We start from the raw sequence: 188,343 nt of genomic DNA on the forward strand, positions 1-188,343 counted from the left end.
TATCAACATATCTGGCGTTGACTTTTGGCACGCTGTTGAGTTCTCAAGGAACGGACGCTTCCTTTGTACTCACCCTCTCGGGCTTTCCTCCGGGCGCTTCCCTTCGGTGTTCCAAACTCTATCAGTGTTTTTCCGTCTCTCTGACCACCTCCTGCAGACATGCAGAAGGAGACCCCGAGATAGGATCTGACAAGTTGGGTGCCGCCGGGCCAGGGCGCTTGGTCGCGCCGCTCAGCCTCAAGCAGGGTTTCGACTGTACACGGGGCCGTCGAGCAGGTGCAAATCCGTTGAAGGGGTGGTCTAGACCTCTCCTCGGGAGCTATCGTGCGGAACCGTCACTTCCTATGACATACGCTGCTGATCAGGCGCCGTCCGGGACAGGCAGTGACGGCCCATCTCTCTCCACCCCTGGGAGGCTTCCCATGACCACCGTGATGTCCCCGCTCGCCGGCCGCGCCATCGGACTGGCCGCAGTGCCGGATCCGGTCTTCTCCGGAGCCATGGTCGGCCCGGGTACCGCCATCGACCCCGTGCGCGAGCCCTCCGAGGCCGTCGCGCCCGTCGAGGGCGTCATCGTCTCGCTGCACCCGCACGCCTTCGTGGTGGTCGACGCCGAGGGGCACGGTGTACTCACCCACCTCGGCATCGACACCGTGCAGCTGAACGGTGAGGGCTTCGAGCTCCTTGTGAACAAGGGGGACACCGTGACCCGTGGTCAGGCAGTCGTGCGCTGGGACCCGGCCGCCGTCGAGGCCGCCGGCAAGTCCCCCATCTGCCCCGTCGTCGCGCTGGAGGCAACCGCCGAGGCTCTGTCCGAGCTCCGTGAGGACGGCGACGTCAAGGCCGGCGACAGTCTCTTCGTCTGGAAGTGACGTCATGCCGTCCGAGGACGGCGAGTCAGTACAACCACCGCGGCGGCGGGACCCGCCGCACTATCGGAGACGGGTGAGATGGAGACAACGCTGCGAGGCGTCGGCGTGAGCCACGGTGTGGCGATCGGCGAGGTTCGGCACATGGGGACGGCGGTGCTCGAACCGCCCGCCAAGCAGATCCCGGCGGAAGAGGCGGAGCGCGAGCAGGGGCGCGCCCGTCAGGCCGTGGAGGCCGTCGCGGCCGACCTGATGGCGCGCGGCAATCTGGCCGGCGGCGAGGCGCAGGCGGTGCTGGAGGCCCAGGCCATGATGGCCCAGGACCCGGAGCTGATCGCGGACGTGGATCGTCGGATCGCCGTGGGCAGCACGGCCGAGCGCGCGGTGTACGACGCTTTCGCCGCGTACCGGGATCTGCTGGCCGGTGCCGGTGAGTACCTGGCCGGCCGTGTCGCCGACCTCGACGATGTGCGGAATCGTATCGTCGCCCGTCTGCTGGGCGTCCCGATGCCGGGTGTGCCGGACAGCGACGAGCCTTACGTGCTGGTGGCGCGTGACCTGGCTCCGGCCGACACCGCTCTGCTCGACCCGACGCTGGTGCTGGGCTTCGTCACCGAGGAGGGTGGGCCGACCAGTCACAGCGCCATCCTGGCGCGGGCACTCGGGGTGCCGGCCGTGGTGGCGCTGCCCGGAGCCGGTGAGCTGGCGGAGGGGACGGTCGTCGCCGTCGACGGCAGCACCGGTGAGATCTTCGTGAACCCCAGCGAGGAGAAGAAGGCGCGGATGGCGGCCGCGGCCGCGGAGCGCAAGGCCGCGCTGGCCGCCTCGACAGGCCCTGGTGCCACGTCCGACGGTCACAAGGTGCCGCTGCTCGCCAACATCGGCGGTTCCGCTGACGTGGCGGCGGCGGTCGAGGCCGGTGCCGAGGGCGTCGGTCTCTTCCGGACCGAGTTCCTGTTCCTGGACGACAGCAAGCAGGCTCCTTCCGAGGAGAAGCAGGTCGAGGCCTACCGGCAGGTGCTGGAGGCGTTCCCCGAGGGCCGGGTCGTGGTCCGGGTGCTGGACGCCGGCGCGGACAAGCCGCTGGACTTCCTGACTCCGGCGGACGAGCCGAACCCGGCGCTCGGCGTGCGGGGTCTGCGGACGCTGCTGGACCACCCGGAGGTGCTGCGGACCCAGCTGACCGCGCTGGCCAAGGCCGCCGAGGGTCTGCCGGTCCACCTCGAGGTGATGGCCCCGATGGTGGCGGACCGTGCGGACGCCAAGGCGTTCGCCGAGGCGTGCCGTGCCGCCGGGCTGCGGGCGAAGTACGGCGCCATGGTGGAGATCCCGTCGGCCGCGCTGCGCGCGCGCTCGATCCTCCAGGAGGTCGAGTTCCTGTCGCTGGGCACCAACGACCTCGCTCAGTACACCTTCGCCGCCGACCGCCAGGTCGGTGCGGTGTCCCGGCTCCAGGACCCGTGGCAGCCGGCGCTGCTGGACCTGGTCGCGCTGTCCGCGGAGGCGGCCAGGGCCGAGGGCAAGAGCTGTGGTGTCTGCGGTGAGGCGGCGTCCGACCCGCTGCTCGCCTGTGTGCTGACCGGTCTGGGTGTCACCTCCCTCTCCATGGGTGCGGCGTCGATTCCCTACGTCCGGGCGACGCTGGCGAAGTACACGCTGGCGCAGTGCGAGCGGGCCGCGGCGGCCGCGCGTGCGGCGGACAGTGCCGAGGAGGCGCGCGGCGCCGCTCAGGCGGTGCTGTCGGGCGAGTAGTCCGGCCGCGTCTTACGACGGCTGTTGCCGAGGGGCGCTTCACCTGCGGGTGGGGCGCCCCTCGGGTGTTTCAGTGGTGGTGGTGCGGTGCCGGTCCTTCCTCTCCCAGGTCGGGCGGTTCGCAGTAGTCGACGCCGGATTCGGGAGAGATCAGCTCTCCGGACTCGACGTCGGTGCAGTAGGCGTCGAAGACCTCGCCGGCGGTGAGGGGTTCGAGGCCGTGGCCGCGCAGGCGCCAGCCGTAGACGCGGTCGGCGGTGCCGGGGGCGGTGGTGCGCATGACGAGTCCGCCCGGGTTGCGGGTGGCCAGGCCGAGGGCCAGGACGGTGGTGAAGTCGAGGGCTTCGGCCGGGTCGAGTTCGGTGTCGCCGTCGTCGGCGTGCAGGGCTGCCACGAGGGTTTCGGGGGTGCCGGAGACGCTGCAGACGAGGTGGCGGTTGCCGGGCGGCGCCGTGTCGAGGATGCGGGTGAGGACAGCCGAGGCGCGGGTGAAGGCGGCCCGGCCGAGGTCCTCGCCGCAGGTCGTGCACGACCCGAGGTGGGCGAGGAGGGTGGAGGCGTAGTCCCAGGTCGCCTGGCGTACGGCTTCGTCGACGAGGGCGGGGACGAGGTCCGCGAGGGGTCGGCCGTCGTAGGGGACGGTCGGTCCGGTGGCGGCCAGTTCGGCGGTGAAGCGGCTTCGGCTGGAGGGGATGTCGGGGTCGAGTCCCACGTCCGAGCAGAAGTCGGCGTACTCCTGCGGATCGAAGAGGGCCACGGTGGTGTGGCTGCCCTGGGCGGCCAGGGTTTTGAGCAGGGCCTCCACGTGCTGGAGGTAGGTCTGGTGGTCCTCGAAGGTGAAGGTGCGGTAGTGCCGCATCGCGCGGAAGTCGTGCTCGTCGGTGAGCAGGCCGATGGTGCCGGCGATTTCGCGGCGCAGGACGCGTCGCATGGTCAGGTGGTCGGTGTGCGCCATGTTTCCCCCTGTGCGCAGTCGATCAATGCTCACTCACAGTAACCGGCGGCACTGACAACGGGGTCGGCCGAGGTGGTTCGCGGCTTGCGTGAGGAAGGAAAGCGCGGGTCGAATGCCCTGGCCTCGGGCTCGGCCGGGTGTGCGGCGAGTCCGAGGCCGTCTGCGGAGGGTGGTCGCGGTGTGGGTGTCAGGCGCGCTTGCGGGCCAGGTCCTCGTAGAAATGGAGCAGGTCGAGGTTGTCGATGGAGCCGGGGTTGACGGCCTTCTCCAGCGGGGTGCCTTGGAGGAGGCGCTTGACCGGGACCTCGATGCGCTTGCCGGTGAGGGTGTGCGGGATGCCGGGCACTTCGATGATCTCGTCGGGGATGTGACGCGGGGAGAGCTGTTCGCGGATGGTCTGCTTCACCCGGCCCAGGAGGGCGTCGTCGAGGACGGCGCCGGGGGCCAGGTGGACGAAGAGGGGCATCCAGTAGCCGCCGTCGGGCTGCTCCAGGCCGATGACGAGCGATTCCTTGATCTCGGGAAGGCGCTCGACGGCTTCGTAGATGTCGGCCGAGCCCATGCGGACGCCCTGCCGGTTGAGGGTGGAGTCGGAGCGGCCGTGGATGATCACCGAGCCTCGTGAGGTGACGGTGATCCAGTCGCCGTGGCGCCAGACGCCGGGATAGGTGTCGAAGTAGCTGTCGTGGTAGCGGCTGCCGTCGGGGTCGTTCCAGAAGTAGATCGGCATGGACGGCATGGGGTTGGTGACCACCAGTTCGCCGACCTCGTCGACCTGGGGGTCGCCGGCCGGGTCCCAGGACTGCAGGTCGGTGCCCAGACCAGGGGCCTGGAGCTCGCCGATGTACACGGGGAGGGTCGGTACCGCCCCGGCGAAGCAGGAACAGACGTCGGTGCCGCCGCTGACGGAGGCGATCCACAGGTCGTCGCGGACCTCGTCGTGCAGCCAGCGGAAGCCGTCGGGCGGCAGCGGCGAGCCGGTGGTCGCGACGCAGCGCACCGCGGACAGGTCGTGGTCCCGCGCGGGGTGCACCTCCGCCTTGCGGCAGGCCATGACGTACGCGGCCGAGGTGCCGTAGAGGGTGGCTCCGGTGCGTTCGGCGATCCGCCACTGGGCGCCGGTGTCGGGGTGTCCGGGGCTGCCGTCGTAAAGGACGATCGTGGTGCCGGTCAGGAGGCCGGAGACGAGGAAGTTCCACATCATCCAGCCGGTGGAGGTGTACCAGAAGAAGCGGTCCTCGGGGCCGAGGTCGCAGTGCAGGCCTAGCTGCTTGAGGTGCTCGACCAGGATGCCGCCCTGGGACTGGACGATCGGCTTGGGCAGGCCGGTCGTGCCGGAGGAGTAGAGGACCCACAGGGGGTGGTCGAAGGGGAGCTGCTCGAATTCCGGTTCGACGTCCGCGCCGGTCAGGGCGCCCCACTCGACGGCTCCGTCCGGCGCCTCGGTGCCGAGGAGGGGAATGTGGACGACGGCGCGCAGGGTCGGCAGTTCGCGGCGCAGCTCGGTGACGGTGTCGCGGCGGTCGTGCTCCTTGCCGCCGTAGCGGTAGCCGTCGACGGTGAAGAGGACGACGGGTTCGACCTGCTGGAAGCGGTCGAGGACGCTGCGGGCGCCGAAGTCGGGGGCGCAGGACGTCCAGACTCCGCCGACCGCGGCGGTGGCCAGCAGGGCGACGACGGCCTGGGGGACGTTCGGGAGGTAGCCGCTGACGCGGTCGCCCGGGCGGACGCCGAGGCGGCGGAGTTCCGCGGCCAGGGAGCCCACCTGGCGGCGCAGTTCGGACCAGGTCACCGCGCGGGGTTCGTGGGTCTCGTCGACGCAGAGGAGGGCCGGTTCGTCCGCGCGGGTCGCCGCCGCGCGCAGGGCGTGTTCGGCGTAGTTGAGGGTGGCGCCGGGGAACCACTGGGCGCCGGGCATGCTGCGGTCGCCGAGCACGCGCGCGTAGGGGGTGGAGAACCGCACGTCGAACCACTCGGTGACGGCTTTCCAGAACGTGTCCAGTTCGTCGACGGACCAGCGGTGCAGGGCGGTGTAGCCGCCGTCGGCCGGGGCGCCGTGGTGCTCGGCGGCCCAGGTCTGGAACCTGGTGATCTGTGCCTGGGCGATGTGTTCCGGATCGGGCTGCCAGAGCGGCTGGGGGTTCACGGTCGACATGGGGCGGCTCCCGGACTGTGCGCGTCGTGTGCGTCCTCCGCGCACGTGCAGGGTTGTGCGCGTGACGCGGCTGACACGGACGATGCCATGTGATCGACTTGTACACCAGGGTGCGCCCCACATAGTCCGTGTCGTGAAGATGTGGTCCTGACACGGGTGAACGGCAGTTGAACGAGACACGCGCACGGTCCGCTCAGTGGCAGGGTGAGCAGCATGGACGGTCGTGACCTGGTGCGTTCGATGAAGACGGTCGGTTCCGTGGGGGCGGCGCAGGGGTTGCGTACCGTACGGGCGGCGTGGCGGCGCAGGCGTGCCGACGCCTCGGGGCTGCCGCCGAGGGGTGCGGAGCGGGCCCGGGTGCCCGGTGTGCTGCGGTCGGCGGAGCCGGGGCCGGGCGGGGGCACGCTTCGGTTCGGCCGTTCGGAGCTGCGGATCATGGTGGCGGTGAACGGGGCGGTCTTCTGGGGCTGGGACGGGGCCGGTCCGGAGCCGTCGTACGCGGTGGGCGGTCGCTGTCCGGATCCTGATCCGCGGGCCGTGCTGGAGCCCGACAAGGACGGCGGCTGGCGGGTCGTCGCGGAGCGGGTGACGGTCGTGGTGGCGCGCGACGGTGCGGTGGAGGTGCGCACGCCCGGCGGGGTGACGCTGCGGCGCGATCTGCCGCCGCGGTGGTGGGAGCCGGTCGGTGGGGGCACCGCGCGGTGGATGCAGCGGTCGGAGGTGCCCGCGGACGCGCGGTTCTTCGGGCTCGGGGGCAGGGCGTCGGGGCCTCGGCTGCGGGACGGGGCGTACCGGTTGTGGAACACCGATCCGGGGGCCGCTTTCGGTCCGGACGACGATCCGCTGTACATCACCATGCCGGTGCAGCTGGTGGTGGCCGACGCGGGCACGCATCTGATGTTCCACGACACCACCTGGGACGGCACGGTGCTGTTGCGGGAGGGCGTGGAGGGCGCCGGTTCGGGGCACGACCGGTGCGGGATGTCCGAGCTGCGGATGGACGGCGGTCCGCTGCGCTGCTGGGTGGTGGTGGGGACCCCCGCGCGCGTGCTGCTCGCGTGGGCGTCGCTGACGGGGGCGCCCGCGCTGCCGCCGGCCTGGGCGCTGGGCCACCATCACGCGCGGTGGGGTTTCGGGACCGAGGACGAGGTGCGGCGGATCGTCTCGGGGTACCAGGAGCACGGTCTGCCGCTGGACGCCGTCCACCTGGACATCGATCACTACGAGGATCATCGGGTGTTCACGGTCGATCCCGACCGTTTCCCCAAGTTGCCGCAGCTCGCCGAGGAGCTTCGGCGGGACGGGATCCGGCTGGTGTCGATCGTCGACGCCGCGGTGCGGGACGAGCCGGGCGATCCCGTGCGGGACAGCGGGGCGGCCGAGGGTGCGTTCGTGCGGGACGCCTCGGGGCGGGTGGTGCGGGGGGTGGGCTGGGCCGGGGACTCGGTGTTCCCGGACTTCACGGACCCGCGGGTGCGGCGCTGGTGGGGCGGTCTCTACGAGGAGCGGCTGGCGCAGGGCTTCTCGGGGTTCTGGCACGACATGAACGAGCCGACGTCGTTCGCGGCGTTCGGGGAGACGACGCTGCCGCGTTCGGCCCGGCACTCCCTGGAGGGGCGCGGGGGCGATCATCGCGAGGCGCACAACGTGTACGCGCTGTGCATGGCGCAGGCGGGGTTCGAGGGGCTGGCCGAGCGTGTGCCGGGGCGGCGTCCGTTCGTGTTCTCGCGGTCCGGCTGGGTGGGCATGCAGCGTTACGGCGGGACGTGGTCCGGTGATGTGGCGACGGGCTGGCCGGGGCTGCGGGCGTCGTTGTCGCTGGTGCTGGGGCTCGGGTTGTGCGGGGTGCCGTACTCGGGGCCGGACGTGGGCGGGTTCGACGGGAGTCCGTCGCCGGAGCTGTTCCTGCGCTGGTTCCAGCTGGGTGCCTATCTGCCGCTGTTCCGTACCCATGCGAGTCTGCGGGCGGGGCGGCGGGAGCCGTGGGAGTTCGGTGCCGAGGTGCTGGAGCACGCGCGCGTGGCGCTGCTGGAGCGGCGGCGGCTGCTGCCGTACTTCGTGACATTGGCGCATCTGGCGCGGCGTACCGGGGCTCCCTATGTGCGGCCGTTGTGGTGGGGGGCGCCGGAGGACCGGGAGCTGCGGGACTGCGAGGACGCCTTTCTGCTGGGCGACTGCCTGCTCGTGGCGCCGGTGCTCGATCCCGGGGCGGACAGGCGGGCGGTGCGGCTCCCGCGCGGGCGGTGGTACGACACGGTGACCGAGCAGGTGTACGAGGGGCCGGCGCGGGTGCTGGTCGACGCTCCCCTGGGGCGGATTCCGGTGTTCGCGCGGGCGGGGGCCGTGCTGCCGGTACGGGGTGACGACGGGGGGCTGGAGCTGGAGGTGTGGGCTCCCGCGCGGGGGCGTACCGGGGGCGGGCTGGTGGTGCCGGACGCCGGTGAGGGCTGGGAGGAGCCCGAGATCGAGCGCTATGTGTCCCGCCGGGCGGGCCGGCGGGTGCTGGTCGAGCGGGAGGACGAGGGCGGCGGGGCCGTGCCGCCCCGTCCGGTGCGGGTGCGTGGGCTCGGGGCGGACCGGGATCAGATGTAGCGGCCCTCGAACCAGGCCCGTACGGCCAGTGTGTGCAGGGGGAAGGCGAGTTCGGCGGGCTGGCGCAGGAGGTGCCAGCCCTCGGTCTCGTCGGTGGCCGTGGAGGCGGGCAGGCTGTCGGCGGGGCGTTCCGGGAGCAGCCCGAAGATCAGCAGATGGCCGGCGGGGGCGCTCATGGCGTCGATGAGCCGGACGTCGCGGGCGAGCGCGTCGATGCCGGTCTCCTCCTTGAGTTCCCTGACGACGGCCTGGCGCCAGTCCTCGCGGTCGTCGATGAAACCGCCGGGCAGGGCGATGCCTCCCCGCGCGGGGGCGACGGTTCGGGTGATGACGACCAGGGCGGTGCCCTGGGTGTCGTAGACGGGCTGGAGGGCGACCGCGACCGGCAGCGGGTTGCGGTAGGCGACGGTGGCGCAGGCCGGGCAGGTGCGGGGCCAGCCGGAGACGCCCTCTCCGTAGGGCGATCCGCAGCTCGAACAGTGGGAGCCCGGCGCGGAGTTGGGGGTGGGGGCATGAGTTTCGGACACGCCGCGGACTGTATCCGATCATGGGGAGGGCGTCGTCGCGGGTGCCGGCTCAGTGGCCGTGGGCGAGGGACCTGGCGGAGACGGGGAAGTCGAAGTAGGTGTCCGGGTAGGGCTCGGGCTTGTAGGTGAAGTGCCACCACTCCTCGGCGAGGTTGACGAAGCCGAGCTCTTCCAGGGTGTTCTTGAGCAGGAGCCGGTTGGCTCGCTGTTCGCCCTGGACGCGCGGGTCGAGGGTGTGGGAGAGGGTGTCGAAGCAGTCGAATCCGGTGCCCATGTCGACGGAGTTGTCGGGGAAGCGCTGGTCCTGGGGGGCGTGACAGGCCGCCAGGGGTTGGCCGGGGATGTAGGGCCTGGTCGGCCCGGCCGGGAGCCGGACGAGGGTGAGGTCGACGGTGGAGCCGCGGCTGTGGCCTGATTTCTCCGCGATGTAACCGTCCGCGAACAGCCGGGTCTTGTCGACGTTCGGATAGAACTCGGCCTTCATGGCCTGGTCGTCGAGGTCCTCGGCCCAGCGGACGAAGTGGTCCACCGCGCGCTGCGGCCGGTAGCAGTCGTAGACCTTGAGGCTGTAGCCCTGGCGCAGCAGCTTCCTCTGGGCCTGGTGGAGGGCTTGTGCGGCGGGGCGGGTGAGGATGCACAAGGGCTGCCGGTAGCCGTCGATGCGCTCGCCCACGAAGTTGTGGGACGTGCGGTAGCGCATCTCCTGGAGGATCGTCCGGTCGACGGTGCGCAGGGCGACGAAGTCGGCCGGTGCGGTGGGTTCCGGTGCGGCCTGGGCGGTGGTGGAGGCGGTGGTCATGGCGAGGAGGGCGGCCGCCCTGGTGACCAGGCCGCGGGTCATGGAGGAGATTCGTGTCATGTCCCCTGCATCTATCAGGCCCGGGTCGCGGCGGGGAAGTGAGAGGAGGCGATCCGAGCCCGATCGGGCGTAGGGCGGTTCGGCCCTCTAGTCGGCCGGGTGAGGGTCGTGGAGCGCGTGTGCGCCGTCCCGGCAGGCGTGCGAACGCGATCTCACCGTCCTGGCCCCCAGGTGGCGAGCTCTTTGTACGCTGCGTGATCGACCGGGAATGCTGCGTGAACGTAGTGTGAACTGGGCCAAGGCGCGCGCCGGCGGAGCCATCATGCTCCCGTGCACTCCTGGTCGGACACGCTCCGCTTCGCTTTCCAGCCGGTGGTCAATCTGTCCACCGGTGGGATCGCGGCACTGGAGATCCTTGCCCGCCCGGAGACCGGTGACATCCTGGCCGAGGCCCGTCGAGATCCCGAACTCGACGGCCGGATGGCCGTGTCGGCGGTCCGGGCGGCGGTTCGCCACGAGACGCTGCTGCCGCTGCACGTCAACGTGTTCGCCGGCACGCTCGCGGATCTCGGCGGGCTCGCCCCGCTGCACGACGCGGTGCGCGCGGCGGGACGGCTGCCGTGGGAGGTGACCGTCGACATCGGCCCGCCCTACACGCATGTGCCGCAGCAGGCGCTGCTGGAGGCCGTGGGCGTGTTGCGGGGGCAGGGCTTCCGGATCAGCGCGGACGGTGTGGGAGACGGTGACCTGCCGCTGCGGCTGCTGGCGGACCTCGCGCCCGACCTGGTCAAGCTGGACGCGTCTCTGCTGGCCCGGCCCGCCGCCGTACGGGCGATGCGGACCCTGAGCGACGAGCTGGGGGCGCTGCTGGCCGTCGAGGGGGTGGAGACCGAACTTCAGTGTGCGGCGGCGTTGTCGGCCGGGGCGCAGCTGGCCCAGGGCGTGCTGTTCGCGCCGCCGGCCAGGCTGCCCACCATGGATGTGTACGTTCCGCCCCGCTCCCCCGGTTTCGACGGGACGGTGCGGTCGGGGCCGTCGGTGCGGGAGTTCGTCCGGCCGGCCGCGCTGCTGCCCGAGTCCGCGTCCGCTTCCCAGGTGCGGGACCTGCTCACCGGGTCGCCCGACGTGTCCGGGGTGCTGCTGGTGGACCGGGGCGGGGTGCCGGTGCGGTCGGTGCACCGGTCCCGTTTCCTGCTGTCCCTGTCGGGCCGGTACGGGCACGCGCTGTATGCCGACCGGCCGGCCGCCAAGCTGGGCGATCCGCCGCGGACGGTCGGGGTGGACGCCACCGCGTGGGAGGTGCTGGACGTGGTGGCGGACGGTGAGCGGGACCGCACCTCGGACGATGTGGCGGTCGTGGACGGGTACGGGCGGTGCGTGGGCGTCGTACGCCTCGCGGACCTGGTGCGGGCGCTGGCCGAGTCCCGGGTCGAGGAGGCGGCCGGGCTCAACCCGCTGACCCGGCTGCCCGGTTCGGACGCGATCACCGGTGAGGTGGACCGGCGGATCGCGGACGGGCGGCCGTTCGCCCTGAGCTGGCTGGATGTCGACCACTTCAAGCAGGTGAACGACGGGGCTGGGTTCGCGGCGGGCGACGAGCTGATCCGGTCGGTGGGCCGGGCGCTGCAGCTGGCGGCGTCGGGGAGCATCCGCGTGGGGCACATCGGCGGGGACGACTTCCTGGTGCTCGCGGACCCGGAAGGGCTCGATCCGCTGGCTGCGGCGGTGCTCGACGCGGCGTGGTCCGCGGGCGGCCGGCCGGTGACGCTGTCGCTGGCCACGGTGGTGTGCGGGCCGGGCAGCGTGTCGGATCACCGGCAGGCGGCGGCCTCCCTGGCGCCGCTGAAGAAGGCCGCGAAGGCACTGTCCGGGGCGAGTTGGGTCCTGGGGCACGCGGGACTGCCGGGATACGACGTGCGCCGGGGCGCGGAGGCGGTGCCCGGGCAGGCGGGGTGCGCGGTGTAGGAGGCGGGGCGCGCGGTGTAGGAGGCCGGGCGCGCGGTGTAGGAGGCCGGGCGGGGTGAGGGGCCGGCTGCCGGGGCCGCGGGTCGGGTGGGGGCTCGGGAGATGACTCGGGTTGGTGGCTCGGGCTCGGGTGCGGTGAATTCGGGGGTTCGAGGGGGCTCGGAGGGATCGAGGGGGGCTCGGGGGATCGAGGGAGGCTCGGGGGGATCGAAGGGCCACCTCGGGCTGAAAAACCGTTCCCGTCGCCGACCTTGACGGCTTCGGAGTGCCGGAGAACACTTCCCGTTGTCCGCCGACATCGCCGTACATTCTCGGCATATTCCGGCACCGCGCCGTACGGGCTCCTGAGCCGCGGCCCGCTCCCCCGCCGGCGATTCGGCTGCGACGGCACGCTCGTCACGTCACGGAGCACGGAGCCGCTTGACCGTTTCGCCGGTCCGGTCTCCCGCGCAGCCTGCTGAACCGAGCCGAAGGGGTGGCCATGACGGACAACGGCGAGAAGTACGTCGCCGCGATCGACCAGGGCACCACGTCGAGCCGCTGCATCATCTTCGACCACGGCGGCGGGATCGTCGCCGTCGACCGGCGTGAGCACCGCCAGATCTTCCCCAAGCCCGGCTGGGTGGAGCACGACGCCTCCGAGATCTGGGCCAAGGTCCAGGCGGTGGTCGCCGGGGCCCTCGCCAAGGCCGGGCTGCGGGCGGAACAGTTGAGCGCGCTGGGTATCACCAACCAGCGCGAGACGACGGTTCTGTGGGACCGTGCGACCGGCAAACCGGTGCACAACGCCATCGTGTGGCAGGACACCCGAACCGCCGCGCTCTGCGCCGAACTGGGCGGCGCGGACGGCCAGGACCGCTTCCGCGAGCGGACCGGGTTGCCGCTGGCGAGCTACTTCTCCGGGCCCAAGGCGGCCTGGCTGCTCGACAACGTGCCGGGGCTGCGGGCGCGGGCCGAGCGGGGCGAGATCGCCTTCGGCACCGTCGACTCATGGCTGATCTGGAACCTCACCGGCGGCACCGACGGCGGGCGGCACGTGACCGATGTGACCAACGCCGGGCGCACCATGCTGATGAACCTGGAGACCCTTCGGTGGGACGCCTCGATCCTCTCCGCGATGAATGTCCCGGAGGCCGTGCTTCCGGAGATCAGGTCGTCCGCCGAGGTGTACGGGACGGCCGTCGGACAGCTGGCCGGCGTCCCGGTGGCGTCGGCGCTCGGTGACCAGCAGGCGGCGGTGTTCGGGCAGGCCTGCTACGACGTGGGGTCGGCGAAGAACACGTACGGGACGGGCAGTTTTCTGTTGTTGAACACCGGCAGCCGGCCGGTGCCGTCCAAGAACGGGCTGCTGACGACGGTGGGCTACAAGATCGGTGCCGAGGCGCCGGTCTACTGTCTGGAGGGCTCGATCGCCATAACGGGCGCGCTCGTGCAATGGTTCCGCGACCAGCTCGGGATCATCCGCAGCGCCGACGAGATGGAACCGCTGGCGGCGAGCGTCGAGGACAACGGCGGCGCGTACATAGTGCCCGCCTTCTCCGGCCTGTTCGCGCCGTACTGGCGCTCCGACGCGCGCGGGGTGGTCACCGGCCTCACCCGGTACGTCACGAAGGCGCATCTCGCGCGTGCGGTGCTGGAGGCGACGAGCTGGCAGACGCGCGAGGTGGTGGACGCCATGTTCCAGGACTCCGGGGTGCCCATCACGGCCCTGAAGGTGGACGGCGGCATGACCGGGAACAACCTGCTGATGCAGCACCAGGCGGATGTGCTCGGCGTCCCGGTGATCCGGCCCCGCGTGTCCGAGACGACCTGCCTGGGCGCCGCCTACGCCGCCGGGCTCGCGACCGGGGTGTGGAACGACCTGGAGGAGCTCAAGGCGCACTGGCGCAAGGACGCCGAGTGGGTTCCGGCGATGGACCGTTCGGTGCGTGACCGCGAGTACCGCAACTGGCGCAGGGCCGTGGAGAAGAGCCTCGGGTGGGTGGAGGACGGGAACGGCTAGCTCCACGCGCGCGGGGCATCCGCACACTGCGGCCCGTACCCCTGTCGGCGGGGGTACGGGCCGTCCGCGCGGGTGCGGGCCGTGCAGGTGCCGGCTGTGCGGGAGCGGGCCGCGCGGGGGCAGGCCGCACGGGGGCACGCGGCGCGGGAGCCGGCCGCACGGGAGCCGGCCGTGCGGGGGCAGGTGTCAGGTGGTGACGGCCTGGCGGCGGTCCGCCGCCTGGGCCGCCGCGTGGCGGACGACGCCGATGAGGACCTCCTTGACCGACTCGCGGTCGCGGGCGTCGCACAGCACGAGCGGGACGTCCGGGTCGAGGTCGAGGGCCCGGCGGACGTCCTCCGCCGGATAGCGCGCGGCGCCTTCGAAGCAGTTGACGCCGACCACGAAGGGGATGGACCGCCGCTCGAAGTAGTCGACGGCGGCGAAGCAGTCCTCCAGGCGTCGGGTGTCGGCGAGCACGACCGCGCCGAGCGCGCCCTCGGACAGCTCGTCCCACATGAACCAGAACCGCTCCTGGCCGGGGGTGCCGAAGAGGTAGAGCACCAGGTCCTCGCGCAGGGTGATCCGGCCGAAGTCCATCGCCACGGTGGTGGTGTGCTTGCCCTCGACGCCGCTGGTGTCGTCGACCGGGCGTCCGGCCTCGGTGAGCAGTTCCTCGGTGCGCAGCGGTCGGATCTCGCTGACCGCGCCGACGAGGGTGGTCTTGCCCACGCCGAAGCCGCCGGCCACGAGGATCTTGAGCGTGACGGGCTCGACCGGGGGCTTGCCGCGCTCAGAACGCCCGAAGATCATCGATCTCTTCTCCTGCTTGATGGGGGTGGGTGGGCGGTGGGCCGTAGCCTCCGCCGCCGGGGGTTTCGATGACGAGTACGTCGTCGGGGCCGACGGACGCGGTGTCGCTGCCGGCGAGGGCGGTGACCGTGCCGTCGGCGCGCTCGATCCGGTTGGCGCCCAGGGCGCCCGGTTCGCCGCCGGCCATGCCGTACGGCGGCACCCGGCGGTGCTGGGAGAGCGTGGAGACGGTCATCGGCTCGCGGAACCGGATGCGGCGGACGGCTCCGTCGCCGCCGCGTTCCCGGCCCGCGCCGCCGCTGCCCCGGCGGACCGAGAACTCCTCCAGCAGCACGGGCAGCCGCCACTCCAGGACCTCGGGGTCGGTCAGCCGGGAGTTGGTCATATGGGTCTGTACGACGCTCGCGCCGGGGAAGCCGTCGCCCGCGCCGGAGCCGGAGGCGACGGTCTCGTAGTACTGGTGGCGCTCGTTGCCGAAGGTGACGTTGTTCATCGTCCCGGAGCCCTCCGCCTGGACGCCGAGCGCCGCGTAGAGGGCGCCGGTGATGGCCTGGGAGGTCTCCACGTTGCCGGCGACGACGGCGGCCGGTGGTTCGGGGGCGAGCATCGAACCGGCCGGCACGACGATCCTCAAGGGGCGCAGGCAGCCGTCGTTGAGGGGGATGTCGTCGGCCACCAGGGTGCGGAAGACGTAGAGGACGGCCGCGTTGACGACGGCGTAGGGGGCGTTGAAGTTGGTGGCCAGCTGAGGTGAGGTGCCGGTGAAGTCGACGGTCGCGGAGCGGCTCTCGCGGTCCACGCGCACGCGTACGCGGATGACGGCGCCGGAGTCGGTCTCGTAGGCGTACGCGCCGTCGTCAAGCGCGTCGATGACCCGGCGGACGGCTTCCTCGGCGTTGTCCTGGACGTGCCGCATATAGGCCTGGACGACGTCGAGCCCGAAGTCGGCGATCATGTGGCGGACTTCGTCGACGCCCTTGCGGTTGGCGGCGATCTGGGCGCGCAGGTCGGCGAGGTTGGTGCGCGGGTTGCGTGAGGGGTGCGGCGCCTCGGTGAGCAGGCGGTGGGTCTCCGCCTCGCGGAAGCGCCCGTCCTCGGCGAGCAGCCAGTTGTCGAAGAGGACGCCTTCCTCCTCGATGGTGCGGCTGTCGGCGGGCATGGAGCCGGGGGCGATGCCGCCGATCTCGGCGTGGTGGCCGCGGGAGGCGACGTAGAAGAGAATCCGGTCACCGTCCGTGTCCGGTTCGGGTGTGGTGTCGAAGACCGGGGTGATCACGGTGACGTCGGGCAGGTGGGTGCCGCCGTGGTACGGGTCGTTGACGGCGTAGGTGTCGCCCGGGCGCATGCGGGAGCCGCGCCGACGGATGACCTCTTTGACGCTGGTGCCCATGGAGCCCAGGTGGACGGGGATGTGCGGGGCGTTGGCGACCAGGTTCCCGTCCGGGTCGAAGAGGGCGCAGGAGAAGTCCAGGCGTTCCTTGATGTTGACGGACTGGGCAGTCGACTCCAGCCGGGCGCCCATCTGCTCGGCGATCGACATGAACAGGTTGTTGAAGACCTCGAGGAGAACCGGGTCGACTTCCGTGTCGAGTTCGGAACTCTCCGTGACCGCCGTGCGTTCCATGACCAGATGCCCGTCGTCGGTGGCCGCGGCCTGCCAGCCGTGGTCGACGACGGTCGTCGCACTGGCCTCGGTGATGATCGCGGGGCCGGTGACAGTCTCGCCGGGAGGCAGTGCCTCTCGGCGGTGCAGGGGCACGTCGCGCCAGGTTCCGCCGGTGTGGAGGCGGACGGTGTGCGGGGCGGCGGTGCGGCCTTCGTAGGGGGCGAGGGCGGAGAGATCGGGGGGTGCGGTGAGGCCGGTGGCTTCCACGGAGAGGGCTTCGACGACTATCGGGCGGGCGAGGGTGAAGGAGTACGTGGCGCGATGACGTGCTTCGAAGACCTGCCGCATGGCGGCGGGGTCGGTGAGTTCGACGGTGAGGGCGGTGTCGGTGCCGTCGTAGCGGAGCTGGGCGCGCCGGGTGACCTCGATGCGGTCCTCGGGGACGTCCTCGGCGCGCAGTTCGGCGCGGGCGGCGGCCTCCAGGTCGTCGGCGGTCTTGCGGACGCCGGGCATCGCGGCGGGTTCCAGGGGTGCCTCGACGGACTGTTCGCGCATGGCGGTGATGTCGGCGAGGCCGATGCCGAGGGCGGAGAGGACACCGGCCATGGGCGGGACGAGGACCGTGCGGATGCCGAGCGAGTCGGCGACCATGCAGGCGTGCTGGCCGCCCGCCCCGCCGAAGGTGGTCAGGGCGTAACGGGTGACGTCGTGGCCCTTCTGGACGGAGATCCGTTTGACGGCGTTGGCGATGCCGGCCACCGCGATCTGCAGGTAGCCCTCGGCGACCTGCTCGGGTGTGCGGTCGTCGCCGGTGCGCTCGTGGATGTCGTGAGCGAGGGCGGCGAAGCGGTCGCGGACCAGGGTGTCGTCGAGGGGCTGGTCGCCGTCGGGGCCGAACACCCGCGGGAAGTGAGCGGGTTGGATGCGGCCGAGCATGACGTTGGCGTCGGTGACGGTGAGCGGGCCGCCGCGGCGGTAGCAGGCGGGGCCCGGGTCCGCGCCCGCCGAGTCCGGCCCTACGCGGTAGCGGGAGCCGTCGAAGTGCAGGATCGAGCCGCCGCCCGCCGCGACGGTGTGGATGTCGAGCATGGGGGCGCGCAGCCGGACGCCGGCGATGCTCGTGGTGAAGACGCGTTCGTAGGCGCCGGCGAAGTGCGACACGTCGGTGGAGGTGCCGCCCATGTCGAAGCCGATGACGCGGTCGAAGCCGGCCAGCTGCGACATGCGGGCCATGCCGACGATGCCGCCGGCCGGTCCGGACAGGACGGCGTCCTTGCCGCGGAACTGAGTGGCTTCGGCGAGGCCTCCGTTGGACTGCATGAACATCAGCCGGACGCCTTCGAGCCGGCCGGCGACGTGCTGGACGTAGCGGCGCAGCACCGGCGACAGGTAGGCGTCGACGACGGCGGTGTCCCCGCGCGGGACGAGTTTCATCAGCGGGCTGACCTCGCTGGACAGCGAGATCTGCGGGAAGCCGATGCGGGCGGCGAGCTCTCCGACGGCCTGTTCGTGCGCCGGGTGGAGGTGGCTGTGCAGGCAGGCCACGGCGACGGCCCGGATCCCGTCGTCGTAGGCCCGGCGCAGCGGGCCGGCCAGGGCGTCCAGGTCGGGGGCGCGCAGCACCGTGCCGTCGGCGGCGATGCGTTCGTCGACCTCGACGACCCGCTCGTGGAGCGGTTCGGGCAGTTCGATCCGGCGGGCGAAGATGTGCGGGCGGTTCTGGTAGGCGATACGCAGGGCGTCGCGGAAGCCGCGGGTGACGACCAGGAGGGTGCGCTCGCCCTTGCGCTCCAGCAGGGCGTTGGTGGCGACCGTGGTCCCCATGCGCACGGCTTCGACGGGGTCATCGGAGCCGGCCAGCAGTTCACGGACGCCGGCGACGGCGGCGTCGGAGTAGGCCGGGCTGTCGGAGAGCAGCTTGTGGGTCAGCAGGCGTCCGTCCGGCCGCCGCGCGACGATGTCCGTGAAGGTGCCGCCCCGGTCCACCCAGAACTGCCAGCCTGTCACGTCTCCACCTCGCTTCCGCGCTGCTCACAGCGCCCGGAGGCCGTTGATCACGTCGCGCAGAATACTCTCGTCCGGCAGTTCGGCCGGGGGCACGGGGCGTGTCACATGGACGAGTTCCGCGTCCACCAGATCGCCGATCAGCACCCGGACGACGCCGATGGGCAGATCGAGTTCCGCGGCGAGTTCGGCGACCGACTGCGGAGCGTCACGGCAGAGCCCGACGATGTCCACGTGCTCCGGGGACATCGTCGGGTCCGTCTCGTGGTCGTCCGCGTGGGGCTCGGTGACGACCACCGCGATCAGGTCGAGGCGGTGCTGGGCGGCGTGGCTGGTGCGGCCGCGCGTCATGGCGTACGGGCGGACGACCGGTCCCGCCTCGTCGTCGAACCAGTGGCTTCTAGCCTGACCGTCTGCGCTCATGTCATCCCACTACCCGTCTGCGGGCAGATCGGTGCGCGGAGCGGTCGCCAGATGGGGGCCGACCCGCTTCACGAGAAGCGTCATCTCGTAGGCGACCTGGCCGATGTCGGAGTCGGCGTCGGAGAGCACGGCGAGGCAGCTGCCGTCGCCCGCGGCGGTGACGAACAGGAAGGCGTCGTCGAGCTCGACCACCGTCTGCCGGACGCTGCCCGCCTCGAAGTGGCGGCCGACGCCCTTGGCGAGGCTGTGGAAGCCGGCGGCCACGGCGGCCAGGTGCTCGCCGTCCTCCCTGGTCAGGTCCTTGGACACGCCGGTGGCCAGGCCGTCGCCGGACAGCACGACGGCCTTGCGGATGCTCGCGACGCGATCCACGAGGTCGTCGAGGAGCCAGTTCAGCTCGCCGGACTTGCCGGTCGTGGCGTGGTCGGTCGCCTTCGGTGCGGTCATCGACCGTCCCCCTTAGTCGTTCCTTGTGGTGCTGTGCCGCTGTGGGCGTCGTCGCCCGCGGCGTTCTCCTCGCGGCCGCGCCGCCAGCCGCGCTGGAGCGAGGCCATCCGGCTGCGGACGTCGTCGGCGTCCCGGTCGGCGGGCGCCGCCGTGTCGTCCGTACGGCGTTCCGGGGCTCGCTTGAGCTGCGGCGCGAGGCTGGCCTGCCGTACGCGCCGGGGCAGGAGGCCCGAGCCGGGGCCGGGCTCCTCGGGTGAGGTGCGGTCGCCGGCGGCGGTGTCGTCGACCGGGGTGCCCTTGGCGAGGGGATCGTCCTGGCCCGTGGGGCGATCGCCGGCGGCGTTCAGTGCTCGGGTGCCCGTCGGCGGGCGGCCCGGGGTGCGGGGTACGGGTTCCAGGCCGGGGAAGCCGCGGGGCGGCGCCGCGGAGCCGTGGGCGGTGTCACCGGCGGTGCCCGCGACCGGGTCACCGGCGCTGTCACGGTCGCGGGAGTCGGCTCGTCCGGTGGGGCGGTTCGGCGCGGTGGCCGGATCGGCGCGGTCACCGGAGTCCGGACGGTTGCCGGTGCGCAGGGGCGCGGTGGCGGAATCGGCTCGGTCGCCGCGGTCGGTGCGGCCGTCGACGCGGGTCGGCGCGACCTTGGGGTCGACACGGTCGCCGGAGTCGGCGCGGCTGGGCGAGGTTCCGGGGTCGGCGAGGTCGCGGGTGTCCGGGCGGCCCGGCGTGGTGCTGCCACGGCCGAGCGGGGAACTGCCGCGGCGGCGGGTCGGGAGCGGGGCCATGCGGTCCGCCTCGGGGCGGTCCGCTTCGGGGCGACGTGCGCCGGGACCGGTCGAGGGCTCCTCGTCCGGCTCCGCGCGGCGGGGGCGCTGGTCCGTGACCGGGCGTCCGTGCGAGCTGACCAGCTTGGGCGTGCGGCGCTGGGGCAGCGGGACGGGCCCGGTGAGGCGGTCGTCCTCGTCCGTGGCGTCGCCGGCGGAGGTGTGGTGGGTGCGGGAGGCGGTGTGCCGGCGCTCGCCGGGGCGGCCGGGCGTCTCCTCGTCGGCCGCCACCAGGGAGCGGCGCGGACGGAACAGGCCGCCGCGTTCGCTGTCCTCGCCGTCGAGCGCGCCGGGGAAGTCGTCGATCACGTCCAGGTCGACCGGGGCCTCCAGTTCGACCGGACCGTCCAGCAGCGAGGCGGGCAGGCCGGGCAGCTTCACCGGCACCTGGGAGAGCGCGGTCCGGCTGCCGGCCTCGACCTGGGTCTCCTTTGCGGGTCGCGGCCGGTCGAGGCGGAAGCCGATGCCGTTGGTGTCCGGGACGTCGTCCGTCAGCAGGGTGTCCGGGATGAAGACGACGGCGGTGGTGCCGCCGTACGGGGACGGTTGGAGGGAGACGCGGACGTTCTGCCGCTGGGCGAGCCGGCTGACCACGAAGAGCCCGAGCCGGTCGGTGTCGGAGAGTTCGAACTCCGGGGTCTCGGCGAGCCGGAGGTTGGCGTCGAGCAGTGCCTCGGCCGCCATGCCCAGACCTCGGTCGTGGATCTCCAGGGTGAAGCCGTTGGCGACCCGTTCGCCCACCACCTGGACGGCGGTGTGCGGCGGGGAGAACACGGTGGCGTTCTCCAGCAGTTCCGCCACCAGATGCGTGAGGTCGGCGACCGCGGGGCCGGTGACGGCGGTGCGCGGCAGGCGGCGCACCTCGATACGCTCGTAGTCCTCGACCTCGGCGACGGCGGCCCGTACGACGTCCATGAGCTGGATCGGTTTGCGCCACTGCCGGGAGGGGGCGGCGCCGGAGAGGATGACCAGTCCCTCGGCGTGCCGGCGCATCCGGGTGGTGAGGTGGTCCAGGCGGAACAGGTCGGCGAGTTCCTCGGTGTCCTCGGTCCTGCGCTCCATGGTGTCGAGCAGGGTCAGTTGCTTGTGCAGGAGGACCTGGCTGCGGCGGGCGAGGTTCACGAAGACCTCGGAGACGCCGGCGCGCAGCTCGGCCTGTTTGACCGCGGCCTCGACGGCGGCGCGTTGCAGGGTGTTGAGGGCCTGGCCGACCTCGCCGATCTCGTTCTTGTCGTACTCCAGCCGCGGGACCTCGGTCTCGACGTCGACCTGTTCGCCCGTGGAGAGCCGGCGCATCACGCTGGGCAGCCGGACGCCGGACGCCTCGTGGGCCTCCAGCCGCAGTTGGCGCAGGTCGCGGATGAGGGAGCGGCCGATCCGCGTGGACACGAAGAGCGAGACGATCAGCGCGGCCAGGCCGAGGACGCCGGCGACGACGGCCTTGACGATGACGCCGGTCGCGATCGGGCTGACGCGTTCCTGATAGCGGTCGGCGGCCTCGTCGTCGAGGGTGCCGAGTTGGTCGAGGACGTTCCCGGCGGCGGTGTCCCAGCTCTGGGCGGTGACGCCGCCAGGGGTGGTGGACCGGGTGGCGACGGCGGCCTCCTCGGCCGCCCGCAGCGGCGCGGTCTCGGCGTTCTTCCAGAACCGCTCGTAGCGGTCGCGGTCCGCGGTCGGCAGCAGTGCGCGGTTGACGTCGTAGAGCAGGGTGCGCTGCGCGATGAGGTCGGAGACCTGGCGGACCTCGCCGCGGGTGATGCGGCCGACGATCAGGGCCGAGCCGAGCAGGGCGTCCTCACGGGAGAGGAGTTCGCGGGCGCGGGAGAGGTTGACGAGCGCGCGGTACTGGGTGTCCAGCTCCACGTCGTCGACGACGTGGAGGTTGGCCAGCAGGGCGTAACACGGGTCGACCAGGCGGTTGTAGAGGTTGAAGGCCTGCGAGCGGTTGACGGTGCCGTCGCTGACGCTGCGGCGCAGGGCCTCGATGCCCTGGAAGGCGTCCAGTACGGCGGTCAGCCGCTCGCCGGTCGCCTCGTCCAGGGCGTCGCGGACATCGGGGTCGCCGGCGTTGCGCCGGATCTCGGCTACGGCCTCGTCGGTGGCGGCCCGGCTGCGCTTCATGGCGGCGAGGCTGTTGGAGGCGCGGGGGTCGGCGAGGTGCACGAGGGTCTGGCGGCGCTCCTGCTGGAGGACCCGGACGGTGTCCTCGGTGGGGTAGCCGACCTCTTCGACGAGAGACGTCGCACTGAACAGCCGGGCGGCCTCGCGGCCGGTGAGCACCGTGGCGAAGGCCCAGATCGCGGTCAGGGACACCAACGGCACGAGAAGCAGCGCCACGATCTTCCGGCGGATGGACTTCCCGCGAAAGCGCATGGCCTCCCCCAGCTCGACCCCCAGCGACTGGGGGTACACATGTGCGTCAACAAACGGCGCGAGCCTACTACCGACGCACAGGTATCTCGAAGGGTGTTCCGGAACCCGAACTTCCGTACTGGCGGCCCTTCATGGGGAGTTGTCGGGTCATTGCGGGAGATTGCCGCCCCGATTCCGCCGACCCGCCTACGACGGCAACCTGTGGGCTTGACCGGACGATTGGCCGGAATTTTTCGCTGATGGGGAATCTTCGACGAGCGCCGTTCGTCCTTCATGACAGGGAATGGGGGCGGAATCGGCCACAGGAGCCGCATCCTGCAACCGGGCAGCGTAAATCAGCGCAAGCCGGGCAGCCACTGGAGAGTCGGGTCTTCGGACCGGGGCGAGCGGTCTGCTGGCGGTGGGGAGTGACACGGTGATGGGCACGGCGGAGCGGCGCGAGACGCCCGCGAAGAGCACGGTGGCGCACAGGGTGGCGGAGCGACGCGCCAAGGTGCCGGATGGCGACATTCCGGCGGGCGCGCAAGCGCACGACGGTGCGGCTCGGACCGTGGGAGCGGTGAGCGCGGCGTCCGGGTCCGGTGAGTCCATAGGCGCCCAGGAGCGGTCGGCCTACCGGCCGTTGTGGATCGAGGAGCCCGCGCGGCGACGGCGGCTGCCTGACCCGGTGCGGACGGCCGCCGTGCGGGCGGTGCTCATCATCTCGGTGACGCTGATCCAGGCGATGGTGGCGTTCCTGTGCACCATGGCCGGATCCTGGCTGGCGTTCCCCATGGTGCTCAGCAGCGTGGCGAGCACGGTGGTGGCCACCTGGAGCGTGCTCGACGTGTGGGTGACCCGGCAGGTGTGGAACCAGCGCAACGGCGTGGTGTCGATGCCGAGCAGCACGGCCCGCGCGCTGCGCCGCGAGCGCCGCCGGGCACGACGACAGGCCAGGACCGCCGAACGGACACGGGAGCGGATGGCCCGGCACGGCGGCGCGAAGCGGCTGTCGCACTCCTGAACGGCCGCGCCGGCGGGTTGCTCGACGGTTTTCTCGTCGGCGCGGTGGCCCAGGGGCGTTCCTGAGCGGCTTGCGCGAGGGTGCCCGGGCCTCGTCCCGCCGCCCCGCCGTGCTCCGAGCCCTTGGGTAGAGTCGGGCCATGGCCCGCACGCAGAAGCAGTCCGATCACGCCGCGGGCGGAGTCGGGAACGCGGCGCAGCAGGGCCGCAGGAAAGCACCCGGCGCCGTGCAGTCGGTGGACCGCGCCGTCAGTGTCCTGGAGATCCTCGCCCGCGTCGGCGAGGCGGGAGTCACCGAGATCGCCGACGAACTGGACGTGCACAAGTCCACCGCGTTCCGGCTGCTCGGCGTCCTGGAGAACCGCGGGCTGGTGGCCCAGGCCAAGGACCGCGGCAAGTACTACCTGGGCGCCGGCGTCCTCCGTCTGGCGGGGGCGGCGGCCGTGCGGCTGGACATCTCGCAGGAGGGCGTCCCGGTCTGCCGGGCGCTCGCCGACGAGCTCGGCGAGACCGTGAACCTGGCGATCCTGGACGACGACGCGGCGGTCAACATCATGCAGGCCCGTGGCACCGCCGCGGTGACCGCGCAGAACTGGCTCGGCCGGCGGACGCCGCTGCACGCCACCTCCAGCGGGAAGGTGCTGCTCGCCCATATGCCGCCGGCTCCGCGTGAGGACCTGCTGGCCCGCCCGCTGCCCCGCTTCACGGAACACACCGTCACCGACGCGTCCGCGCTGCGCGCCGAGCTGGAGGCCGTGGTCGAGCGGGGCTACGGGCTCACCGTCGAGGAACTGGAGCTGGGACTCGCCGCCGCGGCGGCGCCGGTCCGCTCCCACGACGGCACGGTGATCGCCGCGATCAGCGTCTCGGGACCGGTGTACCGGCTGAACGCGGAGCGCCTGCGGGAGTCGGCCGAGCGCACGGCGGCGGCGGGCGCCGAGCTGTCCCGCCGTATGGGCTACGGCTTCTGACGGTCACTCAGGACGGCGCTCGGGGAGCCACCGGCGCCTGTGCCGCGACTCCCCCGCTCCTCCTCCCCCGGCTCACTTTCCCGCTCTCGCTCTCGCCGGGGCCCGTCGAAGGCCCGCCCTCGCCCTCCCGCTCTCGCCCGGCCCGCTGTCAGACCGGGCGCTTGTACATCCGGGTCGCCGTGATCTCGCTGTGCACGGCCTCGCCGGCCTGGGGCTGCTGGGGCAGGCCGGGGCGGAGATGCTCCTCCACGCTGATGTACTTCAGGCCGGCCCGCAGATCCGCGTCGTTGCGCAGACGGATGACCAGCGGGAACTCGGCGAGCGCGGTCGTGTCGAACAGGCCGGTCGTGTACAGGAGCTGGACGCCGAGCGCATCCGACACGGCTCGCTGGAGCTCCAGCAGGTAGGTGGCGTTGGCGCGGCCGATCGGGTTGTCGAGGAACAGCGTGCCCGCGTGGCGGTGCTTGTCGCGGCCCCGGTCGTTCGAGCGCAGCGCCGCCATCGTGCAGTACAGGGCGATGGCCGCGGTGAGCAGCTGGCCGCCGGAGAACACGTCACCCATCTGGCCGACGGGGACCCGCTCGGCGCGCAGTACGGCGTCCGGCTTGAGGATCTCCACGGCGACGCCCTTGGGCTGGAGCGCGGCGGCGACTCCGCGCAGCAGCAGGGACATGCCGTCGCGGCGCAGGTCGGAGTTCTTCTTGACGGCGGCCCGGGTGGCCTCGTCGATGACCTCGCCGAGCCGTTCGGTGAGGGTGGCGGCGTCGGGCTCCTCGAAGCGGATCCGCAGGAACTCCTGTCCGGACCACTCGCCAAGCCCCTCCGGCAGCCGGGACAACCGCTGCGCGGAGCGCAGGGTGGCCAGGGCCGACTCGACCAGCCCGCGCAGCCGGTCCACGATCGAGTCGCGATTGCGTTCCAGCTGCGCCAGCTCGTCGGTGAGGACGCGCAGCCGGGGGGCGAAGGCGTCGGCCCAGCGCTGGGCGTGCTCGGGCAGGGCGGCGGCGGGCAGTTCGCGGATCTGCTGGCGCGCGGGGGTGCGGACCTGCTCGTAGCGGGTGGAGTTGGCGTGCCGGACGAGGATGTCGCTCGCCTCGCGCACGGCGGCCTCGGCCGCGGACAGGTCGGCGGCGCAGCCGCGCAGCGACCGGCGGGCCTCGGCGGCGGACTGCCGGGCCTCCTCCAGGCTGCCCGGGTACGGCTCTGGCTGCTCCTGCTCGTCCTCCGGGGTGTGCTCGCGCAGCAGGTCGCGCAGGAGCGCGGCGATCTCGTCGAAGCCGCCGGCCGCGTCCTCGGCGGCCCGGTGGGCGGCCAGCAGCTCGGCGTGCGCCTCGCGGGCCTGGGCCAGTGCCTCGGTGCGGGAGGCGAGTTCGCCGGTGGCGGTGCGCAGCAGCGCCTGGGCGTGCTCGGCGTCGCGCGGGAGCAGTTCCTCGGGCAGCTCGGTGTGCGCCTCGCCGTCCTCCGGCGCGTGCCGTTCGGCCTCGCCGCGCAGCCGGCCCAGCTGCTCGCTGGCGGTGGACATCCGGGTCTCGAGCAGCTGCACCAGCTCCTCCGCGCGGGCGGCGGCGGCCTGCCGGGACGGCCCGTCGGACCCGTCGGGCGACTGGAGCAGCTGCTCGGCGCGGGTGCGGACCTTGTTGCTGAGCCGGTCCAGCTCGGTGCGCGCCCCGCTCTCGTCGCTCTCCGCGCGGGCCTGCTCGGCCCGCAGATCGGCGCCGACGCCGACCTTCTCGTACACCTGGGACGCCGCGCGGTAGGCCTCGCGCAGGGCGGGCAGCGACGCCTTCGGCGTGTCGGCGTCGTCCTCGGGTACGTCGTCGGGGGCGCCGGCGATCTCCGCGCGCTCGGCGCGCAGGGCGCGGGCGGTGCGGCGGGCGTCGTCGGCGGCGCGCTGGGCGGCACGGCGGTCCTCGTCGGCGGCGCGGGCGCGCTCCAGGCAGACCTGGGCGCGGGCCTCCGACTCGGCGCCCTCGTCGGCGAGTTCGCGCAGTTTGACCTGCCAGCCGGCCCGCTCGCGCAGCCGGAAGGCGAGTCCGGCGAGGGCGTCGGCGGCCCGTCGGGCCTTCTGGGCGGCCTCCTGCTTCTCGTCGCGGACCTGGGCCGCCTCGGCGGCGGTCTCCTCGGCCTCCGCCCGCGCGGTGCGGGCCTCGGCCAGCTCGGCCTCGGACTCCTCGGCGAAGGCGCGGGCCTCCAGGGCGGCCCGGGCGAGTTCGGTGAGCCGTCCGGCCGGGCAGCCGGTGCGCCAGGAGGCGAGCCGGGCGGCGAGCTCGCGGTCCTTGCCGAGCCGGGCCGCGAGGCCGCGGATCTCCTCGTCGCGTTCGGTGGCGCGGGCGCGCAGTGCCTGCCGTTCCTCGTCGGCGGCGTGCTCGTCGTGCATGGCCGGGTTCGGCGGGACGAGGAAGACGTCCCCGGTGTCGGCCTCGGGGGCCGGTGTCGGGGCCAGCAGGGCGGCGGCGGTGCCGACGGCGACGGCGGAGCGGGGCAGCAGGGCCGCGTCGCTCAGCGCCTCGCGGGCGCGGGCGTGCGAGTCGGGGTCGGTGATGATCACGCCGTCGACGAGTTCCGGCCGGGCGGCCAGGACGCGGGCGTGGTCGGCGGGGTCGACGGCCTGCGCGAGGTAGCGCCAGCCGGGCAGCGCGGGGATGCCGTGCTCGCCGAGGTACTCCACGGTGGCCAGCACGTCCGGGCCGGGCGGCAGCAGGCCGCCGTCGCCGAGCGCGCCGAGGATGCGGGAGTCGTCGGCGGCGGCGGTGCGCAGTTCGAAGAGCTGCCGTTCGGCGGAGGAGACGGCGTCGTCGAGGAGTTCGCGCAGTTCGTCGGCGAAGCGGTCAAGTTCCTCGGGGGTGAGGGTGCCCTCGGCCGCCGTGGTGCCCTCGTCGCGGGTATCACCGCTGGTGCGGGGGCCCGGGACCAGGGCGCGTGCTCCGGCGGAGGCGCTCGGCAGGCTCAGCAGTTCCGCCAGCCGTTCCTCGGCGGCCAGGGCCGCGGCGGTGCGTCGCTCGCCCTCGTGGGCCCGCTCGGCCGCGGTCGCCGCGTCCGCCGCGCGGGCCGCGGTGAGTTCCGCGCGGGACTCCGCCGAGGCGGCCTCGCGGGCGTGCTCGGCGGCCCGGCGGGAGGCCTCGCGGGCGGTGTCCCAGGCGGCGACGGCGGTCTTCTCGGCGTCGCTCGCTGCGAGGGCGGCGCGGGCGGGGTCGGCGTCGGGCGCGGTGTCGTCGAGCCAGCCCGCGCGGACCGCCTCGGCGGTCTCCTGCTCGACCTCGGTGAGCCGCTGGCGCAGGTGGCCGGCCTCGCTGCGGGCCCGCTGGGCGTCGGTGGCGGCGGCGGTGGCGTCCCGGTGGGCGGCCTCGCCGACCTCCTGGAGCGCGGCGGAGCGCTCCTCCTCCTCGTTGGCCAGGGTCTCGGCGCTCTCCGCGGCGGCGTGCAGGGCGCGGACGAGGTCGACGGCGGCCTTGGTCCGGGCGGCGAGGGCGGGGGCGGCGTCCCGCTCCGCCTCCTGGATGGCGGCGGCCACGCGCGCGACCCGGTCGGCGGCGGCGCGGTGGCGCAGCACGGCCTCGGCGGCCTGCCAGGCGGCGTGCAGGGTGCGCGCGTCGGCGAGTTCGCGTTTCTGCGCGGCGGCCGACTTCTCGGCGGCGGCGAGCGCCAGGGAGGCGTGCCGGTAGGCGAGTTCCGCGGTGATCAGGGCGCTGCGCTCGCGGGCGCTCTCCGCGTGGGTGACAGCGTAGGCGGCGGCCGTCACCCGCTGGGCGAGGTCGGCGGCCCGCACCCGCTCCTGGGCGCCGCGCGCGGACAGCCGCCGGGCCAGCGTGCGGGTCCGCCGCTCGGCACCGTTGTGCACGTCCCGTGCGCGCGAGCGTGTCTCGGCGGCCTCCACGATCCGTCCGAGGAGGTCCACCGATCCGGCGGTGAAGTCGCGTTCGGCGATCAGTTCGGCGCGCCGGCCGAGCTTGTTGCCGAAGCCGCTGACGAGGTCGGCGAGCCCGTCGGTGTCGCGGGTGTCCGTGACGGCGCGCAGCAGCAGGTCGGTGAAGTCGGAGTCCTTCTTCACGGCGAACAGGCCGGCGGCCTCGCCCTCGTCGGCGTTCATCTCCCGCTGGTAGCGGAAGAGTTCGGGGTCGAGGCTCAGGTCGCCGAGGTGTTCGATCCACCGGTCGTGGATCTCCTCCCAGTGCACCTCCAGGTGCGGGTAGGCCTTGCCCGCCTCGGTGAGCGCGTCCCGGAAGCCCTTCATGGTGCGGCGGCGGCCCAGGGCGCCGGACTGGCCCTCGGCGGACGGCCGTACGGCGGTGGACTCGGCGACGGGCAGGTTGTCCAGGGAGAGGCCGGGGCCGGGCCGGAAGGAGTACCAGGCCTCGGCGAACTTCCGCGGGTCGTTGGAGACCTGGCGGCCGCGCCACTCGCTGACCTTGCCGACGACCACGCACTCGCCGGTCTGGACGTGCTGCCACTCCAGCGCGACGTGCCCGCAGTCGTCGGCGAGCAGGAACTTGCGCAGCACGCCGGAGCTGGCGCCGCCGAGGGTGTTGCGGTGGCCCGGCAGCATCACCGAGAAGATCAGCTTCAGCAGGACGGACTTGCCGCCGCCGTTCTCCAGGAAGAGCACGCCGGCGGGCGCGGGCCGCCGCGGGGGCCCGACGGGCTCCTCCTCGAAGAACTCCGCCTGGGTGGGTGCGGGGTCGGGCACGGGCCGGCCCACACCGCGCAGGTCAAGCACGGTGTCGGCGTAGCGCGCACCGGCGGGTCCGATGGAGTAGAGACGGACCCGGGACAGCTCGTACATGGCGGACTCTCGTAAGTCTTCGGCAGATCGGGGGGTGGCGGTGGTGCGGCGGGGGGCGGGCGGGGCGGCTCAGCCGGAGTGGAACGGCAGGCCCGCGTCGGCCACCAGGTCCAGGTCGTCGGTCTCGTCGGCGGGCAGCAGGGTCGGTGTGCCGTCGGTGACCGGGACGATGCCGAGTTCCAGCAGCTCGGCCAGGGCGGCGCTGCCGGCCAGGTCGCGGACCTGGAGCTGGTAGCGGGCGGTCGTGCGGTAGGTGCCGCCGTTGTCGTCGCCGGTGCGCTGCAGGAAGCCGGAGTCGGTGAGGAAGGTGACGGCCTTGGCCACGATGCCGGTGGTGGACGCGGCGGGCCGGCGGGCGTCCTTGGTCGCCCCGGTGGCGCTGCGTCTGGCCCAGATCCGCCAGGCGGCCTCCAGTCCGGGGGCGTCGGTCGCCGGGTCGGTGTTCTCGCCCTGTTCGGCGGCCCGCTCCTCCAGGCGGCGGCAGGCCTGGCGGACGAAGGCGTCGACGCCGTTCACGGTGACGCGTCCGATGTAGCCGTCGTCGGCCAGGTCCTCGGGGCGGGGGAAGGCCATCGCGGCGACGGCGAGATGCGCCAGCCCGTGCAGGAAGCGGTCGCCGGAGTCGGCGGCGGTGCGACGCGCGTAGTCGCCCATGCGCACCGCGAACACCGAGTCCTCGGCGGCCGTCACGGCCATGCCCGCGCGCGGGGACACCTCCAGGACGACGAGGCCGAGGCCGGCGGCGACGGCGTCGGCGAGCCGGGCGAACTGGGGGTCCTCCCGGTAGCGGCGCAGCAGGTCCGCGTACTCCTGGTCGCGGGCGGGCAGCAGCTTGGGCTGCAGCCCGAAGGCGACGAGCCGCGCCGCGTCGGCGGCGTCGGCGGGGGTGACGGGGGCCTGCGCCGACGGGGCGGTCGCCTCCGGCTCGCTCCACTCGACGTGCTCGGTCACGGTCGGTGCTCCTTGTTGCGCTGCTGCTGACTCATGCTGCTTCACTCCTGTCCGCGGCCATCCCGGCGGCGTCCAGCAGGGCGGTGCCCACTATGAGGTCGGCACCGCCGAACTCGGGGTCGTCCAGCTCCGTGCCGTCGTCGACGGCGAACAGGAGCTTCTGCTCGCCCTGGCGGTAGGCCGTGCCGACCGGCGGGCTGGCCGCGTGCACCGCCAGCAGGGCGACCAGGTAGGGCAGATCGGGGTCCTGGCGGCGCGCCTCGGCCAGCAGCCCGGACAGCCGGCGCGGCGCGTCGGCCGGCAGGTCCAGCAGCTCCATCGCGGCGGCCAGCTGTTCCTCGCTGAAGCGGCTGTCGTCCGGGGTGGCGATCAGATCGGGCTCGGGCATCTCGGCGCCCAGGTGCTCGCGCTCGACCGGCGGCGTCAGCAGGATGTCCACCAGGTCGCCGACCCGGACCGACACCGGTGTGCGCAGTCCGGTGCCCTTGGCGAACCAGGCGTCGGTGACGCGCAGCGCCTCCGCCACGGGCAGCGGCAGCACGGGGGCGACGAGGTGGCCGTAGAGGTCTATCCCCGAGGTCGAGGCCGGTGCGGCGAAGGCCTGCCGGTCCTGCTCGGCGCGGAACAGCGGGCCGGCCTCCAGCAGCCGGGACTGGAGCTGGGTGTGGCGGCGGATGCAGTCCTTGACGATGTCGACGAGTTCGGCGGCGCGCCGCTTGTGCTCGGGCTCCTCGGACTCGTCGCGGGCCTTGCGGATGTTGGTGAGGATGGCGTTCTCGTGGCGGTAGCGGTCCGCGACGTGGTCCAGGGCCTCGGCGATCATGTCGGGCACGGCTTGGAGCCAGTCCACCGCGCGGACGTTGCGCCGGGTCGCGTCGAGCGCCTTGCGCAGGGTCTCGGAGTACTGCACGGTGCGGTACCGGGCCTGCTCGGCGGCGAGCTGGGCGTCGGCGAGGCGACCGCGGCTGATCAGCACCTCCAGCTTGACCTCGGCGGCGATCTGCGCGCTGGTGACATCGGTGTCGAGGGCGCCGACGAGGACGTTGACCGCCTCGTCAGTGGTGCGCAGGTAGACGCTGCCGCCGGGGCCGGGGACCTCCTCGATCAGCTTGAAGTCGTAGTCCCGGCGGACGTAGCTGCCGTCCGAGGCGAAGGTGCCGTACACCGCGCGGAAGCCGCGGTCGACACTGCCGACGTTGATCAGGTTCTCCAGGACCCAGCGGGCCACCCGCTCGTGCTCGGCGGTGGGCCGCTGCGGGGCCTGGGCGGCGATCCGGGGGACGAGGCGGGCGACGACCTGGTCGTGGTCGGCGCCGGTGTCGAAGTCCATGTTGAGTGTGACGAGGTCGATCGCGGCGAGGGCGACTTCCGCCATCCCGTACACCGAGTACTCCCCCGCGAGGTTGGCCTTGCGCGCGTCGAGGTCGTGCAGCGGCGCGGTGCAGGCGAGCGCGCGCAGCCGCCGCGCCAGCCCTTCGTCGGCGGCCGGGCCCAGGGCGGGGCGCGGCCCCGCGCTGAGCTGGGGCGGAACGCTGTCCGTCGATGCAGGCGAAGTCACGGTGCACAGACTAGGTCCTCGGTCTGACATCGACCCAAACGACGCAGATGGGCCCCGGCGTAGCGGTCGTCACACCGGGCCGGGACGACGCGCCGACCACCCTGCGTCACATCGAGCGCATGGAGCGCATGGAGCGCATGAAGCGCATGAAGCGTATGAAGCGCATCGAGCCCCGCCGGGCCCCCACGAGAGCCGCCCCCTCGCACCGAGCCGGGTGGGCCCGCCCGCGAGAGCCGTCAACCTCACACGGAGCCGGGCCGGGCCCAACCCGCTAGCCGTCCTCCCCGACCCGTCGCCGGTACACCTCGACCACCTGCTCCAGCGAGTCGTCGAGGTATCCGGCCAGCAGCCGCTCGGCCTCGGTCCGGTCTCCCGCCTGAAGCGCCCCGAGAATTCCGACATTTCGCGCGATGTACGGCTCGTGCAGTCGGCGGGGCTCGTCCACGACGTGGAAGGCCAGCCGCAGTTCGGCGAAGACGCTGCGCATCAGCTCGTCGGTGCGCTCGCTGCCGGCGAGTGCGACCAGCTCCCGGTGGAAGTGGATATTGGCCGTACCCACCGCTTTCCAGTCACTTTCGCGGGCCGCCCGCCGCCCCGCCTCGACGACCGCGGCGAGCGAGCCGAGGTCGTACGGCGGCTCGCCCAGCCCTCGGACGACGGCGCATTCGACGAGCCTGCGGGTGCGGTAGATGTCCTCGACGTCCTCGACGGTCAGCACCCGGACGAACACCCCGCGGTTCAGCTCGTGCACGAGCAGCCGTTCATGGGTGAGCAGGCGGAACGCCTCGCGCAGGGTGTTGCGGGAGACGCCCAGCGCCCCGCCGATGCCGTCCTCGGACAGCCTGGTCCCGGGCGGGAAGTACCCGTCGGCGATACGGCTCCTGAGGATGTCCGAGACCCGCTCGGCGGTGCTGGTGCGCCCGAGGAGCGCGCGGTCGCCGGCCAGTCCGGCCGGTCCGGTCAGCTGCTCTGCCATGCCCGGAATTCAAGCGCAGATACCGGAACGGCACAACGGGAGTATTGAAGGATCGTTGAACGATCCTCTACGTTGCTGTGCGTTGGCTCATCTCTCAAGCACCCTCCGTCCTCTCCTTGCGAGGTGCCCATGAGCACGACCCCTCCACCACGGCCCGTGACCGATGACATCCGCACCGGCGCCGGTGAACACCCCCCTCAGGAAGCCGACTCGGGCTGGCTGCGCGCGCTCGGGCCGCGCGGCAGGCGCGCCTTCGCCGGCGCGTTCGGCGGCTATGCCCTGGACTCCTACGACTACTTCACGCTGCCGCTCAGCATGGTCGCGCTGGCCGCGTACTTCGGCCTGGACAGCGGCCAGACCGGCCTGTTCACCACCGTCACCCTCGTCGTCTCCGCGATCGGCGGTGCCCTCGCGGGAGTGCTGGCGGACCGCATCGGCCGCGTCAAGGCCCTGATGATCACGGTCATCACCTACGCGGTCTTCACCGTGGCCTGCGGATTCGCGCCCAACTACGAGACCCTGCTGGTCTTTCGCGCCCTCCAGGGCCTCGGCTTCGGTGGCGAGTGGGCGGTCGGCGCCATCCTGGTCGCCGAGTACGCGAGCGCCCGGCACCGCGGCCGCACCCTCGGCGCCGTCCAGAGCTCCTGGGCGGTGGGCTGGGCGCTGGCCGCGATCGTGTACACCGCCGTGTTCTCGTTCCTGGACGACGACCTGGCCTGGCGGGTGATGTTCTGGACCGGCGCGCTGCCCGCGCTGCTGGTGATGTGGATGCGGCGCCGCGTGCACGACGCGCCCCAGGCCGTCGCCGTACGCGAACACACCGCGCGGAAGGGCACGTTCGGAGAGATCTTCAAGCCCGGCCTGTTGCGCACCACGGTCTTCGCCGTGCTGTTGTCCACCGGTGTCCAGGGCGGCTACTACACGCTGGCGACCTGGGTGCCGACGTACCTCAAGACGGAGCGCGATCTCTCCGTCGTCGGCACCGGCGGCTATCTGACGTTCCTGATCTCCGGCGCCTTCCTCGGCTATCTGACGGGCGGTCATCTCACGGACCGGCTGGGACGGCGGCGCAACATCTGGCTGTTCGCGCTGCTGTCGGCGATCTGCATCCTGGCGTACGCCAACATCCCCAGCGGCGCGAACACCCTGCTCTTGGTGCTCGGTTTCCCGCTCGGGTTCTGCATGTCGGCGATCTTCAGCGGGTTCGGGTCCTTCCTGAGCGAGCTGTACCCGACGGCCGTGCGCGGCACCGGCCAGGGCTTCACGTACAACACCGGCCGCGCGGTGGGCGCCGTCTTCCCCACCACGGTCGGTTTCCTCGCCGACAGCTGGGGGGTCGGCGGCGCGCTGGTCTTCGGCGCGATCGGCTACGGCCTCGCCGCACTGGCCCTGCTCGGCCTGCCGGAGACCCGCGGAAGGGAACTCACGTGAACGAGCCGCACCCGCCCATCACCGCCGCCGTGACCTCCAGCGCGGTCGCCCCCGCCACCACCACCGCCACCGTCGCCACAACCGCCACCGACGACCGCCCCCTCACCCTGGTGGACGAGCACGCGCACGCGTGGAGCCCGGAGAACGCCCGGGCCCGCTTCCGCGCCGGGCTCACCGGCCCCACCGCCGGAGTCGCGGCCGGCCACACCCAGGTGAACCTGATCTCGGTGCCCGAGGACTGGGCGTACGACATGCTGCTGTTCTGCCAGCGCAACCCCAAGCCCTGCCCGGTGCTCGACGTCACCGACGCGGGGGCCACCGCCACGGTGCTCGCGGACGGAGCGGACCTGCGCACCGACCTGCCGCGCTACCGGGTCTGGCAGGACGGCGAACTGGTGGACGAGCCGACGGACGTCCTCGGCCACTGGCGCGACGACCTGGTGTCGTTCCTGATCGGGTGCAGCTTCACGTTCGAGTGGGCGCTGACCGCGGCGGGCGTGCCGATCCGCCATGTCGAGCAGGGCCGCAACGTCCCGATGTACGTCACCGGCCGCCCCTGCCGGCCCGCCGGGCGGCTGCACGGCCCGATGGTGGTGTCCATGCGCCCGGTGCCGCCGGAGCACCTGGCGGCGGCCATCCGGGAGAGCAGCCTGCTCCCGGCCGTGCACGGCGGCCCCGTACACTGCGGCGACCCCTCGGTACTCGGCATCGACGACCTCGGCCGGCCCGACTTCGGCGAACCGGTGACGGCCGAGCCGGACGACATCCCGGTGTTCTGGGCCTGCGGCGTGACCCCGCAGGCCGCGGTGATGGCCTCGCGCCCGCCGTTCGCGATCACCCACGCACCGGGCCAGATGTTCCTGACCGACGCCCGCGACGAGCAGTACCGCGTGGCGTGACCGGCACGGACGGCTCGGCGGTCCGGCGGTCCGGCGGTCCGGCTGAGACGGTCCGACCGGGCCGTCCGACCGGCGACCAACACCACCCGACCAGCAAGAGCGATCCGCACCACCCGACCGGCAACAGCGATCCGCACCACGCCACCAGCAAGAGACCAGCAAGAGACCAGCAAGAGGGGACCATGACCGCGATCGATCTGAACGCCGACCTCGGCGAGGGCTTCGGCCGCTGGCGGCTGACCGACGACGAGCAGCTGCTGTCCGTCGTCACCAGCGCCAACGTGGCCTGCGGCTTCCACGCCGGGGACGCGGCCACCATGCGCCGGGTGTGCGAGCTGGCGGCCGAGCGCGGGGTGACGATCGGCGCCCAGGTCTCCTACCGGGACCTGGCCGGGTTCGGGCGGCGCTCGATGGACGTGCCGCCCGACGAGCTGACCGCCGAGGTGGCCTACCAGATCGGCGCCCTGGAGGTCTTCGCGCGCGCGGCCGGCGCCCGCGTGGCCTACGTCAAGCCGCACGGCGCCCTGTACAACCGCGTGGTGCGCGACGAGCGGCAGGCCGCGGCCGTGGTCGACGGCGTGCTGCTGGCGGACGCCACGCTGCCCGTGCTGGGCCTGCCCGGCTCGCGGCTGCTGGAGCTGGCCGCGAAGGCGGGGCTCACGGCCGTCACGGAGGCGTTCGCGGACCGCGCGTACACCGAGCAGGGCACGCTGGTGCCGCGCGGGCAGGACGGTGCCGTGATCACCGACCCGGAGGCCGTCGTGGAGCGGTCGGTGGGGCTCGCCCGGTCCGGGACGGTCACCGCGCACTCCGGCGCCCCGATCGAGGTCCGCGCGCGGTCCCTGTGTCTGCACGGCGACACACCCGGCGCGGTGGAGCTGGCGCACCGGGTGCGGCAGCGCCTGGAGGCGGCGGGCGTGCGGGTGGAGGCCTTCGCATGAGGGTGCTGCCCGTGGGCGAGGACGCGCTGCTCGTCGAGGTCTCCTCGGGCGAGGAGGCGCAGGCCCTCCACGCGGAGCTCCTGCGCCGCCGCGCGGAGGGCTCGCTGACGGTCCGGGAGATCGTGCCGGCCGCCCGTACGGTCCTCCTCGACGGCCTGGCCGACCCCGGCCGCCTGGCCGCCGACCTGGCCACCGCCGAGGTGCCGCCCGCGCCGCCGCGCGCGGAGGCCGCCGTGACGATCCCGGTCCGCTACGACGGTCCGGACCTGGCCGAGGTGGCCGCCCACTGGGGCGTTGCTGAGCGTGAGGTCGCGCGCATCCACGCGGGGACCGAGTTCCGCGTCGCCTTCTGCGGCTTCGCCCCCGGTTTCGGCTACCTCACCGGACTGCCGCCGCGCTACGACGTGCCGCGCCGGGCCACGCCGCGCACCGCGGTGCCGGCCGGCGCGGTGGCCCTGGCCGGTCCCTACACCGGCGTCTATCCCCGGTCGTCGCCCGGCGGCTGGCAGCTGATCGGCAGCACGGACGCGGTGTTGTGGGACCACGCGCGCGTACCGGCCGCACTGCTGGCGCCGGGCACCCGGGTGCGCTTCGTCCCGGCGGAACCGGCCGGGGCCCGCCGGACGGGGGCGGCATGACGGACCGCGCGCTCTCCGTCGTACGCGCCGGAGCACTGACCACAGTCCAGGACCTCGGGCGTCCCGGCCACGCCCACCTCGGGGTGCCGCGCTCCGGTGCGCTGGACGCGCCCGCGGCGGCCCTGGCCAATCGGCTGGTCGGCAATCCGGCCACGGAGGCCGTCCTGGAGACGACCCTCGACGGCTGTGCCCTGCGTCCCCGGTCGGCCGTCACCGTGGCGGTGACCGGCGCGCCCTGCCCGGTGACCGTGGACGGTCGGCCGACCGCCTGGAGCGCGCCCGTCCACGTGCCCGCCGGCGCGGTCCTGGACGTCGGCGCGGCCACGGCAGGAGTACGCAGCTATGTCGCCGTCTCCGGAGGCGTCGCCGTCGAACCGGTCCTCGGCAGCCGCTCCACCGACCTGCTGTCGGGTCTGGGCCCGGCTCCGCTCACGGACGGCGCGGTGCTGCCGCTGGGCGTCCCGAACGAGCCGCACGCGCGCGTGGACGTCGCTCCCCGCCCGGCACCGCCCGCCGTACTCGTCCTGCGGGTGACCCTCGGCCCACGGGACGACTGGTTCACCCGGCGGGCGCTGCGCACCTTCACCTCCGGCGCGTACCGGGTGTCCGCGGCGAGCAACCGCATCGGCCTGCGCACCGAGGGGCCCGCTCTGGAACGGGCCCGGGCGGGTGAGCTGGCGAGCGAGGGCATGGTCCTCGGGGCGGTCCAGGTCCCGCCGGACGGCCGCCCGGTCGTCTTCCTGGCCGACCATCCGACGACCGGCGGCTATCCGGTCGTCGCGGTCGTCCACCCCGCCGACCTCGCGGCAGCCGCCCAGGCGGTCCCCGGCATCCCGCTCCGCTTCGTCGCGGTACGCCGCCGCTGACCGGCCCGGGCTGCTACGCGGCCTCCGCCTCCTCCCGCACGCCCAGCCCTTCCAGCGCTCCCGCCACCGCGTGCGCCGCCCGCAGGTCGAGCCGGGCACTCGTCCCGCGCGCGTGGTGCCGCATCTCGTCGGCGGCCAGGTGCAGCAGTTGCGGGAGCAGGTCGGTGCAGCGCCGGGCCACCCAGCCGGTGCCCGCGGTGGCGAGCCACCACAGGCCGGCCGCCCTGCCCGGTGCCGGGGAGTCGGGTTCCGTCGAGGGCGCCGCGCCAGTCGCGAGGCCGGTCCGGGACAGGAGGGCGTGGAAGCGGGCGGCAAGCTGCCGGTGGCCCCGCTCACCGGGGTGCAGCCGGTCCGCGCTCCACATCGCCCGGTCGCCGATCCAGTCGCCCTCGCAGGCGTGCAGGTGCACCGCCCCGTAGCGCTCGGACAGCGCGTGGACGACGGTGTTCACGGCCCGCTGCCTTCGGGCCAGCGGACGGGCCAGCGCGCCGGGCAGGCCCAGCAGGGCACCGGGATCGGGCAGGCAGGCGGTCAGCAGCACCGCGCCCTGCCCGGTGAACGCCGCGTACACCTCGTCGAGGCGGGTGGCCACGCCGTGGATGTCGAAGGTGCGGCGCAGGGTGTCGTTGACGCCGACCACCACCGAGACGAGGTCCGGTCGCAGGGCCAGTCCGGCGGGCAGCTGCGTCTCCCGCACGTCCCGGGTCTGCGCCCCGCTGACCGCGAGGTTGGTGAACCGCACGGGTTCCGGGGCGAGCCCGGCGGCGAGCAACGCGGCCCAGCCGCGCCACCCGGCCCGCACCGGATCGCCCACTCCTTCGGTCAGCGAGTCGCCGAGCGCGACGAAGCGCAGCGGTCTCATCCGACGCCCTCCGGGGCCACGGGCGCGAGGGGCAGCAAGGGGGCGAGGGGCTGGTGGGGCCCGAGGGGCTCCTCGGGCCGGAGGGGCTGGTCCGGCTTGAGGGGCTGGTCCGGCTTGAGGGGACGGCCGCTCGCGGTCGTGTCGTGAACGGCGGTACGGTCCCGCAACGCTGAAGCGGGCACAGCGGGACCGACCCGTCCCACCGCACCAGGCACGGCCGGACGGACACCTACCCCCACGTCGGACACGACAGGACGAACCCGTACCCCCACGTCGGACACGACAGGACGAACCCGTACCCCCGCGTCGTGGGCGGTGAGGAACGCCTCCACCGCCGTACCCCACCCGAAGCACTCCGCACGCGCGCGTGCGGCCTCGCGCCGCTCCCGCTCGGGCCGCTCCAGCAGCGTCTCCACGGCGTCCGCGAAACCCTCGCCGTGGTCCGCCGCGACGGCCCCAGCGGACCCGACGACCTCCGGCAGCGCGGACGACGCGCTCACCGCGACCGGCGTCCCGCACGCCATGGCCTCCAGCGCGGCGAGACCGAACGTCTCCGCGGGCCCCGGGGCGAGGCAGACGTCGGCGCTCGCCTGGAGCGCGCCGAGCAGCTTGCGGTCGGACAGGTGCCCGAGGAAGGCGACCGGCAGGTTCCGCTCACGAGCCCGCTGTTCGAGCCGCCCGCGCAGCGGCCCGTCCCCGGCGACCACCAGCACCGCCCGCCTGCCCCGCCGGCGGAGCGCCGCCAGGGCGTCCAGCGCGACGCCGGGCCGCTTCTCCACGGACAGCCGGGAGCACATCACCAGCATCAGCTGGTCCACGCGCGCGTGGTGTTCACGCACCGCCGGGTCCCGCAGCGCCGGGTGCCGGTCCGTCAGGTCGACTCCGAGCGGCGCCCGCACGACGTTGCGGGCCCCGATCCGGACGAACTCCCGCTCGGCGAACTCCGTCGTGCACACGACCCGGGAGTACGCGTGGGCGGTCCGGGTGTTCAGGGCGTCGGCGGCGCGGCGGGCCGTGCCCTCGGGGAGCCCCCAGGTGCGCAGCACCCCGTCGGCGGTCTCGTGGGAGACCATCACCGCGGGCACCCGGGCGCGGCGCGCCCACCGGCCGGTCCAGCGCAGCGTCGTACGGTCGGAGACCTCCAGGCGGTCCGGGGCCAGGTCCTCCAGGAGGGCGGCGACGCCGCGGCGGTCGGTGAGGACGCGGTAGCCACCGGTGCCGGGCAGCAGCGGTCCGGGCAGCGTGATCACCCGGCCCTGATCGGTGTCCTGGTCGGTGTGGCGGTCGCCCGGCACGATCAGGACGGGTTCGTGCCCGGCGGCCAGGAAGCCCTTGCCCAGTTCGCGCAGGGCGGTGCGCAGTCCGCCGGAGGCGGGTGCGACGAAGTTGGCCAGCCGGACGATCCGCAGCGGGGTGTCGCTCATGCCGCCAGCACCGCCTTCCGCGCGGCGAGCACGTCCTCGTAGTGCTCGATGAGCCGGTCCCCGACGGCCGCCCAGGTGCGCCCCTCGACCGTCGCCCGCGCGGCGGTGCCGTACGCGGCGCGCAGCCCGGCATCGGCGGCGAGGACGGCCACGGCGTCCCGTACGGCGTCGGCGTCGCGCGGCGGCACCAGCAGCCCGGTGCGGCCGTGGTCGACCAGGTCCAGCGGGCCGCCGGCGGCGGGCGCGACGACGGGCACCCCGCTGGCCATGGCCTCCTGGACGGTCTGGCAGAACGTCTCGAAGGGGCCGGTGTGCGCGAAGACGTCGAGCGAGGCGAAGATCCGGGCGAGGTCGTCACCCGTGCGGCGGCCCAGGAAGGCCGCGCCGGGCAGCACCTCCTCCAGGCCGGGCCGGCTCGGCCCGTCACCGACCACCACCACCTTCACGCCCGGCAGCGCGCAGACCCCGGCCAGCAGCTCGACCTGCTTCTCGGGGGCGAGCCGGCCGACGTAGCCGACGAGGAGTTCGCCGTTCGGGGCGAGTTCGCGGCGCAGCGCCTCGTCCCGGTGGCCGGGGCGGAAGCGCGCGGCGTCGACCCCGCGCGGCCACAGCCGCACCCGGGGCACGCCGTGCGCCTCCAGGTCGCCCAGCGAGGCGGTGGACGGCGCGAGGGTGCGGTCGGCGGCGGCGTGCACGGAGCGGATGCGCCGCCAGGCCGCGGCCTCGCCGGCGCCCATGTAGGTGCGGGCGTATCCGGCCAGGTCGGTCTGGTAGACGGCCACGGCGGGGACGCCGAGCCGGGCGGCGGCGGCCATGCCGCGCGCACCGAGGACGAAGGGGCTGGCCAGGTGGACGAGGTCCGCGCGGTGCCGCAGGAGCGCGGCGGCGAGGCGCCGGCTGGGCAGGGCGACCCGGACCTGGGGGTAGCCGGGGAGCGGCAGCGAGGGGACGTGGACGACCGGGCACGGCGCGAGGGCGTCGGGCCGCTGTCCGGGAGCGGGGGCCGGGGCGACGACTAGGGGAGCGTGACCGCGGTCGACGAGGTGCCGGGCGGTCTGGAGCGCGCAGTGGGCCACGCCGTTCACATCGGGGGGAAAGGATTCGGTCACGATGACGACACGCATACGGGTGTTGTCGCCGCGCCGGACGTGGCCACGTCAACGTGGATCTTTCCGGCCGAGGAACGTCCCATGAGCGTTGCTCGCGCACCCACGCGGGCAGGAATCCTGTCACACGGGTCTGCCCCGCGGGTCACCGCACGTTCACATGCCGGGTTTGTGCGGCCCGGCCGACAGCCGAGGCGTCCCCTCTCGGCCCTGCTTCAATCGCGATCGCCTGCTTCAATCGCGATCGGCTACGAACGCTCGCCACGAGCCCGTCGGCCGCCAACCGCCGACTGCGATCAGCCCAGCTCGGTCCCGATCAGCTCGGATCGACTCGGATCAGCTCGGATCGACTCGGATCAGCTCGGATCGACTCGGATCAGCTCGAATCGGCTCGGATCGGCTCCGTACGTTCACCCTCAGCCCGCCGACCGTCACCCAGGATCAGCTACGACCCTCACCCGAGCCCTGACTTGATCCCGGTGCCAGCCCTGGCCTCAGCCCCGGCTTCAGCCTCGCCGCACCCCTCGCCCGCCCCGCCGCCTCACACAGCCGGCGCGTCCGGCCCGATGCGGCTGCGTACCGCCGTCTGGACCTCGGCCTCCTCGGCCGGATCCGCGGCGAGCCGGCGCAGTTGCTCCACGACCCGGGTGTCGCCGGTCTCGGCGTACCGGGCGGCGATCTCGCGGGTGGACTCCTCGCAGTCCCACAGGCACTCGACGGCGAAGCCGGCGGCGAAGGAGGGGTCGGTGGCGGCGAGCGCGCGGGCGGCGCGGCCGCGGAGGTGGGAGGAGGCGGTCTCCCGGTAGACGTGCCGCAGCACGGGTGCCGCGCAGGCGATGCCGAGCCGTCCGGCCCCGTCGACCAGGGTCCACAGGGTCGGCGCGTCGGGGCCCTCGCCCCGGACGGCCTCGCGCAGGGCGCCGAGGACCAGGTCACTGTCCTGCGCCCCGCCTCGGCAGGCCAGGACCCGGCCGGCGGCGGCGCCCAGCGCGTCGGGGCGGCGGGCCCAGCCGCGCGCCCGGTCGACGGCGGCGACACCGCGCATTCGTTCGAAGGCGTCGACGGCGGCCTCCACGACGGCCGACGAGCCGGTGGTCACGGCGGCGTCGATGAGATCGAGGGCGTCGGAGTCGTCGCTGTCGGCGAGATAGCGCAACGCGGTGCAGCGGGCGCCGTCGTCGCCGCCCTTGGCCGCCTGGACGATCTCCGGCCGGTCCTCCGGGCCGGCCACGGCCGACAGGCAGCGGGCGGCCGGGACGTGCAGGGCGGCACCGCGTTCGATGCCCTGCTGGGCCCATTCGAAGACGGCCTGCACGCTCCACCCCGGGCGGGGGCCGGTGGGCCGCATCTGCCGCTGCCAGCGGTCGAAGCACCCGGTCTCGTGGGCGGCCCGTACCCGCGTGGCGATCCACTCGCGCGAATCCTCGGCCCACAGCCGCCAGGGCCGGGGTTCGAAGGCGTCCCGGACGGCGGCGGCCAGCTCGGCGTCGCCCTCGGCGTCGGCCGGGAAGCGGGCCAGGACGGGCGCCGCGAGGGCGCGCAGCCCGGCGTCGTCGTCGCGCAGGGCGAGTTCGTCGAGGGCCCAGGCCCAGTTGGTGCCGTGGGCGGCGTACTCGCGCAGCAGTTCGAGCGCGTCGCGCCTGCCGTAGGAGGCGAGGTGGCCGAGGACGGCCAGCGCCAGTCCGGTGCGTGACTCGTCGTCGTCGACGATGTCGTCGGGGTCGAAGAGGTGCGCCTCGATCGCGTCCAGCTCGCCGTTCAGGTCGAGGTAGAGGCGAGCGTAGTAGAGGGAGCGGTTCTCCACCTGCCAGTCGTGGCGGGGGTCGCGCAGCACACAGTGGTTCAGGGCCGAGAGGGCCTCGGCCCGAGGGGCGGTGAGCGCGTGGAGCGTGCCGTCGCCGCGGCCCCGCTGGAGCAGGCCGAGCAGCGTACCGCTGGGCGCTATGACCGGATCGAACATGGGAAACAGCCTCACATCAAGCGTCGACGCAACCGGGAATGTGCCTTACCTGGCCGCGTGACAACACGTCGGGGCGCCCGCCGTCTCTTGCTTGCTGTAGACCATCTTCCTCTGCCTCTCGTCGGTGGCCCATGCGGACCGCATCACGGCCCGCGCGGTGCGGCAACACCTGCCCAGCCATCGCGTCCGTGAATCACGACGTCATGATGACTCGGCAGTTCTCGATGCCGCGACCGAAATATCCGGCGGCCCCGTACCGCCTCCCCCGTGGTCGTCGACCTGTCCGGTCGAAACGTGCGTTTTACCTGATCAGAAGCTGCGAATCAATTCGCGCCGAACAGCTTGAGCAGCTCGGCCTTGCCGAACATGCGAGCGGTGTCGACGGCGGACGGAGTGCCCGCGGCCGGGTCGGCGCCGCTCTCCAGCAGGGCCCGGATGACGTCTTCCTCACCCTTGAAGACGGCTCCGGCGAGCGGCGTCTGGCCCCGGTCGTTGATCCGGTCCGCCTCGGCGCCGCGGGCGAGCAGCGCCCGGACCGTGTCCGCGTGGCCGTGATAGGCGGCGAGCATCACCAGGGAGTCGCCCCGGTCGTTGGTGAGGTTGGCCGGCACGCCCGCGTCGACATACGCCACCAGCGGCTCCGTCTGGCCCTGCCGGGCCAGGTCGAAGATCTTCGTCGCCAGCTCCACGACCTCGGGGTCGGGGGCTTCACTCATCGGCCGGACCACCTCTCGCTACAACCGTTCGGGTGAATCGCCAGGGTACTGGCTCGCGCGGCACATGACCCGATGTGCCCGAGGTAAAGATCACCGGAGACCCGGTCGGGCGCAACACCCAAGCTCAAAGGCCTCAAGAGGACTCCGCCAGCCGGGGGAAATCCACCGAATTTCACCCAGTTGCACCTTTTATAGTATGGATACATCCTGTGATCCTGGAAGTACTCATGGTGACTGTCCCCACGAACCAGGAGATCTCAAATGATCCTGTCCATCTCAGGCGTGGTCCTGCTCGGCATCATCGTCTTCCTCTTCTTCAAGAAGGACGGACTCAAGGCGTCGCATGCCCTGGTGGCCGCACTCTTCGGCTTCTACCTCGCGAGCACGGCCATCGCGCCCAGCATCAAGGCCGGCGGCGAAAGCCTCGCGAGCCTCCTCGGCGGCATCAAGTTCTGACGTCCGTCCCGACATCCGTACGCACCTTCAGGAGACCGCAGTGGCTCGGCGCCCCCTCCCCCGCATCCTGAGCACAGGCAGCGCACAGATCGCCCGGAGCCGGGAGCTGGCCCGGACGGCGGCCGACAGTGCCACCGACGTCCTCCATCCACTGATCACGATCACCCGCGGAATGCGTCGGCTGGCGGCGGCCGGACGACGCAAGTGGGCCGAGACCCCCAAGGACAAGCGCGGGCCGCTGCTGTTCCTGGTGGCCTCGGTGATCCTGGCAGTGGCGCTCGTGCCGTACGGGCCGCTGCTCGCCGTCATCAGCCTGATGGCGGCGGCAGCCTGGCAGGGCAGAGACCGCACCCCGCCGGAACCCGAGGGGCCCGACGAGTCGCAGACGGAGCGGCTGAAGTCGTTGTACGAGGCCCTGGTCCCGTACTTCTCGACCACCGAGGACCCCGAGCCGCTCTACACCCACGGCGGCGACTGGGAGAAGACCTTCCCGGAGTACGAGTTCGACGGCTCGGGCCGGATCGCCGCCCTGGTGATCCGCTACCCGGCCTACTTCCCCGACGGCGAGCCCGAGTCCCGGGCCCGCGTCGAACACCTGCTCAGCGCCAAGGCGGGCCGCGGCCGCGAGTACCACTTCGCCTGGGACGAGGAGGGCAACCAGCTCACCGTCACCGTCCTGGCCCCGCTGCCCACCGACATCGCCGCCCAGCGATTCGTCACGGCCCCCGGCGAGACGGTCCTCGGCTTCACCGACCCCTCCGAGGTCCAGCGCACGCTCCCCCTCACCCACGGCGAGGAGCAGCGCGACGTCCCGCCGGTGGTCTGGCGCACCGGCATCCGCTCCACCGAGCCCCATCTGCTGGTCATGGGCCAGCCGGGCACCGGCACCTCCACCCTGGTGCGCTCCATCGCCCTCCAGGCCCTGCGGTACGGCGACGTCCTCATCGTCGAGGGCGGCGGCACCGGCGAGTACGCCTGCCTGACCGGGCGCGACGGCGTGCTGGCCGTGGAGTGCGGGCTGGCCGGGGCGCTGGCCAGCCTGGAGTGGGCCGCGACCGAGACCGAGCGCCGGCTGATCGCCGTCAACCGCGCCCGGCAGGAGGGCAACCCCCCGCCGGACGACACCAAGCGGCCGCTGTGGCTGCTGCTGGACCGGCCTACCGCGCTGGGCCACCTCTCCGTGGCCGACGGCCACAAAGATCCGCTGTCCCTGCTCCAGGTGCCGCTGCGGCACGGCCGCGCGGTGGGCGTCACCGTGGTGATCGCCGAGCAGTTCGACAGCCTGGACGCGCTGGGCGACGGCGTACGCCAGCACACCCGCGCGCGGGTCGTGCTCGGTCCGGCCACCGCCGACCAGCTCTCGTCGGTCCTGGGCGCCCGTTCGCACACCACACCGGTCTCCCATGTCCCGCCGGGCCGCGGCTACGCCCGGCTGGGCGCCGGTCCGGTGCTGCGGCTCCAGGTCCCGGCGACGCCCGACCCGTACGACGACGCGACCAGCGACACCCACCGGCAGGCCGTCCTCGACCTGCTGCCGCCGCGCACCACACCGGCGGACGCGGCACCGGAAGCCCTGACGCCGGAAGCCCTGTCGCCGGAAGCCCTGTCGCCGGACGCCTTGTCGCCGGAACCCCTGGCTTCGGAGGGCCTGGCCTCGGACGACCTGGCCTCGGAGGCCCTGACGCCGGAAGCCCTGACTCCGGCGGCCCTGACGAAGGCCGTGGAGACGGACTCCCTGGACGCGGAGACCCCGACGGAGGCGGACCCTGCTGCGGACCCCACACCGGAGCAGGTGCCCGCCAAGGCGGTAGCGGCGGAGAGCTCCTGAGAGGCCGGAGCACCCACGGAGGAACCAAAGAGGCGGGTCCGCACCTGCGGACCCGCCTCTTCCTCATCCGTCGACACACACGACGGCGCGGACGCCGACACACACCCCGACGCACGCCCCGAGACGCACCTAGGCACACCCCCCGAGACGCGGCCAGGCGCACTCCCCAGCCGCCGACGCCGCCGTCCGCCTCACGCGACGAACGTCCGCGGCGCCTCTCCGCCGGCCGTCCCGCCGCTCTCCACCAGCCGGGCCGCCGCGGCCAGCCGGACCGCGGCCTCCTCCGCCACCGCGCCGCCCACGGTGAACGGCAGCCGCACATAGCCCTCGAAGGCCCCGTCGACCCCGAAGCGCGGCCCGGACGGCACCCGCACCCCGACCCGCTCCCCCGCCTCGGCGAGCCGCGACCCGGACAGGCCCCCGGCACGCACCCAGAGGGTCAGTCCACCCCGCGGCACCTCGAACTCCCACCCAGGCAGCTCCCGCCGCACGGCGGTGACCAGGTCGTCCCGGTTCTCCCGCGCCTGCCCCCGCCGCAGCTCCACGGCCTGCTGCCAGCCACCGGTGCTGAACAGCCAGTGCACCGCCAGCTGCTCCAGCACCGGCGTGCCGAGGTCGGCGTAGGCGCGCGCGGCGACCAGGCTGCGGATGACGTCCGGCGCCGCCCGCACCCAGCCGATGCGCATCCCGGCCCAGAACGCCTTGCTGGCCGAGCCGACGGTGATCACCGTGGACCCGGCGGGGTCGAAGGAGCACACGGGCGGCGGCATCGCGCCCTCCATGGCGTCGTCCAGCCACAGCTCGCTCATGGTCTCGTCGGCGACCAGCACAGTCCCCGCCGACCGGGCCGCCTCCACCAGCCGCCGCCGCTGGTCCTCGTCGGCGAGCGCGCCGGTGGGGTTGTGGAAGTCGGCGACGACATAGGCGATCCGCGGCGCGGCGTCCCGCAGCACCTGCCGCCAGCGGTCCATGTCCCAGCCGGTCAGCCCCTCGGCCATCGCGACGGGCACCAGCCGGGCGCCGGCCTCCCGCATCAGCTGGAGGATGTTGGCGTACGACGGCGACTCCACGGCGATCCGCTCGCCGCGGCCCGCGAACAGATGGCAGATCGCGTCGATGGCACCCATCGCGCCGGTCGTCACCATGATCTGCTCGGGCATGGTGGAGATCCCGCGCGCGGTGTAGCGCTCGGCGATCATGGCGCGCAGGGCCGGCAGCCCGGCCGGATAGTCGCCGTGGGTGTGCGCGTACGGCGGCAGTTCCTCCAGGGCGCCCTGCACCGCGCGCGTGAGCCACGGTTCGGGCGCCGGCAGTGCCGCGCAGCCCAGGTCGATCATGGAGCCGAGCGCCTCGGGGGGCAGCGGTTCCAGACCCCGCGCGGGGAGCGGATTTCCGGCCGGTACGGCGGTCCAACTGCCGGCGCCGCGCCGGGACTCCAGGAAGCCCTCGGTGCGCAGCGCCTCGTACGCGGCGGCGACCGTCGTACGGCTCACGGACAGCGCGAGGGCCAGTTCGCGCTCGGCGGGCAGCCGGGCGGCCACCGGCACCCGGCCTTCGAGGACCAGCAGCCGTACGCCGTCGGCGAGTGCGCGGTAGGCGGGCGGGCGCCGGGTGCCGGGTCCGGCGGGGCGGTCTTGCTGGCTCTTGAGCAGCCGGGCAAGCTGTGCGGCACCCACCGCCGAAGTCCACTGGGCCATGGTTACCAGTCCACCTTCCCCGAATTGGCCATAGATGGGATTTCATCCCAAGCCACAGAGTGTCATGCGTCAGGCCACCACCACCAGCCAGGGGGCACGTTGTCCGCGCAGCCCGCACAGGGACATCTCACTCGTCGATTGATCCAGCTGTATGCCGGCCTCACGCTGTTCGGCGCCAGCTCGGCGCTCCTGGTGGAGGCGGGCCTCGGCCTGGAGCCGTGGGGCGTGCTCCACCAGGGCCTGGCCGAGCGCACCGGGCTGACGATCGGCGTGGTGTCGATCGTCATGGGGGCGGTGGTGCTGCTGCTGTGGATCCCGCTGCGCCAGCGCCCGGGTCTCGGCACGGTCTCCAACGTCTTCGTCGTCGGCCTCGCCATGGACGGCACCCTCGCCGTGGCCCCCGAGGCGGACTCGCTCCTGATCCGGGTCCCCACCCTCCTCGTCGGCGTCCTCCTCAACGGCGTCGCGACCGGCCTGTACATCGCCGCCCGCTTCGGTCCCGGGCCGCGCGACGGCCTGATGACCGGCCTGCACCGGCGCACCGGCCGCTCGATCCGCCTGATGCGGACCGCCGTCGAGGTCGTGGTGGTCGTCACCGGCTTCGCGCTGGGCGGCACCATCGGGGTCGGCACCCTGCTGTACGCGCTGGCGATCGGCCCGCTCGCCCAGCTCTTCCTGCGGGTGTTCGCCGTCCCGTCGGCAGCGGACGGCAGCACGGTCGTCGCCGGCGGGCAACCGCGGCGCGCGATACTGCGACCGTGACCTCACGCATACGTCATCCCTATCTCGACCATCCCGGCCCGATCCCCTTCGCCCACCGGGGCGGGGCGGCCGACGGCCTGGAGAACACGGTGCTCCAGTTCCGGCGCGCGGTGGAGACGGGCTACCGGTACATCGAGACCGATGTACACACCACGCGGGACGGCAAGGTCGTCGCCTTCCACGACGCCACGCTGGACCGGGTCACCGACGGGGCGGGCCGGATCGCGGACCTGCCGTGGGCCGAGGTGCGGCAGGCGCGCGTGGGCGGCAGCGAACCGGTGCCGCTCTTCGAGGAGCTGCTGGAGACCTTCCCCGAGGTCCGCTGGAACGTGGACCTCAAGGCCGAGCCGGCCCTGCTCCCCTTCCTGGACCTGGTCGCCCGCACCGACGCCTGGGACCGGATCTGTGTCGGCTCGTTCTCCGAGGCCCGGGTGGTGCGGGCGCAGCGCCTGGCCGGACCGCGCCTGGCGACCTCGTACGGCACGCGGGGCGTGCTGAATCTGCGGCTGCGCTCCTGGGGCGTCCCAGCCGCGCTGCGCCGCTCGGCCGTCGCCGCCCAGGTGCCCGAGCACCAGTCCGGCATCCAGGTGGTGGACCACCGCTTCGTCCGCGCGGCCCATGCGCGCGGGCTCCAGGTGCACGTGTGGACGGTCAACGAACCGGAGCGGATGCACCGGCTCCTGGACCTCGGTGTCGATGGCATCATGACCGATCACATCGACACACTGCGCAAGGTCATGGAGGACCGGGGCGTCTGGGCCTGACCCGGCCGGCCCGCCGTCGCACCGGACCCGCGCGGCACCTGCACGGGGAAGCGAGGGCACGGGTGGGCGACGACACCGTGCGCACCGGCACGACGGAGGCGGACGAGTCCGCGGCGCGGCGGCGCGAGCAGCGCGGCTGGTACTTCTACGACTGGGCCTGCTCCGTCTACTCGACGAGCGTGCTCACCGTGTTCCTCGGCCCCTATCTCACCTCGGTCGCGGAGTCGGCGGCGGACGCGGACGGGTTCGTCCATCCGCTGGGCGTCCCGGTGCGCGCCGGGTCCTTCTTCGCCTACGCGGTGTCCCTGTCGGTGATCGTGGCCATCCTGGCGATGCCCCTGGTGGGCGCCGCCGCCGACCGCACCGGCCGCAAGAAGCCCCTGCTGGCGATCGCCGCCTACCTGGGCGCCGCGGCGACCGCGGGCATGTTCTTCCTCTCCGGCGACCGCTATCTGCTCGGCGGGCTGCTGCTGGTGGTGGCGAACGCGGCGCAGTCGGTGGCGATGATGCTCTACAACTCCTACCTGCCCCAGATCGCGCCGCCCGCGGAGCGCGACGCGGTCTCCTCGCGCGGCTGGGCCTTCGGATACGCGGCCGGAGCGCTGGTCCTGGTCGGGAATCTGGTCCTCTACCAGGCCCACGACTCCTTCGGCCTGTCCGAGGGCGAGGCCGTCCGCATCTGTCTGGCCTCGGCCGGGCTGTGGTGGGGAGCGTTCGCGCTGATCCCGCTCCGGCGCCTGCGCGACCGTCCGTCCCGCGAGCCCGCGGCGGCCCTGCCCGGCCATCGGCAGCTCATGGCGACCCTGCGCGACATGCGCCGCCATCCGCTGACCCTGGCGTTCCTGCTGGCGTACCTCGTCTACAACGACGGCATCCAGACGGTGATCTCCCAGGCCTCCCTCTACGGCTCCGAGGAGCTGGGCCTCGGCCAGTCGACGCTGATCACGGCCGTGCTGCTGGTGCAGGTGCTGGCGGTCGCGGGCGCGCTGGCCCTGGGCCGGCTGGCGCGGCGGTACGGCGCCCAGCGCACGGTGCTCGGCTCCCTGGTGGCCTGGACCGTGATCCTCGCCACGGGCTATGTGCTGCCCGCCGGGGAGCCGGTGTGGTTCTTCGCGCTGGCCGCCGGGATCGGCCTGGTCCTCGGCGGCAGCCAGGCGCTGTCCCGCTCGCTGTTCTCGCATCTGGTCCCGCCCGGCAAGGAGGCCGAGTACTTCTCGGCCTACGAGCTGAGCGACCGCGGCATGAGCTGGCTGGGCCCCCTGCTCTTCGGTCTGACCTACCAGCTCACCGGCAGCTACCGGGACGCGATCATCTCGCTGGTGGCCTTCTTCGTGCTGGGATTCGTCCTGCTCGCGCGGGTACCCGTACGGCGAGCGATCCGCGACGCGGGCAACCCGGTTCCCGAAAGGATTTAGCACTCGGCGCGAAAGGGCTGTAGTGTACGCGTTTGGCCTGCCAGGCGTACCGTTACTGCGCGTCAAAGATATTTAAACGCAAGGTGACATCTCCCAACAGATGTGACAAACCGGGCGCCTGTGGGTACTGCACTGGTTGACAAGGCTGCGGCTACGACGGCGACGCATGACCCGGAACGGGACTCGGATCGGGAATCTTTACCGCCGACCGGACGTTGACCGGATGACGACGACAGCGACACCTGTCCTGTGGGCGACAAGCCCGGGAGGCACGATTCATGAGTGAGCGAGCTCTTCGCGGCACGCGCCTCGTGGTGACCAGCTACGAGACGGACCGCGGCATCGACCTGGCCCCGCGCCAGGCCGTGGAGTACGCATGCGAGAAGGGGCACCGTTTTGAGATGCCCTTCTCGGTCGAGGCGGAGATTCCGCCGGAGTGGGAGTGCAAGGTCTGCGGGGCCCCAGCACTCCTCGTGGACGGCGATGGCCCGGAGGAGAAGAAGGCCAAGCCTGCGCGAACGCATTGGGACATGCTGATGGAGCGGCGCACCCGCGAGGAACTCGAAGAGGTCCTCGAGGAGCGGCTTGCCGTACTGCGTTCCGGCGCGATGAACATCGCCGTTCATCCCCGGGACAGCCGCAAGTCGGCATAGTCCCTGAGCGGGGCCTGGCCCGACAACCAGCGCATACGACCGCGGGCGCCGTACGTGACTCACGTACGGCGCCCGCGGTCGTTCCCGTCTCCCGGCCCGGCCGGGCCGGCCGTGCGCCCGGCCGCGTCCGGCGAGTTCAGCGGGGTTCAGCGGTCCTCAGCGATTGAGCGGCGGGTACTGCCCCGAAGGCGTGTCCCCGGCGGTGCCGGGCTCGTCCCGAATGACCTCGCCCTGGACGACCTTGCCGTCGGGGCGGTGGATACGGGCCTGCTGGAAGGCGTCGCCCAGGCTGCCGGGGGCGACCCGGCGCAGCCTGCGGTCCATCGCCCGCTCCGCGTACCGCCCCAGGGCCTTCTGGACCGGCGGGACGAGCAGCAGCAGACCGAGGGCGTCCGAGATCAGACCGGGGAGCATCAGCAGCAGCCCGCCCAGCATCATCAGGCCACTGCCGCCACCGCTGGAGGGTGCCGTGCCGCGCTGGAGCGCTTCGTTGAGATTCTGGAAGGCGCGCCGGCCGGCCCGCTTGATCACCACGGCGCCGAGCACGAATCCGGCAAGGAGCAGCAGGAAGACGGTGAACCCGCTCGCGGCGCTCGCGACCATCGTCAGCAGCCAGATCTCCAGCACCAGCCACGCCGCGACGGCCAGCGGCAGCGCGGTGCGCAGCCGGGAGCGCCGCGGCCGGGTGGTGGGAGCAGGGGTCGAAGCGCCAGTCGTCATGCGTCCAGTGTGCCCGGCCCCGGCTCAGCGGGGGATAAGGGCCCTACCGCTTGGCCGGCCCGACCCGTTCCTTGAGCTTGCCGACCCGCTCCCCCACGCCCCAGGACGTGACCCGCCACAGCGCCTCGACGAGGATGTCGCGGCTCATCTTGGAGTCGCCCAGCTCGCGCTCGACGAAGGTGATCGGGACCTCGACCACGTGGTAGCCGGCCTTGACCGCGCGGCGGGCGAGGTCGACCTGGAAGCAGTAGCCCTGGGAGGCGACCTCGTCGAGGCCCAGACCCTCCAGGGTCTCGCGGCGGAAGGCCCGGTAGCCGCCGGTGATGTCGCGCAGCGGCAGGTCGAGCGCGAGGCGGGAGTAGAGACTGCCGCCACGGGAGATGATCTCGCGGGACTTGGGCCAGTTCACCACCCGGCCGCCCGGCACCCAGCGGGAGCCGAGCACCAGGTCGGCGCCCTTGAGCGCGGTCAGCAGGCGGGGCAGTTCCTCGGGCTGGTGGGAGCCGTCGGCGTCCATCTCGATCAGCACGCCGTAGCCGTGCTCCATGCCCCAGCGGAAGCCGGCGAGGTAGGCGGCGCCCAGGCCTTCCTTGCCCTTGCGGTGCAGGACCTGGACATGGTCGTCGGCGGCGGCGAGTTCGTCGGCGAGCTTGCCGGTGCCGTCGGGGCTGTTGTCGTCGGCCACCAGCACGTGCGCCTCGGGGACCGCCTCACGCACCCGGCCGACGATCGTCCTGATGTTCTCCGCCTCGTTGTAGGTCGGAATGATCACCAAGGCCGTGCCGAGCGGGCCGAAGCGTCTCCCCTGGGCCGTGGCCTCGAGGGTCCCGTCGCCGTCGTTCACTGCTGCCCCTTCATGTCCGTGCGCAGGGGTCCACCATAGTGGCCGCGGCCTGCGATGACGTGACAGGACGTACCTGTCGTGGTGTCGGGCCGCCGGGAGCGGGGTATGTGCACGGATTTGACCGCCTGCCGATGGCGGCGGATGGGGGCCCGGCGCTCTTCGGGCCGACCTGGGACCCGCCGGCTGCGGGTCGACCGAAAGCCGTTGTCTACTGAGCGCCCGGGCCCCACCCGGGTCACACCTTCCCGGCCGGCCGGAACGTTCCCCCGGTGCGGTGCGGACGCTGAGCCTGGCTGCCAGTGACGGTGGCCCGGTGGGGTTCACCATCCCTGACCCAGCGGCGCCGCGACGAGTGCGCGAACGTTCCCCGGTCGGGGTGTCCGGTGGTGGACCCGGCAGAACCTACCGGCCCCTCACCGTCGCCTGTCAACAGCCGCTTGACCTGCGACTCCGTGATGAACCCGCAGGTCGGAGCGGAGGATGCGCAGGTCGCGAGACGGTGGCCGGGCGGTCCGCTCGCCCGTGCCGGCCGTGGAGATCACTCGCCCGGCCGTACGAACACGGTCCGTCCGCCCACCACCGTGCGCAGGCAGACCGGCAGGTCGCTGCCGGGGGTGAGGTCGGGCAGTCCGGGGGTGCCGGAGCGCGGGTCGGTGGACCAGCGCGCGACCCGGTCGTCGGGGGCCTGCACCACGAGCGCGCCGGTGCGCCACACCGCGTAGTCCGCGGGCGCGCCCGGCACCAGGACGCCCGCGTCGTCGCGGCCGGTCGCTCGCCAGCCGCCGCGCGTGTGGGCGGTGAAGGCGGCTCGTACCGAGACGCGGTGCTCGGGGGTGCGGTGGAAGGCGGCGGCGCGGACCGTGCCCCACGGGTCCAGCGGGGTGACCGGGCTGTCGGAGCCGAGGGCGAGCGGCACCCCCGCGCGCAGCAGGGCCGCGAAGGGGTTGAGGGCGCGGGCGCGTTCGGCTCCGAGGCGCTGGGCGTACATGCCGTCCTCGCCGCCCCACAGCGCGTCGAAGGCGGGCTGCACGGAGGCGGTGAGGCCGAGTTCGGCGAAGGCGGCGACGGTCTCGGGGGTCAGCATCTCGGCGTGCTCGACGCGGTGCCGGGCGGCGCGGATGCGGGCGAGGCCGACCTTCTCGGCGGCGGCACGCACCCCCTCGACGACGGCGGTGACGGCGGCGTCGCCGATGGCGTGGAAGCCCGCCTGGAGACCCGTCTCGGTGCAGGCGACGACATGGGCGGCGACGGCGTCGGCGTCCAGGTAGGCGGTGCCGGTGTGGGCCGCGTCGGTGTACGGCTCGTGCAGGCAGGCGGTGTGGGAGCCGAGGGCGCCGTCGACGAAGAGGTCGCCGGCGGCGCCGATCGCGCCCAGTTCGCGCGCCTTCGCCACATCCCGCTCGGCCCAGTAGCCGACGACGCGCGGGCCGCTCTCCTCGGCGGCGAGCCGGAGCAGGCCGGTGAAGTCGTCCTCGGAGGAGATGTCCGGCCCGCCGCACTCGTGGACCGAGCCGATGCCGAGGGAGGCGGCGTGGGCGAGGGCGGCGCGCTGCGCCTCGGTGCGCTGGGCCGGGGTGACGGCGGCGAGGGCGGCGGCGCGGACCGTGTGGTGCGCGTCGGCGGTGAGCGGGCCGTCGGCCGCGTCGAGGCCGGGCGTCAGCTCCAGCAGCGCCGTGCTGACGACCGCCGAGTGCACGTCGATCCGGCTCAGGTACAGGGGCCGTCCGCCGGTCGCCTCGTCCAGCTCGGCACGGGTCGGCGGGCGGCCGCCGGGCCAGCGGGCGGCGTCCCAGCCGTGGCCGAGCAGCACCCGGTCGTCCGGGCGGGCGGCGGCGAAGCCGCGGACCAGGGCGAGTGCCTCGTTGAGATCGCCCGCGGCCGACAGGTCGAGCCCGGTCAGGGCCAGTCCGGTGGCGGTGGTGTGGACGTGGGCGTCGGTGAACGCGGGGGTGACGAGGGCGCCGTCGAGGTCGACGACCTCGTCCACGCCGTCCGCGAAGGCGTCCGCCGCGCCTTCGGAACCGACCCAGGCGACCTGGCCGTGCTCGACGACCATGGCGGTGGCGAACGGGTCGGCGGGGCTGTGGACCTCTCCGCGGCGGAGGAGGACGGTCTTCGTCGGGTCGGTGCGCTCACTCATGGGGAACAGTCTCGCGCCCCGCGTGCGCCGTCCCGCACGCAGGTGGTTCAGATGCGCGGCGGGCGTGCCTCGTACGGCGTCGACAGGACGACGGTCGTGCGGGTGGAGACCCCGGCGAGGCCGCGCAGCCGGGCCAGCAGCTCCTCCAGTTCGTGCGGGGTGGCCACCCGCACCTTGAGGATGTAGTTCTCGTCGCCGGCGACGCTGTGGCAGGCCTCGATCTCGGGGACGCCGGCGAGGCGGTCCGCGATGTCGTCGGGTGCGCTGGGGTCGAACGGTTTCACCGAGATGAAGGCGGTCAGGGGCAGCCCGACGGCCTCGGGGTCGACGACGGCGGCGTACCCGCGGATGACACCACGCTGCTCCAGCCGGCGCACCCGCTGGTGCACGGCCGACGTGGACAGGCCCGTGGCCTTGCCCAGGTCGGTGTAGCTCATCCGCCCGTCCTTGACGAGCAGCTGCACGATCTGTCGGTCCAGCTCCTCCATGACGCAAGAACCTACAGTGCCGCTGATCTCCTCGGATAGCTTGCGGCCCAGGTCATGCCCGGTTCGTGATGTGGCCGCGCGGAAGCCGTGAACCGTCCGGGCCGCGGGGCCTCCCGTGCGGGGCCGCCGCACAGGCCGTGTGACGAATGCCACAGCCTCTCCGCCGTCTCCGTGATGTTCTCGTGATTACCCCGGAATCCGGCTGGGAAGTGCTTGCTGTGGTCGAGGCCGCAGTGCCTGAACGGCCCAGCCCGAGGGGGAGAATCCCATGCAGAGTCTTAAGCGCCCTGGTCGTGTCGCGCCCAAGCGCCCGCAGCCGGTCGTCGAGCCCGAGCCGGAGGGCGTCGAACCCGACGCCTACGACACCGACGAGTTCGACGCGTACGACACCTTCGAGATGTACCGGGTGATCTGCCCGGACTGCGCGCAGCCCATCGCCCTGCTGGCGGACGAGGAGGTCCTGCCGGAGCACGCGCTGTGCGCCTCGCCGTGGAACCCGTTCGGTCTCACGGTCTGTGCCGGTACGGGCCGCCGGGCCACCGACGCCCGGCCCGCCGACGAGTCCTTCGAGCCGCAGGAGCAGCACACCGCGCTGCTGCTGACCCTGCCGCAGGGTCTCGACTGGCGGATGCAGCCGTTCTCGCACGTCGGCGGCCCGGGCTCGCGCCCGATGCGCGTCCCGGCGATGCGCCGCCAGGCCGCCTGAGCCACCCGGCCCGGTTCTCTCGACCGACCCGCGCCACGGCACTCGAGCCGTGGCGCGGGTCGGTCGTGTCCGGTGTCCGGATCACCTGAGGTCACCGGACCGGACATCCGCAGAACGCACGCCCTATTCCGCGCATCGTGACCTGTCCGCCCGGCGCGGCGTTGCCCCGGTATGACCCCCACTTACTCCGCGACCGGGCGTCAGCGTCCACTGTTCGTTCCCGCAGGATCGGTTCCGCTGCCGCCTGTGGCGGCGCCGCCGCAGCTCCAGGACCCGCCGATCTACCGGGACCTCATGCGCACCTGGGCCAGCGGCGGACGCACCCTGCCGGGGCGCCACGACCCCGAGTGGGTCAGGCTGGCGGCGCCCCTGGTCAGGCCGGGTCAGTTCAGCGGCTCTCCGGACCGGCGAGGTGACGGGCGATGACCATGCGCTGGATCTGATTGGTGCCCTCGACGATCTGGAGCACCTTGGCCTCGCGCATATGGCGTTCGACCGGGAAGTCCGCGGTGTAGCCGTACCCGCCGAGTATCTGGACGGCGTCCGTGGTGACCTTCATCGCCGTGTCGGTGCAGTGCAGCTTGGCCATGGCGGCCTGCTTGGCGAACGGCCGGCCCGCGTCCTTGAGCCGCGCCGCCGCGAGGTAGAGGGCGCGGCCGGCCTCGATCTGCGTCGCCATGTCGGCGAGCATGAACCGCAGGCCCTGGAAGTCGGCGATCGGCCGGCCGAACTGGCGGCGTCCGGTCGCGTACTCCACGGCCGCGTCGAGGGCCGCCTGGGCGACACCGATCGCGCAGGCGGCGATGCCGAGCCGCCCGGAGTCCAGGGCGTCCAGGGCGATCGCGAAGCCCTGGCCCTCCTCGCCGATGCGCCGGTCGTCGCCGACGCGCACCCCGTCGAAGTGGACCTGGGCTGTGGGCGAGCCCTTCATGCCCATCTTCTTCTCCGGCGCCGCCGCGCTCAGCCCCTCGGCGTCGCCGGGCACCAGGAAGGCGGTGATCCCGCGCGGGCCGTCCTCGCCGGTGCGGGCCATCACGGTGTAGAAGTCGGCGATGCCGCCGTGGGTGATCCAGGCCTTGCTGCCGGTGATCAGCCAGCCGTCGCCGTCCCGTACGGCCTTGGTGCGCAGGGAGGCCGCGTCGGAGCCGGAGGACGGCTCGGAGAGGCAGTAGGCGCCGAGCAGGCCGCCGCCGAGCATCGCGGGCAGGTGCTCGACCTGCTGCTCCTTGGTGCCGAAGGTGGCGAGGGCGTGGGAGGCGAGGGTGTGGACGCTGACCCCGAGGCCGACGGTGAGGCGGGCCGCGGCGAGCTCTTCCAGGACCTGGAGGTAGACCTCGTAGGGCTGGTCCCCGCCGCCGTACTCGGCGTCGTAGGGCAGGCCGAGGAGGCCGGATTCCGACAGGAGGGTGAATATCGCGCGCGGGAAGCGGCCGGCGTCCTCCTCCTCGGCCGCCGCCGGGGCGATCTCACGCTGCGCGATGTCGCGGACGAGCGAGATCAGGTCCCGGGCCTCGTCCGTGGGCAGTTGCCGGTCCACCGGCTGCGGGGCGTGGTCGGGCATGGCGACGCTCTCCTCCCGTTAGGGCATATCGGCGGACGAGCGCCGTGGGTGGGGCGGCTCCGCCGGGTCTCTCTGAGGGCCGGCCGAGGCCTGGGCTTCCGGGTCGCGGAAGCCGCTGACCAGCGGCTGTGCGCTGTGAGTATGCCCGATCCGAGGCGCTCCGTCACCGGTTAACGACCGCTCACTTCAAGAATTATGCGCCCTCCGAAATTGGTCCGCACCATTGACCGAACTGGTCTAGTCCTCCTACGGTGTCGCATCACCGGACGCCTTTTCGCGTTCATGCCAATCAGCACGCGTCCCCCTCTCCCCCACGAGGAGACACCCGATGCGCACCCCCCTCCGTTCCCGCGCCCCGTTCCGGGCGCTCGTCGCCGCCGCCTGTACCGCCGTCCTCGGGGCAGGACTCCTCGCGGGCGCCGGCGCCACCACGGCCACCGCCGCCCCCGAGGCCGAAGCCGCCGCGGGCTCCAAGGTCGTCGGCTACTTCACCGAATGGGGCACCTACGACCGCAAGTACCTGGTCAAGAACATCGAGACCTCCGGCTCCGCCGCCAAGCTCACCCACATCAACTACGCCTTCGGCAACGTCGTCGGCGGCAAGTGCGTGATGGGCGACGCCTACGCGGCCACCGACCGGACCTACACGGCCGCCGAGTCGGTCGACGGGGTCGCCGACACCTGGGACCAGCCGCTGCGCGGCAACTTCAACCAGCTGCGCGAGCTGAAGAAGAAGTATCCGAACCTCAAGGTGCTGTGGTCGTTCGGCGGCTGGACCTGGTCGGGCGGCTTCGGTGAGGCCGCGAAGAACCCGGCCGCGTTCGCCCAGTCCTGCTACGACCTCGTCGAGAACTCCAAGTGGGCGGACGTCTTCGACGGCATCGACATCGACTGGGAGTACCCCAACGCCTGCGGCGCGAGCTGCGACACCAGCGGGCGGGCGGCGTACAAGAACCTGATGGCCGCTGTCCGGGCCAAGTTCGGCTCCGGCAACCTGGTCACCGCCGCGATCCCGGCGGACGCGAGCACCGGCGGCAAGATCGACGCGGCCGACTACGCGGGCGCGGCCCAGTACGTCAACTGGTACAACCCGATGACGTACGACTACTTCGGCGCCTGGGACGCCACCGGCCCGACGGCCCCGCACTCGCCGCTGACCTCGTACACCGGCATCCCGAAGGCGGCGAACCACACCTCGGCGACCATCGCCAAGCTCAAGGGCCTCGGCATCCCCGCCTCCAAGCTGCTGCTCGGCATCGGCTTCTACGGCCGCGGCTGGACGGGCGTCACCCAGTCCGCGCCCGGCGGCACCGCGACCGGCCCGGCGGCCGGCACGTACGAGCAGGGCATCGACGACTACAAGGTGCTGAAGACCAAGTGCCCGGCGACCGGCACGGTGGGCGGCACCGCGTACGCCAAGTGCGGCAGCAACTGGTGGAGTTACGACACCCCGGCGACCATCGCGACGAAGATGACGTACAAGAACCAGCAGGGCCTGGGCGGCACCTTCTTCTGGGAGCTGAGCGGCGACACGGCGAGCGGTGAGCTGATCAAGGCCATCAACTGACCGGTCGCGAACGGGCAGGGCATACGGGGCGGAGGCCGGTCATGGGCCTCCGCCCCCGCTCATCCCTCCCGGCGGGCGGGCCGCGGGGCCGGATAGGCGGGGTCCATCTCCTCGATCGCGCGCATGGCACCGCCGAGCGTCTTCACCAGCAGCTCGCACATCACCTCTCGGGTGAGGGCGGGACGGTCGATCCAGTCGAGGGTGGCGCCCTCCACCCCGCACACCCAGCCGAGCAGGCCCATCCGCGCCAGCGGAGTGATGTCGGCGCTGCCGTAGGCCCCCTCGGCGATGGTGGCGACGATCGCCTCGCGCACCCCGTCCCGGATGGCCTGCACCTCGGTGTCGAAGCCGACCCCGCCGCTGACGATGGTGCGGTACGCGGCCTGGTTGTGCTCGGCGTAGCGCAGATAGCCGTCGATGGTGCGCTCCACCCGCTCGCGCGCGGGCAGCTTCAGTCCGCTCGCCGCGAAGGTGACCAGATCGGCGACCGAGTCCTGGACGATGGCCAGGTAGTAGCCGCGCTTGGACTGGAAGTAGTAGTAGATCAGCCCTTTGGCGACATGGGCCTGGCGGGCGATGTCGTCCATCGAGAGCGCGTCGTAGGACGTGTCGGCGAACAACTTCCGCCCGATGGAGATGAGTTCGGCGCGGCGGGCGAGGGAACGCTCGGTACCGCGCGGCCGGGGGCGAGCCGCGTCACGCTGTTCACTGATGTTCACGTTTCGACCCTGGTTCCAACGGGCGGCGGGACATCCGCAGTATGGCAGGTCGGACCGGACGGGTATGCGTGAGGTCACAGCGGGGATGTGCGCCGGCTCACAGCGCCCCCGCCGGCTCAGAGCAGGCCGAGCTGGGTGATCAGCATCGCGACGACGGCCACGAGGACCCAGCCCATGACGTGCTCGACGATCTTGGGGCCGTCGTCCTGCGGGCCTCCGGTGCGGACGCGGGCGGCGGTGACTGAAGTGGCGGTCATGTGCTTCTCGCTGATCTCGTGCGTGCGGTGGACTCCCCCCACCGATTCGTCCACCTTGCCACCGCCCGCGCCCTTTGCGGCAGAGACGTTGCTCACAGCCCCCGCCGCGGCCCGGTGCTCAGCGCACTCCGACGGCCGCCAGCGCCGCCCGCTGGCGCGGGGTCAGCCGCGCCGCCGGGAAGTAGAGGTAGCAGACGCCGCCGGTGCCGGAGACGACCTTGCCGGAGGCGTTGTACCGCTTGGTCCGCAGCCAGATGTTCTCCAAATGGGAGGGCGCCGCTTACCACGCGGCACCCTCCCGCACAAACATGCAGGTCAGAGGCGCGGACCGCACGAGCCAAATCGAGCGCGACCGCGCCGGTGCTGACCTGGTGCTGACTTCCACTGACGTCCGTTCCGGCCCGTTCGGGTGCGTCGTGCTGGTTCGGTGCTGACTCCGGGGCCCTCGTCGCGACGCAGGCCTCCACCCGCTTGGTGCGGCCGTCTTTCCTCACTACCGTCCTCGCGAGCACCTGAAGCAAGCGTAGAGGAACTGTTTGTGAGTGAGCCGATGTGGGACGTCAAGGCGCTTGCCGCCTATCTCGGGAAGCCGGCTTCTTGGGTCTACGACAACCATCTCAAGGAAGAAGTGCCAAGCTTCCGCGTAGGCCAGCAGCTTCGGTTCTCGCCGGCGGAGGTCCGAAAATGGCTGGAAGAGCGGTGCCGAATGGTCGAAGCATGAAGCACAAGGAGTCGGCGCGCAGCTGCCTCACGTGATCATCGCCGAGCGCAAGGTTCGAATTCCCGTCCGGCGAATTCATACCCTTCGGCGCCGTCAGGTCCTTTCCTGCCGAGGCAGCGGAAGCCCCCAACCCCTCCCTTCCGAACGCGGAGAGGTGCCTCTTACCAATCTCACGGTCTGGCCACGGCGACGAGAGCTAAAGACACTCGGCACCACGCATTTTACGCTTCGCCATTCCGCACGGCGTCGAGGGCTCGCATAACCGCGCTCGTGGGGATGCGTTCCTGCTCCGGGCGCGGCCTCGGGAGCAAAGCGCCGCCTGGGCATGGGCTGAATGTCCAGGCTCTGACCACCGCCAGCAGAGGAATACGCTTTCTCCGTGCCGCGCCCTGGATCGGCCCACGACCTGACGGCTGCCCCCGCCGACGGCGTCGTCCAGGCGTCACCGACGCCGCCGCCTACATGGAAACCACCGCGGACTCCGGTCTCCAGCAAACCGCCGACACTATGCGCTCCCAGCAGGCGGCCGAAGGGCCAGCGACACAGCGACTGGGAAACAGACATGCTCCGTCCGCGCCAGGCTCCGCAACCCTGCCGAGCGCGCGTCCGTCGAACTCAGGCACTGGGGGCGGATGCCGCGCTTCAGGCCCCCCTCGTAATCACACAAATATGTTCTTCACTCGCAAGAGGGCAGATCGGAGGCGCTCAGCACGAGCGCCGCGGTGAGGATATACGGTGGCTTCGTCGACATCTGCTGCTGCTGGTCGAGCAGGTCGAGACGCTTCCGGAGCCGCACGTCGAGCTCAACAGCTTTGCGGTGGAGGCTCTCCGAAGACTCCTTGGGCTTCTCACCTCTCCGTTCCTTCTCGGAGGCCGCTGCGGCATCGAAGAGCAGCCGCTCGCTCTCCGAGGTCAGGCGCTTGGTCACCAGTTCCCGTGTCTTGATCAACTCTGCCAGGCGACGGGGCTGGACCTCGGCCAGGTATTCGGGGAGTTGGTTGGCGATGATCCAGCTGGTCGCCTTCGACTCGGCGTCCGCCAGCCAAGGCAGTCCGTGCGCGATGTCGGTCGCTGCGCTGTCGGGCGCCGCAGCACAGTCGAGGTAGGGCGCAGGGCCGGCCGGGTGCACGGTGCCGCGACTGTCGACGTAGGCGTAGGAGAACCGTCGGGCCACCGACTCGCCGGTACCGTCCACGACCTCCTCTTCGACCCCGACGAGCAGGTGTGGCGCGTCGACAGCGGCCGAGACGAGGATGGTGCCCCGGTTGAGGGCGCCGCTGAAGTTCCGGATGGTTTCCGCCATGACGGCGTCGTGCAGTGGGTGGCCCGGGGCGATCAGGTCGACGTGGGCGCGGTCGTCGGGCTGGACCCGGCCGAGGTCGAAGGTGACGTGGTCGTACTTGGTGGCGATGGGGCCGTTGCCCGCTGAACGGACATGTTGCGGCACGTGGGCGATCTCGTGACGACCCTGTGCCCGCTTGACGATCCGGCCGCCGAGCCGGGTGAAGGCGTCCTTGAAGGTAGATTCGATGTCGTGCGGCTCAAGACGCCGGGCGCGGGCATCGTCCATGGTGGCGCGCAGAACACCGAGATCGGCATCCGAGAGGTGCTCCGAAGCGAGCGCACGTTCGTCCAGGAGACTCTTGAGGCCGTCTCCGACGGTGCTGTCGATAACCTCGTGCATCCTGCCCTTGACAGCCGGCTGCTCACCGTACTGGATCGCGTCGAGGAGCAGGTCTCGCAGCGGAGTCTCGGCAAATGCCTCTCCCAGGACGTCGAAGACCTTCCCGCCGTACGTCTCGCGCATCTGGTCGAGTTTCTCCAGCAGACGCGTGAAGACCTCACCTTCGCGGGTGTTGGAGGCTACGAGGTTCCAGAGCCGACAGACCTCCTCCTGGCCGATGCGATGGATGCGGCCGAAGCGCTGCTCGATGCGGTTGGGGTTCCAGGGCAGGTCGTAGTTGATCATCAGGTGTGCGGCCTGCAGGTTGAGGCCCTCGCCCGCGGCGTCGGTGGCCAGCAGGATCCGAACGTCGCGGTTCTTGGTGAACTCCTCGGTGATCTGCCGGCGTTCTGCCCGACGTACGCCGCCGTGAATGGCCTTGACAGCATCGGCCCTCCCAAGCAGCGAGCCGATCTTGGCCTGCAGATAGCGAAGGGTGTCGCGGTGCTCGGTGAAGACGATCAGTTTCCGCGGGTGCCCCTCGGCGTCCGTCACCAGCGCGTGGTCCCGGAGGAGGGCAGACAGCTCGGACCACTTGCGGTCCGTGCCCGCCTCGCGGACCCGCTGCGCCGTCCGCACCAACGTCCTCAGCTCGACGAGCTCGGCATCGAGCTCATCGACCGTCCGTGCCGCCGTCGCCGCGTCGAGCAGTTCCTCCTCGATCTCCTCGATCTCCTGGGCGTCGAAGTCGTCGTGGTCGAAGGAAGCAATGTCAACGGTGGGCATGCTCTCGCGACTGGTGCCGTCGAGGATCTCCTGTTTCCTGCGCTCCAGGCGCTCGGTACGCCGCACGAGGCTCTTGTAGATCGCTTCGGGGCTGGAGGCCAGTCGTCGCTGCAGCACGGTGAGTGCGAAACCCACGGTGTTCTTGCGTGTGCCGCCAATGCGGTCGGCGCGGTTCATCCCCTCGCGGACGTAGTGGGTGACGTCCTCGTAGAGGTCGTACTCGAGTGCCGTGAGTTCGTAGGGGACGGTCTCCGCCACTCGCTCGGGAAAGAGTTTCCTGCCCTCGAATGTAAGCAGGTCTTCCTTGATCATGCGCCGCATGATCCCGCCGACGTCGGCGCTCCTCTTCTGCCTGCCCTCGAACCGGTCACGGTCCAGCAGGGTGAGGAAGAGCTGGAAGTCCTCCTCCTTTCCCGAGTGCGGGGTCGCGGTCATCAGGAGCAGGTGGCGCGTGATCTCCCCGAGCTTCTCACCGAGCTGGAACCGCTTGGTCTTCTCCACCTTGCCGCCGAAGTAGTGACCACCCATGCGGTGCGCCTCGTCTACGACGATCAGGTCCCATTCCGTGTCCCGGAGCTGTGCCTTCAGGTGCTCGTTACGGGAGAGCTGGTCCATGCGCGCGATGAGAAGCGGGTGGGCCTCAAAGACATTGAGATGGAGCGGCGAGTCGGCGAGCTGGTTCGTGAGCAGGTCGAAGCGGAGGCCGAACTTGAAGAAGAGCTCGTCCTGCCACTGGTCGACCAGGCCTCCTGGAGCCACGACGAGGCACCGTTTGACATCGTCGCGCAGCAGTAGCTCCTTGATGTAGAGCCCTGCCATGATCGTCTTTCCCGCACCCGGATCGTCGGCGAGCAGAAAACGCAGCGGCGTACGGGGCATGAGCTCGCCGTACACGGCGCGAATCTGGTGCGGGAGCGGCTGGACGTCGCTGGTCGCCACGGCCAGCATCGGGTCGAACAAGCCGGCCAACGAGATCCTCTGAGCCTCGGCGACCAGCTGGAAGTCACGTACGTTCGCGTCGAAGGCGCGGCTACCGCTGCGGGCAATGCTCAGCCTGCCCTCGTCCCTCCGGAAGACGATCTGCTGATCGAGGGCGCCCCCGGCCGTCTTGAAAGTCAGCTCGACCGCGTCTCCACCGTGCGGCTGGGCGGCGATGAGCGTGACGACCTCCGCCGGTACGAGTCCGTCGATCCGCAGACCCGGCCTGAGCTCCTCGAGCAGCACGTGCACAACCTCCGCTTGGCAGCCTGCGAACGCCACTCGGACGTTCCGGCGATGTCGTGATCCCGTCGACTTGATCAACGGGGGTCGCTAATCTTCCCAGAGGTCATGCGAGTCGGCGGGGGCAATGAAACGAGAAACACGTCATCACCTGCGTGGTGTGGTGGAAGACGTCGGTGGTTGGCACAAGCTCGCGGCTGAGATCGCCGAGCGACGTGGGCCCGTCGAATCAACAGCGGAGGACGCCGCCAGGCAGCTCCTCAACCGCGTGGTCTCGCTCGGGACCAAGACCACCACGTCATGGCGCGTCCTGCAGGTCTCGCCGTCCGATGCCGGCCTGGTGACCGCCCTGGCCTGCCGCCAAGCCCTTCCCGCGATCACAGCCGATACCCAGCAGGGCATCCGACGGCTGACCGACGACGCCGGCCGGGCGTTGACGGCTGTCCGTGCACTATTCGGTCCCCGCCGGATCTTCTCGGGCAAGAGCCGCAAGGAAGAAGCGGAGCAGGCCGCAACCTATCTCCTGTCACTTCACGAGGGGGTCACGAGCACCCGGCTCGTACCCGAACTGGAAGGCCTGGCGGCGTGGGACGGGAAGGCCGCCCCGGCAGTCGGGCCCTCAGATGTCCTCGACGAGAGGGTCGGCTTCGGCCGGCGCCTCGGCGCCCGGGCCGAACTCGTCGGGCGGCCTGAGCTGGATGCCGCCAAGACCGCGATCACCGCGATCGACCTGGCTCTGCACCGAGAGAGCGAGTTCAGAAGGGCCGTCGACACCGCAGGCAACGCCGTCCGGCAGGGCGAGGTTCGCAAGCTGGTCGCCGAGATGCCCGTCGAACGGCTCAAGGACGCGACCAGCGGCCAACTGCGCATCACGGCGCTGGTCGATGCCGGAATCAGGAACGTGCAGCAGGTCCTCGACCAGCAGTCACGGATCCGGTCGCTCCCGGGGGTCGGAGACACGACGGGCAACCGGATGGTCGGCGCCGCGCAGACCATCTGGCAGACCACCATGGACGAGATGCCGATCCGCATCGACATCAAGAACCGCTCACAGGCCACCACTAAGCTCCTCGCGGCCATGCGAGCCTGGGACGCGGCGCGCTCGATCCGCAGCGCGACAGCGGACCTCGCCGCTGCCGACGCGGTACGACCGCTCCTCCAGAACCTTGATGCCCGAACCTCCCACGTGGTACTAGTCCCCCAGGCCCGGGCCGTCGCCGAGTTGCGTACCGCGCTGGCTGCCGTCGAGAGACGCGGGGCGGTTCTCAGTGGCGGGAACAGCGGCGCGGGCGGCGACCCCTGGGAGGACTTCATCTCCCGGCCGGCCGACTACTACGCGATGCTCGCGGAGCTCGGATTCCTGGCCGACGACGCCGAGAAGAGCCAAGGCCACCTGCCGGCCGAAATCGTCCAGGCGGTCAGGGAGCTCACCCTCGACACCACTCATCTGAAGGCGTCCCTCCGCGGATACCAGTCCTTCGGCGCCCGCTTCGCGATCGTGCAGCGGAAGGTCGTCATCGGCGACGAGATGGGCCTGGGGAAGACCGTCGAGTCCCTCGCCGTACTCACCCACCTGCGCGCCAAGGGCTCCTCCCACTTCCTGGTCGTGTGCCCGGCCGCCGTCGTGACCAACTGGGTACGCGAAGTCCAGGCCAAGTCCGATCTGCGGGCATACCGCCTCCATGGACCTGCACGCGACGACGCGCTGAAGTCGTGGATCCGCAGCGGAGGAGTCGCAGTCACCACCTACGACATCCTCGGATGGCTGGACGGTCGGATTCCCGAACGTGCCGAACCTGCGTGCCTGGTGTTCGACGAAGCGCACTACATCAAGAATCCGCAAGCCAAACGAACCCAGCGCTCCACGGCCCTGATAGAGCGCTGCGAGCGAGCAGTCCTCCTCACCGGCACCCCACTGGAGAACCGGATCGAGGAATTCCGCAATCTCATCGGCTACCTCCGGCCGGACCTTCCGGTCAGTGCATCGGAAATATCTCCTCGTCAGTTCCGGAAGCAGGTGGCACCTGCATACCTCCGCCGGAATCAGGAAGACGTCCTCACCGAGCTCCCGGAGCGGCTCGACATCGACGAGTGGCTGCCGATGTCCAGCATCGATGAGCAGCACTACCGGGCGGCCGTCATCGACGGCAACTTCATGGCCATGCGCCAGGCCGCCCTACGCGCCGGTGCCAAGTCCGAGAAGATGCAGCGCCTCATCGACATCGTCCAGGAGGCGGAGGAGAACCAACGCAAGGTGCTGGTCTTCTCGTACTTCCGTGACGTCCTCGACGAAGTGGCGTCGAACCTTCCGGGGAAGGTGTTCGGGCCGCTGACCGGCTCAGTACCCGCCGCGACGCGACAGAGCATGGTCGATGAGTTCTCCCGAGCTCCTCACGGGGCCGCCCTCGTCGCACAAATCGTGGCGGGCGGCGTCGGCCTGAACATTCAGTCGGCATCGGTCGTCGTGATCTGCGAGCCTCAGCTCAAGCCGACGACTGAATGGCAAGCCATCGGCCGCGCCCACAGGATGGGGCAACTGGAGTCGGTACAAGTACACCGCCTGCTCTCCGAAGAGGGCGTCGACCAGCGCATCATCGAGATCCTGGCACGCAAGAACCAGCTCTTCGCGGATTTCGCCCGCGTCTCCGAGACGGCGGACAGCGCCCCTGAAGCGTTCGACATCACGGACGCCGAGCTGGCACGCGAGATCGTGGCGGCCGAGCGCGAGCGCCTCCTCTCGGGCAGCTGAGGGGCGCGAGAGCCGGAGCCGACTGCCGTCGGCTGATCCAGGCATCCTCATCTCTCTCGCCGCCGTCACGGCAGGAGCCCCACAGGGCTGGCTGGATCTCGGGCGATCAATGCCGCACCTCACCCTTCGGCACGCGAAGGACCGGGTTGCCGGCGCGCTCCGCCCGCGGTAGATCGTCACCGCGGGGCGGAATCGCCTCGGTCAGCTACAAAGGCAGGAACGGACTGGGCTTTCCGTGCCAAGAGATCCGCAATGCGTCACGGGCTCGGGTGGTGGCGACGAAGAGCTGGTTACGACTCTTCTTGAGCTCGCGTTCGTACCGCGTGGGGTCGGTCTTCTCGTACTGCTCGACGAGGGCGGTGCGCGGAAGAATGCCGTCGCTCGCACCGATGATCGCGAGCTTCTGATATTCGAGCCCTTTGAACCGGTGCATCGTGCCGATGTGGACCTCGCCGCTGCCCTGCGGGCCGTCCTTGGTGAGGGTGGCGGTGGTGATGCCGTGCTTCATCTCCAGATCGGCGGCAACGCGGCCGGCCATTTCGCCGTCGGCGACGCATACGGCCATGGTGCCGCTCGGGTCTCGTACGGTGCCGTCCGCGGCGGGCTGGGTGATGTCCGCGCGCCACTGCTTGAGGGCCTCGGCGAGCTGGGCGATCTCGTCGGTCCAATCGGCGCAGGCGACGTACTCGGGGGCCGGGCCGTGCAGCAGGGAGTGGTAGCCGTCGAGGGTGTCGGTACCGTCGTCAAGGTCGTCGTAAGTCGCCCCGCTGACGACCTTGGCCGCCTGGTCGAGGATCTCCTGGGTGGTGCGATAGCTGAGCGTCAGCTTCGAGGCACGGCCGCGGATGTGGACTCCGACGGTGGAGAGGGTGACCTGCCGGTCGTAGATCCGCTGGTGGGTGTCGCTGGCGATGAAGAGGTCGCCCTCGCCGGTCGCGACCATGGCGCGCAGCATCTTCCAGTGGGCGGGGCTGAGGTCCTGGGCCTCGTCCACGACGATGTGCTGGTAGCGATGACGCAGGTAGCGCATCGCGGAGCTGTTGTCGTCGAGGTGGACCAGATCACCGCCGCCGATGTCCGCCTTGCGCTCGGCCCGGACCTTGATCTTGTGGGCGCGTTCCATCTCGTAGCGGGCCGCCCGTTCGGCGGCCTGGGCCCAGGTCTCCCGGCCCAGGCCGTTGAGGCGCAGAGTGAACTGGTCGAGCAGCTTCCAGATGGCGGCGCGTTCGGGGCGGCTCAGGGCACGCCCCATGCCGGCGCGGCGGGCCTTGAAGTAGTCCTGGCGGGTAGCAAGGGACTGGCCGAGGACGATCTGCTCCCATTCGTCGAAGAGGAACTCGGCGCCCCAGCGCTGCTCGTCGTGCTCGAAGATGACTTCGCGCAGGACGTCCAGGGCCCGGTCATCGGTAATCAGGCTGCGCTGCGAGCCGGGCGCGGTGTTCTCGTTGAGGACGCTCTGCGCGAGTTGGTCGATGTGCTTGATGTCGACGCGGCCGAGCAGTGCCGGATCCATGAGCGAGGTGAGTCGGGAGCGCAGGTCGGCCGTGAGGTTCTTGGTGTACGTGGTCAGCAGGATCGGCTTGTTGTGGCCGGGCGGCAGGGCGGCGGCGAGACGAGCGACGCGGTGCAGGGCGACGATGGTCTTGCCGGTGCCGGGGCCGCCGCTGACCCGCGCCGCGCCTCCGTAGTTCCGCTCGACGATCTTGCGCTGGGTGGGGTGGAGGTAGACCTTCCAGGCGCGGAAGTCGCCCTCGGCGAGGACGTTGCGGATATCGTCGTCGACCGTGGTGACCGCGGTACGGGTGAGGGCCGCCGCCATGTCGTCCTCGAAGCCCGGCTCGAGTTCGGTGGCGGCGGGCTGGGTGATCTCACGCTCGACCTCGTCCACGGACATGCCGGAGCCGAGGCCGGTGAGGACCTCGGCGGTCAGGCGCGGGGCGCCGGCGATGAGCTGGTCGAGTTCCTCGTCGGTCGTGACCGTGAGGGCGAGGTCGATGAGTGCGTCGGCGACGCCGAGCCGGCGCAGGTCTTCGGGGATGCAGCCGAGGAGGAGCGGTTCCGCGGGGACGGCCGGTTCCGGCGTCACGGCGGGCGCGGGCGTGGGCTCGACCGGCACGGCCTGCTCGTCCGGAGCCGGAGTGAGCTGGACTCCCGCGCGCTGCAGGACGCTCTGGCCGACGACGCCGAGGTCGACGAACTCGATCTCACCGGTGATCCGGTTGATGGCGACGGTGAGTTCCTCGTAGACGTCCTTGCGGTGGCGGACGGCGACGATCAGCCACTGCGGGATGCCGTCGGCGCCGACACCGGCCCGGGCGAGAAGCGCCCGGTACGAACGGTCGATCTTGGCGCGGAAGATCCGGCCGTCGCCCTTGAGGGGCTTGAGGTCGAGGCTGGGGTGGTCGGGGTCGAGACGGAACTGGTGACAGAAGTCGTAGAACTTCGTCTTGACCGACGACTCCATCTTGTAGAGCTCGTTTTCGGCCTTCTGGTAGAGGCTGAGGCGTGCGGTCATCGTGCGGCACCCTGTTCTTCGGAGTGGGGACGGGTGGTGGCGTCGGGGAGCGCGGTCAGCAGGGTGTCGAGATCGGCGAGCCAGTCGTCGGCCGAGCGGATGGTGAACCCTGCGTCGCGGTAGGCGCGCCAGGTCTTGTCGCTCTCCTCGTCCTCGTGATCGTAAGGCTCGGCCATGACGGCGATCCGATGGTCACCGTGGTCCCAGGCGAAGTCGGCGAGCCAGCCACGTTCGCCGAGTTCGTAGCCGTAGGCGGGAGCCTTCTTACCGCCGTCGGCCAAGGTGTGGGCGAGGCGGGTGAGGGGAGCATCGGGTTCGTCCTCGTCGAGGTACTCGAGGATCTCCCGGTCCCACAGCAGGTCCCGCAGCTTTGCTTCGAGCGGAGTGGCGTCGGATGCCGCCGCGGCGGGGCGCTGCGACGTGGGTGTGCCGGTGCCGTACCGCACGACCAGGGATTCGAGTTCGCCGAGGCCGCCGAAGGCCTTGAGGACCGAGGTGTCGCACTTCGCCGCGGTGGCCGTGGTCAGCTGGACGCCGTCGCCGCCGTCGTGGGCGAGGAACTGCAGGATGTTGGACCACTGGAGCCAGGAGCGCCAGCGTGTCTTGTGTTCGGGCGTGCCGAGCTGGTCGGGTGCCGTGTCGTCGAGGCAGACCAGGGCGGACCAGTGGCCGGTGGCGCCGTCGACGAGGAAGGCGACGGGAAGACCGGACTGGTCGCTGCTCTGGAACAGATTGAGCGTGCCGGCGCCCTGGACGGGGGTCGGGTCGATGCCGTCGGTGCGACCCCAGGCGTCGAGGAGGCGGTCGAGCGTCTGACGGGTCTGGTCAGGGGTGCCGTTGCCGACGAGGATCTCCTGGCCGGTGCCGAGCAGTCCGCCGACCACGGCCGAAGCCCGCCTGCCCCAGGCCGCGTCATCCGGACTGCGCAGGTACGCGAGGAGCATGGTCATCGGGTCGGCGAAGCCGGTGGTGGCAAGGTCGTCGCCGCCGCGATCGGCGTGGAGCTGCTTGGCGATGTCCTGGGCACTATGCGGATAGGGCGGCCACACCGGCTCGGCCACCTCCCGTCCCGAGGAAGCCTGTGCCGTGCCGGTCTGCCGCTCGAAGGCATCGAGGTCGTCCCAGGTGAGTTGGAAGACGATGCGCCCGTCCGCCCGGAGCCGGTTGCGTTTGTCAGCATCGCCGGCGAGCCGGTTGTGCCGACGGGTGGCGTGGTAGCGGTGTCCGTCGAGGTAGACGGTGATCTTCTGCTTGGGGCCCTCGGTGCGTTCGAAGGTGAAGTCGGTACGGGTGAACCCCTCGTTGCGCTGGGCGGTCAGACGCCAGCCGTGGACGGTGCCGACCTCGTCGAGACGCAGGTAGGCGCTGTTGTCTCCGCTCTCCTCCAGGACGGCGTCGCCGCGCGGGCCGGCCCACCCTCGCAGCGCGTTGAGGAAGCGCGCCTCGAGGTCGGACTCGACCTGCCCGTCGAGGCCGATCTGGTCGGTGTTGCCGACCTGCTTGGTGCTCCAGGCGTCGGTGTCGGTGCCGAGGAGTTCGTCGAGGATCTCCCGGGCGGCCTGACGGGAGACGCGGTCGATGTACTGCTCGTCGGCGTAGCGGTACAGGCAGCGGTGGCAGGCCGGCACCGCCTCCCCGTTGCAGGGGCACTCCTCGAGAAGTCGGCGCGCCCCCTCGAGTACCTGGCGGAAGGCTGCCGGGTCGGTGAGCCGGTCGAGGTAGCCGGTGCCGTGCGGGAGGCGGTCGTACAGGACCAGGAAGTGCCGCTTCGCCGCGGTCTCGCGGTCCGGCATGGTGGCGAGGGTGGAATCGAGGTGCTGGGGGTCGCCGCCGAAGGCTTCGTCCACGCCCAGGCGCAGGGCCGCCTGGAAGGAGTGGACCCGCTCCTCGACGAGGACGGTCGCGGCGGGCAGCAGGATCCGCAGCGCTTCGGTCTCCAGCTCGTGGGCGAGCAGGACGGGTTCCTGAGGTACATCCTGCTTGCCGCGCCGCAGCGGGCACCAAGGGGTGTGGTGCTTGACCTCGCGCTGACGGTTGGCGGAGTTGTCGACGGCGTCGCGGTCGTCGTCGAAGACCGGCCGGCCATCGGCGGTCGCGGCTCCGCAGGCGGTGCACACGTGGAACGGGGCGATGCGCACGGGCCGCCCGGCGAGCTGGTCGTTCTCCTGGGCTCCGATGCTGAGCGGGCCGGCGTTGACGCGACGGATGACGGCGCGGCGGGTGTAGTCGACGCCGAAGATCTCCTTGGTGTGCCGCCAGGACTTGCCCGCGGCGAAGTCCTCGGGGGCGATGTCGACCATGTCCACGACGGTGTAGAAGCGGCGATCGCGGTCGTCGCTCTCGTCACCGATCCTGGCGTCCTCGCGCTTGTCGCGGGCGGTGACGACGCTGGGCTTGACGATCTGCCACAGGCTGCCGGAGTCGGCGATGCCCGCTTCCCCGCAGCGCGGGCAGGGGGTGATGTCGTGCTCGGCGTTCTCGGTGCGGACGTAGCCGCACGAGGGGCAGAAGCGCCAGTGGCGCCAGTCCTGGTCTCGGCCGGTGACGATGTCGATGCCGGTGATCCGGTGCTTGTAGCCCTCGGCGTAGAAGGTGTTGCCGGGAGCAAGCTCGGACAGGGCGAAGCTGCGTGGCCGCCCGTAGGAGAACGGCTTCGACTTGTAGCCGTCCCTGCCGTCGGGTGCGGTGCCCTCGGGCCAGTAGACGGTGGCCTCCAGGGTGGTCGTGGCGTCAATGAGGGCGTAGTTGGGCAGCAGACCGAGGTCGCACAGCACGGTCTGGGCAGGCTGGCGCTGACGCGTGGCTCCCTGCTTCGAGAGGGCGCCCAGCTCGGCCTCCAGCTCCGCCTTCGTACGCGCCTGCTCGTCGTCGCCTTCCTTGAGCTCATCGATGGCGGAGCGGATCGTACGGATGCGGGTGCGGAGTTTCTGGTTCTCGCGCTCCCACTCCCGCTCTGCCTTCTCGATCGCGCTGCGGATCCCCCGGACGGCGTACTGCTTCAGCTCCTCCTGAGCGGTCTCGCTCACACCGGTCGGGAACAGCGCGAGGAAGCCCGCGACGAGCTCCTCGCCGTGGGCGAGGGCGGCCTCGGTGAAGTCGGCGAGATAGCCGGAGGGGCCGAAAAGCTCGTCGACACGGCGCGACAGGGCGGCCAACGGCTTGCCGTCCTCGCGCAGCAGGCGGCCGCGTGCCGCGAGATCGAGGAGGTGGGCGGTGTACTGGCGGCGCAGGATCTCGATGGCCGACAGGTACGAGCCCGGCGGCACGATCCGCCCGTCGATCATGTCCCGCGGCCGGTCGAGGAAGTACAGGTCGCGGCGGGAACGGTCGGGGATGGTGAGGAGGAAGGCGTTGCCGGTACGGCGCCCGGCCCGGCCCGCCTGCTGGGCATAGTTCGCCGGACGGCGCGGCAGGGCGCCGAGGACGACGGCGGACAGGTCGCCGATGTCGATGCCCATCTCGAGGGTGGGCGTGCAGGACAGCACATTGGGGTCGTTGAACCCCTCCCCCTTGCGGAAGGCCTCCTCGACGCGCTCGCGCTTGGCCCGGGAGAGCAGACCGGTGTGCTCGGCGGTGATGACCTGGTAGGTGCCGGCTCTCCGGTACAGGCTGCGGTAGTAGTCGTCGCGGTAGTCGCGGTCCCGGTCGTGCCGGTCCACGGTCTCCAGCCAGCGGTCGCCCGCGACGAGGCGTCCGGACGAGCAGCGGTACGACTGGCAGGGCTGCCCGTGGTACTGCGCCAGCAGTGAGGGATGAACGGTCTGCTCCCAGAAGCACTTCGGGCAGCGCACATACGACACGTTGACCTGGGCTTCGGACAACAACTGCAGGCGGACAGCGCCCGGCTGGAGACCATAGACGCGGACGGTCGTGTCCTGCGGGGTGCGCGCCGAGAGCAGCCCGGCGTCGGTGAGCTGGGGCAGCAGCCGCACCCAGAACTCGTCGGCCTGCTCGCGGGTCATGTCGAGGCAGCGCTGGGCCCAGGACTGGTACCAGGACAGGCGCCCGGCGGCGAAGTCGAACTCGCTCTTCGTCTTGGGCCGGGCGAGCAGGAAGCTCGGCGCGGAGACGCCCCGAGGGAAGGCCTTCATACCGCGCGGGCGGCCACCCCAGATGAAGTAGCGGCTGGTGCCCGCCTCGTCGAGGAACTTGTCCAGCCAGCGGTGCCCGACCGCTCCCCTCGTACGCAGCCGCTCCAGCAGGCCGCGCAGGAACGCCAGGTATCGGGCGTCGTCGTGCGCCGTGAGGGCGAGCCCATGGTGGGTGGACTCCTCATGGACGGCACGTACGATCGCGACGGCCGCCCGCTCGTCGGGGATGCCCACCCAGGCGGCAGCCGTGCGGGTCAGTTCGAGGGTACGGCCGTTGCGGGAACGGTGGCCGAACTCCATCACGGCCTCGAACGCGAACCGCTCCCCGATCAGGTCCCAGGTCCTCTTGTCCCCGCCGCGTCCCTTGCCCGACAGCAGCCGCGCGACACCCACGTCGTCGTGCAGGTCCGGCGGGACGACGGCGGCGAGCGTTTCACGGTCGGTGGTGGACAGGACGACATCGGCGACGAGGTCGTTCAGCGCGGTGGAGCGCTGCTCGCTCAGATGCTTGGTGAACAGGGCCCGCAAGGAGAAGGTGTACGAGCGGGAGGCGACGAAACCGGCCCGGTGCGCGGCGTCCTGCACCGAGTCGTTGAACATCAGCGTCTTCGTCTCACGCTGCTCCTTGTCCATCTCCCCGCCGGTGAAGAGCTGGGTGATGGACGCGGCCGCGAGCGCGGCGGCTCCCGTACCGAGGAAGCGGATGGCGTTGTGCGTGCCGCACGCCGGGCACCAGTCGTCCTTGGCGGCCCTTTCCGCGGTGTCCCCGAGCTGGACGAGAACGAAGACCGAATCGGGACCTGCGGGCTGCGGGTTTCCCTCGTCGTCGTAGTCGTCCTGGGGGTCGGGCAGGCGCAGGCGGCGGGAAGAACCATCGAGCACCATGAGCACGCCCGCGCCACCGGTGGTCAGCGATCTCTGCTCCGCCCGGTTCATGGCGGTACGGCCGTTGCCCTCACGGGCCTCGTTGTCCGTGGCCGCCACCAGGGTGCGTACCTTGGACTTGTTGGCCGTGACGGTGGCCCGGCGGATCTTGTGGGCCTCGAAGCTCAGCTCCTCCAGGTCCGACTCGGGAGCGAGCACCGACCAACCAGAGCGCCCGCACTCGCGGCAGTACACCGCGGGCAGGAAGACCTTGGTGTCACGCGAGGTGGTCGTGTCGGGCGTCGTACGCTGTCGGCTCTCCGCACCGACCGTGTCCCACGCGAACTCGGCATTCGGCCAGGGCAGTACGCCCCGGAGCATGCGCGTGACGGACCGCGCCCACTGGTGCACCTCGACCTGGACGAAGGGGCGACTGATCCCGGCCGGCGCGTCCGGGTCGCGCGCCACGGACAGCAGGGCGACGAGGCGGGCGAGCGCCGCCGCCGCGACCTGCGGCCTCGTCGTGATCGCCTCGTCCCAGCTCTTCGCCCCACTGCGGCGCATCACGTCGAGCACCTCGTCGTAGGTGCACACCGTGCCGTCGAAGGCCTTCAGGACCGCATACGTCAGACGGTTGCGCTTGAGCTCGGCGCCGAGGACCACCGGATCGGTAGTACGGCACCCGGTGACGGCCTCGGCGAGGTCCGCGAGCGCCTCGGGGCCGGAGGCCGGGTCCGGCAGGGCGGTCAGTGCCTCGGGGGGTGCGGCCTGGCCGGGAAGGAACTTCGCGTCCGTGATCGACTCGTCGAGCATGAACTCGTCGACTGTCAGCCGATTCTCACCGACGATCGCGTCCTCGGTGAACGCGGTGCCGAAGACGTTGCCGGCCACGGAGAGAAGCTGGCGCACTCCGTCGGCGTCGGTGCCGGAGGCGAGGGTCGCGGAGGTGGCGACGGGAGTGATCGTGCCCAGCGGCTTGCCGGGCCGGCTCGCGCCGACGGCGATGGCGAGGCGGCGCAGCAGCATGGCGACGTCGGTGCCCTGCGCGCCGTCGTACGTGTGGAACTCGTCGACGACCACATAGCGGATGTCGCTGCCGTCCCACAGCGGCACGTCGGCGGCACGCTGCAGGAGCAGGTCGAGCATCTTGTAGTTGGTGATCAGGATGTCCGGCGGTGACAGCTGCATGTCCTGCCGGCGCGTGTAGACCCGGTCGTAGTGCGTCGCTGCCTTGTCCCCGATGTACAGGCCGGCCCGTACGCCGCTCAGCTCGTCGTAGTCGGCGAGCAGTCCGTTGATCCGGGCCGCCTGGTCGGTGGCCAGGGCGTTCATCGGGTAGAGGAAGATCGCCTTGACCCCGTTGTTCCCAGCCGCGCGCTCGCGGGCGCAGTGGTCGAGCACGGGGTACAGGAACGACTCCGTCTTGCCGGAACCCGTACCCGTCGTGACGAGCGTCGGCTCGGGTACATGCCCGTCCTTCGACGTGAGCCGAGCGAAGGCACGGGCCTGGTGCGCGTACGGCGTCCAGCCGTCCGTACGCACCCAGTCCAGATGCTGCTGCCAACCGTCGCCGGCTGGGGTGAAGGGCGTACGGAGGCGAAGGTACGGGCCGCGGAACATGCCCGTCGTCTCGTCCCCGAGGAAGGCGTGCAGCGCCTTGCGAACGCCCTCGTCGGCGAGGCCGTACGTCGTGGACAGGTACTGGAGCAGGCTCTCCTTGAGTCCCTGCGCTTCGAGGGTCGGCCTCACCGGGTCGGAACCTCCATCTTCTCCGGGTCCCACAGACCCTTACTCACGGCTTCGTCGAGACGCTGCTTGAAGTAGGCGTGGGCTTCACGCATCTCGCGCTCACGGTCGGCCTTGTAGAAGGGGGCGGTATAGCCGTCGGGGACGGAGACGGTGGTCTCGGGGTCCTTCTCGAAGGCCTCCTGGTAGGCCTCGAACTGGGTCCAGTGGTCCTTGGTCTGGTCGAACCCGTACGTGTACCGGTCCCCGGCGATCTTCCGCTCGGCGGCGTCGAACCAGGTAACCCGGTCGAAGTCCTGCATGATCGGGAAACGGGCCCGGTACATGGCGATGAGCGTATCCGCGTCGATGCCGAGCCAGACGGCGACGAGCGCGTCGATCTCGACAAGGGCGGCACGACGGGCGTACTCCGTACGGAGCGGGGTGTCGCGCCGCCAGGTGGGGGTGACGGCGTGCAGCTCGGTTTTCATGCCGGGCCAGGTGATCGCCCAGGGTTCGTAGGCCTGCCACTTGGGATCGTGAAGCTCGACCCAGAGTTCGGCGTAGGCGGTGGTCAGGGCGTTGAGACGGAGGGTGCGGAGGAGAAGTGGAGCAGCAAGGGGGTGCCCCTTCGAGGGAGCAGGGAACCGCCGAGCGCGGGCAACATCAAGATGCCCAACCCCAAGCGCCCGCAATAGGTAATCCACCGGAGTGGCTGACCAGAAGCCCGCAGTCAAGGCCGTGGCGCGACGATCTGGCATCGCTGCGCTCCGGATGTTATCAACGTGAGTCGCACCTGGTGGGATCAGCACAGCGTAGAGTGCCCGCTCGGTATCAGGAGCGATCATCTTGCGCCAAGCAACCCGGTATTCCTGGCTGTACGGGCGGCTGGACTTGCTCAGCAGAGCCTGTTCAACCTCTTCGACCGACACCTCGCTCGGCAGTACTTTGCGCTCCTGCGCAATCTGATGCCGTGCTGTTTCCCGCTCCTCCTCCGATGCGATCAGCTCTCGGTACACATCCCAGTCAGGCCATCTGTCCTGCGCATCTAGGAACACGTCCCTCGACGTCACCTGCCGGTACTCCGACTCCGGTACCGCGTCATCCGCGAGCGTCTTCGGATCGAGCCCCCGCACCTCGCCGCTGCCCTGGCTTGGTTGTTTGAACAGCGGATTGGCCACACCGATCTGGGGACCTTTAAGGACTACGTCGTTCCACGATGCAGCATAGTAATCGTCCTGCCCGTCAATACCTGTGTTGTAGTCGATAAGCCGCTGGTCCTTGTCCGGGCCGAACTGCGTCTTCTTGGCGGCGCTTTCGTCAAAGCCACGCGTGATATCCGGGCACAGCGCTTCGAGCCGCAGCGGGTACGTCCCCAGTGCGTCGATCGCCTGATCCTCCGCCGTACTCACTGGTGTCAGCAGACTGGTGTGCTCCACCTTTCCTTCGGCTCCCGAAAGTCGACGCCAGCGCTTGAGCGTGTCCTCGGTAACTAGGACGACACGCTTCGGGTGAGGGCGCTCGTCCCAGTCGCCGTTGAACTTGACGCCAGGGTCGGCACCAATGTTCTCCGCCGTAGCGGACTCCCGGAGCGCGTCGACAGTGAAGAGCCACGACAGCGAGTTGAAGGAGATCTCCCCTTCGGTCCCGTAGATGTGCACGCCGAAGTGGCTGGACCGCCCCACGGGCGGTGGAAAGAAGCGGTTGCCCGCGTTGACGAAGTCGCCGTGCACGCGCAGCCGCCGGTAGGCCGCTGCCCGCAGGGCGGCCTCCTTGTCTCCCGCGAAGTGGGTGTCAGGATGCACCATCCCGGCTGCTCCCGCGCATCCGGCGTGATCCCACACCTCGCACATGAACGCCCGGTACAGGTCAGGCTGGCTGCCCGAGATCAGCGGGTAGACGGGCGAAGCCGACAGATAGCTCGCCGTCGTCACCGTGTTCGTCACCTCGCCGAGCAGGTACTCCCGCACCTCCTCACGCGCGAGTTCGTCCCCTCGCCGCCGGCTCTTCTCCTCCGCCTTCGGCTTCTCCGTGAGCATGAACCACGGCTCGTACTCCGCGAGGACCGGGTCTTCCTTCCACTCCGGCCGTACCCACGGAGGGTTACCCACCTGCAGGTCGAACCCACCCGCCTCACCGGCGAACACACCCGCGAAGTCCAGCTCCCAGTGCAGGAAACCCTGCTCCTCGGCGATGTCGCGGACGACCCGCATCCACGGATACCGCGTCTCGACCGCCCTCCGCGCATCGTCCATGTCCATCTCGGGCTGAGTCTGGATCAGCTCTTCGAGGGCCGCGAGCTCCTCAAGCGATTCGAGTGACGCCAGGATCGTCCCCTGCTGCAGGTCCTTCGTGCCGACCATGGACTCCAAGAAGGCAATCCAGTCATCCAGGTCCGCAAGCGGAATGACGCCACGCCGACGCACCTGCCCGCGAGGCTTCTTCGGCTTGGACGAGGTGCGCGCCTTCTTGTCCTCCTCCTGCTTCAGGAGCTCCTCGTCGGCCCCGTCCTCCTCCAGGGACATCTGGTCACCGTCCATGGCGAACAGCATCTGGGGCTCGTCGAATTGCGGCACGACCGTGGGCTCAGAGGCAGGAGAGGGCGCCACGCTCTCAACGGCTGGCCCAGCCACCCCGGCCACCGACGACAACAGGGCGTCCAGGTCCGCCCCAGCTTCCGCCGTCACCACCGGCGCCGTGGCGTACTCCGCGTCCGTCCCGTCCAGCAGCCCGACCTTGTCCAGCGGCCAGAACCACAGCGCGCACCATGCGTCCATGACCTGCTTGAGGCGCCAGTACGGGGAGCCCTCCGCCTCGAAGAGGTCCTTGAAGACCTGTTCCTTGGTCAGCGGCAGGCTCTGGTCCGCGTTCTGCTTGTCGCGGCGGAGGAAGGCGTACTCCTCCGCGTCCTCCGCGCGGTGCGTCCCCCACACGTCGATCGTGCGGGCGATCTCCTGCTCGCTGAGTTCCATGCGCTTGGCGACGAGCTTCCACAGGAACTCGACCCGACGGGCCGCAGCCTGGAGCCGGGCGAGCTGGCTCGCCTTGCCGCCCGTCGCCTTCGGCTTGGTCTGAACACCCTTCTTCCATGCCTTCAGCTGGTCCACCTGCGCCCCGGCGAGCTGCTCGACCAGCTTCTTCGCGTCGCCGCTCGCCCCCGCGACCGCACCCCACCCAGGTGTCGGCAGGAGGAACTGGTGCACGGCCCCGTCCGGCAGCGGCTGCTCCGCACCGTCCTCCGACGCCCGGAACGGCAACTTGGTCGGCGTCTGCGCGCCGATGGTCCGCTCCTTCTTGAGGCGCTCGGCCTCGTACACCCACCGCCGCGCCCCGATCAGGGAGTTGCCGCGCCGAAGGTGCAGGCCGAACCACGGGGCACGCATGCCAGGGTGCATGGTGTTGAGCCACAGCGACACCTCGGCGAGCTCGACGCCGGTCTCGTTGAGGTCGATGCCGTACGCGTTGTGAAGGGCGATGTACGCCTTCACCTTCTGCTTCGCTTCGAGCGCCTTCGACGTGTCCAGGTTGGTGCCCAGTTCCTCCTGGCGGCGCTTGAGGTACTCCTCGGCGACCAGGTCGATCGCCTTGTTGAGGAACGCGCCGGAGCCGAGGGCCGGTTCGCAGATGGTGTAGCGCAGGAGTTCGCTCGCGCGGGTCCGAACCGTGTTGCCGTCGGCGTCCTTCTCCTGGTCGAGGCGGTGCTTGAGTGCCAGCTCGACGGTGACTTCGGTGAGGGACTCCGGGGTGTAGTACGAGGCGGACGTCTCGCGGTCGCGGCCGGCCAGGCGGTAGACGAATCGGCCCGGGGGGTACTTCTTGGGGCCGCGCAGGCCGTGCTGTTCGGTGTCCTGGGCGGAGTACACGACGTGCGTGTTCTCCGGGTAGTCGTTCAGCCGGTCGGCGGGGACGAGCCAGGAGCCCTTCTCGGGGTCGCCGTACTGTTTGCCGGCTTTCTTGGCGCCGGGCTTGGCGACCTCGGCCAGCTCACGTTTCTCGTCGATGATGCCGGTGTACGACATCAGGCCTTCGTAGACGGCGCCGAGCTGGTTGATGCCGAGGTTTCGGTAGGAGATGAAGCCGCCCTGCCGGCCCTTCTGGCCGGCCTCCTTCAGGGTGAGCAGACGCAGCACCTGGTGCAGTGCTTCGTTGCGCAGCCGCAGGTCCAGCCACCGCGGTTCTTCGTCCCCGTCCTCGTCCCAGCGGGGGTCCAGGACACCGTTGCCGATGAGGGTGATGGCCTTCGGGTCGAACAGCTCGCTGCGCAGCGGCTCGAAGCGGAGGCCGCGCTGTTCGCTGCGCTCGGCGGCGGGCTCGGCATCGTCCGCTTCGGTGCCGTGCGGGCGGTGTCCGAAGTTGACCTTGTTGAAGAGGACGTCGAGGGAGGCGTAGAGGTGGAAACCGCCTCGGCTGTCCTCGTCGACCAGCTTCCGCTCGCGCGCAACCAGCTCGCGCAGCCGGGCGATCGAGTAGCCGGCCTCGTAGGTGGAGTCGTCGGCGGGCAGGATGCCCAGTTCGGGGCGGGCCTCCGCGTACAAGAGGAAGAGGATGCGGTAGAGGTAGCGCAGGGACTCGCGGGTGAGCTGCTTGGCGAACGGTCCCTTCCTGAGGTCCTCGATCTCCCGTGGCTTGACCTTCGCCTCGCGCAGGCGGTCGAGGACCTCGTTCGCGATGATCTCGACCGACTGCTGGAGTCCCTTACGCAGCTCGGAGTTGACGCCGACGGCGTTGTCCCGGGACGCCTTGATCAGCTCGTCGATGCGTCGGCCCTTGCCGTCGGCGCGGGGCGCGAGCATGTCGTGGGAGAAGAGGGCGGCGAGGAGGGAAAGCTCGCCGGCCTTCGCCGTGTCGTTGCGGGCGAAGGCCGCGTCCAGGCTGGCGGCAAGGTAGCGGCCTTCGGCCCAGGCGTTGCGGTCGGCGAGGACGAGTACGCCACCACACAGCAGCAGGACGAAGCGAGGAGCGTCGCCGCCTAGATCGTGGAGTTCGCTCTGGAAGAGCCAGCCCGCCAGCTTCTCGCCGACCTCGAGGAGGCCGTCGGTGGTCTTGAGGGGGTGGAGGAGCTGTCCGGCCTCGTCAGGGTCGAGGGCGTCGTCGAGGGAGTCGGTCCAGCCGCAGTCGAGAGCGACGACGCCGTCTCCGCACCAGGCGACCTGGAGCTCGTACTCCTTGCCGGCGTTGTGCACGGTGGCCGGCTGCTTGGGCCGCTCGCCGTAGCCGAGGGCCTTGAGGACGGTGGTGTGCCAGGTGGTGATGCGCTCGGCCCACTCCCCCGTCGGGTCGTCGTAGGTGCTGCCGGGTTCTTCCTGCTGGGCGCGGGAGCTCAGGAAAGGGCGCACGGTGGCCAGGTAGTCGCCACGGAGCCGGGGCAGGAGTTCACGCGGGGTCGGCCGAGGATCGTGGGGGTCGGTCTCGCGGCCGGTCCACAGGGTGAACAGGCCTTCGTCGCCCGCCTTGCCCTTCTTGAGGGTGTTCTCCAGCTCCTCGCTGAAGTAGTGGGCGGAGAGGTATTCGCCGCGGTTGGCGAAGGAGTCGTAGGTGTAGCTCATCGTGCGGACTCCTCGGTGTGGGCGGCGGACTCGGTGGTGGCGTGAAGGGGTTCGAGGACGCAGAGGACCCGCAGCATCGGGTCGCCGTCGGTCCGCAGGCGGCGTACGAGGTCGCGGCGGCGGGCGGCCGTGTCGTACACCTGCTGGATGCGGCGCTGCTGGTTGCCGACGGCGATCAGGGCGCCCTGCTCCCAGACCTGCACCCGGTCCTCGTACGGGGCGAGGTAGGAGTCGACCTGCTTGTCGTAGTCGGCGCGGCGCTCGCGCAGGTGGGTCTCGGCCGCGTCGACGGCCGCGGGGACGAGTCGCTGGAGGAGGTCGGGGGCGACGGGCCGGGCGCGGCCGGGCATGTCGGGGCCCACACCGCAGGCGGCGAGGAACGCCGAGTCCATGCGCCATACGCGAGGGCTGCCCGCGGCGAGCCCGGTGACGGCCATCCACTCCACGACCGTCGGCTTGCCCGCCGCATTGGAGTAGACGCCCTGGAGGAGGTAGACCGGGCCGGTGAGGGCTTCGGGCAGAGAAGCGTCGATCCGCTGGGCCTTGGTCGGGTCCGGCCGATAGGCGAGGACGAACGCCTCGTCGTACTTGAGCTTGGCGAGGACCTTGTCCGTCACCCAGTCGAGCACCGGGTGGATGTCGGAGACGTAGGAGACGTTGGGCCACTGGGAGGTCGGCTGATCGGTCTTGCCCTGCTTGGCGTTGCGGGCGGCCTCCAGACGGCCGGCAGCGTACTGCTTGTCGAAGGTGACGCTCAGCGTGCCGTCGTACTTGGACGTCGTGAGGATCTTCTCCTGCTCCAGGTACGACTTCGGCAACGCCCTGAAGCGGTACTGCAGGTCGTCGGGCGGAGTGAACTCGATGCGGCCCTGGGCCGTCTCGGGCTTCCAGCCGAGGGCCGCGCGCTCGGCCTCCGGGTAGATGAGATCCATAGCGGCGTGGAAGTACGCCTTGGTGTCGGTGAAGACGTGGGGGACGTCGGCCTCGGACACCGGGGCCGTGCCGAGGGTGGCGGGAGGGGCCGTGGGGTCTGCGAGCCGGGCGTTGGCGCCGGCGAGGAGCCCTGCGAGGACCCCGCCGGACTCCTGCTGGGACTGCTTGATGGAGCGCTCGACGGTGCCGCCCTTGATGAGGTCGCGGGTGAGGCGGTCCTCTTCCTTCTTGTCGTTGTAGAGGCCGGTGACGGCCTCGGCGCTGCCTTCACCGGTCTCGATCTCGTGCGCTTGGGCCTCGCGCCGCAGCAGACGGGCGCCGACGAGCCGGTCGTCGAGCGTGAGCATCTCGCCGCTCTCTTGGTCGCGCCGCCAGGGCACGTCGGCGGTGAGGGTGAGGGCACGGAACTCGGGGCTGACCGCCTGTCCGTAGCGGTCGATGCGTCCGTTGCGCTGCTCGATGCGGATGAGGGACCAGGGCAGGTCGTAGTGGATGAGGTCGTGGCACTGGTGGTGCAGGTTGACGCCCTCGGAGGCGATGTCACCGGTGAACAGCAGCCTCACCGGCTCTTCACGCCGGCCGAAGCGGTCGACGATCTCCTGCTGTTGCTGGTCGTTGGTGGTGTCGCCGTGCATGACTTCGACGGCTCCGCCGTACGCCTTCCAGGGGCGCGTCGCGTCGGCCTTCGCCTCGTTCTTCTTGAAGCCGAGCATGGCCGGCACTTCCCGGGCCAGCCAGTCCAGGGTGTGGACCCGCTCGGAGAAGATCACGACGCGGCGCTCGGAGCGCGGGCCGACGCCGAGTTCCTTCAGGGTGCGTACGAGCGCGTCGAGCTTGGCGGAGTCCTGGTCGGTGAAGTCCGCGACCAGCGCCTCCAGCTCCGCGAGCGCCTTACTCTCGGCGGCGAGCGCGGCGCGGCGCTCGGGGGTGTCCGCTGCGGCCTTGGCCTTGCGCTTCATCGGGTCGTCCAGGTAAGCACGGCGGTTGGCGAGGGATTCCCGCAGGGCGACATGAGACGAGAGGAACGCCTTCAGGAAGTTGTAGCCGACCAGCGGATCGGCGCACACCGACGAACGGGCGGGGTCTCCCGGAGTCCACTCGCTCGCGAGCTTCTCCAGGACGGCGACCTCCTTCGGTGTAGCCGGGGCCGGCACCGGCAGGGAGTCGCCGCGTTCGGCCCACGGCTTGCCCTTGAGGCTGTCGCGTACCTCGCGGTCGGTCTTGGTACGCCTGATGTAGAGGTGGTCGAGGTCGGCGACCTTGTAGTTCTTGGGGTCGGCGATGGCCGCTGGATCGAGCATTCGGATCAGCTCGGCGAAGGATTCGGCGTCGCCATTGTGAGGAGTGGCGGAGGCCAGGATCAGCGCATCAGTCTGCTCAGCGAGGCGGCGGGCAAGGCGGTTGTTGCGGGTTCCCTTGTTCACGAGGTTGTGCGACTCGTCGATGACGACCGCGTCCCAGGTGATGTTCTCCAGGTGGTGGGCGTACGTCGCCGACTTGAGGGTGTCGACGGAGACGATGACGCGCTTGAAGTGGGCGAACGGGTTCCGGCCTGCCGGGATCTCCTGCTGGATGCGCTGGATGCCGGTGGAGTCCAGGCGTACCAGCGGCAGGGAGAAGCGGGTCCACAGCTCGCGCTGGAACTGCTCAAGCACGTGGGCGGGTGTGACCACGAGAATGCGCTCGCCGCGCCCCCGTCGGATCAGCTCCGAGAGCGTGATGCCGATCTCCAGCGTCTTGCCCAGTCCGACCACGTCGGCGATCAGCAACCGGGGCTGCGGGTTGCGCATGGACAGCGCCAGCTCGGCGGGGCGCAGCTGGTGCTGCTGCCGGTCCATGAGGAAGGAGTCGGCGAGGGCGATGCCGTGCTCGGTCTGCGGCAGCGCGGTCTTGCGGATGACCGCCTCCAGGTGAAGGCGGGCCTTGGCGTGCTTGGAGGTCTCGTCGGGCACGAGCCGGGTCTTGCGCGGATCGAGCACCTCGATCGCGTCGAGGCCGGAGTAGAAGACCGCATCCGTGCCACGGACGAACGAGGAGACGCCGCTGACCTCGACCATGAGTCCGTCGCGGGACTCCGAGACGGACTTCACCAGCCACTGCTCGTGGCGGATGCGCACCTGGGCACCAGGCGCGAAAACCGGCCTGGCACCGGCCGGGTATGCCGACTGCGCCGGATCGGCGTCGCGCCCTTCAGGAACCTCGGGCTGCATCGCCGTGGTCACGTGGTGCTCCTCTGTGGACTGTGTGCTCGTGATGTGCGGTGTGGTCGTACGGGGCCGGCTTGAGAGCGGCCGAGAGTCATGCGACGGGCCCCGACGAATCCGTGGTCGCTGTGCCCGCCTTTTTTATCGTTCCCGGACCGACAGCGCGGGTAGAAGGTGAAAGAGCGGTTCAGCGCTTCGGCCAGGCGAGCGTCGGCCCCACCGCGTAACGTTCGCGCAGTTCCTCGGCGACCCTCCGGGAAGCAGGAGGACGGCCCCTTTGCGGTGTGGGCGCGGCCTGGCTCTCGCTTCCGTTCGCGGGCTCGGGCGCTGGCGCAGGCACGGACCCGGGCGGGAGTGGGCGCGTGATGTCGTTCTCTGCCGGAGAGTCCGTGCCGGACTCACCGCCGGGTGGCGGAATAAGGATGTCCTCCCCCAGGGACACCGGCGCTTCGCGGAGCAGCTTCTCAAGCGAGTCGAGCCGGTCCAGCATCTGTCCGTCGGGCTGCGGCAGCACCATCGTGGAATGGTCCTTCGCCGTCGTCTCCTGGATCAGGGCACGCCGTGCACGAGCCGGACTCGTACCCAGCTCGCGCATGAGGTCGGCACACTGCCGGGTCACCTCCTCCAGGGAGGGACGGTCGTCCGCCTTGTGCGCCAGCATGCCCGTCACGACGGGGGCCAGTTCATCGGGCAATCCGGACAGCTCCGGGCCGATCTCGGCGTTGACCACCTGCGCGGCGACGGCCTCCCACCGGGCGCCGTCGTACGGGTAGTGCTTGGTCGCCGCGTAGAGGAGTACGGTGCCCAAGCCGTAGACGTCAGCGGCCTGTGTCACGTCCACCTGGCCCAGGGCCTGCTCGGGCGGCATGCAGCGAACCGTGCCGATGACCATGCCGGCCTGCGTGAGCGTCCCCTTGGAGGCTCCGACGAAAGCACCGAGGCCGAAGTCGATGATCACCGGACCGAAGTCGCCGAGGATGACGTTCTGCGCCTTCAGGTCACGGTGCACCAGGCCAGCGGAGTGCACAGCGGCAAGCCCCTCGGCCAGTAGCGCGCCGAGGCTCGCGACGAGCGGCGCGGACAGCGGACCCTGGTCCCGCACGACATCGGAAAGCGGCCGGCCAGGGACATAGTCCATGGCCAGCCAGGGCTGCTCGGCGAACGGGTCCGCATCGATGAAGCGGGCCACCCGGCCCGTACCTGAGATCGTGCGCGCGATCGCCGCCTCGCGTTCGAATCGGGCGCGTGTGTGCGGATCCGTACGATCAGGCCGGATCACCTTCACGGCGACCGGTTCACCCGCGACCGAGTAGGCGAGGTACACCTCCCCCATCCCGCCCGCGCCGAGCCGGCGCTCGACGAGGTACGGACCGATACGCGACGGCAGAGGCGCGCTGCTCACCGCACACCCCCTGACTCCCGCAACAACAGCACAGCCTCGCTCGGCGCCTGCCCCCGCTCCACCGCAGAGGGAGCAGAGCACAGGGGGCAGGGGAACCGACGAATCACCCCCACAGCCTACCGATCGGCCTCCCCCGCGAGAAAGTGATCACATCGGACCGGACCGATCTTCCCAGCCCCGTGTCCGAAATCAGGCCGCTACGGAGAGGTGACGAGGCTACTCATCCTCGCCGCTCATCTCGCCGTCGAGATCCTCGGGCGTGATGGTGCGCCGATACTGCGGGTGGTCCTTGTCCATCTGGAAGGCAGCGTGGAGGGGGATCGGGTAGCGGGTGCGGTGCTTCCAGGCGAGGGGCTGGTGGCAGAGCCTGGCGGTGACCATCGTCAGTTCTCGGCGGTGGTCGTTGTTCACGGTGATCGGGAAGATCTCGGTCGCGGTCATGGCGTAGTAGTTCGCTTTGATCTCGTTCTTGCCCTTGTTCCACGGCAGTGCTCCGTAGCGGGTCTTCTTCGAGCCCTGTCTGCCGGCGCCGTTGCCGTCGAACTGGTGGGTGGTGTTGACCAGCAGCCAGGTGCACTGCTCGCCGAGGTCGGGGTCGATCCGGAAGACTTGGGTGGTGCGTTCCTTCGTCTTGATCTCGCTGTCGTCCTCGTCGGTGATGGTCACCTGCACCGGACGGGGGACCTCCTCGTCGGTGATGTTGAGGCGAATCACGGCGATCGGCCGGTACCTGGGGGCGATGGTGGAACCCGGGAGCCAGGTGGTGTTGGGCTCGGGCGGCTGGCCCTGGGTCCTGTTGTTCAGGCCCTTCCACAGCCGCCGGCAGGCGACGCCGTCCACGGTGACCGTGTACGGGGTGCCGCCCAGGTAGTCGGCGAGGTCTTCCAGCGCCTGGTCGATGACCTTGGCGGTGCTGGAGTAGCCGGCGAAGTTGTCCATGAATTCCGTCATCTTCCCGGCCGGGTAGTCGGCGGCGTGGAAGGCGGCTTCAGCCAGGTGGTACGGCCTCCAAGTGCGGTCGGTGTAGGACCATCCGTGGAGCGTCCACGCACCGTCCGACACGGTGGGTGGCTTGAGGACACTCGCGGAGACGGAGATCCTGGCGTCCCTTTCGCCCGGCCTGCGCGACTGCCTGCGGACATGAACGCCGCAGTGCGCGACCCCGTCGGCGGGGAGCTCGCCGATGGGCTTGATCAGAACGCGGGAGATCCGCCGGTCGATGAACCCGAGATTGCGGTAGAGATCCATGAGGCAGGACAGACTCTGGTGGTCCATGCCGGTGGACTTGTCGATGCCGGTCTGGACAGCGCTGTCGATGTACTGGACCACCAGACCCATCTTGGCGAGGATCCGGTGCGTCTGGTGCTTCGCGTCTTCGCTGTCCTTCGGCCTCGACGGAGAGCCCTTCTTCCCGTCGCCGTACTCGGTTTCCGCCCAGACGCCGACGATCTCTCCTGATGCCGCCTTCAAGGAGACCAGGTCTGCCGTGTGTGCGGTCCTGCCGGCCGCGGATCCGTGCTGGAGGAATTCGGGAACGTGGTGGAAGACGACGCTGACCCGGGTGCCGTGCAGGGTGACGCTCTTGCCCTCTGCGGGGTTGAGGCTGGCGGGATCGAGCCCGTAGGCGCGAGCGAGCGCGTTGATCATCCGCTGACGGATTTCGTCGGTCGCCCACAGACAGACGATGCGCAGGTGCTCGAGGCCCATGGCGTCCAGAGAACGGGTGACGTCAAGCGGCTCCATGAGGACTTCGTCCTTCTTGGCCTGCTTGAAGTTGCCGCCCTCGAAGAAGCCGTACAGGGGTTGACAGCTGTCGCCGAGGGTCGTCTGGATGTGGTCGTACAGCCCCCGGTAGTAGTCCATCCCGACACCCGAGCCGACGGGGAAGTAGAAGTTCTTGGCCATGATGGGCCGCACTGTGCCCAGTGGCCGCGGGGCAGGCCTCTCCTCACCGTTCTCCTGGGCTTGCTGGCGGGCCAGCCTGTCGGCCTGGATCTGCCGGTCGACCTCATGGAGGACGGAGCGACCCATGCCGAGCCGGGAGAGAGCTTGCAGGGCAAGCCGGTTGACGTTGCGCAGGCGTCCCCGGCCGTCGAGTTCGACCTCGACCAGGGGCCGGTCCGCGCGGTCTTGCTGGGTGAGGACGGTGCGGGCGAAGTCCATGGAGCTGCTGATACGGGTCGCCGAGGCGGAGACGAGGATCAGGGGGTCCTTCACGTTGGGCCCGGTCTTCATCCGCAGCCGGACCCGCGGCAGGGAGAATCGTGTTCCGGTTTCATCCGGCCAAGGGTCGTCCCATGCGACGAGGCCGCCCGCCGTGTCGGGGTAAAGCCGGACAGACAAGCCGTCGACTGCCCAGGGTTCGGCCGCGATCCGGCGGGCGAGGTCCCAGGCGACTGTCTCGTAGACCCAGCCGGGGGCGTCGGGCTGCCCACTGGGCGAGTGCAGCAGGTAGTCGGCGAGCGCGCGCTGCTCCTGGGGGGTTGAGGCGAACTTCTCCGCGATGCTGACCGGCTGGTTCAGGTCGATGTCATCGACGTCTTCGCCCGTCGCCAGCCCGTACAGCAGGGTAAATACGTCGCGGACCGTGTCGTCGTCGATGGGGTCCCGGCTGGCCAGGACGGCTCGTTTGGCGTCGAGCCAGACGTACCCGCCGGTGAGTGCGCGAAGGGCTGTCGTCGCAACGGAGTGCGGGGCCTGGACCTCGTCCCTCCCGGCCCGCCGGCGGTAGGCGTTGTCGAAGACATTCCACAGCTTGACGCCGGCCGGGCCGCAGTCGCGGATGTGGACGGTGGTGTCTGTGAGGAGGCTGGGCGTGGCCCGGACGGCGAGGAGGTCGAGACGCTGGGTCGCCTTGGGCGGTCGGGAGGACATGCGGATGAGTTCTCCTTCGGAGGTCATGCTGCCGGGTCGATTCCGGCATAGGCGAGGAAGGCGGCGAGGGCTTCGCGGTAGATGTCGTTCATGCGGCGACGTTCGTCCTCGTCCCAGTTGGTGTGCATCCGCTGGAGGATGCTGGCGAGGTCGGCCTGCCACGAGTCGCGGTGGAAGGCGTAGTCCACGAGGTGCAGGGTCATGTCCGTTCCGCCGCGCCGTGCTCGTCCGGCGAGCTGGATCATGTCCACGACCATGCCTGCGACGATCTCCTCCTGAAGGACCTTGTGGGTCGACCCGAAACCGGGCGCGGAGCGCATGATCAGGCTGAGGCGTCGCCATGCCTCGGTGCGTGCTGCTGTGAGAGCGGCGACGGGGTCATCACTGGGCTCTTTCGGCAGGCTGTTGAGGCCAGCGGCGTTGACCGAGGCGTACATCTCCGGAGGATCGCTCAAGAGTGCCAGCGGGCGGGTGCACAGGTAGACGGGGGTGATCGCCGACTTGGTGCCGATGACGATGTTCAGGCCGCGGGCGATGCGTGCCATGGGGACGATGAGGATCTTCCCCTTGCTGGGGAAGGTCTCGAACTCCTCGGGTGTCAGTTCGACGATGCCGGCGGGCAGCGGCGGCAAATCGCTGCGGCGTTCCTTGTCCGGTGGGACGGCGACGCACAGGCCGCCGGTGTAGTTGCCGGAGTTGTAGATGCCCAGGGCGATGTAGCGGCAGTGCAGGTAGGAGTTGACGACCACAGCGGCGTGGGCGCGGTCCTTGTCTTCCTTCTCCAGGCGTTCGAGCTCGGGGTGGATGCGGGTGTCGTACAGGCTCTCGCCGAGCGCTTTGAGGGCGGCGGCCTTGAGGTTCTGGGGGAGCCCAGAGATCTGGATGGGGTTGTTGAGGGAGTCGGTGATGGTGTGCTTCTTCGCGCGGATGCTGTCCGGCGCGGCGTCGGTCATCCACCACTTCACCGTGCTGTGGATGTGCTCACGGACGGCCTGCGGGAAGTATGCGGTTGCTGACAGGCCCATGACGGGCCGCTCCACGCCGGCGAGAGTGAGGGAGACGATGCTGCCCAGCTGGGCGGTGTAGGTGTGCGGGTCTCCGGTGATGCTCTGGGAGGTGAGCTCGCCGGTCTTGGCCGGGTCGTCCAGGCCGGTGACGCGGTAGCCGAACAGGGCTCGGCCGAGCATGCCGAACGGGAGGATGTTGGCTCCGATGCCTCGTTCGAGGCGTTCGGCGAGGGCGCGGGCCGAGGCCAGGCCGCTGGAACGAAGTTGGGCCGTCTTGCCCGTGAGGTCGTTGAGGGTGTCGTCGAGCTCGGAGAGCCAGGTGCGGACGATGAGCAGTTCGACGGCTTCGGCGCGGTCGTGCTCGTTCTTGACGATGTCGCTGAGGAGTTCGTCAAGGCGGTGCTGGGCGTGGGTGAGCAGATCGGTACCGCGGTGGCCGAGAAGCTCGCCAAGGACGCCGCGGGCTTCCTGGTAGTGGTCTTCCAGCTCCACGGTGCTGAGCGGGTCGGCGAGCGGGTCCTGGCCGGGCTTGGGCGGCCTGAGCGCGTTGAGCTTGTCGAACAGCTCCTGCGGGATCTCGTGTTCGCTGGTGATGCCTGATTCGGGGAACAGCAGGTGGATCAGGCGGCGGTCCCGGCCTCCGGAGATGTGCCATCCGGTGCTGTTCATACCCGCCCGGTCACCGACGGGGCCGCTGTCGCCTTCGTAGTGCCGCAGGTGGAGCTGGCCCTCGCAGACGGCGGCCAGCAGAAATTCGGTGAGGTAGCGGGCGTAGGTGACTGGCGGGACGAGTTCCTTGACTGTGGCGGGCGGCTGTTTGCCCAGCTCGTCGTGGAGCTGCTGGAGCGGGATCTTCTTGTCGAGGCGGGAGTCCAGGACCAGCTCGCTGGAGCACTTCCCGATGGCAGTGGACTGGAACTGATCGATCTCGTCGATGAGGGTGGCATGGCAGCGGCGCAGCAGAAATTCGGCCACGCTCAGGCCGTCGGTGGGTCGATCGTCGAGGGTGATGCCGATGGGCATCCGGCCCATCATGAAGTTGTGGTGGTTGGTCACCACCACGGAGGCGGTGCACGCGTGGTGGTGCTGTTGGTACTTCCCGCACACCGGCACGAACGGGCAGCGTCGGGTTCCCTTGGTCGGGGGCAGAGGGTAGAGGCTCATGCACGATTCCGAGCCGGCCGGGTAAGGGTGTGTGGACTCGGTGAAGCGGTTCAGCGAGCAGCCGTAGGAGAGCTGGCTGATCTTCCACCGGATCTTGGCCGACTGCTCGGCGATCGAGCCCTCGATGCGGGAGGCGACCTTCATGGCTCGCTCGTGCAGTCCGTAGGGAGACATCAGGGGCGTGCACGTCTCGGGGTGGCCAAGGAATGCGAGGTCCTGGCTGATGTCCCATGCTGCCGCGAGTGTCGCCTCGACGGTGGGCAGGACGATCGCGAGGGTCAGCCTGTTGATGGCGAACCACGAGGCCATGACGCGGACGAGGACGCTCTTCCCGGTACCGGTGGGGGCGTTGAAGATCTCGGTGGCACCGGCGCAGAGGCGGATCATCTCCTTGGGAGAGATCGTGTCCGTGGTGTTGAGCTGGCCGAAGAGCACCTTGAGGACCTGGTGTAGGTGCCGGCCTTCGGGCTTGAGCCGCTGATCCAGCTGCCTGGCAAGGTCGAGAAGGTCGCTGGTAGGGATCTCGACGTTTGGTGTGTGGGCGGCGGTGTACACCTGCGGCGGGCTCTGGCGCGGGTCGGTTTCGGAACTGCCCGCGAAAGTGGGAAGAACAGCGCGGCCCTGGATCTCTCCGACGCCCCCGGCGTAGAGCTTGCGGGTCATCCACACCCCGGCTGTGGCGGGCGGCGCGGGCTTGGGGCGGGGGTGATCTCTGTGTACCCGTTTCAGGGTGCGGTCCACATAGCCCAGGAGATCGTCGCCCACCCGGGGTGAGGCAGCTTCGGTCACGGCCGGTTCACCGACTGGAACGAACTGGGGGGCCTGCCCGGCAGGAGGCGTGGCCAGGCGTTTACGGGCGGCCGCCGCGAAGGCCGGAGCGCTGGCGAACTCGCCCGGAGCGTTGACCAGAACGTCGGCGATGCGTTGCTTCTCCTCGTGCGGGAGGCTTGCCCAGGCCGACCACTTGTCGTACTGGCCGGACAGGAGGAACGCGGCGTACCTGAACCGGGCGGTGGGCTGCCCGTGCTCGTCGGGCGGACCGGGGAAGTAGTGGGCGGCGAGCGCCAGCGCGCAGAAGACCGCCGCGTCGTCCTTGCGGAGCTTGCTTGTCAGGCCCATCGGACTCCCGCCCTCCTGCAGATCTTCTCGCCCATGTCACCCGCGGTGGCCACGTTCAGGCGGAACTCCTCGCACACCCCGCGCAGCAGAGGAAGAGAGGCTTCGCGGTGGTCGGGGACGACAATCCACTCCGCTCCCCCCGCGTCGCCGCCATCAGCCTGGATCTTCTTCGCCAGCAGCATCTCCGAGGTGAAGTCCTTGATGTCGAGCAGGAAGGACTCCGTCTCGCTGTTGTGGTGCCACACATCCACGTGCAGGTCATAGGCATCCTGGTAGGGCCACACGGTGACGGCGCCGGGACATTCGCCCCCGACGCCCAGGTCGGCGGGGCTCATGTAGGGCTCTGGGGCGGCGGCGAAGCCGCGTGAGCGTAGCGCGTCGTACAAGGCGATCTCGACGAGGCCAGGGACGGTGGTGTAACGCCAGGGCCCGCGCGTCAGCGCGAGATACCCGGCGGCCGGCAGTGGCTGCGGCACGGGTCCTCGCAGGTCGGGGGCGAGGACGGACGCCGCTCCGGTGGGGGCCGGGGGTGGTGCGCCGGGGATCAGCGACGGCGGCTTCCCAGCATCGGGGATCTTGAAGGTGTAGGAGGCTCCCATCAGTTCCGCGTGCGGCCGGTAGAAGCAGCGGACCCTGCCGGTGACCGACTTGCGGGAACGGTGCTGGGTGACTTTCATCGGCCAGCGGCACACGGGGCAGGCGAACCACCACTGCTCATAGAGTGCGGCGAAACTGATGGGCCGGTAGAACTGGCCGACGATGCTGGGCAGGTTCAGCCGCCGCACCTCCGTCTCGGTCCCGGCCGGCATCCGAGACAGGTCGGAACGGCCCTTGGTGTACGCCTCTTGGGTCCCGCGCTTCCGCAGCCCCGAGTAGACGGTGACCTGGTCCATCTCCTGTTCGAGTTCTGCGATGGATGTGGACCTGCCGTCACGGGTGGCCTTGTGGACGGCTCGCGCGACCTCCCGCTGTTCTTGGTCCAGGTCGTACAGGTCCTCTTCGAACAGGCCGTCGTCATTGATGAGGTGAACGCCGGTCATCTCCTCCGGTGGAACCCCATCGGGGAGGAGACGGGCGAGGTCGCCCAGCAGCATCTGCAGGAAGGCGTCGAAGGGGAGCGGCTGGCCGGGACCACGGGCGGCGAGAACTTCCCCGTGGCCCTCCATCAGAGTCCGCAGACGGCCTTCGGGGGGCTGGTCGGTGCTCGTGAGGGCCTTGGCTGACATGGCCGCCGCCCGCATCACCATCTGCCGGATTGCGTCATGGCCGATCGACTCGGACATCGAGATGGGCATCACGCGCAGCACGATAGACCTGGGGTACGACAGTCGGGCGTCGATCTGGGGAGTTACAGTGGATCTGGGGCGTTGATCTGGACATCGGGGTACACGGTCTGATAATCAGCGCGGTATGCGTTGATGTGCTGTCTTCCGGCTTCGGTGATCCGCCACCGGTACTCGAGGACGAACGTCCCGCGCCCTTTCTCAGTGCGAATGGCGAAAGAGTCGATGTAGCCCCGGCTCGGTTTGCCGTTGGGGCGATAGCCGGTACCGAGGTAGTACTTGGCCTTGCCTCCCATCACGTCCTCGGGCAGCCCGCCGGGGCCAGCGGCGGCGACCCGTGCCAGATTTCCCCACAGCCACTCCGACAGCAGATGCTTGGGACGGCGCGGCGCGGGAGAGATACCAAGCCCGGCACGGGCGCATGCGCGGCCCACACGAGTCAGTTCCACCAGGACGCGGGCAACGAGACCGACCTCCGGAACCTCGATCCGGTCTTCAGTGATCTTCAGAAGTCCTCTGCGGGCAAGGGCATGCAGGGTGGCTCCGGCTCCAGCGTCGAGGCAGCCCTCCTCGCGGAGGCGTCTCTGAATCTGGGTGTACTCGGCAAACGGAAGCTCGGCCTTGATCGAAAACGGCAACTTGCGCCATGCGGACGCTGGCCCTGGGTCCTGATAGGTGGACCGGGCCGCCTTGGCGCGGCGCTCCGCTTCCTGGTCTTCACGAAAGCAGGCAAGCAAGTAGCTACGCTGACGGCTATTCAGACCATCCCACATCGCCTCGGCCTTCTTCCGCAGGGTAAATCACACGCAGGAGCCATCGTCGCGACCACGCCAGCGGCTGGCGCGCCCAGACGATGTTCCTACGCCTCAGAGCCATGCCGAAATGTGCCACCTCCGCGCCGCCGTTCGGGCCGCGCGGGACTGGCGTTAGTGGCACGCCAGCCAGGCTACGGCAGCCCAGTGACAGCCCTCGGGCAACACGACTTGGCTCTCCGGCTGGGGCTCAGCCACCGCGGTCGCCTCCTTGCCCGCTCGTCAGTCGTTCCCGTCGGCGTGCGACAGCGCACCTTCCGTTCTCGGGATGGGAACGTAGCCGCCGTAGGCTGGAATCTTCGCAATGATCTTCCCGAGTTCGGCCAGGGGGTCCTTGCCGAGCAGCGCAGGGTTCTCCTCGAGCATCAACGCGACGTATTCCCCAATGCGCTGAGGCGTGAGCTCGTCCGTCGCCCTCAGCTCCACCGGACCGTCCTCCCCCTCGTCCACGACCCGGGCGTTGCGCACCAGCCGTAGCTGCTCGTCACTGTAAAGCCTGGCCATCACTGCCTCAGCGAGCCGCTTCCGCGCATCCGAGGCGCTCAGGGTCGTCCGCTGATCGCCTGAAACAGCGACAACTTCCGGCAGGTCCTCCGCGACCTCAGCCCGGCGGTCACTCGTGCGGCTTCGTACCACGCTGCTCCACTTCGCTTTCACGGACGGGAGCGCCTGGTCGGTCCACTTCGCCTTCACTACCTGAAGCGCTTGTTCGTTCCACCACTTCCTGACGTGCGGCGCGGCCTTCTCCGCCAATCTGAGGCCGATCTGGACGAGCACCTCGGCGAGGACTTCCGCGTTCTCTCGACGCTCCTGCGCTCGGGCCTCCGACTCGTGCCGGTCAGAGCCGAGCCAACCCTGCGGGTACATCCCCAACGGATCCGGCTCGTCTTCCTTCAAGAAGATCTCGGCTTGACCCACCTGATTGGTGTCGGGGTCACGTGTCATGCCGCGATGAGCGCCCTCAGTCTTCCTCGACTGCGTGAAACGCGCGCCCTTCCGGACTCTGACAATGGCCTCGTACTCGTCGTACTCGCTGTTGTCCATGCCCCACCTTCGACCTGCGGGATGCCCTGCGTCCGCCACCCGCCCTCGAGAAGCTACGCCCCTCGACACTGTACGTCCGGCCGCCGACCGTCCAAGCGGATCGCCAGATGTGGCCCGATGAACCAGGTTCGGAGCAGCCACTGGGTCTGCCGAGGTCATGCGGGCAGCCTGCAGTTGGCCCTCTCCATCGGTCGAACTGGAGGGCCCCGAACGTTCGGGGAGGAGCCAGGAGACAACGAACGTTGACACGAGCGTACTGGCCCGGGGATCGAGCCAAGCCGTCCTCCCTCTGCTCAAGCGGAATACCCAGACGCTCCCGTTGATTGGTCTTCTTGCGGAGATCACGAAGGGGGTGCTGGTGGCGGAGCTGATGCTGTTCCGGCAGGACACGGACGGGCGGGATGTCGAGCTGTCCGGTTCGACGGTGGCGCTGGAGGTGGAGCTGCAGCGGCGGGTCGAGGCCGGGCTGGAGCAGATGCTCGGGATCCGGTTCCTGGCGTCGGAGTACGCGACCGGTCCGTGGCATCGGGGGCGGATCGACACGTTGGGGCTGGACGAGAACGGCAGTCCGGTGGTGATCGAGTTCAAGAAGGGCTCTGACAGCGGGGTGCTGTCGCAGGCCGTCTCTTACATGGCGTGGCTGGAGTCGGCGCAGCTCGAGTTCGAGGCGCTCGTCAGGAAGGTGCTGGGGGCGGAGGCGGCCGAGTCGATCGACTGGCGGCGTCCGCGGATGGTCTGCATCGCAGCCGGCTTCTCCCACCACGATCGGGTGGCCGTGCAGCGGCTGCCGGAGCGGATCGACCTGGTGCGTTACCGGGTCTTCGAGGGCGGGCTGCTGAGCCTGCTGCTGGTGGACTCCTCGCCGGGGGCGCCCGGCACGGTGCCTCGGCGGCGGCGCGAGCGGGACGCGGCGGTCGAGGATTCCCCGGCGGCCCCGGCTGCGACTTCGCCGGCGAGTGCCGGCCTTGTCCCGGATTGCCTTCGGGATCTGTTCGCGGAGGTGGACGAGGCGCTGACGGCGTGGGGCGAGGTCGAGGTGGTGCCCCTCAAGCACTACGTCGCCTACCGGCGGCTGGTGAACGTGGCCTCGGTCCTGTTCCGTCCGAAGCACGAGGTGATCCTGGTCTATCTCAGACTCGACCCGGACACGGTCGTGCTGGAGGAGGGCTTCACCCGGGACATGCGCGGTGTCGGGCACCTGGGGACGGGGGACCTGGAGATGCGGATTGCCTCGGCGGCGGACCTGGAGAAGACTGCGCCGTTGATCCGGCGGGCGTTCGAGGCGGCCTGAGACAAGCGGAAGGGCGGCTGGAGCATCGGTTCTCGATGTTCCAGCCGCCCTTCGGCGTCTGTGGCCCGCGGGTATAGACGGCGTCGTTCTCATGATCAGTTCTCCGGTCCGGCGAGGTCGAAGTCGTCCTGGTCGAGTTCGTCACGGAGCCGCTGTTCGGCGACGTCGGCGTAGTGCGGGGAGAGTTCGACGCCGACGAAGTTCCGGCCTTCCCGGAGGGCGGCGACGCCCGTGGAGCCGCTGCCGGTGAACGGGTCGAGGACGGTGCCGCCTTCGGGGCAGATCTGGACGAGCTGCTGCATGATCTCGACGGGCTTCTGGGTGATGTGGACCCGGTCCTTGCGGGGCTGGGAGGCGATGTAGTGCCCGGGGAGGTAGAGGTCGCGGGTGTTGTCGAGGGATCCCTTGACGCCCCAGACGATGAACTCGGAGTCCTGCTTCGGCCCGCCCTTGCGGGGCCGGCTGGCGGGCTTGATCCACGGGAGGGTGCCGCTCCAGGTCCAGCCGGCCATCTGCAGGGCGTCGGTCGTGGTCGGTTCCTGGCGCCAGTCGGAGAAGACCATGGCCACCGCGTGCTCGGTCGAGGCCCGGTACGCCTCGGTGAGCAGTTCGGTCAGCCAGGAGCGGTAGGAGCGCTGGTCGCGGTTCTCGCCGGGGAAGTCGGCGAGGTCGTGGGCGCTGTTGCTGGTGACGTACTTGGCGCGCGCGGTGCGTCCGGTGCGCTCCGCGCTCGTACGGCCGCCGGAGTTGTACGGAGGGTCGGTGATCACGGCGTTGACGCTCTCGTCCGGGAGGGTCTTCAAGACGGTCAGGGCGTCGCCTCGGTGCAACGTGTAGCTCATGGGGGAGGGCCTCTCTTCGGGGGGCGGAGGGTCGTGGAACCCATGCCGGACAGCGCTCAACGGCGCTCGTCTCTGGCGGGGTTGTGCCGGAGGTTAGCCGTGGATTCCGGCCGGACCTAACGAGGCGGCGGTGGCTCGGGGCCAGGGCCGGAGGTCGTTTGGTGCGGCCGGAATCGCGGTCTACTGTCTCGCCGTGTCGCCGGGAAGGAGCCTCGCTCCACCTCGCTGACCTGTGCTTATCCGTGCTGTCTCGTCCAATCGGGCCAGCAGGAAAGCACGTTGCCCACGCGTTTCCCGATGCCGTCCGGAGGCCCTTGTGTACCGCCTGAGATTACGAGCGCGGCTGGCTGCCGCGCGTGACCTGAGACCGGCGTCCGGGAGCTGCTAACTCCTCTGGCCCCGGGCCCGCCCGAGAGGCGGATGCGCATCGGCGCGGTGCCGGCGGCTTTGCACGAGAAGCCGGCACCGCGTCTCCTACGAACACCGAGGAGCCGCTGCAATGCAGCATGTCCTGACACCCCCGCGCCCCGACCCGACGCCGTCACCCGACCGGCCCCGCCGCCTCGGTGAACGGCGGCGACGATGAAGAAGACCACCAAGGGCGTCGTCGGCCTGTGCGCGGCCGGCTCGATGCTGCTGGTCGTGCCGGTCCTCGCCTTCGGCGCCGGCACCGCTTCGGCCTCCTGCCCGACCGACGGTGCGCAGTCCGTGGACACCGCGGCGGTCGCCGACCAGGTGAAGGCCATCCTGGCAGGGGGCGGCACGGCGTCGGTCTCCGTGCCGGGGCTGGACAATCCGGCCGAGCAGATCCCCTTCGCCAAGACGATCCAGGCCACCGGCGTCGCGATGAACATCCCGGCCCGCGGGCAGGTCGTGGCCCTGGCCACCGCCCTGCAGGAGAGCGGCCTGCGGAACCTGCCCTGGGGCGACCGCGACTCGCTGGGACTGTTCCAGCAGCGTCCCTCGATGGGCTGGGGCACGGCGAACGAGATCCTCGACCCGGTGCACGCCTCGACCAAGTTCTACGAGGGACTCCGGCAGGTCTCGGGCTGGCAGTCCCTGTCCGTCACGCAGGCCGCCCAGGCGGTGCAGAAGTCGGGCTTCCCCGAGGCGTACGCCAAGTGGGAGCCGCTGGCCACGGCCTTGCAGAAGGCCATCGAGCCCCTGCTGCCGAAAACCGGTGACGGTGGCGGTGGTGCGTCGCCGGTTCCGGACGGTCCTGCGCCCGGCGCCACGGGTGGCTGTGCCGCCGACGGGGACGGAACCGACTTCGGCACCATCCCAGCCGGCGCGCTGCCCGAGAAGTACAGCATCCCCGCGACCGCTCCGCGGGAGGTCCAGACGGCGATCCGGTGGGCGCTCGGACAGCTCGGCACGCCGTACCAGTGGGGCGGGACGTGCACCGACTCCCACGGCGACACGGCGATGGCCCGGTGCGACTGCTCCTCCTTGATGCAGCAGGCGTACAAGGCCGCCGGGGTCACCCTGACGCGTACGACGTACACGCAGGTCAAGGAGGGCAAGCCGGTCTCGACCGACGCCCTTCGGCCGGGTGACCTGATCTTCACCGAGGGAACGGCCGCCGTTCCCGAGCACGTCGGCATGGCCATCGGTCAGGGCCTGGTCGTGCACGCCCCGCGCACCGGCGACGTCGTCCGCATCACGACCGTCGCCGCCTGGAAGTCCGGGATTCTCGCGGTCCGTCGAGTCGTCTGACCGGCATCTCTCCCCCTCTCCCCTTTCTCGCACCGCCGCTCCACCTTCACGGGCTTCGGCGTGCCTTCATTCGAACTGGAGTTCTCATGTATCTCGCCGAACAGGTCATACAGCTCGCCTACGACCCCGGGATCAAGCCGAACGAGGGCGGGCTGCCGGGCCTGAATGTCCTCAAGCAGGTGATGGGCTCCATCAACCTCTTCGGGCTCATCGCCGTGGTCGGCGCCCTCGCCGTCAGCGCGGGAGTGTGGGCCTGGGGCCACCACTCCGGCGGCCACCAGGCCGAAGCCAACGGCAAGAAGGGCGTCCTGGTGAGCGCCGGCGCGGCCCTCCTGCTCGGCGCCGCGAACGGCGTGGTCGCGTTCTTCAGCACGCTGGGGACGCAGGTCCGCTGATGCCTTCCCACTCCTCCAACCCCGGCGGCGCATCTCGCGTGCGCCGCCGGGCGCTGCTCGGCACCGTCGTCCTGGCAGTGCTCCTCGCCCTCGCCGGCCTGGCCGCCTACCTCACCCGCGACAGCAGGGCACCCGCCAAGGCCCCTGTCCCGCGTCCGAGTTCGCCGCCGACTTCCTCCTCGGCCGTCACGCCGTCCGGGCCGCCCACGGTGAGCACCCGCCCCCGCGCCCTGCCGGTTCCGCCGAGGACCACCGACCCGATCGCCTTCGGGAAGGCGGCCGCGGCGGCGCTGTGGTCGTACGACACCCGGGCGTACCCGCAGGCCGAACTGCGGCGCGCTCTGCACGCGTGGCTGACCCCGGAGGCCAAGTACGCCGACGCGGCCTCCGTCGACCGAGGTATCCCCTCGGCGGTGCTGTGGAAGGAGATGGCCGCCAACGGCCAGTTCGCCACGGCCACCGTGAACGAGGGGCACTTCCCGAACGCCTTCACCCGGGCCCTTCAGGAGGACCCCGGCGCGATCACCCAGGCGTACGTCTACGCCGTCACGGTCTCGGGGAAGCAGGCGATCGCCTGGAAGGGCTCGCCCGCCGGTGGCGCGGAGAGCCGCTCCACCACCCTCGCGGTCCAGTGCCGCCCACATCAGCCCTGCACCCTGGCCGGCGTCATGCCGTCCGTCGCGCCCTGAGTCCCGTTCACGAAAGGAGGTACCCCCATGGACGTCTGCGGCCTTCCGATGATGGACAAGGTGTGCACCGCCGTCGACTTCGTCACCAACCCGGCCGGGGCCGTCACCGACGGCATCGGCGCGTGGATCGCAAAGTCGGCAGGAGAGCTGGCGGCCAGCGCGGCGGACCTCGCCGCCAAGGCCGTCAACGAGACGACCGCCATCGACCTCGACGCCGGCTGGTTCCGGGACAACTACGAGCTTCTGTTGCCCATCGGGCTCGCGCTGACCGTGGGCATCTTCTGCATCCAGCTCATGTTCGCGGCCTGGCGGCGCGACGAGCGGGCCCTGGCCCAGGCCGCGATCGGCACCATGACCGGCGTCCTGTTCAGCTTCTCCGCCATCGCCTTCACCACCATCGCCATCACCGTGGTCGACGCCCTGTCCGACGGACTGTTCCAAGCCGCCAACACCTCCGTCGACGACGCGATCCGCCGCGTCGTGAAGATCAACCAGTTGGGGGCGATGTACGGCCTGGGCTGGGGCGTTCCCGCCCTGGTCGCCTTCGGGTGCGCGATCGGTGCCTTCCTGTACTGGGGCGTCATGGTCGCCCGGAAGGTCGGCGTCCTGATCATGGTCGCCCTCGCCGTGTTCGCCGGCGCGGGCGGCGGCTGGGAGGTCGCCAAGCGCTGGCGCCGGGGCTGGATCGAGGCCACCGCCACCCTGATCGTCTCGAAGCTTCTGATGACCGTGGTCTTCCTGATCGGCGTCTCCGCAATGGGCAAGAGCGACGCCAACGACGGTCTGTCGGCCCTGTCGGACGCGATGGCCGGCATCGTCGTCATGGTCCTGGTGCTGCTCTGCCCGTACGCGACGTACAAGTTCGTCCACTGGGCGAGCGACGGCGGCGGCCACGACGACCTGCACCGCACCGGCGTCGCGGGCATGGCCGTCGCCGCCGGGGCGGCGAAGACCGCCGGCAGCCTGGCGATGCGGGTCGGGACCGGAACCCCCGCTCCCCAGGGACCGAGCCAGGTTCCCGGCGCGGGCGCCGACGGTGTCGCCTCCGGCATCAATCCTGCCGGCGGCAACCTCAGCAAGGAGGGCATCGACGCCGGACCGCCCAAGCCGCAGACCCGCTTCCGCTACGGCGAGGACCCGAACGCGACCGGCGACAAGGGCCGGGCCCTGATCCAGCGCCCCGGCATCCCGCCGCTCATCACCCGGCCCGGCGAAGAGGAAGCGGAAGGTTCCCAGCCGGGTGCCCAGGTCGTCAGCGGCAGCTCCGGTCGTCCCACCAGCACGTCGGCTCCGGGCAGCGGCGTGAGCCACATCGGCACCACGCCGCCCGCCGGGCCCTCGGCGGCAGCCACCGGCTCGCCGGCGCCGACGCCCTGGGTGTTCCCCACCCAGCCGCCTGAGGGTTCCTGACCCTCCCCCACCGGGGGCGGGCTGCCCCCTCCGCAGCCCGCCCCCCTCCCGACTCGACCGTCGAAGGAGCCCCGCCGTGTCCTCCAGAAGAGTGCCGCCCGCCCCGTCTCTCGTTCACCTCCACCGTCTGGAACCCTCATGTCCGGTAAGCACCAGGCCGAAGTCCCCTCGGCCGCCGTGAAGTTCCCCCACCGCAGCAGGCGCGGCGTCCTGCTCGGCCTGACCGCCCCGCAGCTCCTCGCCGCCGGCCTCACCGGCCTTCTCCTTCTCGCCGTGATCCTCGCCCGCGGCGTGGTCGGGGCCCTCGCGCTCATCCCCCTGTGGGCTGTCATCGCTCTGTTCGTCTTCGTCCGCCACCGGGGCCGTGCCCTGGCCGACTGGACCCCGATCGTCGTCCGGTACGCGCTGCGCCGGATGCGCGGCCAGCTCCTCTGGCTCACCCGCCCCTCGCGCCGGCCGACCCGCGAGGGACTGCTCCACCTGCCCGGCACCGCCGCCAGCCTGCGCGTGGCCACCGCCCCGGACGGCCGGTACGGCGCGGTCCACGACCCGCACAACGGCACGCTGACCGCCGTCGTCAAGGTCTCCTCCCGCGCCTACGCGCTGCTCGACCCGGGCACCCAGCACGCCAACGTCTCCGGCTGGGGGCGTGCTCTGGCCGCGCTCGCCAGGACCGGGCAGATCGCCCGCATCCAGGTGATCGAGCGCACCGTCCCGGACTCCGGCGACAGCCTGCGCCGCTACTGGGAGGAGCACGGCCACCCCGACACACCGGTGGCCGCCGCCGCCCTGCCGCTCGCGACAGCGTGCGCCGGACCCCGCCGGCGTGCCGGTCCGGCCTTCCCGAAGGGACGCCAGAGCTGACCGTCTGCCAGCGCCATCAGCGCACCGCGCGCCTGGTCCGCCGCCGGACGACCCCGGCCGACCTGCACTCCCCATTCACCGGCCTCACCCGCCGCTGACCCGCCCCCACCCGGAGAAACGTTCATGCCCCGTACCCGCGCCAGCGCCTCCCACCTGTTCGTGCCCCACAAGGCATCGCGCACCGAGCGCAGGGCAGCCCGCGCCGGTTTCGCCGACGCCCACCGCCAGGCCCGCCTCGCCGGAACGCCCCCGAAGCACCGTGCCCAGGAGACCGCCGATCCGGAGCTGCGGCCGGTCTACCCGCCGGCCGGGCGGCCCGGACCGGTCTCGGCCCGCGGCGGCAAGCTCCGTCTGCCCGCCCACCGGATGACCACCGCCACCGCTTCCGGGGCCTATCCGTTCGTCGCCGAGGGCGGTCTGGGGGCCGAAGGCGTCTTCATCGGCCGCGACGTCCACGCCGAGGCCGCGTTCTGCTTCGACCCGTTCTCGCTGTACGGCAGTGGTCGAATCGGTGTCACGAGCAAGCAGCCGGGCCGCCGGATGCTGGAGGACGGCGGCCTGGTCTTCCGCGACACGAAGAAGACCCGGTGGCGCAGCGACCGCGGCAAGCCGGGGCCCCGGCCCGTGCGTGCGGAGCCCGGCTGGTCCTCGCCGTCCGCCCTGGGCGAGAAGAAGGCCGTGGCGCGCCGGGGCGTCCTGCCGTCGGCCGTGTTGCACTTGCGGAGCTTTCCCTCATCGTCCACGAGGATGCGGCGGCCCTGGAGGGAGCGGGGCCGCTCGACGCAGCCGGCGAGCTCGTCGTAGAAGCGTGCCCAGTCTTCCGCCTGGAAGGGTGCACCGGCGAGGCGGCGGGCGAGGCTCTCGGCCCAGGTCGCCACGAGTTCGTCCGACGGCCGCAACGAGCGGCCGACGAGCGTGACCACGGCCTTCTCCAGCCGGGCCGCACGGTGCCCGGTGACGGACGGGTGGACGAGTACGGCGTCCGCCTCCCTGGTCAGCCGGTCGGTAGTGAAGAGGGTCCGGTCCTTGTCGTCCCACAGGCGGGTCTCTGCGAGGGAGGCCCACGACCGCCGGGAGCCGGGAGCCAAGGGGACGACCGGGGCCGTGCCGACCTCGTTTCCGAGCCGCTCGAAGGCCCGGGTCAGCCGGTCGGACATGGACGCGTCCCAGCTCAGCAGATCGGCGCACAGGGTCGGTGGGAGCTCGACGGTCCCGGCGGAGCAGGCGAGGAGCGTCTCGGCACCGAGGACGGCCAGCTCGTCCAGGAGGAAGTCGTTGAGCGGGACCGTCTTCTCGAGGTCGACGCGGGCGAGCTTGGCGAAGAAGGGCGCGTTCACATGGGCCGGCAGGGGGGCAACGGCCTGCTCGCCCATCGGCAGGTGGGTGTAGAGGCGTCCTTCGGCCGGTCCGTCCCCAAGGGGAATCGCGAGGGTGACCCGGGCGTCTCCCTGCCAGTCGCGCCATCCCTCACTGATGTGGTCGCCGAGCACGCTGCGCTCGATCGCGTCGCCGAACTCGTCCGCCGCCACCTGCCGGTCGAGGAGGACAAACGCATCTCCGTCGCCGACGGTCACCGTGCTGACCGTGAGCCAGTCGAGGACGGCGTCCACCCGCTCGGTCCGGACCAGGGTGCGCCGGGCGACCTCGCCGTCCTGCCTCTCCTCGATGGTGAGCGACCCGATGCGGCGCAGGAAGAGCAGCACCGGCGGGCCGGCGGACAGCGCGGTCAGCTGCTCGGCCGCCTCGGCCCGGGCCTCCTCGCTCTTGAGCGGCAGGCGCAGCACGGTCACGTATCCGTCGGCCGCGAAGCAGTTCACGGCGTCGGGGACGCCGTCGAGGGGCACGGGCAGACAGAGGTGAAAGACGTCGGCGGCCACCTCCGCCGCGAGGGTCGCGTCGCCGCCCAGGAAGTCCTTGAGCGAGGCCTCGTCGGCGAAGGTGAAGCGATAGCCGTCGAAGACCTGGCTTCCCTCCTCGGCGACCGAGTAGACCTGGGGTGCTCCGGTCAGCTGGAGAACGCTCTTGAAGCCGATCCCCTTGTTGCCGATGCCCTCCTCCGGTCGCTTGTCCGACTGTGCAATGTCGGTCATCGCGTCGAAGTTGCTGCGACTGACGGGCCGCCCGGTGTTCGCCACGTACACCGCGCCGTGCGGGCCCTCGTCGTGGTCGAGCGTGATCAGGACCCTGCCCCCGGGGTCGTCGGCGTCATGCGCGTCGTGGGCGTTCTGAAGGAGCTCCACTAGGGCGCGGTGCTCGTAGTCGCGGACGGCCTGTTCGATGAGGTTCTTGAGGCTCCGGAACAGGTTCCAGCGATCCTTGGACTCCTGGTACGAAGCAATGCGGTCGCGCGTCTTCGCACGCACTTCGGCGCTGCGGTCCGGCATAGTCGTGTCCCCCTTTAGACGCGTTCGAGCGCACTGAACAGTACGGCGGTTGCGACCGCAGGGGCCACATGAAGGGGTACGAAGCCAGGGCGCCTGCCAGATGTCCTCGGTACGGGCTGCGGCGCGGCCCGCGGGCAGCACTGTGCTGCCATCCGTCTGGTCACTGGGAGTATGTGTGGGTGAGTGCTGATGTGTTGGGACGCTGGGTGCCAGCTCGTCCCGAGGACGTGGCCACGGTCTTCACCGAGGCGGACTTCCCGTGGTGGATTGCCGGTGGTTACGCGATCGAACTCGCGGTCGGACACGAGTTGCGGCCACACGGCGATCTCGACCTCCTGGTTCTCCGGCGTGACCAGGTCCGCGCACGGGGCCTCCTGGCCAGCTGGGACCTTTACGTGGCGGACCCGCCCGGCCAGGGAAGGCTGAGAACGTGGCTTCCTGGAGAGGTTCTTCCGCAGCCACTGCACGACATCTGGTGCCGCCGCACGCCCGAGGCCCCCTGGTCCATCCAGCTCATGCTGGACGAGGCGGAGGGCACCCAATGGGTCTCGCGGCGAGACCCGGCAATCCGGCTCCCGATCCACCAGCTCGGGCGCACGAGCAAGACGGGCATCCCGTATCTCGCGCCCGAGGTCCAACTCTTCTACAAGGCCAAGGCGACCCGGAACAAGGACGAGGCCGACTTCGAAGCTGTACTGCCGCTGCTCGACGCTCCGGCGCGCGCCTGGTTGGCGGACGCGATCAACGTGATCGTGCCCGACCATCCCTGGCTTCGGCGGCTTCTACCTGTCAGCCGAACTTGAGCGGAGAAACGTCGCAGAGGCCAGGTTCCGGTACCGAGTCACCGCGGGCGACACGCCCTCCGCAACTGGACTTGGCGCTGAGGAGGTGGCAAGTCCTGGTCACACACGTCGTGCTGGCGAAGATGAGGGCCAGTCGCCCGCATCGCACGTGTACTGGGTCGTAGCCCTTCGGACACTCCGTCAGGAGGCGTTCAGCAACCCACCAGTCTCCTCAGCACATCCCCACGACAGCGTGACGCCAGCGCCTCCGTGCCCGTAGTTATGTACGACCAGCCTGCCGTCCTCCTGTCGATCGGCCTCCACGCGGACCGTGGCCCGCGTTGGCCGAGCGCCGATCCGGTGCTCCAGAACACGTGCCTCGGCTAGGAGAGGCTCGACCTTGGCGCAGCGGGCCAGGATGTCGGCCGCCGCACTGTCGTCGGAGGCGAGGTCGCCCTCACCGTCGACGGCGGTGCCTCCCAGGACGACGGTGTCACCGTGCGGATAGAAGCACAGCAGGTCCGGCGAGAGACCTGTGTCCTCGGAGAAGAACTCGGTCAGACCCGGGTTGGTGACGACGACGTGCTGACCGCGGATGGGCCGCAGGTCCGGGTCCGGAACCAGGTCCTTGGCACCCAGTCCGGCGCAGTTGACGATCACGGGGGCCATATCGGCGTCCGTGAGCGAGGTCAGGTGTCGCCGCTCAACCGTTCCTCCAACGGCATCAAGCCGACGCAGGAGGTAGTCGAGGTAGGTGGGCATGTCGATCAGCGGCACGGTGAACCGGTACCCGGCGGTGAACCCGGCCGGAAGCTCGGTCTGCTTGCACGGCCGGAAGCCTGGCAGAGTGATAGCCCAGTCCGGTGGCGCCTCGGCCGTGCGGGACGCCTCAATGCCGCTGGTCAGCCTGACGCCCGTCGACGGGTCCTCCGCCAGCTCGCGGAAGATCTCCAGGGACCGCTGCCCCCACTGGTTGACCTTGTCCTTCGGTTCGACCAGGTACGGCCCCCACATCGCCCCCGCCGCCAGCGACGTGACGCCGGGCATCTGCTCGGCGATCACGTGCACCGAAGCACCGGCCTCGGCGAGAACGACGGCGGTGGTGAGCCCTGCCACCCCAGCCCCGACAACGACAACGCGCTCCCCTGCGGTCATGATCCCGACCCTAACGGCCAGGTGGCGTCGACGGGGCGTGTTCGGCGAGGGCGTGTTCCAGGACCGGCAGGAAGCTGCGCACGTGGGAGTTGCGCTGTCGGCGCCGCAGGTCTGCGGCGAGCTGGTGGAGCAGGGCCGCACTGCGAGGCGAGCGCACGGCATCGAGGCGGTCGGCGGCGATCTGGCCGATCTCGCACGCGGCCTCCAGGTCACCGTGGGCGCTGTGCCCCAGGGCCAGCCAGGCCCCTTCGAACATGGCCCTGCGCTGACTGGGGTCGCCTCGCGGGACGTCGTACGCTCCAGAGCGGAGCATCTCCGCCCCTTGGGCGAGGAACCTCCGTCCTCTCGTTCCGCCGTCGGCCTTCAGTTGCGCGCGGCCCATCTGAATGAGGCCGTACCCCGCCTGGCAGTCCAGGTGGTTGTCGGTGAGGAAGTACATCCAGCGAGGCTCCTCCTGGCTACCGTCCCGGCCGGCGATCAGCTCGCGGGCGGCCCCGCGGGTGTGGGCGAAGTCGTTGTCCCGGCCGGCAGCGGCGTACGCGTAGGCGAGCCGCGACAGGACGGATGCCCGGACGACTGGCGGGGCGGCGTCGCTGGCTCGGCGGGCGGCCTCGCCGAGGGCGATGGCATCCGCGGGGTGGCCGCGGCTGGCCGCCTGGAAGGAGAGGTCGCCGAGGATGTGGGCGCACAGGGGCAGGTCGTTCACCTGGTGCGCTGCCCGCAGCGCGGTGGCGAAGTAGCGCTGTGCCAGGCCGTGGTCGGCGGCGTCGAAGGCCATCCAGCCAGCCAGCTGGCCGATCTCGGCGAGCGCACGGATGAGGCGGCTCGCGACGGCGGGAGCATGACCGCCTTCGCGGATCAGCAGCCCGACCGCACGGAACTGGGCACCCACGTAAGGGAGGTGACGTGCCCCACCGTGTTCGTCGTCGAGCGCGGAAAGCATGGGCAGGTGCTGTTCGACCTGGTCCACGAGCGGATCGGCACCCACGGACGGCGTGATCCGAGGTGCATATTGGCCGCGCCCCGCGGTGCCGTCGAGATACTGGGCGACGATCGCGAGAAGCCCCGCGCCCGAGATCGCGAGGAACCGGCGTCGGTCGACGAGCCCTCCCATCACCCAGTCCTCCACGATCGCCTCCATACCCTGCACGGTCCAGGGCCGTGCGAGATCCGTGTCCGCAGGGACGAGCGCCGAGGAGTCGCCCACGCGGCCCTGCCAGAGTTCGGCCACCGAGACAGGTCTACCCAGTTCCTGGGAGAGCACGTAGGCGGCCATCATCGGTAACGGCGAACGCGGCAACGAGCCGGCGTCCCGCCAGTGGTACGGCGCCGACTCGGCCACCGTCCCCGCTCCGAACACCCTGTTCAGCTTGCGAGCAAGCGCCTTGGGGCTCCATCCGAGTTCATCCAGGCACCCCGCCAGTACGTCGTTGGGTTGCCCTGCCTGCGGTGCCACGTGCGACCACCTCTTGCCCCAGTGGTTCATCCATCACTTCTCGCGCTCCCTCATGGTGACGCCCTCGGACGGCTGATTCACCTCCTTCTCAAGGAAGTTGACCGAGTTGACCCGTTGATCGGGTCCTGCGCCACCCCCCTCCTCCGGTGTTCTTGGATCCCGGCGGAAGGCGCCGCCCTCGGTGCCGACGGAGAAAGAGGTGGGCCTTGAGACACCGCACGAGCACCTCCCGAAGCCGTCTCGGCAGTGTGCTGGACCACGACACCGAGCGTCCGGCCCGCGTCCCGGCGTTCGGGCACACCGACGGCGCCGCCGCGATCACGTTGATCACGGATCTGCCGTACGGGCCAAAGGCGGCCGAAGTCGCCCGGGAGGCTGTGACGGTCGCACTCCACGGCGCCGAGGCGGCCTTGCTTGATGACGCCCGCCTGATCACGTCGGAGCTCGCGACGAACGCGTTCGCCTCGGGCAGGCCGCCTCTGGTCCTGTGCGTCGACCGCTGGAGTCAGACCGCCGGTGGCCTGGAAGTCGAGATCACGATCACCGACGGCGGCTGTTCTGACCCCGCGCCCTCCGCTCCTCCGGCTGCTGAGGAGGAGGCCGAGTCGGGACGAGGGCTGGTCATCGTCGAGGCCTTGGCCGATGCCTGGTCGCTGACGACCGGTACCCACGGCACCCGTGCCTGGTGCCGACTCAGGCGCGGGTCCCACCACTCGCCCGACGGCACCCATTGATGTCCACGCCCACGACACCCCTTCTTCGAAGGAGGCACCACACGGTGCGCATCGACCATGCCACTCCACCTCCCCCGCCGACGGCCGCCGTACCGGAGGCGGTGCGCCAGCCCCGTGTCGTCGTCGCCCTTCACGAGGGCTTCTATGGCGCGGCGTCGGGTACCGGCTTCAGCAACCGCGCCTTCCTCACGGCCCTCACCCGCCTGCTGCCGCCGGGCCACCTCTCCGTCATCACCCCGCATGTGTCGGAGACAGAGGGAGCGCGCGACCGGCGGTGGGCCGGCGAAGTCCAGCGGATGCTGCGGCAGGCCAGGGCCGACGTCATCACGATCCCGGAGGTCCCGGCGGCGCCGGACTCGATCCACGGCTCCGTGCAGCTGTGCGACCTGGCAGGCGAGGCGGCCGCGCGTATCGCTGATCGAGCGAGCCGGTGCCTTCTCATCGGCCTCGACATCCCGTTCCTCGGGCTGGCCCCCTACACGTCGCCGACCACGGACCTGCTGCTCGTTCCCCGCTCCACGACGGCGCTGACGCGGCCCAAGGACATGTCCCGAGTCCGCTGGGAGCGCGACGCTCTGCGGGCGGCGACCGTCCGTGGCGGGCGGATCGGCGCCATCTCCTCCCATATGCGCGGCCACCTCATCGTCAGCTACGCCGTCCCTCGGGGAAGCATCGTGAGCGTCCCGAACGGGCTGATCCAGGAGGAGATGGCCCGGCCGACGAGCGCGCCGCCCCTGCCTTTCAAGGCACGCGCCGGATTCCTGCTCGCCATGGGCCGTGCCGTGCCGACGAAGGGCTTCGACGACCTCCTGGAGGCGTTGCACCTCCTCAAGGAGCGCGGGGTCCGAGCTCCGCACCTGGTCCTGGCGGCCGTGACTTCGGAGGAGCACGAGCGCCCCACCTCGTATCAGGAGGACCTGGCAGCGCGCATCCGTGCCTACGGCCTGGACGCGACCCTGATCACGCGCTTCACCCCCGCGATCCGCGCCTGGCTGCACAACCCGGCCCTGCGCGCGGTCGTCGTTCCTTCCCGAGAGGAACCCTTCGGTCGCATCCCCCTGGAGGCGTTCGCGGCAGGTGCTGGCCCGGTGGTGGCTACCACGGCCGGCGGGCTGGCCCAGACCGTCGTCGAGGGTGAGACCGGCTTCACCGCTGCACCGCGGGACGCCAGGTCTCTGGCCTCCGCACTGCACCGCGCCCTGACCGTCCTGCCCCGAGAGCGCGACCGGCTCCGGAGCGCCGGGGCGGCCCTGGTGCGCTCGCGCCACGACTACGAGGCGAGCATCGGTTCCGTCGTCGAACGCATCGCTCCTTGGGCTCTCGCGCCAGCGTCCAGCGCGGAGGGCCGAGCGCGATGAACCGGCCGGTGGTGTTGATCAGTCTGGAGTCCCCACACTCCTTCTGGCGGCTGTCCGCCGAGCACGAGCGGGCGCTGTCCGCCGCCTTCCCCGGTGTCGAGTTCCGTACGGCGACCGAGGAGGCCGTGCCGCACCAGCTCGCCGAGGCACACGTCTACTTCGGCTGGACGTTCAAACCGTCGTGGCTGTTCGGCGCGCCTCATCTGAGGTGGATCGCGTCCCCGGCCGCCGGCACCGACCATCTGCCCGTCGCCGAGGCCCACTCCGTCGGGGTGGCTCTGACCCGCTCGTACGGGTTCCACGGCAGGCCCATGGCCGAGCACGCCATGGGCCTGGTCCTGGGTTTCTCACGCGGGTTGTTCATGAGCCAGCTCGCCCAGCGGAAGCGGGCCTGGTGGAAGGACGACCTGGCCGAGGAGTTCTTCGACCTGGCGGGGGCGACGATGACCATCGTCGGCTGCGGCAGCATCGGCGGACGCCTCGCTCGTGCGGCCCGCTCCTTCGGCATGGACGTCATCGGCGTACGGCGGACGCCGCCGGTGACCGCCGAGGGTGGGATCACGTGGATGCACACGTCGGCGGTGCACCAGGCGGTCGCCGTCGCCGACGTGGTGGTCGATCTACTGCCCGCCACCCGGGCCACGGACCGCTTCTTCGAACACGACCTCTTCACGGCCTTCAAGCCGAAGTCCGTCTTCCTCAACCTCGGCCGCGCGGCGACCGTCGACCAGGCGGCCCTCCTGGCCGCCCTCAACGCCGGCCGCCTTCGCGGCGCCGCCCTGGATGTCTTCGACCCAAAACCGCTGCCTGCCCGCCATCCGCTGCGGCTCCACCCCCGGGTCGTCCTCACGCCGAAGAGCTCCACGCTCAGCCGCACGTACATGAACGAGGCGGTCGCGTTCTTCGCCGACAACCTGCGCCGCTACCTCACCGACCAGCCGCTTAACGGCCTGGCCGAGGTACCAGTTGCCCGCTCTCCCTTCGTAGGAGGCTGACCGATGCCCACCACGCGCCACCACGACCTCGCCGCCGCCTTCGCCACGACCGGCCGCAACCACCCCTACCTGGCCTTCACCCTGAACTCGCTCTGCAACCTGGACTGCGTGTTCTGCAAGCCACGCTGCATGCCGGACTACGGGCACAAGGACCGTCCCCTGACCGCCTCCGACTATGCGGCCATCGCCGCCGAGGCCGGCGCCTGGAAGATCAGGAAGGCGCACTGCTCCGGCGGCGAGCCGACCCTCCGGGCGGACATCCTCGACGTGATCACGGGCCTCGCCGACGGCCTCGGGCCCGACGCCGCGATCGGCATGACCAGCCACGGCAACCTGCGCCGCGGCCTGAGCGTCGAGAAGCTCCACCACGCCGGCCTGACGTACCTCAACCTCAGCCTCCACAGCCTCGACCCCGACCGATCCGCCGAGATCATGGGCGGCGGCGACCCACGCATCACCCGGCGCACCCTCGACACCGCCCTCGCCCTCGGCCTGCGCGTGAAGATCAACTGTGTTCTCCAGCGCACCTACCTGGACGATGCCTTCGCCGTGGCCGAGCTCGCCCGCGACCTGCCCATCGCCGTCCGCCTGATCGAGCTCCAGAACATCGGCCCCGCGCAGGCGCTGTTCGAGGCCGAGTTCATCAGCGAGGCGGAGGTCCGCGACCGCCTCCACGAGTGGTTCGCGAACGCCGGCGAGGTCGGCAGGGACGAGCTCGGGGTGCGCAGCCCCGGGCAGTACCTCCGCCCGGACGGCTGGGCGGGCTCGATCGGCTTCATCTCGAACTCCAGCTGTGCCACCTGCTCCGACGCCAACCGCATCAAGATCACGCCCACGGGCGTGGCCCGCCCCTGCATCCTCCACAACCGCGACATCCCCCTGAAGCCCCACCTCGTCGACGGCACCCTCGGCGATGCCTTCGTGCACCTCTTCCAGGCAATGCTCGACCGCAATACCAACGACGCCTGGCAGGGCTTCCACTACGTCGACTACGACCTGCGCTGGGACCGGATGGAGCGCCCCGAAGGCACCCCGGTCCTGCCCCTGCTCCCCCTGCTCACCACGAACGCGGCCGAGCCCGCTTGCTCCCGCGCCTCCACTGGAGAGCGGTGATGGTCATGGTTGAGGCGCCGCCCCTGTACCCGGGGCTCGGAGCGCTGTACGAACGCGAGCTGGACGCCCACGGCGTCGGGGCGGTGATGCTGACCCACAAGTGGCAGCCGGCCGACCTGCTGGCTCCCCACTCCGACATCGACGTACGGGTCCTCCTCCCCCAAGCCCCGGCCGACTGGGAGGAGTGGAACCACCGCCTGGCCGCCGCGCACACCGCCGCGGTCGGCCGGGAGGTCTCCCATCGGCGTCTCCTGGAGCACCCGCCTGGCTTCGCTTTCACCATGGCCGAGGCGGACGAACGGCTCGTCTCCGCACCCGAGCTCGCGACCTGGTCGCTGATCAGCGGGAGCGCCCGGGACTTCCAGCGCTGGAAGTCCCGGGCGCAGATGGCGCCGTGGTGCGAGGTCGACGAGCGGTTCTACCAGGGAATCCTCCAGGGACGGCTGGGCGGCCGGTACCAGCTGGCGGCGGACAGCATCGACAACGTGTTTGAGGACATCGCCGCCTACCGGCGCCACTGCGTAGCCTGGCACTACCTCGCCCCGTGCTGGTTCGCCGCAGCCGCGCTCGCGACACGGACCCGCTGCCCCGGCAAGACGGCCGCCCTCACGCAGTGGCGTCCGGATGGGCTGGACGGGTACGCCGAGCTGTTCCTCGGGCACGCCGAAGACCGACCCGACGCCCCTCCCCGCAGCCCGCGTCACCTCCTCCGCACGGCCCATGTCGCATTGGAGGCGGCCATGCGTCGCGTGCCCGACGCGAACCGCCCTGCGGGCCAGAGCGAGGAGCACGCCCGTACCGACTGGGTCATGGCCGCCGGAATGCTTCGCGTACGCGTCGCCCGCTGGCTGTACTACCTCGACCCGCCGCCCGGCGTGGCAACCGACTACCTGATCCGGCGCGAGGCGAAGGAACTCCGAGCCGCCGCGCAAACCCTGAACGCGCTCGCGGCGGACGAGGCCACCTCCGCCCAGCGGCTGGCCGCCCAGATGGCGACGCTGATCCCCACCCGACCGACCACCGCCGGCACCCTGCGCGCGACCCTCGCGCTCTGGCACCGGCAGAAGTCCACCGTGCAGGACTTCCTCAGCCTCACCCCCGCTGACATCCATCCCTGACACAAGGAGTCCCGCCATGCACGCGCGTGCGCCCCTGCCCCGCGCCTTGAAGACGGCCAAGATCAAGATCACGACGAAGTGCAACCGGTCATGCGACTTCTGCATCTTCGCCGACGGCGCCCAGGGCGAGAACATGTCCATGGAGCTGTTCTCCACCATCTTGGCCCGGCTGGAGACCATCCCCTTCCAGCAGCTGCACATCAACGGCGGCGAGCCCACCGTGCACCGGGACTTCCCCGCCCTCAGCGACGCGGCCCGCACCCGCCTGCCCGACAAGGTCATAGTTCTGGGCACGAACGCCATCACCCTGGCCCGCAACAAGCGGATCATGGAGGCCACCCTCCGCTCGTACGACCAGGTCCTCATCGGCTGCGACGACGAGCACGAGAACTACGACGAGGTCCACGCCGTCGTGCCCCGCCTTCGCGAGGCCGGCAAGACCGTGGTCATCAACAGCGTCCTGGAAGGCATCAGTTCCTCCCGCCTCACGCAGGTCGCGAGGCTGTGCGACAGGTACGGAGCAATCCACGTCACCAACCATGTGCACCACGTCGACGTCGGCCAGCCGGCGAACGAGCTGCGCGGCATCTGCGACCGCTACCTCGACCAGCACCTGATGATCGAGATGGATGGGTCCTGCTACCGCTGCTTCAACGCCATGGCGAAGGACGACAGCGAATTCAGCATCTGGGACGAGGACTTCGCGGCCAAGGTGTTCGCGCCCCGCGGCCACCACTTCCGGTTCTGCCTGCGCTGCCACGAGTACACCGACTCCGGCACCGCCCTCCTCCCCGTCCCGGCCCTCATCGTCTGACCTCAGACCGGAGGTACACCACCATGCCCGCAGTCCTCGGACTGAACTTCCACCACGACACCAGCGCCGCCTTAGTCGTCGACGGTCGCCTCTACGCGGCCGAGGAGGAACGCTGGAGCGGCGTCAAGCACAACCACCCCACCCGCAAGGGCATGCTCACCGCCCCAACCCGCGCGCTCCAGTGGTGCCTGGAGGCCGCCGGCCTCGAACCGCAGGACATCGACGCCGTCTGGGCCGCCTCTATGCGCCCCAACCCCGCCGCCGGCTGGTGGCTGGCCGAGGAGCGAGACGAACTCGCCGCCCTCCTGCCCGCCCCGCTCGGCGAACACCTCCGCCTCCTCTCCCACCACACGGCCCACGTGCTCTCCGGCTACCTGCTCTCCGGCCACGACCACGCGGCCGGCCTCGTTATCGACGCCGGCGGCTCCTCCCTCGGCTCCGACTTCGGCCCTGGCCGGGAGCGCATCACCGGGTACGACCTGCGACCCGATCGCATCGACCGCCTCCACCAGGGCATTCCGACCGTCGTGCCCAGCCCGGCCGGACCCCGGCGCGTTCACTCCTCCCTCGGGCACTTCTATCGGAACCTCGCGCGGCGGGTGATCCCGCCCGGCGACGAGCCCGAGGGCAGCATGATGGCGCTCGCGGCCTTCGGCGATCCCCAGCGCTACGGAGCGCAGATCCGCGAGCTGGTCCGGCTCGGCGACGACGGCGAGGTCCGCATCGATCACCCCTGGGGCTCGGCGGACAGCAGTACACCGCTGCTGCTCGCGGGCCGGGCCTGGACCGCCGACAACGTCGCCGAGCAGCCGGACCACGAGCGGGCCGACCTGGCCGCCGCCGTCCAGGAGGTCTTCGCCGAGTCGGTCGTCCACACCGCCCGCCACCTGCAACGGCTCACCAAAGCCTCGACGTTGGTGTTCTCGGGCGGGTGCGCCCTGAACTCCCACCTCAACGGCCAGCTGGCCGCCGACAGCGGCTTCGACACCCTCTTCGTGGCGCCGGCGCCACACGACGCGGGCACCGCCGTGGGCGCCGCGCTGTACGGCTGGCACTACCAGCTCGGGCGGGAGCGCCTTCCGGTGCCGACCGACGCGGCCTGGGGCCCGCACCCGGGCGCCCTGCCGGCCACTGCGGTGCCGACCGGGTACCGCGCGCTGACCGACCTCGGCCCGGGTCTGGCACCCACGGTGGCCACGCTCCTCGCCGATCACCACATCGTCGGCTGGGTGCAGGGACAGCTTGAATTCGGTCCGCGAGCCCTCGGCCATCGCTCGATCCTCGCCCACCCCGGCCACGCCACCACGCGCGACCGGCTCAACGCGATCAAGAAGCGAGCCTCATACCGCCCCTTCGCGCCGGCGGTCCTCGCCGAGCACGCCACGGAGTGGTTCATGTCGGAGGGCGACCCCTTCATGAACCGTGTCGCCCGCGTCCGCCGATGCCGAGCGGACCGCATCGCCGCGGTCACCCACCACGACGGCACCGCCCGCGTCCAGTCCGTCCCCCCCGACCACCAGGGCCTGCACGAACTCCTGGACCGGTTCCACGAGCGCACCGGACTGCCGCTGCTGCTGAACACCTCCTTCAACCGCAAGGGCACCCCGATCCTGCGGACCGCCGAGCAGGCCGTGGTAGCGGCGGCGGACCTGGGCCTCGACGCCCTGGCGGTCGGCGACACCCTGCTGCTCGCCGACCACGTGCCCGACCCCCATGCCACGTCCCTCCGTACGAGGTGAGGCGGATGAACCCCATCGACCTGGACCACGTCCTGACCGTGCTCGGCGCCGCCGCGTGGGGCGCGGACGGGCAGTCCCGCGCCCGCGTCGCCGGCGCCCTCGCCCTCACCGTCTACGACAGCCACACCCGCGACCAGGGCACCCCGTACTTGGAACACCCGCTGGCCGTCGTCACGCTCTTGCGCACCGAGATCAGGGTCAGCCACCCCGAGACCCTGCTCCTCGCCCTCCTCCACGACGCCTTGGAGGTGGCCCCCGAATCGGAGGCGCTGCTCGTCCAGCACCTCGGCGGCCCGTTCACCGGCCGCCTGCGGGCGATGACAGCCGACCACCGCCTCGAACAGCGCCCCAAGGCCGTCGGCGACGAGACCAGCTGGCGCTTCAAGCAGGCCGCGCTCCCGCCCGAGGACCTCCTCGTCCGGCTCGCCGACCGGCTCCACAACCTGCGCGATCTCGCCGCCTCGCCCAACCTCGACCGGCGCCGACGCTTCCTCCAGAGCCTGGAGGACTTCTACCTCCCGCTCGCCGAAGCCGCCCGTGGCCTCAGCCCCCAGCTGGAGGCCATGCACGCGCTGCTCCACGCTGAGTACGTCCAACAACAACAGGAGGTACGTCCGTGAAGCGGGTCGTCTACTCGATGGAGCCGGTCGGCCGGACCGGCGGCCGGGTCTACCTGCGGATGCTCCACGAGGCGACGGCCGACGACGTGGAGTGGCGCACGGTTCCGGACCACAAGCGCACCTACCGCGTCCGCCGCTGGCGCAAGCTCCGCCACCTCGCCCGCCTGGCCCCAACGGTCCGGGCGCTGGACAACGCCAGCGGAACCTTTGTGTGGGACGACCTGAGCCTGCTGCTCTTCACGCCCGAGATGCGGGCCCGCACAGTCTTCCTCCTGCACCACTACGAGCCGTTGCAGCACGACTCCGCCCCGGTGGAGGCCATGCTCTGGGAGCACCTGTTTCGGGTGCTGCCGCAGTGCGCCGCCGTGGTGTGCGTCGCCCCGTACTGGGCGGACTTCCTCCAGGCCCGAGGCGTCCGCGACGTACGGGTGATCTACAACGCCTTCGACATGACAGAGGTCGAGCGAGCACGTGGCTTCGACCGAACCGAGTGCCGTGCGGAGTTCGGACTGCCCTCGGACGTGATCGGCGTCTACGCAGGCAAGGCCGTGCACTGGAAGGGCATCGAGAAGGTCTCGGCAGCCCTGGCTGAGGCTCCCGGACTGCGGGTGATCACCAGCGGCAGCAACACCATCGGCTTCGACGGCACGCACTACGACGTGGAGCGCGAGCGGTACCTGCGGCTGCTGTGCGCCTGTGACGTCGGTGTTTTCGTCCCCCGGATGCGGGAGGGCTGGAGCCGCTGCGCGGCCGAGGCCCTACTGCTCGGCCTGCCCTGCCTCATCCGCCCGGTGGCCGGCCTGGGCGACCTCGCCGCGCTGACCGGCCAGCCGACCCCGGACCTCGGCCGCCTGTCGGCGCAGATCCGGGAGCGCGCGACGGCGCGCCAGACCGAGGCCAAGGCCGCGTACGAGGCCCTGGCCGGGTTCGATCTGAACTACTTCGGCAACGCCTGGGGCGACCTCCTCGCGAAGGTCGCCTGACCAGCGGCTACGCCTGAGCGGCCAGCTTCTTGGCTGCGGTGTCCAGACGGGCCAGCACGCGGTCCCGGCCGAGCAGCTCCATGGACTCGAACAGCGGAAGTCCGATCGTCCGGCCGGTGACCGCGACCCGGATGGGCGCCTGGGCCTTGCCCAGCTTGAGGCCGTGCTTCTCGCCGACGGCGAGAAGCACGGCCTTGAGGTCGTCCGCCTTCCAGTCCGCGACGGTGGCCAGCTCGGTGCGGACGTCCGACAGGATGTCGCCGGCGCCCGCCTTCATCGCCTTGTTCCACGACGCCTCGTCCTCGACCGGCTCGTCGAGGAACAGGAAGTCCACGTAGCTGGTGATCTCCGACAGCAGCGCGATCCGCGTCTGGGCCAGCGGAGCCACGGTCTCGAACACGTCCTTGTCGAACGCCTCCGGCTGCCACGGCGCGTACGGGGCGACGAGCCACGGGGCGCAGGCGGCGGCGAACTGCTCCGGCGCCAGGGCGCGGATGTAGTCGCCGTTGAACGCCGTCAGCTTCTTCACGTCGAAGAAGGCCGGTGCGGTGTTGACGTCCTCGATCCGGAAGAGCTGCTCCAGCTCCTCGTGCGGCATGATCTCCCGGTCGTCGCCGGGACCCCAGCCGAGAAGCATGAGGTAGTTCACCATCGCCTCGGGGAGGAAGCCCTCGGCGAGGTAGTCCTCCAGCGCGACCTTGTCGCGGCGCTTCGAGAGCTTCTGGCGCTTCTCGTTCACGATCACAGGCAGGTGGGCCCACACCGGCGGCTTCGAGCCGAGCGCCTCCCACAGCAGCTGCTGCTTCGGCGTGTTCGACAGATGCTCCTCGCCCCGGATGACCTGTGTGATGCCCTCGTCCAGGTCGTCGACCACGTTCGCGATCAGGAAGACCGGGGACCCATCACCGCGAGCGATCACGAAGTCCTCGATCGCGCTGTTCGGGAACGCCGGCTCCCCGCGAATGAGGTCGACCACGACGGTCTCGCCCTCGTCCGGCGTCCGGAACCGCAGCGCCCGGCCTTCCTCGAAGGCAAGCCCCCGGTCCCGACAGAACCCGTCGTACCCGAGGTGATCCGAGCCCGTTCGCTCCTTCAGCTGCTCCCGGGTGCAGTCGCAGTAGTACGCACGCCCGGCCGCGAAGAGCTGCTGGGCCACTTCCCGGTGGCGGTCGGCGTTGTGCGACTGGAAGTAAGGCCCCTCGAAGGCCGCGTCCTCGCCGTGGATGTCGATCGCCGCGAGCGCGTTGATGATCCCGTCGATCCACTCCGGCTTGTTCCGGGCCGCGTCGGTGTCCTCGATCCGCAGCACGAACGTGCCGCCGGACTGTCGCGCAACCGCCCAGTTGTAGAGAGCGGACCGTGCACCACCGACATGGAACATGCCGGTCGGAGACGGGGCGAAACGAACGCGAACCGGAGCAGTAGACATGCGCTCCAGGGTACCGACGCCGAACGCCCCCTCCGGACCACCCCGCCCGCCCTCGCACCATCGTTTTCCAGCCTTCCTCGCCTCCTACTCGTGCGCTTCCTTCCACCTCTTACATCGGTCATCGATTCCTTGCCCCAGGGCCGTTCACCGCACCAAGTGACAGCAGCGAGGCACGTGATTCCAGAGCACAAGGTGATCAAGAGATCATCGCGCTGTGATGAACGCCTCCGCTCGCGGCCCCTGTGCCTTCCCACCGCAGTCGGCTGGCCAGCGCCGCCCCGGCGTGCGTCTTGGCTGCAGAGTGTGACTGTCCGAGTGCATCGCTAGGCTCCCGCCATGACCAGCGATCTCGGATTCACCTGCACGTGCTGCGGCAGCCACCACGGCGAGCTGCCGATGAACTACTCCGCCGACGCCCCCTACGTCTGGGACCCGAGTTTCGCCGACGCCCCCGACTGCCTGCTCTCCTCGGACCAGTGCGTCATCAAGGCGCAGCACTGCTTCGTCAAGGGTCTGATCGAGATACCGGTCATCGGCAGCGACGAAGTCTTCTCCTGGGGTGTCTGGGTCTCCCTCAGCCGAGAGAACTTCTCCCGGGCGGCCGACCTGTGGGACACGCCCGGGCGCGAGTCGGAGAAGCCGTACTTCGGCTGGCTCACCACCGAGCTGCCGATCTATGCCTCCAGCACCATCAACCTGAAGACCAACGTCCACACCCGCCCGATCGGCGAGCGGCCCCTGGTCGAGCTCGAACCGACCGAGCACCCGCTCGCTGTCGAACAGCGCACCGGCATCACCCGCGACCGCGTCCGCGAAATCGCCGAAACCATGTTGCACGCACCGGCCACGAATCCGGATGACGGCCGAGGCAGCGCTGACCTAGCGTTCCGTGCATGACATCCCCGGACGGCGACATCGACGGCAAGCCCTGCGTGACCATCCGCTGCCAGGACAACTCGTCCGTGGGCGTGACGTTTTGCGACCGGTTCAGCTTCGACCAGGACTCCGTCCACTACGCCATCGAAGCCTGGGCGCCCGGTCTGACCGCCCGTGTCAACGAGGTGGTCGCCTGGATCTGGGACAACGACCTCACCACGTTCCTGGAGGAGCTGGCAGCGGGCTACCGGGGCTGGGATGGCGAGCGGACCTGGCACACCTTGGACCGCGACCTCGCCGTCTCAGCCGTCTTCCGCTCCGGCGGATACATCGGCCTGACTTGGACCATTCGCCCCTGGCGCAACGTCGCGGGCGACTGGAGCACCTCGGTGACCACGTGGCTGGAGGCTGGCGAGCAAATGTCGTCCTTCGCATCCAACATCCGGCACTTTCTCGCCGGGGAGCGCGCCGCCCACCCATCGGCGAATGTCCTACCGCCAGGTCGATGACGCCTGAATCCGCCTCTCGATACGCGACATGGCGTCGATCACGACAACGAGGGGGCAAGATCTGGTCGGGCTGGGGGCTCCCTCACGCCATGGTGCTGCGGTTGAGTAGCGAACCGGCCCGGTTCTGCTCGGACGCGAAGAAGCCCTTGATGTGATCGAAGGTGATGCGTACGGGACGACCGGCAAGATACTGGTCGTAGGCTTCGCGTTGGTTCTGGTACTCCCGCTTCGGCGCCGGCATCTCGTCAGCGGGCCGCCACACGACCTCGACCAGTGTTGCGGCGTCGGACAGTGGGTACTGCGGACCGTCGGACTGAGCAATGATGAACGCCAGCTGGTGAGTGGCCTGGTTACGCGCCCAGCGCGCTCCCTGGACGAGCCTCCGACCGTAGTTGTCAGCGTCACTCAGGTACGTCGGGTCGTTCTCGCGCATCTGCTCTTCGAGCGAGCATAGCCAGAACAGGCACTCCGTTGCAGAAGCGCGGGCAGCGAAACCGTCGTCGTGCTCAGTGACTCGCGTGACGTCCCGCAAGAAGCGCTGCACAGCCTGGTAGTAGCCAATCACAGCCGCGCTCAGCATCTCCGGATCAGGCTGGATGGTATCCGTCACGTCACTTCCCCATATCGGTTGGATGCTCAATCGGGCGCACTACTCGACCGCTTCTGCTGGCCGCCTTGCCATAGGCTCCACGTGGTTCAGCGCCTCCTCCACCAGCCACGCCACATCGCCCTGGTGCAGCTCCCACATCCGCCGAACCGGCGGATCCAGCAGAAGACACAGCAGCCAGGCCACATCGTCACACGCCGGCCTGCACCCCCGCCCCAGATGCCCCTGGCAGGTCACCGACCCCAGGCGCCTGCGCGACAACACCACGAGAGCCGTGTGCCGCAGCAGTTCATCCGGCGAGTCGTTCAACAGGCCCCGTACCACCACGGGATCTGTCATTCCCCGCGCCGAGTGGGCCACCGAGGCCGTGATCCCCTCTCGTTCGGCAATCAGACACCGCAGAACGTCCGCCTGGTCGTCGAACCGCGCCGCTTGCAGCATCATGCGGGTCCAATCCTCGGCTGACAACGGGCCGCCCAACGCCTGGGAGAACACCTGATGCAGCCCCCTCACTGCGGCAGCAGCCGACCGGCGTCCAGGATCCTGCTCCGTCTCCGGAAACACCGCCTCGATCCTCTCCAGCACTCTCTGGCGTCTTTCCCCCTCGGCTAGCAGGTCCGTCAGCGACAGCATCAGCTGCCGTGCATCAGCTGACGCTCGGTGCATGCGGGCATCCCGCTCCTCGCTGAAGTTCGGCTCGGCCTGAGTCGGCAGCTTGGGCACTGTGAACCCGCGCTTCTCAACCCGCTCAAGCGCATCCCGCAGCTGCTTGCGCAACTTCTCGGTGGCGTCCAGCTCCGAGTTAAGCGCCAGAAGGTACCAGCGGATCGCCGGACACAGATGACCGGTCTCGGCCCGCGCCATCGCCAAGACGAACATCGACAGCACCGCATCCTCGGCGGTCGTCCCGCACCGGCCAGGTAGCGGCACCAAGCCCTCACTGCGGTCCCGACGCAGCCGCTCCGCGTTGTAGTTCGCTCCAGTCAGCCCCTTACGCTCCAGAGTGGCATGAACGGTCGGCAGAAGATCCAGTAAGACCGTCGGCGGCTTTTTCGCTCCCATGGCCTGTGACCCTAGGCACCGGGGCCCCTGCCATAGTCGGGATGCAGATTTTTTGGCGATCCCCAACCTCCTCCCGTCGGCCGCCAAGGTGGTCAGCGTCACCAGATCACCCCAGCCTCGACGGAAAGGAGGTGAGGGCATGGAGATCATCTCGGGGATCATCATCGCCGCTGGATCCATCATCGCCGCGGTCATCACGATGCCGAAGAAGTAGAAACAGGGCGGGCGGCGGTCGCGACTGCCGCCCCTCGACTCAGTTCGAGGGCCTGCGGCTGGGCGCCCGCGAGATGGAACGGACGTTACCCAGGAGCTCATCCCGCTCCGCGGTGACACAGTCCAGCTCGGTGGAGAGCACACTGATGACTTGCGTGTAGAGGTCGGTCAGCTTCTGCCGCTCGACCTCGGCCGTCCTGAGCTGGTCGTTTAACGACGTCAGCAAGGGCCACTTGACCATCTCCACCACACGGTCGGCAGTGTCGATACAGAGAACTACCTCCTCCGTGATTGTGATCTCCGCACTCTCCAGGCTAGGACTGTCAGATACGCCTGGCACGATGCCTGGCATGAGCCCGACACCAGCCTTGACGCAGAAGGCCCTGACCGAACGCGGCTTCTGCGGCTTCGTGCCGTTCCGTGAACTGCCCGACAGCAACGTCCCCAACGGGCACGGAATCTACGTGGTGATCCGCACGGACACCTCGCCCCCGTCGTTCCTCCCCACCAGCCCTGCCGGACACCTCAAAGGCCGCGACCCGTCCGTGTCCGCCGATAAGCTCGGCGATGCCTGGGTGGACGGGGCAACGGTCGTGTACATCGGCAAGGCCGCAGGCCAGAACGGGCTGAATCAGCGACTTGGCGACTACCGCCGCCACGGCACCGGTCTGTTGGCCGGCCATTGGGGCGGTCGCTACATCTGGCAGCTGGTCGACTCGGACGCACTACTCGTCGCCTGGCGGCCGATGACCGAGGAAGACGCGGGCGAGGCTGAGCAGGACCTGATCGACGAGTTCAAGGAACTCCACGGAGGAGCCCTGCCCTTCGCCAATCTCAGGAACAACGCCCGTAAGGCTCCGGAGACGGACACCAGCATCGACTAACCCCGGTCACCCTGACCGCCCAGGGGCCGCGCGCCGACACCGGCCGCGGTCCTTGGGCATCCACAAGCGCACACAGGATCAACTCGACGTCCGTCTGACCTGCATCTCGGTCAGACCCTTGACTGCCCCGTCAGGTCAAGATCGCCCCATGGCCCTTTTGGGCTTACATCGGCGATAGCCCAGGACGACGCCTGACATCTGGCGGTGAACGGAATCGGCCAGTATCTCGGTTCCAGCACGCGGATCGGCTCACTACTGCACTTTGCGGCTGGCGTCTGAGCTAGGACTCCGGGGTCGACCAGGGTGTGCCATTGACCCAGCCCTGGGCCAAACGATTGTGGTCCAAGCCGCGTTTGACGTCTGCGTTGGCCAGCTCGGGTGAGCACGAAGGCAAGAAGCGAGACTCGATCTCAGCGAGCCTTGCCCGCAGGGCCTTTTGAGCGCGGTGCACCGTCGCGCAGGCATGATCGCAGCCTCACGGCCCGCGTAAGCGTGGGTCGCCAAATCTTCTCGTGTCCCGGAATTTGGCGTGGCCGGAAACATCGACTACAACACCACCCACACCGAAAAACGCAGCCACCGGCCGTGTGAGTAGAGATGGGTGAACAGGTTGGCTCAAATCATCGACAACGGTTCTGCCGCGTCCGGCAAGCGGTGGACCGTCCGCTACAGGGAGCCAGGCGGACGCACCGGGCGTCAGCGGGAGAAGTCGTTCGCCCGGAAGAAGGACGCGGTCGACTTCGCCACCAAGATGGAAGGCGACAAGCGCGAGAACATCTATGTCGACCCCGACGCCGGCAAGGTGTCGCTCCGCCGGTACGCGGACGACTGGCTCGCGAAGAAGACCGCTTCCGCCGGCACCCTCGAGTCGTACGAGCGCATCGTCCGCCTCCACGTGGTCCCCCACCTGGGGAGCAAGATGATCTCGCAGGTCACCGCAGCGGACATCGAGGGTCTGTACGCACGCTGGCGCCGGGACGGGGCGGCTCTCAACACCATCGAGTCCCGGCACATAGCCCTCTCGGCGCTGTTCTCCCACGCTGTACGCCACAGGCGGATTCCCGTGAATCCCATGACGCAGGCCGAGAAGCTGGAGAACCCTGTCATTCCTGTCGACGACAGGAAACTTCCCAGCTTCGACGAGATAACCGCCATCGCCAAGGAGATCGGACCTCGCCTGTCCCCGGCGGTATGGCTCATGACATGTTGCGGACTTCGTATAGGGGAATCTCTGGGAGTCTTCCCGGAAGACATGCGCGACGGCACCCTGCGAATCCGGCGGCAGGTGATTCGCTACAAAGACACCTCCGGAAAATACACGCCGAAATACGCCCCGTTGAAGCATCGAAAAGAAGGCGAGTGGCGCGACATACCCGTGCCTGCTTCCCTTGAACCGTTCATCGACCGGCTTCCGATCCGAAACGCGAGCGGCGGAATGCCGTATCCCGATCTTCTACGCAAGTCGTGGGACCGCGCCATCAGGCGGCTCGAGCTTCCTGCATACAACCCGCACGACTTGCGGCATAAATGGACCACCGTGGCCCTGACCAACGGGGTGTCCATTCACGAGGTGTCTCGCTGGCTCGGACATCGTTCGATCAAGGTCACGGTGGACCGGTACGGCCACCTCACGCAGGACGGGCAGGAGCGCTGCCGTCAGGTCGTCGAGACGGCCGTCGGGCCGCACATGCTCACGCCAGGCCGAGCGACCGCAGTGCGCGGTGCTGACTTGGTGCTGACTTGACCGGCCAGAAGATGTAGCAGACACCGCCCGTACCGCCTCTGACCTTGCCGTTTGCGTCGTACCTCTTCGTACGCAGCCAGATGTTCTCCCACTCCCGCCTTCGGTAGACCCGCCGTACCGCCTCGTTGTCCGGTGAGGCCGGGTCGTTGGCGATCACGTCGCCCTCGGCGGTGAACCCGATCACGGTCATCAGATGGCCGGAGGTGCCGTAGCCGGCGCCGGTCAGCTCCTCCTTCAGGAACGACTGGGACGTTATGGCCGGGATGCCCGCCGCGATCAGCGTCTCCAGCTCGGTCAGGGAGCCGAGCCGGGTGACCACGCCCTGAAGATCGTCGAAGGTGGCCGCGTAGGCGGCGTTGAACGGCCAGTTGCCGCAGCCGGCGTACTGGTGGTCGAAGGTGTGCCGGGCCGCGTGGCAGACCTGGGGGTCGGCGTAGGCCGGGTCGACCCAGGACAGCTGCTCCTCGGTGAGCCGGCCGCCCCAGTACTCGATGATCATCTGCGAGGAGGTGGGGCTGCACCAGGCCTCGCCGCCGTTGTCGTACTCCGGGTACTGGCCGGCGTGGATCTCCTGGGAGTAGCGCGGGACCGCCAGTTCCTGGGCGAGGCCCGGGGTGGAGGCGGGGACGGTGAAGCGGTCCGGGATGTCGGAGCCCATCGCGCCGAGCCGCCACACGGTCGGGGTGAGCCGGGTGCCGGGCTTGCGGTACAGGGTCAGGCGCAGCCGGTACGACACCAGGCGCAGTCCGGACTCCGGGTCGTCGACGGCGAAGGTGTCGGTCCAGATGCTGCTCTTGCCGTCGCCCTGGTCGTCGACCGAGGTCCGCCGGATGTCCTGGTCGCCGGCCGCCCAGCGGCCCATGACGTACCAGGGCGTCTCCGTGCCGTCGGAGTAGGTGCCCTTGAGGTCGATCTGGATCCAGGTGCCCTCCGGCGTGCGGGCGTTCCAGGAGGGGATCACCTCGGTGGCGGGGGTGGCGAGCCGGTGGACGGGCGAGGTCCAGGTGGCGTACTCCCACCGCGAGGTCCTGCCGGTGTGCGGGTCCGCGTAGTCGGTGGTGCCGAGGGGAACGGAGATCACCAGGCCGGGCCGGGCTCCGGCGACGGCCCGGGTGCCCTCGGCGGTGCCACCGCGCCAGTGGGTGTACGTGGTCCAGGCGCGGTTGTCGATCGGGCGGGCCGGGACCCCCGTGCCGCCCCCGCCGGCGGTCGCGGTGGTGCCGGCGGTCGCCGTCCCCGCGCTGCCGGCGACCGCGGCGGCGACCGCGACGGCCAGGACGGTTCTGCGGGAGGGCTGTTCGGCTCTGCTCATGGGCGCATGACTCCCAGGGGTGCGAGACGGGCAGGTCCTTGTACGGCTGTGTGCGGTTGTGTTCGGCCCACTATGGACGGGGGCGGACCGCCCTGCCAGCACTTCGGGGTATGCCACGCCCACCAATATTGGTAGGGACCAGTGGCGGTGGCGACACGCGGGATGATGGGCGGGTGCCCCCTCACCTGAACGGCCTCGCCCGCGCCCTCCGCCACCTCCCGCCGTCCTGCGGGCCGGTCCGGCTCGTCGGGGTCGACGGGCACGCCGGCTCGGGGAAGTCCACGTTCGCCGGGGAGCTGGCGGGCGCGCTCGGCGGGGCGCCGGTGCTGCACCTCGACGACATCGCCAGCCACGCGGAGCTGTTCGACTGGACCGGCCGGCTGCTCTCCGAGGTGATCGAACCGCTGCGCCGCGGCACGACGGCCCGGTACGCCCCCTACGACTGGCGCGCCCGGACCTTCGGCCCGACCCGCCCGCTGCCGCCGGCCCCGGTGGTCCTGATCGAGGGCGTGGGGGCGGGCCGCCGGGCCCTGCGCCCGCATCTGGCGCGGCTGCTGTGGATGGAGCTGCCTCGTGAGGAGTCGTGGACGCGCGGACGCTCGCGGGACGGAGCGGAGCAGCGGGAGTTCTGGGACGGATGGGTCCGTGCCGAACGGCGGCATTTCGCCGACGACCCCTCACGACCGTTCGCCGACCTTCTGGTACGGCAGGTGCACGAGGGGTACGAGGTGCTTCCGGGGCCCGCGGGACGGCCCGGCGAGGACCATCACGTGACGCTGAGTGACGGACCGTCTTCGATGTGGTGAACCTGTGAAGACACCGCCGAGCGAACTTGGCCGAGTGCCTCAACTCGGCTTGACCCGGGGGCCGTACAGGACTTACGTTCTCAATGTGCGGTCAATCGAAGCCGCTCAGTGACGCGAAGCCCCCGATTGTTCCCCCGTGATCGGGGGCTTCGTTCTGTCCTCTTCGCCTTTTCCGGCCCTCTCACGGCGCCATCCGCTCACCCTGGGTCACCAAGCCCCCGTGCGCCCCCTCTGCTCCCACCTCGCCAAACGTCCCCTGCGGCGCCCTTCGGCGGGCACCCGGCCCGCGGGTACGATGCCCCATGTCGCAACTCCGGTCCGCTGCACAGCGGTTCGACCAGCGGGGGCATGGTTTGTGGGGGGACGTGATGGACTTCGGCACGCAGGGCCCCGAGGCCCCGGCCGACCTCGCCTGGCTGCGAGGCGTGGACGCCTACACCATGGGCGCCTATCCGCAGGCGGAGGAGGAGTTCCGGACCGCCGTGCGACTGGACCCCGGGATGGCCGACGGCTGGCTCGGGCTGCACGCGCTGCGGGTGGACACCACGACCGCGCTGCTCCGAATGTTCCGCCACCGTGATCGCTTCGGCGAGCAGCGCGCCCGGCACCGCCGCTCCCTCAACTCCTGGTACTGGCTGGGCTGGTGGGTGCAGCCGGTGCTGGAGAGCCCGCGCGACCTGCTGCTGGCGCACGCCTCGCACTGGCTCGACGGCCGCCACGTCCCGGAGCTGGACCGCGCCCTCGCCGGACTGCCGCCTGTCGACACCGACGCGCAGGTCCGTTTCCTGCACGCCTGCCGGGCCTATCTGGTCAAGGACTGGGAGCAACTGGTCCGGCACACCGACCCGCTCCTCGACGACCCGCTGCTCGGGATCGAGGCGGGCCTGTTCGGCGGCATGGCCCGGGTCCGGCTGGAGATGTACGGCCAGGCCGAACCGCTGCTGTCCGCCGCTCTGATGCGCTGCCGCAGCGAGCAGCCGCAGCGCAAGGAGCTGCGCTACTGGCTGGCGCGGGCGCACGAGGGGACCGGCCGCTCGGCCGCCGCGCTCCCGCTGTACCGGGCGGTGCACCGCGTGGATCCCGCCTTCATGGACACCTCCGCGCGGCTCGCCGCGATCGCCGAGGGCGACGGGTACGACGACGTCACCGACTTCGCGGCGCTCTCCCTCACCGGCACCGGCCCGGACGCCATGGACGGCCCCGAGGCCCTGGACCCGCTCTACGGACTGGACACACCCAACCTGCGGCTGTCCGACCCCGGCCCGCCCCCGCCGGGCGGTCCGCTGCCGTCGGAGAGCGACCCGGCCGGGCGGGAGCGGACGGTCCTGGCCCCGCAGCCGCTGCCCACCGGTCCCACCGACCCCGGGTTACTGGAGGAGGCGCTGGCCGAGCTGGAGCGCATGGTCGGACTGGAGCCGGTGAAACGGCAGGTCAAGGCCTTGTCGGCGCAGCTGAACATGGCACGGCTGCGGGCCGGTCAGGGCCTGCCGGTGCAGCCGCCCAAACGGCACTTCGTCTTCTCCGGCCCCTCCGGCACCGGCAAGACCACCGTCGCCCGCATCCTCGGCCGGGTCTTCTACGCGCTCGGCCTGCTCGGCGGCGACCATCTGGTGGAGGCGCAGCGGGCCGACCTGGTCGGCGAGTACCTGGGCCAGACGGCCGTGAAGGCCAACGAACTGATCGACTCCGCGCTCGGCGGGGTGCTCTTCGTCGACGAGGCGTACGCCCTGTCCAACTCCGGCTACGGCAAGGGCGACGCCTACGGCGACGAGGCCCTTCAGGTGCTGCTGAAGCGGGCGGAGGACAACCGCGACCACCTGGTGGTGATCCTGGCCGGCTACCCCGAGGGCATGGACCGCCTGCTGGCCGCCAACCCGGGCCTGTCCTCCCGCTTCACCACCCGCGTGGACTTCCCCTCCTACCGGCCGCTGGAGCTCACCGCGATCGGCGAGGTGCTGGCCGCGGAGAACGGCGACGCCTGGGACGAGGAGTCGCTGGAGGAGCTGCGGTCGATCGCGGGGCACGTGGTCGACCAGGGCTGGATCGACGAGCTGGGCAACGGGCGGTTCCTGCGCACGCTGTACGAGAAGAGCTGCGCCTACCGCGACCTGAGACTGTCGACCTGCCCGGGCACGCTGTCCCGGGACGACCTGGCGACGCTCAGACTGCCGGACCTGATGCAGGCGTACGGCGAGGTGCTGTCGGGCCGGGGGCCGCAGGATCCGTCGGCGATGTGACGGAGCCCGCGACCCGGCCGGTCCGGCTCAGCTCGCCAGCACCTCGTCGCCCGAGCGGGGCTCGGACACCGCCAGCGGCACCGTCTCGCGGTGCGCGGGGTCGCGCACCTCACCGACCAGCAGTTCCAGTACGTCCTCCAGCGCCACCAGCCCCAGCACCCGGCCGGAGGCGTCGGCCACCTGGGCCAGATGGGTGGCGGCTCGGCGCATGACCGTCAGGGCGTCGTCGAGCGGCAGCTCTGGACGGAGGGTCGTCATGTGCCGCCACAGCTGCTGCGGCACCGCGCGCTCGGAGTCCTCCATGTCGAGGACGTCCTTCACATGCAGATAGCCCATGAAGGCACCGCTCTCGGCGGCGACCGGGAAGCGGGAGTAGCCGGTGCGGGCGGTCAGCGCGACGATCTGCCCGGGGGTGACCGACGGGCTGACGGTGACCAGCGACTCGCGCCTCAGCAGGACGTCGGTGACCGGGCGGGAGCCCAGCTCCAGCGCGTCCTCCAGGCGCTCGGCCTCCTCGGGGTCGAGCAGTCCGGCCTGGCCGGAGTCCTCCACCAGCCGGTTGAGCTGTTCGCTGGTGAAGACCGCCTCCACCTCGTCCTTGGGCTCGACCCGGAAGAGCCGCAGCACGCCCTGGGCGCAGGCGCCGAGGGCCACGGTGATCGGCCGGCACACCCGGGCGAAGGCGACCAGGCCGGGGCTGAGCCACAGCGCGGCCTTCTCCGGCGCCGCCATGGCCAGGTTCTTCGGGACCATCTCGCCGATGACGAGGTGGAAGAAGACCACGGTGGCCAGCGCGATGACGTATCCCAGCGGGTGGATCATGGCGTGCGGCAGGTGGACCCACTCGAAGACCGGCTCCAGCAGGTGCGCCACCGTCGGTTCGGCGACCGCGCCCAGGGTGAGCGAGCAGACGGTGATGCCGAACTGCGCGGCCGCCATCATCTGCGGCAGCCGCTCCAGGCCGTACAGCACCTGGCGGGCGCGGGCGGTGCCGAGCGGTTCGATCTGGCTGCGGCGCACCGAGACCAGGGCGAACTCGGCGCCGACGAAGAAGCCGTTGGCGAGCACCAGCAGCGCGGCGAACAGGAGTTGCAGCACGCTCATCGGGCGGCCTCCCTCACGGCGGCGGTGCGCACCAGGCGGACCCGCTCGGCGCGGTAGTGGCCGACCCGGCGCACGGCGAGCCGCCAGCCGGGCAGTTCGGCCCGGTCGCCGACGGCCGGGATCCGGCCGAGCAGGTCGGCGACGAGTCCGGCGACCGTCTCGTACGGCCCCTCCGGGACGTCGAGGCCGATCCGGGCCAGGGTGTCGACCCGGCAGCTGCCGTCGACGTCCCAGGCGGGCCGGCCGTCCTCGGGCGGGGCGGGGGCGAGTTCCGGCGCGTCGAGACCGTCGTGCTCGTCGCGGACCTCGCCGACGATCTCCTCGACGATGTCCTCCAGGGTGACGACGCCGGCGGTGCCGCCGTACTCGTCGACGACCACGGCGATCGGCTGCTCGCTGCGCAGCCGGGCCAGCAGCGGCCGTACGGGCAGGGTCTCGGGGATCAGCAGGGCCGGGCGGGCGATCCGGGCGACCGGGGTGCGCAGCCGCTCGTGGGCGGGGACGGCGAGGGCGTCCTTGAGGTGGACCATGCCGACGACCTCGTCGATCCGCTCCCGGTAGACGGGGAAGCGGGACAGGCCGGTGGCGCGGGTCAGGTTGACCACGTCCTCGGCGGTCGCGGAGACCTGGAGCGCGCTGACCTTCACGCGCGGCGTCATGACGTGCTGCGCGGTCAGTTCGCCCAGCGACAGGGTGCGCACGAACAGGTCGGCGGTGTCCTGCTCCAGGGTGCCGGCCTGCGCGGAGTGCCGGGCCAGGGAGACGAGTTCGCCGGGGGTGCGGGCGGAGGCCAGTTCCTCGGCGGGTTCGAAGCCGAGCGCGCGCACGAGCCGGTTGGCGACGCCGTTCAGTCCGGCGATCACCGGGCGGAACAGCCGGGCGAAGGCGTGCTGCGGGCCCGCGACGAAGCGCGCGACCTGCAACGGGCGGGACACCGCCCAGTTCTTGGGCACCAGCTCGCCGACCACCATCTGCACGGCGGAGGCCAGCAGCATGCCGATCACCACGGCCACGCCGGACACCGCGCCGTCAGGGATGCCGACGGCCGTGAGCGGGCCGTCGAGCAGCTGGGCGAGGGCCGGTTCGGCGAGCATGCCGACGACCAGGGAGGTGATGGTGATGCCGAGCTGGGTGCCGGAGAGCTGGAACGACAGCTCCTTCAGCGAGGCGACCACCCTGAGGGCCCGTCGGTCGCCCTCGGCGGCGGCCTTCTCGGCCTCCGGGCGCTCGACCGTCACCAGTCCGAACTCGGCCGCCACGAAGAATCCGTTGGCGAGGATCAGCAGGAACGCGGCTGCCAGGAGCAGCAGGGGGATGGTCATGATGCCGCCGCCTCCGCATGGGCGCGGGCCTCGTGGAGACGGTCCGCGCTGTGTCGGCAGGGGGCGGCGCAGGTACTACAGGACGATCCGTCCATCGCCGGAGAGGGTCACTCCTCGGGTAGCAGGAACCCCTGTGCGCCGGGGCGGCACGACAGGGGCGGAGGCGCGGGAAGAACGCCTCCGCCTCACAGATTAATCAAGACACGGGCCGCAGCGGCAGGGTGGACGGCCCCGAGTCAGCCCTGAGATTGCCCGGTACGGGCCTCCACCAGCGCTCTCAGGGCGCGGGCGTGGGCGATGGCCTGCTCCTTCGCGATGCCCGGCTGGATGCCGATCACGGGCAGGCTGGTGCCGTCGCTCAGGTCGAGGAACACCCAGGGGTCGCCGACCCGCAGGTTCACCTGGACGATCTCGGCCCACTCCAGCCGGCGGACGCTTGCGAAATTGACCACCGTCACCCCGGAGTCCTCGGCGACGACCTTGGGGCGGGCCAGCCGCAGCAGCACCCAGGCCAGCAGGGCGGCGGTGACGACGAAGCTCAGCTTCTCGCCCGGGCCGAGCCGGTCCAGCAGCAGCGCGACCAGTGACACGGTCAGGAAGATCGCGACGGCCGCGGTGAGCAGGACGGCCCGGGTGCGGGTCGGCCGGAAGGTGACCGGGAGCTCGGGCAGGGGTGCGGGATCCGACATCGTGCGGGGCCTTCTCAGAGCCGGCAGGCGTGGATGGCCGTGGTGAGGATGGCCCGCGCGCCGATGGCGTACAGGTCGTCCATGATCCGCTGGGCGTCCTTGGCGGGGACCATGGCGCGGACGGCGACCCAGCCCTCGTTGTGCAGCGGGGAGATGGTCGGCGACTCCAGGCCGGGGGTGAGGGCGACGGCCTTCTCCAGCTGCTCGACCCGGCAGTCGTAGTCCATCATCACGTAGGTCCGGGCGACCAGGACGCCCTGGAGACGGCGCAGGAACTGCTGGACCTTCTCCTCCTCGGCGTCGGCCCCGACCCGGCGGATCACGACGGCCTCGGACTTCATGATCGGCTCGCCGAAGACCTCCAGGCCGGCGTTGCGCAGCGAGGTGCCGGTCTCGACGACGTCCGCGATGACCTCGGCGACGCCCAGCTCGATGGCGGTCTCGACGGCGCCGTCGAGGTGGACCACGGAGGCGTCGATGCCGTTGTCGGCGAGGTGCTTGGCGACGATCCCCTCGTAGGAGGTGGCGACCGTCATGCCGCTGAGGTCTTCCACGCCCTTGGCCGTGCCCGGCTTGGTGGCGTAGCGGAAGGTGGAGCGGGCGAAGCCCAGCGGAAGGATCTCCTCGGCGCTGGCGCCGGAGTCGATCAGCAGGTCGCGGCCGGTGATGCCGATGTCGAGCCGGCCGGAGGAGACGTAGATCGCGATGTCGCGGGGGCGGAGGTAGAAGAACTCGACCTCGTTGCCCGGGTCGACGATCCGCAGTTCCTTGGACTCGCGGCGCTGCTGGTAGCCGGCCTCATGCAGCATCTCCGCCGCAGGGCCGGAGAGTGAACCCTTGTTGGGAACGGCGATGCGCAGCATGAGGTCGGCTTCCTTTGCGTGGTGTCGTGCGGTGAACGGGAGCTGGGGTGCTCAGAGGTGGGCGTAGACGTCGTCCAGGGAGATCCCGCGGGCGACCATCATCACCTGGACGTGGTACAGCAGCTGCGAGATCTCCTCGGCGGCCGCCTCCTTGCCCTCGTACTCGGCGGCCATCCAGACCTCGGCGGCCTCTTCGACGACCTTCTTGCCGATGGCATGGACGCCCTTCCCGACCAGCTCTGCGGTGCGGGAAGTGGCGGGGTCGCCGTGGGCGGCCTTCTGCTGGAGCTCGGTGAAGAGCTCCTCGAACGTCTTCTTGGACATGGTGGTCCTTACCCTACGCGGTAACCGGCTCCCCTCAGCGCCAGGGTTCAGATACTGAACGCAGGGTGGCCGCGGTGGCGACCGCGGCGGTCACCGCCTCGTGCCCCTTGTCCTCGTTGGAGCCCTCCAGCCCGGCCCGGTCCAGGGCCTGCTCCTCGGTGTCGCAGGTGAGCACCCCGAAGCCGACGGGCACGCCGGTGTCGACGGAGACCTGGGTGAGGCCCTGGGCGACGCCCTGGCACACGAAGTCGAAGTGGGGGGTGCCGCCGCGGATGACGACACCGAGGGCGACGATCGCGTCGTAGCCGCGTCCGGCGAGCACCTTGGCGACGACCGGGAGCTCCCAGCTGCCGGGGACCCGCAGCAGGGTCGGCTCGTCGATGCCCAGGTCGTGCAGGGCGCGCAGGGCGCCGTCCACGAGGCCGTCCATCACCTTCTCGTGCCACTGCGCCGCGATGACGGCGACCCGCAGGTCACCCACATTGCGTACGGACAGCTCCGGTGCGCCCTTGCCGCTCACGTTCTCGCCTCTCCTCGGTGGTGCGTCGGGTGGTGTTCGGTTACTGGTTGCCGCAGGTGGACGCCGCGGGGGCGTCCAGCCAGGGCAGGTCGTGGCCCATCCGGTCCCGCTTGGTGCGCAGGTAGCGGAGGTTGTGCTCGCCCGCGGTGACGGGCATCGGCTCGCGCTCGGTGACCTCGATGCCGTGCCGGACGAGCGCGTCGGTCTTCTCGGGGTTGTTGGTCATCAGACGCACGCTGCGCACCCCGAGGTCGGCCAGGATCTGGGCGCCCGCCCCGTAGTCGCGGGCGTCGGCGGGCAGGCCCAGCTCCAGGTTGGCGTCGAGGGTGTCCCGGCCGCGCTCCTGGAGTTCGTAGGCCCGCAGCTTGGACAGCAGGCCGATGCCGCGCCCCTCGTGTCCGCGCAGGTAGACGACCACGCCCCGGCCGGCCTCCTGGATGCGTTCCAGGGAGGCCTCCAGCTGGGGGCCGCAGTCGCAGCGCAGGGAGTGGAAGACGTCGCCGGTGAGGCATTCGGAGTGGACGCGGACCAGGACGTCCTGGCCTTCGCCCAGTTCGCCGTGGACGAGGGCGACGTGCTCGACGCCGTCGACGGTGGAGCGGTAGCCGTACGCGGTGAAGGTGCCGTGCCGGGTCGGCAGGTGCACCTCGGCCTCGCGGCGGACGGTGGGTTCGGCGCTGCGGCGGTAGGCGATCAGGTCCTCGATGGAGATGATCGTCAGCCCGTGCTTGCGGGCGAACGGGATCAGCTCGGGCAGCCGCAGCATCTGGCCGTCCTCGCCGGCGATCTCCACGATGGCGCCGGCCGGGCGCAGGCCCGCGAGCCGGGCGAGGTCGACGGCGGCCTCGGTGTGGCCGGGGCGGGCGAGCACGCCGCCGGGCTTGGCGCGCAGCGGGAAGACGTGGCCGGGGCGGACGAAGTCGTCGGCCTGGGCGGTGCCACCGGCCAGCAGCCGGAGCGTGGTGGCGCGGTCGGAGGCCGAGATGCCGGTGGTCACGCCGTGCGCGCCGGAGGCGTCGACGGAGACGGTGAACGCCGTCTTCATCGACTCGGTGTTGTCCGCGACCATCTGCGGGAGCTGGAGCCGGTCCAGTTCGTCGCCCTCCATGGGGGCGCAGATCAGACCGCGGCACTCGCTCATCATGAACGCGACGATCTCGGGGGTGGCCTTCTCGGCGGCGATGACGAGGTCGCCCTCGTTCTCGCGGTCCTCGTCGTCGACGACCACGATCGGGCGGCCGGCCGCGATGTCGGCGATGGCCTGCTCGATCGGGTCGAGGGCGAAGTCCTCGATGCCGTCGGTGCTGTACAGCAGGGGGGCGGTGGTCATGCCGGGGCTCCTTCCATGACGGGCTGCCCCGACCGGCGGGAGCGCAGCCACCAGTCGCGCATGCCCCACAGGACGAGCGCGCCGTAGATGACGTAGACGAAACCGGAGAAGGCGTAGCCGTTGGCGAAGTTGAGCGGCACGCCGACCAGGTCGACGAGCAGCCACGCGAACCAGAACTCGACCATGCCGCGGGCCTGCGCGTACATGGCGACGATGGTGCCGACGAAGATGTAGGCGTCCGGCCAAGGGTCCCAGGACAGGCTCGGGTACGCCTTGAAGAGCAGCGCGACGGCGACGGTGCCGAGGGCGGCGGCGCCGAGCATCGCCGCGCGCTCGGCCCAGGTGGCGAAGCGCACCGAGACGTGGCCGTCGCCCGCTCGGTCCTTGCCGCGGTTCCACTGCCACCAGCCGTAGAGCGCGACGACCATCACGACGACCTGCTTGCCGGCGCTGCCGGTGAGGTGGCCGTAGAAGGCGGCGAAGAGGATGAGGCCGGAGAGGAACTGCACCGGCCAGGTCCACAGGGAGCGCCACCAGCCGAGGGCGAGGGCGGCCAGGCCGAAGATGTTGCCGACCATGTCCGACCAGCGGATGTGCTGGCCGAAGAGGGTGAACGCCTCGGAGTTCAGCCAGTTCACTGCGCGGCCCCCCGGGTGCCGAGCAGCCGCTCGACGTACTTGGCGATCACGTCGACCTCCAGGTTGACCGGGTCGCCGGGCTGCTTGAGGCCGAGCGTGGTCAGGGCGAGGGTGGTCGGGATCAGGCTGACGGTGACGTAGTCGGGGCCGGCCTCGACGACGGTGAGGCTGATGCCGTCGACGGTGATGGAGCCCTTCTCGACGACGTAGCGCGCGAGGTCGGCGGGGAGGGAGATCCTGACGATCTCCCAGTGCTCGGAGGGGGTGCGGTCGAGGACCGTGCCGGTGCCGTCGACGTGGCCCTGCACGATGTGGCCGCCGAGGCGGTCGCCGACGGCCGTGGGCCGTTCGAGGTTGACGCGCGAGCCGACGGCGAGGGCGCCCAGGCTGGAGCGCTTCAGGGTCTCGGCCATGACGTCGGCGGTGAACTCGTCGCCCTCGTGGTCGACGACGGTGAGGCAGACGCCGTTGACGGCGATGGAGTCACCGTGTTTCGCGCCCTCGGTGACGACGGGGCCGCGCAGGCGGAAGCGACAGGCGTCGTCGAGGGTCTCGACGGCGATGACTTCGCCCAGCTCTTCGACGATTCCGGTGAACACTTCCCGGGTCCTCCTGCCTCTTCGGGCACGGACTCCGGGGCTGTCGATGACGACAGAAAGTACGAGCGAGGACACCGGGAGCGACGCCGCTGGAGCCGTCCCGCCAGGGGGACGACTCGATACGGCGGCACGCACGCATGCCCGCCCGCCGCGCACTGCCTCCCATCCGGACTTTAACCGTCGGTCCAGGAATTTCACCTGGTCAACCGGTCGCTGGAGGCGACCGGGTCGCGGACTGTAACCGCCGGTTCGGACTTTCACCGACCCCGGAGTGCGCTGCTGTTGGTACAGGGCCAGTGTGCCACGCCCGATCGGCGTCCATACGGGCGGTGGATGTGGGGTGGCTCACAAGCCGCGGGTCCGGGCTTCCCGGAGCGCGCCGGCGCCGTCGGCCCGGCGCCCGCCGGCCCCAACTCCGGGCGCCTCGCCCGCCCTTCAGATTGGTCCATACCTATTGACTCACTGGTCTAGTCCTCTCTAGGGTCTGCGCAACTTCCGTGGAGAGGAACCGACTGTGCTGTCCCCCTCACGTCACCGGGCCAGACCCGCCCTGCTCGCCGCCGCCTCGGCGGTCGCGGGACTGCTGCTCGCCGGCCTCCCGGCGACCGTCTCGCACGCCGCCGACCAGGAGTCCTGTCGCCCCGACGGCCTCTACAGGACCCCCGGCGTCGACGTCCCGTACTGCTCGGTCTACGACGCCGAGGGCCGGGAGAAGATGGGCGCCGACCACCAGCGCCGGGTGATCGGCTACTTCACCGGCTGGCGCACCGGCAAGGACGGCACGCCCGCCTACCTGGCCCCGGACATCCCCTGGGACAAGGTCACGCACCTCAACTACGCCTTCGCCCACATCGACGGCGGCAACAAGATCTCCGTGGGCACCGACGGGGCGACGAACGCCGCCACCGGCATGACCTGGCCCGGGGTCAGTGGCGCGGAAATGGACCCGCAGTTCCCCTACAAGGGTCACTTCAACCTGCTGAACAAGTTCAAGAAGCAGCACCCGAACGTCAAGACGCTCATCTCCGTGGGCGGCTGGGCCGAGACCGGCGGCTACTTCGACGACAGCGGCAAGCGCGTCAACTCCGGCGGCTTCTACTCCATGGCCACCAACGCCGACGGCTCGGTCAACCAGGCCGGCATCGACACCTTCGCGGACTCCGCGGTCGCGTTCATCCGCAAGTACGGCTTCAACGGCGTCGACATCGACTACGAGTACCCGACCACCATGAAGGACGCGGGCAACCCGCTCGACTGGTCCTTCGCCAACGCCCGGCGCGCGGGCCTGGTCAAGGGCTACGCGGCCCTGATGAAGACGCTGCGGGAGAAGCTGGACCGCGCCGGCGCCACGGACGGCCGGCACTACCTGCTCTCGGTCGCCGCCCCGTCGTCCGGCTACCTGCTGCGCGGCATGGAGACCTTCCAGGTCCAGAAGTACCTGGACTACGTCAACATCATGTCGTACGACCTGCACGGCGCCTGGAACGAGTACGTCGGCCCGAACGCCTCCCTCTTCGACGACGGCAAGGACGCGGAGCTCGCGGCGGCCAACGTCTACGGCAGCCAGCAGTACGGCGGCATCGGCTATCTGAACACCGACTGGGCCTACCACTACTTCCGCGGCTCGATGCCGGCCGGACGGATCAACCTCGGCCTGCCCTACTACACCCGCGGCCACAAGAACGTGCAGGGCGGCACGGACGGCCTGTGGGGCAAGGCGGCCGCCACCACCTGCCCGGCCGGCTCCGGCCTGACCAAGTGCGGTGACGGCGCGGTCGGCATCGACAACCTGTGGCACGACAAGGACGACAACGGCAAGGAGTCCCCGGCCGGCTCCAACCCGATGTGGCACGCCAAGAACCTGGAGAAGGGCGTCGTCGGCGACTACCTGACCAAGTACGGCTTCCCGGCCGACACCAAGCTCACCGGGACCTACGCCCGCAAGTACGACTCCACGCTGGTCGCGCCGTGGCTGTGGAACGCCGAGAAGAAGGTGTTCCTGTCCACCGAGGACGAGCAGTCGGTGGCCGCCAAGGCCGACTACGTCGTCGACCGCGGGATCGGCGGCACGATGATCTGGGAGCTGGCGGGCGACTACCGCTGGAACGCCACCAAGGGCCAGTACGAGCCCGGCTCCACCCTCACCTCGCTGATGTACGACAAGTTCAAGTCGGCCGCCCCGTACGGCGCGAAGGTCTCGAACAAGGCGCTGCCCACCAAGGCGGTGAACATCGGCGTCGAGTTCGGCGAGTTCAAGCTCGGCGACTCCAACTACCCGATCACCCCCAAGGTGAAGATCACCAACAACACGAAGACGACCCTGCCGGGCGGCACGGAGTTCCAGTTCGACTACTCCACCGCGGCTCCCGGCAACGCCTCCGACCAGTCGGGCTTCGGCACCAAGGTGATCAGCAGCGACCACACCGGCTCCAACGTGGGCGGGCTGAAGGGCGACTTCCACCGTGTCTCGCTGAAGCTGCCGGCCTGGCAGACGCTGGCGCCCGGCGCGTCGGTGGAGCTGTCCTTCAACTACTACCTGCCCGTCTCCACCCCGTGGAACTGGACGGTGAACATCTCCGGCACCACGTACGCGCTCGCCGGGGACCTGGCGCGGGGCACCACGGTGGTGGAGCCCGGCTCCGGCACCACCCCCACGCCGGACCCGACGAACCCGACCCCGACCCCGACCCCGACCCCGACCCCGACGCCGACGCCCGGCGCCTGCACCGCGCCCGCGTGGAACGCGACCTCGGAGTACGGCGGCGGTACTCAGGTGTCCCACAAGGGGCACTCGTGGAAGGCCAAGTGGTGGACCAAGGGCGAGGAGCCCGGCACCACCGGCGAATGGGGGGTCTGGCAGGACCTCGGCGCCTGCTGATCCCCGTACGACCGGCCCGGCGGCGGTGACGACGGCCCTTGCCCGCCGCCGGGTCTCTCCACCCCTCACCCTGCCGGAGCACCTCGCTCCGGCAGGGTATTTCGTGTTGTCCGTGTGACGGGGCCGAGGACCTGGGGCGGCGCGCCCGCTCACTGGGGCGCGGGCTGTGGTGCATCCGGACAGACTGGAATGCGCACGCCGTCGGCTCGCGCCCCCGCAGGTGGCTGTCACGTCTCGCGGGGGCTCCTCGGTCTCAGTCGCGAAGGGCGATCCACGCGGGAGCGCCCGGCACACGGAGGAGCGGAACAGATGACCACGATCCTGGTGACCGGTGGCACCGGAACCCTCGGCCGGCTCGTCACCGAGCGGCTGCGGGCGGACGGGCACGAGGTGCGCGTGCTCAGTCGGCACGCCCAGCCCTACGCCGTGGATCTGCGCGAGGGCGGCGCCGGGCTGGACGCGGCCGTCGCGGGCGTGGAGACGATCGTGCACTGCGCGAGCAGTCCGCGCGGCGGGGACGAGCGGGCCGCCGACCATCTGATCGCGGCGGCGCGGCGGGCCGGCGTGAGTCATCTGCTCTACATCTCGATCGTCGGCGTCGACCGGGTGCCGTTCGGCTACTACCGGACCAAGCTGGCGGTGGAGCGGCGGATCGAGGACTCCGGGCTCGGGTGGACCGTGCTGCGCACCACCCAGTTCCACGATCTGCTGGTCCAGCTGTTCCAGGGCCTCGCCCAACTGCCGGTGCTGCCCCTGCCGGCCGGGGTGCGGGACCAGCCGATCGAGGTGGCGGAGGTCGCCGACCGGCTCGCGGAGCTGGCACTCGGCGGGCCGGTGGGGCGGGCCGAGGACATGGGCGGCCCACAGGTGCGGTCCCTGGAGGCACTGGCCCGCGCGTACCTGACGGCGACGGGCCGCCGACGGCGGGTGGTGCGGCTGCCCCTGTTCGGCAACGCCTACCGTGCCTTCCGCACGGGCGGCCACCTCACCCCGGCGCGTGCCGTGGGCAAGGGCACGTTCGAGGAGCACCTGGCTACGCGGTTCGGTGGGGGCGGCGCGGGGTGACGGTTCGCTCGCAGCGGGACGGGTGGGTAAAGGTCGGTGCGGTTCGGCGGGGGCCGCGCGGGGTGCTGGGTTCCCTCGCACGGGTAGGGGCAGGTGACGGGCCGCGCGGTCCGAGGCGAACGTCGGGCTGAAGGGCCCGCCCGTCACCGCTCCGGCGGCGCGAACAGTTCGTCCTGGGCGTGGTCCCGGGCGGTCAGCAGGGCGCCTCGCAGGACCGCGGCGCCGCCGAGGGTGCCGGCGCGGACCTCGGTGGCGAGTGGTGACATCCGGCGGACCCGCGGCTCCACGCGGGCGGCGAGCGCCGCTCCCCCGGCCTGCCCGACCTCGCCGCCCAGCACCACGCACCCGGGATCGAGCACGGCCGCCACGGAGGCGACCCCGACGGCGATCCGGTCGGCGAGGGCGTCCAGGAACCGGGCTCCGGGGGAGGGCGTCGCCGGGCGGTCACCGTCGATGCCGTCCGGGTTCTCGGCATCGGCTGCCGCCGCGCGCACCAGTTCCGCCGCCCACGGGCCGGTGGCCGGGTGCGGGGCCGTGATGCCGTGGTCCAGGGCCAGGCGTTCGACGGCGGCGGCGCCGGCGAGGGAGTGGAAGCCTCCCGCGCAGTCCGTCGCCGACGGCAGTCCCGTCGTGCCCGGCACCGGGAGGAAGCCGATCTCGCCCGTGCCGCCGGAGGCCCCGCGCCGCAGGGCGCCGTCGAGGATGACCGCGGCCCCGGTGCCGTGGCCGAGCCAGAGCAGGACGAAGGTGTCCCGGTCGCGGGCGGCGCCGTCGCGCTGTTCGGCCAGGGCCGCGAGGTTGGTCTCGTTCTCGACGATGACGCGGGCCTCGGGTAGCCGTTCCTGGAGGGCCGCGACCAGGCGGCGGTGCCAGGCGGGCAGGCCGGTGGAGTCGCGCAGGTCGCCGGTGGCGGGGTCGATGAGGCCGGGCGCGCCGATGCCGACGGTGTGCAGCCGGTCGGTGCCGGCCTCCTTCGCACCCCGTTCGACGAGGGTGACGGCCTGCTCGACGGCGGGCCCGGTCCCGGTGTCGTCCCCGATCGGCACCGACGCCTCGGCGAGCACCCGTCCGAGCAGGTCGGAGACGACGAGGGAGACGCCTTCGGTGCGCACGTCGAGCGCCGCGAGGTGGGCCCGGTCGGCGACGATGCCGTACAGCTTGGCGTTGGGCCCGCGCCGCTGCTCTCCCGCTTCTCCGACGACGTCGACGAGTCCGGCGGCCGTGAGGCGTTCGACGAGGTCGGCGACGGTCGGCCGGGACAGCCCGGTGAGCTGCTTCAACTGCCCGGCCGTCAGCGGGCCTTCCTCCTGGAGAAGGCGCAGGGCGAGCCGGTCGTTGATGGCTCGGGCGGTGCTCGGGGATGCGGGCATGCCGGGATCCTCCCAGACGGGCGGGCCCGCGCAGGCGGGCGGCCTCGAATAGTCCCTATCTATCAGGCAGGGTTCCTGATAGTTTACGGCGGCAGCACGGCAGGAATGCCACCATCACCGGGAGGGGCCGAGGAATGAGCGAAGTGGTCTACGAACAACGCGTCGTACGACAGGCCCGGTACGCCGTGGCCGCCGTGTTCACCGTGCACGGCGCGGTCACCGGCTCCTTCGCCACCCGGGTGCCGTGGATCCAGGACCATGCCGGGGTCAGCGCGGGCCAGTTGGGCCTCGCCCTCGCCTTCCCCGCGCTCGGCGCGTCCGTGGCGATGCCGCTGGCGGGCTGGTTCGGCCACCGCTTCGGCGCCCGGACCGCCCTGCGCGGACTGCTGGCCCTGTGGACGCTGTCGCTGACCCTGCCCGCCCTCGCCCCCAACCTCGTCACGCTCTGCCTGGCCCTGTTCGCCTTCGGCGCGACCGCGGGCATGTCGGACGTGGCGATGAACGCCCTCGGCGTGGAGGTGGAGAACCGCCTCGGCCGGTCGATCATGTCCGGTCTGCACGGCATGTGGAGCGCGGGCGCGCTGCTCGGCTCGGCGGCCGGCACCCTCGCCGCCCACCTCGGCACGGACGCCCGGCTGCACCACACGCTGGCGGCCGCCGTGCTGACGGCGGCGGGGCTGGTGGCCTGCTCCTGGGTGCTGGACCTCCAGCCCGCCGAGGACGAGGAGCCGCCGCCCCGGTTCGCGCTGCCGCCCCGCTCGGCCCTGCTGATCGGCGCGATCGGGTTCTGCGCGGTGTTCGCGGAGGGCGCGAGCCTCGACTGGTCGGCGGTGTACCTCCAGGACGAGCTGGGCACCTCCGCCGGTCTGGCGGCGGCCAGCACCACCGGCTTCACCTTCACCATGGCGGTCGCCCGGATCGCCGGGGACAAGGTGGTGGACCGTTACGGCGCGGTGCGCACGGTGCGTTCCGGCGGGGTGCTGGCCGTGCTCGGCGGACTGCTGATCGTGCTCGGCGGCCATCCGGCGGTGGCGATGACCGGGTTCGCCCTGATGGGGCTGGGCATCGCGGTGGTCGTCCCGCTCTGCTTCGCGGCGGCGGGCCGCAGCGGCCCGAACCCCAGCCAGGCGATCGCGGGCGTCGCGACCATCACGTACACCTCGGGACTGATCGCCCCGAGCGCGATCGGCGGTCTGGCCCAGGCGACCAGTCTGGTGGTGTCGTTCGGCCTGGTCACGGTGCTGGCCTGCGGGCTCACCGCCTTCGCGGGAGTGCTGCGGGCCGGGGACCGCGACCGCCCGAAGGTCAGCCGGCCGGACGCAGCAGTTCCCGGCCCACGGCCCTGAACAGCTCGGTCCACGGCGCCGGGCGCAGCGTCTCGGCGTCCAGCCGGACCAGCACCCGGCTGCCGTGGGCGTAGGTCACCGCCCCGTCGGCCGAGCAGAACCGGAAGCCGTAGGTCAGCCCGGTGGTGCCGAGCCGGTCGAGCCAGAGGTGGACGGCGTAGCCGCCGGGCCGGGTCACCGGCGCCTCGTAGCTGATCCGCAGTTCCTTGACGGCGTTGCAGGCGTCCCCGGCGGCGGCCCAGTCGCCGGAGAAGCCGAAGCCGTGCTCCTGCCACAGTTCGGTCCAGGCCCGCTCGACCAGCACCGGGTAGCGCGCGTTGTGCAGCAGTCCGAGCGCGTCGAGGTCGTCGAAGTGGACGGTGACGGGGATGAGCCGGCCGTACGACAGGGTGCGGGTGGCGGGGGCTTCGGCGGTGGTCATGGGTGGTGCTCCTGGGACGTACGGAATAGGTGCTCCGTACACGAGGTGCCGGGGCGCGATCATCCTAAGCGCCCGCTTTCAGCTCACCCGCAGCGGCCGCTCAGATGTGCGAGGCACCCCCGTCCACCCCTGACAATGGTCCGGACACAGCTGCCCGCACGACGAAAGCGACACCTCATGGATCTCGGCGTCCGCTGGAGAATTCACGGCGACGGACGCTCTCCGGCCCCCGGAGCCGTCGTCCGTCCCGACGAACGGCTCTCCTGGCCCCGTACCGCGGGCCTCGGCGCCCAGCACGTGGTGGCCATGTTCGGCGCGTCGTTCGTGGCGCCGGTCCTCATGGGACTGGACCCGAACCTCGCGATCATGATGTCGGGTGTCGCGACCATCGTGTTCCTGCTGGCCACCCGCGGCCGGGTGCCCAGCTACCTCGGCTGCTCGCTGTCGTTCGTGGGCGTCGCCGCGGTCATCCGCGCACAGGGCGGCACCAGCGCCACCGTGACCGGCGCGGTCCTCGTCGTCGGCGTCGCGCTGTTCCTAGTCGGCCTCGCCGTGCAGCGGTTCGGGGCGCGGATCATCCACGCGGCCATGCCGCCGATCGTCACCGGCGCGGTCGTGATGCTGATCGGCTTCAACCTGGCCCCGGTGACCGCCTCCACCTACTGGCCGCAGGACCAGTGGACGGCCCTGCTGGTGATGCTGTTCACCGGTCTGGCCGTAGTGTGCCTGCGCGGTTTCTGGTCCCGGATCGCGATCTTCCTCGGACTCGTCCTCGGCTACGGCATCTCCTGGGTCTTCGACCGGGTCTTCGGCCGGATCCACTCGGTGGACGGCAGCGGCAAGGTCGTCGACCACTGGCGCCTGGACTTCTCCGCCGTCGGCCGGGCCGAATGGATCGGTCTGCCCTCCTTCCACGCCCCGTCCTTCGAGTGGTCGGCGATCCTGGTCGCGCTGCCGGTCGTGATCGCGCTGGTCGCGGAGAACGCCGGGCACGTCAAGGCGGTCGGCGAGATGACCGGCGACCGGCTGGACGACAAGCTCGGCACCGCGATCTCCGCCGACGGCGTCGGGTCCGTGCTCTCCACCGCGGTCGGCGGTCCGCCCACCACCACGTACTCCGAGAACATCGGCGTGATGGCCGCGACCCGCGTCTACTCCACGGCCGCCTACTGGGCCGCCGCCGCCTTCGCGCTGCTGTTCGGCCTCTGCCCCAAGTTCGGCGCCGTCGTGGCCGCCGTCCCCGGCGGGGTGCTCGGCGGCATCACCGTCATCCTGTACGGCATGATCGGCCTGCTCGGCGCGCAGATCTGGATCAACGCCGGGGTCGACCTGCGCAACCCGCTGAACCTGGTGCCGGCCGCCGCGGGCATCATCATCGGCGTCGGCAACGTCTCCCTGGAGATCACCGACAACTTCTCGCTCAGCGGGATCGCCCTGGGCACGCTGGTCGTCATCACCGGCTACCACGCGCTGCGCGCCTTCGCCCCCGCCCACCTCAAGACGCAGGAGCCCCTGCTCGACGAGGGCACGTCCAGCTACGACGAGGAAGCCCCGCGCGCCAAGTCGTAGGCGTACGACGGGGTGAAGGTGCCCGGCGCCCCCTTGCAGCCGTCCGACTCCCCCGGCAGCTTCACCCACAGGTAGGCGTCGATCCGCTCCTCGCCGGTGGTCAGCGTCGGGGCGCGGCCGAGCCCCCGGCCCGCCGGGTCGCACCACTGGCCGTCGGGCGGGGCGCCGTTGCCGTTGCGGCTGGTGTCGATCACCGCGCCGAGGCCGGCCGGACCGCCGAGGGCGTCCAGCACCTGCCGGTCGTAGGCGATCTCGTCGGCGGTGCGGTGGAAGTTGGAGACGTTGCTGAAGACGCCGTCGGAGGAGGCGGCCGAGGCGGCGCCCGCCTGCCGCAGCAGTTCGGCCTGCCGTTCGGCGGGATGCCAGCCGGAGTGGCCCGCGTCGTAGTAGACGCGGGCCTTCGGGTCGGCGGCCTTCAGCACCCGGCCGGCACGGGCCAGCGAGGCGAAGCGGTCGGCGCGGTCGGCGGCGGAGAGGCAGCCGGACTGGGCGATCGAGTCGGGCTCCAGCACGATGATCACCTCGCCGGAGCCGAGCCCGGCCGCGAACCGGTCGATCCAGGCGTCGTAGGCGCCGAGGTCGGGCGCCCCGCCCTGCGAGTGGCCGCCGCAGTCGCGGTCCGGGATCGCGTACGGCACCACGACGGGGACCCGGCCCTGCGCGGCGGCGCCCGCGGTGACGGCCTTGACCCGCAAGGTGATCGTCGAGGGCGTGAAGTCGGCGAACCAGACCGCGGCGGGCTGGTCGGCGATGCGCTCCTGGATGACGTCCTGGCGCGGGTCGTCGGCGTTGCCGCGCACCCAGTCCAGCACCTGGGAGTCGGGGTGGCGGTAGAGGCGGGCGGAGACGGGGACGGTCCGCCGCTCGCTCGCGGTCCGGCCGGGCGACGGCGTCGCGGACGCCCGCGGCCGCTGCGACGGACTGGGCGAGGACGACGGGGAGGGCGAGGGCGAGCCGGTCGCGGAGGGCTCGGCGGACGCCGGGGACGCGGGCGGCTCCACGGGCAGCCGCTCCAGCCGCGGCGACCTGCCGGCCTCGGCGGTGCGGGCCTCGTCGACGCCGGGCCGGCCGTCGAGCGCGGACATCATGCCGGTCACCGTCCCGACCGCGACGACGACCGAGGCCGCCGCCACCATCGCGTTGCGCCGTGCGGCACGCCTGCGCGCGGCCCTGCGCTCGGCCAGGCGCCGGGCACGTAAGCCTGGCACGTACTGTTCCCCCCTCGTGTCGCCGTCTCCCCCACGGCTCACTCTTCCGTGCGACGCGCCCGTTCCCCCGTTGTGGGGAAGCGTCGGGCCAGCCGGCACGTTCGCAAGCCTAAGGCTGGGACGCTGCCCCCATGGCGCAGTTGGAACACTTCACCACTCCCGTCGACGCGGTCGTCTCCCGGATGCGCGCCCTCGACGCGTCCCTTCCCCCACGGGACGGGGTCGCGGTCTTCAACCGCGTCTACCTCGCCGTCACCGAGGCGGTCGACCAGCGCATCCAGGCGGGCCGGTTCCCGGACCGGCGGGCCGCGATCACGCTGGACGTGCGGTTCGCGGAGCGGTACCTCGCGGCCGTCGACGCGGCCTTCGAGGAGCGCCGTCCGCCGGCCTGCTGGCGGCCGCTGTTCCAGTTCCGCCGCCATCCCGGCGTACGTCCGCTGCAGTTCGCGCTGGCGGGCATCAACGCGCACATCGGACACGACCTGGCGCTCGCCGTGGTGGACGCCTGTCGTACGTTGGGATGCGAACCGGCCGATCTGGAGGACGAGTTCGATCGCGTGGGAGATCTCCTCGTGACGCTGGAGGAGCGGGTCCGCGAGGATCTGATGCCGGGTCCCGATCTGCTCCAGATCGCCGACCCGCTCACCCATCTGCTCGGCGCCTGGAGCCTGGAGCGGGCCCGGGACGCCACCTGGGCGGCCGCGCGGGCGCTCTGGGCGATGCGCGAACTGCCCGAGCTGACCGCGGAGTTCATCGAACGCCTGGACGCGGCCGTGGGATTCGCGGGGCGCATGATGCTCACCCCGCTACCGGACTGATTAAGCCAGGCGCTTCACGCTCACCAGTCAACTCACGCTGAATCGTTGTAAGTTGAATGATCAATTCAGCGTCGCTCACGCAAAGGAGCACACCCCCCATGACGATCCGACTCGGTCTCGGACTCCCCCAGTCACGCCAGTACGACCTCGGCCGCGACGTCCCCGAGGTGGCGCGCGCGGCAGAGGCCATCGGCTACGAGAGCCTCTGGGTCTTCGAACGCGCGTTATTCCCCGAGCCCGCCACCCAGGGCCTGTACGGCGTCCCGGGCCTGCCCTGGCCCGACTTCTACCGGCATGTCGCCGACCCGCTGGTCACCCTGACCCTCGCCGCGGCGGCCACCGAGCGGGTAAGGCTCGGCACCAGCGTGCTGGTGGCCCCGCTGCACGTGCCGTTCCAGCTCGCCAAGACGCTCGCCACCCTGGACGCGGCCAGCGGCGGCCGGGTGATCGCCGGATTCGGCACCGGCTGGTCGGTCGACGAGTACGCGGCCGCCGGAGTCCGTCCGTTCGAGGAGCGCGGCCGGGCCCTGGACGAGCTGATCGAGGTGTGCCGGGCGGTGTGGGGCCCGGACCCCGTCGCCTACGACGGCGAGTTCACCAAGATCGCCCCCGCCGTGGTCGGCCCCAAGCCCGCCCGGCCCATCCCCCTGCTGCTGGCCGCGTCCGGTGCGCGGGCGCGGCGCCGCCTGGTGGACCACGCCGACGGCTGGCTGCCGGTGGCCATGGGCGTCGACGCGCTGGCGGAGCAGTGGCGCGGCCTCCAGGAGCTGGCGGCCGAGCGCGGCCGGACCACGCCGCTGCGGACGGTGCTGCGAGTCAACGCGCACTACACCCGGCAGACCCACGAGGGCTCCGACCGGCAGCCCTTCCAGGGCAGCGTCGACCAGATCGTCGCCGACCTGGTGCCTTACGCGGAGCTGGGCCTGGAGGAGATCATGATCGACTTCCTGGGAGCCCCGCGCGACGCCCGGGAGCTGATCGACGTGGCCGAGCAGGTCTACGCGAAGACCCGCGCGGCCGGCGTCTGAGGCTTCCGGGGGCGGGAGCTGGAGGCGTAGCCGAGGGCCGGAGACCGGAGGCTGGGAGCTGGAGTCGGAGGCCGGAGCTTGAGTCCGGGGCCGGGAGCCGGGAGCTGGAGTCCGGGGCTGAGAGCCGGAGCTGGGAGCTGGAGTCCGGGGCCGGCAGCCGGAGCTGGAGTCCGGGACCCGGAGCCGGGAGCTGGAGTCCGGGACCCGGAGCGGGAGCTGGAGCCATAGCCGGGGCCCGAAGCCGGGAGCCGGAGTCCGGACCGGAGACTGGGAGCCAGAGCCGGCAGCTGGATCCATAGCCGGGAATCCCGGGGCTGAGAGCCGGAGCCCTGGAGCCGAGAACTCAGTACTCAGAATCGGCCTCTGGGGCTCGGCCCCCCGGAGTCGGTCTCCCGGAGGCTCCGCCCTGGGGCTCGGCCCCCCGAAGTCGGTCTCCCGAGGCTCCGCCCTGGGGCTCGGCCTCCGGGAGCTCGGCCCCAGACCTCGACCTCCAGGGCGCTGGACCCTAGACCTCGACCTCCGGGGGGGCTGGGGCCTCGGAGGCCGGTCCCTTCGGGTCAGTCCTCGGGCAGCTCGACCGGGGCGATCTCGTCGTAGACGTCGCCGGGGCCGGGGTTGGCCGCGTCGGTCTCCCCGCCGAAGTGGTGCATGACGCCCCAGACCGCGTTCAGCGCGGTCTGGACGGCGCCCTCGGCCCAGCCGGCCGTCCAGGAGATGTCGTCGCCGGCGAGGAAGACGCCGCGCTTGTCCTCGGGCAGCCGGTCCTGCATGAAGTGCGTGAACAGGCGGCGCTGGTAGCGGTAGTGGCCGGGCAGGTTGGCCTTGAACGCGCCCATGAAGTAGGGCTCGTTCTCCCAGGAGACCGTCACCGGGTTGCCGATGATGTGCTTGCGGATGTCGACCTTGGGATAGATCTCGCCGAGCGACTTCAGCATGACCTCCATCCGCTCGTTCGCGGACAGCGGCAGCCACTTCAGGCTGTCGTCGCACCAGGTGTAGGACAGGCAGATGACGGCGGGCTTGTCGGGTCCGTCGTCGAGGAGGTACGTACCGCGGGTCATACGGTCGGTGAGCGTCATCGACATGACGTCCCGCCCGGTCTCCTCGTCCTTGTCCAGCCAGAACGGCCGGTCCACCGGCACGAAGAGCTTGGAGCTCTCCATGTAGTGGGTGCGCTCGATGGCGGTCCAGTGGTCGATCGGGAAGAGCGAGTCGTCGCAGGCGATCTTGGACAGCAGCATCCAGGACTGGGCGGTGAAGATCGCCGCCCGGTAGGTGCGGATGTCGCCGTTGGCGTCGGTCACCGTGATCCGGTTGCCGGCGGTGCGGTTCAGCCGGGTCACGGCCGGGCGGGGCTCGCCGTTCTCGTGCAGCGACGCCAGCGAGGTGCCGTACGGCCAGTGCACGATCTTCTCCGGCTCCCGCTCCCACAGGCGCAGCGGCAGTTGCTGGGAGCCGCCGACGATGCCGCGGTGGTGGTCGTCCGCCTCGGTGTAGACGACGCGGAGGATCTCCAGGATGGAGTTCGGGAAGTCGGTGTCCCAGCCGCCGGTGCCGAAGCCGACCTGGCCGAAGATCTCGCGGTGCCGGAACGACTTGAAGGCCTCGGAGTCGCAGAGGAAGCCGTAGAAGGTCTGGTTGTCCAGCTTCTCGACGAGCTTCGCCCAGATCTCACGGATGCGCGGCACGTCCCGCTCGCGCATCGCGCGGTTCATGTCGGAGAAGTCGGCGCCTTCCTCCAGGCACTTGTTCCACGCCTCGGCCACATCGCGGTAGACCTGCGGCAGGTCCTCGATGGTCTCGGCGTAGTGCGTCTCGCCCTTGAGGTCGACGACCGTGGAGGGGGTGGTCTCCGCGAGCGGGTTGGGGAAGGGCCGGGTCTCGAGGCCGACCAGGTCGATGTAGTGCTGGAGGGCGGTGGAGGACGGCGGGAAGCGCATCGCGCCCATCTCGGCGGTCAGCGCCGGGTCGCAGCCGTCGAAGCCGACGGTGCGCAGCCGGCCGCCGATCTGGTCGGCCTCGTAGACGACGGGCTTGAGGCCCATCTTCATCAGCTCGTAGGCGGCCACGATGCCGGACAGGCCGCCGCCGATGACCGCGACCTCGGCGCCGTGCTCGGTCGCGGGTATCTGGCCGAGGCCGGCCGGGTGGGCGAGGAAGTCGTCGTACGCGTACGGGAAGTCCGGGCCGAACATGGTGATCGGCGGCTGCTGCTCGTCGGCGTGCTCGACGGCGTTGGGCACCGTGGACGTCATGGGGTACGGACTCCTTGCGCGAAAAGAACGGGGGGAAGGCGGTGGGGGTTCAGACGAGGGACCCGTAGAGGCCGGGACGCCGGTCCGTCAGATACGGGTTCGCCTCGCGGGCGGCGGCCAGGAGGACGGGGTCGACGTCGGCGACGACCAGTTCCTCGGCGCGGCCGGCCCGGGTGCGGGCGACGCCGTCGGGACCGGCCAGCGTGGAGAGCCCGACGAACTCGAACTCCCCTTCCGTGCCGACCCGGTTGACGTACGCGACGTACATCTGGTTCTCGAAGGCGCGCACCGGGACCAGGTGCTCGGGGACGAACTGGAACGGGTGCATCTGGGCCGTCGGCACCAGCAGCAGGTCGGTGCCCGCCAGGGCGTGGGCGCGGACGTTCTCCGGGAACTCGACGTCGTAGCAGATCATGATGCCGACGCGGACGCCGTCGATCTCGGCCTGTACGACCGGCTGGTCGCCCGGGGTGAAGTGGTCGCGCTCGAAGCAGCCGAAGAGGTGGGTCTTGCGGTAGTTCGCGAGACGGGTGCCCTCGGCGGAGATCAGCTGGGCCGAGTTGAAGACGGTCTCGCCGGAGCGCTCGGGGTAGCCGTAGGCGATCGCGAGCCCGTGCCGGCCGGCGATGTCCGCGATCGCGTCCGCGCAGTCGCCGTCGGCGGGCTCGGCGAGGCGCGCGATGTCGTCGCCGATCGCGTACCCGGTCAGGAACATCTCCGGCGCGGCCAGCAGCCCGGCACCCGCGGCGGCGGCCCGGCCCGCGGCGTCGTCGAGGACCTTGAGGTTCTCGACGGTGGAGCCGGGGCGGCCGGAGCTCTGGAGCAGGGCGATGCGCATGCTGGTTCCTCACCGGGCGGGAAGGGGGTCGGGGGGCCACGTAGACCGTACGGTCGGCCGACCTGGCCGGACAAGAAGGAGCCGTTGCGCGCGGGTGAGCGGTTCGTTGCGTGGGCCGGGGCGGTCGCGACGATTCGTTGCGCGGCTCGGACGACCGGTCCGGCCCTCTTCGGGCGGCGCCCGGGGGCGACCGGACCCCGGCGGCCGGCGAAGGAGGCGACGCGCCGGGCGCGGGGCGGGCGGCCGGCTCCCTCACCTGCGGAAAAGGGCGGCCGGGGGCGTTGCCGCGCATCATCGCGCAGCGGTGGCCGGGCGACTCACCCCCGGAAAGGGGAGGCCGGGGGGACCGCGGCGAATCGTTGCGCAGTCCGGATCTCCGGCCCCGGCCCTCCCGGGTGCCCGCACCCCAGGAAGGCGGCAGCGCCGGGCGGAGGGAGGACGAGGTCGTCCAGGGTGCCGCGCGGTGCGGGCTCGGCGGCTGGCCGCATCAGCTGCCGGGAGAAACTTCTGTCGGCTCCGGCGCGAGCATCGCCTGCGGCCTGCGGGGGGCGACCGCAGAGCAGTCCAGCCCCGGGTGAACGTGCCGCTCCGGCGCGATGGCCTCACCCTCGGGCCGGGCCCGGCCCCGACCGGGGGCCCGTCCTCGTCAGCAGTAGGGCCGTCACCAGGTACGGCAGCGCGAACAGGGTGAAGACGGTGCCGTGGGCGGCGGTGTCGCCGAGGGCCGCGTAGCCGCCGTACACGGTGATCGTGGCCAGTTCGGTGCCGAGGCCCGCCAGGGAGGTGAGCGTGGCCCGCTCGCCGTCCTCGACACGGTGCTGGAGGCGGACGTCGGCGAGGATCGTGGCCAGCTGGAAGCCGCCGAAGGCGAGGGCCACCAGGCCGAGGCCCACCGCAGTGCCGGCGCCGGCGCCGACGGCCAGGGCGAGCGCCGCGCCCGCGAGCACTCCCGCGAGTCCCTTCGCACCGAGGCCCGCGGCCCGACCGGCGAGCAGGCTCCCGGCGGTGGCTCCGGCCCAGATCAGCATGATCAGGTACGGCACCAGCCCGTCCGGCACCCCGGTCTCCCGCACCAGCAGCGGCGTGTACTCGTCGAGCGCGCCCCACACCGCGCCCACGGCGGGCACCAGCAGCAGCGCGCCCCGCAGCGAACGGTCGCCGCGAGCGGCGGCGAGTCCGGACCGCAGGGTCGTGACCCAGCCGTCGCCCGCGCTCGCCGGCTTCCGGTGCTCGGGGAACCGGGTCGCCGTCGCCGCGGTCAGCAGGGCCGCCAGCACGCTGGCCGCGCCGACCACCGCGTAACCGCCCTCCGCGAAGACGGGCCCGGCGACGCCCACCGCGCTGACCGTGGCCAGCAGACGGGCCGCGTGCGCCCGGCCCAGCACGCGCGCGTACCGGTCGGCGGCGCCGAGCCGGTCCAGCTCCTCGTACACCAGCGCCTCCAGCGCACCGGAGCCCAGCGCTCCGCCGGCACCCCACAGCACGAAGCCGGCCGCGAAGGCCGCGTACGAGGGGAACAGCGTCCACAGGGCGAAGCCGGCGGCGGTGAGCAGCGGGCCGAGCCACAGCAGCAGCCGACGCGAGAAGGCGTCCGCCCAGGCGCCGGACGGCACCTCCAGCAGGACACCGGTGAGCGACCAGAGCGCGAACAGGGAGGAGATCTGCCAGAGCGACAGACCGGTGTCGGCGAACAGCAGCGCGTACACCGGGTAGAGCAGGACGAAGTCGTCGAGGAACGCGTAGCCGTACAGCGTGGCCGTGAGGCGGCGGACGCCGGCGGCGGGCGCGTGTGCCGGTGAAAGTGTCATGAGGCCTTCCCGCAGGGACGGATCGGATGCCGGGGGTACGGCGTCCGAGGCGGCCCTCGGGAGGCACGGCGGGTGGATCAATGTCGCCAGGTCATGGCACCGATGGTAGGCGGGCCGGGCTCACTCGCGCAGGGTCTTTCCGCGCCTGGGGTTCCGTCCGTGAGGTCCCTCCGTGAGGTCCCTCCGTGAGGAGGAGGCCGTGGGGCCTTGCGGCGCGTCAGACTTCGGGACAGAAGCCGAACCGTCTGCCGAAGGGGTCCTCCATGGATGCCGCGTACCGCCCCGCCCTGCCGTTCGTCGACGCGCACACCTCGGTCGTCGCCGCGGCGCCGGACGCCGTGTGGCAGGCGGTCGCCGAGGCCGTCGAGCGCTCCTTCGCGTCCGGGCGGACCGGTGCCGTGGCGCGTCTGCTGGGCTGCGCCGACCGCGCCGCCGCCGGGCCGCGGCCACCGGCGAAGGGCTCGGCGACACCCGGGTTCCATGTGGTCGGCGCGGTCCCCGCGCGGGAGCTCGCGCTGGCCGGAAGCCACCGCTTCTCGACGTACGCCCTGGTCTTCCGGCTGGAGGAGGCCGGTGCGGGGCGGACCCGGCTGCGCGCCGAGACGTGGGCGGAGTTCCCGGGTCCGGCAGGCCGGGTGTACCGGCTGCTGGTGATCGGAACGCGCGGCCACGCGCTGGCGGTACGGCGTCTGCTGGCGTCGGTCCGCAAGCGCGCGGAGTGAGACCGGTCGACGAGACCGGTCGACGAGACCGGCCGGTGAGACCGGCCGGGACGAACCGGAGCCGCCCGAACGGACGCGGACCCCTTACGTCGAGTCAGGCCGGGTCAGGCCGAGTCAGGTCGGGTCAGGTCGGCGAGCCGGAGGAGAAGCGGCGCAGCAGGGGCGAGAGCACCAGCACCGACTTGGTGCGCTCCACGAACGGCTCCCCCGCGATCCGCTCCAGGACCCGCTCGAAGTGCCGCATGTCGGAGGCGAAGACCTGGGCGATCGCGTCCGCGTCCCCGGTGACGGTGGACGCGGCCACGACCTCCTGGTACCGCTCCAGGCCCCGCTGGATGGTCTCCGGCGAGGTGTTGCGGCGGCAGTGGATCTCGACGAACCCCTCGGTCTCCCAGCCCAGCGCCGCCGGGTCCACGCGGACGGTGAATCCGGTGATGGCTCCGGTGGCGCGCAGCCGGTCCACGCGCCGTTTCACGGCGGGCGCGGACAGGCCGACGAGTTGGCCGATGTCCGCGTAGGAGCGGCGGGCGTCCTCGGCGAGGGCGTGCACGATGCGTTCGTCGAGATCGTTCAGCACTGTGGGGTGATCACTTCTCAGGTGTTGCGAGTCGGGAGCGGCGGTAGCCGTAGAGGAAGTAGAACACGAGACCGGCGGCCATCCAGAACCCGAAGACCACCCAGGTCACGGTGTCGAGGCTGAACATGTTGTAGGCGCAGAAGAGGAAGCCCAGGACGGGCAGCACCGGGCCGAACGGGACCTTGAAGGTGCGCTCCAGCTCCGGGCGCTTGTAGCGCAGCACGATCACCGCGATGTTGACCAGCGCGAAGGCGAACAGGGTGCCGATGCTGGTGGCGTCGACGAGCTTGCCCAGCGGGATGAGGGCGGCGAGCACACCGCAGAACAGGGAGACGATCACCGTGTTGAGGCGCGGGGCGCCGGTCTTCCGGTCGACCTTGCCGAGCGCCTTGGGGACCAGGCCGTCGCGGGACATCGCGAACAGGATGCGGGTCTGGCCGTAGAGCACGGTGAGGACCACGCTCGCGATGGAGATGACGGCGCCGAGGGCGAGCAGGGTGCCCCAGAACGTCTGGCCGCTGACGTCGTTCATGATCGCGGCGAGGGAGGCCTCGGAGCCCTCGAACTTGGTCCAGTTCCAGGCGCCGACGGCGACACCCGCGACCAGCACGTAGAGCGCGGTGACGATGATCAGCGAGAGCATGATCGCGCGCGGCAGGTCCTTCTTCGGGTCCTTGGCCTCCTCACCGGCGGTGGAGGCGGCGTCGAAGCCGATGTAGGAGAAGAAGAGGGTGGCACCGGCGGCGCTCACGCCCGCCATGCCGAGCGGCATGAAGTCGGCGTAGTTGCCGGACTTGAAGCCCATGAAGCCGACCGCGCAGAACAGCACCAGCGCGGCGATCTTGACGGCGACCATGATCGTGTTGGCGCGCGCGGACTCCCGCACGCCGCCCAGCAGGAACACCATCGCGAGCAGGACGACGATCAGCGCCGGCAGGTTGATGATGCCGCCCTCGCCGGGCGCGGAGGACAGCGCGGACGGGATGGTGACGCCGATGGTGCCGTCGAGCAGTTCGTTGAGGTACTCGCCCCAGCCGACCGCGACCGCGGCCACCGAGACGCCGTACTCCAGCACCAGACACCAGCCGCAGACCCAGGCGACCAGCTCACCCATGGTTGCGTACGCATACGAGTACGAGGAGCCGGCGACCGGGATGCTGCCCGCCAGCTCGGCGTAGGAAAGGGCCGAGAAGAGGGCGGTGAGACCGGCGATGACGAACGCCAGGGTGACCGCGGGACCGGCCTCGGGGACGGCGTCGCCGAGCACGACGAAGATGCCGGTGCCGAGGGTGGCACCGATGCTGATCATGGTCAGCTGCCACAGCCCGAGGGAGCGTCGCAGCGAGCCTCCCTCACCCTGGCCGCCCTCCGCGACCAGGTGTTCCACCGGCTTGCGGCGCATCAGGCGCGCGACGACGCCGAGGGGTGGCTGGGGGCGGTTCTGCGGGGGTGCGCCTTGGTCGAGCACGCTGCTGGCTCCTTGTCGCTGCCGGTCAGGGCGGCGGGGACCGACGGCACCCCGGCGACAGCCGGAACCCACCGAGCGGGGTCCCCGCCACGCCACGTACAGCGCAGCACTCTATGGGCGGGGCGTTGCGGCCGTAATGCAGCAACCTTGCGCATCTCCGCAAGATCATTGCGTCTGCGGGGGCCGGACGGGGGTTCGTTGCGTGAGGGCTGTCGAGTGTTGCGTTCCGGTGCGCGGCGGGGCTTTTCGAGGTGGGGCTCCGGGCACGCGCCGGGCACGCGAAAGGCCCCCGGATCTCTCCGGGGGCCTTGCGTGAACCGGGCCGGCGAACCGGCCGGCGAGCGCGGCGGATCAGCTCCAGCTGGCGTGCAGGGCCTTGCCCTCGGCGTAGCCGGCGGCGCTCTGGATGCCGACGATCGCCTTCTCGGCGAACTCCTCCAGGGAGGCGGCACCGGCGTAGGTGCAGGACGAGCGGACGCCCGCGATGATCGAGTCGATCAGGTCCTCCACGCCCGGACGGGCCGGGTCGAGGAACATCCGGGAGGTGGAGATGCCCTCCTCGAACAGCGCCTTGCGGGCGCGGTCGTACGCCGACTCCTCCGAGGTGCGGTTGCGCACGGCACGCGCGGAGGCCATGCCGAAGGACTCCTTGTAGGCGCGGCCGTCGGCGTCGTGCTGGAGGTCGCCCGGGGACTCGTAGGTGCCCGCGAACCAGGAGCCGACCATCACGTTCGAGGCGCCGGCGGCGAGGGCCATCGCCACGTCGCGCGGGTGGCGGACACCGCCGTCGGCCCAGACGTGCTTGCCGTACTTCTTCGCCTCGGCGGCGCACTCCAGGACGGCGGAGAACTGCGGCCGGCCGACGCCGGTCATCATCCGCGTGGTGCACATGGCACCGGGGCCGACACCGACCTTGATGATGTCGGCGCCCGCGTCGATCAGGTCCTTGACGCCCTCGGCGGAGACGATGTTGCCCGCGACGATCGGCACCTGCGGGTCGAGCGCCCGCACCACCTTGATCGCGCTGATCATCGACTCCTGGTGGCCGTGCGCGGTGTCGATGACCAGCGTGTCCACGCCCGCGTCCAGCAGCTGCTTGGCCTTGCCGGCCACATCGCCGTTGATGCCGACGGCGGCGGCGATCCGCAGCCTGCCCTTGGCGTCGACGGCCGGGGTGTAGAGGGTCGCGCGCAGCGCGCCCTTGCGGGTGAGGATGCCGGCGAGGCGGCCGTCACCGTCGACCGCGGGGGCGTAACGGCGGTTGTGGTGGTCCAGGGTGTTGAACGCCTCGCGCGGGTCCATGTCCGCGTCGAGCAGCAGCAGGTCCTTGGACATGACCTCTTCGAGCTGCGTGAAGCGGTCGACGCCGGTCAGGTCGCGGTCGGTGACGACACCGATGGGCCGCTGGTCCTCGTCGACGACGACACCGGCGTTGTGCGCGCGCTTGGGCAGCAGGGACAGCGCGTCGGCGACGGTCTGGTGGGGGGCCAGCACGATCGGGGTGTCGAGCACCAGGTGGCGGCTCTTGACCCAGGAGACGACCTCGGTGACGACCTCGATCGGGATGTCCTGCGGGATGACCACGAGGCCGCCGCGCCGGGCCATCGTCTCGGCCATGCGGCGGCCGGCGATGGCGGTCATGTTGGCGACGACGAGCGGGATCGTGGTGCCCGTGCCGTCCGGGGAGCTGAGGTCCACGCCCTGCCGGGAGCCCACCGCGCTGCGGCTCGGCACCATGAAGACGTCGTCGTACGTGAGGTCGTACGAGGGCTGGAGGTCGTTGAGGAAACGCACGTGCTGCACATCCCAGTCGATCAGAGGTGGCCCCCGGACAGGTCAGCCAGGGGGAAAGAGCACGTACTTCATTCTCCCATGAGGCCCGGTCACCGGTGTACGGGCGGTTCGTCCAGGCTGGCCGGCGAGCGTTAGGAGGATCCTCCGAGAGCGAGCTGCACGGCGAGCGCCGGAGTGTGGTCCACCGCCTCGCCGAACACCTCCTGGGCGATCTCCCACTCGTCCGGCCGCGCCTTCGCGTACCCCTGCCAGTTGCGTACGACGATCAGCAGGCCCCGCTCGACGGCGCCGTCCGGCCACAGGGTGTGGTCGCCGAGGCTGTCCGCGAGCGCGTCCCAGTTGCGGCCGAACCAGTCGGGCAGCCGCAGGGCCCGGGCGCAGCGGTCCATCAGCTCCGCCTTGCCGGTGACCCCGCCGAGGTCCAGCGTGACCGCCACTTCCGCCATCTCCGCACCGCCCTGAACGATTGGTCATGGTCATGGTCATGGGTGGATCTGGCCGTATCACCAGTCGCCCCGGGGACGGAGCGGCGAGGGCACCGGCTTCCGCCGGTGCCCTCGCCGTCCTCACGCTCTCCGCCAGTGCCCGCCTCAGTGCCCGTCGGGGTCCGACCGGTTCAGTGCGGGCTTCGGGGCCGGGCCGGCCGTCATCAGGTAGTCGGCTGCCGAGGTGTCCGTGACCAGGCTGGTGACCAGCCCGGAGCGGAGCACCGCGTCGATCGCGGACGCCTTGCGCTGCCCGCCCGCGATCGCGACCACCTCGGGGATACGGCGCAGCTGGTCGGCCTTGACCGTGATGCACCGCTCGCCGAGGTCCCGTCCGATCCGGCGCCCCTCGGCGTCGAACAGGTGCGCGGACATCTCGGCGGCGACTCCGAGGGAGGCGTAGTGCGCCCGTTCCTCGTCGCTGAGCATGTCGTGCACCGTGGAGATGCCGGGCTCCCAGGAGCCGATGGAGACGCAGGCGACCGTGACCTTGTCGAAGTACTCGAAGGCCCGGGCGAGGCCGGTCTGATTGCGCAGCGCCGCCGCGGTGGCCGCGTCCGGCAGCAGCATCGGCGCGTAGATGGGGTGGGCGTCGCCGCCCGAGACCTGGGCGGCGCGCCGCACCGCCTCCACCGAGCCCCGCTCGGCGGTCCCCGCGTCGTAGACACCCGTCAGCTGCACCACCGTGCAGGGCGGCAGCCGGTCGAGGGCGGCGGCCATGTGGATGGTGGACCGGCCCCAGGCCAGCCCCAGCACATCGCCCTCGTTGACCAGCTCGCCGAGCAGGTCGGCGGCCACCTCGCCGAGGTTCTCGGGGTCGGGCGTCTCCTCCGACTCGGGCGGGGACTCGACCACCACGGCGTGCCTGAGGCCGTAGCGGGCGCGCAGCGCGTCGGAGCGCTCGGCGTCCAGCTCGGCCGGGACTCGGATCTCGATGCGCACGAGATCCCGTTCGAGGGCGGTCTCCAGGACCCGGGCCACCTTGAAGCGGCTGACGCCGAACTCCTCGGCGATCTGGATCTTGGACTTGCCCTCAAGGTAGAAGCGGCGGGCCATGGCCGCCGCCTGCACCAGCTCAGCGGGTCCCATCCGCATGGCTGACCGGCCCGCCGACATACCCGACACGGCGATCTCCTCACTGCTGTTCACACTCTGGATTCGCCGTTCATCCTTGCAGATCCGGCGCGGTCGATCAGCCCTGATCGGCGCCTGATGGGCGCCGTTCACGTAACCGTGGCTCAGTGGTCGCACGCCCATGCCGCGTGCCGGGTCGCGGCCTCGGCCTTCGCCCGCAGCGCACGGACCGCCGCGGCCGGGTTCTCGGCACCGTAGACCGCGGAGCCCGCGACGAAGACGTCGGCGCCGGCCTCGGCGCACCTCTCGATGGTGGAGTCCGCGACTCCGCCGTCCACCTGGAGCCACAGCTCGAGGCCGTGCTTGCTGATCAACTCGCGGGTGCGGCGAATCTTCGGGAGCATGATGTCCAGGAACGCCTGACCGCCGAAGCCGGGCTCGACCGTCATGATGAGCAGCATGTCGAGCTCGGGGAGCAGGTCCTCGTACGGCTCGATGGGCGTGGCGGGCTTGAGCGCCATGGAGGCCCGGGCACCCTTGGCCCGGATCTCCCGGGCGAGCCGCACCGGGGCGGCGGCCGCCTCGACATGGAAGGTGACGGAGGAAGCCCCCGCTTCCACGTACTGGGGGGCCCAGCGATCGGGGGCCTCGATCATCAGATGGCAGTCCAGCGGAGTGTCCGTCGCACGGGCCAGGGACTCTACGACCGGCACACCGAGCGTGAGGTTCGGGACGAAATGGTTGTCCATGACGTCGACGTGGAGCCAGTCGGCCCCTTCGACCGCCTTCGCCTCGTCGGCGAGGCGCGAGAAGTCGGCGGACAGGATGCTGGGGTTGATCTGCACGGCCATGACCCAAGCCTGCCATGCCCTCCGGGGGTTGGCCGCATCGGTCCCGCACGGATACCGTCGGTGGTCCTCCGCGGGCCGTGTGTGCCCGGCCGCACAGCTCTCCGCGTCTCTTAGCGTCCCTTAGCGCCCCTTATCGACAGAGGTCGGCATGAACGGGAAAAGAGGTGTCGCCCATCTCGTCTGCGGGCGGCGTGCCAAGTGGCTGGTGCTGGCGCTGTGGATGGTGGTGCTCTTCCTGACGGCGCCGTTCGCGCAGAAGCTCACCGACGCCCAGGACAACGACGCGGCGTCCTGGCTGCCCGGCTCCGCCGAGTCCACCCAGGTGCTGGAGATCTCCGAGGACTTCCGGCCCGAGCAGATCCCGGCGGTGGTCGTCTACGCGCGGGAGAGCGGGCTCACGGCCCAGGACCGGGAGCGGATCCAGGAGGACGTCGGGCAGCTCCGGCAGCTCTCCGACCACGGCATCCGCGGTGACGAGACCCGAGGGCCGGTCTACGACCGGCAGACCGATCCGCGGGCCGCCCAGGTCCTCGTACCCATCACCATGGACGAGCAGGGCTGGGAGCGGATCTCCCCCGCGGTCGAGTCGATCCGCGAGGACGTCGGTGAGGGCGGCGGCGGGCTGGCCGTGTACATCACGGGACCCGGCGGCACCTCCGCCGACTTCGCGGAGGCCTTCGAGGGCATCGACTCGACGCTGCTGCTCGCGGCCATGGGCGTGGTCGTCGTCATGCTGCTGATCACCTACCGCAGCCCCACCCTCCTCCTGGTGCCGCTGCTGTCGGTGATCGCCGCGCTGTTCACCGCGCAGGCGCTGATCTACTTCATGGCCGAGCACGCCGGGCTGACCGTCAACGGCCAGAGCGCCGGCATCCTCACCGTGCTGGTCTTCGGCGCGGGCACCGACTACGCGCTGCTGCTCGTCGCCCGCTACCGGGAGGAGCTGCGCCGGCACGAGGACCGGCACGAGGCGATGGCCCTCGCCCTGCACCGCGCGGGCCCCGCGGTGCTCGCCTCCGGCGCCACCGTCGTGCTCAGCATGCTCGTCCTGCTGGCCGCCGAGATGAACTCCACCCGCGGCCTCGGTCCGGTCGCCGCCATCGGCGTGGCCGTCGCCCTGCTGGCGATGCTGACCCTGTTCCCGGCGCTGCTGGTGATCGTGGGCCGCTGGATCTTCTGGCCGGTGATCCCGCACCACGGCAGCGAGGACCCCACCGAGCGCGGCGTCTGGGCCCGCACCGGCCGCCGGATCGCCCAGCGTCCGCGCGTGGTGTGGGGGGTGACGGCCGTGGTCCTCGCCGTCTGCTCGCTCGGTCTGCTCCAGCTGCGCGCCGAGGGCCTGAGCAACGCGGACGCGTTCACCGACAGACCCGACTCGATCACCGGCCAGGAGGTGTCCGCCCGCTACTTCCCGGCCGGCAGCGGCGATCCGCTCGTCATCGTCAGCAACCAGGCGCAGGCCGAGCAGGTGGGCCGGGCGGTGGCCGGCACCCCGGGTGTCGTACCGGAGTCGCTGGGCGTGCCGCCCGGCACGGAGCCCGTGCACGACGGTCAGGTGCTGTTCGAGGCCACCATGACCGACCCGGCCGACAGCGAGGCGGCGAAGGAGACCGTCGAACGGGTCCGCGACGCCGTGCACGCGGTGCCGGACGCCGACGCGCAGGTGGGCGGCGGGACGGCGGCGCTGCTGGACATGGACGCGGCGACCACCCATGACAACATCCTGATCATCCCGCTGGTGCTGGTCGTGGTGCTGCTGATCCTCTGCGTCCTGCTGCGCGCCCTGATCGCCCCGCTGCTGCTGGTCGGCACGGTGATCCTGTCGTTCGCGGCGGCGCTGGGGATCAGTGCGTTCGCCTTCCGGTACGTCTTCGACTTCGCGGGCGAGTCGACGGACTTCCCGCTCTTCGTCTTCGTCTTCCTGGTCGCCCTCGGCATCGACTACAACATCTTCCTCACCACCCGCATCCGCGAGGAGGCCGCCCGCCAGGGCACCCGCCGGGGTGTGGTCACCGGCCTCGCGGCGACCGGCGCGGTCATCACCTCCGCCGGCCTGGTCCTGGCCGGCACCTTCGCCGCCCTGGGCACCCTGCCGATGGTCGCCTTCGCGGAGATCGGCTTCGCGGTCGCGCTCGGCGTGCTGCTGGACACCTTCATCGTGCGGTCGGTGCTGGTGACGGCGCTGTTCATGGACATCGGACCGAAGGTGTGGTGGCCGCACCGGCTGGCGCGGGAGGACGGCGGGGCGCGAAAGGAGCGGACCCCGGTCAGCGATTCCGCCGGGCCGCCGTCGCCTTGAGGAAGCGGCCGGTGGTCAGGGTGTCCGGGTGAGTCAGGCCGAGGACGCGGATCTGGTCCTTGAGCAGCGCGGAGCCGAGTTCGGCGCCTCGACGCGGATCCCGCCTCGCCGTGAGACCGGCGATACTGAGCCGTACCGTGAACGTGTCACGGTGGTCGGGTCCGTGCACTTGGAGCACATCCGGCAGCAGCGCGATCAGGCGACGCAGCGCCTGCTGCGGGCGGCCCGCCCGTGCCGTGCTCAGCGCCTGGAGCAGGCGGGCCTGAAGAGTCTCCGGATGGGTCCGGCCGAGAGCTCGGCAGCCGTCCTTGACCACCGCGTCGTACAGTTCCAGGGCCCGCTCCACGCGTCCCAACCGTTCCGTCATGCCGGCGTCGAGCCGCCGCGCCATTAGGGTGATCGGATGGTCCGGTCCCAGGACGCGGTCCAGCGCCGGCCGCAGTTTCTCCAGCTGAGCAGCCGCCTCACGGGTGCGATCCAGCCTGTCCATCATGTGGATGATGTCGCACCAGGTCCGGAGCGTGTACGGATGCTCCGGCCCGCGGGTGCGCTCCCAGTCCGCCGCCAGCTCGACGCTCATCTCCAGGGCGCGCTCGGTTTCGCCGCGCAGGCCGATGCAGGTGATGAGGTTGCCGCGGGTGATCAGGGCCTCCGGGTGGTCGGGACCGAGCAGCCGGCGGCGATCCTCCAGCAGGTCCTGCAACAGGTCGTGAGCCGTCGCGGTGTCGCCCCGCGTCAATGCCGCCACGGCGACGCTGTTGCGGGAGAGCAACGTCTCCTGGTGATCGGGCCCCAGCAGCCTCAGACGGTCGTCCAGCAGTTCCGTGAAGAGCCGCTGGGCCCCGGACACGTCGCCCAGTTCCGCCCGCCACTGCGCGATGTGATGCCGCGTGACGAGGGTCTCCCGGTCGTCGGGGCCGAGAATGCGCAGCCGGTCCGGAAGCAGGGCCTCGGCCAGTTCGAGTGCTGTGCGCACATCACCGGAGTGCGCGGTCCACCGCGCGATGTTGCTGCGCACCGCCAGGGTGAGGCGGTGTTCCGGTCCCAGCGCCTGCTCGATCTCCGGCAGGAGAGCGGTGCACCGCTGCAGAGCGCGGCGCGCCTCGCCCCCGGCTCCTTCAGCGGCGGCGAGGTTGGCCTGCGCCGTCATGCTCAGCAGGTCGTCGCCCTCCGGCGGCCGTAAGGAGCTGTACAACTCCACGGCTCCTTGGACGTCGCCCGTCATCAAGGTGTAGTGCGCCAGGTTGTACTGAGTGGTCGTGGCGAGGGCATCGTCCTCGCCATACGCCTCCCGCACCACCTCGTACCAGTACCGCCACTGCGCCAGATTGTCCGCCGGCACCGGTGACGGCCGCTCCGCCAGCCGCTCCACCGCCGCCACATGCGCTCCCGAGCGCCACAGATGCCCCGGCTCCGCCCGCCGGGCGTAGTCGTGGAGCGGTTCGTTCGCCGTCGCGGGCGTGTAGCGGTCGGCGGGGGCCAGCCGGGCCAGCGCCGCGGCCAGGGCGCGATGGCCCTCGGTGACGTCGACCGCGTACGCCGTGGCGTCCGCGCCTCCGGTGAGGTGGTCGACGAGCGACTGGTGGAACAGGCCGAGGAGGCGGGTCTCGGTGCCGCCCTCCCCCGCCGGGGCCTGGACGACGTAGCGGCGCAGCGGGGCGGGGAGGTCGCCGGGTTCCTCGGCTCCCAGCTCGCGGCAGGCGGCGTGCAGCAGTTCGCGGGGCAGGACGGCGCCGGTGCCGGCGGCGGCCAGCACGGTGAACGCGGCCCGGACCGGGGAACCGGGCGCGTCCCAGGTCCCGCCGCCGTCGAGGGCGCCGTCGAGGACCCGGTCGTAGACGGCGCCGAGGCCCTGCGGCACCTCCTCGGCGCTCAGGTGCGGGTCGCCGCGGACGTGGTCGGCGAGCAGGGAGGCGACCAGCCAGCTGCCGCCCGCGGCGCGGACGATCGCCTCCCGCAGATGCTCGGGCACCTCCTGCTCGGCGAGGGAGCGGCGCACCTCCTCGTCGGGGGCGGCGGCCAGTTCGACGGTCCGGTCGGCGCCCGCCGGTCCCACGCCGGGGCGGGCCGAGACGATCACGCGGACGTCCGCGCCGCCGTCCGGCAGCGCCCGCAGCCGCTCCACCAGTTCCCGTATCTCGGCGGCGGCGCTGTCGGCCAGCTGGTCGAAGCCGTCGAGGACGAGCCGCACCACGGTGCCGGGCGGCAGCAGGCCGAGCGGCCCGAGGAGCAGCCGTTCGGTCAGCGGCATCCGCTCCCACTCGTCGCGCGCCACGGACGCCTCGTGGTGCTCGGCGGCCGCGGTGAATCCGGGCACGGTGACGCCGAGCTGCTGGGCGAGGTCCCGGGCTGTGCGGTCGCCGGTCTCCTGCTGCTTGAGCAGCCGCAGTCCGTGCACGAACCGCTCCGGCACCCGTCCGCCGGTGACCTCGCGCCGGGTGAGCGCGGCGAGCAGGGTGGTCTTGCCGTGCCCGGCGGGCCCGCTCACGACCACGAAGCGGTGCTCGGCGGAGGCGTCGACGACCTCGGTGAGGGCCGGGACGGGCCGGAAGTGCCGCAGCGCCTCGCGCAGCGCGGGCAGGTCGGCGCGGGACAGGGCGGGCAGGGATCCGGCCCGCCCGACGAGTGCGGCGTTGCGCGCCACCCACAGCCCGCTGCCGCCCTTGGCGCCGTCGAGGGTGAGCATGGCGGGCTGCTGCCGCCGTTCGAAGCGCTCGGCCGCCCGCTTGAGGTCGTCGGCGCGCAGCCGCTCGCCGAGGGCGATGTGGCCGTCGCGGATCAGCTCGGTGGCGCCGCGGGTGAAGGCGCAGTCGTACGCGTCGTCGCCCACGTTGGCCGCGGACAGCACCTGGATGCGGCGCCGCAGGTCGGCGTTGAGCCCGGTCCAGCGCGCCGCGGCCTCGGTGACGCCGGCGCCGGACATACAGGCGTCCAGCAGCAGGACCAGCTCCACGCCGGGCTGTCCGCCGAGCAGCTCCCTGAGGTGCTGGACGATGCCGTACGGCCCGTTCGGGTGTCCGGGACGCGGGGTGCAGCCCTCGGGGAGGACGTAGAAGTCGCCGCCCGCGTCGATGCCGTGGCCGATCCAGGCGAGCAGCAGCAGCCCGCCGGCCCGCCCGGCCGTGGTCACCGCCTCCGCCACGGCCTCGTACGTCGCCGTCCGTCCCTCGTCCAGGAGCAGGGTCCGGCCGTCGGCCAGGGCCGGACGGGAGCCGCCGCGCAGCGGATCGCGCAGGACGGAGTCGAGTTCCGTGGCCGCCTCGGACAGCCGCTCCAGCGCCAGTCGCGGTCCCAGCGCCGAGCACTGCGAGGCGATCACCAGTGAGAAGCGCGGTCCCTCATTGCTCATGGAGACAGCATGGTGAGACCTGTCGCTCTGTCAAACTCAGCCGTAACGGCGGGAGATGACGTCCGCCGGTGTCGGAGACGGACGAGGAAGGGCGGCGGGATGAGCCGGATCGTGCTCGTGCACGGGATCGCGCAGGAGCAGGAGTCGGCGGACGCGCTGGAGGCCCGGTGGATGCCCGCGCTGGCGGGCGGACTGCGCGTCGCGGGCCACCCGGAACCGGCCGACCGGCTGTGGCGGGACGCCCGCCCGGGCGACGACGACTGCCGGATGGTGTTCTACGGCGACCTGTTCCTGACCGAGGGACGGATGGGCGGCGAACCCTCGTTCGACGAACTCACCGCCGAGCAGCGGGAGCTGGCGTCGGTCCTGGCGCTGGAGTGGCTGGGGCGGGCCGAGGAGCGCGCCGCGAGCGAGGCGGACCGCGACGAGGCCCACCGGCAGCTGCGCGCGCTGGACCCGCAGACCGCCGGCCGGCAGGGCGTACGGGCCGCAGGGCGTCCGGCGCTGAACGGGCTGGCACGGCTGCGCTGGTTCGCGCCGCTCGGCATGGCTTTCGCGCGGACCTTCGTCAAGCGGGCGCTCGTCCAGGTGACGCGGTACCTCACCGAGGAAGCGGTCCGCGAGGAGGTGCAGCGCCGGATCGCCGCGCACGTGGGGCCGGAGACGGTGGCGATCGTCGGACACTCGCTGGGTTCGGTCGCCGCCTACCAGGCCGCGCACCGGGTGCGGTCCGGGCTGCCGCTGCTGCTCACGCTGGGCTCGCCGCTCGGTCTGCGCACGGTCGTCCACGACCGGCTCCCGGAGGCGAAGACCGTCCCGCCACGGGTGGCGCGCTGGGTGAACCTCGCCGACCGCGACGACCTCGTCGCCGCGGTCCCCGATCTGGCGACGCTGTTCGCCGACCCGTACGGCGCCCTGCACTCCGACCGGACCCTCGACAACGGCTCCGAACCGCACCGCGCCGAGTCGTACCTGGGCAAGCGGCAGACGGGCGCGGCGCTGGGCGCGGTGCTCGAGTGAGGGCGGCGCCGAAGGCGGTTCAGCCGGTCCTGCGGAAGAGCGCCAGATACATCGCGTCGGTGCCGTGCAGATGCGGCCACAGCTGGATGTCGGGCCCCTCGCCGAGGTCCGGGACACCGGGCAGCATCGGGCGGGCGTCGATGAGTTCGGCCTCCGGGAACTGCTTCAGCAGGTCGGCGACCACGGCGCGGGTCTCGGCGAGCAGCGGGGAGCAGGTGGCGTAGCCGACGACGCCGCCGACCCGTACCGACTCCAGGGCGGTGCGCAGCAGGGAGCGCTGGAGCGGCGCGAAGCCCTCCAGGTCGTCGGGGCGCCGCCGCCAGCGCGCCTCGGGGCGGCGGCGCAGGGCGCCGAGCCCGGTGCAGGGCACGTCCATCAGGACCCGGTCGAAGGTGCCGGGCCGCCACGGCGGGCGGGTGCCGTCGGCGGCGATGACCTGGTAGGGGCCGGGGTTGCCGTGCAGCGCCTTGGCGACCAGCCCGGCCCGGTGGGTCTGCTTCTCGGAGGCCAGCAGGGTGGCGCCCCGCTCGGCGGCGAGCGCGGCGAGCAGCGCGGCCTTGCCGCCGGGTCCCGCGCAGCCGTCCAGCCACTTCTCATCCGGCCCGTCCAGCGGCGCGTTGGCGAGGGCGAGCGCGACCAGCTGGCTGCCCTCGTCCTGCACACCGGCCCGGCCGTCCCGGACGGCCCCGATGGCCCCGGGCTCGCCGCCCTCGGTGAGCCGTACGGCGTACGGCGACCAGCGCCCGGGCACCGCGGCGTCCTCGGTCAGCAGTTCCTCGGCCGTGGCCCGGCCGGGCCGGGCGACCAGGGTCACCTCGGGCCGCTCGTTGTCCGCGGCCAGCAGCTCCTCGATGCCGGCCCGGCCGCCGCCGAGCGAGTCCCACAGCGCGGAGACGACCCAGCGCGGGTGGGAGTGCACGACGGCGAGGTGGTCCTCGGGGTCCTCGTCGTAGGACGGGGCGACCCGCTCCAGCCAGCCGTCCAGATCGTGCTGGGCGATCTTGCGGAGCACGGCGTTCACGAACTTGGCGCGCCCGTCGCCGAGCACCACCCGGGCCAGCTCGACCGAGGCGGACACGGCGGCGTGCGTCGGGATACGGGTGCCGAGCAGCTGGTGCGCGCCGAGGCTCAGCACGTCCAGCACCGGCGGGTCGACCTCCCGCAGCGGCCGGTCGACACAGGCCGCGATGACCGCGTCGTACGTCCCCTGCCGGCGGAGCGTGCCGTAGACCAGCTCGGTGGCCAGCGCGGCGTCCCGCCCGTCGAACTTCTCGGGCCCCTCCTTCTCCCGCGCCTTGCGCAGCAGCGGCGGCAGCACGAGGTTGGCGTAGGCGTCCCGCTCGTCCACGGCTCGCAGCGCCTCGAAGGCGAGGACGCGGACGGGGTCCTTCTGGGGCCGACGGTAGGGCTTGCCGGGCTTGCGGGGCCGCCGGGAGGTGTCGCTCACGAAAAGGTGCTCCGGGTTTCTGTATACGGTGTGCGACCAGCGTACGTCGGGTGTGCGCCGGCCGGTCCGGGCCTCAGGCCCCGACGGTCTCGCCGTCGGCGATCCGCACGCCGCGCGCCCAGTCCGCCGCCCGCATCGGCTTCTTGCCCTGGGCCTGCACCCACAGCAGCTCGACGGCGTGCGAGCCGGTGCCGGCATGGACGTGGTTCTTGCCGACGGACAGCTGTCCGGGCGCGAGGTCGGTGCGGTCGGTGACGAGGGCGACCTGGATGAGCTTGAGGCGTTCGCCGCGGAAGGTGGTCCACGCGCCCGGCGCCGGAGTGCAGCCGCGCACCACCCGGTCGACCCGCAGGGCGGGCGCGGCCCAGTCGATCCGCGCGTCCTCGACGGTGATCTTCGGCGCGAGCGTGATCCCGTCGGCCGGCTGCGGCACGGCCTTGAGCGTGCCGTCCTCGATGCCGTCCATGGTGGCGGCCAGCAGCCCGGACCCGGCGAAGGCGAGGCGGGTGAGCAGATCGCCGCTGGTGTCGGTGGGGCGGATCTCCTCGGTGACGGTGCCGTAGACGGGACCTGAGTCCAGCCCCTCCTCGATCAGGAAGGTCGAGGCGCCGGTGATCTCGTCCCCGGCCATGATCGAGTGCTGCACGGGCGCCGCGCCGCGCCAGGCGGGCAGCAGCGAGAAGTGCAGGTTGACCCAGCCGTGCGCCGGGATGTCCAGGGCGACCCGCGGCAGCAGGGCCCCGTAGGCGACGACGGGACAGCAGTCCGGGGCGATCGCGGTGAGCCGCTCCAGGAACTCCGGGTCCCGCGGCTTCGCCGGCTTCAGCACCTCGATCCCGGCCTCCATCGCCCGCTCGGCCACGGGCGAGGCGACCAGCCTCCGGCCCCGGCCGGCCGGCGCGTCGGGGCGCGTGACGACGGCGGCCACCTCGTGCCGCCCGGAGGCGAGCAGAGCGTCCAGGGCGGGAACGGCGACCTCGGGGGTACCGGCGAAGACCAGCTTCATGGGTGGGCACGGGCCTCTCGGACGGGGGGTTGGTGCGGGCAGCGCACCAGTCTATGACCCCGGCGGGAGAGCCGCCGAAGGCGGTAAACCCCCAGGCGGGGCGCACCGCGCGACACCCGCCCCGGGGGCGTACGCATATGCCCATACGCCCCCAGAGCGTGACCCGCGGCGCTGATCCGCGTTGGTCAAGAAAGAGTTGACCAACGCGGGCCGCGATCGCGGCCCGATCCTTTCTCTTCAACGCCGGTTCGAGAGGCTTGTTCATGGCCGACCACGCAACTCACGACGCCCAGGCTCGGGCCAGCCTGCACCTGCTGGTGCGGGACATCGAGCGGGTCCGCCGGCAGGTGGACGCGCTGCGCACGCTCACCGCCCAGCTGGGCAACGTCTACCGCCCGCGCCGCTCCGGCCCCTCCACGGGCTTCGTCGTCTACGGACGCGCCCCCGCCCCGACCGTCCGACTCGCCCAGGAGCTGCGGGACAGCGTCGAGACCCTGGTCACCGCGGCGGTCGACTTCGACCGCTCGCTCGGCTTCTCGTGGGACGCGGTGGGCTCCGCGCTGGGAGTCACCAAGCAGGCGGTCCACCGCCGTTACGGCTCCCGCCGGGCCACCGCCCAGGCCGCGGCCGAGGCCGAGCGCGGCACCGAGCCGTCGGGCACCCGCACGGTCAACGTGAGCACCGCCCTCCCGACGGTGCCCACGGTCCCGGCCGCCCGCTCCATGCCCACCCAGCCCACGGCGGGCAGCCCGGCCCTGCGCGACGAGGCCCGGCCGACGGCGTTCCCCAGCCCGCGCAACGGCTGAACCGAGCGCGCGCCCAAGCCGGAACGAGCCCCTCACTGCCGTTGCCCGCACTGCCCTCCCGGAGCACCGCCGGGAGGGCAGTGCCACGTCCGCGCCCGCGCGGCCGCAGGCGCACAAGCCGGGCCGGGCCGGGCCGTCAATCACGCCGTCCCGCGACACCTCACAGCGAGCCCGGCGCCACGCCGGCACCCACGCCGACGCCAACGCCCACGTTCACGCCCACACCCACGCCGACACCGGCACTGGCACCGGCACCGGCACCGGCACCCTCACCCGATGTCCGGCGGATCCACGCGCACCCGCACCACCGCCCCGTTCCCCCGCGCCATCCGCGCCGCCTGCGTCGCCTTGAGCGCGGCCGCCAGCGCGGCCCCCTTCCCGGGCGGTACCCGGATCAGCGCCCGCTCCCAGTGCTCCCCCGGCGGCGGCGCACCCGGCCGCCGTGACCGGCCCGCAGCGGCGGCGGCGACGGTGACGGGCACCGGCACGGGCCCCAACACCTCGGCCTCGCCCGGCAGTTCCACCATCGACAGGAACTCCGCGACCGCCTCGGGCGTCCCCGACACCGCCGCCATCCGCGACACCGGCGGAAAGCCCAGCTCGGCCCGCTCGGCCAGCTCCCGCACCGCGTGCCCGACGGGATCCCACCGCACCAGCGCCTGGACCGGCCGCAGCGTCGGCTCGGCGACCACGACGACCGTCCCCCCGGCCCCCTGGGCCCGCACCAGCGCCCCGGCCGCGATCCACCGCCGCAGCGCGTCCTCGCCGGCCCGCAGATCGGGCCGCCCGAGCATCGCCCAGCCGTCCAGCAGCAGCGCCGCGGCATAGCCGCCCTCGGCGACCGGCTCGGCGCCCGGCGTGCTCACCACCAGCGCGGGCGTCCCCGGCACGGTGTCCAGTACGTGTTCGCGCCCCGACGTCCGCACCGGCACCGCCGGGAAGGCGCGCCCCAGCTCCTCCGCCGTCCGCCGCGCTCCCACGACCTGGGCCCGCAGCCGGAACGACCCGCACTCCGGACAGTGCCAGGACTCCTCCGCCCGCCCGCACCAGCCGCAGCGCAGCGCACCGGCGTCCTGCGCCTCCAGCGGCCCGGCGCAGTGCCGGCACCGCGCGGGCTCCCGGCACCGGGCGCAGGCCATCCGCGGGACGTATCCGCGCCGGGGCACCTGCACCAGCACCGGGCCGTGCCGCAGGCCCTCCCGGACGGCCTGCCAGGCGAGGGTCGGCAGCCGGGCGGCCCGGGCGGCCTCGTCCCGCGCCAGATCCTGGTCGCCGACGGTCCGTACGAGCGGGGCGGCGGCCCGCACCTGATCACGCCCGGCGACCAGCGGCCGGGCCCAGCCGCTCTCCACCAGCTGTGCCGCCTCCACGGTGCAGCTCCAGCCCCCGAGCAGGAAGGCGCACCGGTCCTGGGCGGCGCGCAGCAGCAGCACCTCGCGGGCGTGCGGCTGGGGGGCGTGCTGCTCGCTGTGGCTGTCGTCGCCGTCGTCCCAGAGGGCGACCAGTCCGAGGTCCCGCACGGGCGCGAACATCGCGGCGCGCGTGCCGACCACGGCCCGCACCGACCCGCGGGAGACGGCCAGCCATTCGCGGTACCGCTTCTCGGGGCCGGCGTCGGCGGTGAGCAGCGCGTGCCGGCCCTCGCCGAGGAGGGCGGTCAGCGCGGCGTCGACACGGGCCGCGGCCCTGCCGTCCGGGACGACGACGAGCGCGCCGCGCCCCGAGGCCAGCGTGGCGGCGACGGCGCGGGCCAGTTCGTCCGCCCACTCGGGTCCGGGCAGCGCGTTCCACACGGCGCGGGGCGCGCCACCGGAGGCCAGCGACGTCAGGAAGGCGGGCCCTCGCTCGTACCGCGTCCAGGTGCCCGGCTCCGGTGCCGCGGGCGGTGGCAGCGGCGCGGGCGACGGTCGCTGCTCGGCCCGCGCGTTGCGCGGCGGTACGGCGAGCTGGAGCACGTCGGCGAGGCTGCCCGCGTACCGGTCGGCGACGGCCCGGGCCAGCCCGAGCAGTTCCTCGCCGAGCACCCGCTCCGGCGAGACGACCTGGGCCAGCGCGGCGAGCGGCCCCGAGTAGTCGGACTCGGCGCGCCGCTCGATCAGGAACCCGTCGATCAGCCCGCCGCCCTCGCGGCGCCCTTCCCGCACCCGGTGCCGCCCGGCCCCGAACCGCACCCGCACCCGCACGCCGGGCTGGGCGTCGGCGTCCAGTTCCTCGGGGACGGCGTAGTCGAAGTACCGGTCGAGGTGGAGCACGCCCTTGTCCACGAGCACCCGTGCCACCGGCAGGTCCTTGGCCAGCGCGGCGCCCCGCCAGGTGCGCGGCTTGGCCCGCGGCTCCTTGGCCTTGCGCACGCTCTCCCGGATGAGCGCGAGCTGCTCCGGCGGCGCACCCTCCGCGCCTCCGCCGCCCTGCCCGTTCTCGCTGCTCACGCTTGCATTCTTACCAAACCCCACCGACAGCGACGCACGGCCCGCGATCACCTGGGCCGCGGATCGGCGCCTCGGGTCTCCTGCCGTGCCGCCCCGCCGGGCGGCTCGGCCGCCGGACGCGCCGAGGCCCGGCACCCCCGGAAAGGGGTGCCGGGCCTCGTGAGGACCGTTCGGCGGGGCCTTATCGGCCCGCGGCCTCGCGCAGCGCGTCCACGCGGTCCGTGCGCTCCCAGGTGAAGTCGGGGAGCTCGCGGCCGAAGTGGCCGTACGCCGCGGTCTGGGCGTAGATCGGGCGGAGCAGGTCGAGGTCGCGGATGATGGCGGCCGGGCGGAGGTCGAAGACCTCCTCGATCGCCCTCTCGATCTTCTCGGGCTCGACCTTGTGGGTGCCGAAGGTCTCGACGAAGAGACCGACCGGCTCGGCCTTGCCGATCGCGTAGGCGACCTGGACCTCGCAGCGGGAGGCGAGGCCCGCGGCGACGACGTTCTTGGCGACCCAGCGCATCGCGTAGGCGGCGGAGCGGTCGACCTTGGACGGGTCCTTGCCGGAGAAGGCGCCGCCGCCGTGGCGGGCGAAGCCGCCGTAGGTGTCGATGATGATCTTGCGGCCGGTCAGGCCGGCGTCGCCCATCGGGCCGCCGATCTCGAAGCGGCCGGTCGGGTTGACCAGCAGGCGGTAGCCCTCGGTGTCCAGCTTGATGCCCTCGTCCAGCAGCGCCTTCAGCTCCGGCTCGACGACGAACTCGCGGATGTCGGGAGCGAGCAGCGAGTCGAGGTCGATGTCGCTGGCGTGCTGCGAGGAGACGACGACGGTGTCCAGGCGGACCGCCTTGTCGCCGTCGTACTCGATGGTGACCTGGGTCTTGCCGTCGGGGCGCAGGTAGGGGATCGTGCCGTTCTTGCGCACGTCCGACAGGCGCTTGGACAGGCGGTGGGCCAGGAAGATCGGCAGCGGCATCAGCGTCGGCGTCTCGTCCGAGGCGTAGCCGAACATCAGGCCCTGGTCGCCGGCGCCCTGCCGGTCCAGCTCGTCCTCGTCGCCCTCGACCCGCGACTCGTACGCGGTGTCCACGCCCTGCGCGATGTCCGGGGACTGCGAGCCGATCGACACCGACACGCCGCAGGAGGCGCCGTCGAAGCCCTTCTTCGAGGAGTCGTAGCCGATCTCCAGGATCTTGTCCCGGACGAGCTGCGGGATCGGCGCGTAGGCCTTGGTCGTGACCTCACCGGCCACGTGGACCAGGCCGGTCGTGATCAGGGTCTCGACGGCGACCCGGGAGGTCGGGTCCTCGCGCAGCAGCGCGTCGAGAATGGTGTCGCTGATCTGGTCAGCGATCTTGTCGGGGTGACCCTCGGTCACAGACTCCGAAGTGAACAGGCGACGGGACACAACGCTCCCTGGGGTTGCAGCGGCTGCTGGCTGATCATTGGTGGACGGACGGGGCTGCGCCCGGTGGTCGTCCTGGAACAGTTTATCGGTCGCGCTCCGCCGCGGGGCCACCCGTCTCGCCTCTCGGGAGCGCTGTGACCTGCGGCACGGGCATTCTGCCCAATGTTCTGGCGCATTGACCAGGGCCACCGCGCCCCGATCGGCCGAGCGGCGAGGACGGCGTGGCGCCACTGCTCCGTTAGGGAAGTCGTTCGGCCACCAGGTCCCACACGGTTTCGGCCAGGGCCTCCTTGGGGCCGTGCGGGACGGGGGTCTCGCCGCCCTCGGCGGCCAGCACCACGGCCTCGTTCTCCTCGGCGCCGAAGGTCTTGCGCTCCCCCACCTCGTTCACCACGAGCAGATCGCAGCCCTTGCGCTCCAGCTTCCGGCGGCCGTTGGCGAGGACGTCGTCGGTCTCGGCGGCGAAGCCGACGATCACCTGTCCGGAGCGCGCCCGCTCGGCGGAGATCTCGGCGAGGATGTCGGGGTTGCGGACCAGCACGATCGGCTCGGGTTCCTGCCCGTCCTTCTTCTTGATCTTCCCGGTGGCGTACGCCGCGGGCCGGAAGTCGGCGACGGCTGCGGCCATGACGACCGCGTCGGCGTCCGCGGCCGCCTTCAGCACCGCCTCCCGCAGCTGGACGGCGGTGCCCACCCGGACCACGTCCACCCCGGCCGGGTCGGGCAGCTCGGCGTTGGCCGCGATCAGGGTGACCCGGGCTCCGCGCGCGGCGGCGGTGCGGGCGAGGGCGTAGCCCTGCTTGCCGGAGGAGCGGTTGCCGAGGAAGCGGACCGGGTCCAGCGGCTCACGGGTGCCGCCGGCGCTGACGACGACATGCCGGCCGGCCAGGTCCGGCTCCCGCACGCCCCGGGCCAGCACCCGGCGGCACACCTCGAAGATCTCGGCCGGGTCGGGCAGCCGGCCCTTGCCGGTGTCGACGCCGGTGAGGCGGCCGACGGCGGGCTCGATGACGACCGCGCCGCGCCGGCGCAGCGTCGCCACGTTCTCCTGGGTGGCCGGGTGCTCCCACATCTCGGTGTGCATCGCGGGGGCGAAGACGACCGGACAGCGGGCGGTGAGCAGGGTGTTGGTCAGCAGGTCGTCGGCGAGGCCGTGGGCGGCCTTGGCGAGCATGTCGGCGGTGGCCGGGGCGACGACGACCAGGTCGGCCCGCTGGCCGATGCGGACGTGCGGCACCTCGTGGACGGCGTCCCAGACCTCCGTGGAGACGGGGTTGCCGGAGAGCGCGGACCAGGTGGCGGCGCCGACGAAGTGCAGAGCGGACGCTGTGGGCACGACCCGGACGTCATGCCCGGACTCGGTCAGCCTGCGCAGCAGCTCGCACGCCTTGTAGGCGGCGATGCCGCCGCTGACCCCCAGAACGACCTTCGGCTTGTCCACCGTCGTCTCTCCCCGAACCTCGGAAACGTGCAACCACCCCCCATGAGACACCACAGGCCCGGCAGACGTGCTGCCGGGCCTGTGGAAAAAGTCAGCTGCGAGCTGACGGCAGGACTCAAGGACTCAGCGAGCCCCGAGGACTCACTGACCGGGGCCCTCGATGGCCTCGGAGGTCAGCAGTCCCGCGTTGATCTCGCGCAGCGCGATCGAGAGCGGCTTCTCGTGGACGTGGGTGTCGACGAGGGGACCGACGTACTCGAGCAGACCCTCGCCGAGCTGCGAGTAGTACGCGTTGATCTGGCGGGCCCGCTTGGCCGCGTAGATCACGAGGCTGTACTTCGAGTCCGTGGCCTCGAGGAGCTCGTCGATCGGCGGGTTGATGATGCCCTCGGGCGCGGAGATGGAAGAGGACACGCTCTACCTTCCGATGGATGGGAAAGATGTGGTTCGTATGACTGCGGTCCGCACGGGGGCGGACACTCACACGACGTTCGTCAAGGCTAGCAGCTCACGCGCGACGTCCTCGACGGAGGTGTTGACCAGGGTCTCGTCGAACTCCGGCTCGGCCGCCAGCTCGACCCTGGCCGCCTCCAGACGGCGCTCGATCACCTCGGGCGGTTCGGTGCCGCGGCCGGTCAGCCTGCGCACCAGCTCGTCCCAGGAGGGCGGAGCCAGGAACACCAGCTGTGCCTCGGGCATCGAGTCGCGGACCTGCCGGGCACCCTGGAGGTCGATCTCCAGGAGGACGGGCTCACCCGCCTCCAGGCGTTCCAGCACGGCCGCGCGCGGCGTGCCGTAGCGGTTGCCGGCGAATTCGGCCCACTCCAGCAGCTCACCGTTGGCGATCAGCTTGTCCATCTCGTCGTCGGTGACGAAGAAGTAGTGGACCCCGTGCTGCTCCCCGGGGCGGGGCTTGCGGGTCGTCGCCGACACCGAGAGCCAGACCTCGGGGTGTTCCTTGCGCATATGGGCGACGACCGTGCTCTTGCCGACCCCGGAGGGTCCGGAGAGCACGGTCAGCCGCGGACGTTCACTCATGCAGCGATTATTCCAGCAATCCCGGTGTGCCCGGGACCATGCCCGGACGGACCGGGGTTCAGGACCCGGTGCTGCCGAATTCGCGCTCCAGGGAGGCGATCTGGTTGGAGCCGAGGCCACGCACCCGGCGGCTCTCGGAGATGCCGAGTCGCTCCATGATCTGCTTGGCGCGGACCTTGCCCACGCCCGGCAGGGACTCGAGGAGAGCGGAGACCTTCATCTTGCCGATGACGTCGTTCTCCTGGCCCTGCTTGATGACCTCGTGAAGGGAGGCGCCGGAGTGCTTCAGTCGATTCTTGACCTCGGCCCGCTCCCGGCGAGCCGCGGCGGCCTTTTCGAGCGCGGCTGCGCGCTGTTCGGGGGTAAGGGGCGGAAGAGCCACGCCTACGTCACCTCGGATGTCGAACTGTCGGATACGGACCGGTGAGGAACCTAGTCGCCCCACACCTGGGGAGCCACGAGCAACACGCTCGCCCGGTGACTCTCGTCGGAGACTAGCGGTCAAGTCCGCCAGAGTCAGCGAGAACAGCGGAAAAGTCCTGGTCAGCCTCTGTCAGGACCGGATATTTCAGACATACTGCCCTGGATTTGAGGATGTATCCAGCTTCAAGCCGGCCCCGGCCGACCCGGCGGAGGCTCAGACCGAGGTCACCGCGGCCCTGATCTCCTCCGCGAACCGGTCCGCGGCCGTGCGCAGCGCGCCGACCTCGGGACCGTGCCGCAGCACACCCCGGCTGACGTTCGGCACGACGTTGCCGACCGCCGCGCCGAAGACCCGCGGAAGGTCGGCCGGCGTGGCCCCCTGCGCGCCGATGCCGGGCGCGAGCAGCGGACCGTTGATCGCCAGGTCGTACGACGACAGGTCGCCCAGGGTGGCGCCGACGACCGCGCCGAAGGACCCCAGCGGCTCCTCCCCCGCGTTCTCGGCCGCCAGGTGGGCCAGCATGGTCGCGCCGACGCTGCGGCCGGCCGGGTCCTCGGTGCGCACCGCGTGCTGGACCTCGCCGCCCTCCGGGTTGGAGGTCAGCGCCAGCACGAAGAGCCCGGCGCCGTTCTCCCGGGCCAGCTCGATCGCGGGCCTCAGCGAGCCGTAGCCGAGGTAGGGCGAGACGGTCAGCGCGTCGGAGAACAGCGGGGCGTCCTTGTGCAGGAAGGACTCGGCGTAGGCGGCCATGGTGGAGCCGATGTCGCCGCGCTTGGCGTCCATGACGACCAGCGCGCCGGCCGCCCGCGCCTCCTCGACCGCCTTCTCCAGCACCGCGACGCCGCGCGAGCCGAACCGCTCGAAGAAGGCGCTCTGCGGCTTGAGCACGGCGACCCGCTCGGCCATCGCCTCCACGACCGTGCGGCTGAACCGCTCCAGGCCCGCCACGTCGTCGTTCAGGCCCCACTCGGCGAGCAGCGAGGCGTGCGGGTCGATGCCCACGCACAGCGGGCCGCGCTCGTCCATGGCCCGGCGCAGCCGTGCGCCGAAGGACTCCGTCATGCCGTCTCCTTGACGTCGGCGCCGACGGCGTCGGCGAGGGTGGCGTACGGGCTCGTGCGCAGCCGCGCGGCGAGGCCCTTGTGGATGGCGCGGGCCCAGAAGGGACCCTGGTAGATGAAGGCGCTGTAGCCCTGGACGAGCGTGGCGCCCGCCAGGATGCGCTGCCAGGCGTCCTCGGCGTTCTCGATGCCGCCGACGCCCACCAGGGTGATGCGGTCCCCCACGCGCGCGTAGAGGCGGCGCAGGACCTCCAGGGAGCGGGCCTTCAGCGGCGCCCCGGACAGGCCGCCGGTCTCCTCGACCAGGGCGGGGTCGGACGTCAGGCCCAGGCCCTCGCGCGCGATCGTGGTGTTGGTGGCGATGATCCCGTCCAGGCCGAGCTCGACGGCCAGGTCGGCCACCGCGTCGATGTCCTCGTCGGCGAGGTCGGGCGCGATCTTGACCAGCAGCGGCACGCGCCGGGTGGTGACCGTACGGTCGGCGGCCTCGCGGACGGCGCTCAGCAGCGGGCGCAGCGCCTCGGTGGCCTGGAGGTTGCGCAGCCCGGGCGTGTTCGGGGACGACACGTTCACGACCAGGTAGTCGGCGTGCGGGGCCAGCCGCTCGGCGGACTTCACGTAGTCCAGGACGGCCTCCGCCTCCGGGACCACCTTGGTCTTGCCGATGTTCACGCCGACGACCGTCCTGAAGACGGGCGTACGGGAGGCGAGGCGGGCTGCGACGGCGAGCGAGCCCTCGTTGTTGAAGCCCATGCGGTTGATCAGCGCCCGGTCGGGGACCAGCCGGAACAGCCGCTTCCTGGGGTTGCCGGGCTGCGGCTCGCCGGTGACGGTGCCGATCTCGACGTGGTCGAAGCCGAGCATCGTCATGCCGTCGATGGCGACGGCGTTCTTGTCGAAGCCGGCCGCGAGCCCGAAGGGGCCGTGCATGCGCAGGCCGAAGGCCTCGGTGCGCAGTTCCTTGTGGCGCGGGGCGAGCACGGCCGCGACGAAGGTGCGCAGCACGGGGACGCGCGCGGCCAGGCGGATCCAGCGGAAGGCCAGGTGGTGGGCCTGCTCCGGGTCCATCCGCCGGAAGACGAGAGTGAAGAAGATCTTGTACATCGGTGTCCTCGGGAAGAGGCCCGGGTGGCGGGCCTCATGAAGAGGGGGACACCGTTTCCGGTGTCCCCCTCAAGGGCTGCTAGTCGCGGGCCGCGGTCAGGAATTCCGCGTGTTCCTGGAGCGATCGGACGCCCACGTCGCCGTGGTTGAGTGCGTCGATGCCCTGGACGGCGGCGGCGAGCGCCTGGACCGTCGTCAGGCACGGCACGGAGCGGGCCACGGCCGCCGTGCGGATCTCGTAGCCGTCGAGGCGGCCGCCGGTGCCGTACGGGGTGTTGACGATGAGGTCGACCTCGCCGTCGTGGATGAGCTGGACGATGGTCTTCTCGCCGTTCGGGCCGGTGCCCTCGGACTGCTTGCGCACGACGGTGGCGTTGATGCCGTTGCGCTTGAGCACCTCGGCGGTGCCGGAGGTGGCCAGCAGCTCGAAGCCGTGGGCGACCAGCTCGCGGGCCGGGAAGATCATCGAGCGCTTGTCGCGGTTGGCGACCGAGATGAAGGCGCGGCCCTTGGTGGGCAGCGGGCCGTAGGCGCCGGCCTGCGACTTGGCGTAGGCCGTGCCGAAGACCGAGTCGATGCCCATGACCTCACCGGTGGAGCGCATCTCCGGGCCGAGGACGGTGTCCACGCCGCGGCCGTGGATGTCGCGGAAGCGCGACCACGGCATGACGGCCTCCTTGACGGAGATCGGCGCGTCCAGCGGCAGCTCGCCGCCGTCGCCGGTGGCCGGCAGCAGGCCCTCGGCGCGCAGTTCGGCGACGGTCGCGCCGAGCGAGATGCGCGCGGCGGCCTTGGCCAGCGGCACGGCGGTCGCCTTGGAGGTGAAGGGCACCGTGCGCGAGGCGCGCGGGTTGGCCTCCAGGACGTAGAGGATGTCGCCGGCCATGGCGAACTGGATGTTGATCAGGCCGCGGACTCCGACGCCCTTGGCGATGGCCTCGGTGGAGGCGCGCAGCCGCTTGATGTCGAAGCCGCCGAGGGTGATCGGGGGCAGGGCGCAGGCCGAGTCGCCGGAGTGGATGCCGGCCTCCTCGATGTGCTCCATGACGCCGCCGAGGTACAGCTCCTCGCCGTCGTAGAGGGCGTCGACGTCGATCTCGATCGCGTCGTCGAGGAAGCGGTCGACGAGGACCGGCCGGGTGGGGCTGATCTCGGTCGACTCGGCGATGTACGACTGCAGGCGGGCCTCGTCGTACACGATCTCCATGCCGCGGCCGCCGAGCACGTACGACGGGCGGACGAGGACCGGGTAGCCGATCTCGTCGGCGATGGCCTTGGCCTCGGCGAAGGTGGTGGCGGTGCCGTGCTTGGGGGCCGGCAGGCCGGCCTCCTTCAGGACGCGGCCGAAGGCGCCGCGGTCCTCGGCGGCGTGGATGGCCTCCGGGGAGGTGCCGACGATCGGCACGCCGTTGTCCTTGAGCGCCTGCGACAGGCCGAGCGGCGTCTGGCCGCCGAGCTGGACGACGACGCCCGCGACCGGGCCGGCCTGCTGCTCCGCGTGGACGATCTCCAGCACGTCCTCGAGCGTCAGCGGCTCGAAGTACAGGCGGTCGGAGGTGTCGTAGTCGGTGGAGACGGTCTCCGGGTTGCAGTTGACCATCACCGTCTCGTAGCCCGCGTCGCTCAGCGCGAAGGAGGCGTGGACGCAGGAGTAGTCGAACTCGATGCCCTGGCCGATGCGGTTCGGGCCGGAGCCCAGGATGATCACCGCGGGCTTCTCGCGCGGCGCGACCTCGGTCTCCTCGTCGTAGGAGGAGTAGAAGTACGGCGTCTTCGCGGCGAACTCGGCGGCGCAGGTGTCGACCGTCTTGTAGACCGGGCGGACGCCGAGCGCGTGCCGGACCTCGCGGACGACGTCCTCGCGCAGGCCGCGGATCTCGGCGATCTGGTGGTCGGAGAAGCCGTGCCGCTTGGCCTCGGCCAGCAGGTCGCCGGTCAGCTCCGGGGCCTCGGCGATCTCGTCGGCGACCTCCTTGATGAGGAAGAGCTGGTCGACGAACCAGGGGTCGATCTTGGTGTACTCGAAGACCTCCTCGGGCGTGGCGCCCGCGCGGATGGCCTCCATGACCGTGTTGATCCGGCCGTCGGTGGGACGGACGGCGTCGCGCAGCAGCTGCTCCTTGTCGCCGGTCTCGCCGACGAAGGTGAACTGGCTGCCCTTCTTCTCCAGGGAGCGCAGCGCCTTCTGGAAGGCCTCGGTGAAGTTGCGGCCGATGGCCATGGCCTCGCCGACCGACTTCATGGTGGTGGTCAGCGTGGAGTCGGCCTGCGGGAACTTCTCGAAGGCGAACCGGGGCGCCTTGACGACCACGTAGTCGAGGGTCGGCTCGAAGGAGGCCGGGGTCTCCTGCGTGATGTCGTTCGGGATCTCGTCGAGGGTGTAGCCGACGGCGAGCTTGGCGGCGATCTTGGCGATCGGGAAGCCGGTCGCCTTGGAGGCGAGCGCCGAGGAGCGGGACACGCGGGGGTTCATCTCGATGACGATCACGCGACCGTCCTCGGGGTTGACCGCGAACTGGATGTTGCAGCCGCCGGTGTCGACGCCGACCTCGCGGATGATCGCGATGCCGACGTCCCGCAGGATCTGGTACTCGCGGTCGGTGAGGGTCATCGCCGGGGCGACGGTGATGGAGTCGCCGGTGTGCACACCCATCGGGTCGAAGTTCTCGATGGAGCAGACGACCACGACGTTGTCGTGCTTGTCGCGCATCAGCTCCAGCTCGTACTCCTTCCAGCCGAGGATGGACTCCTCCAGGAGCACCTCGGTGGTGGGAGACAGGGTGAGGCCCTGGCCGGCGATGCGGCGCAGCTCCTCCTCGTCGTGGGCGAAGCCGGAGCCGGCGCCGCCCATGGTGAAGGAGGGGCGGACGACGACGGGGTAGCCGCCGAGCGTCTCGACGCCCTGGAGGACGTCGTCCATGGAGTGGCAGATCACCGAGCGGGCGGACTCGCCGTGCCCGATCTTCTTGCGGACCTCCTCCACGACCAGCTTGAACTTGTCGCGGTCCTCGCCCTTGTGGATGGCCTCGACGTTGGCGCCGATCAGCTCCACGCCGTACTTCTCCAGCACCCCCTGCTCGTGCATGGAGATGGCGGTGTTGAGCGCGGTCTGGCCGCCCAGGGTGGGCAGCAGCGCGTCGGGGCGCTCCTTGGCGATGATCTTCTCGACGAACTCCGGGGTGATCGGCTCGACGTAGGTGGCGTCGGCGATCTCCGGGTCGGTCATGATCGTGGCCGGGTTGGAGTTCACGAGGATGACCCGCAGGCCCTCGGACTTCAGCACGCGGCACGCCTGGGTGCCGGAGTAGTCGAACTCGGCGGCCTGGCCGATGACGATCGGGCCGGAGCCGATGACCAGGACGGACTGGATATCGGTGCGCTTAGGCACGCTGGCCCTCCATCAGGGAAACGAAGCGGTCGAACAGGTAGGCGGCGTCGTGCGGGCCGGCTGCCGCTTCGGGGTGGTACTGGACGCTGAAGGCCGGCTTGTCGAGAAGCTGGAGGCCCTCCACCACGTTGTCGTTGAGGCAGACGTGGGAGACCTCGGCGCGGCCGAAGGGGGTCTCGGAGACCTTGTCGAGCGGGGCGTCGACGGCGAAGCCGTGGTTGTGCGCGGTGACCTCGACCTTGCCGGTCGTACGGTCCTGCACGGGCTGGTTGATGCCGCGGTGGCCGTACTTCAGCTTGTAGGTGCCGAAGCCGAGGGCGCGGCCGAGGATCTGGTTGCCGAAGCAGATGCCGAACAGCGGGGTGCCGCGCTCCAGGACCGACTGCATCACGGAGACCGGGTGGTCGGCGGTGGCCGGGTCGCCCGGGCCGTTGGAGAAGAACACGCCGTCCGGGTTCACGGCGTAGACGTCGTCGGCGGTCGCCGTGGCGGGCAGCACGTGCACCTCGATGCCGCGCTCGGCCATCCGGTGCGGGGTCATGCCCTTGATGCCGAGGTCGACGGCGGCGACGGTGAACTTCTTCTCACCGATCGCGGGCACGACGTACGCCTCGGTGGTGGCGACCTCGGCGGAGAGGTCGGCGCCCTTCATCTCGGGGGCTTCCTTGACGCGGGCCAGCAGGGCGGCGTCGTCCTGGATCGCGTCGCCGCTGAAGATGCCGACACGCATCGCGCCGCGCTCGCGCAGGTGGCGGGTGAGGGCGCGGGTGTCGATGCCGGAGATGCCGACGACGCCCTGGGCGGACAGCTCGTCGTCCAGCGTGCGCGTCGAGCGCCAGCTGGACGGCACGCGCGCGGGGTCGCGCACCACGTAACCGGAGACCCAGATCTTCCTGGACTCCATGTCCTCGTCGTTGACGCCGGTGTTCCCGATGTGCGGGGCGGTCATCACGACGACCTGGCGGTGGTACGACGGGTCCGTCAGGGTCTCCTGGTACCCGGTCATACCGGTGGAGAAGACGGCCTCGCCGAAGGTCTCCCCCACGGCCCCGTAGGCACGGCCGCGGAAGACTCGGCCGTCCTCCAGGACGAGTACGGCGGGAACCTTGCTGGTTCCCCTGGTGGAGGTCGTCATCGTTCGGCGCCTTCCCTCATGGTTGGTTCGATCATGGAGTTGATGTGGGTGACCCACTCGTTGTGCTCGGCCGCGCGGTCGGAGCGGAAGCCGGAGTCGATCAGTCTGTCGCCGTGCGCCCAGGTCACGATCAGCAGACCGCCCTCGGTGAGCACCTTCCCGGCGATGCCCTTGTCGAGCCGGGCCTCGCGCAGGGACGCGGCGGGGATGAAGAAGTCGGTCGCCCCGGGGCGTACGACCTCCAGACCGGCGTCCGTCAGCGTGAGCTCGGCTCGGCTTCGGGTGCCCAGGCCGTGCGCCACGATGCGGTCGAGCCACTGCCCGGCGGTGGTGGAGCCGTGGTAGCGGCCGCTCATCGTCGACACAGCCAGTTTCGCCTTGCCGGACCCGCTCGGCGCGGTGGGAAGCTCCGGCAGGTCCCCTTGCAGGGTTCCCCGCCACTTCCATCCCTCGCGCATCAGCCAGTAGACGAGCGCGACGAACGCGGCGAGTCCGACGACCCAGCCGAGGCGGGCGGCCCAGTCGGTCACTTCCGCCGATTCCTTCTCGGCGGCCAGCAGGAGTACAGGTGTCACGTGAGCTTCCCGTCGACGAGCGTGGCCTTGCCCCGGAGCCACGTGTGCGTGACACGGCCCGGCAGCTCACGCCCCTCGTACGGAGTGTTGCGGCTGCGCGAGGCGAAGCCCTCGGGGTCCACGGGCCCACGGTATTCCGTGTCGACCAGGGTGAGGTTGGCGGGCTCACCAGCCGAGACGGGACGTCCGTGGCCCGAGGCCTGTCCGATCCGCGCGGGCTTGACGGACATCCGGTCGGCGACGCCGGCCCAGTCCAGCAGACCCGTTTCCACCATGGTCGCCTGGACCACTGACAACGCGGTCTCCAGGCCGACCATCCCCATGGCGGCGGCGGCCCACTCGCAGTCCTTGTCCTCGTGCGGGTGCGGGGCGTGGTCGGTGGCGACGATGTCGATGGTGCCGTCGGCCAGGGCCTCGCGCAGCGCCATGACGTCGCGCTCGGTGCGCAGCGGCGGGTTGACCTTGTAGACCGGGTTGTAGGTGCGCACCAGCTCGTCGGTGAGGAGGAGGTGGTGCGGGGTGACCTCGGCGGTGACCTGGATGCCGCGGGACTTGGCCCAGCGCACGATCTCGACGGAGCCGGCGGTCGACAGGTGGCAGATGTGCACGCGGGAGCCGACGTGCTCGGCGAGCAGCACGTCCCGGGCGATGATCGACTCCTCGGCCACCGCGGGCCAGCCGCCGAGGCCCAGCTCGGCGGAGACGACGCCCTCGTTCATCTGGGCGCCCTCGGTCAGCCGCGGCTCCTGGGCGTGCTGGGCGACGACGCCGCCGAAGGCCTTCACGTACTCCAGCGCCCGGCGCATGATCACCGCGTCGTGCACGCACTTGCCGTCGTCGGAGAAGACGGTGACACCGGCCGCCGACTCGTGCATGGCGCCCAGCTCGGCGAGCTTGCTGCCCTCCAGGCCGACGGTGACGGCGCCGATCGGCTGCACGTCGCAGTAGCCGTGCTCCTGGCCGAGCCGGTAGACCTGCTCGACGACACCGGCGGTGTCGGCGACCGGGAAGGTGTTGGCCATGGCGAACACCGAGGTGTAGCCGCCGGAGGCGGCCGCGCGGGTGCCGGTGAGGACGGTCTCGGAGTCCTCGCGGCCGGGCTCGCGCAGATGGGTGTGCAGGTCGACCAGGCCGGGCAGCAGCACCTTGCCGGCCGCCTCGACGACCTCGGCGCCCTCGGCCGACAGGCCGGTGCCGACCTCGGCGATGCTCTCGCCGTCGATCAGGACGTCCTGCGCCTCGCCGCCGAGGACCTTCGCACCCCGGATCAGGATCTTGCTCATCTGTCTTACTTCTCCTCAGCGGTACGGGCGTGGGTGACGGCGGGCTCGTTGCCACCGAGCAGCAGGTAGAGGACGGCCATCCGGATGGAGACGCCGTTGGCGACCTGCTCGACGACGGTGCAGCGGTCGGAGTCGGCGACCTCGGCGGTGATCTCCATGCCGCGGACCATCGGGCCGGGGTGCATCACGATGGCGTGCTCGGGCATCTTCGCCATGCGGTCGCCGTCGAGGCCGTAGCGCCGCGAGTACTCGCGCTCGGTCGGGAAGAACGCGGCGTTCATCCGCTCGCGCTGCACGCGCAGCATCATCACGGCGTCGGACTTGGGCAGCACGCCGTCGAGGTCGTACGCCACCTCGCAGGGCCAGGTCTCGACGCCGACCGGCACCAGGGTGGGCGGGGCGACCAGGGTGACCTCGGCGCCGAGGGTGTGCAGCAGGTCGACGTTGGAGCGGGCGACCCGGCTGTGCAGGACGTCGCCGACGATCGTGACGCGCTTGCCGGACAGGTCCTGGCCGAGCCCGGCGTCGCGGCCGACCAGGCGGCGGCGCATGGTGAACGCGTCCAGCAGGGCCTGGGTGGGGTGCTGGTGGGTGCCGTCCCCGGCGTTGATCACGGCCGCGTCGATCCAGCCGGAGTTGGCGAGGCGGTACGGGGCCCCGGACGCGCCGTGCCGGATGACGACGGCGTCGACGCCCATGGCCTCCAGCGTCTGGGCGGTGTCCTTCAGGGACTCGCCCTTGGACACGCTGGAGCCCTTGGCGGAGAAGTTGATGACGTCCGCGGACAGCCGCTTCTCGGCGGCCTCGAAGGAGATGCGGGTCCGGGTGGAGTCCTCGAAGAAGAGGTTGACCACGGTGCGGCCGCGCAGGGTCGGCAGCTTCTTGATCGGCCGGTCGGCGACCCGCGCCATCTCCTCGGCGGTGTCGAGGATCAGGACGGCGTCGTCGCGGGTGAGGTCGGCGGCCGAGATGAGATGACGCAGCATCTGTCAGGCTCCGTAAGGCAGTTCATTCAGGAGAATTCGGGCAGGCGGGCGCGCGGGTGGGCGCGCCGAGCGGGCGTACGACCGTGCCGTACGCCGTCCGCTTGCTAGCGGTCCCGGGCGGCGCCGAGCAGCACGGTGTCGCGACCGTCCTCCTCGGCGAGCTGGACCTTGACCGTCTCCCGCAGCGACGTGGGGAGGTTCTTGCCGACGTAGTCGGCGCGGATCGGCAGTTCGCGGTGGCCCCGGTCGACGAGGACCGCGAGCTGCACCGCGCGGGGGCGCCCGATGTCGTTCAGGGCGTCGAGGGCGGCGCGGATGGTGCGGCCGGAGAAGAGCACGTCGTCGACGAGGACGACCAGCTTGCCGTCGATGCCGTCACCGGGGATCTCGGTGCGGGCCAGCGCACGCGGCGGGTGCATGCGCAGGTCGTCGCGGTACATGGTGATGTCCAGCGAACCGCAGGGGATCTTGCGCTCGGTGATCTCTTCGAGCTTGGCGGCGAGCCGCTGCCCGAGGAAGACGCCTCGGGTGGGGATGCCGAGCAGCACCACGTCGTCGGCGCCCTTGGCGCGCTCGACGATCTCGTGGGCGATGCGGGTCAGTACCCGCGCGATGTCGGGGCCTTCGAGCACTGGCCGCGCATCGGACGCTTGCGTGTCCATACGAAACGGACCTCCTTCTCCGCCTCACGGGACGGACCTTAAAGGACGTCGGGATTGCGCCATCCACGGTAGCAGGCCCCGTCCGCACCCCGGATCACACCCCCTGGCGCGGCCCGCGAACCCGAGCCGGAGATCGCCGCCGATCACCCCGCGACACCCCGTGGCCCGTCCGCGATCACCCTGTCGATCACCCGGAAATCACCCACTCGGCCCAACAAGGTGCGGATACCACGGAAGAGTCGGTGTGGACCATTCGGCTTGACGCAGAAGAGTCACGCTGCGTAACCTCACAGTGAGTTACCAGCCGCGCGGCTCGGAACCCACGCCAGTCGCGTCGACACAGTGTCCGGGGAGCTATATGTCCAGCGAATACGCCAAACAGCTCGGGGCCAAGCTCCGGGCCATCCGCACCCAGCAGGGCCTTTCCCTCCACGGTGTCGAGGAGAAGTCCCAGGGACGTTGGAAGGCCGTGGTGGTCGGTTCGTACGAGCGCGGCGACCGCGCCGTGACCGTGCAGCGCCTTGCCGAGCTGGCGGATTTCTACGGCGTTCCCGTGCAGGAACTGCTGCCGGGCACCACGCCGGGCGGCGCCGCCGAGCCGCCGCCGAAGCTGGTCCTGGACCTGGAGCGGCTGGCCACCGTGCCGGCCGAGAAGGCGGGCCCGCTCCAGCGCTACGCGGCGACCATCCAGTCCCAGCGCGGTGACTACAACGGCAAGGTGCTCTCCATCCGCCAGGACGACCTGCGCACACTCGCCGTCATCTACGACCAGTCGCCGTCGGTCCTCACCGAGCAGCTGATCAGCTGGGGTGTGCTGGACGCCGACGCGCGTCGCGCGGTCGCCTCCCACGAGGAGGGCTGAGCGCCCGAAAGGCGCCTCACAGCCTCAGCAGAAACGTGCCGCCGGGGTGGCCGGAACCCATGGGTTCCGGCCAC

General features: G+C 71.3%; 138 protein-coding genes, 4 pseudogenes and 1 riboswitch. Of the genes and pseudogenes, 57 read left to right on the top strand and 85 right to left on the bottom strand.

The genetic code is table 11. From position 1 onward, the window contains the following. The first annotated feature begins 422 nt into the window (after positions 1-422). On the top strand, positions 423-872 hold the full coding sequence (locus ABT232_RS14740) for a PTS sugar transporter subunit IIA (RefSeq protein ID WP_351840215.1): 450 nt from the start codon (positions 423-425) through the stop codon (positions 870-872). A gap of 78 nt (positions 873-950) precedes the next feature. After that, a complete protein-coding gene (ptsP, locus tag ABT232_RS14745) occupies positions 951-2,621 on the top strand; it encodes a phosphoenolpyruvate--protein phosphotransferase (RefSeq protein WP_351840217.1) in 1,671 nt (556 codons plus the stop codon). Positions 2,622-2,691: 70 nt separating this feature from the next. On the opposite strand, the gene ABT232_RS14750 is transcribed toward ptsP, so the two are convergent. Both ABT232_RS14750 and ABT232_RS14755 read right to left on the bottom strand, forming a co-directional pair. Continuing rightward, the gene (locus tag ABT232_RS14750) at positions 2,692-3,576 is read right to left on the bottom strand and encodes a DUF8829 domain-containing protein (protein ID WP_351840219.1); all 885 of its coding nucleotides are present in this window, start codon (positions 3,574-3,576) and stop codon (positions 2,692-2,694) included. Between the two features lie 187 nt (positions 3,577-3,763). Then, positions 3,764-5,731: an acetoacetate--CoA ligase gene (locus ABT232_RS14755; RefSeq protein ID WP_351840221.1), complete on the bottom strand. Its 1,968-nt coding sequence runs from the start codon at positions 5,729-5,731 to the stop codon at positions 3,764-3,766. 213 nt (positions 5,732-5,944) lie between these two features. On the opposite strand from ABT232_RS14755, the gene ABT232_RS14760 reads away from it, so the two are divergent. Beyond that, positions 5,945-8,323: a glycoside hydrolase family 31 protein gene (locus tag ABT232_RS14760; RefSeq protein WP_351840223.1), complete on the top strand. Its 2,379-nt coding sequence runs from the start codon at positions 5,945-5,947 to the stop codon at positions 8,321-8,323. Here the strand turns inward: ABT232_RS14760 and ABT232_RS14765 are convergent. Both ABT232_RS14765 and ABT232_RS14770 read right to left on the bottom strand, forming a co-directional pair. Further along, positions 8,314-8,850, bottom strand: coding sequence for an NUDIX domain-containing protein (locus ABT232_RS14765; protein ID WP_351840225.1), 537 nt, complete (start codon positions 8,848-8,850; stop codon positions 8,314-8,316). The two genes, ABT232_RS14760 and ABT232_RS14765, sit on opposite strands and share 10 nt — an antisense overlap. A gap of 49 nt (positions 8,851-8,899) precedes the next feature. Next, positions 8,900-9,709, bottom strand: a complete 810-nt coding sequence (locus tag ABT232_RS14770) for a M15 family metallopeptidase (RefSeq protein WP_351840227.1) — start codon at positions 9,707-9,709, stop codon at positions 8,900-8,902. Positions 9,710-9,979: 270 nt separating this feature from the next. On the opposite strand from ABT232_RS14770, the gene ABT232_RS14775 reads away from it, so the two are divergent. Next, positions 9,980-11,614: an EAL domain-containing protein gene (locus ABT232_RS14775; RefSeq protein WP_351840228.1), complete on the top strand. Its 1,635-nt coding sequence runs from the start codon at positions 9,980-9,982 to the stop codon at positions 11,612-11,614. A gap of 481 nt (positions 11,615-12,095) precedes the next feature. Further along, the gene (glpK, locus tag ABT232_RS14780; RefSeq protein WP_351840230.1) at positions 12,096-13,616 is read left to right on the top strand and encodes a glycerol kinase GlpK; all 1,521 of its coding nucleotides are present in this window, start codon (positions 12,096-12,098) and stop codon (positions 13,614-13,616) included. A gap of 186 nt (positions 13,617-13,802) precedes the next feature. Here glpK and ABT232_RS14785 read toward each other — a convergent pair whose 3' ends face one another. From ABT232_RS14785 to ABT232_RS14805, 5 genes are read right to left on the bottom strand one after another with little or no spacing between them, the layout of a single operon-like run. Beyond that, positions 13,803-14,408, bottom strand: coding sequence for a GTP-binding protein (locus ABT232_RS14785; RefSeq protein WP_351840232.1), 606 nt, complete (start codon positions 14,406-14,408; stop codon positions 13,803-13,805). Beyond that, entirely contained in the window at positions 14,389-18,021 is a 3,633-nt protein-coding gene (locus ABT232_RS14790; RefSeq protein WP_351840234.1) for a hydantoinase B/oxoprolinase family protein, read from the bottom strand. Before ABT232_RS14790 ends, ABT232_RS14785 begins: the two co-directional genes overlap by 20 nt. Before the next feature lie 24 nt (positions 18,022-18,045). Next, the gene (locus ABT232_RS14795) at positions 18,046-18,441 is read right to left on the bottom strand and encodes a DUF742 domain-containing protein (RefSeq protein ID WP_351840236.1); all 396 of its coding nucleotides are present in this window, start codon (positions 18,439-18,441) and stop codon (positions 18,046-18,048) included. Between the two features lie 9 nt (positions 18,442-18,450). After that, complete coding sequence (locus ABT232_RS14800; RefSeq protein WP_351840238.1) at positions 18,451-18,888, bottom strand: roadblock/LC7 domain-containing protein; 438 nt, start codon at positions 18,886-18,888, stop codon at positions 18,451-18,453. Then, positions 18,885-22,082, bottom strand: coding sequence for a sensor histidine kinase (locus ABT232_RS14805; protein ID WP_351840240.1), 3,198 nt, complete (start codon positions 22,080-22,082; stop codon positions 18,885-18,887). The genes ABT232_RS14800 and ABT232_RS14805 overlap by 4 nt, the downstream gene beginning before the upstream one ends. A gap of 418 nt (positions 22,083-22,500) precedes the next feature. Between ABT232_RS14805 and ABT232_RS14810 the strand changes: the two genes are divergently transcribed. Together ABT232_RS14810 and ABT232_RS14815 are read left to right on the top strand one after the other, a co-directional pair. After that, complete coding sequence (locus tag ABT232_RS14810) at positions 22,501-23,085, top strand: hypothetical protein (protein ID WP_351840241.1); 585 nt, start codon at positions 22,501-22,503, stop codon at positions 23,083-23,085. Positions 23,086-23,224: 139 nt separating this feature from the next. Then, positions 23,225-24,055, top strand: a complete 831-nt coding sequence (locus tag ABT232_RS14815; RefSeq protein ID WP_351840243.1) for an IclR family transcriptional regulator — start codon at positions 23,225-23,227, stop codon at positions 24,053-24,055. Between the two features lie 148 nt (positions 24,056-24,203). Here ABT232_RS14815 and ABT232_RS14820 read toward each other — a convergent pair whose 3' ends face one another. From ABT232_RS14820 to ABT232_RS14835, 4 genes are all read right to left on the bottom strand, one after another. Next, a complete protein-coding gene (locus tag ABT232_RS14820) occupies positions 24,204-28,835 on the bottom strand; it encodes a hypothetical protein (RefSeq protein WP_351840245.1) in 4,632 nt (1,543 codons plus the stop codon). A 69-nt stretch (positions 28,836-28,904) separates the two neighbouring features. Next, positions 28,905-29,786 (bottom strand): hypothetical protein, encoded by an 882-nt coding sequence (locus ABT232_RS14825; RefSeq protein ID WP_351840247.1) that lies wholly within the window; start codon positions 29,784-29,786, stop codon positions 28,905-28,907. A 31-nt stretch (positions 29,787-29,817) separates the two neighbouring features. Next, positions 29,818-31,344 (bottom strand): hypothetical protein, encoded by a 1,527-nt coding sequence (locus ABT232_RS14830; RefSeq protein ID WP_351840249.1) that lies wholly within the window; start codon positions 31,342-31,344, stop codon positions 29,818-29,820. A 271-nt stretch (positions 31,345-31,615) separates the two neighbouring features. After that, complete coding sequence (locus ABT232_RS14835; protein ID WP_351840251.1) at positions 31,616-32,320, bottom strand: GntR family transcriptional regulator; 705 nt, start codon at positions 32,318-32,320, stop codon at positions 31,616-31,618. A gap of 129 nt (positions 32,321-32,449) precedes the next feature. Between ABT232_RS14835 and ABT232_RS14840 the strand changes: the two genes are divergently transcribed. The 5 genes from ABT232_RS14840 to ABT232_RS14860 all read left to right on the top strand — a co-directional run bounded on the left by ABT232_RS14840 (position 32,450) and on the right by ABT232_RS14860 (position 37,095). Beyond that, on the top strand, positions 32,450-33,751 hold the full coding sequence (locus ABT232_RS14840) for an MFS transporter (protein WP_351840253.1): 1,302 nt from the start codon (positions 32,450-32,452) through the stop codon (positions 33,749-33,751). Positions 33,752-33,780: 29 nt separating this feature from the next. Next, a complete protein-coding gene (locus tag ABT232_RS14845) occupies positions 33,781-34,650 on the top strand; it encodes a putative hydro-lyase (RefSeq protein WP_351840396.1) in 870 nt (289 codons plus the stop codon). A 182-nt stretch (positions 34,651-34,832) separates the two neighbouring features. Beyond that, positions 34,833-35,591, top strand: coding sequence for a LamB/YcsF family protein (locus ABT232_RS14850; RefSeq protein WP_351840255.1), 759 nt, complete (start codon positions 34,833-34,835; stop codon positions 35,589-35,591). Beyond that, entirely contained in the window at positions 35,588-36,229 is a 642-nt protein-coding gene (locus tag ABT232_RS14855) for a 5-oxoprolinase subunit B family protein (RefSeq protein WP_351840257.1), read from the top strand. Before ABT232_RS14850 ends, ABT232_RS14855 begins: the two co-directional genes overlap by 4 nt. Beyond that, complete coding sequence (locus ABT232_RS14860; RefSeq protein WP_351840258.1) at positions 36,226-37,095, top strand: 5-oxoprolinase subunit C family protein; 870 nt, start codon at positions 36,226-36,228, stop codon at positions 37,093-37,095. The genes ABT232_RS14855 and ABT232_RS14860 overlap by 4 nt, the downstream gene beginning before the upstream one ends. Before the next feature lie 13 nt (positions 37,096-37,108). Here the strand turns inward: ABT232_RS14860 and ABT232_RS14865 are convergent, their stop codons facing one another. The 5 genes and pseudogenes from ABT232_RS14865 to ABT232_RS14885 all read right to left on the bottom strand — a co-directional run bounded on the left by ABT232_RS14865 (position 37,109) and on the right by ABT232_RS14885 (position 43,163). Next, a complete protein-coding gene (locus ABT232_RS14865; RefSeq protein WP_351840260.1) occupies positions 37,109-37,957 on the bottom strand; it encodes an SGNH/GDSL hydrolase family protein in 849 nt (282 codons plus the stop codon). A 278-nt stretch (positions 37,958-38,235) separates the two neighbouring features. After that, positions 38,236-39,381 (bottom strand): annotated as a pseudogene (locus ABT232_RS14870) (glycosyltransferase); the annotation flags it as partial. Further along, positions 39,378-40,505 carry a glycosyltransferase family 4 protein gene (locus ABT232_RS14875; protein ID WP_351840262.1) on the bottom strand — a complete coding sequence of 376 codons (1,128 nt, stop codon included), beginning with the start codon at positions 40,503-40,505 and terminating at the stop codon, positions 39,378-39,380. The gene ABT232_RS14875 and the pseudogene ABT232_RS14870, both read right to left, overlap by 4 nt. 523 nt (positions 40,506-41,028) lie before the next feature. Further along, on the bottom strand, positions 41,029-42,447 hold the full coding sequence (locus ABT232_RS14880; protein ID WP_351840264.1) for a HEAT repeat domain-containing protein: 1,419 nt from the start codon (positions 42,445-42,447) through the stop codon (positions 41,029-41,031). A gap of 323 nt (positions 42,448-42,770) precedes the next feature. Further along, entirely contained in the window at positions 42,771-43,163 is a 393-nt protein-coding gene (locus ABT232_RS14885; RefSeq protein WP_351840266.1) for an ankyrin repeat domain-containing protein, read from the bottom strand. A 261-nt stretch (positions 43,164-43,424) separates the two neighbouring features. Here ABT232_RS14885 and ABT232_RS14890 point away from each other — a divergent pair, with 261 nt between their 5' ends. Then, the gene (locus tag ABT232_RS14890) at positions 43,425-43,619 is read left to right on the top strand and encodes a hypothetical protein (protein ID WP_015661880.1); all 195 of its coding nucleotides are present in this window, start codon (positions 43,425-43,427) and stop codon (positions 43,617-43,619) included. A gap of 40 nt (positions 43,620-43,659) precedes the next feature. Continuing rightward, positions 43,660-45,447, top strand: a complete 1,788-nt coding sequence (locus ABT232_RS14895; protein ID WP_351840268.1) for a hypothetical protein — start codon at positions 43,660-43,662, stop codon at positions 45,445-45,447. 191 nt (positions 45,448-45,638) lie between these two features. Here the strand turns inward: ABT232_RS14895 and ABT232_RS14900 are convergent, their stop codons facing one another. After that, positions 45,639-47,144, bottom strand: a complete 1,506-nt coding sequence (locus tag ABT232_RS14900; RefSeq protein WP_351840270.1) for an SCO1417 family PLP biosynthesis transcription factor — start codon at positions 47,142-47,144, stop codon at positions 45,639-45,641. 99 nt (positions 47,145-47,243) lie between these two features. Here ABT232_RS14900 and yczE point away from each other — a divergent pair, with 99 nt between their 5' ends. From yczE to ABT232_RS14920, 4 genes are all read left to right on the top strand, one after another. Next, a complete protein-coding gene (gene yczE, locus ABT232_RS14905; protein WP_351840272.1) occupies positions 47,244-47,906 on the top strand; it encodes a membrane protein YczE in 663 nt (220 codons plus the stop codon). After that, complete coding sequence (locus ABT232_RS14910; protein ID WP_351840274.1) at positions 47,903-48,670, top strand: glycerophosphodiester phosphodiesterase family protein; 768 nt, start codon at positions 47,903-47,905, stop codon at positions 48,668-48,670. The genes yczE and ABT232_RS14910 overlap by 4 nt, the downstream gene beginning before the upstream one ends. A 62-nt stretch (positions 48,671-48,732) precedes the next feature. Next, a complete protein-coding gene (locus tag ABT232_RS14915; RefSeq protein WP_351840276.1) occupies positions 48,733-50,085 on the top strand; it encodes an MFS transporter in 1,353 nt (450 codons plus the stop codon). Positions 50,086-50,363: 278 nt separating this feature from the next. Next, the gene (locus ABT232_RS14920) at positions 50,364-50,738 is read left to right on the top strand and encodes an RNA polymerase-binding protein RbpA (protein ID WP_009187548.1); all 375 of its coding nucleotides are present in this window, start codon (positions 50,364-50,366) and stop codon (positions 50,736-50,738) included. 156 nt (positions 50,739-50,894) lie between these two features. Here ABT232_RS14920 and fxsA read toward each other — a convergent pair whose 3' ends face one another. From fxsA to ABT232_RS14940, 4 genes are all read right to left on the bottom strand, one after another. Next, a complete protein-coding gene (gene fxsA / locus ABT232_RS14925) occupies positions 50,895-51,458 on the bottom strand; it encodes an FxsA family membrane protein (RefSeq protein WP_351840278.1) in 564 nt (187 codons plus the stop codon). A gap of 43 nt (positions 51,459-51,501) precedes the next feature. Next, positions 51,502-52,302: a polyprenol monophosphomannose synthase gene (locus ABT232_RS14930; RefSeq protein ID WP_351840280.1), complete on the bottom strand. Its 801-nt coding sequence runs from the start codon at positions 52,300-52,302 to the stop codon at positions 51,502-51,504. A gap of 538 nt (positions 52,303-52,840) precedes the next feature. Further along, the gene (locus ABT232_RS14935; RefSeq protein WP_351840282.1) at positions 52,841-54,442 is read right to left on the bottom strand and encodes an amidohydrolase; all 1,602 of its coding nucleotides are present in this window, start codon (positions 54,440-54,442) and stop codon (positions 52,841-52,843) included. A 47-nt stretch (positions 54,443-54,489) separates the two neighbouring features. After that, positions 54,490-54,930, bottom strand: coding sequence for an Lrp/AsnC family transcriptional regulator (locus ABT232_RS14940; protein WP_043498889.1), 441 nt, complete (start codon positions 54,928-54,930; stop codon positions 54,490-54,492). 268 nt (positions 54,931-55,198) lie between these two features. Here ABT232_RS14940 and ABT232_RS14945 point away from each other — a divergent pair, with 268 nt between their 5' ends. Continuing rightward, positions 55,199-55,636, top strand: coding sequence for a hypothetical protein (locus ABT232_RS14945; RefSeq protein ID WP_351840284.1), 438 nt, complete (start codon positions 55,199-55,201; stop codon positions 55,634-55,636). A 388-nt stretch (positions 55,637-56,024) separates the two neighbouring features. On the opposite strand, the gene ABT232_RS14950 is transcribed toward ABT232_RS14945, so the two are convergent. Next, complete coding sequence (locus ABT232_RS14950) at positions 56,025-57,197, bottom strand: acyl-CoA dehydrogenase family protein (RefSeq protein ID WP_351840286.1); 1,173 nt, start codon at positions 57,195-57,197, stop codon at positions 56,025-56,027. Positions 57,198-57,525: 328 nt separating this feature from the next. Between ABT232_RS14950 and ABT232_RS14955 the strand changes: the two genes are divergently transcribed. Further along, positions 57,526-58,764 carry a glycoside hydrolase family 18 protein gene (locus ABT232_RS14955; RefSeq protein ID WP_351840288.1) on the top strand — a complete coding sequence of 413 codons (1,239 nt, stop codon included), beginning with the start codon at positions 57,526-57,528 and terminating at the stop codon, positions 58,762-58,764. 59 nt (positions 58,765-58,823) lie between these two features. Here the strand turns inward: ABT232_RS14955 and ABT232_RS14960 are convergent, their stop codons facing one another. The 3 genes and pseudogenes from ABT232_RS14960 to ABT232_RS14970 form a co-directional block, all read right to left on the bottom strand. Next, entirely contained in the window at positions 58,824-59,483 is a 660-nt protein-coding gene (locus tag ABT232_RS14960; protein ID WP_351840290.1) for a TetR/AcrR family transcriptional regulator, read from the bottom strand. A 116-nt stretch (positions 59,484-59,599) separates the two neighbouring features. Beyond that, positions 59,600-59,740, bottom strand: a complete 141-nt coding sequence (locus ABT232_RS14965; protein ID WP_351840292.1) for an SCO1431 family membrane protein — start codon at positions 59,738-59,740, stop codon at positions 59,600-59,602. Positions 59,741-59,858: 118 nt separating this feature from the next. Further along, a pseudogene (locus ABT232_RS14970) lies at positions 59,859-60,002 on the bottom strand (peptidase C39 family protein); the annotation flags it as partial. A gap of 276 nt (positions 60,003-60,278) precedes the next feature. Here ABT232_RS14970 and ABT232_RS14975 point away from each other — a divergent pair. Next, on the top strand, positions 60,279-60,461 hold the full coding sequence (locus ABT232_RS14975; RefSeq protein ID WP_351840294.1) for a helix-turn-helix domain-containing protein: 183 nt from the start codon (positions 60,279-60,281) through the stop codon (positions 60,459-60,461). 676 nt (positions 60,462-61,137) lie between these two features. Here the strand turns inward: ABT232_RS14975 and ABT232_RS14980 are convergent. Next, entirely contained in the window at positions 61,138-64,134 is a 2,997-nt protein-coding gene (locus ABT232_RS14980; protein ID WP_351840296.1) for a DEAD/DEAH box helicase, read from the bottom strand. 157 nt (positions 64,135-64,291) lie between these two features. Here ABT232_RS14980 and ABT232_RS14985 point away from each other — a divergent pair, with 157 nt between their 5' ends. After that, complete coding sequence (locus ABT232_RS14985) at positions 64,292-66,880, top strand: DEAD/DEAH box helicase (protein ID WP_351840298.1); 2,589 nt, start codon at positions 64,292-64,294, stop codon at positions 66,878-66,880. A gap of 205 nt (positions 66,881-67,085) precedes the next feature. Here the strand turns inward: ABT232_RS14985 and ABT232_RS14990 are convergent, their stop codons facing one another. From ABT232_RS14990 to ABT232_RS15035, 10 genes are all read right to left on the bottom strand, one after another. After that, complete coding sequence (locus ABT232_RS14990) at positions 67,086-69,395, bottom strand: UvrD-helicase domain-containing protein (protein ID WP_351840299.1); 2,310 nt, start codon at positions 69,393-69,395, stop codon at positions 67,086-67,088. Then, on the bottom strand, positions 69,392-76,099 hold the full coding sequence (locus tag ABT232_RS14995) for a DEAD/DEAH box helicase (protein ID WP_351840301.1): 6,708 nt from the start codon (positions 76,097-76,099) through the stop codon (positions 69,392-69,394). Before ABT232_RS14995 ends, ABT232_RS14990 begins: the two co-directional genes overlap by 4 nt. Then, positions 76,096-81,621, bottom strand: a complete 5,526-nt coding sequence (locus tag ABT232_RS15000; protein ID WP_351840303.1) for a hypothetical protein — start codon at positions 81,619-81,621, stop codon at positions 76,096-76,098. Before ABT232_RS15000 ends, ABT232_RS14995 begins: the two co-directional genes overlap by 4 nt. Continuing rightward, positions 81,618-84,776 (bottom strand): DEAD/DEAH box helicase, encoded by a 3,159-nt coding sequence (locus tag ABT232_RS15005; protein ID WP_351840305.1) that lies wholly within the window; start codon positions 84,774-84,776, stop codon positions 81,618-81,620. The genes ABT232_RS15000 and ABT232_RS15005 overlap by 4 nt, the downstream gene beginning before the upstream one ends. Positions 84,777-84,945: 169 nt before the next feature. Further along, complete coding sequence (locus tag ABT232_RS15010; protein ID WP_351840307.1) at positions 84,946-86,160, bottom strand: serine/threonine-protein kinase; 1,215 nt, start codon at positions 86,158-86,160, stop codon at positions 84,946-84,948. A 216-nt stretch (positions 86,161-86,376) separates the two neighbouring features. Continuing rightward, on the bottom strand, positions 86,377-89,034 hold the full coding sequence (locus ABT232_RS15015; protein WP_351840309.1) for an RNaseH domain-containing protein: 2,658 nt from the start codon (positions 89,032-89,034) through the stop codon (positions 86,377-86,379). Between the two features lie 23 nt (positions 89,035-89,057). Next, positions 89,058-92,324 carry a hypothetical protein gene (locus ABT232_RS15020; protein ID WP_351840311.1) on the bottom strand — a complete coding sequence of 1,089 codons (3,267 nt, stop codon included), beginning with the start codon at positions 92,322-92,324 and terminating at the stop codon, positions 89,058-89,060. Next, positions 92,315-93,619 carry a restriction endonuclease-related protein gene (locus tag ABT232_RS15025; protein ID WP_351840397.1) on the bottom strand — a complete coding sequence of 435 codons (1,305 nt, stop codon included), beginning with the start codon at positions 93,617-93,619 and terminating at the stop codon, positions 92,315-92,317. Before ABT232_RS15025 ends, ABT232_RS15020 begins: the two co-directional genes overlap by 10 nt. Before the next feature lie 53 nt (positions 93,620-93,672). Beyond that, complete coding sequence (locus ABT232_RS15030) at positions 93,673-94,380, bottom strand: hypothetical protein (protein WP_351840313.1); 708 nt, start codon at positions 94,378-94,380, stop codon at positions 93,673-93,675. A 261-nt stretch (positions 94,381-94,641) separates the two neighbouring features. Continuing rightward, on the bottom strand, positions 94,642-95,463 hold the full coding sequence (locus ABT232_RS15035) for a hypothetical protein (RefSeq protein WP_351840315.1): 822 nt from the start codon (positions 95,461-95,463) through the stop codon (positions 94,642-94,644). A 358-nt stretch (positions 95,464-95,821) separates the two neighbouring features. Between ABT232_RS15035 and ABT232_RS15040 the strand changes: the two genes are divergently transcribed. After that, a complete protein-coding gene (locus tag ABT232_RS15040) occupies positions 95,822-96,754 on the top strand; it encodes a DUF5655 domain-containing protein (RefSeq protein ID WP_351840317.1) in 933 nt (310 codons plus the stop codon). 95 nt (positions 96,755-96,849) lie between these two features. Here ABT232_RS15040 and ABT232_RS15045 read toward each other — a convergent pair whose 3' ends face one another. Next, positions 96,850-97,596, bottom strand: a complete 747-nt coding sequence (locus tag ABT232_RS15045; protein WP_351840319.1) for a DNA-methyltransferase — start codon at positions 97,594-97,596, stop codon at positions 96,850-96,852. Between the two features lie 582 nt (positions 97,597-98,178). Between ABT232_RS15045 and ABT232_RS15050 the strand changes: the two genes are divergently transcribed. The 7 genes and pseudogenes from ABT232_RS15050 to ABT232_RS15080 all read left to right on the top strand — a co-directional run. Beyond that, positions 98,179-99,312, top strand: coding sequence for a C40 family peptidase (locus tag ABT232_RS15050; RefSeq protein WP_351840321.1), 1,134 nt, complete (start codon positions 98,179-98,181; stop codon positions 99,310-99,312). Positions 99,313-99,398: 86 nt separating this feature from the next. Further along, on the top strand, positions 99,399-99,707 hold the full coding sequence (locus ABT232_RS15055; RefSeq protein ID WP_093549354.1) for a DUF6112 family protein: 309 nt from the start codon (positions 99,399-99,401) through the stop codon (positions 99,705-99,707). After that, complete coding sequence (locus ABT232_RS15060; protein WP_351840323.1) at positions 99,707-100,396, top strand: hypothetical protein; 690 nt, start codon at positions 99,707-99,709, stop codon at positions 100,394-100,396. The genes ABT232_RS15055 and ABT232_RS15060 overlap by 1 nt, the downstream gene beginning before the upstream one ends. A 27-nt stretch (positions 100,397-100,423) precedes the next feature. Continuing rightward, positions 100,424-101,806 carry an SCO6881 family protein gene (locus ABT232_RS15065; protein ID WP_351840325.1) on the top strand — a complete coding sequence of 461 codons (1,383 nt, stop codon included), beginning with the start codon at positions 100,424-100,426 and terminating at the stop codon, positions 101,804-101,806. A gap of 138 nt (positions 101,807-101,944) precedes the next feature. Further along, a pseudogene (locus ABT232_RS15070) lies at positions 101,945-102,625 on the top strand (SCO6880 family protein); the annotation flags it as partial. Further along, positions 102,613-102,768 (top strand): DUF6238 family protein, encoded by a 156-nt coding sequence (locus ABT232_RS15075; protein ID WP_450871725.1) that lies wholly within the window; start codon positions 102,613-102,615, stop codon positions 102,766-102,768. The pseudogene ABT232_RS15070 and the gene ABT232_RS15075, both read left to right, overlap by 13 nt. Before the next feature lie 25 nt (positions 102,769-102,793). Continuing rightward, positions 102,794-103,180: pseudogene (locus tag ABT232_RS15080) on the top strand (ATP-binding protein); the annotation flags it as partial. Here the strand turns inward: ABT232_RS15080 and ABT232_RS38455 are convergent. Continuing rightward, positions 103,063-105,054 (bottom strand): sacsin N-terminal ATP-binding-like domain-containing protein, encoded by a 1,992-nt coding sequence (locus ABT232_RS38455; RefSeq protein WP_450871726.1) that lies wholly within the window; start codon positions 105,052-105,054, stop codon positions 103,063-103,065. The pseudogene ABT232_RS15080 and the gene ABT232_RS38455 sit on opposite strands and share 118 nt — an antisense overlap. 179 nt (positions 105,055-105,233) lie before the next feature. Between ABT232_RS38455 and ABT232_RS15090 the strand changes: the two genes are divergently transcribed. Beyond that, positions 105,234-105,857: a nucleotidyltransferase domain-containing protein gene (locus ABT232_RS15090; protein ID WP_351840327.1), complete on the top strand. Its 624-nt coding sequence runs from the start codon at positions 105,234-105,236 to the stop codon at positions 105,855-105,857. 180 nt (positions 105,858-106,037) lie between these two features. Here the strand turns inward: ABT232_RS15090 and ABT232_RS15095 are convergent, their stop codons facing one another. Then, positions 106,038-106,991 (bottom strand): FAD-dependent oxidoreductase, encoded by a 954-nt coding sequence (locus tag ABT232_RS15095; protein WP_351840329.1) that lies wholly within the window; start codon positions 106,989-106,991, stop codon positions 106,038-106,040. Positions 106,992-107,001: 10 nt separating this feature from the next. Continuing rightward, positions 107,002-108,447 carry an NsdA family TPR-like regulatory protein gene (locus tag ABT232_RS15100; protein ID WP_351840331.1) on the bottom strand — a complete coding sequence of 482 codons (1,446 nt, stop codon included), beginning with the start codon at positions 108,445-108,447 and terminating at the stop codon, positions 107,002-107,004. Positions 108,448-108,695: 248 nt separating this feature from the next. Here ABT232_RS15100 and ABT232_RS15105 point away from each other — a divergent pair, with 248 nt between their 5' ends. From ABT232_RS15105 to ABT232_RS15145, 9 genes are read left to right on the top strand one after another with little or no spacing between them, the layout of a single operon-like run. Further along, on the top strand, positions 108,696-109,181 hold the full coding sequence (locus ABT232_RS15105) for an ATP-binding protein (RefSeq protein ID WP_351840333.1): 486 nt from the start codon (positions 108,696-108,698) through the stop codon (positions 109,179-109,181). A 44-nt stretch (positions 109,182-109,225) separates the two neighbouring features. After that, complete coding sequence (locus ABT232_RS15110) at positions 109,226-110,539, top strand: glycosyltransferase family 4 protein (protein WP_351840335.1); 1,314 nt, start codon at positions 109,226-109,228, stop codon at positions 110,537-110,539. Beyond that, the gene (locus ABT232_RS15115; RefSeq protein ID WP_351840337.1) at positions 110,536-111,534 is read left to right on the top strand and encodes a D-2-hydroxyacid dehydrogenase; all 999 of its coding nucleotides are present in this window, start codon (positions 110,536-110,538) and stop codon (positions 111,532-111,534) included. The genes ABT232_RS15110 and ABT232_RS15115 overlap by 4 nt, the downstream gene beginning before the upstream one ends. 3 nt (positions 111,535-111,537) lie before the next feature. After that, positions 111,538-112,647, top strand: coding sequence for a radical SAM protein (locus ABT232_RS15120; RefSeq protein ID WP_351840339.1), 1,110 nt, complete (start codon positions 111,538-111,540; stop codon positions 112,645-112,647). Continuing rightward, complete coding sequence (locus ABT232_RS15125; RefSeq protein ID WP_351840340.1) at positions 112,647-113,765, top strand: hypothetical protein; 1,119 nt, start codon at positions 112,647-112,649, stop codon at positions 113,763-113,765. The genes ABT232_RS15120 and ABT232_RS15125 overlap by 1 nt, the downstream gene beginning before the upstream one ends. A gap of 16 nt (positions 113,766-113,781) precedes the next feature. After that, a complete protein-coding gene (locus ABT232_RS15130) occupies positions 113,782-114,579 on the top strand; it encodes a radical SAM protein (RefSeq protein ID WP_351840341.1) in 798 nt (265 codons plus the stop codon). A gap of 23 nt (positions 114,580-114,602) precedes the next feature. Further along, the gene (locus ABT232_RS15135) at positions 114,603-116,318 is read left to right on the top strand and encodes a carbamoyltransferase family protein (RefSeq protein WP_351840342.1); all 1,716 of its coding nucleotides are present in this window, start codon (positions 114,603-114,605) and stop codon (positions 116,316-116,318) included. A gap of 5 nt (positions 116,319-116,323) precedes the next feature. After that, positions 116,324-116,938, top strand: a complete 615-nt coding sequence (locus tag ABT232_RS15140) for an HD domain-containing protein (protein WP_351840343.1) — start codon at positions 116,324-116,326, stop codon at positions 116,936-116,938. Beyond that, positions 116,935-117,921 carry a glycosyltransferase gene (locus ABT232_RS15145; RefSeq protein ID WP_351840344.1) on the top strand — a complete coding sequence of 329 codons (987 nt, stop codon included), beginning with the start codon at positions 116,935-116,937 and terminating at the stop codon, positions 117,919-117,921. The genes ABT232_RS15140 and ABT232_RS15145 overlap by 4 nt, the downstream gene beginning before the upstream one ends. A 7-nt stretch (positions 117,922-117,928) precedes the next feature. On the opposite strand, the gene gltX is transcribed toward ABT232_RS15145, so the two are convergent. Next, positions 117,929-119,302, bottom strand: a complete 1,374-nt coding sequence (gene gltX / locus ABT232_RS15150; protein WP_351840398.1) for a glutamate--tRNA ligase — start codon at positions 119,300-119,302, stop codon at positions 117,929-117,931. Between the two features lie 444 nt (positions 119,303-119,746). On the opposite strand from gltX, the gene ABT232_RS15155 reads away from it, so the two are divergent. Together ABT232_RS15155 and ABT232_RS15160 are read left to right on the top strand one after the other, a co-directional pair. After that, positions 119,747-120,247 (top strand): DUF2199 domain-containing protein, encoded by a 501-nt coding sequence (locus tag ABT232_RS15155; RefSeq protein WP_351840399.1) that lies wholly within the window; start codon positions 119,747-119,749, stop codon positions 120,245-120,247. Then, entirely contained in the window at positions 120,244-120,735 is a 492-nt protein-coding gene (locus tag ABT232_RS15160) for a DUF6228 family protein (protein ID WP_351840345.1), read from the top strand. The genes ABT232_RS15155 and ABT232_RS15160 overlap by 4 nt, the downstream gene beginning before the upstream one ends. An 82-nt stretch (positions 120,736-120,817) precedes the next feature. On the opposite strand, the gene ABT232_RS15165 is transcribed toward ABT232_RS15160, so the two are convergent. From ABT232_RS15165 to ABT232_RS15175, 3 genes are all read right to left on the bottom strand, one after another. Continuing rightward, positions 120,818-121,345 carry a hypothetical protein gene (locus tag ABT232_RS15165; protein WP_351840346.1) on the bottom strand — a complete coding sequence of 176 codons (528 nt, stop codon included), beginning with the start codon at positions 121,343-121,345 and terminating at the stop codon, positions 120,818-120,820. A 39-nt stretch (positions 121,346-121,384) separates the two neighbouring features. Continuing rightward, positions 121,385-122,404 (bottom strand): hypothetical protein, encoded by a 1,020-nt coding sequence (locus ABT232_RS15170; RefSeq protein WP_351840347.1) that lies wholly within the window; start codon positions 122,402-122,404, stop codon positions 121,385-121,387. 253 nt (positions 122,405-122,657) lie between these two features. Continuing rightward, positions 122,658-122,969: a hypothetical protein gene (locus ABT232_RS15175; RefSeq protein WP_351840348.1), complete on the bottom strand. Its 312-nt coding sequence runs from the start codon at positions 122,967-122,969 to the stop codon at positions 122,658-122,660. On the opposite strand from ABT232_RS15175, the gene ABT232_RS15180 reads away from it, so the two are divergent. Both ABT232_RS15180 and ABT232_RS15185 read left to right on the top strand, forming a co-directional pair. After that, the gene (locus tag ABT232_RS15180) at positions 122,968-123,501 is read left to right on the top strand and encodes a hypothetical protein (RefSeq protein ID WP_351840349.1); all 534 of its coding nucleotides are present in this window, start codon (positions 122,968-122,970) and stop codon (positions 123,499-123,501) included. The genes ABT232_RS15175 and ABT232_RS15180 overlap by 2 nt on opposite strands. A gap of 601 nt (positions 123,502-124,102) precedes the next feature. Beyond that, positions 124,103-125,245, top strand: a complete 1,143-nt coding sequence (locus tag ABT232_RS15185) for a tyrosine-type recombinase/integrase (protein ID WP_351840350.1) — start codon at positions 124,103-124,105, stop codon at positions 125,243-125,245. Here the strand turns inward: ABT232_RS15185 and ABT232_RS15190 are convergent. Continuing rightward, complete coding sequence (locus ABT232_RS15190; RefSeq protein ID WP_351840351.1) at positions 125,193-126,557, bottom strand: C39 family peptidase; 1,365 nt, start codon at positions 126,555-126,557, stop codon at positions 125,193-125,195. The genes ABT232_RS15185 and ABT232_RS15190 overlap by 53 nt on opposite strands. Positions 126,558-126,730: 173 nt before the next feature. Between ABT232_RS15190 and ABT232_RS15195 the strand changes: the two genes are divergently transcribed. Next, the gene (locus tag ABT232_RS15195) at positions 126,731-127,363 is read left to right on the top strand and encodes a uridine kinase family protein (RefSeq protein ID WP_351840352.1); all 633 of its coding nucleotides are present in this window, start codon (positions 126,731-126,733) and stop codon (positions 127,361-127,363) included. 368 nt (positions 127,364-127,731) lie between these two features. Then, the gene (locus tag ABT232_RS15200; protein ID WP_351840353.1) at positions 127,732-129,600 is read left to right on the top strand and encodes an AAA family ATPase; all 1,869 of its coding nucleotides are present in this window, start codon (positions 127,732-127,734) and stop codon (positions 129,598-129,600) included. Between the two features lie 27 nt (positions 129,601-129,627). Here ABT232_RS15200 and ABT232_RS15205 read toward each other — a convergent pair whose 3' ends face one another. The 9 genes from ABT232_RS15205 to ABT232_RS15245 all read right to left on the bottom strand — a co-directional run bounded on the left by ABT232_RS15205 (position 129,628) and on the right by ABT232_RS15245 (position 136,989). Beyond that, positions 129,628-130,704, bottom strand: a complete 1,077-nt coding sequence (locus tag ABT232_RS15205) for a hemolysin family protein (protein WP_351840354.1) — start codon at positions 130,702-130,704, stop codon at positions 129,628-129,630. Then, positions 130,701-132,026, bottom strand: coding sequence for a hemolysin family protein (locus ABT232_RS15210; protein WP_351840355.1), 1,326 nt, complete (start codon positions 132,024-132,026; stop codon positions 130,701-130,703). Before ABT232_RS15210 ends, ABT232_RS15205 begins: the two co-directional genes overlap by 4 nt. 236 nt (positions 132,027-132,262) lie before the next feature. Then, positions 132,263-132,715 (bottom strand): PH domain-containing protein, encoded by a 453-nt coding sequence (locus tag ABT232_RS15215; RefSeq protein ID WP_351840356.1) that lies wholly within the window; start codon positions 132,713-132,715, stop codon positions 132,263-132,265. A gap of 14 nt (positions 132,716-132,729) precedes the next feature. Beyond that, complete coding sequence (gene hisG, locus ABT232_RS15220) at positions 132,730-133,578, bottom strand: ATP phosphoribosyltransferase (protein ID WP_351840357.1); 849 nt, start codon at positions 133,576-133,578, stop codon at positions 132,730-132,732. 51 nt (positions 133,579-133,629) lie between these two features. After that, the gene (locus ABT232_RS15225) at positions 133,630-133,902 is read right to left on the bottom strand and encodes a phosphoribosyl-ATP diphosphatase (RefSeq protein ID WP_023552153.1); all 273 of its coding nucleotides are present in this window, start codon (positions 133,900-133,902) and stop codon (positions 133,630-133,632) included. Positions 133,903-133,936: 34 nt separating this feature from the next. Next, on the bottom strand, positions 133,937-134,422 hold the full coding sequence (gene ribH, locus ABT232_RS15230) for a 6,7-dimethyl-8-ribityllumazine synthase (RefSeq protein ID WP_351840358.1): 486 nt from the start codon (positions 134,420-134,422) through the stop codon (positions 133,937-133,939). Between the two features lie 40 nt (positions 134,423-134,462). Beyond that, positions 134,463-135,752, bottom strand: coding sequence for a bifunctional 3,4-dihydroxy-2-butanone-4-phosphate synthase/GTP cyclohydrolase II (locus ABT232_RS15235; RefSeq protein ID WP_351840359.1), 1,290 nt, complete (start codon positions 135,750-135,752; stop codon positions 134,463-134,465). After that, positions 135,749-136,390 carry a nicotinamide mononucleotide transporter family protein gene (locus tag ABT232_RS15240; protein WP_351840360.1) on the bottom strand — a complete coding sequence of 214 codons (642 nt, stop codon included), beginning with the start codon at positions 136,388-136,390 and terminating at the stop codon, positions 135,749-135,751. Before ABT232_RS15240 ends, ABT232_RS15235 begins: the two co-directional genes overlap by 4 nt. Beyond that, entirely contained in the window at positions 136,387-136,989 is a 603-nt protein-coding gene (locus ABT232_RS15245) for a riboflavin synthase (protein ID WP_351840361.1), read from the bottom strand. The genes ABT232_RS15240 and ABT232_RS15245 overlap by 4 nt, the downstream gene beginning before the upstream one ends. A gap of 148 nt (positions 136,990-137,137) precedes the next feature. Further along, a riboswitch (FMN riboswitch) is annotated at positions 137,138-137,268 on the bottom strand. Between the two features lie 235 nt (positions 137,269-137,503). Between ABT232_RS15245 and ABT232_RS15250 the strand changes: the two genes are divergently transcribed. Beyond that, positions 137,504-139,867 (top strand): chitinase C-terminal domain-containing protein, encoded by a 2,364-nt coding sequence (locus tag ABT232_RS15250; protein ID WP_351840362.1) that lies wholly within the window; start codon positions 137,504-137,506, stop codon positions 139,865-139,867. A gap of 309 nt (positions 139,868-140,176) precedes the next feature. Next, complete coding sequence (locus tag ABT232_RS15255) at positions 140,177-140,932, top strand: SDR family oxidoreductase (protein ID WP_351840363.1); 756 nt, start codon at positions 140,177-140,179, stop codon at positions 140,930-140,932. Positions 140,933-141,075: 143 nt separating this feature from the next. Here the strand turns inward: ABT232_RS15255 and ABT232_RS15260 are convergent, their stop codons facing one another. Continuing rightward, on the bottom strand, positions 141,076-142,302 hold the full coding sequence (locus ABT232_RS15260; protein ID WP_351840364.1) for an ROK family transcriptional regulator: 1,227 nt from the start codon (positions 142,300-142,302) through the stop codon (positions 141,076-141,078). A gap of 134 nt (positions 142,303-142,436) precedes the next feature. On the opposite strand from ABT232_RS15260, the gene ABT232_RS15265 reads away from it, so the two are divergent. After that, positions 142,437-143,648 (top strand): MFS transporter, encoded by a 1,212-nt coding sequence (locus ABT232_RS15265; protein ID WP_351840365.1) that lies wholly within the window; start codon positions 142,437-142,439, stop codon positions 143,646-143,648. On the opposite strand, the gene ABT232_RS15270 is transcribed toward ABT232_RS15265, so the two are convergent. Beyond that, positions 143,608-144,069, bottom strand: coding sequence for an acyl-CoA thioesterase (locus ABT232_RS15270; protein WP_351840366.1), 462 nt, complete (start codon positions 144,067-144,069; stop codon positions 143,608-143,610). The genes ABT232_RS15265 and ABT232_RS15270 overlap by 41 nt on opposite strands. Positions 144,070-144,246: 177 nt before the next feature. Between ABT232_RS15270 and ABT232_RS15275 the strand changes: the two genes are divergently transcribed. Further along, on the top strand, positions 144,247-145,638 hold the full coding sequence (locus ABT232_RS15275; RefSeq protein WP_351840367.1) for a uracil-xanthine permease family protein: 1,392 nt from the start codon (positions 144,247-144,249) through the stop codon (positions 145,636-145,638). On the opposite strand, the gene ABT232_RS15280 is transcribed toward ABT232_RS15275, so the two are convergent. Continuing rightward, positions 145,605-146,774 carry a glycoside hydrolase family 6 protein gene (locus ABT232_RS15280; protein ID WP_351840400.1) on the bottom strand — a complete coding sequence of 390 codons (1,170 nt, stop codon included), beginning with the start codon at positions 146,772-146,774 and terminating at the stop codon, positions 145,605-145,607. The two genes, ABT232_RS15275 and ABT232_RS15280, sit on opposite strands and share 34 nt — an antisense overlap. A gap of 203 nt (positions 146,775-146,977) precedes the next feature. On the opposite strand from ABT232_RS15280, the gene ABT232_RS15285 reads away from it, so the two are divergent. Continuing rightward, positions 146,978-147,664, top strand: a complete 687-nt coding sequence (locus ABT232_RS15285) for a DUF5995 family protein (RefSeq protein ID WP_351840368.1) — start codon at positions 146,978-146,980, stop codon at positions 147,662-147,664. 98 nt (positions 147,665-147,762) lie between these two features. After that, positions 147,763-148,692 carry an LLM class F420-dependent oxidoreductase gene (locus ABT232_RS15290; protein WP_351840369.1) on the top strand — a complete coding sequence of 310 codons (930 nt, stop codon included), beginning with the start codon at positions 147,763-147,765 and terminating at the stop codon, positions 148,690-148,692. A 557-nt stretch (positions 148,693-149,249) separates the two neighbouring features. Here the strand turns inward: ABT232_RS15290 and ABT232_RS15295 are convergent. The 3 genes from ABT232_RS15295 to ABT232_RS15305 form a co-directional block, all read right to left on the bottom strand. After that, positions 149,250-150,947 (bottom strand): flavin monoamine oxidase family protein, encoded by a 1,698-nt coding sequence (locus tag ABT232_RS15295; RefSeq protein ID WP_351840370.1) that lies wholly within the window; start codon positions 150,945-150,947, stop codon positions 149,250-149,252. Between the two features lie 49 nt (positions 150,948-150,996). Continuing rightward, positions 150,997-151,785 (bottom strand): carbon-nitrogen hydrolase family protein, encoded by a 789-nt coding sequence (locus tag ABT232_RS15300; RefSeq protein ID WP_351840371.1) that lies wholly within the window; start codon positions 151,783-151,785, stop codon positions 150,997-150,999. 602 nt (positions 151,786-152,387) lie between these two features. After that, the gene (locus tag ABT232_RS15305) at positions 152,388-153,593 is read right to left on the bottom strand and encodes an MFS transporter (RefSeq protein WP_351840372.1); all 1,206 of its coding nucleotides are present in this window, start codon (positions 153,591-153,593) and stop codon (positions 152,388-152,390) included. 263 nt (positions 153,594-153,856) lie between these two features. On the opposite strand from ABT232_RS15305, the gene ABT232_RS15310 reads away from it, so the two are divergent. Continuing rightward, positions 153,857-154,315 (top strand): hypothetical protein, encoded by a 459-nt coding sequence (locus tag ABT232_RS15310; RefSeq protein WP_351840373.1) that lies wholly within the window; start codon positions 153,857-153,859, stop codon positions 154,313-154,315. Positions 154,316-154,439: 124 nt separating this feature from the next. Here the strand turns inward: ABT232_RS15310 and ABT232_RS15315 are convergent, their stop codons facing one another. The 6 genes from ABT232_RS15315 to rpe form a co-directional block, all read right to left on the bottom strand. Continuing rightward, complete coding sequence (locus ABT232_RS15315; protein WP_189878031.1) at positions 154,440-154,892, bottom strand: Lrp/AsnC family transcriptional regulator; 453 nt, start codon at positions 154,890-154,892, stop codon at positions 154,440-154,442. Positions 154,893-154,902: 10 nt separating this feature from the next. Then, a complete protein-coding gene (locus ABT232_RS15320; protein WP_351840374.1) occupies positions 154,903-156,360 on the bottom strand; it encodes an amino acid permease in 1,458 nt (485 codons plus the stop codon). A gap of 351 nt (positions 156,361-156,711) precedes the next feature. Continuing rightward, on the bottom strand, positions 156,712-158,154 hold the full coding sequence (locus ABT232_RS15325) for a GuaB1 family IMP dehydrogenase-related protein (RefSeq protein ID WP_351840401.1): 1,443 nt from the start codon (positions 158,152-158,154) through the stop codon (positions 156,712-156,714). Between the two features lie 131 nt (positions 158,155-158,285). Then, positions 158,286-158,600 carry a barstar family protein gene (locus ABT232_RS15330; RefSeq protein WP_351840375.1) on the bottom strand — a complete coding sequence of 105 codons (315 nt, stop codon included), beginning with the start codon at positions 158,598-158,600 and terminating at the stop codon, positions 158,286-158,288. 144 nt (positions 158,601-158,744) lie between these two features. Next, the gene (locus ABT232_RS15335) at positions 158,745-159,788 is read right to left on the bottom strand and encodes a sugar-binding transcriptional regulator (RefSeq protein WP_351840376.1); all 1,044 of its coding nucleotides are present in this window, start codon (positions 159,786-159,788) and stop codon (positions 158,745-158,747) included. Positions 159,789-159,877: 89 nt separating this feature from the next. Continuing rightward, a complete protein-coding gene (gene rpe / locus ABT232_RS15340; RefSeq protein WP_351840377.1) occupies positions 159,878-160,564 on the bottom strand; it encodes a ribulose-phosphate 3-epimerase in 687 nt (228 codons plus the stop codon). Positions 160,565-160,712: 148 nt separating this feature from the next. Between rpe and ABT232_RS15345 the strand changes: the two genes are divergently transcribed. Beyond that, complete coding sequence (locus ABT232_RS15345; RefSeq protein WP_351840378.1) at positions 160,713-162,863, top strand: MMPL family transporter; 2,151 nt, start codon at positions 160,713-160,715, stop codon at positions 162,861-162,863. On the opposite strand, the gene ABT232_RS15350 is transcribed toward ABT232_RS15345, so the two are convergent. After that, complete coding sequence (locus tag ABT232_RS15350; protein ID WP_351840379.1) at positions 162,832-166,212, bottom strand: tetratricopeptide repeat protein; 3,381 nt, start codon at positions 166,210-166,212, stop codon at positions 162,832-162,834. The two genes, ABT232_RS15345 and ABT232_RS15350, sit on opposite strands and share 32 nt — an antisense overlap. A gap of 99 nt (positions 166,213-166,311) precedes the next feature. Here ABT232_RS15350 and ABT232_RS15355 point away from each other — a divergent pair, with 99 nt between their 5' ends. Further along, the gene (locus tag ABT232_RS15355) at positions 166,312-167,232 is read left to right on the top strand and encodes an alpha/beta hydrolase family protein (RefSeq protein WP_351840380.1); all 921 of its coding nucleotides are present in this window, start codon (positions 166,312-166,314) and stop codon (positions 167,230-167,232) included. 19 nt (positions 167,233-167,251) lie between these two features. On the opposite strand, the gene ABT232_RS15360 is transcribed toward ABT232_RS15355, so the two are convergent. Continuing rightward, positions 167,252-168,679 (bottom strand): RsmB/NOP family class I SAM-dependent RNA methyltransferase, encoded by a 1,428-nt coding sequence (locus tag ABT232_RS15360; protein WP_351840381.1) that lies wholly within the window; start codon positions 168,677-168,679, stop codon positions 167,252-167,254. A 73-nt stretch (positions 168,680-168,752) separates the two neighbouring features. Continuing rightward, positions 168,753-169,685: a methionyl-tRNA formyltransferase gene (fmt, locus tag ABT232_RS15365; protein ID WP_351840382.1), complete on the bottom strand. Its 933-nt coding sequence runs from the start codon at positions 169,683-169,685 to the stop codon at positions 168,753-168,755. A 263-nt stretch (positions 169,686-169,948) separates the two neighbouring features. Here fmt and ABT232_RS15370 point away from each other — a divergent pair, with 263 nt between their 5' ends. Next, positions 169,949-170,491 (top strand): hypothetical protein, encoded by a 543-nt coding sequence (locus ABT232_RS15370; RefSeq protein ID WP_351840383.1) that lies wholly within the window; start codon positions 169,949-169,951, stop codon positions 170,489-170,491. Between the two features lie 269 nt (positions 170,492-170,760). On the opposite strand, the gene ABT232_RS15375 is transcribed toward ABT232_RS15370, so the two are convergent. The 14 genes from ABT232_RS15375 to pyrR all read right to left on the bottom strand — a co-directional run bounded on the left by ABT232_RS15375 (position 170,761) and on the right by pyrR (position 187,407). Continuing rightward, positions 170,761-172,920, bottom strand: coding sequence for a primosomal protein N' (locus tag ABT232_RS15375; protein WP_351840384.1), 2,160 nt, complete (start codon positions 172,918-172,920; stop codon positions 170,761-170,763). Positions 172,921-173,101: 181 nt separating this feature from the next. Then, positions 173,102-174,310: a methionine adenosyltransferase gene (gene metK, locus ABT232_RS15380; protein ID WP_351840385.1), complete on the bottom strand. Its 1,209-nt coding sequence runs from the start codon at positions 174,308-174,310 to the stop codon at positions 173,102-173,104. A gap of 238 nt (positions 174,311-174,548) precedes the next feature. Continuing rightward, positions 174,549-175,751: a bifunctional phosphopantothenoylcysteine decarboxylase/phosphopantothenate--cysteine ligase CoaBC gene (gene coaBC, locus ABT232_RS15385; RefSeq protein WP_351840386.1), complete on the bottom strand. Its 1,203-nt coding sequence runs from the start codon at positions 175,749-175,751 to the stop codon at positions 174,549-174,551. 141 nt (positions 175,752-175,892) lie between these two features. Then, a complete protein-coding gene (rpoZ, locus tag ABT232_RS15390) occupies positions 175,893-176,165 on the bottom strand; it encodes a DNA-directed RNA polymerase subunit omega (protein ID WP_030577387.1) in 273 nt (90 codons plus the stop codon). 66 nt (positions 176,166-176,231) lie between these two features. Continuing rightward, the gene (gmk, locus tag ABT232_RS15395; RefSeq protein ID WP_351840387.1) at positions 176,232-176,789 is read right to left on the bottom strand and encodes a guanylate kinase; all 558 of its coding nucleotides are present in this window, start codon (positions 176,787-176,789) and stop codon (positions 176,232-176,234) included. A 58-nt stretch (positions 176,790-176,847) separates the two neighbouring features. Further along, positions 176,848-177,171, bottom strand: coding sequence for an integration host factor (locus ABT232_RS15400; RefSeq protein WP_003977346.1), 324 nt, complete (start codon positions 177,169-177,171; stop codon positions 176,848-176,850). A 255-nt stretch (positions 177,172-177,426) separates the two neighbouring features. Continuing rightward, positions 177,427-178,275, bottom strand: a complete 849-nt coding sequence (gene pyrF / locus ABT232_RS15405) for an orotidine-5'-phosphate decarboxylase (protein ID WP_351840388.1) — start codon at positions 178,273-178,275, stop codon at positions 177,427-177,429. Then, a complete protein-coding gene (locus ABT232_RS15410) occupies positions 178,272-179,378 on the bottom strand; it encodes a quinone-dependent dihydroorotate dehydrogenase (RefSeq protein WP_351840389.1) in 1,107 nt (368 codons plus the stop codon). Before ABT232_RS15410 ends, pyrF begins: the two co-directional genes overlap by 4 nt. 79 nt (positions 179,379-179,457) lie before the next feature. Next, entirely contained in the window at positions 179,458-182,766 is a 3,309-nt protein-coding gene (gene carB, locus ABT232_RS15415) for a carbamoyl-phosphate synthase large subunit (protein WP_351840390.1), read from the bottom strand. Beyond that, positions 182,759-183,901 carry a glutamine-hydrolyzing carbamoyl-phosphate synthase small subunit gene (gene carA, locus ABT232_RS15420; RefSeq protein WP_351840391.1) on the bottom strand — a complete coding sequence of 381 codons (1,143 nt, stop codon included), beginning with the start codon at positions 183,899-183,901 and terminating at the stop codon, positions 182,759-182,761. The genes carB and carA overlap by 8 nt, the downstream gene beginning before the upstream one ends. After that, positions 183,898-184,476 carry a PH-like domain-containing protein gene (locus ABT232_RS15425; protein ID WP_351840392.1) on the bottom strand — a complete coding sequence of 193 codons (579 nt, stop codon included), beginning with the start codon at positions 184,474-184,476 and terminating at the stop codon, positions 183,898-183,900. The genes carA and ABT232_RS15425 overlap by 4 nt, the downstream gene beginning before the upstream one ends. Beyond that, on the bottom strand, positions 184,473-185,759 hold the full coding sequence (locus tag ABT232_RS15430) for a dihydroorotase (protein WP_351840393.1): 1,287 nt from the start codon (positions 185,757-185,759) through the stop codon (positions 184,473-184,475). The genes ABT232_RS15425 and ABT232_RS15430 overlap by 4 nt, the downstream gene beginning before the upstream one ends. 5 nt (positions 185,760-185,764) lie before the next feature. Further along, positions 185,765-186,745, bottom strand: coding sequence for an aspartate carbamoyltransferase catalytic subunit (locus tag ABT232_RS15435; RefSeq protein ID WP_351840394.1), 981 nt, complete (start codon positions 186,743-186,745; stop codon positions 185,765-185,767). 104 nt (positions 186,746-186,849) lie between these two features. Continuing rightward, entirely contained in the window at positions 186,850-187,407 is a 558-nt protein-coding gene (pyrR, locus tag ABT232_RS15440) for a bifunctional pyr operon transcriptional regulator/uracil phosphoribosyltransferase PyrR (protein WP_351840395.1), read from the bottom strand. A 358-nt stretch (positions 187,408-187,765) separates the two neighbouring features. On the opposite strand from pyrR, the gene bldD reads away from it, so the two are divergent. Further along, positions 187,766-188,269, top strand: a complete 504-nt coding sequence (gene bldD, locus ABT232_RS15445) for a transcriptional regulator BldD (protein WP_030166512.1) — start codon at positions 187,766-187,768, stop codon at positions 188,267-188,269. Positions 188,270-188,343: the final 74 nt, after the last annotated feature.

It is taken from the genome of Streptomyces sp. NPDC001532 (genome assembly GCF_040298625.1).
In the GTDB taxonomy this organism is placed as follows: Bacteria; Actinomycetota; Actinomycetes; order Streptomycetales; family Streptomycetaceae; genus Streptomyces.

Bases quoted from the DNA above. Each gene is read 5' to 3' on its own strand.
- ABT232_RS14740 (WP_351840215.1), top strand. From the start codon at position 423: ATGACCACCGTGATGTCCCCGCTCGCCGGCCGCGCCATCGGACTGGCC.
- ptsP (WP_351840217.1), top strand. From the start codon at position 951: ATGGAGACAACGCTGCGAGGCGTCGGCGTGAGCCACGGTGTGGCGATC.
- ABT232_RS14750 (WP_351840219.1), bottom strand. From the start codon at position 3,576: ATGGCGCACACCGACCACCTGACCATGCGACGCGTCCTGCGCCGCGAA.
- ABT232_RS14755 (WP_351840221.1), bottom strand. From the start codon at position 5,731: ATGTCGACCGTGAACCCCCAGCCGCTCTGGCAGCCCGATCCGGAACAC.
- ABT232_RS14760 (WP_351840223.1), top strand. From the start codon at position 5,945: ATGGACGGTCGTGACCTGGTGCGTTCGATGAAGACGGTCGGTTCCGTG.
- ABT232_RS14770 (WP_351840227.1), bottom strand. From the start codon at position 9,709: ATGACACGAATCTCCTCCATGACCCGCGGCCTGGTCACCAGGGCGGCC.
- glpK (WP_351840230.1), top strand. From the start codon at position 12,096: ATGACGGACAACGGCGAGAAGTACGTCGCCGCGATCGACCAGGGCACC.
- ABT232_RS14785 (WP_351840232.1), bottom strand. From the start codon at position 14,408: ATGATCTTCGGGCGTTCTGAGCGCGGCAAGCCCCCGGTCGAGCCCGTC.
- ABT232_RS14795 (WP_351840236.1), bottom strand. From the start codon at position 18,441: ATGAGCGCAGACGGTCAGGCTAGAAGCCACTGGTTCGACGACGAGGCG.
- ABT232_RS14800 (WP_351840238.1), bottom strand. From the start codon at position 18,888: ATGACCGCACCGAAGGCGACCGACCACGCCACGACCGGCAAGTCCGGC.
- ABT232_RS14805 (WP_351840240.1), bottom strand. From the start codon at position 22,082: ATGCGCTTTCGCGGGAAGTCCATCCGCCGGAAGATCGTGGCGCTGCTT.
- ABT232_RS14810 (WP_351840241.1), top strand. From the start codon at position 22,501: ATGGGCACGGCGGAGCGGCGCGAGACGCCCGCGAAGAGCACGGTGGCG.
- ABT232_RS14815 (WP_351840243.1), top strand. From the start codon at position 23,225: ATGGCCCGCACGCAGAAGCAGTCCGATCACGCCGCGGGCGGAGTCGGG.
- ABT232_RS14820 (WP_351840245.1), bottom strand. From the start codon at position 28,835: ATGTACGAGCTGTCCCGGGTCCGTCTCTACTCCATCGGACCCGCCGGT.
- ABT232_RS14835 (WP_351840251.1), bottom strand. From the start codon at position 32,320: ATGGCAGAGCAGCTGACCGGACCGGCCGGACTGGCCGGCGACCGCGCG.
- ABT232_RS14840 (WP_351840253.1), top strand. From the start codon at position 32,450: ATGAGCACGACCCCTCCACCACGGCCCGTGACCGATGACATCCGCACC.
- ABT232_RS14850 (WP_351840255.1), top strand. From the start codon at position 34,833: ATGACCGCGATCGATCTGAACGCCGACCTCGGCGAGGGCTTCGGCCGC.
- ABT232_RS14855 (WP_351840257.1), top strand. From the start codon at position 35,588: ATGAGGGTGCTGCCCGTGGGCGAGGACGCGCTGCTCGTCGAGGTCTCC.
- ABT232_RS14860 (WP_351840258.1), top strand. From the start codon at position 36,226: ATGACGGACCGCGCGCTCTCCGTCGTACGCGCCGGAGCACTGACCACA.
- ABT232_RS14865 (WP_351840260.1), bottom strand. From the start codon at position 37,957: ATGAGACCGCTGCGCTTCGTCGCGCTCGGCGACTCGCTGACCGAAGGA.
- ABT232_RS14875 (WP_351840262.1), bottom strand. From the start codon at position 40,505: ATGCGTGTCGTCATCGTGACCGAATCCTTTCCCCCCGATGTGAACGGC.
- ABT232_RS14880 (WP_351840264.1), bottom strand. From the start codon at position 42,447: ATGTTCGATCCGGTCATAGCGCCCAGCGGTACGCTGCTCGGCCTGCTC.
- ABT232_RS14885 (WP_351840266.1), bottom strand. From the start codon at position 43,163: ATGAGTGAAGCCCCCGACCCCGAGGTCGTGGAGCTGGCGACGAAGATC.
- ABT232_RS14890 (WP_015661880.1), top strand. From the start codon at position 43,425: ATGATCCTGTCCATCTCAGGCGTGGTCCTGCTCGGCATCATCGTCTTC.
- ABT232_RS14900 (WP_351840270.1), bottom strand. From the start codon at position 47,144: ATGGCCCAGTGGACTTCGGCGGTGGGTGCCGCACAGCTTGCCCGGCTG.
- ABT232_RS14920 (WP_009187548.1), top strand. From the start codon at position 50,364: ATGAGTGAGCGAGCTCTTCGCGGCACGCGCCTCGTGGTGACCAGCTAC.
- fxsA (WP_351840278.1), bottom strand. From the start codon at position 51,458: ATGACGACTGGCGCTTCGACCCCTGCTCCCACCACCCGGCCGCGGCGC.
- ABT232_RS14935 (WP_351840282.1), bottom strand. From the start codon at position 54,442: ATGAGTGAGCGCACCGACCCGACGAAGACCGTCCTCCTCCGCCGCGGA.
- ABT232_RS14940 (WP_043498889.1), bottom strand. From the start codon at position 54,930: ATGGAGGAGCTGGACCGACAGATCGTGCAGCTGCTCGTCAAGGACGGG.
- ABT232_RS14945 (WP_351840284.1), top strand. From the start codon at position 55,199: ATGCAGAGTCTTAAGCGCCCTGGTCGTGTCGCGCCCAAGCGCCCGCAG.
- ABT232_RS14950 (WP_351840286.1), bottom strand. From the start codon at position 57,197: ATGCCCGACCACGCCCCGCAGCCGGTGGACCGGCAACTGCCCACGGAC.
- ABT232_RS14955 (WP_351840288.1), top strand. From the start codon at position 57,526: ATGCGCACCCCCCTCCGTTCCCGCGCCCCGTTCCGGGCGCTCGTCGCC.
- ABT232_RS14965 (WP_351840292.1), bottom strand. From the start codon at position 59,740: ATGACCGCCACTTCAGTCACCGCCGCCCGCGTCCGCACCGGAGGCCCG.
- ABT232_RS14990 (WP_351840299.1), bottom strand. From the start codon at position 69,395: ATGACCGCACGCCTCAGCCTCTACCAGAAGGCCGAAAACGAGCTCTAC.
- ABT232_RS15000 (WP_351840303.1), bottom strand. From the start codon at position 81,621: ATGAGCTACACCTACGACTCCTTCGCCAACCGCGGCGAATACCTCTCC.
- ABT232_RS15015 (WP_351840309.1), bottom strand. From the start codon at position 89,034: ATGTCCTCCCGACCGCCCAAGGCGACCCAGCGTCTCGACCTCCTCGCC.
- ABT232_RS15020 (WP_351840311.1), bottom strand. From the start codon at position 92,324: ATGGGCCTGACAAGCAAGCTCCGCAAGGACGACGCGGCGGTCTTCTGC.
- ABT232_RS15025 (WP_351840397.1), bottom strand. From the start codon at position 93,619: ATGCCCATCTCGATGTCCGAGTCGATCGGCCATGACGCAATCCGGCAG.
- ABT232_RS15030 (WP_351840313.1), bottom strand. From the start codon at position 94,380: ATGTGGGATGGTCTGAATAGCCGTCAGCGTAGCTACTTGCTTGCCTGC.
- ABT232_RS15035 (WP_351840315.1), bottom strand. From the start codon at position 95,463: ATGGACAACAGCGAGTACGACGAGTACGAGGCCATTGTCAGAGTCCGG.
- ABT232_RS15045 (WP_351840319.1), bottom strand. From the start codon at position 97,596: ATGAGCTACACGTTGCACCGAGGCGACGCCCTGACCGTCTTGAAGACC.
- ABT232_RS15050 (WP_351840321.1), top strand. From the start codon at position 98,179: ATGAAGAAGACCACCAAGGGCGTCGTCGGCCTGTGCGCGGCCGGCTCG.
- ABT232_RS15055 (WP_093549354.1), top strand. From the start codon at position 99,399: ATGTATCTCGCCGAACAGGTCATACAGCTCGCCTACGACCCCGGGATC.
- ABT232_RS15060 (WP_351840323.1), top strand. From the start codon at position 99,707: ATGCCTTCCCACTCCTCCAACCCCGGCGGCGCATCTCGCGTGCGCCGC.
- ABT232_RS15065 (WP_351840325.1), top strand. From the start codon at position 100,424: ATGGACGTCTGCGGCCTTCCGATGATGGACAAGGTGTGCACCGCCGTC.
- ABT232_RS38455 (WP_450871726.1), bottom strand. From the start codon at position 105,054: ATGCCGGACCGCAGCGCCGAAGTGCGTGCGAAGACGCGCGACCGCATT.
- ABT232_RS15095 (WP_351840329.1), bottom strand. From the start codon at position 106,991: ATGACCGCAGGGGAGCGCGTTGTCGTTGTCGGGGCTGGGGTGGCAGGG.
- ABT232_RS15115 (WP_351840337.1), top strand. From the start codon at position 110,536: ATGAACCGGCCGGTGGTGTTGATCAGTCTGGAGTCCCCACACTCCTTC.
- ABT232_RS15120 (WP_351840339.1), top strand. From the start codon at position 111,538: ATGCCCACCACGCGCCACCACGACCTCGCCGCCGCCTTCGCCACGACC.
- ABT232_RS15125 (WP_351840340.1), top strand. From the start codon at position 112,647: ATGGTCATGGTTGAGGCGCCGCCCCTGTACCCGGGGCTCGGAGCGCTG.
- ABT232_RS15130 (WP_351840341.1), top strand. From the start codon at position 113,782: ATGCACGCGCGTGCGCCCCTGCCCCGCGCCTTGAAGACGGCCAAGATC.
- ABT232_RS15135 (WP_351840342.1), top strand. From the start codon at position 114,603: ATGCCCGCAGTCCTCGGACTGAACTTCCACCACGACACCAGCGCCGCC.
- ABT232_RS15140 (WP_351840343.1), top strand. From the start codon at position 116,324: ATGAACCCCATCGACCTGGACCACGTCCTGACCGTGCTCGGCGCCGCC.
- gltX (WP_351840398.1), bottom strand. From the start codon at position 119,302: ATGTTCCATGTCGGTGGTGCACGGTCCGCTCTCTACAACTGGGCGGTT.
- ABT232_RS15155 (WP_351840399.1), top strand. From the start codon at position 119,747: ATGAACTACTCCGCCGACGCCCCCTACGTCTGGGACCCGAGTTTCGCC.
- ABT232_RS15160 (WP_351840345.1), top strand. From the start codon at position 120,244: ATGACATCCCCGGACGGCGACATCGACGGCAAGCCCTGCGTGACCATC.
- ABT232_RS15170 (WP_351840347.1), bottom strand. From the start codon at position 122,404: ATGGGAGCGAAAAAGCCGCCGACGGTCTTACTGGATCTTCTGCCGACC.
- ABT232_RS15180 (WP_351840349.1), top strand. From the start codon at position 122,968: ATGAGCCCGACACCAGCCTTGACGCAGAAGGCCCTGACCGAACGCGGC.
- ABT232_RS15175 (WP_351840348.1), bottom strand. From the start codon at position 122,969: ATGCCAGGCATCGTGCCAGGCGTATCTGACAGTCCTAGCCTGGAGAGT.
- ABT232_RS15190 (WP_351840351.1), bottom strand. From the start codon at position 126,557: ATGAGCAGAGCCGAACAGCCCTCCCGCAGAACCGTCCTGGCCGTCGCG.
- ABT232_RS15200 (WP_351840353.1), top strand. From the start codon at position 127,732: ATGGACTTCGGCACGCAGGGCCCCGAGGCCCCGGCCGACCTCGCCTGG.
- ABT232_RS15205 (WP_351840354.1), bottom strand. From the start codon at position 130,704: ATGAGCGTGCTGCAACTCCTGTTCGCCGCGCTGCTGGTGCTCGCCAAC.
- ABT232_RS15210 (WP_351840355.1), bottom strand. From the start codon at position 132,026: ATGACCATCCCCCTGCTGCTCCTGGCAGCCGCGTTCCTGCTGATCCTC.
- ABT232_RS15215 (WP_351840356.1), bottom strand. From the start codon at position 132,715: ATGTCGGATCCCGCACCCCTGCCCGAGCTCCCGGTCACCTTCCGGCCG.
- hisG (WP_351840357.1), bottom strand. From the start codon at position 133,578: ATGCTGCGCATCGCCGTTCCCAACAAGGGTTCACTCTCCGGCCCTGCG.
- ABT232_RS15225 (WP_023552153.1), bottom strand. From the start codon at position 133,902: ATGTCCAAGAAGACGTTCGAGGAGCTCTTCACCGAGCTCCAGCAGAAG.
- ABT232_RS15235 (WP_351840359.1), bottom strand. From the start codon at position 135,752: ATGACCACCGCCCCCCTGCTGTACAGCACCGACGGCATCGAGGACTTC.
- ABT232_RS15255 (WP_351840363.1), top strand. From the start codon at position 140,177: ATGACCACGATCCTGGTGACCGGTGGCACCGGAACCCTCGGCCGGCTC.
- ABT232_RS15260 (WP_351840364.1), bottom strand. From the start codon at position 142,302: ATGCCCGCATCCCCGAGCACCGCCCGAGCCATCAACGACCGGCTCGCC.
- ABT232_RS15265 (WP_351840365.1), top strand. From the start codon at position 142,437: ATGAGCGAAGTGGTCTACGAACAACGCGTCGTACGACAGGCCCGGTAC.
- ABT232_RS15270 (WP_351840366.1), bottom strand. From the start codon at position 144,069: ATGACCACCGCCGAAGCCCCCGCCACCCGCACCCTGTCGTACGGCCGG.
- ABT232_RS15275 (WP_351840367.1), top strand. From the start codon at position 144,247: ATGGATCTCGGCGTCCGCTGGAGAATTCACGGCGACGGACGCTCTCCG.
- ABT232_RS15280 (WP_351840400.1), bottom strand. From the start codon at position 146,774: ATGGTGGCGGCGGCCTCGGTCGTCGTCGCGGTCGGGACGGTGACCGGC.
- ABT232_RS15285 (WP_351840368.1), top strand. From the start codon at position 146,978: ATGGCGCAGTTGGAACACTTCACCACTCCCGTCGACGCGGTCGTCTCC.
- ABT232_RS15290 (WP_351840369.1), top strand. From the start codon at position 147,763: ATGACGATCCGACTCGGTCTCGGACTCCCCCAGTCACGCCAGTACGAC.
- ABT232_RS15295 (WP_351840370.1), bottom strand. From the start codon at position 150,947: ATGACGTCCACGGTGCCCAACGCCGTCGAGCACGCCGACGAGCAGCAG.
- ABT232_RS15300 (WP_351840371.1), bottom strand. From the start codon at position 151,785: ATGCGCATCGCCCTGCTCCAGAGCTCCGGCCGCCCCGGCTCCACCGTC.
- ABT232_RS15305 (WP_351840372.1), bottom strand. From the start codon at position 153,593: ATGACACTTTCACCGGCACACGCGCCCGCCGCCGGCGTCCGCCGCCTC.
- ABT232_RS15310 (WP_351840373.1), top strand. From the start codon at position 153,857: ATGGATGCCGCGTACCGCCCCGCCCTGCCGTTCGTCGACGCGCACACC.
- ABT232_RS15330 (WP_351840375.1), bottom strand. From the start codon at position 158,600: ATGGCGGAAGTGGCGGTCACGCTGGACCTCGGCGGGGTCACCGGCAAG.
- rpe (WP_351840377.1), bottom strand. From the start codon at position 160,564: ATGGCCGTGCAGATCAACCCCAGCATCCTGTCCGCCGACTTCTCGCGC.
- ABT232_RS15345 (WP_351840378.1), top strand. From the start codon at position 160,713: ATGAACGGGAAAAGAGGTGTCGCCCATCTCGTCTGCGGGCGGCGTGCC.
- ABT232_RS15350 (WP_351840379.1), bottom strand. From the start codon at position 166,212: ATGAGCAATGAGGGACCGCGCTTCTCACTGGTGATCGCCTCGCAGTGC.
- ABT232_RS15355 (WP_351840380.1), top strand. From the start codon at position 166,312: ATGAGCCGGATCGTGCTCGTGCACGGGATCGCGCAGGAGCAGGAGTCG.
- fmt (WP_351840382.1), bottom strand. From the start codon at position 169,685: ATGAAGCTGGTCTTCGCCGGTACCCCCGAGGTCGCCGTTCCCGCCCTG.
- ABT232_RS15370 (WP_351840383.1), top strand. From the start codon at position 169,949: ATGGCCGACCACGCAACTCACGACGCCCAGGCTCGGGCCAGCCTGCAC.
- gmk (WP_351840387.1), bottom strand. From the start codon at position 176,789: ATGAGTGAACGTCCGCGGCTGACCGTGCTCTCCGGACCCTCCGGGGTC.
- pyrF (WP_351840388.1), bottom strand. From the start codon at position 178,275: ATGACGGAGTCCTTCGGCGCACGGCTGCGCCGGGCCATGGACGAGCGC.
- ABT232_RS15410 (WP_351840389.1), bottom strand. From the start codon at position 179,378: ATGTACAAGATCTTCTTCACTCTCGTCTTCCGGCGGATGGACCCGGAG.
- carA (WP_351840391.1), bottom strand. From the start codon at position 183,901: ATGACGACCTCCACCAGGGGAACCAGCAAGGTTCCCGCCGTACTCGTC.
- ABT232_RS15430 (WP_351840393.1), bottom strand. From the start codon at position 185,759: ATGAGCAAGATCCTGATCCGGGGTGCGAAGGTCCTCGGCGGCGAGGCG.
- ABT232_RS15435 (WP_351840394.1), bottom strand. From the start codon at position 186,745: ATGCTGCGTCATCTCATCTCGGCCGCCGACCTCACCCGCGACGACGCC.
- pyrR (WP_351840395.1), bottom strand. From the start codon at position 187,407: ATGGACACGCAAGCGTCCGATGCGCGGCCAGTGCTCGAAGGCCCCGAC.
- bldD (WP_030166512.1), top strand. From the start codon at position 187,766: ATGTCCAGCGAATACGCCAAACAGCTCGGGGCCAAGCTCCGGGCCATC.